The organism is Streptomyces sp. SCUT-3 (genome assembly GCF_014083985.1).
GTDB classification, from domain to species: Bacteria; Actinomycetota; Actinomycetes; order Streptomycetales; family Streptomycetaceae; genus Streptomyces_H; species Streptomyces_H thermolineatus.
Genome location: NZ_CP046907.1, coordinates 5,032,501 through 5,263,186 on the forward strand (window position 1 = coordinate 5,032,501; position 230,686 = coordinate 5,263,186).

Genomic DNA, 230,686 nt, shown 5'->3' on the forward strand with positions numbered 1-230,686 from the left:
GAGCGCGGCAGTGAGACTGTGGGGGATAAGCTCCATGGTCGAGAGGGAAACAGCCCAGAGCATCGACTAAGGCCCCTAAGCGTACGCTAAGTGGGAAAGGATGTGGAGTCGCAGAGACAACCAGGAGGTTGGCTTAGAAGCAGCCACCCTTGAAAGAGTGCGTAATAGCTCACTGGTCAAGTGATTCCGCGCCGACAATGTAGCGGGGCTCAAGCGTACCGCCGAAGTCGTGTCATTGCAGTACGTACCCCCAACGGGGACTGTGATGGGTAGGGGAGCGTCGTGTGCCGGGTGAAGCAGCGCCGGAAGGCAGTTGTGGACGGTTCACGAGTGAGAATGCAGGCATGAGTAGCGATACAAGAGTGGGAAACTCTTGCGCCGATTGACTAAGGGTTCCTGGGTCAAGTTGATCTGCCCAGGGTAAGTCGGGACCTAAGGCGAGGCCGACAGGCGTAGTCGATGGACAACGGGTTGATATTCCCGTACCCGCTTCGAAGCGCCCACGCTGAACCCTCTGATGCTAAGGCCGTGAAGCCGCCGGTGGTCTTCGGACCGCTGGTTGGTGGAGCCGCCGGCCCGAGGGGGTAGTAGGTGAGCGATGGGGTGACGCAGGAAGGTAGTCCAGCCCGGGCGGTGGTTGTCCCGGGGTAAGGGTGTAGCCCGGAGGATAGGCAAATCCGTCCTCCATGCAGGGTGAGACCTGATGCCGAGCCGATTGTGGTGAAGTGGATGATCCTATGCTGTCGAGAAAAGCCTCTAGCGAGCAGCGAAGCGGCCCGTACCCTAAACCGACTCAGGTGGTCAGGTAGAGAATACCGAGGCGTTCGGGTGAACCGTGGTTAAGGAACTCGGCAAAATGCCCCCGTAACTTCGGGAGAAGGGGGGCCACGGCCGGTGACGGGCTTTGCGCCCTGAGCTGGTGGTGGCCGCAGAGACCAGCGAGAAGCGACTGTTTACTAAAAACACAGGTCCGTGCGAAGCCGTAAGGCGATGTATACGGACTGACGCCTGCCCGGTGCTGGAACGTTAAGGGGACCGGTTAGCTCGTCTTCGGACGGGCGAAGCTGAGAACTTAAGCGCCAGTAAACGGCGGTGGTAACTATAACCATCCTAAGGTAGCGAAATTCCTTGTCGGGTAAGTTCCGACCTGCACGAATGGCGTAACGACTTCTCGACTGTCTCAACCACGGGCCCGGTGAAATTGCACTACGAGTAAAGATGCTCGTTTCGCGCAGCAGGACGGAAAGACCCCGGGACCTTCACTACAGCTTGATATTGGTGTTCGGTTCGGCTTGTGTAGGATAGGTGGGAGCCGGTGAAGCATGCACGCCAGTGCGTGTGGAGGCGTCGTTGAAATACCACTCTGGTCGTGCTGGATGTCTAACCTGGGTCCGTGATCCGGATCAGGGACAGTGTCTGGTGGGTAGTTTAACTGGGGCGGTTGCCTCCTAAAGGGTAACGGAGGCGCCCAAAGGTTCCCTCAGCCTGGTTGGCAATCAGGTGTTGAGTGTAAGTGCACAAGGGAGCTTGACTGTGAGACCGACGGGTCGAGCAGGTACGAAAGTAGGGACTAGTGATCCGGCGGTGGCTTGTGGAAGCGCCGTCGCTCAACGGATAAAAGGTACCCCGGGGATAACAGGCTGATCTTCCCCAAGAGTCCATATCGACGGGATGGTTTGGCACCTCGATGTCGGCTCGTCGCATCCTGGGGCTGGAGTCGGTCCCAAGGGTTGGGCTGTTCGCCCATTAAAGCGGTACGCGAGCTGGGTTTAGAACGTCGTGAGACAGTTCGGTCCCTATCCGCTGTGCGCGTAGGAGTCTTGAGAAGGGCTGTCCCTAGTACGAGAGGACCGGGACGGACGAACCTCTGGTGTGCCAGTTGTCCTGCCAAGGGCATGGCTGGTTGGCTACGTTCGGGAGGGATAACCGCTGAAAGCATCTAAGCGGGAAGCCTGCTTCGAGATGAGGGCTCCCACCCCGTGAGGGGGTAAGGCTCCCAGTAGACGACTGGGTTGATAGGCCAGATGTGGAAGCCGGGCAACCGGTGGAGCTGACTGGTACTAATAGGCCGAGGACTTGTCCTCAGATGCTCGCGTTCACTATGTGGCTCCCGGGTTGCGAACAGTCGCACCGGTGAAGAACCACTTCTAAATTTAAGAGTGTGCTTGTTCACTTGGAACACCCGATGGTGTTTCGGTGGTTATAGCGTTAGGGAAACGCCCGGTCACATTCCGAACCCGGAAGCTAAGCCTTTCAGCGCCGATGGTACTGCAGGGGGGACCCTGTGGGAGAGTAGGACACCGCCGAACAATTTTTGAGAGGGCCCTCGGTCCCGGCACACAGTGCTGGGACCGAGGGCCTTTTTGTTTTGCCCCCGGAGCAAGGCACTCTGGTTAACAGGCAAGACAGCACTGAGTACTGCAGCAGGAACAACCGACAGGAGTCATGTCGATGTCCAACTCGTCCGAGGGCCGCTTCGAGCGGCGCTCCAGTGGCGGCTCGTACGGTTCGCGTGCCGGCGGGAGCAACGACCGACGTGACTTCCGTTCGGGAGGTCCGCGTCGGGAAGATGACCGTGGTGGGTTCCGCCGGGATGACCGTCCGAGCGGGCCACGCAGGGATGACGACCGTGGCGGGTTCCGTCGGGACGACCGTCCGAGCGGTCCGCGTCGGGACGACGACCGCGGTGGGTTCCGTCGCGATGACCGTCCGCGTCGGGACGACGAGCGTGGCGGGTTCCGCCGCGATGACCGTCCGAGCGGTCCGCGTCGGGACGACGAGCGTGGCGGGTTCCGTCGCGATGACCGTCCGAGTGGGCCGCGCAGGGACGACCGCGGTGGGTTCCGCCGCGATGACCGTCCGAGCGGTCCGCGTCGGGACGACGAGCGTGGCGGTTTCCGTCGCGATGACCGTCCGAGTGGTCCGCGCAGGGACGACCGCGGTGGGTTCCGCCGGGACGACCGTCCGAGCGGGCCGCGTCGGGACGACGAGCGTGGCGGGTTCCGTCGCGATGACCGTCCGAGTGGTCCGCGCAGGGACGACCGCGGTGGGTTCCGCCGGGACGACCGTCCGAGCGGGCCGCGTCGGGACGACGAGCGTGGCGGTTTCCGTCGCGATGACCGTCCGAGTGGTCCGCGCAGGGACGACCGCGGTGGGTTCCGCCGGGACGACCGTCCGAGCGGGCCGCGTCGGGACGACGAGCGTGGCGGTTTCCGTCGCGATGACCGTCCGAGTGGTCCGCGCAGGGACGACCGCGGTGGGTTCCGCCGGGACGACCGTCCGAGCGGGCCGCGTCGGGACGACGAGCGTGGTGGATTCCGTCGCGATGACCGTCCGAGTGATCCGCGTCGGGACGACGAGCGTGGCGGTTTCCGTCGCGATGACCGTCCGAGTGGTCCGCGCAGGGACGACCGCGGTGGGTTCCGCCGGGACGACCGTCCGAGTGATCCGCGTCGGGACGACGAGCGTGGCGGTTTCCGTCGCGATGACCGTCCGAGCGGGCCGCGTCGGGACGACGACCGTGGTGGATTCCGTCGGGACGACCGTCCGCGTCGGGACGACGAGCGTGGTGGGTTCCGTCGGGACGACCGTCCGCGTCGGGACGACGAGCGTGGTGGGTTCCGTCGGGACGACCGTCCGCGTCGGGACGACGAGCGTGGTGGGTTCCGCAGGGACGACCGTCCGAGCGGGCCGCGCAGGGATGACGAGCGTGGTGGGTTCCGTCGGGACGACCGTCCGCGCAGGGATGACGAGCGTGGTGGGTTCCGCGGGGACGACCGTCCGCGTCGGGATGACGAGCGTGGTGGGTTCCGCGGGGACGACCGTCCGCGTCGGGACGACGAGCGTGGTGGGTTCCGCAGGGACGACCGTCCGAGCGGGCCGCGCAGGGATGACGAGCGTGGTGGGTTCCGTCGGGACGACCGTCCGCGCAGGGATGACGAGCGCGGCGGGTTCCGCGGGGACGATCGTCCGCGTCGGGACGACGGTGTGCGAGGGCCGCGCAGGGACCCGCGTGAGAGTGGGCTGGAGCCGGTGCGCCGGCTCCCGATCCCGGAGGAGGTCACCGGTTACGAGCTGGACGCCGACGTGCGCCAGGAGCTGAAGAGCCTGCCGAAGACCTTGGCGGACGACGTGGCCCGCAACCTGGTGATGGTGGCCCAGCTCCTCGACGAGGAGCCGGAGAAGGCTTACGACTACGCCAAGATCGCGCTGAGGCTCGCTTCGCGTATTCCGTCCGTCCGGGAGGCCGTCGGTTTCGCTTCCTACGCCACGGAGCGGTACACCGAGGCGCTGGCGGAGTTCCGTGCCGCGCGTCGGATGACGGGTTCGGCCGAGCTGTGGCCGGTGATGGCCGACTGCGAGCGCGGCCTGGGACGTCCGGAGAAGACGCTGGCCATGGCCGGCGCTCCCGAGGTGCAGAAGCTGGACCGTGCCGGTCAGGTGGAGATGCGGCTGGTCGCGGCCGGTGCCCGCCGGGACATGGGGCAGGTGGACGCTGCAGTGGTGACCCTGCAGGGTCCGGAGCTGGCCTCGACCGCCGTTCACCCGTGGACCGCTCGGCTGCGCTACGCGTACGCCGACGCGCTGCTCGCGGTGGGGCGCGAGGACGAGGCCCGCGACTGGTTCGCGAAGGCCCTCGAGGCGGACACCACCGGCACGACGAACGCCTCCGACCGGCTCGCAGAGCTGGACGGTGTGGAGTTCATCGACGCGCTCGACCCGGAGGCGGAGACGGAGGAGGACGGGTCCGTGGACGGGGCCGAGGCCGCGGTGAGCGGGGCCGAGACTTCGGACTCGGACTCGGACTCGGGCTCGGAGGCCGGCGCCGGTCGTGAGGCGGAGGCCGGGGCCGACGACGCTGCCGCCGACGACGCCGGCACGGATGCGGTTCCTGCGGCTGCTGCGCAGGAGGACGACGCCGCGAAGTAGCGGGCGGGGTCGGAACGCCGGAGGGCCGGGCGCGGTTTTCGCGCCCGGCCCTCCGGCGTTTCCGTCGGCGGTGCGGTGTCAGTCCAGTTCGAGGCTTCGGATGACCAGGCCCGTCGCGGGCTTGGGGCCGAAGGACGTGGACTTGCGCGGCATCGTCGTGCCCTGGCGGGCGAGTTCGAGGACCACCTGCTCGGAGACAGGGTGGAGGAGGACTGCCGTTCCGCCGGCTTCCTCGGCCTTCGCCACGGCGGCCGCCGCGTCGTGGAGGTAGCCGACGTGGTCGGGCGAGTCCGGTACCTGCCACACGCGGTCGAGCAGCACGTTGTGCAGGACGGTGGCGTCCAGCCGGTGCCAGGCCGGGGGCTTGTCGGCGTGTGCGGCTCCTCCGGGGAGGGCGGTCGCGGCGGGGGAACCGGGGTCGCTCCCGTTGCCGGTGAGGAGCCGGAACCCCCCGTCGCCGGCGAGGAGGAAGGCGTTGCCCGTCGCCGCGGCCGCCCCGAGGGAGTCCAGCGCGGCGGGCAGCGGGCCGTCGACCTCGCGGACGCGGAATCCCGGGGAGGCGGCCAGGGCGGCGAGGGCCCGCTCGGGAGGGAGCCGGTACAGGACCCGGTGGATGGCGCGGACCCGGAGCGGGTAGCGCTCGGTGTCCACCAAGAGGACGAGCCCGCGGTCCCAGGGGCCGGGGCCGCCGTGCTCCTCCTGCAGCCGCAGGTAGGTGGCCCAGCGGTGGTGCCCGTCGGCGATGAGGGCGTGGAGCCGTGCCAGGTCCTCGCGCACGGCGGTGATCACGGCGGGATCGGTCAGGGCCCACAGGCGGTGCCGGATGCCGTCCTCGGTGGTGGTGCACAGCAGCGGCTCCTGCAGCACCGTCCGCTCGACGGTCTCCGCGGCCGCCTGCCCGCCCCGGTAGGCCAGGAGGAGCGGCTCGAGGTTGGCGGCCGTGGCGCGCATGAGGCCGGCGCGGTCGGCGACGGGGCCGGGCATGACGTCCTCGTGGGGGAGGACGATGCCCTCCTCCTTCGGGGTGAGCCGGAGGGCGCCGATGAGGCCGCGCTGCAGCATGCCCTCGGCGCGCTGCTCGTAGACGTACAGGGCGGGCTCGGGGTCGGCGGCCAGGACGCCCTCGCTCTGCCACCGGCGCAGGCGGGCGGCTGCCTGCTCGTGGCGGGCGGCCGGGTCTTCGCCCTGGGGCAGGATCAGGCGCACGACGTTGTGGGGGTCGGAGGTCTCGAGGTGGAGCTGTTCGTCGGGACGGACGACCACGTCGTAGGGAGGGGAGGTCACGGACGCGAGCCCGGAGACCCTCTCCGGCACGTAGCGCAGCCCCCGGAAGGGGGCCAGGGACAGTCCCTCGGGACGGGAGGGCGCGGGTGACTCTGTGCCGGGAGCGCTGCTCATCCTCCGAATGCTACGGGGCAGTGCGTGTGGGAGATGATCGGGGTGCGAGGACCCGACGAACAGGGAGTGGCAACCGATGACCCACAGGACCCGGCCCGCCGCCGCGGAGCGACCGCTGTGCGAGGCGTACGACACCGCCCTGTACGACCTGGACGGTGTCGTCTACGCGGGGCGGACGGCGATCCCGTACGCGGTGGAGTCGGTCTCGGAGGCGTCGGCGAGGGGGATGCGGGCCGCGTACGTGACCAACAACGCCTCGCGCACGCCGCAGGCGGTCGCCGAGCACCTGAACCGGCTGGGGCTGGACGCGGCGCCCGAGGACGTGATCAATTCCGCGCAGGCGGTGGCCCGGCTGGTGGCGGACGACGGGCGGGTGCCGGCCGGGTCCCGGGTGCTGGTGGTGGGCGGCGCCGGGCTGGTGCAGGCGCTGCGGGAGCGGGGCTTCGAGGTCGTGCGGTCGGCGGAGGACGGGCCGGCCGCGGTGGTGCAGGGCTACGACCCGACGGTGGGCTGGGAGCACCTGGCGGAGGCGACGTACGCGGTCGCCTCGGGCGTGCCGTGGTTCGCCTCGAACACCGACCTGACGATACCCACGGCCCGCGGCACCGCTCCGGGCAACGGGGCGCTCGTGGAAGTGGTGCGTATCGCGACGGGGGCGGACCCGCTGGTGGCGGGGAAGCCGCGTCCGCCGATGCACCGGGAGACGATCCTGCGCACCGGGGCCGAGCGGCCCTTGGTGGTGGGGGACCGGCTGGACACCGACATCGAGGGGGCGCACGTCGGGGGTGTCGACTCGCTGCTGGTCATGACCGGTGTGACGACGGCCGCGCAGCTGCTCGCGGCGCCGCCGGAGCACCGTCCGACCTACGTGGCGACGGACCTGCGCGGGATCCTGGAGCCCCAGCCCGCTGTGGAGGCGTCCGGGACCGGATTCCGCTGCGGCGGGTGGACGGCGGCCCCGGCGGGCGGCGGGGGCAACGGTGTCGGCCGGGTGCTGCTGGAGGGGGAGGGGGACCCGGCCGACGGGCTGCGGGCGCTGTGCGCGGTGGCGTGGTCGGCGGCCGGGGACGGCAGGGCGTCGTTGGACGCGGAGGAGGCTTTGGCGCGACTGGACCGGTGAAGGACCGGTCGTTGCCTTCGGCGGGGCGGCGTGCGGGCGGCTGCGGGGCCGGAGACGGAGCCGGACAGGGGCCTGTGGAGCCGCAGGGGACCGGCCGCAGGAGGTTCGGGCCGCGGGGGACCGGTCAGAGCAGGGAACGGAGCCGCAGCAGGTCTCTGAAGCCCGCCTCGACCTTGACGCGGCCGCTCGCCCACGCCTTCGCGAAGTGCAGTTCGCCGTCGACCAGCGCCAGCAGGTCGTCGCCCGCCAGGGCCAGATGGATCTGGGCCTTCTCCGTCAGCCTTTCGGAGGAGGCCGTCACGTTGCGGAGCCGCCCGTCGGCCAGATGGCCGGTGAAGACCACCGGTAGATCGGTGATCCGGCAGCTCAGCGACCGGTGCAGCGCGGCGGCCGCGGCTGCCTCGCCCCCGGCCTCCGCGAGGCTGTCCGCCAGGCGCTCCAGGGCGGCGCGGCACTCCTCGATGGTCGCCATGGTGGTGCTTCTCCAGTCCGGGACGCGGCGGGTACGTGGTGAACGATCCGGTGCGACCGACCGTACAGGAGAGGGGCGACGGGCACGGAGCGTCGTCCGTGCATCGTTGGGCGGTCGCCGAACGGGTAGCGTCTGGACCATCGGCGTCGATGGCGAGGCGAGGAGTGAGGGCATTGCGTGATGCACTGCGCACCTGTCTGCAGATTGCGGGCGGCCTGACCGAGGTGACCCGGCAGCGGGCGGCGTCCGCGGCCCGGGAACTGCTGGACCAGGCGGGGATCGACCTCGACGAGGTTCAGCGCAAGGTCGCCGACCGGATCCCGCCGGAGGTCCAGACGCTCGCGGACGAACTGGTCACGGCCGGGCGGACCAACCGCGACCTGCTGGTCGGGCTGATCCGCGAGGAAGTCGACAAGGCGATGCAGAGGGCCGGGCGCATCGGGGACGAACTGGTCCGTGTCGGTGTGCTGGTGGAGATGCTGGAGCGCCGTATCCGCAACCTGGAGGGCGGCGGGGAGCCCGGCCCGGCGGCGCCGGAGGCACCCGCCGGGGCAGGAGCCGGCGGCGGGACGGAGACCGTCCGGGCGGTCAAGGGGATCTCGCGCACCACCGGGGCCCGTGAGGCGGCCGCCCTCCGGCTTCCGGCCGAGGAGGCGACGAAGGGCACGCCGACATCGCCCCGTGAGGCGGCCGCCCACGACCCAGAGGCGAACGGGCGGACGCCCGCCGCAGCGGCCGTCGGTACGGCGAAGAAGACCCCTGCGGCGAAGACTCCGGCGGCGAAGGCTCCTGCGGCGAAGAAGACCCCCGCGAAGAAGGCTCCGGCGAAGAAGGTTTCGGCCAAGAAAGCCGGAGGCGGTGGGGGTGCGGTGAAACGGGCTGCCGCGGCCCGCGCCGCGACGGCCTCGGCCTCCGCGTCGACCACCGTCAGGAAGGCGGCGTCCCGGAACTCGCGTGCGGCAGGAGCGGAGGAGCCGGCCCCCGTCCAGGGGACCGATGCGGCGGAGACCGCCGGGCCGGCGGTGAAGAAGGCGGCGGGGAAGAGGACCGCCGCGAAGAAGACTGCTGCCGAGAAGGCCCCGGCGAAGAAGGCCCCGGCGAAGAAGGCCGCTGCCAAGAAGGTCGCGACGAAGAAGGCCGCTGCGAAGAAGGCCGTGGTCGTGAAGGGGACGGCGGAGGACAAGGCCGCGATCAAGAAGACGACCGCCCGCAGGACGGCCGCCCGGAGGACGTCGGCGGACCGGCCGGCCGAGGGGCCGGAGTCCGCGGGCGGAGGGGCCGGACGGGCGGACGCGGCGGAACGACCCGGGTCGGGTACCGATGCATGAGGATGCGGAGGTCACGGGGCCCCCAGGGGCCCCAGGGGCCCCAGGGGCCCCGGGGGCCCCTGGGGCCCCGAGGGTCACCGGGGGTGGGGACGAACGGGTCGGCGCGTCCCTCCCGTCCGCCAAGGGGGCCGCTTCGGCGGGCCCGCTCGGGGTCGGGACGGAGCGCACCGGGGAGGCCGACGTCGACCGGGTCGTCGCCCGGTTGGCCGAGGTGGACCACCTGCCTACGGAGGAGCACCCTGCCGTGTACGAGGATGTACACCGGGGACTGAGCGACGTGCTCGCCGCTCTGGACTCCCGGCCGGGACCACCCGCCCCCGCACCGGAACCGGTGCACGACGACAGGAGCTGAACCGCACGTGGCAGTGGCACGACGTCGCCTCGACGCCGAGTTGGTGCGTCGTGGTCTCGCGCGCTCACGGGAGCACGCGAGCCAGTTGATCGACGCAGGGCGGGTGACCGTGGGCGGCACCACCGCGGCCAAGGCCGCCACACAGGTGGAGACCAGTGCCGCCCTGGTCGTGGCGGAGGACGACAACGATCCCGACTACGTCTCGCGCGGCGGCCACAAGCTGGCCGGGGCTCTGGCGGCCTTCGTCCCCCGGGGGCTGGTCGTCGAGGGCCGGCGCTGTCTGGACGCGGGGGCGTCCACCGGCGGCTTCACCGACGTGCTGCTGCGCAACGGCGCGGCGCACGTGGTCGCCGTCGACGTCGGCTACGGCCAGCTCGCCTGGTCGTTGCAGAGCGACGACAGGGTCACCGTCAAGGACCGCACCAACGTGCGGGAGCTGACCCTGGAGCAGATCGGCGGCGAGCCGGTCGACCTGGTCGTCGGCGACCTGTCGTTCATCCCGCTGGGGCTGGTCCTGCCAGCCCTGGTGCGCTGCGCGGCGGACGGCGCGGACCTGGTGCTGATGGTCAAGCCGCAGTTCGAGGTGGGCAGGGAGAGGCTCGGCAGCGGGGGTGTGGTGCGCAGTGCGCAGTTGCGGGCCGAGGCGGTGCGCCACGTGGCCGAGCAGGCCGCGGGGCTCGGGCTGGGCGTGCTGGGTGTGACGGCCAGTCCGCTGCCGGGGCCGTCCGGCAACGTCGAGTACTTCCTGTGGTTGCGTGCCGGTGCACCCGCGCTGGACCCGTCGGATGTGGACCGTGCTGTTGCGGAGGGGCCCCGTTGAACGACGTCACCGTCACCGATCGCACCGTCTTCCTGCTGGCGCACACCGGCCGGCCCGCCGCCGTGCGCAGCGCCGAACTCGTCGTGCAGGGGCTCCTCGGTGCGGGGATAGGGGTGCGGGCGCTGGCCGAGGAGGCCGCCGACCTGCCCCTGCCGCCCGCGGTCGGCCTGGTCGGGGCCGCGGGGCCGGAGGCGGTCGAGGGCTGCGAGCTGCTGATAGTGCTGGGCGGCGACGGCACGCTGCTGCGCGGGGCCGAGATCTCCCGCGCCTCCGGGGTGCCGATGCTGGGGGTCAACCTGGGCAGGGTCGGCTTCCTGGCCGAGGCGGAGCGGGACGACCTGGACAAGGTCGTCGACCGGGTGGTCACCCGCTCCTACGAGGTCGAGGAGCGGATGACCCTGGACGTGCTGGTCCGCACGGACGGGCAGGTGGTGCACACCGACTGGGCGCTCAACGAGGCGTCGGTGGAGAAGGCGTCCCGCGAGCGCATGATCGAGGTCGTCACCGAGGTCGACGGCCGCCCGGTGTCGGGGTTCGGCTGCGACGGGGTGGTGTGCGCGACCCCGACCGGGTCGACGGCGTACGCGTTCTCGGCGGGCGGGCCGGTGGTGTGGCCGGAGGTCGAGGCGCTGCTGATGGTGCCGATCAGCGCGCACGCGCTCTTCGCCAAGCCGCTGGTGACGTCGCCCGCCTCGGTGCTGGCGGTCGAGGTGCAGCCCCGGACGTCGCACGGGGTGCTGTGGTGCGACGGGCGCCGCACCTACGAGCTGCCGGCCGGATCGCGCGTGGAGGTGCGGCGCGGGGCGGTCCCGGTGCGCCTGGCGAGGCTGCACCACGCCTCCTTCACCGACCGCCTGGTGGCGAAGTTCGCCCTGCCGGTGGCGGGCTGGCGCGGCGCCCCGCACTAGCCCGCCCCTCCCGGCGCCCGGGCCGGGCGGGACGGACCGGTCCCGGCGGGGCCCGGGCGCCGGGAGGGGCCGGGCGCAGGCGGCTGCGCACTGCGGTTCCGGCACCGGTTCCGGTACCGGTTCGGCGCCGGTTGTTCACCCGCGCCGGGGGTGGCCCTTGGCGTCCGCGGCCCGGAACCTCGTAAGGTCGTGTCCGTGCTGGAGGAGATGCGGATACGGTCGTTGGGTGTCATCGACGACGCCGTGGTCGAGCTGTCGCCCGGGTTCACCGCCGTCACCGGCGAGACCGGGGCGGGCAAGACCATGGTCGTCACGAGCCTCGGGCTGCTGCTCGGGGGGAGGGCCGATGCCGCGCTGGTGCGCACCGGGGCCAGGGCGGCGGTGGTCGAGGGCCGGATCACGGTCGGCGCGGACTCGGCCGCGGCCCGCCGCGCCGAGGAGGCGGGGGCCGAGCTGGACGACGGCGCGCTGCTGATCAGCCGGACGATCTCCGCCGAGGGGCGCTCGCGGGCCCACCTGGGCGGCCGCTCGGTGCCGGTGGGGCTGCTCGGGGAGCTCGCCGACGACCTGGTGGCCGTGCACGGCCAGACCGACCAGCAGGGACTGCTGCGCCCGGCGCGCCAGCGCCAGGCGCTGGACCGCTACGCGGGCGAGGCGGTCGCCGGGCCGCTGAAGCGCTACACCGCCGTCTACCGGCGGCTGCGCGAGGTCGCCTCCGCGCTGGAGGAGCTGACGACGCTGGCCCGCGACCGGGCCCAGGAGGCGGACCTGCTGCGGTTCGGCCTGGAGGAGGTCGCCGCCGCCGAGCCGCGTCCGGGCGAGGACGCGGAGCTGGCCGCCGAGGCCGAGCGGCTCGGACACGCCGAGGCCCTGGCCTCCGCGGCGACCACCGCGCACGCCGCCCTGCTGGGCAACCCGGAGGACCTTGAGGGCGTCGACGCCAACGCCCTGGTTGCCGGTGCCCGCCGGGCGCTGGACGCGGTGCGCGGGCACGACGCGTCGCTGGCCGCGCTGGCCGACCGGCTCGGCGAGGTCGGCTACCTGCTCGCCGACGTCGCCGGGGAGCTGGCCGGCTACGCGGACGACCTGGACGCGGACCCGCTGCGCCTGGCCGCCATCGAGGAGCGCCGCTCGGTCCTGGCCCACCTGACCCGCAAGTACGGGCAGAGCATCGACGACGTCCTGGCCTGGGCCGAGACCGGGGCGCAGCGGCTGGCCGAGCTGGAGGGCGACGACGAGCGGATCGGGGAGCTGGCCGCCGAGCGGGACGCGCTGCGCGCGGAGCTGACCGGGCTGGCGCAGGAGCTGGGCGACGCGCGGGCCGCGGCGGCGGAGCGGTTCGCAGCCGCGGTCACCGCGGAGCTCGCCGAGCTGGCCATGCCGCACGCCCGGGTGAGCGTCGCGATCCGGCGGCACGACGACCCCGACGGGCTGGAGGTCGACGGCCGCACCGTCGCCTTCGGGCCGGCCGGTGTGGACGAGGTCGAGCTGCAGCTGGCCCCGCACCCGGGTGCCCCGCCCCGTCCCGTCGCCAAGGGCGCCTCCGGCGGTGAGCTCTCGCGCGTGATGCTGGCCGTCGAGGTGGTCTTCGCCGGCTCCGCCCCGGTGCCGACCTACCTGTTCGACGAGGTGGACGCCGGCGTCGGGGGCAAGGCGGCGGTGGAGGTCGGGCGGCGCCTGGCCCGGCTGGCCCGCTCGGCGCAGGTCGTGGTCGTCACCCATCTGCCGCAGGTGGCCGCGTTCGCCGACCGGCACCTGGTGGTGGAGAAGACCAGCGACGGGTCCGTCACCCGCAGCGGCGTCAAGACGCTGGGGGACGAGGAGCGGGTGCGCGAACTGTCCCGCATGCTGGCCGGCCTGGAGGACTCGGAGCTGGGCCGCGCCCACGCCGAGGAACTGCTGGAGGCGGCCCGCTCGTTGTGAACCGGCACAGGCACCCGGCGCGGCCCGGCCGCGCCGGGTGCCGCCCGGCCCGGCGCCCGGCGCCCGGGGGAGCCTCCCCACCGGCCCCGCGGACGGGTCCTGCCCTGCGGGGCGGGTCCGTCCGCGTTCCGTCCCACCGACGGGTCCGGAGACGGATCCACGACCGAAGGAGTCCGGCCGCCGTGAACGGCACACCGGTCCCCCCGAGCGGGCGGCCCCACGGCCCCGCCCGCGGTTTCCCGAACCGCGGGCTGCACTCCGTCCACGTGATCGGCGGGGGAGTCGGCGCGGGCGCCCACGTCCTGGTGCTGGCCAGGGGGCTGGCGGCGCGCGGGGTCGGGGTGACGGTCTGCGGGCCCTCCGGGGCGGATTCCGGGTTCGGCTTCACCGCCGCGGGCGCGCGGTTCGCTCCGGTGGAGATCGGCCGCCGGGCCTCGGCGCGCGGTGACGCCGCGGCCGTCGCCGCGCTGCGGGCGGTGTGCGCCGGCGCGGACGTGGTGCACGCGCACGGCGTGCGGGCCGGGCTGCTGGCCTCCGTCGCGGTCGGCGCGGCCCCGCTGGCGCCGCGCCGACGCGTCCCGCTGGTCGTCACCTGGCACGCCGCCGCCCGGGCCGAGGGGCCCCGTGCGCGGCTGGTGGAGCTGCTGGAGCGGCGCGTGGTGCGCGCGGCGGACCTGGTGCTGGGCGCCTCCAGCGCGGTCGTGGACCGGGCGCGGGCGCTCGGCGCCCGGGACGCCCGGCTGGCGTCGGTGGTGCTGACCGGGCTGTCCGGGCTGTCCAGGTCGTGCGGGCCTTCCGGGTCGTGCGGGGCCGCGGAGCCGCCGGAGGGGGTGGAGGAGACGGAGCGCCGCCGGCGGAAGGTGCGCGAGGAGCTCGGTGCGGGTGACGGCCCGCTGCTGCTGTCGGTGGGCCGCCTGGGTGCGCACAGGGGATTCGACGGGCTGCTCGACGCGTGCCGGGCCTGGCAGGACCTGCGGCCGCAGCCGCTGCTGGTGATCGCGGGGGAGGGCGGCCGGCGGGCGGCCCTGCAGGGCCGCGTCGAGCGGGAGCGGCTGCCGGTGCGGCTGCTCGGCCTGCGCGACGACTTCACGCACCTGCTGGCGGCCGCCGACCTGATGGTGCTGCCGGGGCGGTGGGAGGCGCGCACCCTGGTCGTGCGCGAGGCGGTCCGAGCCGGGGTGCCGGTGGTGGCCGCGGGCGCGGGCGGGCTGCCCGAGGTGCTGCGGGAGGCGGTCGCCGTCGTGCCGCAGGGAAACCCGGCGGCGCTCGGCCGGGCGGTGGCCGCGCTGCTGGAGGACCCGGCCCGCCGGGCCGGGATCGCCCGGTCGGCGCAGGCGCTGGCGGACGCCTGGCCCACCGAGGACGACGCCGTCGCGCAGGTCCTGAGCAGCTACGACGAGCTGCTCCAGCGCTCCGCCGTCCGCCGCTGACGGTTCCCCGGGCCGGGGCCGGGGCCCGGAGGCGGTCCGGCCCGGGGCCGGCCGGTCAGACCCAGCCGCGCTTGGCGGCCTGCCAGACGAGCTGGAGGCGGGTCTCCACGCCGGCCAGCGCGATCAGGTCGCGCAGCCGCCGCTGCACCGTGCGGACGCTGGAGCCCAGCTGGGTGGCGACGGCCTGGTCGGTCAGCCCCGAGACGACCAGGGACAGCAGGAAGCGGTCCTCGGCCGACGGCCTGCCCCCGTCCGCCGCCGGGTCCGGGCCGTCCAGGGACAGGGGGACCGCGGTCGCCCAGATGCGTTCGAAGAGGGCGAGGAGCGCGTCCAGCAGTGCGCCGGCGCGCACCACCACGGCGACCGGCTCCCCGGTGGCCCGGCCGTCCTCGCTCAGCAGCGGCAGCAGCGCGTGCTCGCGGTCGGCCACGATCATCTTCAGCGGCAGCGGGGTGGGCGAGACGCGGGCCTCCTCGCCGGCGGCGAGGAACTCCCGCAGCATCAGGCCGGGGCCGTCCGCCTCCACCACGTCCCGGTCGTAGAGGACGCGGAAGCGCACCCCGGCCTTGAGCGAGGCGAACTCCGCGGCGTTCTCCTCGGCGGGCACGGCCACGGTGGGCTGCTTGACGAAGCCGGCCACTTCCTGCCGGGCGCCGCGCTGGAGCCAGTCGACCCGCTGGGCGACGGCGTCCGCGCCGCGCAGGACCTCCAGCAGGTCGCCGGAGCCGCGCAGCGCGCTCGCCGCCCGGTACGCCTCGGCCAGCCGGGCGACCGCGGCCCGGTCGTCCAGCAGCCGCTCCTGGCGGCGGCGCAGCAGGGGGGCGAAGGCCACGTCGGGTGCGACCGCGTGGTAGCGGCAGGGGGCGTCGCCGGTGCGCACCGCCATGCCCAGAGCGGTCAGTTCTTCCAGGGCCCGGCCGGTCCGGCCGGGGCCGGGGACGCCCGGGTGCGCGGCGAGCTCGTGCGCCGCGGCGCTGGGGACGGACACCAGCGCCGCGTAGACGGCGGCGGCCTCCTCGCTCAGCCCGCAGTCCGCCGGCAGCCCGGGCTCGCCGGCGGGTGCGTCCCCGAGGCCGCGGGCGGCAGGGCCGGGGAGGGGGTGTGCGGACGGCCCGGACGGCGAATGCCGTCCGGGCGGGGTGTCGGAGCTGGGCATGCCCTCGACCCTAACCGGCCGCACGGTGCCGCCGTCCCGGCCGGGGCCGCGCTATCCCCCGTAGGCGCCGCAGGCGGTCAGCCGCAGCGCGGTGTCGATCAGGGGCACGTGGCTGAAGGCCTGCGGGAAGTTGCCCACCTGCCGTCGGCCGACCGGGTCCCACTCCTCCGCGAGCAGGCCCAGGTCGTTGCGCAGGCTCAGCAGCTTCTCGAACAGCCGGCGGGCCTCGTCGACCCGGCCGATCATCGCCAGGTCGTCGGCGAGCCAGAAGGAGCAGGCGAGGAAGGCGCCCTCGTCGCCGGGCAGGCCGTCCAGGCCGGTGTGCTCGCCGTCGGTGGGGTAGCGCAGCACGAAGCCGCCCTCGACGGTCAGCTCGCGCTGGATGGCCTCGATGGTGCCGATGACCCGCTTGTCGTCCGGCGGGAGGAAGCCGACCTGCGGGATGAGCAGCAGGGAGGCGTCCAGCTCCTTCGAGCCGTAGGACTGGGTGAAGGTGTTGCGCTCGGGGTCGTAGCCCTTCTCGCACACGTCGGCGTGGATCTCGTCGCGCATCTCGCGCCACTTCTCCAGCGGCCCGTCGACGTCGCCGGACTCGATGAGCTTGACGGTGCGGTCGACCGCGACCCAGGCCATGACCTTGGAGTGCACGAAGTGGCGGCGCGGGCCGCGCACCTCCCAGATGCCCTCGTCCGGCTCGCGCCAGTGGTCCTCGAGGTAGCGGATGAGCCGCACCTGCAGGTCGCTGGCGTAGTCGTTGCGGGTCAGGCCGGTCATGTGGCCGAGGTGGAGGGCCTCGACGACCTCGCCGTAGACGTCGAGCTGGAGCTGGTTGGCGGCGCCGTTGCCCACCCGCACCGGCTTGGAGCCCTCGTACCCGGGCAGCCAGGCCAGTTCGGTCTCGCCCAGTTCCCGCTCGCCGGCGATGCCGTACATGATCTGCAGGTTCTCCGGGTCGCCGGCGACCGCGCGCAGCAGCCACTCGCGCCAGGAGCGCGCCTCGTCGCGGTAGCCGGTGCGCAGCAGGGACGACAGGGTGATGGCGGCGTCCCGCAGCCAGGTGAAGCGGTAGTCCCAGTTGCGGACCCCGCCGATGTCCTCGGGCAGGGAGGTGGTGGGCGCGGCGACGATGCCGCCGGTGGGGCCGTAGGTGAGGGCCTTGAGGGTGATCAGGGAGCGGATCACCGCGTCGCGGTAGGGGCCCTGGTAGGTGCACTCGTCGACCCAGGTGCGCCAGAACGTCTCGGTGGCCTCGAGGGAGGACTCGGGCTCGGGCAGCGCGGGCTGGTCGTGGTGGGAGGGCTGCCAGCTGATGGTGAAGGCCACCCGCTCCCCGGGGGAGACGGAGAAGTCGGCATAGGTGGTCAGGTGCTCGCCGTAGGTCTCGGCGTCGGTGTCGAACCACACCGAGTCGGGGCCGGCGACGGCCGCGGTGCGCTCCTGCTTGGCGTCCGGGTGGGCGACGCGGTGCACCCACGGCACGACCCAGCCGTAGGAGAAGCGCATGCGCAGCGCCGAGCGCATCGGCACGGTGCCGCTGACGCCCTCCACGATGCGGATGAGCTGGGGGGCGCCGTCCCGGGGCGGCATGAAGTCGATCACCCGGACCGTTCCGTCGGGGGTGTCGTACTCGGACTCCAGGACCAGGCTGTCACCGCGGTAGCGGCGCCGCGTGGCCGACGGCGGCTGCCCGCCGTCGGCGAACGCGGGCCCCAGCCGCCAGAAGCCGTGTTCCTCGGTGCCGAGGAGCCCGGCGAAGACGGCGGGCGAGTCGAAGCGGGGCAGGCACAGCCAATCCACCGTGCCGTCGCGGCAGACCAGGGCAGCGGTCTGCATGTCGCCGATGAGTGCGTAGTCCTCGATGCGCCCGGCCACGTGCATCTCCAGTCGAACAGGTCGGGGGTGTCACCCTTGGGAGGGCGTTGCGATCTTTCTTCAGATGATCGTCGAGCCTGTGGCTTCCGGTGCCCCATTCCCCCCGGGGTCCCGCCGCTTCTCGTACGCGGTCGGGGCGGTCCCAAGGCAGCGGGAGCGGGCTGGGTTGGTGCCGTGCCGGCCGGCTCGCAGCGATGCGTCCGAGCAGAATACGACGCCCGGGGGCCCTCCGTACCAATCATGCCGGTGGCAGTTGCCTGCCGTTCGTGCGGAAACGGGCCGCCCGGGTACCAGCCTGTACATATCCTCTCAGGTCCGGGGGTCGACGGGCACGTCATGGCCGCGGCGCTGATACCCTGGTAGCCCGTGGACCGGTGGGAGAACCACTGAACCGCAGCGACGCCGCCCCGAAGAAGCAGGGGCCGTACGCCCCTCACCTCGCGACCACGGGAGCCCCCTCTTGGCACTGCCGCTTGCTGGTAGGAACCAGACGACCAAGCACCTCTTCGTCACCGGGGGTGTCGCCTCCTCGCTCGGCAAGGGCCTCACCGCCTCCAGCCTGGGTGCGCTGCTCAAGGCACGGGGACTGCGGGTCACGATGCAGAAGCTCGACCCCTACCTCAACGTCGACCCCGGCACGATGAACCCCTTCCAGCATGGCGAGGTGTTCGTCACCGACGACGGCGCCGAGACCGACCTGGACATCGGCCACTACGAGCGCTTCCTCGACGTGAACCTGGACGGCTCGGCCAACGTCACCACCGGCCAGGTCTACTCCTCGGTGATCGCCAAGGAGCGCCGCGGCGAGTACCTGGGCGACACCGTCCAGGTCATCCCGCACATCACCAACGAGATCAAGTCCCGGATCCGCCGCATGGCCACCGAGGACGTCGACGTCGTCATCACCGAGGTCGGCGGCACCGTCGGCGACATCGAGTCGCTGCCGTTCCTGGAGGCGGTCCGCCAGGTCCGCCACGAGGTCGGCCGGGACAACGTCTTCTTCGTGCACGTCTCGCTGCTGCCCTACATCGGCCCCTCGGGCGAGCTGAAGACCAAGCCGACCCAGCACTCGGTGGCGGCCCTGCGCAGCATCGGCATCCAGCCGGACGCCATCGTGCTGCGCGCCGACCGCGACGTCCCGCAGTCCATCAAGCGCAAGATCTCGCTGATGTGCGACGTCGACGAGGACGCGGTCATCGCCTGCAAGGACGCCCCCTCGATCTACGACATCCCCAAGGTCGTGCACGCCGAGGGCCTGGACGCCTACGTGGTGCGCCGCCTCGACCTGCCCTTCCGGGACGTGGACTGGACCCAGTGGGACGACCTGCTGCGCCGCGTCCACCAGCCCGAGCACAAGGTGAAGGTGGCGCTGGTCGGCAAGTACATCGACCTGCCCGACGCCTACCTGTCGGTGACCGAGGCGCTGCGCGCCGGCGGCTTCGCCAACAACGCCAAGGTGCAGATCAAGTGGATCACCTCGGACGAGTGCCGCACTCCGGCCGGCGCCGCCCAGCACCTCGGCGACGTCGACGCGATCTGCATCCCCGGCGGCTTCGGCGAGCGCGGCGTGGACGGCAAGGTCGCGGCGATCACCTACGCCCGGGAGAACGGGATCCCGCTGCTGGGCCTGTGCCTGGGCCTGCAGTGCATCGTCATCGAGGCGGCCCGCTCGCTGGCCGGCGTCAAGGACGCGAACTCCACCGAGTTCGACCCGGCCACCGCCCACCCGGTGATCTCCACCATGGCCGAGCAGCTCGACATCGTCGCCGGCGAGGGCGACCTGGGCGGCACCATGCGGCTGGGGCTGTACCCGGCCAAGCTCGCCGAGGGCTCGATCGTGCGCGAGGTCTACGGCGGCGAGCCGTACGTCGAGGAGCGCCACCGCCACCGCTACGAGGTGAACAACTCCTACCGGGCGGAGCTGGAGAAGAAGGCCGGGCTGCGGTTCTCCGGCACCTCCCCGGACGGCAGGCTCGTCGAGTACGTGGAGTACCCGCGCGAGGTGCACCCCTACCTCGTGGGCACCCAGGCGCACCCCGAGCTGAAGTCCCGCCCGACCCGCCCGCACCCGCTGTTCGCCGGGCTGGTGGCGGCCGCCGTGCTGCGCCAGCAGGGCGGCCGGCAGGACACCGGGGACTGACCCCCGCCGCGCAGGGCCGGGACGCCCCCGTCCGGGGGCGTCCCGGCCCTGCGCGCCCACGCCCGTCCCGCGGCCCGGCCGCGGCCCCGCACTGTCTTCACCTGGAGGATCCGACCGACATGGGCGAGTACACCGGACCCCTGCGCGACATCGCCGAGGAATGGCCGGTCACCGGCACCACGACGCAGTTCGCCGGCAGGAAGACGGGGGTGCGCACCGACGAGGTGACCATGCCCGACGGCAGCGTCGTCAGCCGCGACTACCAGACCCATCCCGGGTCGGTCGCCGTGGTGGCGCTCGACGAGCAGGGGCGGGTCGTCGTCCTGCGGCAGTACCGGCACCCGGTGCGGCACAAGCTGTGGGAGGTCCCGGCCGGGCTGCTGGACGTCGTCGGGGAGCACCCGCTGGGCGCCGCGCAGCGCGAGCTGTACGAGGAGGCCCACGTCGAGGCGGGGGACTGGCGCGTGCTGGCCGACGTCTACACCAGCCCCGGCGGCACCGACGAGGCGCTGCGCATCTTCCTCGCGCGGGAGCTGTCGGACGTGGAGGGCGAGCGCTTCGAGGTCTCCGAGGAGGAGGCCGACATGGAGCTCGCCCGCGTGCCGCTGGAGGAGCTGGTGCGCGGCGTGCTCGCCGGCGACCTGCACAACACCTGCCTGGCGGTCGGCGTGCTGGCCCTGCAGGCGGTCCTCAACGGGGACGGGGTGGAGGCGCTCCGTCCGGCCGACGCACCCTGGCCGGCGCGCCCCTTCACGCCCTGAGGCGTGACCCTTCACGCCCTGGGGCGGTGCCCCTCACGCCCTGGGGCGGTGGCCCCTTCACGCCCTCCGCGCACCGGTGCGGGGGGTGCTCCCGTTCCCGGGCGCGTCCCGCCGGGCCGCGGAACCGCGCCGGACGGGGCCCGTTCCGTGGCCCGGGCGGGTAGCGCCCGTGGTGAGTCCCGCGAACGGTGAGCCGGCGTCAACTACGCTCGTCCCCGTTCCCGCCGGCAACAGCGGCGGGCCCGTGTGCGTGGTGGTCGGGAGTGTGGCTCGTGGCGGAGCAGGCGCTGGAGAGGGACGGGCTGTCGGCGGCCGGGGCCGGCACCGGGGCGGGGGCCGCGGCACCCGCCGTCCCGCGCGACCTCCCCCCGTCGGACCCGTGCTTCCTGGGCCGGGCCGTGGAGACCAGGGAGCTCCTCGCCGAGATCGACCGCCCCGGGCTGGGGGCGTCCCGCGGCCGTCCGCAGGAGGGCTGCCGCGTCCTCCTCGTGGCCGGCCGGGCGGGTTCGGGGCGCACGGCCCTGGCGGTGCACCTCGCCCGCCTGGTCGCCGACCGCTACCCGGACGGGCAGCTCTTCGCCCGGCTGACCCGGCCCGGCGGCGCCCCCGTGTCCGCGGCCCAGGCCGCCCGGTCCTTCCTGGAGCGGCTGGGCCGGCCCGACGACGCCCGCGGGCGGGAGCCGGCCGCGGCGCTGCGGCGGGCGCTCGCGGGACGGCGGGTGCTGATCGTCCTCGACGACGTGGACGGCGCCGCGCAGATCCGGCCGCTGCTGCCGGACGCCCCCGGCAGCCTGGTGGTCGCCACCTCCGCGGGGCCGCTCACCGGGATCCCCGACGTGCGCCCCTGCGCCCTGGGCGGGCTCGACACCGCCTCCGCCGTCGAGCTGCTCACCCGGACCGCGGGCTCCACCCGCGTCACGTGCGACCCCTGCGCGGCCGAGAGCCTGGTCGCCGAGTGCGCGGGGCACCCCGCCGCGCTGCGCCTGGCGGGGGCGTGGCTGGCGGCCCGGCCGCGGATGTCGGTGACCGACGCGCTGCAGCGCCTGCGGGACGTCCCCGACACGCCCTTCCCCCCGCCGCCGCCGGGGAGGGCGCTGCCGCCGGAGCAGGAGGGGTGCCCCGGGGAGGAGGCGGCCGGCCCGGACGGGGGAGGGGCCCCGCCGGTGCCCGCGGCGGCCCCGGTGCCGCCGTCGCCGCTGCTGAGGGCGTTCCGGCTGGTGTACGAGTCGTTCGCCCCCGGCGCGGCGCGGATGCTGCGCCTGCTGGTCCTCGCGCCGGAGGGCGTGGTCGACGAGCACGTCGCCTCCGCGCTGGGAGGGTGTTCGGTCGCCGCTGCGCGGTCGACCCTGGACGAACTGGTCCGGGCCGGCGTCCTGGTGGCCGAGGGGGACGCGCTGCGCGTCCCCGCCTGCCTGGTCCCGGCCCTGCGGGCCCTGACCGAGGCACTCGACCGGCCGGCCGAGGTGGAGCTGGCCCGGGCCCGGATGCTGGAGCGCACCGTGCGGCTCCTGCACGCCTGCCGGCTGGCGCTGACGCCCCCGGACGCCGCGGTGCGCGCCCGGATCGAGGCGCTGCCGCGTGCCATGAGGTTCCGTTCGCGCGCCGCGGCGGCGGACTGGCTGGACGGCCGGCTGCCGTCCCTGCTGGCGGCGGCGGACGCCGCGGCCGCCGACGGCGGGTTCGACACGCTCGCCCAGCGCCTGGTGGCGGGGCTGGTGCGGGCGCTCACCCACACCGACGGCGACCGGTCGCCCGAGCTGTACCGGCTGCACGGCCTGGTGCTGGAGGTGGCCACCCGCCGCGGCCTGCACCGTGAACGCGCCGCCGCGCTGATCAACCTGGCCGACCTGGACGTCAGGGCGGGCCGGCCGGAGGAGGCCCTGGGCCGTTACCGCGAGGCCGTCACCGCCGCCCGGGCGGACGGCGACGGGGCCGCCGCGGCCCGCGCGCTCGAGGCCATCGGCAGCACCTACCGGCTGCTGGACGACCCGGACCGGGCCGCCGACTGGTACGGCCGCGCCCTCGCCCTGCGCCAGTTCCGGGGAGAGCAGGCCGACCAGGCCAGGCTCCACGGCCACCTGGGGGCGATGGGGGCGCGGAGCGGCCGGTGGGCGGAGAGCCTGCGGGAGTGGAGGGCCTGTGCCGCGCTCCACCGCAGGCTGGGGAACCTCTCCTCCCACGCCCGGGCGCTGGGGGAGGCGGCCGGGGTGCTGGAGAGCGCGGGGGAGGCCGAGGAGGGGCTGCGGGTCTGCCGCGAGGCGCTGCAGCGCGCCCGCACGGCGGGCGACACGCGGTTGGAGGCCGCGCTCCAGCTGCGGATGGGCGACACCCTGGAGAGGCTGGGGGATGCGGCCGGGGCGCGGCTGCACAGGGCCGAGGCGGCTCGCCTGCTGGAGGACGGGAACCGGTAACAGAGCCGACCCGGAGGAGTACAGCCTGCGAAACATCCAGTTCCCTCCGCGAAATTATTCAGTTTGTAAGGCTGGACAGCGGGATCCCCTTCATTAGACTTGGCCACATCGCGACTGTTGCGACTTGTTCCGGCATGTCCGGACTCTCCCGAATCCCCTCATTCAAGGACCGTGATCCACGTGAAGGTCGGCATCCCCCGCGAGGTCAAGAACAACGAGTTCCGCGTGGCCATCACGCCCGCCGGCGTGCACGAGCTCGCCCGGGGCGGCCACCAGGTGTTCGTGGAGCACGACGCGGGCGTCGGCTCCTCGATCACCGACGACGAGTACGTCGCGGCGGGGGCCCGCATACTCGGCACGGCCGACGAGGTCTGGGCCGAGGCCGACCTGCTGCTGAAGGTCAAGGAGCCGATCGCGGAGGAGTACCACCGCCTGCGCAAGGACCAGACGCTCTTCACCTACCTGCACCTGGCCGCCTCCCGCGAGTGCACCGACGCCCTGCTGGCCTCCGGCACCACGGCGATCGCCTACGAGACGGTCGAGACGGCCAACCGCCGCCTGCCCCTGCTCGCCCCGATGTCCGAGGTCGCGGGCCGGCTGGCCCCGCAGGTCGGCGCCTACAGCCTGATGCGCTTCGCCGGCGGCCGCGGCGTGCTGCCCGGCGGCGTCCCCGGCGTGGCCGCGGGCCGCGCCGTGGTGATCGGCGCCGGCGTCTCCGGCTGGAACGCGGCGACCGTGGCGCTGGGCATGGGCTTCCACGTCACCCTGCTCGACCGCGACCTCGACAAGCTCCGCGAGGCCGACCGGTTCTTCGGCAACCGCGTGCAGACCGTCGCCTCCAACGCCTTCGAGCTGGAGCGGGCCGTCCTGGCGGCGGACCTGGTCATCGGCGCGGTGCTGATCCCCGGCGCCCGCGCGCCCAAGCTGGTCACCAACGAGATGGTCTCGCGCATGAAGCCCGGCTCGGTGCTCGTCGACATCGCCATCGACCAGGGCGGCTGCTTCGAGGACTCGCGCCCGACCACCCACGCCGAGCCCACCTACCGGGTGCACGACTCGGTCTTCTACTGCGTGGCCAACATGCCCGGCGCGGTGCCCCACACCTCCACCCACGCCCTGACCAACGCCACGCTGCCCTACATCGTGGAGCTGGCCAACCGCGGCTGGCGCGAGGCCGTCCGGCGCGACGCCGCCCTGGCCAAGGGGCTCAACACCCACGAGGGCCGGGTCACCTACGGTCCGGTCGGCGAGGCGCACGGCCTCGACGTTGTCGACATCGCGACAGTTCTCGCCTGAGCGACGGCCGCGCGGCGCCGACGAGCCGCGGACGAGACGCCGACGAGCCGGCGGGGCCCCGACGGGCCCCGCCGGCTTCCGTCGTGCCGGAGGGGTTGACGCGGGGTCAACTTGCCTCGAACATGACTTTTTCGCCGTTCTCCGCGTCCGGGAAATCTCTCGGACGACCGCCCCGAACCCTTGACAGCGGGGCCTTTCGTCACCGACACATCGTGCCGTCTCCGCCGGATTGTGTTGCTGCGGAAGGCCGACACGCCATAGAGTCGCGAACCGTCGGCATGCTGTCAGGCTGACCTGTCTAGAAGATTCCTGGTCACCAAGGAGGTAAGACGACTTGTGAATGAGTCGACATTTGCTCCCGGGGGTGGTCAGCCAGGAACGCCGGTGCCGGCGCGGGAGAGCGCCGGGCTCGAGGCCGTCGGCTCCGTCGCGGTGCGGACGTTCGCCGCCCACCAGAGCATCGACACGGCGAGGACCCGCGCGGTCCGCCACGCGGCGACCGGGGCCGACACCGACCGGTTCGCCGACTACGACGACGACCTGACCGACGGTCAGCTCTACGATCCGGACGCCGAGTACGAGCCGGACCCCGAGTACGCGGCCACCCTCGCGCCCGACGCCGCCCGGCAGCGCCGCGAGCGGGTCGGCCCCACCGGCCGCCCCCTGCCCTACTTCCCGATCCCCGGCCCCGTGTCCGAGCACGGCCCCGCCACGATCATCGCCATGTGCAACCAGAAGGGCGGGGTCGGCAAGACGACCTCGACCATCAACCTCGGCGCCGCACTGGCCGAGTACGGCCGCCGGGTCCTCCTGGTCGACTTCGACCCGCAGGGAGCCCTGTCCGTGGGCCTGGGGGTCAACCCCATGGAACTCGACATCACCGTCTACAACCTGCTCATGGAGCGCGGCCTGGCCGCCGACGAGGTGTTGCTGAAGACGGCCGTCCCCGGCATGGACCTGCTGCCCAGCAACATCGACCTGTCCGCCGCAGAGGTGCAGCTGGTCAGCGAGGTCGCCCGCGAGTCCACCCTGCAGCGCGCCCTCAAGCCGCTGATGCAGGACTACGACTACGTCATCATCGACTGCCAGCCCTCGCTCGGCCTGCTCACCGTCAACGCGCTGACCGCGGCGCACCGGGTGATCGTGCCGCTGGAGTGCGAGTTCTTCGCGCTGCGCGGAGTCGCGCTGCTCACCGAGACGATCGAGAAGGTCCGCGAGCGGCTCAACCCCGAGCTGGACCTCGACGGCATCCTGGCCACCATGTACGACTCCCGCACCGTGCACAGCCGGGAGGTGCTGGCGCGCGTCGTCGAGGCCTTCGGCGAGCACGTCTTCCACACCGTCATCGGCCGCACCGTGCGCTTCCCGGAGACCACGGTGGCCGGCGAGCCCATCACCACCTACGCCTCCAACTCCGTCGGTGCCGCCGCATACCGCCAGCTCGCCAGGGAGGTGCTCGCCCGGTGCCACGCCGAGTGAGCCTCCCCGGGGCCGACGAACTCTTCCGCACCACCGGGGGCACGGCGCTCCAGCCGCCCTCCCGCGGCGCGGACGGCGGCGGAGGGACACCGCAGTCGTCCGGCGGCCGGGAACGGCCCGAGGAACGGCCGCGCCCGCCCTTCCCCGCAGAAGGCAGGGACGCCTTCGGCGCGGCACCGGGCGCCCAGGCCGGCCCGGCGCCCGCGGCCGCCGCGGGCACGGGACCGGACCGCCACGACCGCCCGGCCGCGGGCGCCCCGGAGCACTCGGGCCGGGGCTCCGGGACCGGCGCGGAGCAGGACGGCCGCGACCGCCGCCGCACCGTCCCCGAGCAGCTGCAGCAGACGCAGGCGAACCACGTGCCGCGCACCACGGTGGCCCCGCGCCGCCCCGGCCAGCCGCAGGCCGCCGCCCCGCAGACCGCCGCCCCGCAGGGGGCCGGGCCGCAGGGGGCCGGGACGGTTCCCGCGGCGTCCGGCCAGCCCCCACGGCGCGCACGGCAGCCGCGCCCGACGCCGCGCCGCCCCAGCGGCCGCGAACGGCACGACGAGAAGATCACCGTGTACGTCTCGGCCGAGGAGCTGATGGACCTCGAGCACGCGCGGCTGGTGCTGCGCGGGGAACACGGCCTGGCGGTCGACCGCGGGCGGATCGTCCGCGAGGCGGTCGCCGTGGTGCTCGCCGACCTCGAGGCGCGGGGCGACGCGAGCATCCTGGTGCGGCGGCTGCGCGGTCGCTGACCCGCCCGCGGGTAGTCTCGGTCCCGGGTGCGGCCACCGTCCGGCCGGCGCCCGGTCAGCCCCAGGCAGGAAGCCCGATGCCGCCCACCGACGACGTGGCCCCCGCCGCCCCCTCCCCGGGGGCGGCGGGCGGGCCGTCACGTCCCGCACGGCGCCCCCTGGGCAGCGGCCCCGGGGCGGGGACCACCGGCGCACCCTCCGGCGGAACCCCCGGTGAGTCCCCGGGCGCGTCCCCCGGGGGGACGGACGGGGAGGCCGGCCGCGACGGGCGGGGGGAGCACGGCTTCCGGGTGCGCCTGGAGAACTTCGAGGGCCCCTTCGACCTGCTGCTCCACCTGATCGCCCGGCACAAGATGGACGTCACCGAGGTCGCCCTGTCCCGGGTCACCGACGACTTCATGGCGCACATCCGGGCCACGGGCCCGGACTGGGACCTCGACCGGACCACGGAGTTCCTCGTCGTCGCGGCCACCCTGCTCGACCTCAAGGCCGCACGGCTGCTCCCCGTCGCCGAGGTCGAGAACGAGGAGGACCTGGCCCTGCTGGAGGCGCGGGACCTGCTCTTCGCCCGGCTCCTGCAGTACCGCGCCTACAAGCGCGTCGCGCGGATCCTCGCCGACCGCTGGGAACAGGAGGAACTGCGCCGTCCGCGCACCGTCGGCCTGGAACCGCACCACGCCGCCCTCCTGCCCGAGGTCGTGCTCGGCATCGGCCCCGAGGGGTTCGCCGAGCTCGCGGCCCGGGTCCTGCGGCCCAGGCCCCGGCCGCAGGTGTACGTCGACCACATCCACGCCCCGCTGGTCAGCGTGCGCGAGCAGGCGGAGGTCGTGGCCGGCCGCCTGCGGGAGCTGGGCGAGGCGACGTTCGCGGCGCTCACCGAGGACGCCCGCGGCGACACCCTCACGGTCGTGGCCCGCTTCCTGGCCGTGCTGGAGCTGTACCGGGAGAGGGCGGTGGCGCTGGACCAGCCGGAGGCGCTGGGGGAGTTGCTGGTGCGCTGGACCGGGGACGGGACCGGCCGCCCGGCGGTGACCGACGAGTTCGACCGGGAAGAGCGGCCGGACGCGAGCACGACGGAGACGAGGACGTGAGAGAACCGGGCCCGGACCTGCCGGACACCACCGCGCAGGAGGAAGCACCGGCGCCGCCCCCGGCCGGCCTGCTCTCCACGGCCGGACTCGACCTCAAACCCGCACTGGAGGCGGTGCTGACGGTCGCCGACGAGCCGGCCGCGGAGGAGCGGCTGGCGCAGGTGCTGCAGCGCCCCCGCCGCGAGGTCGTCCTGGCCCTGCACGAACTGGCCGAGGAGTACACGGCCGCGGGCCGCGGGTTCGACCTGCGCAAGGTGGCCGGGGGGTGGCGCTTCTACACCCGCGCCGCCTACTCGCCCGCCGTGGAGCGGTTCGTCCTGGACGGGCGGCAGGCCCGCCTGACACAGGCCGCACTGGAGACCCTCGCGGTGGTCGCCTACCGCCAGCCGGTCAGCCGCTCGCGGGTCTCCGCGGTGCGCGGGGTCAACTGCGACGGCGTCATGCGCACCCTCCTGCACAGGGGTCTGGTCCGGGAGGCTGGGACGGAGGCCGCCACAGGTGCGATCCTGTACGGGACGACGGACTACTTCCTGGAGCGGATGGGCCTGCGGGGCCTCGACGAGCTTCCCGAACTGGCGCCCTTCCTACCGGAGGCGGACGCCGTGGAGGCGGAGTCCGGGGAGGGGGTTCCGTCGTTCGACCCGGACGAAGAAGACACCACCCACTCGACTACGGAACCTTGATGCGAAGCAGCGGCAGGAACAGCGGCAACCGGAACTACCGGGGCGCCGGCAATCAGCGCGACGACCAGAGCAGGCGCGCGGGCCGACCCCGCCCCGAGGAGCGCCGCTACGACGTCGGTGGCTCCTCGGGCACCGGATCGGGGGAGGGCAGGCAGGGCGAGGGCCGCAAGGGCGGCCGCCCCGGCACCGGGGGAGCGGGCGCGGGCGGACGCGGCACCGGCGGCGGACGCCCCGGCGGCACCGGCGGACGTCCCGGCGGCACCGGCGGACGTCCCGGCGGCGGAGGCGGGCGCCCCGGCGGCGGAGGCGCGGGCGGCGGGCGCGCGGGCGGCGGGGGCGGTCCGCAGCGCGGCCGCCGGCCGGCCCCGGCCCGCTCCCGCGAGTACGAGGCCCAGGTGGAGGAGCGCAACCGCGCGCGGCACGACAAGCCGCAGGTCAAGCTCCCCAAGACCTTCGGCGAGGTGGAGGGCGAGCGCCTGCAGAAGGTGCTGGCGCGGGCCGGCATGGGCAGCCGGCGGGCGTGCGAGGAGCTGATCGACGCCGGCCGGGTGGAGGTCAACGGGCAGATCGTCCTGGAGCAGGGCCTGCGGGTCGACCCGGAGAAGGACGAGATCAAGGTCGACGGCCTGACCGTCGCCACCCAGAGCTACCTGTTCTTCGCGCTCAACAAGCCGGCCGGGGTCGTCTCCACCATGGAGGACCCGGACGGACGTCAGTGCCTGGGCGACTACGTGACCAACCGCGAGACGCGGCTGTTCCACGTCGGCCGCCTCGACACCGAGACCGAGGGCATCATCCTGCTCACCAACCACGGAGAGCTGGCCCACCGCCTCACCCACCCCAAGTACGGCGTGACCAAGACCTACCTGGCCGCCATCGTCGGCCCCCTCCCCAAGGACCTGGGCAAGCGGCTCAAGGACGGCATCCCGCTGGAGGACGGCTACGCGCGCGCCGACAACTTCAGGGTCGTCCAGAACACCGGGAAGAACTACCTGGTCGAGGTGAGCCTGCACGAGGGGCGCAAGCACATCGTGCGGCGCATGCTCGCCGAGGCGGGCTTCCCCGTGGAGAAGCTGGTGCGCACCCACTTCGGGCCCATCGCGCTGGGCGACCAGAAGTCCGGCTGGCTGCGCCGCCTGACCAACACCGAGGTCGGCATGCTGATGCGCGAGGTCGGCCTGTAGGACCCGGCCCGCGGCAGACCCGGCCTTCGGCAGCCGCGCGGGGAGCGGGGAGGGGGAGGGACGGCTCCCGTCCCTCCCCCTCCCCGCGCCGCGGTCAGGCCTGCCGGATGGAGTCGCCCCGCACGACGATCCTCTCCTCGGCCAGCGGGCGGGTGGCCGGCCCGCCGGCCGGGGCGCCGTCCTCGATGGCGAACCGGCTGCCGTGGCAGCCGCATTCGATGTGGCCGTCGGCCACCTGGGAGACCAGGCAGCCCTGGTGGGTGCAGATCGCCGAGAACGCCCTGAAGCGGTCCTGCTCCGGCTGGGTGATCACGATCTTTCTCCCGGGGAGCACCGTGCCGCCGCCCAGCGGGACGTCGGAGGTCCTGGCGATCTCCTCGCCGTCCGCCCCGCCCTGCGCCGCCTCGGCCGGTCCGCCGCCGTACCCGCTGCACCCCGCGGCCAGCGCCGCGGCCCCCACCGCTGCAGCCGCCACCACCGTCCGTCGTCCCGGTGCGTTCTCCATGTGACCTCCAAGCCGGCCCGTTCCGTGCGTCGACGCACTGCTTCCGCTCCGCGGGCGTGCGGCCGGGGGCCGGTGCGCCGCGGGGCAGGAGCATCCTCGCCCCCGGCGCGCCCCGTATGAAGACCCCGGCAGGAAGCCGCGACGGCCGGTTCCGGAAGGACCGGCCCGGCCGGGGCCGCTCAGCTCCACAGGGACAGTGCCACCGCGTGCCCGTCGGCCTCCCGCTCCACCTCCAGCATCCCGGCGACCGCCGTGCGGTTGATCCGCCCGTACACGTGCGGGAAGAGGGTCCCCTCGGGCACGCCCGGGGGCGGGCCGCCCGTGGGCGGCTCCCAGCGGACCCGGGCGTCCAGGGCGTCCTCGTCGATGAGCAGCACCATCAGCGGGCCGACGGCGTCGCGGTAGAAGGCGTCGGCGACGGCCAGTGCGCTCTCCTCGTCGGGGGAGCAGTGCACGAACCCCTCCTCGGCGAGGGAGCGCGGGGCGTAGGGACGGTCCGGCCCGACCAGCCAGTCGTCGAGCGGTACCACATGGAAGATCATGGACAACGTTCTACCGAATCGGACGCCCGCCGTCTCGCCCGCCGGTCGCCTGCGGCGCCGCCGGGGCGGTGCTGGCTAGGCTTGGACACGGGCGCCGACCGCGCCGCGCACGGACGTCGCGCGACGGCCGCACGCCGCACCCGGGCGGCGGACCACCACCGGAAACGCCAGAGAGGCAGGCACAGCACATGCGCACCGCCGTCGTCATCGGCACCGGACTGATCGGGACCTCCGCGGCCCTGGCCCTCGCCGGGCGCGGGGTTACCGTCTACCTCCGGGACCACGACCCCTCCGCGGCGCACACCGCCGCCGCGCTGGGCGCCGGCACCGACCAGGCCCCGCCCGAGCAGGTCGACCTGGCCGTGGTCGCCGTGCCGCCCGCCCACATCGCCGCCACGGTGGCCGACGCGCAGCGCGCCGGGACGGCCCGCAGCTACCTCGACGTGGGCAGCGTCAAGGGGGGACCGCGGCGCGACCTGCAGGACCTCGGCTGCGACCTGTCCACCTACATCGGCACCCACCCGATGGCCGGCCGCGAGCGCTCCGGCCCGCTGGCCGCCACGGCCGACCTGTTCGAGGGCCGCCCGTGGGTCCTGACCCCGACCCCGGAGACGGGCACCGACACCCTCAACCTCGCCCTGGAACTGGTCTCCCTGTGCCGGGCGGTGCCGGTGGTCATGGACGCCGACGCCCACGACCGGGCCGTCGCCCTGGTCTCGCACACCCCGCAGCTGCTCGCCAGCCTGGCGGCCGCCAGGCTGCGGGAGGCTGAGGAGAGCGCGGTGCGGCTGTGCGGCCAGGGCATCCGGGACGTGACCCGGATCGCGGCCTCCGAGCCGGGCATGTGGGTCGACATCCTCTCCGCCAACCCCGGGCCGGTCGCGGACGTGCTGTCCGCGGTGGCCGCCGACCTCGACGAGACGGTGGCCGCGCTGCGCGCCCTGCAGTCCGCCGACGAGGACAAGCGCACCGGCGGCGCGGCCGGCATCGAGGCCGTGCTGAGCCGGGGCAGGGCCGGGCAGGCCCGCATCCCGGGCAAGCACGGCGCCGCTCCGGCCGCCTACGAGACCGTCGCCGTGCTCATCGGGGACCACCCCGGGGAGCTGGGCCGGCTCTTCGCCGACGCGGGCCGGGCGGGTGTCAACGTCGAGGACGTCGCGATCGAGCACGCCACGGGCCAGCAGGCCGGCCTGGTGCAGCTGTCGGTCGCCCCGGCCTCGGTGCCCGTGCTCAGCGCGGCGCTGCGCGAACGCGGCTGGTCGATCCGGCAGTAGACGGTGCTCGGCGGCGGCCCCCCGGGGCCGCCGGGCGGGCCCGGGGGCCGGGGCGGCCGGCGTTTCGGGGGGCGGGCCGGTTACCAGTAATCTAGGGGCGAGGCGGCGTGTCGCCTCCATCCGCCGTGCCCTGAAGACGAGGAAGGCCATTCACTGTGGAAACTGTTGTCGTCGCGATCGACGGCCCCTCCGGCACGGGCAAGTCCAGCACGTCCAGGGCGGTGGCGGCCAAGCTCGGCCTGCGCTACCTGGACACCGGCGCCCAGTACCGGGCGATCACCTGGTGGATGCTGGACAACGGCATCGACGTCGACGACGCGGAGGCCGTGGCCGACGCGGCGCGCAAGCCCGGGATCGTCTCGGGCACCGACCCGTCCGCGCCGACCATCACCGTGGACGGCACGGACGTCTCCGGCCCGATCCGCACCCGGCAGGTGACCTCCGCGGTCAGCGCGGTCAGCGCGGTGCCCGAGGTGCGCGCCCGCATGGTCGAGCTGCAGCGCGCGGCGGCTGCCGAGGGCGGCATCGTCGTGGAGGGCCGCGACATCGGCACCACCGTCCTGCCGGACGCCACCGTGAAGATCTTCCTCACCGCCTCCCCCGAGGCCCGTGCCGCGCGGCGCAGCGGGGAGCTCAGGGGCAAGGAGGCGGTGAGCCTGGAGGCCACCCGCGAGGCCCTGGTCAAGCGGGACGCCGCCGACTCCGGCCGCAAGACCTCGCCTATGGCCAAGGCCGACGACGCCGTGGAGGTCGACACCACGGAGCTGACCCTGGAGCAGGTCGTGGAGTGCGTCATAACCCTGGTCGAGGAGAAGGCCGGGCAGAAGCAGGCGGTGCGGTGACCGCGGTCTCCACCTCGGCCTCCGCCCCGGCGCCGGCCGGCGTGCCGGGCGCACGCGGCGCGGCGGTCGGCCGGGGGATCGGCATCGGCCTGATGAACGGCCTGTGGCGTCCCCGCGTGCTGGGCGCCTGGAAGGTCCCGGCCTCCGGACCGGTCATACTGGCGGTCAACCACTCCCACGTCGTCGACGGGCCGATGATCATCGGCACCTCCCCGCGGCCGGTGCACTTCCTGGTCAAGAAGGAGGCCTTCACCGGCCCGCTGGACCCGTTCCTGCGCGGCATCGGCCAGATCGCGGTGGACCGGGGGAGCACCGACCGCGCCGCGGTCACCGGCGCGCTCGGCGTGCTGGAGCGCGGCGGCGTGCTGGGGATCTTCCCCGAGGGGACCAGGGGGCAGGGCGACTTCGCCAGCCTGCGCGCGGGGCTGGCCTACTTCGCGCTCCGCAGCGGCGCGCCGGTCGTGCCGGTCGCGGTGCTGGGCACCACGGGGGAGGGGCGGCTGGTCCGCGGCCTGCCCCCGCTGAGGACCCGCGTCGACGTGGTCTTCGGGGACCCCTTCGAGGCCGGGGACGGCAGCGGACGCCGCACCCGCACGGCGCTGGACGCCGCGACCGTGCGCATCCAGGAGCGGCTGACCGCCCACCTGGACCACTCCAGGCGCGTCACCGGACGCACCTGACGACCGGGCCCCACGGCCCACCGAACGCATGGACGAGGAAGACTTCATGAGCAACGAGATCGAGTTCGGCGACGGCGCCGGGGAGTTCGGTGACGCCGCCGAGTACGCGGAGTTCATGGAGCTCGCGGAGCAGGAGGGCTTCGCCCCCGAGGAGATCGAGGGCGAACTGTCGGCGGCGGGCCACGGCCCGCTGCCGGTGCTCGCCGTGGTCGGCCGTCCCAACGTGGGCAAGTCGACCCTGGTCAACCGCATCCTGGGCCGCCGCGAGGCCGTCGTCGAGGACCGTCCCGGCGTCACCCGGGACCGGGTGACCTACGAGGCCGACTGGAACGGCCGCCGCTTCAAGCTCGTCGACACCGGCGGCTGGGAGCAGGACGTGCTCGGCATCGACGCGGCGGTCGCCGCCCAGGCCGAGTTCGCCATCGACGCCGCCGACGCGGTCGTCCTCGTGGTCGACGCCACCGTCGGCGCCACCGACACCGACGAGGCCGTCGTCAAGCTGCTGCGCCGCTCCGGCAAGCCCGTGGTGCTGTGCGCCAACAAGGTCGACGGGCCGTCCGGCGAGGCGGACGCCGCCGCCCTGTGGAACCTGGGCCTGGGCGAGCCCCACCCGGTCTCCGCCCTGCACGGCCGCGGCACCGGCGACCTGCTGGACGCGGTCCTCGACGCGCTGCCCGAGGCGCCGGCCCAGACCTTCGGGCAGGGCACCGGCGGGCCGCGCCGGATCGCGCTGATCGGCCGCCCCAACGTGGGCAAGTCGAGCCTGCTGAACAAGGTCGCGGGCGAGGACCGGGTGGTCGTCGACCCGCTGGCCGGCACCACCCGGGACCCGGTCGACGAGCTGATCGAACTCGGCGGCAAGACCTGGAAGTTCGTGGACACCGCGGGCATCCGCCGTCGCGTCCACCTCCAGGAGGGGGCCGACTACTACGCCTCCCTGCGCACCGCCGCGGCCGTGGAGAAGGCCGAGGTCGCCGTCGTGCTGATCGACGCGAGCGAGAGCATCAGCGTGCAGGACACCCGGATCATCAGCATGGCCGTCGACGCCGGCCGGGCCGTGGTGATCGCCTACAACAAGTGGGACCAGCTCGACGAGGAGCGCCGCTTCTACCTCGAGCGCGAGATCGAGCAGGACCTGGTGCAGGTCCAGTGGGCCCCGCGGGTCAATGTCTCGGCGATGACCGGGCGGCACGTGGAGAAGCTGGTGCCGGCCATCGAGACGGCGCTGGCCGGCTGGGAGACCCGGGTGCCCACCGGGCGGCTGAACTCCTTCCTCGGCGAGCTGGTCGCGGCCCACCCGCACCCGATCAGGGGCGGCAAGCAGCCCCGCATCCTCTTCGGCACGCAGGCCGGTACGCGTCCCCCGCGGTTCGTGCTCTTCGCCTCGGGCTTCCTCGAGGCGGGCTACCGCCGCTTCATCGAGCGGCGGCTGCGCGAGGAGTTCGGCTTCGAGGGCACGCCGATCCAGGTGTCGGTGCGGGTGCGCGAGAAGCGCCGCCGCAAGTAGCGCGCCGGTCCCCCGCCCGGGGGCCGCGGGCGCCCGGGGCCGCTACAGGCCGCGGGGGCGGTCCTCGGGGGGCGCCTGGTTCGGCAGCGGCCGCCCGCCGGGCGGCAGCGCGGGCAGTCCGCCGCGGTGCCGCCCCGCGGGCGGCGGGGCCGGCCGCTCGGCCGGGTCGCCCCGGAAGCCGTCGAACCGCAGCTCCTCCTCGCCGCTGCGGTCGCCGGGGAGCGTCCTGAACAGCCGCTGGTACTCGGAGTACAGCGCGTCGTAGATGGGCGTGCCCGACGCGCCGGGCGGCTCGCGGGACGGCCGCATGGCCGGGATCCGGCGCGGATACGGGGAGCGGGAGGGCAGGTCGAAGGAGTGCACGCCCGGTCCAACGAGCGCTTCCGGCCGCGGGATGCGGGTCGGCGGGGGATTGACCGGGACATTCGGCCCGATCGCGGCATCCGCGCCGTGCGGCGCGGGCGGCCCCGGGCACGGCGGAGCGCCCGGAGCGACCGCAGGGCGGCTGCTCCGGGCGCGTTCGCCCCGGCCGGGCGGAGGAGGGGCCGGCCGGGCGGGCGCCGGGCGGTCAGGTACCCGCCAGCGGCACCACGGCACCGAGCAGCAGGCCGTGCGCGGCGGCCCGGTCGAGCGCCTCGCGCATCAGGTCCTCGCGGGGCTGGCTGCCCACCGCGCCGACCGGGGCGGCGTACAGGTGCACCCGGTTGTGGCGGTTGACCGCGGCACGCCAGTCGGCGGTGACCTGCAGGGGCTGGTGCGCCTGCCACCAGGCGACCGGCGCGGAGCCGTTCGGGCCGGGGCGCAGGATGGCGTGCAGCTGTCCCATCGCCATGAGCACCGACCACGACGACAGCCGCGCGGGCGGCCGGTTGACATCGGTGACCTGCCCGAAGCCCTCCTCCAGGAGGAGTTGCAGGAACTCGTCGCCGCGGGTGCCGTCGCCGCCGGGCCGGCTGACCGGGGTGGTCGGCTCCACCACCAGGGCCGGTTCGGGGACGTCGGCGCACAGCACCAGTCCGCAGGTGACCGACAGCACGGCCTGGTTCCGGGCGGGGCCCGGGGCCCCGGCGGGGGCGGCGTACCGGGGCTCCTGCGCGGGGACGCCGGCCGGTGCCGCGCCGGGCCCGGGCGCGCCGGGCCCGGCGGCGTTCTGCACCGCCCCCCGCAGCTGCTCCTCCGAGACCGGCACCACCTGCGAGGGGACGCACGTGGCGTGCGCGAAGGCGAGGACTGCGGTCTCCTGCCCGACGAACAGCACGGTGCTGGTGGGCATCAGGCCGGTGTCGCCGGGGGTGCGGCACGACGTGCAGTCGTATCCGCCGGGCGCGCCGACGCCGTTCAGGAGGCGGTCGGCCTCCTCGTCACCGATCTCGGCGCGTACCTCGTCGCTGACGTCGAGCATGAGGGGCACGGGAGGGTCTCCTTGGTTCACTGCGTCCGCCGGGCGGTCCCGGTTCGCCCGTTCAAACGGGGTACCCGGGCCCCGGGTCACGCCTCCCGCGCCGACCCGCCGGGGAACGGTCCGGAAGAAGCCGAAACCCGCAGTGCCGTGTTCCCGTACGGCCGGAGATCGTTCTTTTCCGTTCAGGAAGCGACTTCCCGGGCAGGTGGAACGGAGCCCGGTCGACCTGCGGTCTGCCCGGCAATACGGTGAAATGTCCGCTGTCGCCGAGTGGCGGAGCCGTTCGACGGCACGCACGGTGGACAGTGGCCCCGGACAGGTGTGACCCCCGGCGTCGTCGAAAGGTTGCCCGAAGTTCGCTTCCGATTTCCCAACACCTCTGGAACAAGCCTGTGACAACAGGCCAACCCGGCCCAACCCGGACCGTTCGCCGCCGGTCCCACCCGGTGCAAGGCGGACCCGAGGGCCCGCGTCAGGTACCGGATCCCAAGGAAAAACGGGGCAGGATGCATATCTCATTCCTGATTCACAACGGCTACGGGATCGGCGGGACGATCCGTACGACGTTCACGCTCGCCCGGACGCTCGCGGAGCACCACGACGTCGAGATCGTGTCGGTCTTCCGGCACCGGGACACCCCGGTGTTCGACCTCGGCCCCGGGGTGCGCCTGCGGCACCTGGTCGACATGCGCAAGGGCACACCCGGGTACGAGGGCGACGACCCCGCCCACCGGCGGCCGTCCAGGGTCTTCCCGGTCGACGACAACCGCTACCCGCAGTACAGCGCCCTGACCGACGAGCGGATCGGGCGCTTCCTGAAGTCCCTGGACTCGGACGTGGTCGTCGGCACCCGGCCCGGACTCAACGTGCACATCGCCCTGCAGTGCCCGAGCCGGGTCGTGCGGGTGGCGCAGGAGCACCTGACCCTGGACGTCCACCCGCCGATGCTGAACCTGCGGCTGCGCAGCCTCTACCCGAGGATGGACGCGCTCACCACCGTCACCGAGGCCGACGCCGAGGCGTACCGGCGCAGGATGCGCCTGCCCGGCGTGCGGATCGAGGCCGTGCCCAACGGCGTCCCCGAGCCGGGGATCGCACCGGGCGACGGCACCGGCAGGTACGTCGTCGCCGCCGGCCGCCTGGCGCCGGTCAAGCGCTACGACATGCTGGTCACGGCCTTCGGGAAGGTCGTGCGCGAGCGCCCCGACTGGAAGCTGCGGATCTACGGCGGGGGCGAGCAGAAGGAGAGGCTGCGCTCCCTCATCGACCGGTCCGGGCTGTACAACCACGTCTACCTGATGGGGCCGGCCGCCCCGCTGGAGGCGGAGTGGGTCAAGGGCTCGATCGCCGCGGTCACCTCCAGCCTGGAGTCGTTCGGCATGACGATCGTGGAGGCCATGCGCTGCGGCCTGCCCGTGGTCAGCACGGCCTGCCCGCACGGACCGCGGGAGATCATCCGGGACGGGGTCGACGGCCGCCTCGTCCCGCCCGGCGACGCCGACGCCATGGCGTCGGCGCTGCTGGAACTGATCAACGACGACGTCCTGCGCCGCCGCATGGGCCGGGCCGCGCTGAGCAGCTCGGCCCGGTTCGACCCGGGCGAGATCGCGGCGCGCTACGAGGACCTGTTCGACGACCTGGTGCGCGGCCACCGCGGGGCCGGCGGCGTCCTGCGCTCCCTGGGCCGGGAGACCCGGGGACGGCTGCTCAGCGGCGCCTACACGGTCACCGACACCGCACGTCGCGTGAAGAGGAGCATCGCCTGATGGCCACCGAGCAGAGCACCGGACGCCCGGCACCGGCCGCCCCCGCCGACGGCCGGGGGGACCGGGCCGCACGCGGCCCGCGGGCCGACTGCACCGTCGACCGCTCCGGCGACCTGGCCGTCCGCGTCGTCCTGCCGGGCGCCGCCGCCGGCGCGCGGTTACTGCTGCGCAGGCGCGGCGACGAGCAGGAGGTGCGCGTCCCGCTGGAGCCGGCCGCCCCCGGGGACGGCGACGTGCTGCGCGCGGTCCTGCCGGCCGCCGTCCGGCTGGCCGAGGGCCGCTGGGACGCCTACGCGCTGCCCGCCCCCGGCGCCGGACGGCTGCGGCTGGCCCCCGGCCTGAACGACCTGCGCGCCCTGGTCGACCAGGAGCGGGACCCGGGGGTGAGCCCGGTCGCGGTGCGCATCCCCTACGCGACCAAGCACGCGAACCTGTCGGTCCGCGCCTGGCTGCGCCCGGCCCACGCCGAGGTGGAGGAGCTGCTGGTCACCGGCGCGGGGACCGCCGTGCAGGCCCGGCTGCTGGGCGCGCGGCTGTCCGACGACGCCGTCGTGGAGGCCCGCTGCCGGCAGGACCCCCGGCAGGTCCGCCAGGCCCCGGCCCGCAGGGCGGGGGCGGGGGAGGAGGACCGCTTCACCTTCACGGTCCCCCACCGGGAACTGGCCGCGGCCCGGTCCGGCACGCACGACACCTGGGACCTGTGGCTGCTCCCCGCCCCCGGAGCCGGGGCGGTGCGCGTCGGTCGCCTCCTGGACGACGTGCCGGACCGGAAGAAAATCTTCACCTATCCGGCGGACTCCCTGGACACCCCGCGCGGGCGGGTCCGCGTCCAGCCGTACTACACGGCCGACAACGACCTGTCCGTCACGGTGTCGGACCTTCCGGCACCTTAAGTGACGGAGAAGCCGGAGAACCCGGCGACGCCCCGGGCGCCCGAGCCGCCGCCGACCGCGCTCATGAAGATCCCCACGTCCTGGACGGGCGCCGCGGCGGGAAGGGTGACGGCGGCGACGGTCTCCCACACCCTGCCGTCGGCGCTGCACTCGCCGGTGCAGCGCCGCCCGTCGCGGGTCAGCCGCAGGTGGACGGGGGCGGCGTAGCCCGCCAGCAGCCGCCGGGAGTCCAGCCGGCCGTCCCCGTCCGAGTCCCAGGACAGCACGACGCCGTTCGCCGGGGTGAGGGCGAGGCTCAAAAAGCCCGGCGAGCCCGGGGCGGCCAGGTCGTCGCGGACGACGAGGCCGGCCCGGGCCCACGCCCCGGTGGGGTCCTGGTGCAGCACCCGGACCGTCGCCCGGGCCCGCCCGGGCAGCCCGCCGGGGTGGACGACCGCGCCGAACTCCTCGGTGGCGCCCCACATGTCGCGGCCGCCGCCCTCCACGGCGAACCGGTCACCCACCTGGGCGAAGACCGCCCCGTTGGAGCTGACCGTCCGGTGGGGGGCGCCCACCCCGCCCGCGGTCATCACCCGCACGGCCGCGGTCACCGAGCCGGGCGCGCCGCCCACCGTGCAGCGGGCGACGGGCACCAGCAGGGGGGCCGGCGACGCGGCCGGGCCGGCGGCCGTCAGCCGCCACGACGCCCGGCCGGGGCCGGCGGGCAGCGGTTCGGCGGTGACGCCCCGGGGCGGGGCCAGGGAGAACGAGACGTCCCGGGCGGGGGTGAACCCGTTGAGGTCCTCGAACCGGGCGGTGAGCACGACCGGGCGGTCCGGCCCCAGGACGCGCCCGTCCACGGACGCCGTCAGGGAGGTCTGGCAGGTGTCGCGGGCCAGTTCCTCCCGGACGCGGACGGCGGCCCGCCAGGTGTCCCCGGCCGGCTCCGCCGGCAGGTCGTGGCGGCGGCGGGCCCAGGCGTCCTCCAGTGCGAACCAGTCGACCGGCGCCGGGCCGCGGTCCTCGGCGAGCGCGGCGGACAACTCCTCGAACAGGGTGCGCCAGCGCAGCGCGTACAGGCCGCCGACCAGGCCGGACCACTCGCGGTTGGCGTAGTCGTGCAGCCGCCCCTCGTCGGCGGCCCGGCGCGGCCCCCAGACGGTCAGCAGGGACACCGCGTCGTACTCCAGCCGGTCCGCCTCGGCCCGGTCCGCGCCCCAGCGGCGCGCGTCGGCGGCCCACCGGCCCAGCAGATGGCGCCCGTCCGTGGCCACCAGCGCCTCCAGCAGCTCCATGTGCCGCATCCACACCCGCGCCAGCCGGTCGAAGCGCTCCCGGTCGCCGGCCGCGTGCGCCGCCCGCAGGGCCGGCAGCAGGACGCGGCTGCGGTTGGACAGCGCCTGGCGGGCGACGTCCAGCAGGTCGCAGCGGTAGGCGCTGCTCCGGCGCAGCTTCGGGGCGACCGCGAGCAGCCCGGTCAGGGCGCGGTCGAACTCGCGCACGTCGTACCGCGGCGCCCGGGGCGACCAGGCGGCGGCCGAGGCGGCGGTCAGGGCCGGGCGGGCGCCGTACAGCCCCTCGTGGGCCTCGCTCCAGCCGTCCTCGCGGGTGGTCCCGTAGGCGGTCCGGCGCAGCACGTCCCAGGCCGCGGCCGCGTGCGGGTCCGGCGCGCCGTAGCGCTGCACGGACCAGCCGGAGAACCACGACGCGAGGTCCGGCGCGGCCTCGGACCAGGGCAGGTCGGTGAACAGGGCGAGGGCCGCCGGGTTGTTGTGGGAGGCCTCGGGCATCAGGGCGATGCCCCGCAGGGCGCTGCCCTCCTTGGCCAGCCAGGCGTGGTAGAGCCGGGCCCAGTCCGGGGTGTTGGCGCCGAGGGTGGTGTGGCCGCCGAAGTTCCAGATGCTGCCGAAGGCGTACGGGGTGCCCGCCCAGTCCGTCTCCCGGTCCACCACCGCCGGGCGGCGGTCGGACAGCCCGTCGAGCACGAGCATCCGGTCGCGGTCGACCGCGTCGAGCAGTTCCCGGGCGGGGTTGGACTGCCAGCCCAGGACCGCCCACACCGCGTCGGGGCGGGCCGTGAGCAGGGCCTCCTGCACGGCGCGGGCCGCCTCCCCGACGGGGACGCCGCCGGGCCTGCCGCCCTCGTGCAGCAGGTCCGTCCGGTACAGCGCCGCCTCGCCCAGCAGCTCGCCCTGGACGCGGTAGAAGGCGGCGGCCACGCGGGCGAAGAGCCCGGTGCGCGGGTCCAGCCAGTCGGGGCGGTCGAAGCCCAGCCACCGTCCCTGGGGGATCACGACCGCGCCCGGGTTGCGGTCGGCGAAGCCGTCCGGCACGGCGCCGGACCAGCCCGGCAGGACGGGGGACATGCCCAGCTCGCGCAGCCGGTCCACCACGCGGCGGGCCAGCGCGGCGCGGGCGTCCAGCAGCTGCTGCGAGACCGGGCCCCCGAAGCCGGACAGGTTCTGCAGCAGCCACCACGGCTGGTGCGCCGGCCCGGGGACCCATTCCCGCAGCTCCTGCGCGGTGTGGCCGAACTCCTCGAAGACGCGCCGGTGGACGGTGTCCGAGCCCAGGCACACGAGTACCTCGTTGACGCCGTGCAGGGCCAGCACGTCGATGGTGCGCTCCCACCACGCCCAGTCGGCGTACGGGGCCGTGTAGCCCTCGCCGGTGTCGTTGAGGGCGAAGCGGTGCGGGACGTTCGCGGTGCGCGCGTACGGCGCCGCGGGGGCCGGGAGGCGGGCGGGCAGGTCCGTCTGCTCGCCCGCCCAGGAGACGTGGGCGTGCGCGGTGTGCCGCAGGTAGTGGTGGAAGCCGGCGAGCTGGACGGCCGGGGTGGTCCCCTCGACGGTGATCAGGCCGGTACGGCCGCCGACGCGGAAGGCGTCGGCGCCGTCGCCGCCCGGCAGGGCCCGGAACTCCACCTGCCGGTGGTGGCGCGGCAACAGCCGGGCCAGCGCGTCGGCGGCCGGGCCGCCCGTCCGCGGGGCCGACGGACGCACGGCGGGCGGTGCCCCGCCGGCGGCCCCGGGGACCGCGGCGATGCCCAGGGCGGAGAGGAACGAACGGCGGGCCATGCGCATGGCTGCTCCCGGCTGCTCGGCGACGGCCTCCGAGCGTAGAACGGCGGGGCGGCCCTTCGGCAGAGGACACCGCGGGCCGTCCGGGCGACCGGCGGCGGGCCCGGCGCGGCGACGCGCTCCGCACACCCTGAACACCTTCGGTGAACGGGTGTTGACGGTCAGTGACTCGTACAGCGATGCGAACTGCCGGGCATGTGCGGTGGGTGCCCGGGTAAGCGCTGAGACGTCGAGGAGACAACTCCCGACAGACCCCGACCCTTGGTACGGAAGGGATATGGCTACCAGCGAGCGGAACAGCAGCGAGGACGGCGACGGGCGCGTGCCCGCCCCGGTCGCGATGCGCAACGCGGCACAGCAGCTCGCCGAACTCCTCGGTTCGGCCCCCGAATCGGTCTCCGCCCTCAAGCCCACCGACGACGGCTGGGTGGCGGACGTGGAGATCGTCGAGGTCGAGCGGATCCCGGACACCATGAGCGTCATGGCCAGCTACCGGGTCACCCTCGACGCCCGGGGGATGCTCCTGGGCTACGAGCGGCTGCGCCGCTACGCCCGCGGCCAGATCGACCGGGACGACCGTCGGCGGTAGCCGGCCCTCCCGGAAACCAGTGAAGGGAGAACCACACCGTGACTGTCATGCCGCAGACCGGCGCCGCCTCCGGCGGGTCCGGATCGGGCAACCTCTACGACATCCTCGAACTCATCCTGGACCGGGGGCTCGTCATCGACGCCTTCGTGCGGGTGTCCCTGGTGGGCATCGAGATCCTCAAGATCGACGTACGCGTGGTCGTGGCCAGCGTCGACACCTACCTGCGCTTCGCCGAAGCATGCAACCGCCTCGACCTGGAGTCCGGGCGCAAGGCCCCCACCCAGCTGACCGACATCGTCGGCGACACGGTGGAGAAGGGCGCCAAGGGCAAGTCCAAAGGCGCCCTGACCGGCGCGGTCGAGGCGTTCACCGACTCCCTCCAGGGCGGGGGCGAGCGCGAGGAGGAGCCCGAGCGCCGCGAGCGCTCGACCAGCAGCAGCCGCCGCACGGCGCGGAAGCGGGAGGAGTAGGCAGTGTCCGTCTACGTGTACGCCATCACAGCCGCCGACCACCCGCTGCGGCTGGACGACCTCAAGGGCGTGGGTGAGGCGGAGGCCCCCCTCCGGGCGGTGAAGGAAGGACGGGTCGCCGCCGTGGTGAGCGACGCCCCGGCCGAACTGAGGGCCAAGAGAAGAGACCTGGCCGCCCACCAGGCGGTCCTGGAGCGGCTGATGAGCGACGGCGCCGTCCTGCCGATGCGCTTCGGCCTGGTCGGGCCCGACGACGACCAGGTCGCCGAGGTCCTCCGGGAGCGCTCGGAGGAGTACACCGAGCGCCTGGCCGAACTCGACGGCTGCGTCGAGTACAACCTGAAGGTCTCCCAGGACGAGGACGACCTGCTGCGCGAGGTGGTCCTCGGCTCGGAGGAGGTCCGCCGCCTCAACGACCTCACCCGCTCCGGCGAGGGCACCCAGGACGACCGCATCGCCCTCGGCGAGCTGGTCGCGCGGGAGGTCGAGGAGCGCGGGCAGGCCCGCGCCGGCGAGATCGCCGCGGCGCTGGAACCCTTCGCGGTCCGCCGGGAACCCGGCCAGCCGACGAAGGAGCACTTCTTCAACACCTCCTTCCTCGTCGAGCGCGGCCGCGCCAAGGAGTTCACCGACGCGGAAGAGGCGCTGGCGGAGAAGTACGGCCAGGGGTACGGGTTCCGGCTGCACGGCCCGCTGCCCCCCTACAGCTTCGTCTGAGCCGCACGGCAGGAGGACCGCCATGGGCCTGATCACGCAGATCCTGACCCTCCCCTTCGCCCCCGTGAAGGGAGTCGGCTGGGTGCTGGACCAGGTGGTCCTCACCGCGGAACGCCAGTACTACGACCCGGCCCCCGTCCGGAAGGAACTGGCGGAGCTGGAACAGGCGCTTCTCGACGGAGAGATCGACGAGGAGGAGTTCGACCGTCGCGAGGACGAACTGCTGGACCGCCTCGAGGAGCTCGAGGCGTACCAGCAGTCCCTGCAGGCGCGCTCGTGAACGACACGGAAAGACAGGGCGAGATGATGGACAACGCGAAGATAGGCGCAGCCCTGGTGGGTGGCTACCTGCTCGGGCGGACGAAGAAGGCCAAGCTCGCCGCCGGACTGGGGATGTTCCTGGCCGGCAAGAAGCTCAGCCTGGACCCCGCGCAGTTGGGCAGGATGCTGTCCGGTTCGCAGGCCCTGGGCGGACTCAGCGACCAGGCCCGCAAGGAGCTGCTGGAAGCCACCAAGTCCGCCGCGGCGACGGCACTGACCAAGAGGGCCAGCAGCCTCGCCGACACCCTCCACGAGCGCACCGTCGGACTCGGGAAGGGCGGGGGCGGCCGCAAGGAGGAGTCGGCCGAGGAGGAGCCCGAGGAGCCCGAGGCCCGTGAGGAGCCGGAGGGCGAGGAGGAGCCGGAGGGCGAGGAGTCCCGGGCCGAGGAGGAAGGGGAGGCCGAGGAGCCCGAGGAGGAGAAGGAGGAGAAGGAGGCGCGGGAGAAGCCCCGGCGCCGTACCGCCTCCGCCTCCCGCAAGACGGCGGGCGCCGCCAAGACGGGGGGCGCCGCCAAGACGGCGGGCACCAGGACGGCGGGCACCGCGAAGAAGGCTGCCGCCTCTCCCCGCAAGACCGCGGCCGCGTCCCGGAAGAAGGCCGGCTCGGCCGCCTCCGGAAGGGGGAAGCGCAGTGAGTGACACCAACGGCTTCATGGGCCGGATCGCCGACAACCCGGCCGCCGACCGGCTCAAGCAGGAACTGCAGGACTACCTCCGGGCCAGGGCCCAGCAGGCTGTCACCGATCTGGGCCACAAACTCGGCGAGGGGGTCTCCAGACTCGCCGAACCCGGCCAGAACTCCGGACAGGGACTGCTGGGGAGCCTGGCCAAGGGCGGGCAGGCGCTGGCGGAGGGCAAGTCCCCCGCGAGGGCGGCGATGTCCGTCGGCGCCTCGCACGTGAAGGAGAGCGTCAAGGAGAAGGTCAAGGGCCTCTTCGGCAAGGGCAAGGGCAAGGGCGGCGGCGGCAAGTCCAAGAGCGTCACGATCATCGAGAACATCGACGTCGGCGTGCCCGTGCGCGTGGCCTACGACCAGTGGACGCAGTTCCAGGAGTTCAGCACCTGGGCCAAGGGCGTCGTCAGCGTCGACCGGACCGACGACGTCTCCAGCAACTGGGCGGTGAAGGTCGCCAAGTCGACCCGCACCTGGAAGGCCACCGTCACCGAGCAGGTGCCGGACGAGCGGATCAAGTGGACCACCGACGGGCCCAAGGGCACGGTCAAGGGCGTGGTGACGTTCCACCCGCTCGGGGAGAACCTCACCCGCGTGCTGCTGGTCCTGGAGTACTTCCCGCAGGGCCTGTTCGAGAAGACCGGCAACATCTGGCGCGCCCAGGGCCGCCGGACCCGTCTCGACCTCAAGCTCTACCGCAAGTTCATCATGATGCGCGGCGAGGCCACCGACGGCTGGCGCGGTGAGATCCGCGAGGGCGAGGTCGTGCGCGACGACCAGGAGGTCCGCGAGGCCGAGGAGGCCGAGGAGGCCGAGGAGGCCGAGGCCGGGGAAGAGGGCGAGGAGCCCGAGGAGGGCGAGGAGGAGCGCGGGGAGGAGGAAGAGCCCGAGGACGAGTACGAGGAGGGCGAGGAAGAGCCCGAGGAGGGCGACGAGGAGCCCGAGGACGAGTACGAGGACGAGGAGGAGGAGCCCGAAGAGGAGGAGGGCGAGGAGGACCGGTACGAGGACGACGAGGAGGAGCCCGAGTACGACGAGGAGCCCGAGGACGAGTACGAGGACGAGGAAGAGCCCGAGGAGGACGAGGACCGTCCCCGCAGCAGGCCGGCCGCCCGCCGCTGACACCCCGGACCCGGAACGATCCCGGAAGACCGAACGACCCCGGAAGCGAGGCCGAACAGCGTGACCGAACCGATCGCCTCCCGCATGGGCCCCACGCCCAACCGGGCGGTGTCCGCCTACGGGCAGCAGGGGTCGTCGGCGAACCTCGCCGACATCCTCGAGAGGGTGCTGGACAAGGGCGTCGTCATCGCCGGCGACATCCAGATCAACCTGCTCGACATCGAACTGCTGACCATCAAGCTGCGCCTGCTGGTCGCCTCCGTCGACAAGGCCAAGGAGATGGGCATCGACTGGTGGGAGCACGACCCCTCGCTGTCCTCCCGGGCCAGGGAGGACGGGTACAGCATGGAGCGGGGCAGGGCGCACCGTTCGCTCGAGGAGGAGAACGAGCGTCTGCGGGCCGAGGTGGAGAGGCTGCGTTCGGCGGAGGGCCGGGCGGTCGGGGGCGGCCCCGTCGAGGGCCGTGTCGTCGAGGAGCGCGCCGAGGGCGCCCCCGCCGTCGAGAGCCGTGCCGACGCGGACCGCACGGGCGAGGAACGGAGGTGACCCCGGTGGGGAACGAGGAGGAGACGGCCGTCTACGTCTACGCCGTCACCCGCGAGGTGCCGGAGGCCGAGGCGGCCGTCGCCGCCCTCCCGGGGGTGCTGGGCACACCGGTCCGCACCGTCTCCGAGGGCGGGCTGACGGCCCTGGCGGGGCGGGTGCCCGCGCACCTCTTCGGGGAGGAGGCGCTGAAGCGGCAACTGGAGGACCTGGAGCAGCTGGAGTCCATGGCCCGCGCGCACAACGCCGTCGTCGAGGCGGTCACCGCGCGGACCCTCGCCCTGCCGCTGCGCCTGGCGACCGTCTACCTCGACGAGGAGCGGGTGCGGGAGATGCTGCGGGAGCGGGCGGAGGAGTTCCGGGAGCTGCTGGGCCGGCTCGAGGGGCACCTGGAGCTGGGGGTCAAGGTCTACGCCGACCCGCAGCACCGCCCGGCGGCCTCCGAGCAGTCCGGGGCGGGGGAGCGGGCCCCGGCGGCGCGGGCCGCCGTGAGCCCCGGCCGCGCCTACCTCCAGCAGCGCAGGATGCAGCGCCGTTCCCGGGAGGACGCCTACCGCAGTGCGGAGCAGGCCGCGGCGGCGGTCGCGGCGGAGGCCGAACTGATCGCCGTGGACCGGGTCCGCCACCGCCTCCAGCAGGGGGAGCTCGCCGCCGGTCCGGGCCAGAACATCGCCAACGACGCGTACCTGGTGCCGGTCGCGCAGGCGGAGGAGTTCCGCCGCAGGGTGCTGGCCGCCGGGGAGGCACCCGGGGTCCGCGTGGAGGTCACGGGGCCGTGGGCGCCGTACTCCTTCGCCACCCCGCCGCCCGACGCGGCACCGGCCCCCGCCGGGGAGGGTCCGGCCGGCGGCGCCGTGGCCGGGGCCCCGGGGTCGGGGGAGCGATGAGCAACGGGGTGGACCTGGCGGGCTTCGAGGAGGAGACCGCCGCGCCGGCCGGCCGCCAGGTGGCGCTGATCGACCTGCTGGACCGGCTGCTCACCGGGGGCGCGGTGCTCACCGGTGACCTGGTCCTGTCGGTCGCCGACGTGGACCTGGTGCGGATCAACCTGCGCGCCGTCATCCACTCGATCGGCCCGGACAGCCCGGCCCCGTGGTAGGGGCCGGTCCGGGGAGAAGGAGGAACGAGACCATGCCCGAGTCCGAGTGGCCGGACGGGCGTCCGGACGAGCGAGCGGACGGGCGTCCGGAAGGGGCCCGCCTGGAGGAGGTGGCCCGGGCCGCCGCCCGCGCCTTCGACCTGCTGCCCGCAGGGCCGCAGGACCGGCCCGGGAGGGAGAGCACCGCGGCCACCCGGCTCAGGACCGACCCCGACACGGTGGAGCGCGACCTGATCAAGCTGGTGCTGACCATCGTCGAGCTGCTGCGCCAGCTGATGGAGCGGACGGCCCTGCACCGGGTGGACCAGGGAGACCTGACCGAGGAGCAGGAGGAGCGGATCGGGATGACCCTGATGGTGCTCCAGGACCGGATGGCCGAACTGGTCGAGCGCTACGGCCTCACCATGGAGGACCTCAACCTCGACCTCGGGCCGCTGGGGAGCCTGCTGCCGCAGTCCTGACGGGCGGGCGCGACGGCCGGGTGCGGCGGCCGGGCGGGCGCGGACCCGTGCCCGCCCGGCCGTCACGGCTGTGCGTTTCCGCCATTGATTCGATCTTGTCCGGGACGGTCGGCGAGCGGGACCGTCAACCGGGGCGCATCCGTTCGGCCGCAGGCGGGGCATCGGGCGGGAACTGCGGATTCCCCGTCGGCCCGCCCGCGGCGAATACCTATTCCTGGCCGCTCGCGGCGGTTCGCGTGCGGGCAGGTAAATCCCCGGAATTCGAGGCCGGAAATCATTCGTTCAGGTGAGGGAGGATTCATAACCTCCTCACGCGATTCTGTGACAAAGATGTGACGATCAGACTGTGAGCGGGCTTCCGTGTCCCGGACCGAGACCCTACGGTGTGACTCATGGCGCACATACCGAACTCCGGCACCCCGAACGACGACCCGGACGGCTACGTCGGCCTGGCCGCCGACACCGCCGAGGAGCGTGCCCGCGGGAAGGGCTGGACCACGGTCCGGCGGCTCGCGCCCGGCGCGATCATCACCATGGAGTACCGGGAGGGGCGGCTCAACCTCACCGTCGAGGAGGACGGCACGGTCAGCCGCTGCTGGAAGGGCTGACCCGCCCGGGTACGGCGAAGGCCCTGGTGGAACACCTTGTGTGTTCCACCAGGGCCTTCGCCGTACCGGTGCCGGCGGGCGGGGGAGGGAGGAGTGTGCGTACCGTCCGCCCCCGCCGGGCTCAGCCCCCGGCTCCCGCGCTGCGCTCGCGGGCCTGGCCGAAGGCGGCGCCGCGGCCGGCGGGGCGCTCCGGGTACGGCCGACGGCTCCCGGGCTGGTGGTGGCCGGCCGGGGGGCGCTCGCCGCGGGCACCGTGCGGACGCACCGCGGGATGGTGCAGGCGCGGCTCGGCGTGGTGGCCGGCGGCGGCCGACGGGCCGCCGCTCCGGGAGCCCTCGGCCGTGCGGCGGCCGAACGGACCGCCGTCGACGGCCCCGCGCGCCGCGGAGACGCCCGCCAGGGCCCCGGCGGGCACCGGGGCGGGGGAGGGGGGACGGCCCACCGGCACCGCGACCTGCACGGCAGCGCCCCGCCGCCGCGCCACCAGGGCGCGGACGCGGACCTCGACCGAGGCCACGACCGGCTCGAACCACGGCAGCGCCAGCAGGACGAGCAGCCCCGCGGTCCAGCCGGCGAGCACGTCGCTCACCCAGTGGGTGCCCAGGTAGATGGTGGTCATCCCGACGCCGAGGGCGAAGACCGCGGCCACCACCGAGGTGACCCGCCGCGCCCGCGTGGTGGTGGCCAGGTAGGCCAGCACCCCCCAGGTCACCACTGCGTTGGCGGTGTGCCCGGAGGGGAATATCGCGCCTCCGGCGAACAGTTCGGCCGATCCCACGGAGGTCGCGTAGTGCGGTCCGAGGCGGCCCAGTCCGTACTTCACCGATCCGACGGAGAGGTTGAGCAGCAGCAGGGCGATGCCCAGGATCAGCAGCGGGCGCGCCGTCCGCTGCTTCCAGCAGCGCCACCCCAGCCAGGCCAGCACGATCACGGCCGTCGGGCCGCGCTGGCCCAGGACCACGAAGTAGTCCAGGAAGGCGTGGAACTCCGGCCACTGCTTGTAGGGGCGCAGCAGCATGACCTGCCAGTCCAGCCGCACCAGCCAGGAGGTGCTGAGGACGGCCGCTATCACCGCCGCGTAGGTCGCCAGGGTCGCGCCGAACAGGATCCTGCGTGTTCGGCTCAGCCCCGGGACGTCGCGACTGCTCGTATGGGAGCCCCGGGGGAGCCGTGACTCCCAGGGGACAACCTTTCCTTCGGTACGCACGCAATCGACGTTACAGCGTGTGACGGGCGCACTCGGCCGAACCCGACTCTTTGTGATGACGATGTGATGTGGAGACTCTGCGAAGTTGTCATTCTGCTCACATTTTCGGCCGCCTTTGCGCCGGTGCGGGGCGTTGTCGGGCCGCGCGTGCCGGCGAATTGGCCGGGGTAATTCCGGCGGCCGATTCAATTGCCGTTCCGCCGCAGGACCCCTCCGCTTAAGGTTCCACTGAGGGAAAGTCCGTTCGATTCTGGCGGGCGCGGTGCGCGCGTCCCCGGACCCGCCCCCGCCCGGGAGGCGTCCTCCCCGGCCGGCCGCGCCGGACCGCTCCCGCCGCCGGCCCGGCGGCCGGGACCGCGAGGTCTGCCACGCACTGCCCTGCGACTCTCGCGTACCCTGGCGACTCACTCGCCTTTTGCCGCCGGGCCCCCGGAACCGGATTCCGCCGTGCCCGGGCGCGAGCGCAGTACTGGGAGGTGTGCGGATGACGGGAACGGTCCCGGCCGGTACGACCGCGCGGGGAAGGGGTGGCGGGACGGCCAACAGATGGCTCGTGCTCGTAGTCCTGTGCGTGAGCCTGCTGCTGGTCGCGATCGACGCGACCGTCCTGCACGTGGCGGTCCCCGCCGTCTCCGAGGACCTGCGGCCCGGCGCCGCGGAACTGCTGTGGATCGTCGACGCCTACCCGCTGGCCGCCGCCGCCCTGCTCATACTGTTCGGCACCCTGGGCGACCGGGTCGGCAGACGCCGGGTCCTCCTGCTCGGCTACGGCCTGTTCGGGGTGGCCTCGGCCGTCGCGGCCTTCGCCCCCAGCCCCCTCGTCCTCATCGGCGCCCGGGTGCTCCTCGGCGTCGGCGGGGCGATGATCATGCCCGCGACGCTGTCGATCCTGCGCCAGGTCTTCCCCGACCGCAGGGAACGCGCCATGGCCATCGGCGTGTGGAGCGCGGTCGCCGCGGTCGGCGCCGCCGTCGGGCCGCTGCTGGGCGGTTTCCTGCTCGAGCACTTCTGGTGGGGCTCGGTCTTCCTGGTGAACATCCCGCTGATGGTGGTCAGCCTGCCGGTGGGCCGCCTGCTGCTGCCGGAGTCGACCGGGGACCGGGACGGCCCCTGGGACCTGCTGGGCGCCGCGACGGCCGCGGCCGGCGTGCTGGGCCTGGTCCTGGGCGTCAAGCACGCCGGGGCCGGCCCGGGACCGGCCCACCCGGCGGCGCTGGTGCCCCTCCTCGGCGGCTGCCTGATGCTCTACCTGTTCGTGCGCAGGCAGAAGCGGATCAAGCACCCGCTGGTCGACATGGCGATGTTCTCCAGGCCGGCGTTCGGCACCTCCGTGGGCTGCATCGTGGTGGCCATGCTGGCCCTGGTCGGCCTCGAGCTCGTCGCCGCCCAGTACCTGCAGCTCGTCCTCGGGCTGAGCCCCCTGGAGACCGGCCTGCGCCTGCTGCCGCTGACCTTCGCCGCGATGGCCGCCGGACTGGCCGGTTCGCGGATGCTGCACCGCCTGGGGCCCCGGATCATGGTCGCCCTGGGGTTCCTGCTCACGGCCTCCGCCGTCCTGGGCCTCACCGTGATGGGCCAGCACGACCGGCCCCTGGTCCTGGCCGCGGGCTTCCTCGTCCTGGGCTTCGGCCTGGAGACCACCCTCTTCGGGGCCTACGAGAGCATGCTCAACGAGGCCCCGGCCGAGCAGGCCGGCGGAGCCGCCGCCATCGGCGAGACCTCCTACCAGCTGGGCGCCGGGATCGGCATCGCGCTGCTGGGCAGCGTCATGAACGCCGCCTACGCCCCCGGGGTCCTGGAGGCGCGGGGCGTGCCGGGGCCGGCGAGGAACGACGCCGCCCACTCCATAGGCGAGGCGTACGAGGTCGCCGGGCAGCTCGGCGGAGCGGCCGGCGAGACGCTGCGCGCCGCGGCCCGGACCGCCTTCGTGCACGGACTGCACGTCACCCTCGTGGTCAGCGCGGTGCTGCTGTTCCTCGGCGCGCTCGCCGCACTGCGCCTGCCCCGCACCGCCGAACCCGCTCCCGGAACCGGCCCCGCGCCCGGCGGATCCGGCGGCTCCGGCGCGGCCACCGCGCCGGAGCCCGTGCCCGCAGCCGGGTCCGGCGGGAGCGCGGCCCCCGGGGAGCGGAAGCAGCAGCCCGGGCCGGGGACGGCCCCCCGGACCGGCGGACCGCAGACGGCACCGGGTGCGGACGGGAGTATCGGCGCCCAGCGCGGGCACGGACTGTCCCCCGCGCAGACCGTGCGCCGCTGACCGGCCCGTACGCCGCCCGCCGGCTCGGCCGGCCCGCTCCGGACCCTCGGCGGGTGCAGGGCCACAATGGCGCTGCGGGGTCTGGACGCCGTCCCGGGCCCGCACGTACCGTCGGGGCCGGACCGGGACGATCACCGGGTCGTCCGGGCCCGCTCCGAGCCGCAGAGAGCTGAAAGGCGCGTCCATGAGCGCGAGTGCACCGCCGCCGTTCGACCGTCACGACCCCCTCGGTCTCGACGACCTGCTGAGCGACGAGGACCGCGCGGTGCGCGACACCGTGCGCCGGTGGGCCGGGGAGCGGGTCCTCCCCTTCGTCGCGGAGTGGTACGAGAGCGGTGAGCTGCCCGGCATCCGCGAGCTGGCCCGCGAGCTGGGGTCGATCGGCGCCCTGGGCATGTCGCTGGAGGGCTACGGCTGCGCCGGGGCGAGCGCCGTCCAGTACGGCCTGGCGTGCCTGGAGCTGGAGGCCGCGGACTCCGGCATCCGCTCCCTGGTGTCCGTGCAGGGCTCGCTGGCCATGTACGCGATCCACCGCTTCGGCTCCGAGGAGCAGAAGCAGCAGTGGCTGCCGCGGATGGCCTCCGGCGAGGTCATCGGCTGCTTCGCGCTGACCGAGCCCGACCACGGCTCCGACCCCGCCGCCATGCGCACCACCGCCAAGCGCGACGGCTCGGACTGGGTCCTGACCGGCCGCAAGATGTGGATCACCAACGGCAGCGTGGCCGGGGTCGCCGTGGTCTGGGCGCGCACCGACGAGGGGGTCCGCGGCTTCGTCGTGCCCACCGACGCACCCGGCTTCTCCGCGCCGGAGATCAAGCACAAGTGGTCGCTGCGCGCCTCGGTCACCAGCGAGCTGGTCCTCGACGGGGTGCGGCTGCCCGCCGACGCGGTGCTGCCCGGGGCCACCGGGCTGCGCGGCCCGCTCAGCTGCCTGAGCCACGCCCGCTACGGCATCGTCTGGGGTTCGATGGGCGCCGCCCGCGCCTGCTTCGAGAGCGCGCTGGAGTACTCGAGGACCCGTGAGCAGTTCGGGAAGCCGATCGGCGGTTTCCAGCTCACCCAGGGCAAGCTCGCCGACATGGCCGTCGAACTGCACAAGGGGATCCTGCTGGCGCACCACCTCGGCCGGCGGATGGACGCGGGCCGGCTGCGCCCGGAGCAGATCAGCTTCGGCAAGCTCAACAACGTCCGGGAGGCCATCGAGATCTGCCGCACGGCGCGCACGATCCTGGGGGCCAACGGCATCTCGCTGGAGTACCCGGTCATGCGGCACGCCACCAACCTGGAGTCGGTGCTCACCTACGAGGGCACCGTGGAGATGCACCAGCTGGTGCTCGGCAAGGCGCTGACCGGCCTGGACGCCTTCCGGGGCTGAGGAGCGGGCCTTCCGGGCCTCGGCCCCCGGGCCGCCCGGGCCCTGCACGCCCCGCCCCCCTGCGCGCCCCGCCCGGCCCTGCGCGCCCCGCACGCCCGGTGCGGGGCGCGCGGAGCCGGGGCGCTCCCGGCCGGGAGCGCCTCTCCGGAGCCGGCGGGGGAGCGCGGTCAGCTCTGGTTGAAGAACTCCGCGCCGTGGCCGTTGTCGGTGGTGAGCACCTTGTAGTCGGCCGGGGTGAGCAGGAAGACCCGTGTGGCCACCCGCTCGATGGAGCCCCGCAGGCCGAAGGTGAGGCCGGCCGCGAAGTCCACCACCCGCTTGGCGTCGGCCGGGTCCATCGAGGTGAGGTTCATGATGACCGGGATGCCGTCGCGGAAGAACTCGCCGATGCCGCGCGCGTCCCGGAAGCCGTCCGGGGTCACCGTGGCGATGCGCCGCCCGTCGTCCGCGGCGCTGCGGGCGGGCACCTGGATCCGGGGATCGGTCACCCACGGGGCGACCTCCGGCTCGGGGCTCTCGGCGTAACCGTCACCGGCATCGTCGTAGTACCGGTCGTCCTCGCCGTCGTCGACAAGTCCCAGCCAGGCGCTCGCCCTGCGTACCGAACCCATGGACGCCTCCTTTCACACGCGGTCCCTACCGTCCGCCCCCCTATGGTCGTCCATGACGAGGACGATGCGCCAAGCGAAAATCCCGCCGGACGGTCTTTCGTGACGGTACTGGTGCAGAAGATGTGGTGACCCGTCAGAACTCCTGTTCGGCAGGGGAGGTGACGGGACGGGAAGTGCGGGTGGCCGCGGCGGCCGACGGCCTCCGCGCCAACTCGGTCCCGGGGGGTGGAAGTCGGCGGACGGGCGGTCGCCGGGTGGAGGTGTCCGCCGTCGGCCGCGGCCCGTCGCCGACGGGCGGAGTGCCGGTGGCCGGGGGCTCTTTGGGGCGGGCGGCCGGGTGAACGGCCGGCCCGCGACCGGACGGGAAAAGGTGACCGTCCGGGTGAAGGGCGGGGTTCCGATCGGCGGTGCCCGGCCCCGTCCGACCGGCGGCCGTCGCGCCGTCCGGCGGGTCGCCCCCCGGGTGCGGGGCGCGTTCGGGCGGTGTGCCGGCGCGGCGGGAACCGTGCGCGCGGCCCGTCCGGGGCCGCGGCCGGCCGTGCGCGGGACGGGGGCCGGCGGCCGGTGCCGGGCCGTGCAGGTGGAGGTCGCCCATGATCCGCGTCCTACCCCGCGCCCTCCGGCTCATGCCCTCCCGGGCGCCGGGGGAGCCGCGTCCGCCCCCCGGACGGACCCCGGCGGGTGGCCGCGGACGCGCGGTCGAAGGAACCTGACGGCGCGACACATGGCCGACCGTTCGGACGGGTTGGCGGCGTCCGCCCTCTTGTGCGAGAGGTCGGGGATCCTGATACTCCCCTCAGGACTTGTCAGGAACACGACGATCCTGGCTCTCGACGTCCGTCCCCACGGCACGACCCCCACAGCACGACCCCCACAGATACTCCAACAGGAGGAACGCAGTGAGGATCAGGCGAAGCACCCCCCACAGCGGCGTGGCCCGACGCACCCGGCTGATCGCCGTCGCGTCCGGTCTCCTCGCGGCCACGGCCATCACCCTGCCGTCCGCCAACGCCGCACCGACGGGGGCTTCCCCCGAGGCCGCCGCGGCCGTGGCCCAGCAGCTCGGCGCCGCCGCCACCGCGGGCACCTACGTCGACGACAGCGGCCGGGCCGTCGTCAACGTCACCGACTCCGAGGCCGCGGCCGAGGTCCGCGAGGCCGGCGCGGTCGCCCGCGTGGTCGAGCACAGCACCGCCGAGCTGAACAAGGCCGGCGACGCGGCGAAGGCCGCCGACATCGCCGGCACCTCCTGGGTCATCGACCCGCAGACCAACAAGATGGTGGTCACCGCCGACGAGAGCGTCAGCAAGGCCGAGATGGCCAAGCTGAAGAAGGCCGTCGCCGCCCACGGCGACGCCGTGAAGGTCCAGCGCACCGCCGGCACCTTCAACAAGCTCATCGGCGGCGGCGAGGCGATCTACGCCAGCAGCGGGCGCTGCTCGCTCGGCTTCAACACCGTCAAGAGCGGCGTCTACTACTTCGTCACCGCCGGCCACTGCACCGACGGCGCCGGCACCTGGTACTCCAACTCCGGGCGCACCACCGTCCTCGGCTCGACCGCCGGCACCAGCTTCCCGGTCAACGACTACGGTCTGGTGCGCTACACCAACACCTCGGTCACCAAGCACGGGTCGGTCTACCTGTACAACGGCAGCTACCGCGACATCACCGGCGCGGGCGACGCCTACGTCGGCCAGTCCGTGCAGCGCAGCGGCTCCACCACGGGCCTGCGCGGCGGCAGCGTCACCGGCCTGAACGCCACCGTCAACTACGGCAACGGCGACATCGTCTACGGCATGATCCAGACCAACGTGTGCGCCGAGCCCGGCGACAGCGGTGGTGCGATGTTCTCCGGCAGCACCGCCCTGGGCCTGACCTCCGGCGGCAGCGGCAACTGCTCCTCCGGCGGCACCACGTTCTTCCAGCCGGTCAAGGAGGCGCTCAGCGCCTACGGCGTCAGCATCTTCTGACGCACCCGAAAGTCCCGCACGGCCGCCCGGCCCCCGCACGGTGCACCCGCACCGGGCGGCGGCCGGGCGGCCCGTTCCCGTCCCGGCCGCGCCGGGTCCGGCAGCCGCCGCCGGCCCTGCGGCACCCCACGGAAACCCCGTCAGGAGGAACGCAGTGAGGACCGGACGAAGCACCGCCCCCCGCAGTGGCACCGCCCCCCGCAGCGCCGCCGCCTCCCGCAGCCGCGTGGCCCGGCGCACCCGGCCGATCGCCGTCGCGTCCGTTCTGCTCGCCCTCACGGCGTTCACCCTGCCGTCGGCCGGTGCCGAGCCGGCGGGGGCCTCCCCCGAGGTCGCCGCGGCCGTGGCCCGGCAGCTCGGCGCCGCGGACATCGCCGGCACCGCCTGGGTCGTCGACCCGCGGACCGGCAGGACGGTGGTCACCGCCGACGAGAGGGTCGGCAGGGCGGGGACGGCCGAGCTGGAGAAGATCGCCGCCGCCCACGGCGGCGCCGTGGAGGTCCGGCGCACCGAGGGCACCTTCGACAAGTTCATCGCCGGCGGCGACCCCGTTTACTCCGACACCGGCTCGCGCTGCACGCTCGGCTTCAACGTCCGCAGCAGCACCGCCCACTACTTCCTCGTCGCCGGCCACTGCGCCGACGGCGCGACCACCTGGTACGCCGACCCGGGGCGCACGGTCGTGCTCGGCACCACGGCCGGTTCCAGCTTTCCGGGCAACGACTACGGCCTGGTGCGCTACACCAACACCTCCGTCCCCAAGGAGGGGACGGTCAACCTCCACAACGGCAGCCACCGCGACATCACCGGCGCGGGCAACGCCTACGTGGGCCAGTACGTGCAGCGCAGCGGCTCCACCACCGGTCTGCGCGGCGGCACCGTCACCGGCCTGAACGCCACCGTCAACTACGGCGGGGGCGACATCGTGTACGGGCTGGTCCAGACCACCATGTGCGCGGAGCCCGGCGACAGCGGAGGCCCGGTGTTCTCCGGCGGCACCGCCCTGGGCCTGGTCTCCGGCGGCAGCGGCAACTGCTCCTCCGGCGGCACCACGTTCTTCCAGCCGGTCACCGAGGCACTCGCCGCCTACGGCGTCGGCGTCTACTGACGGCGCGCACCCGGCAGCCGCGCACCCGCGGGCGCGTTACCGTGGAAGGAGCAGGTCACCGCGTACGTGGGCAAGGGGGCCCGCCATGGTCGTGGAATTGCTGACCGCCGGCCTGTCGGCGGCCGCGCTGCTCGCCGCGAGCGGCGCCCGAGTGGTGCAGCAGTTCGAGCGCGGGGTCGTGTTCCGGTTCGGCCGGCTCCGCTCCCCTGTGCGCGGCCCCGGCTTCACGATGATCGTCCCCGTGGTCGACCGGATGCGGAAGGTGAACCTGCAGATCGTCACCATGCCCGTCCCCGCCCAGGAGGGCATCACCCGCGACAACGTCACCGTCCGGGTGGACGCCGTCGTCTACTTCAACGTGGCCGACGCCGCGGACGCGATCATCAAGGTCGAGGACTACCGCTTCGCCGTCTCCCAGGTCGCCCAGACCTCGCTGCGCTCGATCATCGGCAAGAGCGACCTGGACGACCTGCTGTCCAACCGGGAGAAGCTCAACGAGGGCCTGGCCCTGATGATCGACAGCCCGGCACTCGGCTGGGGCGTGCAGATCGACCGGGTCGAGATCAAGGACGTCTCCCTGCCGGAGACGATGAAGCGCTCTATGTCCCGCCAGGCGGAGGCCGAGCGCGAGCGGCGGGCCCGGGTCATCAACGCCGACGCCGAGCTCAGGGCGTCGAAGATGCTCGCCTCGGCCGCGCAGACCATGGCCGACACCCCTTCGGCCCTCCAACTGCGCCTGCTGCAGACCGTGGTGGAGGTGGCGGCGGAGAAGAACTCCACGCTCGTGCTGCCGTTCCCGGTCGAACTGCTGCGTTTCCTGGAGCACTCGACGCACCGGCAGCAGTCCGATCCGCAGCAGTCCGATCCGCAGCAGTCCGGCTCGCAGTCGTCCGAACTGCAGTCGTCCGAACAGGATTCGGACACGGGGGAGCCGGTCGTGCAGGAGCTCCCGGGGCAGGAGGAGCCCGGTCCGGAGGAGTCCGGGTTGCAGGCGATCGAACGGCGCCCGGCCGCGCCGAAGGAGGCGCCTTCCGACCTGCCGGAACGCCGGTCCGGGTTCCCCGAGCGGTAGACCTGACGGCCCGTCGCCCCGGCGGGTGAGCGTCCGACATTCCAGTTCATCACAGGGGACGGCCCTCGCGGACGTGTTCGAGTAGATCCCCGAACAGTGGTTGCGTCCTGCCGTCCGGTACCGGAATACTCCCGTCCGTTGCTTGGCATGGCCACGGCTTTTGCGGTGTGTCATGCCTTTGACAGCGCATCCTCCGGGTCCGCCCCCACATGTTCTGCGGGCCCAACCCCCCACTGGAGGTCATGAGTTGCAGCACCGACGAGTTACCAAGCGGCGTACCGTCATCGCCGGAGCCGGCGCGACCGCGGTTGCGGCCGCGGCGATCCTGCTTCCCAACGCCAACGCCGTACCCACCGGAACCGCCGCCCCCGGCCCGAAGGCGCTCACCCCCCGTGCCGCCGTCGAGCTGGCCTCCACCCTCGTGGAGGACCTCGGATCCGGGACGGCCGGGTCCTACTACGACGAGAGGACCGACCGGCTCACCGTCAACGTCGTCGACGCGGAAGCCGCCGAGGACGTCCGCCGGGCCGGCGCCGTGGCGAGGATCGTCGAGAACAGCACCGCCGAACTCAGGTCCGCCCGCGCAGAGATCGGCGAGACGGCCGAACAGGTTCCCGGCACCGCCTGGGCCGTGGACCCGCGCACCAACCGGGTCGTCGTCACCGCGGACACCACCGTCACGGACAAGGCCTGGGACAGGCTCGAGCAGGCCGTCGACGCCCTCGGCGGGAAGGCCGTCATCAAGAAGGCAGAGGGGGAGTTCAAGCCCTTCGTCTCCGGCGGCGACGCCATCCACAGCGGCGGCGGCCGCTGCTCCCTGGGCTTCAACGTCACCGTCGACGGCGCCCCGGCCTTCATCACCGCCGGACACTGCGGGGACGCCGGCTCCTCCTGGGAGGACGGCCAGGGCTCCGCGATCGGCACCATGGAGGACTCGCAGTTCCCGGAGAACGACTACGCCCTGGTGAAGTACGCCGACGCCTCGGCCGACGCGCCGAGCGAGGTCAACCTCTACGGCGGCACCCAGCGGATAACCGGTGCCGCCGAGGCCACCGTCGGCATGGCCGTGAAGCGCAGCGGCTCCACCACCCAGGTGCACGACGGCAAGGTCACCGGTCTGAACGCCACCGTCAACTACGGCAGCGGACAGATCGTCAACGGCCTGATCCAGACCGACGTGTGCGCCGAGCCCGGGGACAGCGGCGGCTCGCTCTTCGCGGGCGAATCGGCCGTGGGCCTGACCTCCGGCGGCAGCGGTGACTGCTCCTCCGGCGGCACCACGTTCTTCCAGCCGGTCACCGAGGCGCTCAGCGCCTACGGCGCGCAGATCGGCTGACGCCCCGGCACATCGGCCGACCGCACCACCCGCACCACCCGCCCCGACCGGGGCACCGCAGCCGTGCCCGTCACCGCCCCACCGGTGACGGGCACGGCCGCGTTACGGGGACGGCGGTGCGGGAGAGAAGAGGACGGCGCCCGGCCGGTACGCCCGACGACCCGTCACCGCCCGTCGCGGAAAGGCCGTCGCGGAAAGGCCGTTGCGGCCTCACGCGCCGGTGCGCCCGATGGCGTCGCGCACCGCGTCCTCGCTGCGGCCGACCACCGCGGTGCCGTCGTCGGCGGTGATGATGGGACGCTGGATCAGGGACGGGTGCCGGGAGAGCGCCTCGACCCAGCGCGGCCGGTCGGCAGGGGTGCGGGTCCATCCGGCGATGCCCAGTTCGGCGGCGGCCGGCTCGCCGGTGCGCGTGATGTCCCACGGCTCCAGGCCCAGCCGGTCCAGGACGGCGGTCAGCTCGGCCTCGGTGGGCGGGTCGTCCAGGTAGCGGCGCACCGTGTAGTCGGCCTCGGCGCCGTCCAGGATCTCCACGGCGGACCGGCACTTCGAGCAGGCGGGGTTGATCCAGATCTCCATGCCGCCACTGTATGGCCACGGCCCGCCCCGCCCCGCGGCCCCTGCGGCCCGCCCGCCCGTCCCCGGGTCGCGCGCCCCGCCGGGCCCCCGCCGTCCCGGTATGCGGACACCGGACGTGATCGTCGCCTCTTCCGGGTTTCGGCCGGCGACGCGGCGGGCGCAGCATGGAAGGGTGACCGGCATGACGCAGAACCACCGCGCCGCAGTGCTCGACCTGGTCGAATCCGCCGTCGACCCGGGTACCTGGAGCAGCTGGGACGAACCCCTGGGCGAACTGCCCGCCGACCCCGCCTACCGCGCCGACCTGGAACGGGCCCGGGAACGCACCGGCCTCGACGAGTCGGTGATCACCGGGGAGGGGCTGATCGGAGGACGGCGGGTCGCGCTCGTCGCCTGCGAGTTCGGCTTCCTGGCCGGCTCGATCGGGGTCGCGGCCGGGGAGCGGCTGGTGCGCGCGGTCGAGCGCGCCACGCGCGAACGGCTCCCGCTCCTGGCCACCCCCGCCTCCGGCGGCACGCGGATGCAGGAGGGGACCGTCGCCTTCCTGCAGATGGTCAAGGTGGCCGCGGCGATCACCGACCACAAGGCGGCCGGACTGCCCTACCTGGTCTACCTGCGCCACCCCACCACGGGCGGGGTCCTGGCCTCGTGGGGGTCGCTGGGCCACATGACGGCGGCCGAGCCGGGGGCGCTGATCGGCTTCCTCGGCCCCCGGGTCCACGAGGCCCTGTACGGGGAGAAGTTCCCCGAGGGCGTGCAGACGGCGGAGAACCTGCTGGCCAACGGCCTGGTCGACGCCGTCCTGCCGCCGGAGCAGTTGCACGGCGTCGCCTCGCGCGCCCTGTCCGTCCTGGCCCGCGGCACGAACGGCACGAACGGCACGAACGGCACGGGCGGTGCGGCGGGGGCTGAGGCTGCCGCCACGAAACAGCCCGCGGGGCCCGCGCCCGGCTTCGACGGCCCGGCCGCCGCGAGGCCCTCGCCCGTGCCCGCGGCCGTCGCGTCGGCGCCCCCGGCCGGGGAGTCGATCGAGCGCTCCCGGCGTGCCGACCGCCCCTCGCTGCGGGCCCTGCTCAAGCTGGCCGCCACCGAGGTGACCCCGCTCAACGGCACCGGCGCGGGCGAGCGCGACCCGGGACTGATGCTCGCCCTGGCGAGCTTCGGCGCGACCCCGTGCGTGGTGGTCGGCCACGACCGGGGCAGCAGCCGCGGTCCCCGTCCCGCGCCGGTGGGTCCCGCCGGGCTGCGCGAGGCCCGCCGCGGCATGCGGATGGCGGCCGAGCTCGGCCTGCCGCTGGTGTCGGTCATAGACACCGCCGGGGCGGCGCTGTCGAAGGAGGCGGAGGAGGGCGGCCTCGCGGCCGAGATCGCCCGCTGCCTGGCCGACCTGGTGACCCTGCCCGCGCCCACCCTGTGCCTGCTCCTCGGCCAGGGCGCGGGCGGCGGCGCCCTGGCGCTCCTGCCCGCGGACCGGGTGCTCGCCGCCCGCCACGCCTGGCTGTCCCCGCTGCCGCCCGAGGGCGCCTCGGCGATCCTGTACCGGACGACGGAGCGCGCCATGGAGGTGGCGGCCCGGCAGGGAGTGCGCTCCGCCGACCTGCTGGCCAACCGCATCGTCGACCGGATCGTGGAGGAGGACGGCGGCCCGGAGGCGTTCCTGCGGCGGCTGGGCGGCGCGCTCGGGGAGGAGCTGTCCGCGCTCGCCGCACGCGAGGACGCCGAACGGCTCGCCTCCCGCCGCACCCGCTACCGCGACCTCGGCCTGCGCCGCCCGTAGCCGTCCGGCGGCCGGTCCCGGCGAACGGCACCCGGCACGGCACCCGGCGGTCGGTCCCGGCACCCGGCCGCCGGGACCGGCGTCCGCGGCAGCGGTGCGGACGCCCTAGGCTGGTCGCCCGACGGCACCGGCGGGAGGAAGTGCACCGTGCAGGCAGATCAGCAGGAGACACCGGCCGCCCCGCCGTTCCCGGCCACCGGGCGGAGGGTGCTGGTCAGCGGCGCCTCGCGCGGCATCGGCCGCGCGGTGGCGCGGGCGTTCGCGGCCAACGGCGACCGGGTGGCCGTGCACTGGGCCAGCCGCCGCGAGGACGCCGAGGCCACCCTGGCCGGACTGCCCGGGACGGGGCACGTGCTGCTGGGCGCCGACCTGGCGGACCCCGACGGGGCGGCCCGGCTGGCGGAGGAGGCGACCGCCGCACTCGGGGGCATCGACGTCCTGGTCAACAACGCGGCCGTCAACACCGCGCACCCGCCGGCCGGCACCGCCTACGCCGACTGGACGGCGGCCTGGCGGCAGCACGTCTCCGTCAACCTCCTCGGCACGGCCAACCTCAGCCACCTCGCGGCGGACCGGATGATCGCGCAGGGCACGGGCGGGCGCATCGTCAACGTCGGTTCGCGCGGGGCCTTCCGCGGCGAGCCGGACCACCCCGCCTACGGGGCGACCAAGGCGGCGGTGCACGCACTCGGACAGTCCCTCGCCGTCGCGCTCGCCCCGTACGGCATCGCCGTGACCTCCGTCGCGCCGGGGTTCGTCGAGACCGACCGGGTCGCCCACCGGCTGGCGGGGGAGCAGGGCGCGGCGATCCGCGCCCAGAGCCCCTTCGGCCGCGTCGCCGCGCCCGAGGAGATCGCGTCCGCCGTGCTGTGGCTGGCCTCGCCGGAGGCGCTGTGGGCCTCCGGCACCGTCGTCGACCTCAACGGGGCCTCCCACCTGAGGACCTGAGAGTCTGAGGGCCCGGGGGCCCGGGGCGGTTTCGTGCGGTCCGTGGCAGGTGCCGCGGACAGAAGGGACAGGAAGCAGTGGCAGGAATCATCGACAAGGTCGCCTGGATCCGGGTCGAGGAGGGCAAGGTCCTCAGCACCCGGTCCCGGGGGAAGGACGCGTACTACTTCCCCGGCGGCAAGCGCGAGGCGGGCGAGAGCGACCTGCAGACCCTGGTCCGGGAGGCGGCGGAGGAGCTCACGGTGGAGGTGCTCCCGGAGACCGCCTCCCTCATGGGCGTCTACGAGGCGCAGGCGCACGGCCGCGCCGACGGCGTCCTCGTCCGCATGACCTGCATGACCGCCGACTACCGCGGCACGTTGACGCCCAGCAGCGAGATCGAGGAAGTGGTCTGGCTGACGTACGCGGACCGCGACCGGGTCTCCCCGGTCGACCGGTTGATCCTCGACGACCTCAGGGCGTCGGGCCGGCTGCTCTGACCGCGGGACGGCGAAGGACGCGGGCAAGGGCGCCGACGCCCTCGGGGGTGCCGGGCACGCCCCTCCCGGACGGCGGCCTGGCGCACAATGAGTGCGACAACGCCGTGCCCGTGGGGAGAACCGCCGTGAGCCTGAAGATCACCATCGATCCCGAGTCCGCCGTCGCGCCGTTCGAGCAGGTGCGGTCCCAGGTCTCGGAGCAGGCGCGGGACGGACGCCTGCCGGTGGGCCACCGGATGCCGACGGTGCGGGGGCTCGCGGCGGAACTCGGCCTGGCGGCGAACACGGTGGCCAAGGCGTACCGGGCGCTGGAGGGCGACGGGGTGATCGAGACCCGCGGCCGCAACGGCACGTTCGTCGCCGCGGCCGGTGACGCCGCCGACCGGGAGGCCGCGGCTGCGGCCGCCACCTACGCCGAGCGGGTGCGGCGGCTCGGGCTGGACCGGGCCGCCGCCCTCGCCGCGGTGGACGAGGCGGTCCGCGCGGCGTACGGGGACGCGGAACCGCAGCGCTGAGCCGCAGGCGCCGTGTCCGCGCGGTCCACGCGCCGTGCGGTCCGTGCGGCGCGGGATCAGTGCCGCAGGGCGCGGCGGATCCCGTAGGCGGCCGCGCCGGCGGCGAGGACGGCGGCCCCGGAGACCACGGAGGTCGCCGGGAGGGCCAGGGCCAGGGCGGCGCAGCCGGCCAGGCCGACGACCGGGACGATCCGCGGCGCGCGGCCCTCGTCGCGGCGCAGGGTCAGCGCGCTCGCGTTGGCCACCGCGTAGTACGCCAGCACGCCGAACGAGGAGAAGCCGATCGCGCCGCGCACGTCGGCGGTGGCCGCCAGGACCGCGACCACGACGCCGACCGCCGCCCCCGCGCGGTGCGGGACGTGGAAGCGCGGGTGCACCGCGCCCAGGGCGCGCGGCAGGTGGCCGTCGCGGGCCATCGCGGAGGCGGTGCGGGAGACGCCCAGGATCAGGGCGAGGAGCGAGCCGAGGGCGGCCACCGCCGCTCCGACGCGCACCACGGGCGCCAGCCGGCCGGCCCCCGCCGCCTCCACCGCGCGGGCCAGCGGGTCGGCGGCGGCGGCCACGCCGTCCGGGCCCAGGGCGGCCAGGAGCGCGACGGCCACGCAGGCGTAGACCGCCAGGGCGATTCCCAGGGCGATCGGGATCGCCCTGGGAATGGTCCGGGAGGGGTCGCGGACCTCCGAGCCGAGGGTGGCGATGCGGGCGTACCCTGCGAAGGCGAAGAACAGCAGGCCGGCGGCCTGGAGCAGGCCGCCGGCGGTGAGGTCCGCCGCGGAGCCGAGGAGGCCGGACGCTCCGGTCCCGCCGACGCGTTCGCCGGTCGCGCAGGCCACGACCACCGCGGCCAGGACGGCCAGTACCGTCGCGACGATCGCCCGGGTGAGCCACGCGGCCTTCTGGACGCCGACGTGGTTGACGGCGGTGAGCGCCACCACGGCGGCCACCGCCACTGCGTGCGCGTGCTCCGGCCAGGCGTAGGCGCCCACGGTCAGCGCCATCGCCGCGCAACTGGCGGTCTTGCCGACCACGAACGCCCAGCCGGCCAGGTAGCCCCACAGCTCTCCCAGCCGTTCGCGGCCGTACACGTACGTCCCGCCGGAGGCGGGGTACAGGGCGGCGAGGCGGGCCGAGGAGGTGGTGTTGCAGTAGGCGACGACGGCGGCGAGCGCGAGCGCGAGGAGAAGGCCGGTCCCGGACCCCGCGGCGGCGGCAGCGGGCGCGAAGGCCGCGAAGACCCCGGCTCCGATCATGGCGCCCAGGCCGACGACCACGGCGTCGAACGTGCCGAGGCGGCGTGCCGGGGGAACCGGCACCGCGCCGGACGGGCCGGCGCCGGACGGGTTGGTGCCGGGCACGGCGTCGGGAACGCCGCCCGGGGTGCCGCCGGCGCGGCCGGCGCCGCCCCCGCCCGCGGGAGAGGCCCCCGAGTCCGGCGGTGTCGCGTCTGTGCCAGTGCCCATGCCCATGTCCCGTGCGCTCCGAGTCGTCCGAGGTGATCGGTCCGATGCAGCGCCGACCCTACAACGGCCGCCCGGGGCGGAACGGGCCCCCGGACGCGGTCCTCCTCCCGCTCCCGCCCTCCCCGCCCCCGCCCTGTTCCCGCCCTGTTCCCGCCCACCGGCCCCGGTCCGCGCGGCCGGCCGGAACCGGCGGGCCGGAGCGGCCGGGGCGCGGGTCACAGGTACAGGCCGTCTGCGGCCTCGACGGGTGCGGTCGGCATGTCCGGGCCTCCCCGCCGCATCGCGAACAGTTCGGCGAGGGTGGCGCCCGAGGGGCCGACGGACGCCGCGGCCGGGTGGCCCCGGCCCAGCCAGCCCAGGGCCTCGGCGCGGGTGAGCGGCCCGACCTCGATCCGGGCCAGGCACCGGCCCGGCCGGACCACGGCGGGGTGGAGGCGTTCGAGGTCCTCGTTGGTGGTGATGCCGACCAGGACGTTGCGGCCCTGGCCGAGCAGGCCGTCGGTGAGGTTGAGCAGGCGGGACAGTGCCTGGCCGGCCGCGTGCTTGGCCTCGCCGCGGATCAGTTCGTCGCAGTCCTCCAGGAGCAGCAGCCGCCACTTCCCGCTGCCGCCGTCGCCGTCCTCCTCGCCGATGCTGATGTCCATCAGGTAGCCGGGGTCGTTGAACAGCCGTTCCGGGTCGAGCACGCAGTCCACCCGGCACCAGTCCTGCCAGGAGCGGGCGAGGGTGCGCAGGGCCGAGGTCTTGCCCGTGCCGGGCGGGCCGTGGAGCAGGAGGAGGCGGCCGGTGACGTCGTCGGGGGTGAGCTTCATCAGGCGGTCCACGGCCTCCGCGACGGGGGCCGAGTAGTTGGGGCGGACCTCCTCCCAGGGCGAGGCGCCGATCCGCCGCCGGGTGCGGTGGGGACCGCGCCGCGGGGACAGGTGCCAGAAGCCCATCTCCACGTCGTCGGGCTGGGGTTCGGGTTCCAGTTCGGCGCCCTCGACGGCCCGGGCCAGGACCTGCTCGGCCAGTTCGTCGTCGACGGCGACGACCGTCACCTGCGCGCCCCGCCTCCAGCGCTCGGCCTCGACGGTGAAGCCCTCGCCCTCGGCCAGCACGGTGCTGCGGTCGCTGTCCCGGAAGGAGTACAGGACGGTGGCGTCCTCGGGGAGCAGGCCGGCCTCCGGCCGCACCTGCTGCAGCGAGGCGGCGCGCGCGAACGGCTGCTCCCCGGAGGCGAACCGGCGCAGGAGCAGCGCGTCCAGGGCGGTGTGCAGGGTGCTGTCGTCGGAGAGGCCGAGGCGGAGGGGCAGGGGGGAGTGCGGCGGCGGTGAGTCGTTCGTGGCCTGCTCCCGGGGGAGGAAGGGGTGCGCGGAAGGCATGCGCCACATGATCCGGCACCGGTGGGGCCCGGGCACGTGGTTTTCCGGGACGCGCGGTTCTCCGGCCCGCACCGCCTGCCGTCGGGCCCGCTCCGGCCGCCTGCGCGCCCCGGCCGTGTGCGCGCCCCGCCCGTACGCGCGCCCCGCCCGTATGCGCGCGTACGCCGCGGGCCCGGGGAGGGTCCGCGGCGTACGCGTGTCACCGTCTGCGGTCACCGGCCGGAACGGCCGGGCCGGATCAGGGGACGAGCCTGAGCAGCTTGTTCGGGGAACCGCTGCCCGGGCTGGTGATGACGTTGGAGGTGGCGCCGTTGACCAGGGCGGTGCTCACCTGGGCCGGGGTGGCGGAGGTGTGGCCGGCCAGGTAGACGGCGGCGGCGCCGGCCACGTGCGGGGTGGCCATCGAGGTGCCGGAGATGGTGTTGGTGGCCGTGTCCGTGGTGTGCCAGGCGGAGGTGATGGACGAGCCGGGGGCGAAGATGTCCAGGATCGAGCCGTAGTTGGAGAAGCTGGAACGGGCGTCGGTGTTGGTCGTGGAGCCGACCGTGATCGCCTCGGCCACCCGGGCGGGGGAGGACGTGGAGGCGTTGGTGTTGGAGTTGCCCGCGGCCACCGCGTAGGTGACGCCGGAGGCGATGGAGTTCTTCACCGCGTTGTCCAGGGCGGTGCTGGCGCCGCCGCCGAGGCTCATGTTGGCCACGGCCGGCTTCTGGGCGTTGGCGGTCACCCAGTCGATGCCCTTGATGACGCCGGCGGTGGTGCCGGAGCCGTTGTTGTCCAACACGCGCACGCCGACGATCTTGGCCTTCTTGGCGACGCCGTAGGTGCTGCCGGCGATGGTGCCGGCGACGTGGGTGCCGTGGCCGTTGCCGTCCTGGGCGACGTTGTCGTTGTCGACCGCGTCGTAGCCGTTGAACGCACGGCCGCCGAACTGGCTGTGGGAGATGCGCACGCCGGTGTCGATGACGTACGCGGTCACGCCCTGGCCCGCGGAGTCGGGGTAGGTGTAGGAGCCGTTGAGCGGCAGGGCGGCCTGGTCGATGCGGTCCAGGCCCCAGGTGGCACCGGTCTGGGTGGCGTCGACCTGGACCTTGACGTCCTGGACGACGGACTCCACGGCCGGGTCCGCGGCCAGCTGCTTGGCCTCGGTCTCGGTGAGCTGGGCGGCGTAGCCGTTCAGCGCCGCCTTGTAGGTGTGCTTGATCGTTCCGCCGTGCTCCTTGACGACGTTTCGGCCGGCGGCGGAGGCGGCCTTCAGACCGGTGTCCTTCTTGAGCGTGACGATGTAGCTGCCCTTGACCGCGTCGGCGGATCCGGCGCCGATGATGCGGCCCTCGGCGGGAGCGGCCTGGGCGGGAACCGCGGCGGCGCCGAGGGTGACGGCCGCGACGACGGCGGTGGCTGCCGCTGCGAACCGGGTCTTGGTGTGACGCATCACTGCCATGAGGGGTTTTCCTCCGGTTTGGGACGTGGGGGTGTCCGTGGGGTGGACAACGCCGATGCGCGTAGACGTGGGGTGAAGCTCTCCGCTACCGACGGGTGAAAGGTTGGTGCATTGGCGTGTTCAAATCAAGAGTGCTGAGGCATTGTCATATCCGTGACACACCGCGGCAATCAGAAGCCGGACAAGTCCGAACTTTTTCTTGAACGGCCCAAGGGCGCTGCTTCCGGACAAGTGGCAGAGATCCTGCTACAGGAGGACCCATGAGACTGTTCCGCCGTACCGCCTCGGCGCTCGCCGCCGTTCTCCTCGCCTCGGCAGGCGTTCTGACGGGCGCTTCGCAGGCCGCCGCCGCCACCCCCGCCTACGTCGCCCTCGGCGACAGCTACTCCTCCGGCACCGGTGCCGGGGACTACGGCGACAGCGGCAGCTGCAAGCGCAGCGCCAACTCCTACCCGGCGCTGTGGGCCGCCGCCAACGCGCCCTCCTCCTTCTCCTTCACCGCCTGCTCGGGCGCGACGACCAGCACCGTCACCAGCGGGCAGCTGGCGCCGCTGAACTCCTCCACCGGCCTGGTCAGCGTCAGTGCCGGCGGCAACGACGTCGGCTTCGCCGACGTCATGACCACCTGCGTCCTGCAGAACGAGAGCGCCTGCCTGTCGGCCGTGGCCACCGCCCGCTCACAGATGGACAGCATGCTCCCGGGCCGGCTGAACACCATGTACTCGGCGATCCGCAGCAAGGCCCCCAACGCCAAGGTCGTCGTCCTGGGCTACCCGCGCCTGTACAAGCTCAACGGCACCTGCATCGCCGGCCTGCGCGAGAGCGAGCGCGCCGCGCTCAACGACGCCTCCGACCACCTCAACAGCGTGATCTCCGCCCGCGCCGCGGCCCACGGCTACACCTTCGGCGACGTGCGCGGCACCTTCACCGGCCACGAGATCTGCTCCGGCGACTCCTGGATCCACAGCGTCACCTTCCCCATCGTCAACTCCTACCACCCCAACAAGAAGGGCCAGGCCGGCGGCTACCTGCCCGTCCTCAGCGCCAAGGCCTGACCGCTCCCGCACCACTTCCTCCGGCGGGCCGCGACCCGGTCCCGCCGCCCGGCCCGGCCGACCGGTGACGACGTCCCACCCCGTGGACACCGGCCGGCCGGACCGCCGAAACCGGGGCAGGGCATCACCGAACATCAATTCCTGTTGCACATAACGTGCCGAACAGTCAGACTCGTGCGGCGCCGGACGTTGTGGAAGGCGTCCTTCCGGCGCTGCCCCTCCCGGTGCGCCGGACCGGCGGGGGAGCCGTGGCCGTCGGGGGAGGGCATCGTACGCGCGCACCGCGGGGGATCTGCGGCGGGCGGCCGGTGCCCAAGGCCACGGCGCCGCCCGTGGGAACAGGCCCGCCGGGACTCCCGGCGGGCCTGATGCGTCGGGGCCGCCGTGCCGGGACGTCACGACCGGGGACACCGCAGCCGGGAACGTCACGGCGAGGACGCGGCGATCGTGTACGCGGCCGGAGGCATGTGCGCCGGGCCCGTGCTCCCGGGCACCCCTGCTGTGATTCCCCTTGCGGGGCCGGAAATACGCTTCTGGCGAAAGGGAGTTGTAGGGTTACCCTGCCCGGGCCGGGTGCCCTCGTACGGGTGGGGAGTGTCATGGACCAGATAACGATGCGCAACAGGGCCCGAGTCCCTGCGATCAACTGCGGCGGAAGTGCGTCGAGCGCACGGCTCGACCGGCACCTGTCCGTGCTCGGGGGGCCGGCCGTCCCCTCCCGCGAGACGGAAGAGGCCGCCCGCCTGATGCGCGAGCTGACCACGCGTGACCCCGCCCGCGCGAACGCCGCACGCGGAAGCCACGTCTCGCTGTTCGCCCCGCTGCGGCGGCTGCGCCGCTCGCTCCTCGGCGGACACGGCCACTGACGGGCCGGAGCACGTCACCGCACCGGCCTCCTGAGCCCGCACCGGCCTCCTGAGCCCGCACCGGCCTCCTGAGCCCGTGCCCCGGCCGGCGCAGGGCACGTTCCCCCGCCGCCCGCCCGGGGAGGGGACCCGGGAAGGGGGTGCCCAGGGCGGGGACGCCCCGGGCGGAGGCGGCCCGACGGCTCACAGCAGGGCGAACTGGCCGCCCGGGCCCTCCTCCTGGTGGTCCAGGACGGAGGCGGGCCGGCGTGCACGGGGCAGTACGGGGAGGACGCCCGAGCGGTGCAGGTCGGCGACGGTGATCGCGGCGGATTCCGCGTGCAGCCGGGCGGCGAGGGCGCGCTGCGCCGGGCGCAGGCCGTCCAGGAGGGCCAGGACCGTGACCAGTTCGAGGAGTTCGGAGGTCCACGTCTGCGGCCAGGAGGCCGGCCGGACACGGGCCAGCTCGTCGGCGCCGGAGTCCTCGCCCCCGCCCGCGGGGAGGGGGGAGCGGGCGGCGAACCAGGTCTCCAGCACCCGTGTCCCGGCCGCGTGGAAGTCCCATGCGCCCTGCGGCACCGGGGCGATGCGGCCGTCCCCGAGGTGCAGCGCCTGCTCGCCGGGATCGTAGTGCACGGAGGCGGGGAAGCCCGCGGGCCCGGAGGGGACGGCGGCGCGGACGAACGGGCGCTGCCCCCCGGGCATCCGCGGCCGCCCGGAGGGCCGGTCGCGGGCCGGGTCGGCGCAGCGGTCGCCCCGGGTGTGCAGCCAGACCATCCGGCGGCCGGTCTCCACGCCCTCCCGCCACAGCCCGGGGGACGCGGTGAGCGGCACGCCGCAGCCGCCGGCCCCGTGCCGGGCGGTCGCGGTCGCCCAGGCGAGGAAGTCCTCGGCGGTGACGTCGGCGCCCAGGCGGTCCGAGAGGAGGCCGAGCAGTCCGGGGGCGAGGTTGGGCTCGGCCCCGCCCGGGCGGCGGTACAGGGGCCGGATGCGGCCGGGGCGGCCGGCCGGCGAGCGGCCGTCGGGCAGCAGGGCCGAGGGGACCAGCGGCGGCCCGGGCGCGTCGGGGACGCGCGGCTGCTCGACGGCGAAGAGCTGCCGGTCGTCGGCGACGCGCCACAGTTCCGGGCGGGCCCGGTCGATCAGGCGGTGGTCCGGGATCAGCCACTGGTGGTCGAAGGCGCCGCGCAGGATCCGCACCGGGGCGGGGCAGGGGCCGTCGGCGTCGGCCAGGGGCCCGGTTCCGGCGGTGTGGCCGGGGAGCTGTGCGACGGCGGTGCGCAGGGAGCGTGCCCGGCTGGGGCGGAAGAGTTCGGCGGCCCGCTCCGGGGTGTCCGCGTCGAGCAGGCGCGTCCAGCGGGCCCTCAGCGACTCGGGGTCGGGGGCCGTGACCCAGGCGCGCCCCGTCTGCAGCGGCGGCACCGACCACGGCATGAGGTCGGCCAGCAGAGGTGTCCCGGAGGCGTGCGGTCCGTCGCCGGACCGGCCCCCGGACCCGATCGCCCCCACCCGGTCCCCTTCCTCTTCCTCACGAAGCGGCGGTCGGCCCCTACTGTACTGGGGCCCCGCCCGGCGGGGCGGTGCGACAGGCACGGGCCCGCCGGGCCCGCGGGGGTTCCGCGCGGGCCCCGGAGGACCGCCTCCGGGCCCCCGCAGGGAGACCTACCGGTCGGTACGATGCGGGGCGCGGCCGACGTGCCGTCCGCCGCGCCGCCCGCCCGCCCGCCCCGGGGCCGACGTCGACCGGCTGCCGGGCGGAGGCCGGCCGGACCCGCTGCCCGGCGCCGCCGTCCTCGGCACCGTCCCCGTCCGGGCGGCCCGGGCGCGGGCGGCCGGAACGCCGTGACCCACGGCACATCCTCCCCGTTCTGGCGCGCCCCAACTAGCGCCGCTAGTTTGGACGTGCACCGTACCCGGACCACGAAGGACGACGACGTGACGAAGGCCCGCGACGCGCTCTACATCGACGGTGCTTGGCGGCCGTCCGGCAGCAGCGACGTGATCGAGGTGGTCGACCCGGCCGACGAGCAGGTGATCGGCACCGTGCCGGCCGGCACCGCGGACGACGTGGACGCCGCGGTGCGCGCCGCGCGCGCCGCCCTCCCCGGCTGGGCCGCGACCCCGCCGGCCGAGCGCGCCGCCCGGCTGGCCGCGCTGCGCGACGGCCTGGCCGCCCGCCGCGACGAGGTCGCGGACACGATCACCGCCGAGCTGGGCGCACCCCTCGGCGTGAGCCGGAAGGTCCACGCGGCCGTACCGGTCGCCGTGGCCGGCTCCTACGCCGACATGCTGGAGACCTTCTCCTTCGAGGAGAAGGTCGGCAACTCCACCGTGCTCCTGGAGCCGGTGGGCGTGGTGGGCGCCATCACCCCGTGGAACTACCCGCTGCACCAGATCGTGGCCAAGGCGGCCCCGGCCCTGGCGGCCGGCTGCACCGTGGTGCTCAAGCCGGCCGAGGACACCCCGCTCACCGCGCAGCTGTTCACCGAGGTGGTGCACGAGGCCGGCGTCCCGGCGGGCGTGTTCAACCTGGTCACCGGTCTGGGCCCGGTCGCCGGCCAGGCACTGGCCGAGCACGACGGGGTGGACCTGGTCTCCTTCACCGGCTCCACGGCGGTCGGCAGGCTCGTCGGCGCCACCGCGGGGAGGGCCGTCAAGCGCGTCGCCCTGGAACTGGGCGGCAAGTCGGCGAACGTGATCCTGCCCGACGCGGACCTGGCCCTGGCGGTCAAGGTCGGCGTGGGCAACGTCTTCACCAACTCCGGCCAGACCTGCAGCGCCTGGACCCGGGTGCTGGTCCGCGACGACCAGTACGACGAGGCGGTGGAGCTGGCGGTGAAGGCCGCCGCCAGGTACACCGTCGGCGACCCCCGCGACGAGGCGTCCCGCCTGGGCCCGGTGGTCAACGCGAAGCAGCGCGACCGGGTCCGCGGCTACATCGAGCAGGGCGTCGCCGAGGGCGCCAGGATCGTCGCGGGCGGCCCGGAGGCCCCCGAGGGCCTCGAGCGCGGCTACTACGTCCGCCCGACCGTCTTCGCCGACGTCACCGAGGACATGACGATCGCCCGGGAGGAGATCTTCGGCCCGGTGATCTCCTTCATCCGCTACCGGGACGAGGAGGACGCGCTGCGCATCGCCAACAACACCGTCTACGGCCTGGCCGGCGCGGTGTGGTCGGCGGACCCGGCGCGCGCGGAGGCGTTCGCCCGCCGGATGGAGACCGGCCAGGTCGACATCAACGGCGGCCGGTTCAACCCGCTGGCGCCCTTCGGCGGTTACAAGCAGTCCGGGGTGGGCCGGGAGCTGGGCTCCCACGGCCTCGCCGAGTACCTGCAGACCAAGTCCCTCCAGTTCTGAACCCGGTGGTTCGCCGACCGGGCGGTTCGCGAGCCGAGTGGTTCGCCGACCGGGCGGTTCGCGAGCCGAGTGGTTCGTGAGCCCGGTGCAGGCCCGCCCGCGGGCCTGCACCCCCCTTCCCGCCACGCCGAGAACCGAGGAGAACCGTGGTCCGCGCCGTCGTACTGCCCGCCGTCGGAGCACCGCCGGAGATCGTGGAGATCGACCTCCCCGAGCCCGGCCCGGGCCGGGTGAGGATCCGCCTGGCCGCCGCCGGGGTGTGCCACTCCGACCTGTCCCTGACCAACGGCGTGCTCTCCCATCCCGTGCCGCTGGTACTGGGCCACGAGGGCGCGGGCACGGTCACCGCCGTCGGCGAGGGCGTCACCGCCGTCGCCCCCGGCGACAGGGTCGTCATCAACTGGGCCCCCTCGTGCGGGGCGTGCCACTTCTGCGGGCTCGGCGAGCCCTGGCTGTGCGCCAACGCCATGGCCGGCTGCGCCGTGCCGTACGCCAGGCGCCGCGACGACGGCTCCGACCTCCACCCGGGGCTGGGCACGGGGGCCTTCGCGGAGGAGACCGTGGTCCCCGAGCGGGCCGTGCTGCCCCTGCCGGACGGCGTGCCGCCGGACGACGCGGCGCTCCTGGGCTGCGCGGTGCTGACCGGCTACGGCGCGGTGCACAACGCGGCCCGGGTGCGCGAGGGCGAGTCGGTCGCCGTCCTCGGCGTCGGCGGCGTCGGCCTGGCGGTGCTGCAGTCGGCGCGCATCGCCGGGGCGGGGCCGATCGTCGCGGTCGACGTCTCCCCGGAGAAGGAGGAGCTGGCCCGGGCCGCCGGGGCCACGGACTTCGTGCTCGCCGCGGACGAGCCCGCCCGCCGCATCCGGAAGATCACCGGAGGGATCGGCGCCGACCACGCCGTCGAGTGCGTGGGGCGGGCGGAGACGATCCGCGCGGCCTGGTCCTCCACCCGGCGCGGCGGCCGCACCACCGTCGTCGGCATCGGCGGCAAGGAGCAGAAGGTCTCGTTCTCGGCCATCGAGATCTTCCACTTCGCACGCACCCTCTCCGGCTGCGTCTACGGCAACAGCGACCCGGCCCGGGACCTGCCGGTCCTGGCCGAGCACGTGCTGGCCGGCCGGCTGGACCTGTCCGGCATGGTCACCGAGCGCATCGGGCTGGACGGCGTCCCGGCTGCCTTCGACAACATGCGCGCCGGCCGCGGCGGCCGCGCCCTGGTCGTCTTTCCCTGACGGCCCGCCGCCCGCCCGTCCGTTCGTCTGCCTGCCGCCCGCCGTCGCCCCGCCCCGGCCTTGTCCGGGCCTGTTCGGGCCTGCCCGGGCCCGCACCGGTCTCAGCCGGGCAGGTCGCGGGTGAGGGGGCGGGCGGTGGCGGGCGGTGCGGCGCCCACCGCCGTGTCGTACTGGAGGGCGAGCCCGTCCACCAGGGCCCGCAGGCCCGTCTCGAAGGCCCCCTCGTCGACCCTTTCCCGGTGGTCGGCGAGCAGGTGCGCCTGGCCCAGGTGCGGGTACGAGCCCTCGTAGACCCCGGGGTCGTCCAGGAAGCCGCGGGCGAACGAGCCCAGGGCGGACCCGGCGATGAAGTAGCGCATGAGCGCGCCGATGCGGGTGGCGTGGGCGGGCGGCCAGCCCGCTCCGGTCAGGCAGCCGAAGACGGCGTCGGCCATCGCCAGCGAGGCGGGCCGCCGCCCGGGTCCCCGGGGGACGACCGGGACGATGTTGGGGTGGGCGGCCAGTGCCGCCCGGTAGGAGCGGGCCCAGCGCACCAGGGCCTCCTGCCAGTCGCAGGTGCCGAACATCGACAGGTCGGCCTCGCCGACCACCCGGTCGGCCACGGCGTCGAGGATGTCGTCCTTGGACGCGAAGTGGTTGTAGAGGGACGGCCCGCTGACTCCCAGTTCGGCGGCGAGCCGGCGGGTGGACAGCGCGGACAGGCCCTCGGCGTCGACCACGGCCAGCGCGGCGTCGACGATGCGCTCGCGGCTGAGCAGGGGTTTGCTGGGGCGGGCCATGGGGTCGATTATGGCCCCGGAGGAGCCTGGGGACGGTGCCCGGGGTGTCCGGGGACGGGCCGGCGGAACCCTGTGGGCTAAGCGCTTGCTCAGTGGTGAGGTACGGTATTCGTCCTGGCCACGGGAGAGCGGAGCGTGCGATGGGTGCGGGTGCTGGTGCGGAAGCCGGAACGGGCGCGGGGGCGGACGGGCCGGAGGCGGACGCTCCCGGGGAGCAGGCCCCGGAGGGCGACGGCGGGGGCCTGCCGGACCCCGGCGACGCCTGGGCCGACGTGACCCCGGACGCGGCGCGGCGCCTGCTCGTCGCCGCGATCGAGGCCTTCGCCGAACGCGGCTACCACGCCACCACCACCCGCGACATCGCGAGCCGTGCCGGCATGAGTCCCGCGGCACTCTACATCCACTACCGCACCAAGGAAGAACTGCTCTTCCAGATCAGCAAGGTCGGCCATCAGCGGGCCCTCGCCCTGCTGGAGAGCGCGGCCGGGGCCGGCGCGGGCGACGCGTCCCCCGCCGAGCGGCTGGGCGCGCTGGTGCGGGCCTTCGTCCGCTGGCACGCCGAGCGCCACACCACCGCCAGGGTCGTGCAGTACGAGCTGCACGCGCTCAGCGAGGAGCACTACGCCGAGGTCGCCGGGCTGCGGAGGGCCACCGAGCAGGTCGTGCGGCAGGTCATCGAGGACGGGGTGGCGGCCGGGGACTTCGACGTCGCCGACGTGCCCGGCGCGGCGCTCGCGGTGCTGTCCCTGTGCATCGACGTGGCCCGCTGGTTCAACGTGGGGGGCCGCCGGACCCCGGAGGAGGTCGGAGACCTCTACGCGGACCTGGTGCTGCGCATGGTGCGCCCGGAGAGGGCCGGCTGACGCCCGCCCGGCGGGCCGGGCGCCCGTCCCGGCCCTCGGCCTCTCGGGACGGGCTCGGCGGCCCGTCCCGTTCGCGGGGGCTCAGGAAGCGGCCAGGAACGCCCGCACGGCGGCGGTGAACTCCGCGGGCAGGGCGTCGTGCACCAGGTGGCCGGCGATCATGGTGACCAGCCGGGCGTCCGGGATCTCCTCGGCCAGCCGGGCCAGCAGCTGCTGCGGGACGTGGCTGGCGGCACCGCCGGCGACGACCAGCGTCGGCGCGGTGATCTTCTTCAGCGCGTCCCGCCAGGACGGGTCCGGATTCCTGAGCTGGTCCTTGATCGCCGGCACCACCGGCCAGTCGAACGGCAGCTCCCCGGCGGGGCGCACCGCCGGGAGCGGCTCGCAGGGCCACGGCGGGGCGGGCTCCTCCAGGACCAGCCTGCCGACCCGGTCGGGCTGCTCCTGCGCGAGCAGGAGGGCGACGGTGCCGCCCATCGAGTGGCCGACCAGGTCGACCCGTTCCAGGCCCAGGGTGTCGAGGAACGCGAGCACGTCGTCGCGCATGAGCTCGAACGAGTACGTGCCCGGCCAGTCGCTGTTCCCGTGCCCGCGCAGCTCGAGCACGTGCACCCGGTGCTCCTCGGACAGGGGACCGGCCACGTCGTCCCAGCTCGCGGCGGTGCCGCCCAGCCCGTGCAGCAGGACGACGGGCGGCGCGTCCTGGGCGCCCAGCACCCGGTGGGCCAGCCTGATGCGGCCGGTGTCGGCCGTGAGGTGATCATCCATCCGCCGAACCTACCGGCTGCACGGGCCGGCCGAGGTGATCAGGCGTAGTAACGGACGACGGTTTCGGCCACGCACACCGGCTTGTCGCCGCCCTCGCGCTCGACGGTCACGTGCAGCACCATCTGCACGCCGCCGCCCGCCTCGGAGACCTCGCCCAGCCGGGCGGTGGCGCGCAGCCGGGACCCGACCGGCACGGGGGCGGGGAAGCGGACCTTGTTGACCCCGTAGTTGACGCCCATCCTCACGCCCTCGACGTTCATCAGCTGCGGCATGAAGGCGGGGATCAGGGACAGGGTGAGGTAGCCGTGGGCGATGGTGGAGCCGAACGGGCCGCTCTCGGCCTTCTCCGGGTCGACGTGGATCCACTGGTGGTCCCCGGTCGCGTCGGCGAACAGGTCGATCCGCTTCTGGTCGATCTCGAGCCAGTCCGAGGTGCCCAGCTGCTCGCCCACGCTGCTGCGGAGCTCCTCCAGCGAAGCGAAGGTCCTGACCTGTGCCATGTTCGTGCCTCCCGACAGAGATGACTAAGCGCTCGCTCAGCATGCTTTTCCCGGCCGGGGATGTCAACGCCGGGCGCGCCGCTTCCCGCACGCCCCCGCCGTCCCGCCGTCCGCCCGGTAACCGGGTGCGATCACGCTAGGCTGCCTGTGTGACGCAGACGCCGACCGTCCACCGCGAACTCACCGTGGGCCAGCTCGCCGCGCGCAGCGGCGCCGCCGTCTCCGCCCTGCACTTCTACGAGAAGCAGGGACTGATCCGCAGCCGCCGCACCGCGGGCAACCAGCGCCGCTACACCCGGGACGCGTTGCGCAGGGTCGCCTTCATCCGCGCCTCCCAGCGGGTGGGCATCCCGCTGTCCGTCATCAAGGAGGCGCTCGAGAGCCTCCCCGACGGCCGCACCCCGAACCGGGAGGACTGGGCCAGGCTGTCCGCCCGCTGGCGCGCCGAGCTCGACTTCCGCATCGACCAGCTGACCCGCCTGCGCGACGACCTCACCGACTGCATCGGCTGCGGCTGCCTGTCCCTGGACCGCTGCGTCCTGTCCAACCCCGCGGACCAGCTCTCCGCGGAGGGGCCCGGGCCCCGCCGCCACCTCGCCGCCCAGCGGCCCCCGCGGCGCTGACCCTCCCGGGCGGGGACGGGGCGGCCTCCGCCCGGCGCCGCCCCGCCGCAGCCACCCGTCCGCCGGCGCCCCGTCCGCCAGCGCCCCGTCCTCCCGTGCCCGTTCCCCTGCACCGCCGCCGCGTCCGGCTCCCGCCGCGTCCGGCCCTTCGTGTCGGAGGCGGCGCGCTGTCCGCAACTGCCCCCGCTTCCGGCCGAATTGACGGTCGGTCGTCTTCCGTCCGACTCGTACCGGCGGTAACCTCCGGCCGTCGCCTTCCGGAGGAGCTGGAATGCACCCTCGCTCACGCACGCGTCCCCCCACCCCCACCGCGCGCCGGGTCAGGAGCACGGCCGCCGCAGCCCTGCTGGGGCTCGGGCTGGCCATGACGGCCCCGCTTCCCCCCGCCGCCGCCGCCCCCGGGACGGAGGAACCCGTCCGGGCCGCCGCGGCCGCCGACCACTGCGGCAGCCAGTGCCACGACATCCTGCCGCCCGGCCAGAACGGCAACGCCACCCTCGCCGGGATCCTGGCCCACCGGACCCTGGGCACCTACCCCAAGCACAGCCGGGACCAGCTCGCACGCTACGACTCGCTGGTCCAGGGCCACACCTCCCTCACCGACGGGCAGTTGGGAGAGTTCTTCAACGATTCCTCCTTCGGCGTCCCGGCGGACCGGGTCGAGTCCGTGGAGAAGCCCCGCGAGGACGTGACGATCACCCGGGACGAGCGCACCGGAGTGCCGCACATCCAGGGCACCACCCGCGAGGGCACCGAGTTCGGAGCCGGCTGGGCCGCCGCGCAGGACCGGCTGTGGCTGATGGACCTGTTCCGCCACATCGGCCGGGGCGAGCTGACCCCCTTCGCCGGCGGCGCGGCGGGCAACCAGGGCCTGGAGCAGCAGTTCTGGCCCTCCGCCCCGTACACCGAGGCGGACCTGCGGGCGCAGGTCGACCGGATAGCCGCCGGCAACGGCGAGCGCGGCCGTCAGGCACTGGCGGACGTGACCGCCTACGTCGCGGGGATCAACGCCTACATCGCCAAGGCCAAGAAGGACCGGGTCTTCCCCGGCGAGTACGTGCTGACCGGACACGTGGACGCCGTCACCAACGCCGGCGAGATCGAGCCGTTCGAGCTCACCGACATCGTCGCGCTCGCCTCGGTGATCGGCGCCCTCTTCGGCTCCGGCGGCGGGGGCGAGGTGGAGGCGGCGCTCTCCCTGCTGGCCGCGCAGGAGAAGTACGGCACGGCCGAGGGCACGAAGGTGTGGGAGTCGTTCCGGATGCGCGACGACTCCGAGGCGGTCCTCACCCTGCACGAGGGCGAGACCTTCCCCTACGCGACCAGGCCGGAGGACCCCAGGGGGACCGCGCTGCCCGACGCGGGCTCGGTCACCGCCGAACCCCTGGTGCACGACCGCACCGGCGGCGCGGTGTCCGCGACCGGGGAGGGGGCCGCGAAGCCGTCCGGCAAGCCCGGGCGGGCCCCCGGGAAGGCCACGAAGAAGACGCCGGGGAAGGCGCCGGGCAAGGTCCCGGAGAAGCTCGAGCCGCTGCGGGGGATCTTCGACGACGGGGTGCTCCCCGCGGACCTGTTCTCCACCCGCAAGGGCATGTCCAACGCCCTGACGGTCTCCGGCGAGCACACCGCGAGCGGCAACCCGGTCGCCGTCTTCGGCCCCCAGACCGGCTACTTCGCGCCCCAGCTGCTGATGGTCCAGGAGATCCAGGGCCCCGGCATCAGCGCCCGGGGCGCGTCCTTCGCGGGCCTGAGCTTCTACGTCCAGCTCGGCCGCGGCCAGGACTACGCCTGGAGCGCCACCTCCGCCAACCAGGACGTCACCGACACCTACGCCGTCGAACTGTGCGACCCCGCCGGCGGCCCCCCCTCCCGCGACGCACTGCACTACCTCCACCGGGGCCGGTGCGTGGCGATGGAGACCCTGGAGAAGAAGAACTCCTGGTCCCCGACGCTCGCGGACTCCACCGCGGCCGGCTCCTACCGGATGGTGGTGCACCGGACCGCGTACGGGCCGGTCACGCACCGCGCCACCGTCGGCGGCAAGCCCGTCGCCTACACCTCGCTGCGCAGTTCCTACGGGCACGAGGCCGACTCCATCATCGGCTTCCAGATGTTCAACGACCCCTCGTACGTCAAGGACGCGGCGACGTTCCAGCAGGCGGCCGAGCGGATCAACTACACCTTCAACTGGTTCTACGCCGACTCCCGGCAGACCGCCTACTACAACTCCGGGAGCAACCCGGTCCGGGCCGCCGGGGTGGACCCCTCCCTGCCGGTGAAGGCCGAACCGGCCTACGAGTGGAGCGGGTTCGACCCGTCGGACAACAGCGCCGACCACACCCCCTCCGCCGAGCACCCGCAGTCGGTCGGCCAGGACTACTACGTCTCCTGGAACAACAAGCAGGCGAAGGGGTACGACTCGGCCCGCTTCGGCAACGGCTCCGTGCACCGCGGCGACCTGCTCGACGACCGGGTGAAGGCGCTCGTCGGGCGGGGCGGGGTCACCCGTGCCGCCCTCACCCGCGCCATGGCCGAGGCCGCGGTGGCCGACCTGCGGGGCGAGCAGGTGCTGCCCGAGCTGCTGCGGGTGCTCCGCAGCGCCCCGGTGACCGACCCCGAGGCCGCCGCCGCCGTGCAGAAGCTGGAGAGCTGGGCCGCGGCCGGCGCGCTGCGCAAGGAGACCTCGCGGGGCAGCGGCACCTACGCCCACGCCGACGCGGTCCGCACCATGGACGCCTGGTGGCCGCTGCTGGTGCGGGCCCAGTTCGAGCCCGGCCTGGGCGGGAAGCTGTACGGGGCGCTGAAGGCCAACCTGGCCGTCGACGAGGCGCCCGGCGCCGGCCACGGGCCCACCGGCGGCCACGCCGGGTCGGCCTTCCAGTACGGCTGGTGGTCCTACGTGGACAAGGACCTGCGCGCCGTCCTCGGGGAGAAGGTGGACAGCCCGCTGGGGAGGACCTTCTGCGGCGGCGGTGACCTGTCCGCCTGCCGGGACGTGCTGCTGACCACCCTGAAGGCCGCCGCGGCCACCCCGGCCGCCGAGGTCTACCCCGGCGACGAGCACTGCGCGGCCGGCGACCAGTGGTGCGCCGACAGCATCGTCCAGCGGGCGGTCGGCGGCATCACGCACGACCCGGTCCACTGGCAGAACCGCCCGACCTACCAGCAGGTGGTGGAGTTCCCCTCCCACCGCTGAGCGGACGCCCCCGCGAGGGGCCGTTTCCGGCCGCGGCGTGCCCCGCGGACCCCCACCGGGTCCGCGGGGCACGCCGTGTTCCGCCTCCCGCCCGGAGGAGCCGGCGGATCCCTTTCTCCGACGCATACCGACTGGTTAGTATGCCGGGCACGGGGCGGAGCCGCCCCGCGAGGCGGAGGGATGCCGGCGTGGAATCGAGTACGGACTTCAAGGACGCGGCCGTCGTGGTGACGGGGGCGGGCGCCGGCATCGGCGCGGCACTGGCCCGGCGGTTCGCGGCCCTGGGCGCGCGGGTCGTGGTCAACGACCTGGACGCCGACGCCGCGCACGCCGTCGCAGAGGAGATCGGCGGCACGGCGGTCCCCGGGGACGCCGCGGGGGAGCAGGGCGTCGCCGAGCTGATCGAGCGGTCGCGCGCCGCCCTCGGCGGGCGCGTCGACGTCTACTGCGCCAACGCCGGGATCGCCGCGAAGGGCGGGGCCGACGCGCCCGAGGACGCCTGGTCCGCCTCCTGGGACGTGAACGTGATGGCACACGTGCGGGCGGCCCGCGCGCTGCTGCCGGAGTGGCTGGAGCGCGGCGGCGGACGGTTCGTCTCCACGGTCTCCGCGGCCGGGCTGCTGACCATGGTGGGCACCGCCCCGTACTCGGTGACCAAGCACGCCGCCCACGCGTTCGCCGAGTGGCTCTCCCTGACCTACCGCCACCGCGGCGTCTCGGTGCACGCGATCTGCCCGCAGGGTGTGCGCACCAGGATGGTCGAGGAGTCCGGCGCCGCCGGCGACCTGGTGCTCAGGCCCACCGCGATCTCCCCCGAGGCGGTCGCGGACGCACTGCTGGACGCCGTCGCGGAGAACCGCTTCCTCGTCCTCCCGCACCCGGAGGTCGGCCAGATGTACGCGGGCCGCGCCGCCGACCCGGAGCGCTGGCTGCGCGGCATGAACAAGGTGCAGCGGGCCCTGGAGGCGGTCGAGCGGGAGGCCGGAGGGCCCGCGGGGCAGCAGACCCGCGCCTGACCGGGCAGCCCCCGCCCGCGCCTGACCGGGCAGCCCCCGCACTCCGCCGCGCACCCGTCACGGGACGGCGGGCGCGCGGCGCGCACACCACCCCCACCGACACACACGAAGAAGGACCGCACCCGTATGAGCTGGTACCGCAGCAAGCCCTGGCTGGGTCAGTACGACGACGCGCTGCGCGCCGAGCCCGCGCCGCCGCCCAGCGTGCTGCACGGCTTCCGCGCCTCGGCCGCCGAGACGCCGGAGCGCACCGCGCTGGCCTACTTCGACGCGCGGCTGTCCTACCGCGAGACCGATGAACTGTCCGACGGCCTCGCCGCCCACCTGGCCGCCCGCGGCTTCCGCCCAGGCGACCGGCTGGCGATCGTGCTGCAGAACGTCCCGCAGTTCGTCGTCGCCCTGCTGGGCGCCTGGAAGGCCGGCGGCGTGGTCGTCCCGGTCAACCCCATGTACCGGGAGCGGGAGCTGGCGCACGTCCTGCACGACGCCGAGGCCGCGGCCGTGCTCTGCCACGAGGGCGCCTGGCACGACTTCGTCCGGGAGACGGTCGTCGGCTCCCCGGTGCGCATCTGCCTGATCGCGAACGAGCACGACCTGCAGACCCGCAACGACCCGCGGGTGCTCCCCGCCGCCGGCGGACCCGCCGCGGAGGGCGCCGACGATGTCCTGGCCGCCGCCCGCGCGGCCCTGGCCCAGGGGCTGCCGGTGCCCGCCGCGGCCGGCCCCGGCCCGGGGGCCACGGCCCTGATCAGCTACACCTCCGGCACCAGCGGGACGCCCAAGGGCGCCACCAACACCCACGGCAACCTGGCCTTCAACGCCGAGGGCCAGCGCCGCCTGGCGGGCCTGCCCGGGGAGGGCACGGTCTTCGTGCTGGCACCGCTGTTCCACATCACCGGCATGGTCTGCCAGCTGGCCAGTGCGCTGTGCAACCGGCTCACCCTGGCCATGGCGCACCGCTTCGAGCCGGGCGTGGTGCTGGACGCGTTCGCCGAGCACCGCCCGGTGTTCACGGTCGGCCCCTCCACCGCCTACATGGCGCTGATGGCCCATCCGCTGATGGACCGCGAGCGCTTCTCCTCCTTCACCGCCCTGTACTCCGGCGGAGCGCCCCTGCCGCCGGCCGTGGTGGAGCGGTTCCGCGAGGCCTCCGGGCAGTACCTGCACAACGGCTACGGCCTGACCGAGACCTCCGCGCCGTGCGTGGTCGTGCCCCGCGGGCGCGAGGCTCCGGTGGAGCCGGCCTCGGGCACCCTGTCCATCGGGGTGCCGGTGCCCGGGGCCGTGGTCCGCATCCTCGACGAGAAGGGCGCCGAGCTGCCGCCGGGGGAGGCCGGCGAGATTGCGGTGAGCGGGCCGATGGTGGTGCCCGGCTACTGGCGCCGGCCCGAGGAGAGCGCGGCCGCCCTGCCCGGCGGCGAGCTGCTCACCGGCGACGTCGGCCTCATGGACGCCGACGGCTGGGTGTACGTGGTCGACCGCAAGAAGGACATGATCAACGCCTCGGGCTTCAAGGTGTGGCCCCGCGAGGTCGAGGACGTGCTGTACACCCACCCCGCGGTGCGGGAGGCGGCCGTGGTGGGCATTCCGGACGAGTACCGGGGCGAGACCGTCAAGGCGTTCGTGAGCCTGCGCCCGGGGAAGGGCGCCGAGCCCGGGGAACTGGTGGCGTACTGCAAGGAGCGGCTCGCGGCCTACAAGTACCCGCGGGCGGTGGAGATCGTGGAGGAGCTGCCGAAGACCACCAGCGGCAAGATCCTGCGCCGCGAACTGCGCTGACCGCCCGGCTCCCGGCCGTGCGGCCGTGCGGCCGTCCGGCCGGGAGCCGCCGCAGCTGCCACGGCGCGCCCCGGCCTCAGTCGACCGGCAGGCCCTCCGCCTGCTTGATCGTCCGCATGATCATCTGCGAGTTGAGCTCCCTGACCCCCGGAAGGGCGGTGAGGCGCTCGATCCACAGCCGCTCGTAGGCGGTGCCGTCCGCCACGGCGATCCGCAGCAGGCAGCCGGGGGCGCCGTAGAGCCGGTGGGCCTCGACCACGTCGGGGATCCGCTCCACCTCGGCCTCGAAGGCCTCGACGGCACGGCGGTCGCGGTGCACCTCCACCGAGGCGAGGATCTCGAAGCCGCGGCCGACCGCGTCCGGGCCCACCACGGCCCGGTAGCCGCGGATCACGCCCTCCTCCTCCAGCCTGCGCACCCGGCGCAAGCAGGGCGAGGGGGTGAGCCCGACCCGGGCGGCCAGCTCCTGGTTGGTCAGCCGGCCGTCGGCCTGGAGCTCGCGCAATATTCGTCTGTCAATCTCGTCAAGAGGGGTCATGGATGCCAATGTAACGCGCGTAGCGCGTGGATTTCGCAAGCATATTGTGCGGTTCTCTCGATATTCTCGACGTCTGTAAAGAATCTGTGGACGCAGTGGACACAAAGGGTCTGTGAGCACAAAGGGGAGGACAGCGTGCGCCGGGTCGTCGTCATCAGCACCGGGGGGACCATCGCCAGCCGCTGGCAGGGCGAGGGCTACGCGGCCCAGGCCGACGGGAGCGAGGTACTCGCCTCGGCGCCCGTGCCCGAAGGACTGGACGTCCGGGTCGTCGACCTCTTCACGGTCAACAGCTCCCGGATCACCACCGCCCACCAGCTGGAACTGCTGCGCACGGTCCGGGAGGTCCTGACCGACCCCGAGGTCGCCGGCGTCGTCGTCACCCACGGCACGGACACCCTCGAGGAGTCCGCCTACCTGCTGAGCCTGTTCCACGACGACCCGCGCCCGGTCGTCTTCACCGGCGCGCAGCAGCCCCTGGAGGTCGCCGACGGCGACGCCCCGGGCAACCTCTACGACGCGCTGCTGACCGCCTCCTGCGGGCGGGACACCGGGGTGGTGATCGTCTTCGCCGGCCTGGTCCACGAGGCCCGGGGGACCGTCAAGGTCCACACCCTCGCCCCGCAGGCCTTCGCCGACCCCTGCGGCAGCCCCCTCGGCCGCGTCGAGTTCGGCCGGGTCACCTGGCTGCGCAGGCCCGACCGCACGCCCGCCCTCGAACTCAGACTGCCCGGCCCCGGCGGCCGGCTGCCCCGCGTGGACATCGTCATGCACCACACGGGCGCCGACACCCTCCTCCTCGACGCCGTCCTGGCCGCGGGGGCCGAGGGCGTCGTGCTGGTGGGCACCGGTGCGGGCAACGCCACGCCCGACATCGCCGCCGCGGTGGCCCGTGCCGTGGACTCCGGGGTCCTGGTCGCCCTGAGCACGCGGGTCCAGACCGGTCCCGTCGCCGCGCTCTACACCGGCGGAGGGGCCGTCGACCTCGCCGCGGCCGGCGCCCTGCTCTCCGGATCCCTGCGGGCCGGCCAGACCCGCATCGCGGTGCTCGCCTCGCTGCTGTCGGCGGGCCCCGCCGCCACGGCCGCCGAACGCACCGACGTGCTGCGCCGGGTCCTGGACGGCGCGGCCGTCGAGCCCCCTCTCTCGGCCCCCGCGGGCTCCCGCCGCAGCGCCGCCTGACCTCTTCCCGGGCCGGATCCGGGCCCGGCCCGCGCCCGGCACTCCACCCCTGTGCCCCGCCCCGGCACTCCGCCCCGGAGGGCGGCTCCGGACCCGGACATTCCCCTTCCCGCATACCGCTCGGTATGCTGGCGGGCGCGTCCGGGGCGGTCGAGGTGCCGGGCGGGCCGGACCACCACCGGCGGGCACGGCCGGTGCGGCCGGTGCGGCGACACGCGGCCTCTCCGGCTCGCGCGACGGAGAGGAGCGGGTCATGGCGTTGGAGAACCCGGCGGACCGCGGCACGGCGGGCCGCGGCACGGCGGACCCGGAAGTCGCGCAGGTGCCCCGGCGGCTGCTGGAGGCCGCCACCCGGCTGTTCGCGCAGGAGGGCTTCGACCGCACCCCGGTGCGGCGGATCGTGGAGGAGGCGGGCGTCACCAAGGGCGCCCTCTACCACTACTTCGACTCCAAGGACGACCTGCTCCACGAGATATACGCCCGGGTGCTGCGGCTGCAGACCGAGAACCTGGAGCGGATCGCGGCGACCGGCGCCCCCGTCGAGCAGCGGCTGCGGGCCGCGGCCGCGGACGTCGTCGTCACCAGCATCGCCAACCTCGACGACTCCAAGATCTTCTTCCGGTCCATGCACCAGCTCGGCGAGGAGAAGCAGAAGGAGGTGCGGGCCGAGCGCCGCCGCTACCACGAGCGGTTCCGCGCCCTGATCGAGGAGGGGCAGCGCGGCGGCGTCCTGCGGGACGGCGTCCGGGCCGACCTCGTCGTCGACTTCTACTTCGGCTCGGTCCACCACCTGGGCACCTGGTACCGCGAGGGCGGCCCCCTCGCCGCGGAGACGGTCGCCGAGCACTTCGCCGACCTGCTGATGACCTCGCTGCGCCCCTGACCGGGCCCCTGGGAGGCAACTCACCCCGGCCGGGGCTTCTCAATCCGCACCGGGCGTGGCACCGTGTCCCTCCGTACTGTCCATACCGACCAGTCGGGATGACGAGAGGGGCGCCATGAGGGCCTGGCGAGTGCACGAGAACGGCGAGCCGCGCGAGGCGATGCGGCTGGACGAGGTGGAGCGGCCGGCCCCCGGACCGGGGCAGGTCCTGCTGAAGGTGCGCGCGGCCAACATCAACTTCCCCGACGCCCTGCTGTGCCGCGGCCACTACCAGGTGCGTCCCCCGCTGCCCTTCACGCCCGGCGTGGAGATGTGCGGCGAGGTCGTCGAGGCGGGGGAGGGCGTCACCGGCCTCGCCCCCGGGACCCGGGTGATGGCCCAGCCCGCCCTGCCCGGCGGCGCGTTCGCCGAGTACGCCGTCGCCGACGCAGCGGCCGTCGCGCCCGCCCCCGAGGCGCTCGACGACGCCGAGGCCGCCGCGCTGCACATCGGCTACCAGACCGGCTGGTTCGGCCTGCACCGCAGGGCGCGCCTGCAGCCCGGCGAGACCCTGCTGGTGCACGCCGCGGCCGGCGGCGTGGGCAGCGCGGCGATCCAGCTGGGCAAGGCGGCCGGCGCCACCGTGATCGGCGTGGTCGGCGGCCCCGAGAAGGCGAAGGCGGCCCGCGATCTCGGTGCGGACGTCGTGGTCGACCGCCGCAGCGAGGACTTCGTGTCCGTCGTCAAGGAGGTCACCGGCGGACGCGGCGCCGACGTGGTCTACGACCCGGTCGGCGGGGACGCCTACACCGGCTCCACCAAGTGCATCGCCTTCGAGGGCCGCATCGTGGTCGTCGGCTTCGCCGGGGGCACGATCCCCGCCCCGGGCCTGAACCACGCGCTGGTGAAGAACTACTCGATCCTGGGCCTGCACTGGGGGCTGTACAACGCCAAGGACCCGGCCGCGGTGCGCGCCTGCCACGAGGAGCTGACCCGGCTCGCCGCCGAGGGCGTCGTCAAGCCGCTGGTCAGCGAGCGCGTCCCCCTGGACGGCGCCGCCGACGCGGTCCAGCGCGTCGCCGACGGCACCACCACCGGCCGCGTGGTCGTCGTCAACCCCTGACCCCGGTGCGGGGAGCGCCCGCTCCCCGCACCCGCGCCGCACCGCGCCGCGCACGGCGCCCCCGCGGGAGCGGCTCCTGCACTGCCCCCTGTGGAAACGGACTGGAGCGGGGTGCGGGAGCGCGTCCTCGAGGCGTACGGCGCACGCACCGGACGGGGACGCTCCCGCGACGCACCCCGGCCCCCGCCGACCGAGAGCCAGGTGCGCGAGGCGGAGGAGCAGTTCGGCATCGCCTTCCCCTCCGACTACCGCGGCTTCCTCCTGCGGGTCGGGGCCGGGGGATTCCTGGTGCACGCCCTGCACCGGGGGCCGGACGGCTGGGCCTGGGAAGGGGATCCGAGCACGGACCGCACCCGCCTCGCCACCCCCTTCCCCGACCCCGCCTCCCACCGGGCCCTGACGGAGGAGCTCGACCTGCGCTGGAACGACACCGAAGTCGAACCGCGCCTGCTCGACGCACTGGCGCGACGCGGCTGCGTCGTCCTGAGGTAGCGGCTCGTCCCCCACCGGGAGCGGACGAGGACGGGCTCGTGATCGTGGTCCCCGTGCATGGGAGTGAGCCTGGCCGGGCCCGTTTCCGGCGGGCAGGGCACGGGGCGGCCGCTGCCCCTGCGGGTCCGGGCGCCTGACGGCCGGTGAGGTCGGGGCCGCCACCGCGCACAGGGCGCCGACGGCGACCCGGACCGTGTCGTAGGAGCCGAACGCGTCCCGTGCCACGCCCCCGGGGAGGCAGGCGTCCCGGCGCCCACCCGGCGAAGCATGGCCCGCCGGGCACGGGAACGGCGGTCGTCGCCGCGCCGGCCGCCGGCGGGGATGCCGGGCGGCCGGCGCGGCGGCGACCGCCGCCGGGGGCGCAGCGCCCCTACGCGTGCTTCACAGGTACTTCTTCAGCTCGCGCCGGGCCAGGGAGCGCTTGTGGACCTCGTCCGGCCCGTCGGCCAGCCGCAGGCTGCGGGCCGCCGCGTACAGTCCGCCCAGCGGGGTGTCCTGGCTGACGCCGCCCGCCCCGTGGAGCTGGATGGCGTCGTCGATGATGCCCACGACCGCCCTCGGGGTGGCGATCTTGATGGACTGGATCTCGGTGTGGGCGCCCTTGTTGCCGACGGTGTCCATCAGCCACGCGGTCTTGAGGACCAGCAGCCGCAGCTGCTCGACGGTCACCCGGGCCTCGGCGATCCAGTTCTGCACCACGCCCTGCTGGGCCAGCGGCTTGCCGAAGGCGGTGCGCTCCACCGCGCGGCGGCACATCAGCTCCACGGCCCGCTCGGCCATGCCGATCAGCCGCATGCAGTGGTGGATGCGGCCCGGCCCCAGGCGGGCCTGGGCGATGGCGAAGCCGCTGCCCTCCTCCTGGAGGAGGTTCGAGACGGGCACCCGCACGTCGGTGAAGACCACCTCGGCGTGGCCGCCGTGGTCTCCGTCGTCGTAGCCGAACACCTTCATGCCGCGCCGCACGTCCACGCCGGGGGTGTCGCGCGGCACCAGGATCATGCTCTGCTGCCGGTGCTTGTCGGCCTCGGGGTCGGTCTTGCCCATGACGATGAAGATCTTGCAGGCCGGGTTCATCGCCCCGGAGATGTACCACTTGCGGCCGTTGACCACGTACTCGTCGCCGTCGCGCTCGATGCGGGTGGCGATGTTGGAGGCGTCGGAGGAGGCGACCTCCGGCTCGGTCATGGCGAACGCCGAGCGGATCTCGCCGGCCAGCAGGGGCTCCAGCCACTGCTTGCGCTGCTCCTCGCTGCCGAACTCGGCCAGCACCTCCATGTTGCCGGTGTCCGGCGCCGCGCAGTTCAGCGCGGCCGGGGCGATGGACGGGCTGCGGCCGGTGATCTCGGCCAGCGGCGCGTACTGCAGGTTCGTCAGGCCGGCGCCGTGCTCGCCGGGCAGGAACAGGTTCCACAGGCCCTGCCTGCGGGCCTCGGCCTTGAGCTCCTCCACCACCGGCGGGGCGCCCCACGGGTTGATCCCCGCCTCGACCTGCTCGGCGAAGACGGCCTCCGCCGGGTAGACGTGCTCGTCCATGAACGCCAGCAGCCGCTCGCGCAGCTCCTCGGTCCGGGCGTCGTACGCGAACTCCATGGCTGTCAACCCTTCCTGACGGTGTCGAGGCCGCGCTCGACGAGGCCGGGGACCAGCGCGCCGATCCGGTCGAAGCCGGAGCCGACGGTCTGCCCCTTGGTGTAGCGGAGGTGGATGCCCTCCAGGATCACGGCGAGCTTGAAGCAGGCGAACGCCGTGTACCAGTTGATCCCCGAGACGTCGCGGCCGGAGCGTTCGGCGTAGCGCTCGATCAGCTCCTGCACGGCCGGGTGGCCGGGCGCGGCGCCGGTGTTGGCGACGGGGGAGTCGTCCCCGGCCGGGCGGTCGCTGTACATCACCAGCAGGCCCAGGTCGGTGAGCGGGTCGCCCAGGGTGGACATCTCCCAGTCCAGGATCGCCCTGATCCGGTCGCCGGAGTCCACCAGGACGTTGTCCAGGCGGTAGTCGCCGTGCACCACGGCCGGGGCCGGGGAGGCCGGCAGGCGGGCGCCCAGCTCGGCGTGCAGCTCGTCGATGCCGGCCAGCTCCCGGCTGCGCGACGCCTCCAGCTGCTTGCCCCAGCGGCGCAGCTGCCGCTCCAGGAAGCCCTCGGGGCGCCCGAAGTCCGCCAGGCCGACCTCGGCCGGGTCGACCGAGTGCAGGGCGGCGAGGGTGTCCACCAGCTCCAGGACCACCGCGCGGGTGCGCTGCGGGCCGAGGGCGGACAGCTCCTTCGCCGTACGGTACGGGGTGCCCTCGACGAACTGCATCACGTAGAACGGCGCGCCCAGCACCTCCTCGTCCTCGCACAGCAGGACCGGCTCGGGCACGGGCACGGAGGTCGGGTGCAGTGCGCTGATCACGCGGTGCTCCCGGGCCATGTCGTGCGCGGTGGCCAGCACGTGCCCCAGCGGGGGGCGGCGCACCACCCAGCGCCTCGTCCTGTCGGTGACGGCGTACGTCAGGTTGGACCTGCCGCCTTCGATCAGCTCGCCGGTCAGCTCTCCCGCCACCAGGCCCGGACGCTCACGGTCCAGGTAGGCGCGCAAGCGCTGCGGATCCAGCCCGGGCGGATTCTGCCCTGCACCCATCTACTGCTCCTCGTCACCGATGCTTCGGGTCGGAAGCCATCATGCCGACCAGTCGGTATGCAGTCCAGTGGAGGTGCTCAACGGCACACCGCCGGGCCGGGGCCCGGCGGTGTGCCGCCGCGGTCACTTGCTCAGGTCGACCGCCGGAGCGACGGGCCCCTCCGACGAACCCGGGGCGGCGTCCCCGAGGCGCTCCTGCGCCCACTGCGCGACAGCCCCGACGCGCACGGCGGCGCCGGCGGACCACGCGAAGGGGCCGGGCAGCTCCTGGACGGGGACCAGCCTCCCGCCGGGCCCGCACGGCAGGTGCAGCACCAGACGGGCGGTCGCGTTCGGGGCCGTGTTCAAGGAGGAGGCGCAGGCGGCGCACACCTGCACCGGCCTCTTCTCCCCCGAGGACGTCCCGGTCTTGCGGGAGCCCTGTGCGGAGCCGTGCAGCGGGTTGAGGCGGCAGGGCGTGTAACGCCGCTTCTTCTTCCCCTCGGATCCGTCGGCCCCGGCGGACCCCTTCGCCGTCAGCGCGGCCTTCCCCGCGTGGGCCAGGACGACCGCGCACACCAGCGCCACCGGGTCCGCCCCGCCGTTCCCGCCGCTCCCGCTTCCCCCGCGGGCCTCCAGCAGCGCGGTGGCGAGGCCGTGGTACCGCCGGGCGCGGGCCGCGGCCGGTTCCCCCTCCCCGGCACCCGCGGCCGCGTCCGCCCCCGGGCCGGCGGGACGCTCGGCCAGCAACCGTGCCAGGGCGGCCGTGCTCTTCCGGGCGGTGCGCCGCAGCAGCCCGGTGGTCGGCCGGTTGCGCGCGGACGGGAAGGGGCCGCGCGCCGGGGCGCCCCGCAGCCAGTCGGCCACGAACAGCACACCGGCGACGACGCCGAGGAACGACACGGCCAGGAGCGGGCCGACGACCGTCGCGCCGGGCGTGAGGTCCCCGGCGAACAGCGACTGGACGGCGTCCTCGTCCGCGGGGGCCAAGGGCGGGTCCGGGGCGTAGTACACCGAGGACTGCCCCCGCGGGGAGTCCTCGACGTACTGCAGCACCTCGTCCAGCACCCGGGCCAGGCCGTCGTCGCTCCCGGAGGAGCCGGGGCCGTCGAAGGAATCCGGCAGGTCGAAGGTGCCCAGCCCCGCGCGGTCGACCCCGAAGGGGACGATGTCGACCGTGCCGCTCCCGGTGTCGGCGACCACATAGACCGCGTCGCGGCCGATGCGCCCGTGCAGGGAGTGGACGAGCACCTCCCCGTCGCCGGCGGACTCGTCGGCGTCCTGCATCGGCACCGCCGCGACGAGCACCGGCACGTCCATGCCCGCGATCCGCTCCCGCAGCCGGGCGCGGTCGCCGGGGGCGAGGGCCTCCGCGGTCTCGGGGTCCACGTACAGGGGCGAGCGCGCCAGGCCCTCGACGACCCGCTCGACGCGGGCGCCCAGCTCGGCCCCGGTCGGCTGGGCGACGGGGCGCGGCGGCGGCGTGCCGAACACCGCCCAGCAGCCGGCCGTCACCGCCCCGGCCGTACTCGCGGCCGCGAGCAGCACCAGGCCGGTGCGCCGCCCGCTCCTGGGCCGCAGGGTCCCCCGGCGGCGGCGCACCAGCCGGACGGTCAGCAGCACGGACAGCGGGACGCCGGTCGCCAGCGCACCGGTGAACAGGCTCCGGTCGTTCATCTCGTCGTCGGAGGGGTACATCCAATCCGGTTCCCAGCCGCGGGACGCCTTCGCCTCGGCGGCCTCGGCGCGCTCCACGGCCCGGCCGGAGGCCAGAATCTCGACGAACCGCTGGAACAGCACCACCGGGCCCGCGTCGTGGGGGAGTTCGGTCTCGGCGGCACGCATGGCGGCCTCGGCCGCGAGCCCGTCCGGGCCGTCCGGCCCGCCCGCCCCGTGGACGCGGGCCTCGCCGCCGGACTCGGAGAGGCGGACGTAGAGGCCGTCCCGGCCGAGCCGGTCGTGCAGGTCGTCGAGGAAGCTCCCGCCCAGGGGGGCTCCGAGGCGGTCGGTGGCGGTGACGACCACGTAGGTGGGCATCCCGGTGCGCTCCGCGGCCCGGGCGAGCAGCGGGGCCGCCGAGCGCGGCACCTCGCGCGGGACCTGGTCGCTGATCCAGACGGGGTTCTCGCGCAGGCCCTCGGCGATGTACGAGACGCTGTCGGTCGCCTCCGCCCCCGGAACCTTGCCCGCCCCGGGGGCCGTGTCCGTCTTGGACGCAGTGCCCGGGGCGGGAGTTGCCCCCGGCAGGGTTGTCGCCGCTTCCGCAGCCGTGCCCGGCCCCGGTCCGGGTCCGGCCGTGCCGGGGGACGCCCCCGGGGAGTCGCCGACCGCGGTCGCGCCCGGCAGGAGGGCCAGAGCCAGTGCGGCGGCCAGTACCGCCGCCGAGCGTCGCACCCGTATGAGCATCCCCGTGCCCCGTCTCTCGTTCTCGTTCAGACATGTCTCCCTGCGGGAGCGCGGCCGACTCTACTGGCAAGGAGGACCGGGGAGTTCGGGGGCGGAAGGCGATTTCGCCCCAGGAAGCCCTCCGACGGCCTGAGTCCGCCGGAGTCCGCCGGAGTCCGCCGGAGCCGGCTCCCGGTCGGGGCGGCGGGCGTCACACCGCCGGACCGGGGCGGACCTTCTGCAGCCGCGTCACTTGTGCAGGTCGACCGCCGGAGCCCCGGGCTCCGCAGGGCTCGGCCCGGCGTCCCCGAGCCGCTCCTGCACCCACTGCGCGACGGCGTCGGGACGCACCGCGGAACCGGGCCACGTGAAGGGGCCGGGCACCTCCTGGTGCGGGACCAGTTCGCCTCGGGGGCCGAGCGGCAGGTGCAGCAGCAGGCGGGGGCCGTTCGCCGAAGCGGTCGCCGGGGAGGCGGCGCAGGCGGCGCACACCCGCGCCGAACGCCTGCTCCCCGAGGGCGTGGGGACCCTGAGGGACTGGAGGGCGGGGCCGTGCAGCGGGTTGAGGCGGCACGGCTCGTACTGCGGTCGGGCTCCCGCGGAGCTCCCCGGGGCCTTCGCCCCCGCCTTTCCCGCAGCCCCCACGGCGACCCGCGGGTCCTCCTCCAGCACCGCCCGTCCCGCACGGGCCAGGACGGCCGCGCACAGCAGCTCCAGCGGGCCGTCCCCGCCGTCCCCGCCGTCCCCGCCGTCCCCGCGGGACGGCTCCAGCAGTTCGGTTGCGAGGCGGTGGAAGTGCCGGGCGCGGACCGCGGCGGCGTCGCCCTCCTCGTCGCCCGCACCCCGGCCCACCGCGCGGCCGTCCAAGAGTTCGGACAGGAGCGCGGCCTCCCGCCGGGCGGTGCGCCGCAGCAGCCCGGTGGACGGCCGGTTGCGTGCGTACGGGAGGGGGCCGGGCGTCGCGGTGCGGTGCTGCAGGCGGTCGAAGGAGGCCAGTGCGCCGGCGACGAGGCCCATCCCCAGCAGCGCGGCGGCCGGGCCCGTGAACATCGCTCCGGCCCAGAAGTCACCGGCGAACAGCGACGGCAGGGCGTCCTCGTCGGCCGGTGCCGGGGGCAGTTCCGGCGGCAGGGGCGGGCCGGGCCGCCCCTGCGGGGTGGTCCCGATGTACCGGAGCACCTCGTCCAGCGTTCCGGCCAGGTCGGTGTCCTCCCCGTAGGAGCCGAGTCCGCGGGCGACGGCGGGCAGGTAGTAGGACTCCAGTCCCGCGCGGTCGACCCCGAAGGAGGCGATGTCGACCGTGCCGCTCGCGGTGTCGGCGACCACGTGGACCGCGTCGCGGCCGATGCGCCCGTGCAGGGAGTGGGCGAGCACCTCCCCGTCGCCGGCGGACTCGTCGGCGTCCTGCATCGGCACCGCCGCGACGAGCACCGGCACGTCCATGCCCGCGATCCGCTCCCGCAGCCGGGCGCGGTCGCCGGGGGCGAGGGCCTCCGCGGTCTCGGGGTCCACGTACAGCGGGGAGCGCTCCAGGCCCTCGACGACCCGCTCGACGCGCGCGGCCATCTCGGGGCCGGTCGGCTGGGCGACGGGGCGCGGCGGCACCGTGCCGAGCAGCAGCCAGCAGCCGGCCGCCACCGCCCCGCCCGCGCCCGCGGTCCCGAGCACCACCAGGACGGCGCGCCGCCTGCTCGCGGGCCGCTCGGTGCCCCGGCGGCGGCGCACCAGGGCCGTGGTCGTCAGGACGAGCAGGGGCAGGCCGGTCACCAGCGTGCCGGTGACGGCGCCCCGGTTCTCCATGTCCGTTACGGAGGGGTGGAGACGGTCCGGGGTGTCGTGCCCGGCGACCCTCGCGCCGGCGGTCCCCGCGCGCTCCTCCGCCCGGCCGGAGGCGAGGATCTCCGTGAACCGGTCGAACTCCAGCACCGGTCCCGCGTCGTAGGGCAGTTCGAGATCGGCGAGGAGCATGGCCCGTTCGGCGACGGCGTCGGTGAGGTCGGCGGTGCCGTGGACGCGGACCGCGCCGGTGGCGGCGTCCTTGTCGTAGTGGACGTACAGCCCGTCCCGGCCCGTCCGCTCGTGCAACTCGTCGAGGAGTTCCACGCCCGCCGGGCCCGGCGGGCCCTCCGCGGCGGTCACGACCACGTAGGTGGGCACCCCGGTGCGCTCCGCGGCACGCTCGAACAGCCGGGCCGCGGAACGGGGCACGTCCCGGGGGATCTGGTCGCTGATCCAGACGGGGTTCTCGCGCAGGCCCTCGGCGATGTACGAGGCGCTGTCGGCGGGCTCCGCCCCGGCGGCCGTGTCCGGAGACGCGCCGCTCCCGGTGCCGGCCGTGCCGGGGGGCCTTCCGGGGGAGTCGCCGGCCGCGGTGGCCCCCGGCAGGAGGGCGAGAGCCAGCGCGGCGGCCAGTGCTGCGGCCGGACGCCGTATTCGTGTGCGCACCCCTGTGCCCCGTTTCCCGTTCGACGCGCTCCTCCCCGGGACCCCCGGAGAGCGCGGCCGACTCTACTGGTGGGCGTGGCCGGAGCGGAACGCCGTACCGCAGGGCCGTCGGGCGGGGCCCGCGCGGGGTCAGCTGCCGGAGGGGGCGGGCAGGGCGGCCAGGGCCCGGTCCGTGACCTCCCCGGCATCGCCCTCGACGCCGACGACCGCCCCGCGCTCGTCCGCGCCGAGCGGTTCGAGGGCGTCGAACTGCGACCGCAGCAGGGAGGGGGGCATGAAGTGCCCCTCGCGGCGGGCCACGCGCCCGGCGATCAGGTCGAAGTCGCCGTCCAGGTGCAGGAAGAACAGGCCGGGGGCGTTCTCGCGGAGCCGGTCGCGGTAGCGGCGCGCGAGCGCCGAGCAGGAGACCACGCCTCCCCGGGAGCCGCGGTCGCGGGCCCAGGCGGCGATCGCGTCCAGCCAGGGGCGGCGGTCCTCGTCGTCGAGGGGGACGCCGGCCGACATCTTGGCGATGTTGGCCGGCGGGTGGAAGTCGTCGGCCTCCGCGTAGGGGACGCCGAGCCGGTCGGCGAGCAGGCCGCCGACGGTCGTCTTGCCCGAACCGGAGACCCCCATCACCACGACCACCGGAGGGTGCTGATCCGCCGCCACGCGCTGCCACCGCCTTCCCGCTCCACCGCTGCCGGACCGGTGAACGGTACCCGACGCGCCCCGGCGGGGGATCGGGGACGTCCGGGCCGGGGACGTCCGGTCCGGGGACGTCCGGGCCGGGAACGGCGTCGGGGTGCGGTTTGGAATAGCGTCGGGAGGTCAGGCGAGCCCGGGGCACCCCGGCGCCCGCACCCGAACGCACCCGACCGCACCACGTTGAGGAGACGCACCCGTGAAGGCTGTCGCATACCGCGCCTACGGCGGACCCGAGGTCCTGGAGTACACCGACCTGCCCGAGCCGAAGGTCGGCCCCGACAAGGTCCTGGTCCGGGTCCGCGCCGCCGCCGTCAACCCGGTGGACTGGAAGGTCCAGGCCGGCTACCTCGACGCGGTGATGGACGTGCAGTTCCCCGTCGTCCCCGGCTGGGACGTCTCCGGCACGGTGGTCCGCGCGGGAGCGGACGCGCACGAGTTCTCCGAGGGCGACGAGGTGATCGGCTACGTCCGCCAGGACTGGGTGTCCAACGGCACCTTCGCCGAGTACGTGGCGGCCCCCGTGCGCACGCTCGCGAAGAAGCCGGCGAACCTCTCCTTCGAGCAGGCCGCGGGCCTGCCGCTGACCGGCCTGACCGCCTACCAGAGCCTGGTGCACGCCCTGCGGCTCGGCAAGGGGGAGACGCTCGTCGTGCACGCCGCGGCCGGCGGTGTCGGCTCGATGGCCGTGCAGATCGCCCGGCACCTGGGCGCCCGGGTCATCGGCACCGCGAGCGAGCGCAACCACGACTACCTGCGCTCCCTGGGCGCCGAGCCCGTCACCTACGGGGAGGGGCTGGCCGACCGGATCCGGTCCCTGGCGCCCGACGGGGTGGACGCGATGTTCGACGCGGTCGGCGGCGGAGTGGTCGAGGAGACCGCCGGCGTCATGGCCGCCGGCGGCAGGACGGTGTCCATCGCCGACATGGGCGTCACCGAACTGGGCGGCCGCTACCTGTTCGTCCGCCCCGACCCGGCCGACCTCGCCGCGCTGAGCGACCTCGCCGAGCGGGGCGAGCTGACCGTCGAGGTCGCCGAGACCTTCCCGCTGGAGCGCGCGGCCGACGCGCAGCGGCTCAGCGCCGAGGGGCACACCCGCGGCAAGATCGTCGTCACGGTCGCCTGACGTCCGGGGCCCGTGCCGGAGGGCGGGCGTGCGCGGAAGGGCCCGGCGGTGCGGGACGGCCGCCGCCGGGCCGAGCCTCGGAACAGGGCCACGGAACAAGGCCCCGGAGCAGGGTCCCGGAGCAGGGCCTCAGAACAGGGCGGTGACGGCGCCCACCGCCGCCAGCGCCACCGTGCAGACGGTCACCGCCGCCGCCGTCCGCGGCGACATCGCCGCGGGCCGGGCCGGGGCGACTTCCCGCACCCTGCGCTGTGTCACGGCGAAGAACACCGCCCACACCAGGGTCACGGCGGCGATCACGGCCACCTCCTCCGGTACGGGCCGGCCCCCGGCCAGCGCCTGCCGGACGGCCAGGAGGGCCACCACGCCGCAGGACAGCACGGTGCGCCGCCAGGCCAGGTGGGTCCGCTCCGGCTGCCGCGCCGGGTCGCGCTCGTCGGGGCCGGCGCCGGAACTCACCGGGCGCTGCCCAGGGCGACCAGGACCAGCAGGGCCAGCGCGATCAGCACGACGGCCGAGGCGAGCAGGGCGGGGAACCGGCTGTACGCCATGTCCTCCTTGCGCCGCATGGCCAGTTCGCTGCGCGCCCAGTGGTTGATCGCCCGCACCGCGCACGCCACCCCGCCCAGCAGCAGGACCATCGCCAGCACGGTCCGCATGGGGGCCCAGCCCGTCTCGGGGAGGAACTGGTCGACGGCGAACCCTCCGCCGACCAGGGCGAAAGCGGTGCGGATCCAGGCCAGGAAGGTGCGTTCGTTGGCGAGGGAGAAGCGGTAGTCGGGCGTCTCGCCCTCCGCCTCCATCCGCTCCGGGGAGAACCACAGCCGCACCGTGGCCGTTGCGAGCTTGAACCTGTTCACCCCCCAGACGCTACCCCTCGGCCCCGGACGCCCCGAGCGGGCCCGCGCCGGTGCCGTCGCGCCACGCGCGCAGCCGGCGGAACGCCTCGAGCCCGTCCGGCACCCACGGCCACTGCGGCAGCCGCCGGTCGATCTCCTCCTCGGTCAGGAAGGCGTGCCAGTCGATCTCCTCGGCCTGCGGGTGCACCCGCACCGGGCAGCGGACCTCGTAGACCGCCGACCACCAGGTGTGCTCGGGGGAGTCGTACAGGAAGCGGAAGAGGGGGACGGGCGGCTCCGGGAGGGCCGCCCCCAGCTCCTCCTCGGCCTCCCGCAGGGCCGCGGTGTCGTAGGACTCGCCGGCGCCCACCACCCCGCCGACGAACATGTCGTAGTGGGAGGGGAAGAGCAGCTTGCCGGCGGTGCGCCGGTGCACGAACACCCGCCCCTCCCCGTCCCTGGCGCAGACGAAGACGCAGCGGTTCCGCAGGCGCCGGGCCGCGGCCTCCGCCCGCGGGGCCTGTCCGACCACCCGGTCGTGCTCGTCCACGATGTCCAGCAACTCGTCCGCGTCCCGCGGTGCCCGGGCTCCGTCGTCCATGGAGGCCATCCCACCACGCTGCCCGGGCGTTCCGCCACGGCGCCCCGCCCGCCCGCCGGGCGGTGCGGGACGCCGGGGCGGAGGGGTGTCAGGCGGCCGGCGCGGGGCCGCCGGCCGCGCGGGAGGCGTTGCGGGCGATCGCGTCGGCGATCGTCTCCTCCAGCTGTACCGGCAGGTCGTGGCCCATGCCGGGGAGCAGCAGCAGTTCCGCGCCGGGCACCGCGGCCGCGGTGGCCTCCCCGCCGCTGACGTGGATCAGCGGGTCCTCCTCGCCGTGGATCACCAGGGTCGGCACGGTCACCGAGCCCAGCGCCCCGGTGCGGTCGGGGGAGGCGATGATCGCCGCCAGTTGGCGGGCCGTCCCCGCGGGGCGGTACGAGCGGTCGAAGGCGTCGGCGGTCGTCCGGCGCAGGGCCTCCTCGTCGACCGGGTAGCGGGGGGAGCCGATGAGTTCCAGGGTCCGCACGTTCCAGTCGATCACGGCCTCCCGGTCGGGTGCGGGGGCGGAGAACAGCACGTGGGAGGCGACCTCCGGGTCGGCCCGGCCGACCGAGGGGGCGCCGGTGGTGGACATGATGGAGCACAGGCTGAGCACCCGTGAGGGGTGGTCCACCGCCAGCTGCTGGCAGATCATCCCGCCCATCGACGCCCCGACCACGTGCGCGGCGGGGACGCCGAGGGCGTCCAGCAGGCCGGCCGAGTCGGCCGCCATGTCCTCGAGCAGGTAGGGGACGGTGGAGCGGTCCCCGGGGCGGACGGCGGAGAAGTCCACGGGCGGGGCGTCGTCGAAGGCGGTCGACAGCCCGGCGTCGCGGTTGTCGTGGCGCACGACGAAGAAGCCGCGCCCGGCCAGGGCCGTGCAGAACGACTCCTGCCAGGCGGTCATCTGCATGCCCAGGCCCATTACCAGCAGCAGCGCGGGGTCCGCCGGGTCCCCGAAGGTGTCGTACTCGAGTTCCGTGCCGTTCGCCCTCGCCCGTGCCATCGTCCGACTCCCGTCGTGGAGGTTGCGCCGCGTACGTACCGACCAGGCGGTACGGTAGCGGGCCGGCGGCCCCGCGGACAGCCCCGTGCCGCCGCGGGCCGCGCCCCGGGTACGGCCCGCGGCGGGCTCGATATCCTGGAGCCGTGCCACGAACCAACCGGGCAACCCCCGACCTCGGCGGAGCCGTTCCGCGGCGACTGCTGGCCGCAGCCACCAAGCTGTTCGCCAAGCACGGCTACGACCGCACCTCGGTCCAGGACATCGTCGACGCGGCGGGTGTGACCAAGGGCGCGCTCTACCACTACTTCGGCTCCAAGGACGACCTCCTCCACGAGATCTACGGCCGCGTGCTGCGGCTGCAGACCGAGCGGCTGGAGAAGTTCGCCGTCGGGGAGGAGAGCGCCCCGGAACGGCTGCGCGCGGCCGCCGCCGACGTGGTCGTCACCACCATCGCCAACCTGGACGACACCAAGATCTTCTTCCAGGCGATGCACCAGCTGAGCCCCGACAAGCAGAGGGCGGTGCGGGCCGAGCGGCGCCGCTACCACGAGCGGTTCCGCGCCCTGATCGAGGAGGGGCAGCGGGCCGGCGCCTTCCGCGACGACATCTCGGCCGAGGTCGTCGTCGACTTCTACTTCGGTTCCGTGCACCACCTGGGCACCTGGTACCGCCGCGGCGGGCCCCTGACCGCACAGCAGCTCGGGGACGACTTCGCCGAACTCCTGCTGTCCTCCCTGCGGCCCGCGCAGGGCTGACGCCCGCACCCGGCCCGGTGGGCGGCGGACGGCAGGTATCAGGCGGCAGCCGACGGGCCGCGGCGCCGGGGGCCCGGCGCCGCGGCCCGCTTCGGGGATGCGTCCTGCGGGTCCCGCGCCGCCTAAACGGGCGGGAGCCCGACCAGCCCCGCCAGGCGGGCGCGGTGGCGGCCCGGCGTGCCGAGGGCGATCTGGTCGGCCTTGGCCCGCTTGAGGTACAGGTGGGCCGGGTGCTCCCAGGTCATGCCGATGCCGCCGTGGAGCTGCACGCACTCCTCGGCCGCGTGCACCGCGACGTCCGCGCAGTACGACTGGGCGACGGCCACCGCGACGTCCGCGTCCGGGGCGTTCGAGGCCAGGGCGTCGGCGGCCGACCGGGCCGCCGCCCGCGCGGAGACCACCTCCAGCCACAGGTCGGCCAGCCGGTGCTTGAGCGCCTGGAAGGAACCGACGGGCCGCCCGAACTGGGTGCGCCCGCGCACGTGCCGGACCGTCTCCTCCAGGCACCACTCGGCCAGCCCCAGCTGCTCCGAGGCGAGCATCCCGGCGCCGGTCAGCAGCGCCCGTTCCAGCGCCGCCCGCGCCCGGTCCGGCCCGGCCAGCAGCCGGCCCGCGGCGCCGTCGAGGTCCAGGTGACCGATGCGGCGGGTCAGGTCCAGGGCGGGCGGAACGGCGGTGGACACCCCGGCCCCCGCGGCGTCGACCGCGTACAGTCCCGGCCCGTCGGGGCCGATGGCCGGCACCAGCAGGACCTGCGCAGCCGGGGCGTCGGCGACCGCCGTCACCCGGCCCGTCAGCGCCCCGGCGTCGTCGGCGCGCACCGCGCAGGGGAACTCCGCCCCGGGCGCGGTGGAGAAGTCGACGGCCAGGGCGGCCGCGGTCGTCCCGGAGGCCACGCCGGCCAGCAGCTCCGCCGCCTCCTGCCGCCTCGGGTCGCAGCCGAGCAGCGCCGCGGCGGCCAGCACCGCGCTGCCGAGGAACGGCACCGGTGCCGCGCTGCGTCCCAGTTCCTCCATCACCACGGCGGTCTCGCGCCAGGAGGCGCCGTGGCCGCCGCGCTCCTCGGGCACGGCGAGCCCGGCCGCCCCGAGGTCGGCGGCCAGGGCGGACCACAGGGCGGGGTCGTGGGGCTCGTCGCCCTCGCAGCGTGCGAGGACCGCGGTGTGCGGGCAGCGGTCGGCGAGCAGGGCCCGCACGCTGGCGCGCAGGTCGTCCTCGACCTCGGAGTACAGCAGGTCCTGGTCGGTGGCCGCGGGCGCGGCGGTTCCGGCGGGCGCGGCGGTTCCGGCGGTGGTGGTCATCGGGGCAGGTCCTTCCAGGGCACGTCCTTGTCGGAGCGGGGCTCGGCGGGCAGGCCGAGGACGCGCTCGGCGATGATGTTGCGCAGGATTTCCGAGGTGCCGCCCTCGATGGAGTTGCCCTTGGCACGCAGGTAGCGGTACCCGGCCTCGCGGCCGGTGAAGTCCACGTGGTCGGGGCGGCGCATCGTCCAGTCGTCGTACTCCAGCCCCTCGGCGCCCAGGAGTTCGACCTCCAGGCCGGACAGGGCCTGGCTCAGGCGGGCGAAGCCGAGCTTCATGCCCGCGCCCTCGGAGCCGACCCCGCCCGCGGCCAGCTGCTGGCGCAGCCGCTCGGCGGCCAGGCGCTGCGCCTCGGCCTCGACCCACAGGCGCATCAGCCGCGCGTGCAGTTCCGGCGTGCGGCCCTCCGGCCTGCCGCGCCAGGCGTCGGCGACCACGCCGGCCATGCCGCCCTCGCGCGGGGCGGGCCCGCCGCCGATGGCGACGCGCTCGTTCATCAAGGTGGTCTGGGCGACGCGCCAGCCCTCGCCGACGGCGCCCAGCCGGTGGGAGTCGGGGATGCGCACCCCGGTGAGGAAGACCTCGTTGAACTCGGCCTCGCCGGTGATCTGCCGCAGCGGGCGGACCTCGACCCCGGGGTCGGTCATGTCGCACACGAAGTAGGTGATGCCCCGGTGCTTGGGCAGGTCCGGGTCGGTGCGGGCGATGAGGATGGCCCAGCGGGCCAGGTGGGCGCTGGAGGTCCACACCTTCTGGCCGTCGACGACCCAGGTGCCGCCCGCGCCGTCCCCGTCCGGGCCCTTCTCCGGGACGGCGCGGGTGGCCAGGGCGGCGAGGTCGGACCCGGCGCCGGGCTCGCTGAACAGCTGGCACCACACCTCCTCGCCGGTCCACAGGGGGCGCAGCAGGCGCTGCTTGAGCTCCTCGCTGCCGTGGGCGAGGATCGTCGGGGCGGCCATGCCCAGCCCGATGCCGTTGCGGCGCGGGTCGTTGTCCGGGGCGCCTGCGGCGGCGAACTCCGCGTCGACCAGCGGCTGGAGGGTGCGCGGGGCGCCCAGGCCGCCGAGGCCGACCGGGTAGTGCACCCAGGCCAGGCCGGCGTCGAACCGGGCCCGCAGGAACTCGAGCCGGTCGGTGCCGGCCGGATCGTGCCCGGCCAGGAACTCCGCCACCCGGCGGCGCAGTTCCCCGGCGTCCACGGCCGTGGGATTGCTGGTCACGCTTCACCCGCTTTCCGGTGCTGAAATCAACGTCCCACTCGACTGAGCGAGCGCTTACTCAGCTGGGTCGGTGCGCCCAGCATCTGCGGTCGCACAGGTGCTGTCAAGCCCTTCCGGCGGCGAGTCGTACCTACCGATGAGCAGGCACGAAACCGCTGGTGGAACGGCCGCGAACACATACTCGTCGGTATGTGGGCGGGGTCGCCGCCAGGGGTGGGGCCCTGCTCCGGGCCCGCGCCGGCCCTGGCCTGCTTCTGGTCCGTCTGCAGCCCCTTCCGCGAGGTGTCGGAGCTCGTCGTCGGCCCGTGCGGGGTCGGCATGAGGCGCGGTCACGAGGAGGCCGGGATCCCCTGGCGCCATCTGGAGGGGGTGCTGGTGTCGCTGGGGTCCGTCCCGCGCACGGTCACCCTCTTCTGCCGGTTCTGCCGGTTCTGCCGGTTCTGCCGGTTCGGCCGGGACGCGCCGGTCGACCCCGGCGGACTGCCGGCCCGGAAGGTGTCCTCCGATCCGCCCGTCGTCACCTTCACGATGCTGGCGGTCGACCGCGCGGAGCGGAACGCCTCGTGCTCGGAGATCCACCGCGCCCTGAGCCGCTTCGCACCGGAGGGCACGTACCGTCCGCACCCGAAGGTGCTCAGGCGCCGCGCGTTGCGGGAGACGTCCCGCTGACGCACTGCCGCCGAGGACCCCGTTTTGGACCTCGCGGGAGTGCGGGGCCGCGGCGCTCGCCGGGGCGGCGCGGCTCGGCTCGGAGGAAGGGCCGGGAAAGACCGCGGGGAAGGCCGGGAAGGGCCGGAAAACAGAAGAGCCCCAGATCGACTGGGGCTCCTGCTGGTGTCCGAGGGGGGACTTGAACCCCCACGCCCGATAAAGGGCACTAGCACCTCAAGCTAGCGCGTCTGCCATTCCGCCACCCGGACCGGGTTTGTGCCGCTCGGGGGCGTTGCTCCCTTGCGACGCGGTAAACGATAGCAAAGATTGGCGGGTGCTCGATCACGCGCCCGCGCCCCGCCCGCGGAGCGGCGCGGGCGGGCGGGCCCCTTGGGCGCGGCCCGGCGACGGGGGAGGATGGCGGGTGGACCACGCCGTCGTCCGGGCACCTGGGTCCGGCGGACGGCAGCGAGCGAGGAGGAGCAGCGTGAGCGATGCGAAGCCGCCCCGGAAGGTCTCCGGCGAGGACGAGGTCGTCGACCTGTGCCGCGACCTGATCCGGATCGACACCAGCAACTACGGGGATCATTCCGGTCCGGGGGAGCGTGCCGCCGCCGAGTACGTCGCGGAGAAGCTCGCCGAGGTCGGCCTCGAGCCGGAGATCCTGGAGTCGCACAAGGGGCGCGCCTCCACCGTCGCCCGGATCGAGGGGGAGGACCCGAGCCGGCCCGCGCTGCTGATCCACGGGCACCTCGACGCCGTCCCGGCCGACGCGGCCGACTGGACCCACCACCCGCTCTCCGGCGAGATCGCGGACGGGTGCGTGTGGGGCCGCGGCGCGGTCGACATGAAGGACATGGACGCGATGACGCTCGCCGTCGTCCGCGACCGGCTGCGCAGCGGCCGCAAACCGCCGCGCGACGTCGTGCTGGCGTTCCTGGCCGACGAGGAGGCCGGCGGTACCTACGGGGCGCGCTACCTGGTGGACCGGCACCCGCGGCTGTTCGAGGGAGTCACCGAGGCGATCGGCGAGGTGGGCGGCTTCTCGTTCACCGTCAACGAGCAGCTGCGGCTGTACCTGGTCGAGACGGCCGAGAAGGGCATGCACTGGATGCGCCTGACGGTCGACGGCACGGCCGGCCACGGCTCCATGACCAACGAGGACAACGCGATCACCGAGCTGTCCGAGGCGGTGGCGCGGCTGGGGCGGCACAAGTTCCCGGTGCGGGTGACCAAGACGGTCCGCTCCTTCCTCGACGAGCTCTCCGACGCGCTCGGCGTGGAGCTGGACCCCGAGGACATGGACGCCACCCTGGCCAGGCTGGGCGGCATCGCCAAGATCATCGGGGCGACGCTGCGCAACACCGCCAACCCGACGATGCTGGGCGCCGGCTACAAGGTGAACGTGATCCCCGGGCAGGCCACCGCGCACGTCGACGGTCGGTTCCTGCCCGGTTACGAAGAGGAGTTCCTGGCCGACCTCGACCGGGTGCTCGGCCCCAGGGTCCGGCGCGAGGACGTGCACGCGGACAAGGCGTACGAGACCGGTTTCGACGGGGCCCTGGTCGAGGCGATGCAGTCGGCGCTGAAGGCGGAGGACCCGATCGCCCGGGCGGTGCCGTACTGCCTGTCGGGCGGAACGGACGCCAAGTCCTTCGACGACCTGGGCATCCGCTGCTTCGGCTTCGCCCCCCTGCAGCTCCCCCCGGAGCTGGACTTCGCCGGCATGTTCCACGGGGTGGACGAGCGGGTGCCGGTGGACGGGCTCAAGTTCGGGGTGCGGGTGCTCGACCGCTTCCTCGACCACTGCTGAAAACCGCGGAAGTGATTCCCGGAATTCGCATGCATGGACCCTTTTCACTCGAAAGAGGGAATGCATGGGGCTGGTCGTATCCCTGTGCAGCACTCTTCGTTTCGTCATGTGCGGCCCGTGGTTAGGGTCGCATTGACTACGAGGAGGAAATAATGCTGAAGAAGGTCGTCGCGGTTGCCGCCGCCACCGGTGGTCTCGTGCTCGCGGGTGCGGGTGTTGCCATGGCCGACGGCGGGGCCAACGCCGAGGGCGCCGCCATCGGCAGCCCGGGCGTGCTGTCCGGAAACGTCGTGCAGGCGCCGGTCAACGCGCCGGTCAACGTGTGCGACACCACCGTCAACCTCATCGGGTTCCTGAACCTGGACTACGGCGACACCGCCTGCATCAACGCCTGACGCCGGTTTTCCCGAGCGCGTGAGGCGGGACCGGAGAACGGCCCCGGTGTGCAATTCCTGCACGCCGGGGCCGTTCTCCTTCTCGTTTCCCGAAAAACGTCTCGCTTTTCCTCGGCTTCCTCTTTTCCACGTGGGGCGGGCGCGGCGCGGGCCCCGCACCGGGACGCCGCCCGGCGCCGGGTCCGGCACCGGGCGTCTGCGGACGGCCGGCGGGCGGTCCTCCCGCCCGCCGGGACCTCACCAGGTGGCGCGCACCTGGCGGATGATCCTCCGCTTCAGCCGCACCCGGCGGCTTCCGTCGGGGTAGAGGCGCAGCCGGTCCAACTCCCAGTGACCGTACTCCGCGTGGTCCGTCAGCAGACGCCGCGTCGCGTTGCGGGAAACCCCCCGCGGCACATACAGATCTTGAAATTCGTACTCGACCATCGAATCCATTGTGCGGGCAACGCCCCGGTACGGATAGCGTCTGCACCATGTCTGATGCCGCGCAGCCCACCGTCGACGAGGTACGCGCCGCCGCCGAGGCGGTCAAGGCCGCCCTGGACCGCCACCTGGCGGCCGTGGAGAACCGCTCCGGGGCCAACGATCCGGCCGTGTACGCGGCTGCCGACGCCCTCGCCCGGGCCGTGGACGCCTACGACCAGGCGCTGGACGACGGCCACGGCGAACTGCTTCCCTTCGAGGTGCCCGTGGGGGAGACCCTGCCCGCCTACGCGGGGCCCGAGGAGCCGGAGGCGGTCAGCGTGCTGATCCGCCGCGACTACCTCGTCGCCGACCCCGACCGGCTCCTCGGCCGCGCCCGGCGCGTCGTCGAACCCACCGGAGGGCCGGTGGGGACGCTCAACGGCGCGCTCGGAGTGCTGTTCGGCGAGTACGAGCCCGACGAGATCGCCTCCCGCTGCGAGGAGTTCGGCCTGGAGGAGGGCGACTCCACGCTCTGGGTGACCGCCGCCGAGCCCCACGGGCCGGGGGAGTGGCTGCACGAGCCGTTCGAGGACGCGGACCCCGAGCTGATCATCTGCCGCTTCGACGTCAGTTCCGTCTACGACGACGAACTGGCGGTGCTCGACCCGGACCGGTGAGGCGGGCCCGCCGGCCGGGGCCGGGGCGGGGGCGCAGGAACGGGAACGGGGGCCGGTGCGGGACGTCCGCGGACGTCCCGCACCGGCCCCTCCGTCAGTACAGGTGCCCGGCCTGCTCGCGCAGGACCGTGCGCAGCCGGGTCGTCCGGGGCCGGGCCGGGACCTGCGCGACCGCGTGCTCCAGCGCCCGGTCCGCGCCGTGGACCACGGACAGGTGCCGCTCCCCGCGGCCGAAGGCCGTGTAGACCCACGCCCTGTCCAGCGCCCGGACCGCGTCCCCGGGCAGGACGACCACCACGGCGGGCCAGCGCATGCCGGCCGCCTGGTGCGCGGTGACCGCCCACCCGTGCCGCACCCGCCCCGCCTGCTCGCGGGGGACGACCACCTCGTGCCCGTCGCAGTCCAGGTGCAGGCCGTCCGCGTCGCCGGAGACCACCGTGCCCGGGAGAGTCCGCCCGGGAGCGGGCACGTACACCGCCAGGTCGCCCGGATCGAAGCCGCCGAACCGGCCGGGGCCGGGGTTCAGCCGGGCCTTGAGGGCGGCGTTGAGCACACGGGTGCCGGCGGCCCCGCCGTGGCCGGGCGTGACCACCCTGGTCCGCCCGGGCTCCACCCCGAACGCGCGGGGCACGGAGTCCGCCACCAGCTGCACCGTGCGGTGCACGGCCTCGCCCGCGTCCCGCACCGGGACGATCACGACCTCCCTGCCCGGCGCCTCGACCTGGTTCAGCTCCCCGATCCCGATGCCGGACACCAGCTCGCCGATCGGGCCGGGGTCGGGCGTGCGCGAGGCCACCTGCGGGCACACCCCGGACGCCAGCAGGTCGGCGAAGACCCGCCCGGCGCCGACCGACGCCAGCAGCGCGGGGTCGCCGCTGAACACCAGGTGCGCCCCGTCGGGGACGGACTCGACCAGGGTCGCGGCGGTCTCCACGTCCCACTGCGGGGCGTCCACGACCACCAGCACGTCCAGCGCCAGGTTGCCGTCCTCGTCCCGGCCGGGGCCCTCGTGCCCGGACAGCAGCCCGCCCGCCGTCACCGCGGCACCGGCGTCGGCGCCCGCGGCGGACAGCAGGGCGGCCAGCCTGCGGCGGCTGTCCCCGGTGGCGGCCGCGGCCCACGCCCGCAGGCCCGCCGCGCGCGCCGCCGCGACCACCGCGACGGGCTCGGCACGGGCCGCGTCACCGCCGGTGTGCAGCACCACGCCGCTGCCGCCCACCGCCCGCAGCAGCTCGGACGCGGACGGCGTGCCCGCGGCGGAGGCCGCTTCCTCCCACGGCCCCGGATCCGGCTCGTGGGTGTTCAGCAGCCGCAGCAGGCCGTCGGCCAGGCTCTCCTCGGCGAGGGCGTAGCGGTCCAGCCCCACCAGGAGGCGGGTGGGGGGCTCCTCCTCGTCCTCCTCCCCGCCGTCACCGCCGGACGCGGAGCGGGCCGGGCGCCCGGAGGCCGGGCCGGTGGCCTCCAGCAGCTCGCGGAAGGCCAGCACCCGCCCGTTCTCCAGCGCGGCGCGCAGCGCCTCGTCCGGCTCGGGGACGGACCGCCGGCGCAGGGCGTCCAGCAGGGCCGGGGCCTCCAGCGCGGTGTGCCCGGCGAGGGCGGCCTGCTCCAGCAGCCACACGACGAGGGCATGCGCCCTGCGCGGGTCGTCGGGGCGGCAGTCGGCGCCCAGCAGCGCCCGGGCGAAGGCGTCGGCCTGCTCGGGCCGGACCTCCGGCACGGAGAGCAGGTGCCAAGGGTCCTCCTCCAGGACCGTCGCCGCACGCTCGCCCAGCGCGTCCACGGCCGGCCCGCCGAGGGCCTCCGGCGCGCCGCCGCGGGCGAGGAGCGCGGCGGCCCCGCGGACCGCCTCGCGGCGGGCGGCCTCCTCGTCCTCCGTGCGGCGCACGGGCCGGGGGACGGCGTCCGGGGCCGCGGGCGCAGGCGCGGGACGGGCCGGCGGAGCCGGCTGCGGCCGGTGCGCCGCCGTGCCGGGGCCGGCGGCGGGGTCGGTGCCGGTGCCGGTATCGGGGCGGTGGCCCGGCTCCTCCTCCGGTTCCTGCGTCGGCTCCTCCTGCGGCTCCTGCGGCTCCTGCGCGGTCCCGGTCTCCTCGGTTTCCTCGGGCGGGGCGCCTGCGGTGTCCGCGGCGGCGTTCTCGGCCTCCTCGCCGTTCTCCGCGGGGCCGGCGTCCCCGTTCTCCGCGGCGGCCCGGCGGGCCGCCTCCGCGGCGGCGGCCGGGCCCAGTTCCGCGGTGATCGCGGAGGTGCCCATGTCCCGGACGAACGCCGGGCGCTCGCCCCGCTCGACGGCCCGCACCGCGGCCAGCAGCTGCGCCGGGTCGGAGGGCGGAGCGACCTGGGCGGGGCGCCGCCGGGCGGCCCGGGCGGGACCGCCGGGGGCGGTGTTCCCGGGGGCGGCGGCGTCGGGTGCGGCGGTGCCGGGGTCTGCGGCTGCGTGCGGCGCGGCTCCGGGGGCGGCGGGTGCGTCCCCGCCCGGGGCCGGGCCGCCGGCGTGCCCGCCGGGGCCGCCCGTCGCGGCGTCCCGGTCCGTGCGGTCCGTGCTCACAGCGTGCTCCAGTCGTGGTCGGGGTAGCGGTGCTCGGGCGCCGAGACGTCGTCGAGGGCCCGGCAGATCTCCACCGGAAGAGTAAGGTCCTCCACCGACAGCGCCTCGGCCAGCTGTTCCGCCGTGCGCGCGCCGACGATCGGCGCGGTGACGCCGGGCCGGTCCCGCACCCAGGCCAGGGCGACCTGCAGCGGCGTGACGGCCAGCCCGTCCGCGGCCGTGGCGACAGCGTCGACGACCCGGGCGGCCGCGTCGCCCAGGTAGGGCTCGACGAACCGGGCCAGGCGCTCCGAGGCGCCCCGCGAGTCCGCCGGGGTGCCCTTGCGGTACTTGCCGGTCAGCACCCCGCGCCCCAGCGGCGAGGAGGGCAGGAGCCCGACGCCCAGGTCGAGCGCCGCGGGCAGGACCTCCCGTTCGACGCCCCGCTGCAGCAGCGAGTACTCCATCTGCGTGCCCGCCAGCGGTGTCCGTCCCGGTCCGGCGAGCTGCCAGGCGGCGGCCTTGGCCAGCTGCCAGCCGCAGAAGCCGCAGACGCCGACGTAGCGGGCGCGCCCGGAGGAGACGGCGATGTCCAGGGCGTGGAGCGTCTCCTCCATGGGCGTGCCGGGATCGTAGGCGTGGACCTGCCACAGGTCGACGTGGTCGGTGCCCAGGCGGGCGAGCGAGGCGTCCAGGGCCGACAGCAGGTGGCCGCGGGAGGCGTCGTGGGGGCGTTCGGGGTCCGCCACGCTCCCGGCCTTGGTGGCCACCACCAGTTCGCCCCGGGGGACGAAGCCGTCGGTGAGCCGCCCGAGCAGGTACTCGGCGCGGCCGTCGCCGTAGACGTCGGCGGTGTCGACGAGGTCGCCGCCCGCGTCCAGGAACGCCTTCAGCTGCTCGGCGGCGTCCCGCTCGCTCGTGTCGCGCCCCCAGGTGAGCGTGCCGAGGCCGAGGCGGGAGACGCGCAGGCCGGTCCGTCCCAGGTGCCTTGTCTCCATGCCCGCCGAGACTACCGACGCCGGGCCCGCGGCCGGGTGAAGCGGGACGGCGCGGCAGGACGTGACCGGACAGACAGGCTGAGCGCCCGCTTTCCTGCGCTACAGTCCGGGGAAACGTAGGCGTTACCGATCAGTAAGGGGAGCGGCATGCGGCTCGGGATCAACCTCGGTTACTGGGGTGCCGGGATGGACGCGGACAACCTCGCCGTCGCCCGGGAGGCGGACCGCCTGGGCTACTCGGTCTGCTGGGCCGCCGAGGCGTACGGCTCGGACGCGGCCACCGTGCTCGCCTGGGTCGCGGCGCAGACGGAGCGCATCGACATCGGCTCGGCGATCTTCCAGATCCCCGCGCGCACCCCCGCGATGACCGCGATGACCGCCGCCACCCTCGACACGCTCTCCGGCGGCCGGTTCCGGCTCGGCCTGGGCGTCTCCGGCCCGCAGGTCTCCGAGGGCTGGTACGGGGTCAAGTTCGACAAGCCCCTGGCCCGCACCCGCGAGTACGTGGAGATCGTCCGCAAGGCGATGTCCCGTGAGCGGCTGGTCCACGAGGGCGAGCACTGGACGCTCCCGCTGCCCGGCGGCCCCGGCAAGCCGCTCAAGCTGACCGTCCACCCGGTGCGCGAGCGCGTCCCCGTCTACATCGCCGCGATCGGCCCGAAGAACCTCGAGCAGACGGGCGAGATCGCCGACGGCGCCCTGCTCCTGTTCTTCGCCCCCGAGCAGGCGGAGGAGACCACGCTCGCCCCGCTGCGCGCCGGCCGCGAGAAGGCGGGGAAGACCCTCGATGGCTTCGACGTGGTGCCGACCGTGCCGATGGCGATCGGCGACGACGTCTCCGGGCTCGCCGACATGTTCCGCCCCTACACCGCGCTGTACGTGGGCGGCATGGGCAGCCGCAAGCAGAACTTCTACAACCGGCTCGCCGCCCGCATGGGCTACGAGAAGGAGGCCGCCGAGATCCAGGACAAGTACCTGGCCGGGGACAAGGACGGCGCCGCGGCCGCCGTGCCGCGCGAACTGATCGACTCCACCTCCCTGCTGGGCCCGATGGAGCGGATCTCCGACCGCATGCAGGCCTACGCGCAGGCCGGCGTCACCACGCTGACGATCACCCCGGCCGGGTTCACCCTGGACGAGCGGATCGCCGCGCTGCGCACCGGCGTTGAGGCGCTGGAGCGGGCCGGCCTGGCCGAGTAGCCGGGCGGCGGGCGCGCCGCGCGGTCCGCGGCGCGCCCCGTACGGCCGGGCCCCGTACGGCCGGGCCCCGTACGGCCGGGGCCGGCGAACCGGGCCCGTGAACCGGGCCGGGTGCCGGACGGCCCGGCTACGGGGTCCGGCCGGGTCAGTTCGGGACGAGCCGGCCCATCAGCCGGCCGAACTCGATCAGCCGCCTCACCTGCCCGGGCCCGCCGTCCTCCAGCGACTTGCTGAACCGGAACGCCTCGGGCCGGAAGCGCGCCCCGGAGACCGGGCCGTCGGGCTCGGCCGAGACCGCGCTGATCTCCTGCGGGGTGGCGGTGGCCAGCACCAGGTAGACCCCGCGGTCCACGCGCCGGCCCTGTTCGTCGCGGCCGACCAGCGTGCGCATCCCCACGTGCCCGATGGCGCTGAGCGGCAGCACCTGCACGGAGGAGTCCAGGACGGTGCCGCCGGGCGCCCCGGACTCCGACACCTCCTCGCTGTGCCACAGCACCAGCCGCCGGCCGTCGCACACCGCGGCCTCCTGCCACACCGAGGCGCCGGCCTCGGAGAGGTCGACCACCCGCTCCAGCGTGAAACCGCGCACCCGGCGGCGGTCGACGACCCCGAAGACCGCCTCGACGGCCACGTCGGCGTGGAGGAAGTAGGCGCGGGCGGCGTCCTCGAGGCGCTCGTAGGGCGACCAGTCCGAGCCCGCCGGACCGAGCCGCCGCGCCGACGGCCTGCTCCTCGTGGCCTTGCTGAACATGTCCACCTGTCTCGCGTCCCCGTCCCGGCGTCCCCTCGTTCTGTCTTTGCACCTTACCCAGCGCCGTGCTGACGCGGTGTCGGAGGCGGGCGGCGGGAAGGGGGCCTGCGGGACGGAGGTGACGGCGGGGAAGTCCCGCGGCCGTGGTGGGGGCCCGGGGTGTCCTCCCCGCCACGGCCGTCGACACCGTCAACGCGCGGGCCCGCCGCGGGGTTACGGGGCGGGGGCCGCAGCGGGGGCGTGGGCGGGGGTGGAGGCGGGGGCGGGCGGGGTCACAGCCAGCCGCGCCGCTTGAGGAACCGGAAGAGGCCCAGGCACGCCGCGGCGATCACGGCCAGCACCGCCGGGTAGCCCCAGGGCGAGCGGAGTTCGGGCATGTGCTCGAAGTTCATCCCGTACAGGCCGGCGATCATCGTGGGGACCGCCGCCATGGCCGCCCAGGCCGAGATCTTGCGCATGTCGTCGTTCTGCCGTACCCCCAGCTGCGCCAGGTGCGCGCCCAGGATGTCGGACAGCAGCCGGTCCAGCCCCTCGACCTGCTCGTTCGCCCGGGTCAGGTGGTCGCCGACGTCCCGGAAGAACGGGTGCACGTCGGCCCCGACGAACGGCAGCCCGGGCCCGGACAGACGGGCCACCGGATCGGCCAGCGGCCCGGTGGCCCGGCGGAACTCCAGCACCTGGCGCTTGAACGAGTAGATCCGGCCCACCAGGTCCGCCCCGGTCCCCCCGCCGGGGGCGAAGACGTCGGCCTCCAGCTCCTCCAGGTCCACCTGCAGCTCCGCCGCCACCTCCAGGTAGTCGTCGACGACGGCGTCCCCGATCGCGTACATCACGGCGGTCGGCCCGTGCCGGAGCACCTCGGGCTCCTGCTCCAGGCGCCGGCGGACCTCCGTCAGCGGGCTGCCCCCGCCGTGCCGGACGGTCACCACGAAGGAGTCGCCGAGGAACACCATCAGCTCGCCGGTGGTCACCCTGGCCCGCCGGTCGTCGTACACCGCCGGTTTGAGCACCAGGAACAGCGAGTCGTCGTACACCTCCAGCTTCGGCCGCTGGTGCGCCCGCAGCGCGTCCTCCACGGCCAGCGGGTGCAGCCCGAACTCGCTGGTGATCAGGTCGAACTCCTCGGGGGTCGGCTCGTGCAGCCCCACCCACAGGAAGGCGCCGCCGTCGTCCCTGGCCTCGTCGAGGGCGTCCGAGAGGTCCCCGGGCCCCTCGGCCCGCCGGCCGTCCCGGTAGATGGCGCAGTCCACGATCACCCTGGCATTCTTCCGCCCCCCGCGGCGCTCACACATCCCGGCCCCGGCCGCCCGGGCCGGGAACGGCCTAAGGTGGTCCCCATGCCCACCGTGCTGCTCCTTCGACACGGCCGTTCCACGGCCAACACCTCGGGAGTCCTGGCCGGCTGCGCCCCCGGGGTCGCCCTCGACGACCGGGGCCGGGAGCAGGCCGCGGCCCTCCCCGCCCGGCTCGCCGGACTGCCGCTCGCAGCGGTGGTCACCAGCCCCCTGCAGCGCTGCCGCGAGACCGTCCGGCCCCTGCTCGACACCCGCCCCGGCCTGCCCCTGCACACGGAGGAGCGCCTGGGGGAGTGCCGCTACGGGGACTGGACCGGCCGCAAGCTGAGCGAGCTGGCGGACGAGCCCCTGTGGCGGACCGTGCAGCACCACCCCTCCGCGGCGGTCTTCCCCGGCCCCGACGGCGAGTCCGTGCGGGAGATGTCGGCCCGCGCGGTCGCCGCGGTGCGGGACTGGAACCTGAGCGTCGAGGAGGAGGCCGGGCCGGGCGCCCTGTACGCGGTGTGCACCCACGGCGACGTCATCAAGGCCCTGGTGGCCGACGCGCTGGGCATGCACCTGGACCTGTTCCAGCGGATCTCCGTCGACCCCTGCTCGGTCACCGCGATCCGCTACACCCCGCTGCGGCCGTTCCTGCTCAGGCTGGGCGACACCGGGGACCTGACCGGCCTGCTCCCGCCGCCGGCCGCCGCCGAGGACCCCACGGAGGCGGGCGACGCGGCAGTGGGCGGCGGTGCCGGCGCGCCGTGATCAGCTTCCGCAGTAGGGTGGCGGGGCCGGGGTGCCCGGGCCGGTCGACGGCGCGCGGCCGCCGGCGACCGGGAAGTTGAACGAACCGACGTATCGAGCAATCGGAGCAGGACGTGCCCCGTCAGGTCTTCTTCTACGACCCGCCGGACCGGTTCGTCGCCGGGACGGTGGGCCAGCCGGGCCAGCGCGCCTTCTACCTCCAGGCCAGCGGCGGCGGCCGCGTCACGAGCGTGGCCCTGGAGAAGGCACAGGTCGAAGCGCTCGCCGAGCGCGTGGACGAACTGCTCGACGAGGTCGTGCGGCGCTCCGGCGGCACGTCCGCGGTGCCCGCCGTGGCACCGGCCGAGCTGGCCGACACCGCCCCGCTGCAGATGCCCGTCGACGAGGAGTTCCGCGTCGGCACCATGGCCCTGGCCTGGGACGGCGACAGCGAGAAGCTGATCGTCGAGGCGCAGGAGCTGGTGGAGATCGACCTCGGCGAGGAGGGGACCGCCGAGGACCTCGAGGAGGCCGAGGAGAGGCTCCTCGAGGACGACGAGAACGGCCCGTCGATGCTGCGCGTCACCCTCACCGGCGCCCAGGCCCGCTCCTTCGCCAAGCGCGCCCTCGACCTCGTCGCGGCCGGCCGCCCGCCGTGCCCCCTGTGCAGCCTGCCGCTCGATCCGGAAGGACACGTATGCCCGCGCCAGAACGGGTACCGGCGGGGGGCCTGACCCCCGCCGGCACGGCCGCCGGGGCGGACCACGGCGCCGCCGCCCCGGGCGGGGAGCCCCGCGCCGCCGGTGGCACCGGCCCGGACCCGCACGAGCTGCTGCGCCGCGGAGAGCTGGAGGTGCGCGGCCGGCTGCACGCCTCCTCCAACTCCGCGCTGTACTGCGAGGCCCGGCTCGACGGCGCCGAGGCGGCCTGCGTCTACAAGCCGGTGGCGGGGGAGCGGCCCCTGTGGGACTTCCCCGACGGCACCCTGGCCCGCCGCGAGGTCGCCGCCCACCTGGTCTCCGAGGCCACCGGCTGGGACCTGATACCCCCCACCGTGCTGCGCGACGGCCCCTACGGCGAGGGCATGTGCCAGCTGTGGATCGAGACCGACCCGCAGGCCGCGCTGCTCGCCCTCGTCGATGCCGACGAACCCGGCCCCGGCTGGAAGGCCGTCGGCCTCGCCCAGGTCGACGCGGACCGCACCGCGCTGCTGGTGCACGCCGACGACCCGCGGCTGCGCCGCCTGGCGGTCCTCGACGCGGTGATCAACAACGCCGACCGCAAGGGCGGCCACCTGCTGCCCACCCCCGACGGCCGGCTGTACGCCATCGACCACGGCATCACCTTCGCAGTCGAGGACAAACTGCGCACCCTGCTGTGGGGATGGGCCGGCGAGCCCCTGCCCGGGGAGATCCGCGAGGTGCTGGAGAAGCTGCGCACCGAACTGGACGGGCCGCTGGGCGAACGGCTGGACGGGCTGCTCGCCCCGCAGGAGGTCGAGGCCACCCGGCGGCGCGTCGCGGAGCTGCTGCGCACCGGGCTGCACCCCGGCCCGCCCGACGACCGCCCCGCGGTGCCCTGGCCGCCGGTCTGACACCTCGCGCGGGCCCCGCACCGCTCCCGCCCCCGCCCGCGCCGGGCCCGTCCCCGCACGCGCACACGCCCGCGACCGGTACGGCGAGGACTGGACTTTCGGCAGTGTCGGCCGGACCCCTCCGGGCCCTACCGTCGCGTCCGTGGACGGAACGAGGAACGACATCACGACCGGGGGAGGCGGCCCCGCTGCCCGCCGGGCGCGAGGGCTGCTGCGGAGGGCGGGGCAGGGGCTGCGGACGAACCTGCCCCTCGCGGCCGCGGCGTCGGCCGCCTGGCTGAGCCCGGTGAACACCTGGTGGGCGCTGCCCACCGCGGGCGCCGCCTTCCTGGCCGGACGCGGCCCCGGAAGCGCCCGCACGGCGGTCCGCTTCCCGGCGGCGCTCCTGGCGGCGGGCGCGGCGGTGGTGGCCGTGGTGCCCGAGGGGCACCTCCTGGCCAGCAGGTTCGTGGCGGTGCTGGTGGTCGCCGGGATGCTGCCGTGGTTCGCCGGCCGGTTCTGGCGGCAGTACCGGGAGCTGGTCCGCGCCGGGTGGGAACGGGCCGAGCAGCTCGAGCGCGAGCAGCGTCTGATCGCCGGGCAGGCCCGGCTGCGGGAGCGGGCCCGCATCGCCCAGGACATGCACGACGCGCTCGGCCACGACCTCAGCCTCCTCGCCCTGTCCGCCGGGGCGCTCAAGCTCGCCCCCGGCCTGGCGGAGCACCACCGGGCCGCGGCCGGGGAGATCAGGGCCAGGGCGTCGGCCGCGGTGGACCGGCTGGGGGAGGTGGTCGGGGTCCTGCGCGAGGAGTCGTACGGAGCACCGGCGGCGCCGGCCGACTCCGGTGTCGAGCAGCTGGTCCGGGAGGCGTCCGCGTCCGGGCTCGACGTCGGGCTGCGCCTGGAGGGGGAGCCGGGGGAGCTCCACCCCGCGGTCGAGCGGGCCGTCCGCCGGGTGGTCCAGGAGGCGCTGACCAACGTGGCCAGGCACGCTCCCGGAGCGGCCGCGGACGTCTGCGTGTCGTTTTGGGGCGACGGCGTGCGGGTCGAGGTCGTCAACGGCCCCGCCCCCGCCCCCGCCGCGGCCGCGGAGCGGCTCCGGGGCGGCGGGTACGGTCTCGTCGGCCTCGACGAGCGCGTGAGACTGGCGGGCGGCTCCCTGGAGCACGGCCCCCGGGACGGCGGCTTCGCGGTCGTCGCCCGGCTCCCGCGCACGCCCCCGGCGCAGCCGCCGCACCCGGCGGGCGCACTGCCGCACGGGCCGGCCGGCCAGGTGCCCCGGGCCCGCCGCAGGGCCCGCCGCCGCCTCGGCCGCACCCTTGCCGCGGCGGCGGTGCTCCCCCTGGTGACCGGGGCGGTGCTGACCGCCGCGCTCATGGGGTGGCACCTGGTCACCGCGCCGCGGACGGTGCTGGACCCGGCCGACTACGCCCGCCTGGAGGTGGGGCAGGATCGTTCCGCGGCGGCGGCCCTGCTGCCGGAGCACCAGACGCCCTACCTGCCGGCCGGGGCGCGGGCGACGGAGCCCGGAGGAGAGGGGACCTCGTGCGAGTACTACGCGATGACGGCCGACCCGTTCGGCGACCGGTCCGGGGACGCGTACCGTCTGTGCTTCCGCAGGGGGACCCTGGTGTCCCTGGAGGTGCTGGTGCGGTGAGCGCCCTGTGATCCGGGTCCTGGTCGCCGACGACGAGGCGATGGTCAGGGCGGGAGTGCGGGCCGTGCTGTCCACCGCCGGCGACCTCGACGTCGTCGCCGAGGCCGCCGACGGACGCGAGGCGGTGGAGCAGGCCCTGCGCCACCGCCCCGACGTGGCCGTGCTCGACGTGCGGATGCCGCGGCTCGACGGAATCGAGGCCGGTGCGCAGATCCGCAGGAACCTGCCGGCCACCGGCGTCGTCGTGCTGACCACGTTCGGCGAGGACGAGTACATCCTGCGGGCCCTGGGCGGCGGCGCCGCCGGCTTCCTGGTCAAGTCCGGCGAACCCGAGGAGCTGATCGCCGGGGTCCGCGCGGTCGCCGACGGCGCCGCCTACCTGTCACCGAAGGTCGCCGCCCGGGTGGTCGCCCACCTCTCGGCGACCGGCGCGGCCGCCCTGGCCGGCCGCCGCGCCGCCGCCCGGGAACGGGTCGGGGCGCTCACCGCCCGCGAACGGGAGGTGCTGGCCCACCTCGGCGGCGGGCTGTCCAACGGGCGGATCGCCCGCAGGCTGCACCTGGCCGAGGGGACGGTCAAGGCCCACGTCAGCTCGATCCTGGCCCGGCTGGGGGTGGACAACCGGGCCGCGGCCGCCGTCGTGGCCCACGAGGCCGGCATCGTGCCGCCCGTGCAGGCCCCGCCCCGGTGACCGCAGCCGCAGGAGGGCGTCCGCCGCCCGCACGGCGGTCCGGGTGAACGCGAGCAGCACGGCCGCCGCCGCGGTGCCGCCCAGCACGAGGCCGGCCAGCACGTCGTGCGGGTAGTGGACCCCGACGAGCACCCGCAGCAGCGCCGCGGCACCCGCCACCGGCAGCGCCACCGCGGCGGTCCGCGGCCGCAGCAGGGCCGTCCCGACCGCGAGCGCGGCGGCAAGGGTCGCGTGGTTGCTCGGGAACGACCAGTCCCCCGGCACGGGGCACGGTGCGACGGTCCCGACGCCGTGCAGCGCGCGGCAGGGGCGTTCCTCGTCCACCACCAGCTTCAGCGCCTCGCTGACGGCGTAGGCGGCGACGGTGGCGACGCCCACCAGCACGCTTCCCGCCGTTGTGCGGGCGTCCCCGCGGCGGACCGCGGACCACCAGGTCCACGCCAGGAGCAGCCCGAGGAGGACCAGGGTGCCCTCGGAGGCCGCCTCCAGGAGCACGTGCAGCCAGGCGGGCGTGTCCGCCGCGGCGTCGGCCACCTGCCGGTAGGCGGCCGCCGAGGCGCCCCCGGTGACCTCGACCGGACCGGCGACGCCCAGCCCGCCGGGCGCGAGCAGGGCGAGTGCCCCGGCGCCCGCGGCCGTCAGGGCCAGGGCGCCGGGCAGCCGGCCGCGCCGGGGAACCGGGCCGGGCCGGGGAGCCGGGCCGCGCCGGGGAGTGGGGTGCGCATCTCTTTCCATGGCGCCGACCGTAGGGACGGCGCCGCCGCGGGACCCGGCCCGAAAGGAGGCGGGGGAGCACGACGAACGTCGGGGTTGACACCCGGCGGCAGCACGGCCGGGGCGGCGGGAGCCCCCGCCCGGGGCGGGCCCGCGGGGCCGTCCCGGGAACGCCGCCCGGCGCACGCGCCCGATGCACGCGGGGGACCTTCCGTGCAAGAGGGCTGATCCGGACGTCCTGGCAGGGGGCGTTCGTGCGCGGTGCGTTCGTACGGTTACTCTCGTACCCATGCATGCCTGGCCCGCTTCCGAGGTTCCCGCTCTTCCCGGCAAGGGCCGCGACCTCCGCATCCACGACACCTCCACCGGCGGTCCGCTGACGCTGACCCCCGGTGACGTGGCCCGGATCTACGTCTGCGGCATCACGCCCTACGACGCCACCCACATGGGGCACGCGGCCACCTACACCGCGTTCGACCTCGTGCAGCGCGTGTGGCTCGACACCGGTCGCCAGGTCCACTACGTGCAGAACGTCACCGACGTCGACGACCCGCTGCTGGAGCGGGCCGAGGCCACCGGCGAGGACTGGACGGCGCTCGCCGAGCGCGAGACCACCCTGTTCCGGGAGGACATGACGGCGCTGCGCATGCTCCCGCCGCAGCACTACGTCGGAGCGGTGGAGGCCATCCCCGGGATCGTCCCGCTGGTGGAGCGGCTGCGCGCGAGCGGCGCCGCCTACGAACTCGAGGGCGACACCTACTTCTCCGTGGACGCCGACCTGCACTTCGGCGAGGTCTCCCGCCTCGACGCCGCCACCATGCGCGTGCTGTCCGCCGAGCGCGGCGGCGACCCGGACCGCCCGGGCAAGAAGAACCCCCTGGACCCGATGCTGTGGATGGCCGCCCGCGAGGGCGAGCCCAGCTGGGACGGCGGCTCGCTCGGCCGCGGCCGGCCCGGCTGGCACATCGAGTGCGTCGCCATCGCCCTGGACCACCTCGGCATGGGCTTCGACGTGCAGGGCGGCGGCTCCGACCTCGTCTTCCCCCACCACGAGATGGGCGCCTCCCACGCCCAGGCGCTCACCGGAGAGCACCCCTTCGCGAAGGCGTACGTGCACGCGGGCATGGTCGCCCTGCACGGCGAGAAGATGTCCAAGTCCAAGGGCAACCTGGTCTTCGTCTCCAGGCTGCGCGCGGACGGCGTGGACCCCGGCGCGATACGCCTGGCGCTGCTCGCCCACCACTACCGCTCCGACTGGGAGTGGACGGACGACGTCCTGGACGAGGCCGTCGCCCGCCTGGGCCGCTGGCGCGCCGCGGTCTCCCGCCCCGACGGGCCGCCCGCCGAGGAGATGCTGGAGGAGGTGCGCGAGGCCCTCGCCGACGACCTCGACGCCCCCGCCGCGCTGGCCGCCGTGGACCGCTGGGCCGCCCGCCAGGAGGAGACCGGCGGGACCGACGCCGGCGCTCCCGGCCTGGTCTCCAGGACCGTCGACGCACTGCTGGGCGTCGCGCTCTGAGCCGTCCGCACCGGCACTGACGGAAACGACGACCGCGGGCCCCGGCCGCGACCCGGGAACGGGCGCGGCCGGGGCCCGCGGTCGTCGGGGCTTGCGGCCGTCGAGGACCGGGCCGGGGGAGCGGGGCTACTCGTCCTCGTCCGCCGGGTCGTCCCCGTCGGGCTTCCCGCCCTGCTCCTGGCCCTCGCCCCGGCCGGATGCCGCGGGCCGTCCGGACGAGGTGTCGCGCAGGTAGGGGCCGGCGGTGCCGGGATCCCGCGCCTCCAGGCCCGATTCGCTCGCGTGCCCGCCGTCCCGGCGCCGCAGGTAGCGCTCGAACTCCTTCGCGATGGCCTCGCCGGACGCCTCGGGCAGCTCGGCGGTGTCGCGGGCCTCCTCCAGCGTCTGCACGTAATCGGCGACCTCGCTGTCCTCGGCGGCCAGCTGGTCCACCCCCAGCTGCCAGGCGCGGGCGTCCTCGGGCAGGTCTCCCAGGGGGATGCGCAGGTCGAGCAGGTCCTCGAGGCGGTTGAGCAACGCCAGTGTCGCCTTGGGGTTCGGCGGCTGGGAGACGTAGTGCGGGACGGCCGCCCACAGGCTCACCGCGGGCACCCCGGCGTGCGTGCACGCCTCCTGCAGCACCCCCACGATCCCCGTGGGGCCCTCGTACCGGGACTCCTCCAGGTCCAGGGAGCCGGCCAGGTCGGGGTCGGAGGTCACTCCGGACACCGGTACCGGGCGGGTGTGCGGGGTGTCGCCGAGCAGCGCCCCCAGCACGACCACCATCTCCACGCCCAGCTCGTGGGCGTATCCGAGGATCTCGTTGCAGAAGGACCGCCAGCGCATGCTGGGCTCGATCCCGCGGACCAGGACCAGGTCGCGCTGTTTCGGCCCGCCGATGCGGGCCAGGGACAGCCGGGTGGTCGGCCAGGTGATCCTGCGGACCCCGGCGTCCATCCAGACGGTGGGCCGGTTGACCTGGAAGTCGTAGTACTCCTCGGCGTCGAGCGCCGCGAACACCTCGCCCTTCCATTCCCGGTCCAGGTGTGCGACCGCGGTGGAGGCGGCGTCCCCGGCATCGTTCCAGCCCTCGAACGCGACCACCATGACCGGGTCGATCAGCTCGGGCACGCCCTCGAGCTCGATCACCCAGGGCCTCCTTCCGGCCGGTCAGGAACCGCGGGGGCCCCGTACCGGTTGCAGTTTCTTCACGTGCGGAACCAGCCTACGGCTTCCGGGGGGCCGGGCCGCAGCCCGCCGGCCAGAAGATCCGGAAGCTTTGCCGGGAGCGGGCCGGGGCGGGCCGGGGCGGGCCGGGGCGGGCGGGAGCGGGCCGTGCGGCGCGCCGGGGCCGGGGCCGGGACGCCCCCGGCGTGCCGCACGGACTGCGCGCCGACCCGACGGAGCGTCGTCCTGACGGTGCGGCAGGACGGTCCGCCGTCAGGACGGGCCCCCGGGCGGGCGGCCGGCACGCGGCCCGGGCGTCACCGGCCGGAGCGCGGCCCGGGCGCCGTCCCGGCGACGGCCCGTCAGGGGCCGCCCTCCTCCTTCTGCCGCCGCACCGCCTCGGGGTCGCCCGAGGCGGTGCGGTCCCCGGCACGTCGACCCCGGCCGGCGGGTGCCGGGGGCCGCGTTCGACCTCCTCGCCCGGCTGCAGGCCGGGTACCGGCCCTTCGGCGGTCTCCGGCTGCCGGACGCCGGCGCCGGCCACGCCGCCGGCGTCCCCCAGGCCGGTGCCCGACCCTTCCTCCGGCTCCGCGTCCCCGGGGAGCCGTCCGCCGTTCCCGGGGTCCTGCTGCTGCTCGTGCCCGCCGTCGTTCCGCACGGGTGCTCACCACTTTCCTCGCCGGCCGACGCCCCGGAGGGGCGCCGCCCGGCGGTTACCCGCAGTGCCCGGGGCGAAACGCTCTGAATGGGGAGCCGGGGCGGGGGTAGCAGTGCCCATTGCCGAACCGGAGGCTCCTCTTCCGTTTTCCGGCGACCCGCGGCACCGACGCACCGGAGGACACCATGGCCGCCATCAACCCCGTCGACCTGCAGAAGGCGCTCAAGGGCGCCGACTGCCCCGCCGACCGCGACGCGCTGGTCTCCCTCGCCGGGGACAACGGGGCCGACAGCCAGCTCGTCGACCGGTTGGCCGAACTCGGCCAGGACAGTTTCGACGGTCCCGACCAGGTGCAGAAGGCCGTCTTCCACTCGAAGTGAACCGGGCGGCACACCGCGAGCGGCCACCCGAAGGAGGCCCTGTGGACACCACAGCCAGCAGCAACCGGAACACCCCCTGGAAGCAGGCCGTGGTCACCGGCGGGGCCGGCTTCGTCGGCTCGCACCTGTGCGCCGCGCTGCTCGACGCCGGCACGGCGGTCACCTGCGTGGACGACTTCTGCACCGGACGCCCGGGGAACGTGGCGCACCTGACGGAGCGCCCCGGGTTCACCCTCCTGCGCGCCGACGTCACCGAGCCGTTCGACGTCGGCGCGCGGGCCGACCCGGTCCTGCACTTCGCCTCGCCGGCCTCGCCCGCCGACTACCTGCGCCTGCCGCTGCACACCCTGGAGACCGGCAGCCTGGGGACGCGCAACGCGCTCGCCCTCGCCCGTTCCCACGGCGCCCGCTTCGTCCTCGCCTCGACCTCCGAGGTCTACGGCGACCCCCGGCAGCACCCGCAGAACGAGCGCTACTGGGGCAACGTCAACCCGGTCGGGCCGCGCAGCGTCTACGACGAGGCCAAGCGCTTCGGCGAGGCGCTGACCACCGCCGAGGCGGCCGGACACGGCACCGACACCGGCATCGTCAGGCTGTTCAACACCTACGGCCCGCGGATGCGCGGCCACGACGGCCGGGCCGTGCCGACCTTCGTCCGCCAGGCGCTGGCCGGCGAGCCGCTGACCGTCACCGGCGACGGCCGCCAGACCCGGTCCCTGTGCTACGTCGACGACACCGTGCGCGGAATCCTCGCCATAGCCGCCTCCGACCTGCGCGGACCGGTCAACATCGGCAACCCCGACGAGATCACCATGCTCGACCTGGCCCGCCTGGTCATCCGGATCACCGGCTCGGACTCCACCGTCCGGTTCGTCGAGCGGCCCACCGACGACCCGGCCGTGCGCCGCCCGGACATCACCCTCGCCCGGGGCAAGCTCGGCTGGGAACCGCGGACCGGGGCCGACGAGGGGCTGGCCCGCACCGTCGCCTGGTTCCGCGACCACGCGCCCGACTGACACCGGCGCCCCGGGCGGTCCGGCCCGAGCCCCCGCGCCCCCAGCCGAAAGGCCACCACCCATGCGCATCCTCGGAATCAACGCCCTCTTCCACGACCCCGCCGCCGCCCTCGTCGTCGACGGGCGCACCGTCGCCGCGGCCGAGGAGGAGCGGTTCTCCCGCCGCAAGCACGGCAAGCGGCCGGTGCCCTTCTCCGCCTGGGAGGTGCCGGAGAAGGCCGCGGCCTGGTGCCTGGAGCAGGCCGGGCTGCGCCCGCAGGACCTGGACGCCGTCGCCTACTCCTTCGACCCGTCCCTGGCCCGCCCCGCCGACGCGATGGGCCTGCACGACCCCTGGGACCACCTGCGCCTGGCCTACGCCCGCGAGGCGCCGAACTTCCTGGCCACCGCCCTGCCCGGGCTCGACCCGGCCATCGTGCGCTTCGTGCCCCACCACATGGCGCACGCGGCGTCCGGCGCCCTGGCCGCGCCCGGTGCCGGGAACTCCTCCGTGCTCGTCCTCGACGGCCGGGGCGAGGCCACCTCCCACCTGGCCGCCCGCCGCACCGGCGACCGCATCGAGCCCCTGTACGGCCAGGAACTGCCGCACTCCCTCGGCCTGGTCCACGAGGAGCTCACCGAGCACCTGGGCTTCCTGCGCTCCTCCGACGAGTACAAGGTGATGGCGCTCGCCTCCCACGGCCGCCCCCGGATGCTCGCCGAGCTGCGCCGCCACGTGCACCCCACCGGGGACGGCGGCTTCCGGGCCGCCGGGGTGCCGTGGGCGGAGCTGAGCCGCCCCCGCCGCCCGGACGAGGCGTGGACGCAGGAGCACGCCGACCTGGCCGCCAGCGCCCAGGCGTGCCTGGAGGAGACCCTGCTCGACCTCGCCCGCTGGCTGCACGGCCGCACCGGCGACCGGGTGCTCACCATGGCGGGGGGAGTGGCGCTCAACTGCGTGGCCAACTCCCGCATCGCCCGCGAGGGGCCCTTCGACCGGGTGTGGGTGCAGCCGGCCGCCGGCGACGCCGGCACCGCGCTCGGCGGCGCCCTGCTGCTGGCCGCCGCCGGCGGGGAGTCCCCGGAGCCGATGGCCGGGGCCGACCTGGGCCGCGGCTGGTCCGACGCCGAACTGGAGGCCTGGCTCAAGGCCGCCGCGGTGCCGTTCGACCGCCCGGTGGACATCGCCGAGACGGTCGCCGAGGCGCTGGCCCGCGACGAGATCGTCGCCTGGTTCCAGGGCCGCGCCGAGTACGGGCCGCGCGCCCTGGGCCACCGCTCCCTGCTCGCCCACCCGGGCCACTCCGGCAACCTCGAACGGCTCAACGACGTCAAGGGCCGCGAGCAGTTCCGCCCGGTGGCGCCGATGGTGCTCGCCGAGCGGGCCGCGGAGGTCTTCGACGGCCCCCTGCCCAGCCCCTACATGCTCTTCGTGCACGACGTGGCGCCGCAGTGGCGCGACCGCATCCCCGCCGTGGTCAACGTCGACGGCACCGCGCGCATCCAGACCGTCGACCCCGCGGCCGAGCCGCTGGTCGCCCGGATGCTCGGCCGCTTCGAACGGCTCACCGGACTGCCGGTGGTGGTCAACACCAGCCTGAACACGGCCGGGCGGCCCATGGTCGACGACCCCCGGGACGCGCTGGAGTGCTTCGGCTCGGCCCCCGTGGACATGCTGGCGATCGGGCCGTTCGCCGTCCGGCGCGCCGCGTTCTTCGCCGGCGGCCGGCCCGACGCGGTCACCGTGCGCGCCGGCCGCGCCCCTGCGCCCGGCACGCGCACCGCGACGGGCGGCCGCCGCCCGGCCGCGGGCCTGTCCGGCCTGGACGGCGGCATGGCCGGGCCCCCGGACGGGACGCCGGTCGTCCCGTACGTGGACGGCACCGCGGACGGCACCGTGAACGGCACCGCGGGGGAGGCCGGGCGATGAGCACCCCCGCAGGCACCCCCGCGAGCACGCCCCCGTCCGGCGGCCCGGACTACGCGGTCGTCGTGCCCACCCTCGGCCGTCCCAGCCTGGACGCCTGCCTGCGGGCCCTCGCCGACGCCGAGGGGCCCCCGCCCCGCCGCGTCGTCGTCGTCGACGACCGGCCGCTGCAGGACTGCACGCCGCCCGCGGTGCGGGTGCCGGAGGAACTGCGCGGCACCGTCGAGATCGTTCCCGGCTGCGCGGCCGGGCCGGCCGCCGCCCGCAACGCGGGCTGGCGCGCCGCCGACGAGGAGTGGATCGCCTTCCTCGACGACGACGTGGTCCCCGGCCCGACCTGGGCGGCCGACCTCGCCGCGGACCTGGCGGCCGCCGGGCCCCGCACCGCCGGCGTGCAGGGGCGCGTCAGCGTGCCGCTGCCCACCGACCGCAGGCCCACCGACTGGGAGCGCGTCACCGCCGGGCTGGCCGACGCACGGTGGATCACCGCCGACATGGCCTACCGGCGGGCCGCGCTGGAGGAGGTCGGCGGCTTCGACGAGCGGTTCCCGCGCGCCTTCCGCGAGGACGCCGACCTGGCGCTGCGACTGCTGGACGCCGGCTGGACGCTGACCACCGGCGGCCGGCGCACCGAGCACCCGGTCCGCCCGGTTGACCGGTGGGTCTCGGTGCGCACCCAGGCCGGGAACGCCGACGACGTGCTGATGAACCGCCTGCACGGGCGGGACTGGTGGGGGCGGGCCGGGGCCCCGCGCGGCCGCCTGCCGCGCCACCTGGCGGTCACCGCCGCCGGGCTCGCCGCCCCGGTCCTCGCCGCGACGGGCCGGCCGCGCGCGGCCGCGGCCTGCGCCGGCCTGTGGCTGGCCGGCACCGCCGAGTTCGCCCTGGCCCGCGTCCTCCCCGGCCCGCGGACCCGGGAGGAGGTCATGACCATGGCGGCGACCAGCGTCCTCGTCCCGCCCGCGGCCACCGCGCACTGGCTGCGCGGACTGCTGCGGCACCGCCGGGCACGGCCCTGGACGGCGGCCCGCCCCCGCCCCCGGCCCCGGCGGCCGGGCCCCGCCGGGAACGGGCGCACGCGGCCTGAACGCCCGGACGGGTGCCCGGCTCCCCGCGTCCCGTCCGGGCCCCCGCGCCTCGCCCGGACCGGCCGTCCCGTCCGTCCGGGCGGGTCGTGGCGGCCGGCCCGGGCGGGGCGGGGCCGTGCCCGTCCGCGGAGCGCCCCGACCCTCTCCGGCCCTCCTCGACCCTCCCCGGCCCTCCCCGGGCGGCCGGACCGCTCCCTTCGGCGACCTGCGGGAAACAAGTCATGACATACGGTGATGTTTGCTTCTTTGGTCTCTGGTTAGCCGACACGCTGTGCATACCTCACCAGCACCAAGGGCAACGACAGCCGCAGCCGACGGGCCGTGGCTGCTCGACCTCGGCGCCCCGGTCCGCAGGACCGCGCCCCCGAGGGGCTGCCGGAGCGCCTGCCGGAGGCCGTGCTGTTCGACCGCGACGGCACCCTCGTCGAGGACGTCCCCTACAACGGCGACCCCGCCCTCGTCACCCCCATGCCCCGGGCCCGGGCCGCGCTCGACGTGCTGCGGGGGCTCGGGATCGCGGTGGGCGTGGTGAGCAACCAGTCCGGCGTCGCCCGGGGCCTGCTCGACCGCGAGCGCGTCGAGGCCGTGGCGCGCCGCGTCGACGCCCTGCTGGGCCCGTTCGCGGTGTGGGCGGTGTGCCCGCACGGCCCGGACGACCTGTGCGCCTGCCGCAAGCCCGCCCCCGGACTCGTCCTGGCCGCCTGCCACCGCCTGGGCGTCGACCCGTGCCGCACGGCCGTGGTCGGCGACACCGGCGCCGACACCGGCGCGGCCCGCGCGGCCGGCGCCCGCGGCGTCCTGGTCCCCACCCCGGTGACCCTGCCGGAGGAGGTCGCCGGGGCGGAGGAGACCGCCCCCGACCTCCTCGCCGCCGTGCACCTGCTGGTCACCCCCGCCCCGGCAGGAGGAGACCGGTGACGGCCGCCGGCACCGCGCCGCGCACTCTGGTGGTGCGCCTCGACAGCGCCGGGGACGTCCTGCTGGCGGGCCCCGCCGTGCGGGCTGCCGCGGCCGGCTCCTCCTTCACCGCCGTGCTGTGCGGACCGCAGGGGGAGCGGGCGGCACGGCTGCTGCCCGGCGTGGACGAGGTGCTGGTGCACGACGCGCCGTGGGTCGGCCTGGAGCCGCCCCCGGTCAGCCGCGAGGAGACCGACGCCCTGGTCCGGGCCGTCGCCGCCCGCCGCTTCGACCGCGCCCTGGTCCTGGCCTCCTTCCACCAGAGCCCGCTGCCCGCCGCGCTGCTGCTCCGCCTCGCCGGCGTCGGCTGGATCGGCGCCGACAGCGAGCACTACCCCGGCGCGCTGCTCGACCTGCGCCACCGGCGCGCCCCCGGACGGCACGAGGCGCAGGCGGCCCTCGACCTCGCCCTGGCCGCCGGCTTCGCCCTCCCCCGGGCGACGACGGGTCCCTGCGGATCACCCCGCCCCCGGACACCGCCCGCCTGACCGGCGACGACCCGTACCTGGTCGTCCACCCCGGGGCCGCCGTCCCGGCCCGCGCCCGGAGCCCGGGGCGGGCCGCCCGCGCGGTGGCCGCCCTGGCCCGCGCCGGGCACCGGGTGGTGGTCACCGGCGGGCCGGGCGAGAAGGAGCTGACGGCCGCCGTCGCCGGACGCCACGCCCTCGACCTCGACCTCGGCGGGCGCACCGGCCTGCCGGCGCTGGCCGGCGTGCTGGCCCGTGCCCGTGCCGTCGTCGTCGGCAACACCGGCCCGGCGCACCTGGCCGCGGCCGTCGGCACACCGGTGGTCTGCCTGTTCGCCCCGTCGTGCCCGCCGGGCGCTGGGCGCCCCACCGGGTGCCGCACGTCCTGCTCGGCCGGCCCCACGCCGCCTGCGCCGGCACCCGCGCCCGCACCTGCCCGGTCCCCGGCCACCCCTGCCTGGACTCGGTGACCGACGACGAGGTGCTCGCCGCCGTCGACGCCCTGACCGGGCCCCGGCCCACCGCGGCCGGCGGGCCGGGGCCCGGTCAGGGCGCCGACGGCACGGCCCCGGGCGCCGGGCCCGGCGCGCCGGCCACCGACGAGAGCGAGGTGACCGTATGAACATCCTGCTGTGGCACGTGCACGGTTCCTGGACCACCGCGTTCGTCCAGGGACCGCACCGCTACCTGGTGCCCGTCACGCCCGACCGCGGCCCGGACGGGCTCGGCCGGGCCCGCACCTTCGCCTGGCCCGACTCCGTCCACGAACTGACGCCGGAGCAGCTGCGCGGGGAACCGGTCGACCTCGTCGTCCTCCAGCGCCCCCACGAGGCGGAGCTGGCCGAGTGCTGGCTCGGCGGCCGGCGGCCCGGACGCGGCGTACCCGCCGTCTACCTGGAGCACAACGCCCCGACGGCGACGTGCCGCACACCCGCCACCCGTGCGCGGACCGCGACGACCTCCTCCTCGTCCACGTCACCCACTTCAACCGGCTGTTCTGGGACAACGGCGGCACCCGCACCGCGGTGGTCGAGCACGGCATCGTCGACCCCGGGCACCGCTGTACCGGCCGCGTCGAGCGTGCGGCCGTGGTCGTCAACGAGCCCGTGCGGCCCGCCCGCACCACCGGCACCGACCTGCTGCCCGCCCTGGCCGGCGCCGTCCCCCTGGACGTGTTCGGCATGCGCACCGGGGACTGGCCGAACACCTCGGCCTGCCGCCGGAGCGCTGCCGCACCCAGGACCTGCCACAGGCCGCCCTGCACGACGCCATGGCCGAACGCCGCCTCTACCTGCACCCGGTGCGCTGGACCTCCCTGGGACTGTCCCTGCTGGAGGCCATGCACCTGGGGATGCCGGTCGTCGCGCTCGCCACCACCGAGGCGGTCGAGGCCGTGCCCGCAGGGGCCGGCGTGCTCTCCACCCGCCCCGAGGTCCTCGCCCGCGCCGCCCGCACCTACCTGAACGAACCGCAGGCGGCCGCCGAGGACGGGGCCCGGGCCCGCCGCGCCGCGCTCGAGCGGTACGGGCTCAAACGCTTCCTGAAGGACTGGGAGCGGCTGATCGAGGAGGTGACCCGCGGATGACCGGCACCGAACCGGGGACCCGGAACAGCGGCTTCGTCCGGGCGGGGGGCAAGGCCCGCGACATGGTCGCGCCCGTCCCGGGGGCGGCCGTCGTGCCGGGGGCGGCGGGCGTGCCGGGGGCGGGCGCCGCCCCGGGCGGCGGGAGCGGCCCGCTGCGCGTCGCGCTCGTCTCCGAGCACGCCAGCCCCCTGGCCGTCCTCGGCGGGGTGGACGTCGGCGGGCAGAACGTCCACGTGGCGCACCTCGCCGGGGCGCTCGCCGCGCGCGGCCACCGCGTCGTCGTCCACACCCGCCGCGACGCCCCCGACCTGCCGGACCGTGTCCCCCTGCGCCCCGGCGTCGAGGTCCGCCACGTGCCCGCCGGGCCGGCCCGGCACATCCCCAAGGACCGGCTGCTGCCCCACATGGCGCAGTTCGGCCGCTTCCTGGCGCGGGACTGGGAGAAGGACCGGCCCGACCTGGTCCACTCCCACTTCTGGATGTCCGGGCTGGCCGCGCTGCGCGCCACCGGGAAGCTCGGCCTGCCCCTGGTGCACACCTACCACGCGCTCGGCACGGTCAAGAAGCGCCACCAGGGCGAGGCCGACACCAGCCCGGCCGGCCGGCCGCATCGCGATCGAGACCGACATCGGCAACGGGTGCGACCGGATCATCGCCACCTGCCGCGACGAGGTCGCCGAACTGACCGCCATGGGCGTGCCCGCACGGCACTGCACGGTCGTGCCCTGCGGCGTGGCCGTCGACCGCTTCACCCCGCACGGCCCGGCCGCCCCGCGCGGGGAGTTCCCCCACCGGCTGCTGCAGATCGGCCGCCTGGTGCCGCGCAAGGGCGCCGCGGTCTCGATCGCGGCCCTCGCCCGCGTCCCCGACGCCGAACTCCTCGTCGTCGGCGGCCCGCCGCCCGACCGGCTCGACGACGACCCCGAGGTGCGCAGGCTGCGCGACGCCGCCCGCGCGGCCGGGGTCGCCGACCGCGTCCGGTTCACCGGCGGCGTCGGCGCCGACGAGGTCCCCGCCCTGCTGCGCAGCGCGGACGTGGTCCTGTGCCCCGCGGACTACGAGCCGTTCGGCATCGTCCCGCTGGAGGCCATGGGCTGCGGCACCCCGGTGGTCGCCAGCGCCGTCGGCGGACAGCTCGACACCGTCGCCGACCCGGGCACCGGGCGGCTGGTCCCGCCCGGTGACCCCGAGGCCCTGGCCGGGGCCGTCAACGCCCTGCTCGCCGACCCGGCGCAGCGGGCCGCCTGCGCGGCCGCCGGGCGCCGCAGGGTCCTGGACCGCTACGGCTGGGACCGGGTCGCGGCGGCCACCGAGGACGTCTACCGCGACGTCCTGGCCCGCCGCCCGGCCGCCGCCACCGTCACCGGGGCCGCGTGACCGGCCGCGCGGCCGGGCCGCACAGGCCCCTCGTGCGGCCCCGCCGCCCGGTCGTCCCGCCGCCCAGCAGCCCCGTCGCCCGCCGGAAAGGAGGCCCGGGCCGAGAGCGCCGTCCCCGCGGACGCGCAGGGCCCGACCAGCCATGACCGAACCCCACCGCGCCGCGCACGAACACTGCCGCTCGCTCCAGGACGCCCTGGACCGCCTCCGCGAGGACGGCCTGGACCGGCTCGCCGCATGGGGCGAGCACCTCGCCGCCCTGCTGCCCGCCGGGGGCCGCCTGCTGGCCGCGGGCAACGGCGGCAGCGCCGCCCAGGCCCAGCATCTGACGGCCGAACTCGTCGGGCGCTACCGCGACGAGCGCCCCGCCTACTCGGCCATCGCCCTGAACGCCGAGACCTCCAGCCTCACCGCCATCGGCAACGACTACGGCTACGAGGAGGTCTTCGCCCGGCAGGTCGCCGCCCACGGGCGCCCCGGCGACGTCCTCGTCCTGATGTCCACCTCCGGGCGCAGCCCGAACCTGCTGGCCGCCGCCGACACCGCCCGCGGCGCGGGACTGCCCGTGTGGGCCATGACCGGCCCGCGTCCCAACCCGCTGGCGGCCCGCGCCGACGAGGCGCTGTGCATCGACGCCCCGGCCACCGCCACCGTCCAGGAGGCGCACCTGGTGGCGCTGCACCTGCTGTGCGAGGCGTTCGACGCCGCCGTCGCCGGGCGGGACCCGGCGGCCGCCGACGAGGCCGCCCCCGTCCGCCGCGGCCGCCCCGTCGCCGTCCGCCCGGCCCCCGCCCCCGCGCCCGCGCGCAGGACCGCGTGACCGGCCGCCCCGCCGCCGCGGGCCCCGCCGCCCAAGGCCCCCGAACCGCCGCGTCCCCCGCCCCCGGAGGTGCCCGTGAAACCGCAGCAGCCACTCGTCGTCGTCGGCGACACCGGGCTCGCCCACCTGGCCACGGCGCTGGGCACGCCGTCCGTGGTGCTCTTCGGCCCGGTCTCCCCCCGCCTGTGGGGGCCGCCGGACCACCCGGCGCACCGGGTGCTGTGGCGGCCGGACGCCGCCGACCGCGACCGGCCCCGCCCGGGCGACGCCCACGGCGACCGCCCCGACGAACGGCTGCTGCGCATCACCGCCGAGGACGTCCTGGCCGCGTTCGACGCGCTCCCGCCCGCCGGGCGCGGCCCCGCCGCGGCCCCCGGCCGAGTCCCGGAGCCGCTGTCATGAGGGACGTCCCGCCCGGCCCGTCGCCCGCCTCCGGCCCGCCGCCCGCCCCGGGCACGTCGGACGTCCCCGGCACGTCGGATGCCGCGGATGCCGCGCGCACGGCCCCCGGCGACGGCCGCACCGGGGTCGTGGTGATCACCCGCGACCGCAGGGAGCGCCTGCTGCACACCCTGGAGCGGTTGACCGCCCTGCCGGAGCGGCCGCCGGTGGTCGTGGTGGACAACGCCTCCTCGGACGGCACCGCGCGGGCGGTGCGCGAGCGGTTCCCGCAGGCGCGGCTGCTGACCCCGGGCCGCAACCTGGGCGCGGTCGGCCGCAACCTCGCCGCCCGCGTGACCACCACCCCCTACCTGGCCTTCTGCGACGACGACTCGTGGTGGGAGCCGGGGGCCCTGGCCGGCGCCGCCGACCTGCTCGACGCGCACCGGCAGGTCGCAGCCGTCACCGCGCGCATCCTCGTCCACCCCGTTCCGCATGCGCCCCAGGACCCGCATGAGCCGCAGGACCCGCATGCGCCCCAGGACCCGCATGAGCCGCAGGACCCGTACGCGCCGCCGGGCGCGGTGGCGCAGGGCGACCCCTACGAGGACCCGGTCGTCCCCGAACTGCGGCACTCCCCGCTGCCCGCCCCCGACTGGCTGCCGGGACCGGCGCTCGGCTCGTTCCTGGCGGCGGCCACCGTGCTGCGCACCGACGCCTTCCGGGAGGCCGACGGCTTCTCCCCGCGGCTGTGGCTCGGCGGGGAGGAGGAACTGCTCGCCGCAGACCTCGCCGCGTCCGGCTGGTGGCTGGTGCACGCCGACAACCTGACGGTCCACCACCGCCCCGCCCCCCGCAGGGACTCCACGCTGCGGCGGCGCCACGGCATCCGCAACACCCTGTGGTTCGGCTGGCTGCGCCGCCCGGCGCCCGCCGCCGTGCGCCGCACCGTGCGGCTGGCCGCCTCGGTGCCGCGCGACACCGTCTCGGCCCGGGCCTTCGCCGAGGCGCTGGCCGGGCTGCCGTGGGTGCTGCGGGAACGGCGGCCGCTGCCCGCGGAGGTGGAGGAGCGGTTCCGGCTGCTGGAGGAGGCGCAGAACGCCTCGACCGCCCGGCGCTATGTCGGCTGACGCCGCCCGGCTGCCCCTGGACACGCGCCTGGACACCCGCGACCGGCCCCTGCCCGCCACCCCCCGGCCAGTTGCACGCGGTGCTCTCCCGGCTGGACGCGGTGGTCAACACCCGGCTGCACGGGACGGTGCTGGCCCTGCGGGCGTCAGTCCGCCGGTCCCTCCGGCTCCTCGAGGCCCCAGCCGGAGCGGTAGGCGGCCCAGTCCTCCGCGGTGGCCTCGAAGTCGACGTACAGGGCGACACCGAACCGGCGGCGCTCCGGGTCGTGCCGGTCCAGGCCGAGCCGGACGCCGCGCATCGCGGCGGCCACCGTCTCGGCGGACTCCCAGTGGGCGACGGTGTCGCTGCTGTGGAAGGCGGGCGCGCCCATCAGCAGGTCGGTGTCCTCCGGCGTGGCCTCCAGGGCCAGTTCGGTCTGCCGGGCGACGTACCCGCCGTACAGGGACTCCAGCGGCGTCCAGGTGTCGTACGACATCACCGCGATCTGGTCGACCCGGCGGGCGACCTCGCCGAAGTACTCCCGCGACCACCACTTGGTCTCGTCGCCGGTGAAGGCCCCGGCCACGGCGTGCATGCCGGGGAACGGGTCGATCTGGTGGGCGGCCACCGACAGGGGGGCGCCGCGCCGGGAGGTGGCGCGGTGCACGTCGTCCAGCAGGGCGAGGAAGTGCCGGTCCCCGGAGCGCATCGGCTCCAGGTCGAAGTGGACGCCGTCGAAGCCGGCGTCCAGCACCTGTTCCGCGCTGCGCGCGACGTTCCTCCGCGCGGTCCCGGACGGCAGCCGCAGGCCCGTGGAGCCGTTGTGGCTCAGCACCTGGCCCAGCCACGCCTGCACCCGCACCCCGGGCAGCTCGCGGTGCACGGCCTCCACCAGCCACGCCGCGCGCGGGTACAGCTTCCGGTCCAGGGTTCCGTCGAACTCCAGGGGGCCCGTGTGCACGTACAGGTCCTTGACGCCGGTGCCGCGCACCCGCTTTGCCAGTGCGGCCAGGTCCGTTCCGTCGCGGCGGCCGTCCACCCAGGCGTGGCCCAGCCACACGGCGTCCTGGCCGCGGGTGCGGGCCTGCGGCGACGGATCGCCCCGGTAGGCCAGCCGCAGCGCGGCGGCCCCCGCCGCGGGCGGCAGCACCAGCAGGGCCACCAGGATCAGGACCGTCCACCGCACCGCACGGCGGCCGGGCCGCCCCATCCCCCGAATACGCATTCGCACAGCCTGCCAGAAACCGCCGCCGCACGGGCGGCGGCCGGTGCGGAGGACGGCCGGGACCGCGGCCGGAGCGTGCCGGGCGGGGCCGGGCAGGGCCCGCCCGGCCCCGCCCGGCACGGCTGCCGGACGTGCCGTCAGGCGCGCTTCGCCAGCAGCGCCTCGACCCTGCTCCGGACCTCGGCGGTGTCCAGGCCGCGCACGGTCAGGGTGGTGCGCCGCCGCAGCACGTCCTCGGCGGTGGCGGCCCACTCGTGGTCGCGGGCGTAGACGACCTGTGCCCAGATCTCCGGGCCGTCGGGGTGGATCCTCTCGCCCAGTGCGGGGTCCTCGTTGACCAGGCGGGCGATGTCGAAGGACAGGGCGCCGTAGTGGGTGGCCAGGTGGCGGGCGGTCAGCGGGTCCATCCGGCTGCCCGGGTCGTGGTCCACCAGCAGGCGGTGCGCCACCGCGTTGGGGCTGGCTATCCCCGGCAGCGGCACCCGCCGCGGCAGGCGGTCCAGCGGCTCCATGTCCTCGGCCAGCGCCCGGCCGGGCAGCCCGGCCAGCTTGGCCATGACGGTGCGGCCGATGTGCCGGTAGGTGGTCCACTTGCCGCCGGCCACCGACAGCATCCCGCCGCGGCCCTCGGTGACGACCGTCTCGCGCTTGGCCGACGCCGTGTCACCGGGCCCGCCGGGCAGTACGCGCAGCCCGGCGAAGGCGTAGGTGATCAGGTCCCGGGACAGGTGCTCGTCCCGCACGGAGAACGCGGCCTCGTCCAGGATCTGGGCGATGTCGGCCTCGGTGGCCCGCACGTCCGCCGGGTCGCCGGTGTACTCCTCGTCGGTGGTGCCGAGCAGGAGCTGGTCCTCCCAGGGCAGGGCGAAGGTGATCCGGTACTTGTCGATCGGGGTGGCCATGGCGGCCTTCCACGGCGCCTTGCGCCGCAGCACCACGTGGGCGCCCTTGGACAGCCGGATGCTGGGGGCCGCGCCCGGGTCCTCCATGGCGCGCAGGTGGTCCACCCACGGGCCGGTGGCGTTGAGCACCAGGCGGGCGTCGACGCCGAACTCCGTGCCGTCGAGCCGGTCCTTCAGGTCCGCGCCGGTGACCCGTCCGCCGGTGGTGCGCAGGCCGGTGACCTCGGCGTGGTTGAGCACGACCGCGCCGGACTCCACCGCCGCGCGCACCGTCATCACGGCCACCCGGCTGTCGTTCATCTGGTGGTCGCCGTAGACGGCAACCGCCTTGAGGTTCTCGGTGCGCAGCGCCGGGTTGTCGGCCGCGGCCCTCGCCGGGCTGATCACCCGGCCGACGCCGTCGCCGAAGGCGGACAGCATCGAGTAGGCGAAGACGCCGGCGCCGAGCTTGGCCGCGCCGTGCGGGCCGCCCCGGTAGACCGGCAGGTAGAACGTGAGGGGGTTGACCAGGTGCGGGGCCACGTCCTTGGCCAGCACCCGGCGCTCGTGGTGGTTCTCGGCGACCAGCTTGACCGCGCCGGTCTGCAGGTAGCGCAGGCCGCCGTGGACGAGCTTGGAGGACGCCGACGAGGTGGCGCCGGCGAAGTCGCCGGCGTCGACCATCGCGACCCGCAGCCCCGACTGGGCGGCATGCCAGGCGACCGAGGTGCCCAGGATGCCGCCGCCGACGACCAGCAGGTCGAAGGTGCCGTGGCTCAGCAGATCCCGTGTCTCCGAGCGGCTCGGGTTGAGGCCGCCGGTCGGGTGCGCCCCGAGGGTCGGGGCGCTCTGCGGAGTTGACATGTTTACTGCTCCTCTTCGATCCAGCCCATGGTCCGCTCGACGGCCTTGAGCCAGTTCTTGTACTCGCGGTCGCGCACGGCCGCGTCCATACGGGGGGTCCATTCGGCCGCGCGGCGCCAGTTGGCGCGCAGCGCGTCGGTGTCCGGCCAGAAGCCGACGGCCAGGCCGGCGGCGTAGGCGGCGCCGAGGCAGGTGGTCTCGGCGACCATCGGGCGCACCACGGGCGCGTCGATGACGTCGGAGATGGTCTGCATCAGCAGGTTGTTGCTGGTCATGCCGCCGTCGACCTTCAGGGCGGTCAGCTCGACCTGGCTGTCCTTCTGCATCGCGTCGACGATCTCGCGGGTCTGCCAGGCGGTGGCCTCCAGCACGGCGCGGGCGATGTGCGCCCGGGTGACGTACCGGGTGAGGCCGGCGATGACGCCGCGGGCGTCGGAGCGCCAGTAGGGGGCGAACAGGCCGGAGAAGGCCGGCACGAAGTAGGCGCCGCCGTTGTCCTGGACCGAGCTGGCGAGGGTCTCGATCTCCGCGGCGCTCTTGATCAGGCCCATCTGGTCGCGCATCCACTGCACCAGGGAGCCGGTGACGGCGATGGAGCCCTCGAGGGCGTAGACCGGCTTGTCGTCGCCGATGCGGTAGCCGACGGTGGTGATCAGGCCGTGGTAGGAGTTGACGGCCCTCTCGCCGGTGTTCATCAGCAGGAAGGTGCCGGTGCCGTAGGTGGACTTGGCCTCCCCCTCCGAGAAGCAGGTCTGCCCGAACAGCGCGGCCTGCTGGTCGCCGAGGGCGGAGGCGACGGGGACGCCGGCCAGCTTGCCCCCGGCGGTGCCGTAGACCTCGGCGGAGGAGCGGATCTCGGGGAGGACCGCCGCCGGGATGTCCATCGAGTGCAGGATCCGCTCGTCCCACTGGAGGGTGTGCAGGTTCATCAGCAGGGTGCGGGAGGCGTTGGTCACGTCGGTGACGTGCACGCCGCCGTCGGGGCCGCCAGTGAGGTTCCAGATCACCCAGCTGTCCATGGTGCCGAAGAGGATCTCGCCCCGCTCGGCGCGCTCGCGCAGGCCCTCGACGTTGTCCAGCAGCCAGCGGATCTTCGGCCCGGCGAAGTAGCTGGCCAGGGGCAGGCCGGTCTCGCGGCGGAAGCGGTCCTGCCCGACGTTGCGGCCCAGTTCGCGGCAGAGGGCGTCGGTGCGGGTGTCCTGCCACACGATGGCGTTGTGCACCGGCCGGCCGGTGGCCTTCTCCCACAGCAGGGTGGTCTCGCGCTGGTTGGTGATGCCCAGGGCCTTGATGTCCTCGGCGGTGATCCCGGCCTTGTCCAGCGCGCCGGAGACGACCTCCTGGACGTTGTCCCAGATCTCGGCGGCGTCGTGCTCGACCCAGCCCGGCCTGGGGAAGATCTGCTCGTGCTCCTTCTGGTCCACGGAGACGATGCGGCCGTCGCGGTCGAAGACGATGCAGCGGCTGGAGGTGGTGCCCTGGTCGATGGCGGCGATGAACGGTCCGCTGCTGCGGGTGTCGGTGGTGGTCTCGCTCACGGGTCTCTCCCGGTGTCCGGTGTCCGGTGGTGGCTGGGGTGCTGGGGGTGCGGTGCCGCCGTCGGCGGGCTCCCCGCGGGGTGTGCTCAGGCGAACGCGAGGTGGTAGATGCCTCCCGCGAGGAGGCCGCCGACCAGCGGGCCGGCCACCGGTATCCAGGCGTACCCCCAGTCGGATCCGCCCTTGTTGGGCAGCGGCAGCAGGGCGTGCACGATGCGCGGGCCGAGGTCGCGGGCCGGGTTGATGGCGTACCCGGTGGGGCCGCCCAGGCTCAGGCCGATGCCGACGACGACGAGGGCGGTGATCAGCACCCCGGTGCCGGACAGGCCCAGGCCCTTGGTCATGCCCTGGGTGAGGACGGCCAGGACCAGCACGGTGGTGCCGATGACCTCGGTCAGCAGGTTCTGGACCGGGTTGCGCACCTCGGGGCCGGTGGAGAAGATCCCGAGCACCGGGCCGCCGGGGGTCCGCCCGTGGCGCACGGCGTCCGCGGTGGTGACCGGGCCCTCGGGGTCGGCGTGCGCCGCGACGGTCTCCGGGTCGGTCAGGTGGGCCTTGAACTGGCCGAGGTAGGCGACCCACACCAGGGCGGCGCCGAGCATCGCGCCGATCAGCTGGCCGGCGAAGTAGACCGGCACCTGCCCCCAGTCCCCGGACTGGACCGCCACGCCGACGGTGACGGCCGGGTTGAGGTGGGCCCCGGACACTCCCAGGGATATGTAGGCGGCGGTCAACACCGCGAATCCCCAGCCGAACGTGATGGCGAGCCAGCCGGCGCCCTGGGCCTTGGAGCGTTTGAGGGTGACGGCCGCGCAGACGCCGCCTCCGAGCAGGATGAGAACGGCGGTCCCGATGATCTCACCGATGAGGATGTTGCCGTTGGTCACCGCGACTCCTTTGTCCTTGCCGCTGGGACGTCGGCCGGGTCCCGTTCGGGCCGCCGTCCAGGATAGCGGACAGTGTCGTAGAGCGTTCGACAATGCCGAACGGTGGACGGCAGTTTTCTCCCCGGCGCCGACCCCGTCAAGGCTTCGGGCCGGACGATCTGCGCTGTTCCTGTCAGAAGCGGGTGGCACCCAGGTCGCGGGAGACGGCCCGGGCGGCGTCGCGCACGGCGGCCACCAGCCCCGGCCGGATCTCGCCGTCGAGACATACCCGCTCCACCGCCCCCGTCACACCGACCGCGCCCACCGGCATCCGCCGGCGGTCGTGCACCGGTGCGGCCACCGAGGCCACGCCCTCCCAGGTCTCCTCCAGGTCCGACCCCCAGCCGCGGGCCCGGGTCAGCTGCAGGACCTTCTCGAACTCCCCGGCGTCGGTGACGGTGCGGTCGGTGAAGGCGGTGCGCTCCGCCTCCAGCGCCTCGCTGTGCGCCACCGGGTCGTAGGCGGCCAGCACCTTGCCCAGCGCGCTGCTGTGCAGCGGGTGCATGGCCCCCACCTCCAGGACCTGCCGGCTGTCGTCCGGCCGGAAGACGTGGTGCACGATCAGCACGCCGTGCTGGTGCAGCACGCCCAGGTACACGCTCTCCCCGCTGGAGCGGGCCAGGTCGTCCGTCCACACCAGCGCCCGGGCGCGCAGCTCGTGCACGTCCAGGTAGCTGTTGCCCAGCCGCAGCAGCTCGGCCCCCAGCTGGTAGCGGCCCGAGGCGGGGTCCTGCTCGACGAAGCCCTCCTGCTGCAGGGTGCGCAGGATGCCGTGCGCCGTCCCCTTGGCCAGTCCCAGGGTGGAGGCCACGTCCGACAGCCCCAGCCGCCGCTCGCCCCCGGCGAGCAGCCGCAGGATCGCTGCCGCGCGCTCCAGCGACTGGATGGGTCCGGGCATCGTGCACCTCCGCGGCCGACGGTCGGCAATGCTGAACGCCATGGGGCGATGCCGACCGGATGGTTGTGCCACGAGTGTGCCAAGAAGCGGGGCCGCCGTGCACCTCGCCCCGCCCCGGTCCGGCCGTGTCCCGCACCCGGTGCCCGCCCCCGCACCGCCCCCGCGCCGCGCCCGGCACCGTCCCAATGCGTGGAACCCCCTCGGGCTCCTCCGGCCCTGCCTATAGCCTGGCCGGGTGCGCGCCCGGTGCCACGAGGTGCGCAAAGCCGACAGCCGTCGCACTCAGGGAGTACTTCCATGGCCTCGCCTTCCCCCCAGCCCGCCGCCGCAGCGAACCCCGGCCGACCGCAGGACACCGCCCGCCGGGAGCGGGCCGACGCACTCCGGGAGGCCCTGGCCTCCCGCGTGGTGGTGGCCGACGGGGCGATGGGCACGATGCTGCAGGCGGCCGACCCCTCGCTGGAGGACTTCCAGCAGCTGGAGGGCTGCAACGAGGTGCTGAACGCGACCCGGCCGGACATCGTGCGGTCGGTGCACGAGGCGTACTTCGCGGTCGGCGTGGACTGCGTGGAGACCAACACCTTCGGGGCGAACCTGGCCGCGCTGGGGGAGTACGGGATCGCGGACCGGATCTTCGAACTGTCCGAGGCGGGCGCGCGGATCGCGCGGGAGGTCGCGGACGAGCACACCGCCGCCGACGGGCGGCAGCGGTGGGTGCTGGGCTCCATCGGCCCCGGCACCAAGCTGCCCACCCTGGGACACACCACCTACGCCGCGCTGCGCGACGCCTACCGGAGCAACGCCGAGGGGCTGATCGCCGGCGGCGCGGACGCACTGCTGATCGAGACGACGCAGGACCTGCTGCAGACCAAGGCGTCGGTGGTCGGGGCGAAGGCCGCGCTGGCGGACGCCGGGGCGGACCTGCCGGTCATCGTCTCCGTCACCGTGGAGACCACCGGCACGATGCTGCTCGGCTCGGAGATCGGCGCCGCGCTCACCGCGCTGGAGCCGCTGGGCATCGACATGATCGGGCTGAACTGCGCGACCGGCCCGGCGGAGATGAGCGAGCACCTGCGGCACCTGTCCCGCCACGCGCGGACGGCGCTGTCGTGCATGCCCAACGCCGGGCTGCCGGTCCTGGGCAAGGACGGGGCGCACTACCCGCTGTCCCCGGCGGAGCTGGCGGACGCGCACGAGACGTTCGTGCGCGAGTTCGGGCTGAACCTGGTGGGCGGCTGCTGCGGCACCACCCCCGAGCACCTGCGGCAGGTGGTGGAGCGGGTCCGCGGCCTGGTGCCCGCCGAGCGCCGCCCGCGCCCCGAGCCGGGCGCGGCGTCGCTGTACCAGGCGGTGCCGTTCCGGCAGGACGCCTCCTACCTGGCGATCGGGGAGCGCACCAACGCCAACGGGTCGAAGAAGTTCCGCGAGGCCATGCTGGAGGGCCGCTGGGACGACTGCGTGGAGATCGCGAGGGAGCAGATCCGCGAGGGCGCGCACCTGCTGGACGTGTGCGTGGACTACGTCGGCCGCGACGGCGTGGCGGACATGGCCGAGCTGGCGGGGCGGCTGGCGACGGCCTCCACGCTGCCGGTGGTGCTGGACTCCACCGAGCCGGAGGTGATCCGGGCCGGCCTGGAGAAGCTGGGCGGCCGCGCGGTCATCAACTCCGTCAACTACGAGGACGGCGACGGCCCCGACTCGCGCTTCGCGCGGATCACCCGCCTGGCCGTCGAGCACGGCGCGGCGCTGATCGCGCTGACCATCGACGAGGACGGCCAGGCCCGCACCCCCGAGCACAAGGTCGCGGTCGCCGAGCGGCTGATCGCCGACCTCACCGGCAACTGGGGCATCGCCGAGTCCGACATCATCGTCGACTGCCTGACCTTCACCATCGCCACCGGCCAGGAGGAGTCCCGCAAGGACGGCCTGGCCACGATCGAGGCGATCCGCGAGCTCAAGCGCCGCCACCCGGACGTCCAGACCACGCTCGGGCTGTCCAACATCTCCTTCGGGCTGAACCCGGCCGCCCGGATCGTGCTCAACTCCGTCTTCCTCGACGAGTGCGTCAAGGCCGGCCTGGACTCGGCCATCGTCCACGCCGCGAAGATCCTGCCCATCGCACGCCTGGAGCCCGAGCACGTGGAGGTCGCCCTGGACCTGATCCACGACCGCCGGTCCGAGGGCTACGACCCGCTGCAGCGGTTCCTGGAGCTGTTCGAGGGCGCCACCGCCAAGTCCCTCAGGGCCGGCAAGGCCGAGGAGCTGGCCGCCCTCCCGCTGGAGGAGCGGCTGAAGCGGCGGATCATCGACGGCGAGCGCAACGGCCTGGAGGCCGACCTGGACGCCGCACTGGCCGAGCGCCCGGCGCTGGAGATCGTCAACGAGGTCCTGCTGGAGGGCATGAAGGTCGTCGGCGAGCTGTTCGGCTCCGGGCAGATGCAGCTGCCGTTCGTGCTGCAGTCCGCCGAGGTGATGAAGACCGCGGTCGCCCACCTCGAGCCCCACATGGAGAAGACCGACGAGGACGGCAAGGGCACCATCGTGCTGGCCACCGTGCGCGGCGACGTGCACGACATCGGCAAGAACCTGGTCGACATCATCCTGTCCAACAACGGCTACACCGTGGTCAATCTGGGCATCAAGCAGCCCGTCTCCGCGATCCTGGACGCCGCCGCCGAGCACCGGGCCGACGTGATCGGCATGTCCGGCCTGCTGGTGAAGTCCACCGTGATCATGAAGGAGAACCTCGAGGAGCTCAACGCCCGGGGCCTGGCCGCGGACTACCCGGTCATCCTCGGCGGCGCCGCCCTCACCCGCGCCTACGTCGAGCAGGACCTCCACGAGATCTACGCCGGCGAGGTCCGCTACGCCCGCGACGCCTTCGAGGGCCTGCGCCTGATGGACGCCCTCGTCGCCGTCAAGCGCGGCGTGCCCGGGGCGAAGCTGCCCGAGCTCAAGCAGCGCCGGGTCCCTGCCCGGGAGGGCGTGACGGCCGAGCCGGAGCCCCAGGAGGGCGTGCGCTCCGACGTCGCCACCGACAACCCCGTCCCCGCCCCGCCGTTCTGGGGCACCCGGGTGGTCAAGGGCATCCCGCTCAGGGACTACGCCTCCTGGCTGGACGAGGACGCCCTGTTCAAGGGGCAGTGGGGCCTCAAGGCATCCCGCACCGGCGACGGCCCCGCCTACGAGGAGCTGGTCGCCACCGAGGGCCGCCCCCGGCTGCGCGGCTGGCTGGACCGCCTGCACACCGACGGGCTGCTGGAGGCCGCCGTGGTCCACGGCTACTTCCCCTGCGTGTCCAGGGGCAACGACCTGATCCTCCTGGACGAGGACGGCTCCGAGCGCACCCGCTTCACCTTCCCCCGGCAGCGCCGCGGCCGCCGCCTGTGCCTGGCGGACTTCTTCCGCCCCGAGGAGTCCGGCGAGACCGACGTCGTCGGCCTGCAGGTCGTCACCGTCGGCTCCCGCATCGGCGAGGAGACCGCCCGCCTGTTCGCCGCCGACGCCTACCGCGACTACCTGGAGCTGCACGGCCTGTCCGTCCAGCTCGCCGAGGCCCTCGCCGAGTACTGGCACGCCCGGGTGCGCGCCGAGCTCGGCTTCGCGGGCGAGGACCCCGACGCGGTGGAGGACATGTTCGCCCTGAAGTACCGCGGCGCCCGGTTCTCCCTCGGCTACGGGGCCTGCCCGGACCTGGAGGACCGCGCCAAGATCGCCGCCCTGCTGCGGCCGGAGCGCATCGGCGTCACCCTCTCGGAGGAGTTCCAGCTCCACCCCGAGCAGTCCACCGACGCCATCGTCGTCCACCACCCCGAGGCCAAGTACTTCAACGCCCGCTGACGCCCGCTGACGCCCGCGCCGGCACTTCCGCCGGTATCACTGCGCGCTGCGCCGGTCGCCCGCCGTACACTTGTCGGCCCGGCTCGGGCCGGCCGCCCCGCCCCACAGGGCGGGGCGGCCGGCCCCCGCGCCCTCCGGGGCGCACCCCGCGCAGCCGATCGCCGAAGGAGCGGACGCATGACGAGCACCATCCCCGCCGTCGAGGAGTCCCTGCCGGACGGAGGCAGCCGCCTGCAGGCCGTGCTCCTCGACATGGACGGCACCCTGGTGGACACCGAGGACTTCTGGTGGGAGGCCGAGCGGTCGGTCTTCGCCGACCTCGGGCACGACCTCGGCGAGGAGCACCGGGAGATCGTCGTGGGCGGCCCGATGAGCCGCACCGCCGCCTACCTGCTGTCCGTCACGGGGGCCCGGGTGGGGGTGCCGCAGCTGTCGGAGATGATCGACTCCCGCTTCGCGGAGCTCATCTCCCGCGGCGTGCCGACCATGCCCGGGGCCGGGCGGCTGCTGTCGGAGCTGTCCGCCCACGGCGTCCCCACGGCCCTGGTCTCCGCCTCGCACCGGCGGATCATCGACATCGTGCTGCGCTCCCTGGGCCCGGAGCACTTCCGCTTCAGCGTCGCCGGGGACGAGGTGACCCGCACCAAGCCGCACCCGGAGCCCTACCTGACCGCCGCCTCCCGCCTGGGGGTGCACCCGTCCCGGTGCGTCGTGGTGGAGGACACCCCCACCGGCGTGGCGGCGGCGGAGGCCGCGGGCTGCCGGGTCCTCGCGGTGCCCTCCGTCGCCCCCGTCTCCTCCGCGCCGGACCGGACGGTGGTCGGCTCCCTGGAGGGCGTCGACATCCCCTTCCTGCGCTCTCTGGTGCCCGCCGGGCACTGAGCGTCGCCGCGCCCGCCCCTGCGGAAAGTGATGTTTGTCACCCGTCCGGGGGGTCGACAGCGACCCCCCGTTCCCGCTCCGGGAGGCCCCGGCGGGCCGGCACCGGAGGCGGTGTGTCCGCATTGGTCAAGTGCGGTCACAAAAGCCCCCCGAGTGCCGCCCGCCGCCGCCCGCCCCTTCGTTACCGGTGCGTGACATCGATCGGTTTCTCCGCATTCCGGTGAGACCGGTCCGCCGGGCTAGGGTCCTCCCACGTCCGTGCCGAACAGCCGGACCGGCCCAGGAACGAGGGGAAAGAGACCACATGTCGGGCAACGGGCGCACCGGGGCGGCCGTCGGGACCGAGGAGGCCGCCGTTGCCTGCGAAGCCTGACGCGACCGCGGAGGAGGGCGGGGACCACCCCCTCCTGACGGCCGAGGACCTCAGCGTGCTCCCGGGCCTGCGGCGCAGGGCCCTGGCCCGCATCGGCACGCGCCCCGAACGCTCCGGCGAGGCCGTCCGCGCGGCGAGCCTGACACTGGCCGCCGGCGAGGCGCTGGCCCTGGTCGGGGAACCGGGCTCGGGCAACCTCGTCCTCGCCCGCGCCCTCGTCGGCCGGAGACGGGCGGCCGGCGGCACCGTCCGCCACCGCGGAAGCGACCTGGCCGCCCTAACCGGCCGCCGGCGGCGCCCCCTGCGCCGCGCCCTGCAGACGCTCTCCCTGGGCCCCGAGCCCTCCCTGGACCCGGCGCAGACGGTCCGCGCCGCCGTCGGCGGGCCGCTGTCCGAGCACCGGACGGCCCCGGACGAGGAGCACGACGACGCCCGGACCGCCCTGGCCCTGGAACGGGCCGGCCTCCCCGCCGACTGCCTGGACCGCCCCCTGTCCGACCTGTCCGAGCAGGACCGGCGCCGCGCCGAACTGGCCCGGGCGATCGTCGTGGAACCGGAGCTGCTCGTCGTCGAGGAGCAGCCCGGCCCGCACGCCGCCGGAGCCCGCGACGAGGTCCTGGCACGGCTGCGGGGGCTGCGGGAGTCCACCGGGCTCGCCTGCGTCCTCGTCACCGGCGACCTGGCCGGCGCCGGGCGCTCGTGCGACACCGTCGCCGTCATGCACCTCGGGCGCGTCGTCGAGTACGGGCCCGCGGAGCGGGTCTGCGCCGAACCGCTCCACCCCTGCACCCGGGCCCTGCTCGCCGGGGGCGGCGACGGGCCTCCCCGGCCCACCGCGGCCGCGCCGGACCGCGGGGAACCCGCGCCCGGCTGCGCCTTCCGGCCCCGCTGCCCGGCGCCCCTGGGGCACTGCGGCTGGGAGCCCCGCGACCTGGCGGCCCTGCTGCAGCGCCGCCGGGCGCAGCTGGACCCCGCACGGCGCAGGGCCGAGCGGGCCCTGATCGCCGGTGCCGACGCCGTCGGCCCGCCGGGCGCAGGGCGCCTCGTCCTGACCCCGGGCCGCCGCAGCAGCGCCGAGGAGCTCCTGGCCCACCTGCGCGGGCTGCGCGAGGAGGACTCGGCCGCCGACCCGCGCGAGCCGCTCTGGGGCGGGGTGGTGACGATGAGCCCGGACGGCGACCGGGTCGTGGTGGAGTTCGTGGAGGCCGTCACCCCGGTCCTGGCCCCCGCGGGGGAGCCCGGCAGGCGGGTCGCCTGCCACCTCGCGGCCGGGGCCGCGGACTAGGCCGCCCGGGGGACGCGTCCCGGTGCTGTCCGGAGCGGGAACGCGGACGGTACTTTGTGGGCCGCACCGTGTGGCCCGCGACGACACCACCGGTATTGAATGGGCCCCGAACTCTTCCTCCCCTCCCGCTACCGGGAGAGTCGGCAGGGATGTCGGGGGCCGAACCGACCACACGTTGAGAGAGCTGTGAGGAACTGCGCGTGAGGAAACACGTCCGGCGGTTGACACTTCCGGTGTGCACCGCCCTGGCCGGTGTCATGCTCGCGGGGTGCGGTGGCGACTCCACCGGCGCCTCCGCGGAAAAGGCCGCCGTGGTGATGGGCACCACCGACCGGATCGCCTACACCGATCCCGCCGCGGGTTACGACCCGGGCTCGTGGGTGCTGTTCAACAACGTCTACCAGACCCTGCTCGCCTTCCCCCGCGGAGGCGTCGAGCCGGTGCCCGAGGCCGCCGAGGACTGCCGCTTCGACCAGGGCGGCAACAAGGTCTACACGTGCACCCTGAAGTCCGGGCTGACCTTCAGCAACGGCGACCCGCTCACCGCGAAGGACGTGAAGTTCTCCTTCGACCGCATGATGCGGATCAACCACGACAACGGCCCCGCGGTCCTGTTCACCTCCCTCGACGAGGTCCTGGCGCCCAGCGACAAGCGCGTCGTCTTCCGCCTCAAGCACGCCGACGCGTCCTTCCCGCAGAAGCTCGCCTCCGGGGCCGGGGCCATCGTCAACAGGTCGGTGTACCCGGCGGACAAGCTCCTCGCCAACGGCAAGGTCGTCGGCTCCGGCGTCTACCGCCTGGACTCCTACAAGGAGGACAAGGAGGCGGTCCTGACGCCCAACCCCTCCTACAAGGGCACCGCCGAGACCCAGAACTCCGGCATGACGATGCGGATCTACCCCGGCGACCAGACGTCGCTGAGGAAGGCCCTCTATGCCGGCGACGTGGACTTCGCCTACCGCGGCCTGAGCGCCAAGGACATCGCCGACCTGCAGACCACCGAGGGCAGGAAGGAGGGCATCAAGGTCGTCCAGGGCAACGGCGCCGAGCTCCAGCACCTGGTCTTCAACATGAAGGACCCCGTGGTCGGCAAGAAGGGCGTCCGCGAGGCGATCGCCCACCTGATCGACCGCAAGGCGTTCATCCGCGACGTCTACCGGCGCACCGTCGACCCCCTGTACTCGATAGTCCCGGCCGGCATCACCGGCCACAACACCGCCTTCTACGACCGCTACGGCGCCCAGCCCTCCAAGGCGCAGGCGGCCGAGGCGCTCTCCGACGCGGGCATCAGCACCCCGGTGCGGCTGACCCTGCACACCACCCCGGTGCGCTACGACCCCAACACCGACGAGCAGGTCGAGGCCATCGCCCAGCAGCTCGAGGCGAGCGGCCTGTTCGAGGTCACGGTCAAGAGCGTGGAGTGGCCCCAGTACCGGGAGGAGTTCCACGACGGCCGGTACAGCGCGTACATCGTCGGCTGGGTCCCCGACTACCCCGACCCGGAGAACTTCACCGCCCCCTTCTTCGGGAAGGACAACGTGCTCGCCAACTCCTACACCAGCGAGCGCATCACCGGGCAGCTGATCCCGCGGACCTACGCCGAGACCGACCGCTCCGCCGCGGTCCACGACTACCAGGAACTGCAGAACCAGGTCGCCGAGGACATCCCCATGATCCCGCTGTGGCAGAGCAACCTGTACGCCGTCGCCAAGCAGGAGGTCTCCGGCCTGGAGTGGACGCTGGACCCCTCCACCGTCTTCCGCTTCTGGGAGATCAGCAAGAACGACTGACCCCCGCCCCGCGCCGCCCCGCACGGGGCGGCGCGGCCGCGCCCCGGGACCGCTCAGGCCCCTGGGCGCACCAGTCCCGACTCGTAGGCGTACACCGCGGCCTGCACCCGGTCCCGCAGGCCCAGCTTGGTCAGCACGTGCCCCACGTGGGTCTTGACCGTGGTCTCGCTCACGAACAGCTCCGCGGCGATCTCCGCGTTCGACAGGCCCTTCGCCACCAGCCTGAGCACCTCCACCTCGCGCTCGGTCAGCGACCGCACCGACTGCGGGAGCTCGTCGGTCCCCGTGGGCAGGATGCCCGCGTACTTGTCCAGCAGCCGCCGCGTCACGCTGGGCGCCAGCATCGCGTCGCCCGCCGCCACCACGCGGATCGCCTGCACCAGCTCCTGCGCCGGGGCGTCCTTGAGCAGGAAGCCGCTCGCCCCGGCCCGCAGCGCCTCCACCACGTACTCGTCCAGGTCGAAGGTGGTCAGCACCAGCACCTTGGCCGGGCCGTCCCGCTCCGGCCCGGTGATCTGCCGGGTGGCCTCCACCCCGTCCATCCGCGGCATCCGGATGTCCATCAGGACCACGTCCGGCTGCAGGGCGCGCACCTGGTCGACGGCCTGCCGGCCGTCGCCGGCCTCCCCGACCACCACGAGGTCCCCCTCCGCCTCGAGGATCATCCGGAAACCGGTGCGCAGCAGCGGCTGGTCGTCGACCAGCAGGACCCGGACAGTCACAGGGGAGTCTCCTTACACGTCGGGAAGCCGGCCTCAGGCCGTGGTCTGCGGGTATTCTCGCGCAACCACCGGCAGCGGGTAGTCGGGCGGAGTGCCGCCGAACTCCGGGCACACCGCCCGGTGGTCGCACCAGTCGCACAGCCGGCTCGGCCTCGGACGCCAGTCGCCGCTCTCCGTCGCCCGCCGGATCGCGTCCCACAGGGCCAGCAGCTTGCGCTCGACCGCCAGCAGCTCCTCCCCGTCCGGGTCGTAGGTGATCACCGTGCCGCTGCCCAGGTAGACCAGCTGCAGCCGCCGCGGCACCACCCCGCGCAGCCGCCACAGCACCAGCGCGTAGAACTTCATCTGGAACAACGCCTGCCCCTGGTACTGCTCCGCCGGGGCCTTGCCGGTCTTGTAGTCCACCACCCGCAGGTCGCCGCCGGGCGCGACGTCCAGCCGGTCCACGAAACCGCGCAGCACCAGGCCGGAGTCCAGCCGCGTCTCCACGTACAGCTCCCGCTCGGCGGGCTCCAGCCGGGTCGGGTCCTCCAGCGTGAACCAGCGGTCCACCAGCCGCTCGGCCTCCTCCAGCCACCCGCCCAGCCGCGCCCCGTCGGGGTCGTCGGCGAACAGCTCCGCCAGCTCCGGGCGCTTGCCGAGCAGCCGCTCCCACTCGGGCCGCAGCAGCGCCCTGGCGCGGTCCGCGGTGCGCTCGGCGGCGGGCACGTCGAAGAGCCGCTCGAGGACCGAGTGGACCACCGTGCCCCGGGTCGCCGCCGCGGACGGCTTCTCGGGTAGCTTGTCGATCACCCGGAAGCGGTACAGCAGGGGACAGGTCATGAAATCGCCCGCCCTGGAGGGGGAGAGCGAGGCAGGAGGCCGCGCGGGCGCGGGGCCGGCCGGAGCCGGGCCGGTGGAAGAAGGTCCCATGGCGGACGACCCTACGACGCCGCACGGACAGCACTGCGCCGCACCCGGCCGCAGCGCCCGGCGGGACGCCCCGCCGCACCGGCGGTGTCGGCGCCGCGCACCGGGGCACATACCATCGACGGCATCCACCCGAAGAGGGGAACGAGTGAACGAGAACGGGCAGCCGGCCGACGGTAAGAAGCCCCCGCGCGAGGCCGGCGGAGGCATCGTCATGGGGCGGCCCTTCGGCGTGCCGGTCCACGTCGCCCCCAGCTGGTTCGCCGTGGCCGCGCTGATCACCTGGATCTTCGGCGGCCGGCTCGAACAGGTCCTGCCGGAACTCGGGGCCTCCCGGTACCTGGTCTCCTTCTTCTTCGCCGTCGCCTTCTACGCCTCGGTCCTGGTGCACGAGCTCGCCCACACCGTGGCGGCACTGCGCTTCGGCCTGCCGGTGCGCCGCATCCAGCTGCAGTTCTTCGGCGGGGTCTCGGAGATCGAGAAGGAGTCCGGGACTCCGGGCCGCGAGTTCGTCCTCGCCTTCGTCGGGCCGCTGCTCTCCCTTGTCCTGGCGGGCCTCTTCCAGCTGGGCGCCCAGGCGGTGCGCCCGGGCACCGTCCCCGGCGTGCTGCTCGCCGGCCTGATGATCAGCAACCTGATCGTCGCCGTGTTCAACCTGCTGCCCGGGCTGCCGCTGGACGGCGGCCGGATGCTGCGCGCCGTGGTGTGGAAGCTCAGCGGCAACCCGATGACCGGCACCGCGGCCGCCGCCTGGGCCGGCCGCCTGCTGGCCCTGGCCGTCCTGTTCGGCCTGCCCCTGCTGAGCTACTCGGGCGACCCCGACGCCGGCCCCGGCCGGATCACCGACATCGTGCTGGCGGTCGTCCTGGCGGCCGTCATCTGGTCCGGGGCGGGGAACGCCCTGCGGACGGCCCGGCTGCGCGAGCGCCTGCCGGCCCTGCAGGCCCGCGCCCTGACCCGGCGGGCCGTGCCGGTCTCCGCCGACACCCCCCTGTCCGAGGCGCTGCGGCGGGCCGACGAGGCCGGGGCCCGCGCCCTGGTCGTCGTCGACGGGCACGGCGAGCCCACCGCGCTGGTGCGCGAGTCGGCGATCGCCGGGACCCCGCCGCACCGCCGCCCCTGGGTGTCGGCCGGGGGCCTGGCCCAGGACCTCACCGCCGGCATGCGGATCTGCGCCGAGCTGGGCGGGGAGGAGCTGCTGGAGGCGCTGCGGGCCACCCCGGCCACCGAGTACCTGGTGGTCGAACCCACCGGGGAGATCTACGGGGTGCTGTCCGCGGCCGACGTCGAGCGGGCCTTCGTCGACGCCATGACCGGATCCCCCTGACCGTCCGCGCCCGGGGCCCGGCGGACGGCGATTACGGCCCCGGCCCCGGGCTCAAGTAGTCTTGCCCGCATGTCCGAACCGACCGGTGCCGCCCGCCGTCGCGGGCCCTTCCAGGTCGGGGACCAGGTCCAGCTCACCGACCCCAAGGGACGCCACCACACCTTCACGCTCGAGGCCGGGAAGAACTTCCACACCCACAAGGGTTCCTTCCCCCACGACGAGCTGATCGGTGCCCCCGAGGGAACCGTCGTGCGTACCACGGGGAACACCGCGTACCTCGCGCTGCGTCCCCTGCTCCCCGACTACGTCCTGTCCATGCCGCGCGGCGCTGCCGTGGTCTACCCCAAGGACGCCGGGCAGATCCTGTCCATGGCCGACATCTTCCCCGGCGCCCGCGTCGTCGAGGCGGGGGTCGGGTCCGGCGCCCTCAGCACCTACCTGCTGCGCGCCGTCGGCGACCTGGGCATGGTCCACTCCTACGAGCGCCGGGCCGACTTCGCCGAGATCGCCACCCAGAACGTGCGCCGCTACTTCGGCGGCGACCACCCCGCCTGGCGGCTGACCGTCGGCGACCTCCAGGACAACCTCGACGACACCGACGTCGACCGGGTGATCCTCGACATGCTCGCCCCCTGGGAGTGCCTGGAGGCGGTCTCCAAGGCGCTGGTCCCCGGCGGCATGCTCTGCTGCTACGTGGCCACCACCACGCAGATGGCCCGCACCGTCGAGGCCATCCGCGAGCACGGCACCTTCAACGAGCCGACGGCGTGGGAGACCATGGTCCGCACCTGGCACGTCGAGGGCCTGGCGGTGCGCCCGGACCACCGCATGATCGGCCACACCGGCTTCCTGCTGACCGCCCGGCGCCTGGCCGACGGCGTCGAGCCCCCGCTGCGCCGCCGCCGCCCCTCCAAGGGCTCCTACGGCGAGGACTACACCCCTCCGGGGGGCGCCGGCAGGAAGTCCGCCGCGGACTCCCCGGCGGCCGTCCCCGAGGGCGCTGCCCAGGGCGGCGAACCCACCTCCTGAGTCCGGCGCGCACACCTGCCGCGCACCCGGGCCGACACCTCCGCGCCGGCGCCGCTCCCCGTACGGGGACCGGCGCCGGCGCTTTTCAACACCCCCCGGGGACCCGCCGGTTCCACCGGAGTGTGAGGTGTGGCACCATGCTGGCCACCCCCTCCGAAACACCTCCCGAGGAGACTGGCGCGTGCAGCAGCCGTCGGCCGGCGTACTTCCGCACACCCGGACCCGCGCGGTCCACTGGATCTCCACCGCCGCGGCGCTGGGCGCCGTCGTGGGAGGGGGGATGCTGGTCCAGCCGGCCGGCGCGTCCCCGTCCGGGCCGGACACCGCGATCGGGGCCCAAAGCGGCGGGGAGACCGCCGCGACGGCCGCCCCCGACCCGGAGGAGGCGGAGTACCCCTTCGACTGCGCCGGGGTGCCGGTGCTCGTCGTCGACCACGCCCCCGCCGACCTCGACGGGGACGGGCGCCCGGAGACGGTGGCGCTCGTGCGCTGCGACGCCCCCGGCGGCAACCCGCCGAACGGCGTCTACCTGCTGTCCGCCGGCACCGGGGCGCACGCGGCCCCGCAGGTGGCCGAGGCCTTCGTGGAGCCGGAGGAGGGGCTGGTCGTCGACGGCCTCGAGGTCACCGACCGCGAGGTCTCGGCGACCCTGCGCGGCTACTCCGACGACAGCGTGCCGCGCTGCTGCCCGGACCAGGAGCGCCGGGTCTCCTGGCGGTGGAAGGACGGCAGCTTCCTCAAGTACGCGGCCCCGCCGCCCGGGGCGGTGTGACGCGGCCGCGGTGACGGGTCGGCCGGTCCGTCACCGCCCGCGGCGGGCCTAGCCGGCGTCCGGCCCGTAGACCTCGACCCGGTCCGCGACGCGCCGCACGTGGATGCACTCGCCGGGGCACTCCTTCGCCGAGTCCACCACGTCGTTCAGCAGCTTCAGCGGGACCGGGGCGGTTGCCCCCGGGGCCTGCCGCAGCTCGTCGTCCTCGCCCTTGACGTAGGCGAGGCCGTCGATGTCCAGCTCGAAGACCTCCGGCGCGTACTGCGCGCAGATGCCGTCCCCGGTGCACAGGTCCTGGTCGATCCAGACCTCCAGGGACTCGCCTTCCTCGTTCGACATCTCGCCTGCCGTTCTGCCTGTTCCGGGGCCGCCCGCCGCCTGCGGGCGGGCGCTGACCCGTCCGACGATACAAGCCGGCCGCATTCCCGCCCCCCGGGGTGGGTATCCCCCTGTCGGAGGGACGCGCGCAAGGGTGAAGATCGGCCACTCGCCGATCGTCTTTGTGATCTAGGGTTTCAGATCCCACCGGCGCAGGTAGGGTCTGGAAGCGTCCAGCTCCCCTTGGAGGAGGTGAGGACCGTGGCGGCCCACGACGACGACATCAACCGTGGCGGCCGACCCGCTCGTGGATCGGATGATCCCATGGGCCAGGTCGCCTTTCTTGAACAGGAAATCGCCGTCCTGCGGCGCAAGCTCGCCGACTCTCCGCGGCACACGAGGATCCTGGAAGAGCGGATCGTCGAGCTGCAGACCAGCCTGGCGGGCGTGAGCGCGCAGAACGACCGTCTGGCGAGCACACTCCGCGAGGCCCGCGACCAGATCGTGGCCCTCAAGGAGGAGGTCGACAGGCTCGCGCAGCCCCCGGCCGGATTCGGCGTCTTCCTGCAGGCCAACGACGACGAGACGGTGGACATCTTCACCGGCGGCAGGAAGCTGCGGGTGAACGTCAGCCCCAACGTGGACACGGAGGGCCTCCGGCGCGGCCAGGAGGTGATGCTCAACGAGGCGCTCAACGTGGTCGAGGCCATGGAGTTCGAGCGCCTGGGCGACATCGTCACCCTCAAGGAGATCCTCGAGGACGGCGAGCGCGCCCTCGTCATAGGGCACACCGACGAGGAGCGGGTGGTGCGGCTGGCCGAGCCGCTGGCCGGGGAGACCCTGCGGGCCGGCGACGCCCTGCTGCTGGAGCCCCGCTCCGGCTACGTCTACGAGAAGGTGCCCAAGAGCGAGGTCGAGGAGCTCGTCCTCGAAGAGGTCCCCGACATCGACTACGAGCGCATCGGCGGCCTCGGCAACCAGATCGAGCTCATCCGCGACGCGGTCGAGCTCCCCTACCTGCACCCGGACCTGTTCAAGGAGCACGAGCTGCGCCCGCCCAAGGGCGTGCTGCTCTACGGGCCCCCCGGGTGCGGCAAGACGCTCATCGCCAAGGCGGTGGCCAACTCCCTGGCCAAGAAGGTCGCCGAGGTCACCGGGCAGCCCGCGGGCAAGAGCTACTTCCTGAACATCAAGGGCCCGGAGCTGCTCAACAAGTACGTCGGCGAGACCGAGCGGCACATCCGCCTGGTCTTCCAGCGGGCCCGGGAGAAGGCGAGCGAGGGCACGCCCGTCATCGTCTTCTTCGACGAGATGGAGTCCCTGTTCCGCACCCGCGGCTCCGGCGTCAGCTCGGACGTGGAGAACACCATCGTCCCGCAGCTGCTGGCGGAGATCGACGGTGTCGAGGGCCTCGAGAACGTCATCGTCATCGGTGCCTCCAACCGCGAGGACATGATCGACCCGGCGATCCTGCGGCCGGGCCGGCTGGACGTGAAGATCAAGATCGAGCGTCCGGACGCCGAGGCGGCCAAGGACATCTTCAGCAAGTACCTCACCGCGAGCCTGCCGCTGCACGCGGACGACGTCGCCGAACACGGAGGCTCTCGGGAGGCCGCCGTCCAGGGCATGATCCAGTCCGTCGTCGAGCGGATGTACAGCGAGTCCGAGGAGAACCGCTTCCTGGAGGTCACCTACGCCAACGGTGACAAGGAGGTCCTGTACTTCAAGGACTTCAACTCCGGGGCGATGATCCAGAACATCGTGGACCGGGCGAAGAAGATGGCCATCAAGGCCTTCCTCGACCACCGGCAGAAGGGCCTGCGCGTCGCCCACCTGCTCGCCGCCTGCGTCGACGAGTTCAAGGAGAACGAGGACCTGCCCAACACCACCAACCCGGACGACTGGGCCCGCATCTCCGGCAAGAAGGGCGAGCGGATCGTCTTCATCCGCACGCTCGTCACCGGGAAGCAGGGCGCGGACACCGGCCGTTCGATCGACACGGTGGCCAACACCGGTCAGTACCTGTAGCGACACCCTCCGGCTGCGGGCGCCCCGCGCGGGCGCCCGCAGCCGGACCGTTTGCCCGCGACGATCCCCCGCCCGTCGCGGATGCGTTCTAGGCTCTGCGGTGTGCACCGGGAGCCGCCGCGGCGGGACGCCGACGGGCGCCCCGAGCAGTGGGACCGATGCGCCCGCCCCGACCGGGGCGGGCGCCGGGCAAGGAGGGCCGCATGACCGTACGGCGAGTAATGGGCATCGAGACGGAGTACGGGATCTCCGTCCCGGGGCAACCCAACGCCAATGCCATGCTCACCTCGTCCCAGATCGTCAACGCCTACGCGGCGGCGATGCACCGGGCCCGGCGGGCCCGCTGGGACTTCGAGGAGGAGAACCCGCTGCGTGACGCGCGGGGGTTCGACCTCGCCCGGGAGGCGGCGGACACCAGCCAGCTCACCGACGAGGACATCGGCCTGGCCAACGTCATCCTGACCAACGGCGCGCGGCTGTACGTCGACCACGCCCACCCCGAGTACTCCTCCCCCGAGGTGACCAACCCGCTGGACGCCGTCCTGTGGGACAAGGCGGGGGAGCGGATCATGGCCGAGGCCGCGGAGCGGGCCGGCATGCTGCCCGGGGCCCGGCCGATCCACCTGTACAAGAACAACACCGACAACAAGGGCGCGTCCTACGGCTGCCACGAGAACTACCTGATGAAGCGGGAGACCCCCTTCTCGGACATCGTGCGCCACCTGACGCCGTTCTTCGTCTCCCGCCAGGTGTTCGCCGGGGCCGGCCGGGTCGGCATCGGCCAGGACGGCCGGGAGCACGGCTTCCAGATCAGCCAGCGGGCCGACTACTTCGAGGTCGAGGTCGGCCTGGAGACCACCTTGAAGCGGCCCATCATCAACACCCGCGACGAGCCGCACTCGGACGCCGAGAAGTACCGCAGGCTGCACGTCATCATCGGGGACGCCAACCTCTCCGAGATCAGCACCTACCTCAAACTGGGCACCACCTCCCTGGTCCTGGCGATGATCGAGGACGGCTTCATCGCCGTCGACCTGGCCGTCGACCAGCCGGTGCGCACCCTGCACGAGGTCTCCCACGACCCCGGTCTGAAGCAGCTGGTCACCCTGCGCAACGGACGCACCCTGACCGCCGTGCAGCTGCAGATGGAGTACTTCGAGCTGGCGCGCAAGTACGTCGACGAGCGCTGGGGCACCGACGCCGACGACCAGACGAGGGACGTCCTGGCCCGCTGGGAGGACGTCCTGGGGCGGCTGGAGACCGACCCGATGAGCCTGGCCGGCGAGCTGGACTGGGTGGCCAAGCGCGAACTGCTGGAGGGATACCGCCGCCGCGACGGCCTCGGCTGGGACGCGGCCCGGCTGCACCTGGTCGACCTGCAGTACGCGGACGTGCGCCAGGACAAGGGCCTGTACAACCGCCTGGCACTGCGGGGCCGGACGAAGCGCCTGCTGGACGAGCGGGACGTGGAGCGGGCCAAGACGGCCCCCCCGGAGGACACCCGGGCGTACTTCCGCGGCCGCTGCCTGGACCAGTACGCCGACGACGTGGCCGCGGCGTCCTGGGACTCGGTCATCTTCGACCTGCCGGGACGGGACTCGCTCCAGAGGGTCCCCACCCTGGAACCGCTGCGCGGCACCAGCGCCCACGTCAAGGACCTGCTGGACCGCTGCCGCTCCGCGGAGGAGCTGGTCCGGGTGCTCGCGGGGGACTAGACGACGGGGCGCGGGCGGCGGAGGCGGTCCCCGCCGCTGCGGATGAACGGGGGCGTACGGGGAATCATCCCCGTGCCCGACGGGAACGATCACGAACAGTGAACCAACGGGGACGAAACGTCAGGCCCCGCCTGTAGGGTCTGATCCTGGAATCGCAACCGAGCGGGGTGAGGCAGATGGCGACCAAGGACACCGGCGGCCAGCAGCGTGCGACGCGTTCCACCGAGGAGGTCGAGGAGACCGCCCAGGACACCCAGGCGTCCGAGGACCTCAAGGAACGACAGGAGAAGCTCTCCGAGGACGTGGACTCCGTCCTGGACGAGATCGACGACGTCCTCGAGGAGAACGCGGAGGACTTCGTGCGGTCGTTCGTGCAGAAGGGCGGGGAGTAACCCGACCCCGTCCGTCCTGCCCCCCGGCCCGCCGGGGGGCAGGACGGATGACTTTTCCGGGCCGGGGGTAAGGTCCGTGCAGAGCTTCAAGATCGGCCCGCCGCCTCGGGGGGCGAGGCCGCCATACCCGGAAGGAAACGCGTGGAAGCCAACACCCGTGGCACGGGGCGTCTGCCTGCTGCCTTCCTGACGCCCGGCTCCTCCTCGTTCCTGGATTTCCTGTCCGAGCACTCCCCGGAGCTGCTGCCCGGCGGCCGGAGCCTGCCCCCGGTGCAGGGCGCGGTCGAGGCGCCGCACGGGACCACCATCGTCGCCCTGGCCTTCCCCGGCGGGGTGGTGCTGGCCGGCGACCGGCGGGCCACCATGGGCAACGTCATCGCCCAGCGCGACATCGAGAAGGTCTTCCCGGCCGACGAGTACTCCGCCGTGGGCATCGCCGGCACCGCGGGCCTGGCGGTGGAGATGGTCAAGCTCTTCCAGCTGGAGCTGGAGCACTACGAGAAGATCGAGGGCGCGGTGCTCTCCCTGGAGGGCAAGGCCAACCGCCTGTCCACCATGATCCGGGGCAACCTCGGCATGGCCCTGCAGGGACTGGCGGTCGTCCCCCTGTTCGCCGGCTGGGACACCGACCGGGAGAAGGGCCGGATCTTCTCCTACGACGTCACCGGCGGCCGCTCCGAGGAGCACGGCTTCGCCGCCACCGGCTCCGGCTCGGTCTTCGCCCGCGGCTCCCTCAAGAAGCTCTACCGCGACGGCATGACCGAGCAGCAGGCCGCCACCGCAGTCGTCCAGGCGCTCTACGACGCGGCCGACGACGACTCCGCGACCGGCGGCCCGGACCTGGCCCGGCGCATCTACCCGATCGTCACCGTCATCACCGACGAGGGCTTCCGCAGGCTCACGGAGGCCGAGGTCTCCGAGATCGCCCGCGCCGTGCACGAGGGGCGCATGGAGCAGCCCAACGGGCCGCAGGCCCCGCTGCTGTAGCCCGCCCGACGCACGACGCAACGCACTCGTCACAGACATGAAAGGGGCGGTTGACCGGTGTCGACGCCGTTCTACGTCTCACCCCAGCAGGCCATGGCCGACCGCGCCGAGTACGCCCGCAAGGGCATCGCGCGGGGCCGCAGCGTCGTCGTGCTGCAGTACGCCGACGGCATCGTCTTCGTCGCCGAGAACCCCTCCCGGGCGCTGCACAAGGTCAGCGAGATCTACGACCGGGTGGCCTTCGCGGCGGTCGGCAAGTACAACGAGTTCGAGAACCTGCGCATCGGCGGCATCCGCTACGCCGACCTGCGCGGCTACACCTACCACCGCGGGGACGTCACCGCCCGGGGCCTGGCCAACGTCTACGCCCAGACGCTGGGCACCATCTTCTCCAGCGTGGGCGAGAAGCCCTACGAGGTGGAGCTGATCGTCGCCGAGGTGGGGCCCGCCCCGCAGGACGACCAGATCTACCGGCTGCCTCACGACGGCTCCATCGTCGACGAGCACGGCTCGGTCGCGGTCGGCGGCAACTCCGACCAGATCAGCCGCTACCTCGACCAGCGCCACCGGGACGGCATGTCCCTGGGCGAGGCGCTCCGGCTGGCCGTGGACTCGCTGTCGAGGGACGCCAGCGGGGAGGAGCGCGCCCTCACCGCGGAGCAGCTGGAGGTGGCGGTCCTGGACCGCACCCGGCCGCAGCAGCGCAAGTTCAAGCGGATCCTGGGATCGCAGCTGAACCGCCTGCTGGACCGCAGCGCCCCCGGCGGCGAGGCCGCGGCCGAGGAGCCGGAGGAGCCCGGGAAGGGCGGCGGGCCCGCCGCCCCGGAGGAGGACGGCCCCTCCTCCTCTTCCTCCTCCGAGTAGCCCGGGACCGGCCCGCGTCTCTCCGGCCCGCCGCCTCCCCGCCCGTCCGGCCCGCCCGGGCGCGGGCGGGGAGGCGGCGGGCCGGGGCGTGCGCGCCGCGTCACAGGGCGACGCGTCACGCGGCGCCGGGAGCCGGTCCGGTGGAGCCGCGCGTGCGCAGCACCACCGGCAGCTCCCGCGGGCCGGGGACGCGTCCCTCGAGCACCGCCAGCAGGGCGGCCATCCCGGCCGCGCCGGCCTCCTCGGCAGGCAGGCTCACGGTGGTCAGCTCGGGTTCCAGCGCCGAGGCCAGGGTCAGGTCGTCGAAACCCGTCACCGAGACGTCCTCGGGCACCCGCAGCCCCGCCCGGCGCGCCGCCTTGAGGGCGCCAGCGGCCAGGACGTCGTCGTCGCAGACCAGCGCGGTGGGCCGGTCCTCCACTGCTGCCAGGGCCCGCTGCGCCGCGCACCGGCCCGCCTCCACGTTCAGCGCCGCGTACTCGGTGCGCGCCCGCGCGCCGGGCTCGTCGGCCAGCGCCTCGGCCAGTGCGCGGGCGCGCACGTGGAAGGTCCACGAGTCCACCGCCGCGGCGACGTGCACGATCCGGCGGTGGCCGAGGGAGAGCAGGTGCCGGACGGTGCGGCGCATGCCGTCCGCGATGTCGAGGTTGACGGTGGCGGCGGCCCCGGGCGAGGACGGGTCGCTGTCCAGCATCACCAGCGGCAGCGCCTCGGCGCCGGCCGCCGTGCCGCGGATCGCGGCGAGCGCGTCGGCGGCCATGGAGGAGGCGATCACGCCGTCCAGGGCGGCCCGTGCGGAGGCGAACGGGTCCCGGGCGGGCCCCACCCCCTCCGGCGACGGGTAGACCACCACGCCGAAGCCGTGCTCGGCGGCGACCCGGGCGGCCCCGCTGTGCACCCGCGCGAAGTACTCGTTCGTCAGCGCGGGGACGACCAGCAGGGCGGTGCGGGTGCGGCCGGTGCGCAGGCTGCGGGCCGCGAGGTTGGGGCGGTACCCCAGCGACCGCGCGGCCTCGCGCACGCAGTCCGCGGTGCGCTGCGAGACCCGCCCGCTCCACTTGCCGCCCATCACCAGCGAGACCGTGGCCTGGGAGACCCCCGCCGCCCGCGCCACGTCCCGCGAGGTGGGCGGCCCGGAGCGCCCGGCCCGGGGCCCGGAGCCGCCCGCGGCACCCGCCGGGCCCGCGTCCGCCGATCCACCCGGGGCCCCCGCGACCCCCGGCGCCTCGGGGGTCCCCGGCACCTCGAGGGTCCCCGGCGCCCCGGGGGCCTCGGGGGGCCCTCCCGCGCCCTGCTGAACCGCCACCAGACACCCTCCTCGACCCGCCACCGACGCCCCGTCCGGGGCTGCCACAGTAGCCACCGCGCGCGTCTCCGGCCCGCCGGCCCGGGTGCGCCCCCGCCCGGTGGACCGGAAACGCGGCGGCGTGCTACTCATAGGGGCGAAGTTATACGTAAAACTTCGGATGCCGAGAACACCACGACCGTCGGAGGACCGGGCTCAGTGAGAAGTGCCGGATACCTGGAACTGCTGCGCACCCGGCACGCCGCCCGGCTGCTGGCCGGCACCCTCGTGGGCCGGCTGCCGCACGGCATGGCCGCGCTGGCGATCGCGCTGGCCGCCCGCGCCGACGGCGCCGGCTACACCCTGGCCGGCGCCCTGACCGCCCTGTTCGGCCTCGCCGTCGCCGTCGGCCAGCCGCTGCTGGGCCGGTGGGTGGACCGCCGCGGCCAGCCGCGCGTCATGCTGCCCGCGGCGGTGCTGTCCGCCGCCGGGTTCGCGGTGTACGCGGCCGTCGGCACCGACCCGCTCCCGGTGGCGGTGGCCGCCGTGCTGCTGGCCGGAGTGGCGGCCCCGCCCCTGGAGGCGGGGCTGAGGGCCCTGTGGCCCGACGTCCTGCGCCGCCCGGACCGGGTGCACGCCGCCTACGCGCTCGACGCCTCCGCCCAGGAGGTCATGTTCGCCGTCGGCCCGCTGCTGGTCACCGCCGCGACCGCCCTGGTGTCGCCGGCCGGCGCGGTCCTGGCCACCGGCCTGTTCGGCCTCCTCGGCACCCTCGCGGTGGTCACCTCGCCCCCCTCGCGGGCCTGGCGCGCCGAGGCGCGCGAGACGCACTGGCTGGGCCCGCTGCGCTCGCCCGGCCTGCTGGCCCTGCTGGGATCGCTGTTCTTCGTCGGCACGGCGCTCGGCTCGATCTCGGTGGCGGTCATCGCCTACGACGACGCCCGCGGCAGCCGCGGGGACTCCGGCTACCTGCTCTCGGCCCTGGCGGTCGGCGCGCTGGCCGGCGGCCTCGCCTACGGGGCCCGGGAGTGGCCCGGTGTCCCCGAGCGGCGGCTGCGGCTGCTGGTGGCCGCCCTGGCCGTCTGCTACCTGCCGCTGGCCCTGGCCCCGGGCCTGCTCGCCATGGCCGCCCTGACGGCCCTGGCCGGCCTCTTCCTGGCCCCGGTCCTGGCCTGCGCCTTCGTCGTGGTCGACCGGCACGCCCCGCCCGGCACGGTCACCGAGGCGTTCTCCTGGCTGGTCACCGCCTTCGGGGTGGGTGCGGCGCTGGGCTCGGGAGCGGCCGGCCCGGCCGCCGAGTACGGCGGCGTGGAGGCGTCCTTCTCGGTCGCCGGGGCCGGCGGCGCCGCGGCGCTCGTGGTCCTGCTGGCGACCTCCCGCGCACTGGCCCCGCCGCGGGCCGTCGTCGCAGGTCCGACAGGAGGTCAGGAACTCACCCGGAAGGGGGATCCGGTGACGGAAGCCGGAAAATGATCGGAACGGGCCCTGTCGACTCGGTTTCGACAGCACGTATCAGGCGTAATGTTCAGTCATGGATCGCCGCATTTTCGGGCTGGAGAACGAGTACGGCGTCACGTGCACGTTCCGGGGGCAGCGGCGCCTGTCCCCGGACGAAGTGGCGCGGTACCTCTTCCGCCGTGTCGTGTCCTGGGGCCGCAGCAGCAACGTCTTCCTGCGCAACGGCGCCCGCCTCTACCTCGACGTGGGGTCGCACCCGGAGTACGCCACTCCGGAGTGCGACAGCGTGACCGAACTGGTCACCCACGACAAGGCCGGCGAGCGCATCCTCGAAGGCCTTCTCGTCGACGCCGAACGCCGCCTCCACGAGGAGGGCATCGCCGGTGACGTCTACCTGTTCAAGAACAACACCGACTCGGCCGGAAACTCCTACGGCTGCCACGAGAACTACCTGGTCGCCCGGCACGGGGAGTTCTCCCGGCTGGCGGACATCCTCATCCCGTTCCTGGTCACCCGCCAGCTGATCTGCGGCGCCGGCAAGGTGCTGCAGACCCCGCGCGGCGCGGTCTACTGCGTGAGCCAGCGGGCCGAGCACATCTGGGAGGGCGTCAGCTCCGCGACGACCCGCTCGCGTCCGATCATCAACACCCGCGACGAACCGCACGCCGATGCCGAGCGCTACCGCCGCCTGCACGTCATCGTCGGCGACTCCAACATGTCGGAGACCACCAACCTGCTCAAGGTCGGCGCCACCGACCTGGTGCTGCGCATGATCGAGGCGGGCACGGTCATGCGCGACCTCACCCTGGAGAACCCGATCCGGGCCATCCGCGAGGTCAGCCACGACATCACCGGCCGCCGCAAGGTGCGCCTGGCCAGCGGGCGCGAGGCGTCCGCCCTCGACATACAGGAGGAGTACTACTCCAAAGCGGTCGACTTCGCCGAGCGGCGGGACATCCGCACCGGGGTCGTCGACCAGGTCCTCGAGCTGTGGGGCCGGACCCTGGAGGCCGTGCGCACCGGGGAGCTCGACCGGGTCGGGACCGAGATCGACTGGGTGATGAAGTACCGGCTCATCGAGCAGTACCGCTCCCGGGACAACCTCACCATGTCGCACCCCCGGGTCGCCCAGATAGACCTCGCCTACCACGACATCCACCGCAGGCGCGGCCTGTACTACCTGCTGGAGAGGAAGGGCCGGGCCAAGCGGGTCTGCAACGACCTGAAGATCTTCGAGGCGAAGTCGGTGCCCCCGCAGACCACCCGCGCCCGCCTGCGCGGCGACTTCATCCGCCGCGCCCAGGAACAGCGGCGGGACTTCACGGTCGACTGGGTGCACCTGAAGCTGAACGACCAGGCGCAGCGCACCGTGCTGTGCAAGGACCCGTTCCGGTCGGTGGACGACCGGGTGGAGAAGCTCATCGCGGGCATGTGACCCGCGGAGTGCGCGGGCGGCGACCGCGGCCGCTTTTCGCAAGGGCGTGCGACGACCCTTCCGGAAAGCGGCCGCGCGGTGGCTAGAGTGGGCCGGGTCGCTGTGACCACACTTCGAGACTTGGGATGTCCGTGCGCCGAATCGCTGCTCTGCTGACCGTCCCCCTGCTGCTCGTCCCCGTCGCCGCGTGCAGCGACGACTCCGGGGGGAAGCAGGGCGCCGTGCCCGCCGTCACCGGCGACGCCGGCAAGAAACCGAAGATCGCCGCGGGTGAGGGCGAGGCGCCGAAGGACCTGAAGGTGAAGGTCCTGGAGAAGGGCGACGGGAAGAAGGTCGCGAAGGGCGAGATCCTGCGCGCCGACTACCTGGGCCAGACCTGGGACGGCAACGTCTTCGACAACAGCTACGACCGGGGGGCTCCCGCCTCCTTCCCGATCGGGGTGGGGAGCGTCGTCAAGGGCTGGGACGAGGGCCTGGTCGGGCAGAACGTCGGAAGCCGCGTCGAACTGGTCATCCCGCCGGCCAAGGGCTACGGCTCCCGGGAGCAGTCGGGCATCCCGGCCGACTCCACCCTGGTCTTCGTCGTGGACATCAAGGACAGCATCTCCACGAAGCTGGACGGGAAGGTCGTGGAGCCCGAGGACGGGGACCTGCCGAAGGTCTCCACCGAGGACAACGGCAAGCCCGCCTCCGTCGAGATCCCCAAGGGCGCGAAGGAGCCGAAGGAGATCGTCTCCGAGACGGTGATCGAGGGCGACGGCAAGCCCGTGGGCGCCAAGAGCAGCGTGCTGGTCAACTACGCCGCGGTGCTGTGGAAGGACGGCAGCCAGGTCGGCAGCACCGAGCAGAGCGGCCCGCAGGAGTACCCGGTCGAGCAGCTGAAGCCGTGGGGCGGGGAGCTGGTGGGCAAGAAGGCCGGCAGCCGGGTCCTCGTCGTCGTCCCCAAGGACAAGCTGAGCAAGGAGCAGCAGCAGGTCGGCTCGACGGTCGTCTTCGTCGTCGACGTCCTCGCCGTTTTCTGAGCCGGCTTCTGCGAGACTGTCCCGGTTGCACGCGAAGCACTGAGGAGCAATTCCGTGAAGATCGAGAAGCCCGAGATCGACTTCCCGGGCGGAGAGCCGCCGGCGGACCTGGAGATCAAGGACATCTGGGAGGGCGAAGGCCCGGTCGCCGAGGCCGGGCACAACGTCGCCGTCCACTACGTCGGCGTGGCCTTCAGCACCGGCGAGGAGTTCGACGCGAGCTGGAACCGCGGCGCACCGCTGCGCTTCAAGCTCGGCGCCGGCCAGGTCATCGCCGGCTGGGACCGGGGCGTGCAGGGCATGAAGGTCGGCGGCCGCCGCCAGCTGACCATCCCGGCGCACCTGGCCTACGGCGACCGCGGCGCCGGCAACGTCATCCAGCCCGGCGAGACGCTGATCTTCGTCGTGGACCTGATCTCCGTCTGAGCCCGCCCGGCCCGCGAAGGGCCCCTGCCCCGGGAGTCCGTCTCCCGGGGCAGGGGCCCTTCGGCTTTCACCTCACCGTCCGTTACCGGTAACGTCGGCCCCGACAGCTCCACAGAAGGGTGCACGATGGCCATTGCCAAGGCCGAGAGGCTGATGAACCTGGCGCTGTGCCTGATGAACACCCGGCGCCCCCTGAGCAAGCGCGAGCTGCGCACCTCCGTCGAGGCCTACCACGAGGTCACCGGGGAGGACGCCTTCAACCGCATGTTCGAGCGGGACAAGGACGACCTGCGCGAGCTCGGACTGATCATCGAGACGGTCGAGAGCGCCGACGGCGAGACCGGCTACGTGGCCCGCCGCGACCGCAACCGCCTGCCCGAGGTCTCGCTCGACGCCGAGGAGGCCGCCGCCCTGGCGCTGGCCGCCCGCGTCTGGCAGCAGGCCAGGCTCGCCGGGGCCGCCAGCGGCGCCCTGCAGAAGCTCCGGGCGGCCGGCGTGCCGTTCGACGAGGGCGACCGGGCCGGCCACAGCGCGCTGGAACCGCGCATCCCCGCCCACGAACCGGCCTTCGAGGACCTGATGCTGGCGGCCCGCAACCGCCGCCCCGTCGTCTTCGACTACCGCAAGGCCAACGCCGCCCGCGCCGAGCAGCGCCAGGTGGAGCCGTGGGCCCTGGAGTGCTGGCACGGCCACTGGTACCTCGCCGGCTGGGACCGCGCCCGCGGCGCGGCCCGGGTCTTCCGGCTCTCCCGCATCACCGGGAAGGTCCGCAGCCGGGCGGGGTCCTTCACCGCGCCCGTCCCCGACCACGTCGACGTCCGCGCCACCGTGGCGGGCTGGGCCGGGGAGAGCGCCACCACCACCGCCCGCATCAGGCTGCGCCGCGACGCCGGCTACCCGCTGCGGGCCCGCGCCCTCGCCGCGACCCGCGCGGACGGCGAGTGGGACGAGCTGGAGATCCCGTACGGCCACGGCCTGGACGCCTGGCTGGCCGAGTTCGGCCCCGACGTCGTCGTCCTGGCCCCGGACGAGCTGCGGGCCGACGTGCTGGAACGGCTGCGCGCCGTGGCCAAGGGCTGAGAGAGGACCGATCCGGACATGGCCAACGCCATCGACCAGACCCGCCGCATGCTGTCCCTGGTCACCTACCTGCGCGAGCGCCCCGGCGCCCGGGTGAGCGAGGTGGCCCGGGCCTTCGGCATCACCGAGGCCGAGCTCATCGGCGACCTCAACGTCCTGCCCATGTGCGGCACCAGCTTCCGCGGCGGGGACCTCCTCGACATCGACACCGACGGCGAGCGGATCTGGTGGCACAACGTCGACGACGTCGCCCAGCCGCTGCGCCTGGCGGCCGACGAGGCCACCGCCCTGCTGGTGGCCGCCCGCGCGGTCAGCGCCCTGCCGGGGCTGCGGGAGGGCGACCGGGAGGCACTGCTGCGCGCCACCTCCAAGCTGGAGACCGCGGCCGGCGAGAGCGCCGACGCCAGCAGCCGGCTGTCGGTGACCTTCGAGTCCGAGGGCAGCGTCTTCGCCGACGTCGACCGGGCCGTCACCGAGCGCCGCAGGCTGTGGATCCGTTACTACTCCCCGGGCCGGGACGCCCTCACCGAGCGCGAGGTCGACCCGATCCGGCTGTTCACCGTGGGCCACACCTACTTCGAGGCGTGGTGCCGGCTCTCCGAGGACCGGCGCACCTTCCGGCTCGACCGGGTCGCCGCGATCAGGATCCTCGACGAGCCCTCCGACCCGCCGCCCGTCGAGCTGCGCGACCTGTCCGAGAGCCTGGTCCAGCCCGCCGCCGACGACCCCGAGGTGGTCGTCGAGGTCGGCCCCGGCGGCCGCTGGGTCGCCGAGTACTACCCGCACGACCGGGCGGAGGAACTGCCCGACGGCGGCCTGCGGATCACCCTGCGCACCCCCGAGCCGGGCACCCTCAAGCGGCTCGCCCTGCGCCTGGGCAGCGACGGCCGGATAGTCGCCCCGCAGTCCCTGGCCGCAGCCGCCCGCGACGCGGCCCGGGCCGCGCTGGCCCAGTACGGCGACCGGGTCTGAGGAGGACGACGGTGACCGCGCCCATACCCGACGTGCTGTTCCGGGCCGCCTGCCCGGACTGCCGCAGCCGCTTCGAGCTGGCCTCGGAGGCGCTCAGGCTGGCCATAGGGGCCTCCCGCCGCACCACGTTCTACTCCTTCACCTGCCCCGACTGCGGCGCCTCGGTGCGCAAGCCGGCGGGGGAGAGGATCGTCGAACTGCTCACCACCGGTGGCGTGCGGACCATGCGGCTGGCCCGCCCCGCCACGGACTGACCCGCGACGGGAACCGCCGGCCCGGGACCTGCCGGTCCGGGGCGCGGCGGTCCGGGGCGCGGCGGTCCGGGGCGGGGCCGCGCCGCGGAGGCACTACGCTCGCACCATGCCCTGGCTGTTCCTCTTCGTGGCCCTGTCCACCGCGGCGATCCTCCTCCTCGGAACGCTGGCCGTACGCGTCTTCCTCGAGGCCCGGCGCCTCGGCCTGCAGGTCGACGAGAGCGCCCGGCGCTTCGCGGCCGCCGCCGAGGCACTGGAGAGGGCCGCCGTGCCGGTGGCCGAACACGCCGGACGCGCGGGACGCTGACCGCCGTATCCGGTTCGGCGCCGCAGCCCCGGCCCCCCGGAGGGGAACGGTACTCTGGTGGGCGCGGCACAGCGCGGTCGCAACCAAGAAGGCGACCGGGGCTTGCCGTCCGTTCACCGGGGAGAGCTACGATCGCAGAGCACCCCGCCGTTCCGACGAGAAGGTAGCTGCTTATGTTCGGTCAACTCGGCGCCCCCGAGATCATCCTCATCCTGATCGTCGTCCTGCTGCTGTTCGGTGCCAAGCGGCTCCCCGACATGGCGCGCGGGCTCGGCAAGTCGATGCGCATCCTCAAGAGCGAGGCCAAGGCGATGAAGAACGACGGCTCCGCGCCGTCGGAGTCCGCGCCGACCGCCCCGCAGGAGACCACCGCGCCGCGCACCATCAAGGCCGCCCCCGGCGACGTCACCAGCGCCCGCCCGGTCGACGAGCAGGCCAGGACCCCGCAGCAGAACTGACGCCTCCGTCATGAGCGGCGCTCGGGCCGCACCGTCCCCGAGCAGTACCGAAGAAGAAGACGCCATGCCCAGCCGGCGACGGCGGCTGCCGCACGAGATGAGGACGTGGGTTGCTCAAGTCCGCCAGAAAACCGCAGACCAAGGACGCCGAGGGGCGTATGCCCCTGACCGAGCACCTGCGTGAGCTGCGGAGCCGGCTGTTCAAGTCGGTCGTCGGCATCGTCGTCGTGACCGTCGCCACGGCCTTCTTCTACAACGAGATCATCGAGACGATGACCTCCCCGGTGCTGAAGTCCGTCGGCTGCGACACCTCCTTCCTGGAACTGGCGAAGGAAGCCGACGGCCACTGCGCCAGGATCACGATGAACGGCCTGATCACCCCGTTCACCCTGGCCCTGAAGGTCTCGCTCGTCGGCGGCCTGGTCTTCTCCAGCCCGATCTGGCTGTACCAGCTGTGGGGCTTCCTCGCCCCGGGCCTGCACAAGCACGAGAAGAAGTACGCCCTGTCCTTCGTGGCGGCGGGATTCCCGCTCTTCCTCGCCGGCGGGTACCTCTCCTACAACGTCCTCCCGCAGGCCGCGAAGGTCCTGATCGAGTTCACCCCGGTCGGCGTCAACAACTTCCTCCCGCTGGACGACCTGCTGGACCTCGTCCTGCGCATGGTGGTCGTCTTCGGGCTCTCCTTCGAGCTCCCCCTGCTGCTGGTCCTGCTGAACTTCGGCGGGGTCATCTCCGGCAGCCGGATGCTCGGCTGGTGGCGCGGCATGATCATGGGCATCACGCTCTTCTCCGCGATCGCCACCCCCAGCACCGACCCCGTCAGCATGCTCGGCCTGGCGGCTCCGATCTGGGTGCTGTACTTCGTCGCGGCGGGGATCAGCATCCTCAACGACCGCCGCCGCAGGCGCAACGACCCCGACGCCGGTCTCGACGACGACGAGGCCTCCGACCTGGACCTGACCCCCGGGGCCATCGGGGAGATGGAGCCCGTCTCCGCCTCGCCCGCCCTCCCGTCCGCCGACGACGGCCCCGACGGGGACTCCCTCCCGGCCCGCCGCGACGGCTTCGACGACGCCACCTGAAAGACCCGGCCCGGGCACCGCGGTCCGGGCCGGGAAAAAGATCACGCCGACTGTCACAGGCGGCCGGTAGGCTCGTCAGTACGATGACCGACCAGATGTCACCCTCCGAGCGCTACGCCGCCGCCCGACGCCGAGCCGCGGACCAGGCCACCGCGCTCGGCTCGTTCCGCGAGATGTACGACTTCGACCTGGACCCGTTCCAGATCGAGGCCTGCCAGTCCCTCGAAGCCGGCAAGGGCGTGCTGGTCGCGGCCCCCACCGGCTCGGGCAAGACCATCGTCGGCGAGTTCGCCGTCCACCTGGCCCTGCGCGAGGGCCGCAAGTGCTTCTACACCACGCCCATCAAGGCCCTGTCCAACCAGAAGTACTCCGACCTGCTCAAGCGCTACGGCGCGGGGAAGGTCGGCCTGCTCACCGGCGACAACAGCATCAACCCCGAGGCGCCCGTGGTCGTGATGACCACCGAGGTGCTGCGCAACATGCTCTACGCCGGCTCCTCGACCCTGGGCGGCCTGGGCTACGTGGTGATGGACGAGGTCCACTACCTCTCCGACCGGTTCCGGGGCGCGGTCTGGGAGGAGGTCATCATCCACCTCCCGGAGTCCGTCACCCTGGTCTCCCTGTCGGCCACCGTGTCCAACGCCGAGGAGTTCGGCGACTGGCTGGACACCGTGCGCGGCGACACCGAGGTGATCGTCTCCGAGCACCGGCCGGTGCCGCTGTGGCAGCACGTGCTGGCCGGGCGCCGGATGTACGACCTGTTCGCCGACGAGCAGCAGCGCGAGGTCAACCCCGACCTCACCCGCCTCGCTCGGATGGAGAACAGCCGGGTCGGCCGCCCCCAGGACCGCTACCGCCGCGGCCGCAACGGGCGCGACGGCGGCCGCGACCGTGACAGGGAGGACGGCGGCCGCACCCGCAGCCGGGTGTGGACGCCCAGCCGGGTCGAGGTCATCGAGCGGCTCGACGCCGAGGGCCTGCTGCCCGCGATCACCTTCATCTTCTCCCGCGCCGGCTGCGAGGGAGCCGTCCAGCAGTGCCTGTACGCCGGGCTGCGGCTCAACGACGACGACGAGCGGGCCCTGGTCCGGCAGATCGTCGAGGAGCGCACCGCGTCCATCCCCGACGAGGACCTGCACGTCCTGGGGTACTTCGAGTGGCTGGACGCGCTGGAGCGGGGCATCGCCGCGCACCACGCGGGCATGCTGCCGACCTTCAAGGAGGTCGTGGAGGAGCTGTTCGTCCGCGGCCTGGTCAAGGCGGTCTTCGCCACCGAGACCCTCGCCCTGGGCATCAACATGCCGGCCCGCTCCGTGGTCCTGGAGAAGCTCGTCAAGTGGAACGGCGAGACCCACGCCGACATCACCCCCGGCGAGTACACCCAGCTCACCGGGCGCGCGGGCCGCCGCGGCATCGACGTCGAGGGCCACGCGGTGGTGCTGTGGCAGCGGCAGCTCGACCCCGGGCAGCTGGCCGGCCTGGCCGGGACCCGCACGTACCCGCTGCGCTCCTCCTTCAAGCCCTCGTACAACATGGCGGTCAACCTGGTCTCCCAGTTCGGGCGGCACCGCTCGCGCGAGCTGCTGGAGACCTCCTTCGCGCAGTTCCAGGCGGACAAGTCGGTCGTCGGCATCTCCCGTCAGGTGCAGCGCAACGAGGAGGGGCTGACCGGCTACCGCAAGTCCATGACCTGCCACCTGGGCGACTTCGACGAGTACGCCCTGCTGCGGCGGCAGTTGAAGGACCGGGAGACCGAACTGGCACGGCAGGGCAGCTCCCAGCGGCGGGCCGCCTCGGCCGCCGCCCTGGAGAAGCTCAAGCCGGGCGACGTCATCCACGTCCCGTCGGGCAAGTTCGCGGGCCTCGCCCTGGTGCTGGACCCGGGCCTGCCCGCCGGGCGCAGCAACGGCAACCGCTACGACCACCACGACGGGCCGCGGCCCCTGGTGCTCACCGCGGAGCGCCAGGTCAAGCGGCTCGCGCAGATCGACTTCCCCGTCCCCGTCGAGCCGGTGGAGCGGATGCGCATCCCCCGCTCGTTCAATCCGCGCAGCCCGCAGTCCCGCCGCGACCTGGCCTCCGCGCTGCGGACCAAGGCCGGCCACCACGTGCCGGAGCGCCGTCGCAAGCAGCGCTCGGACGCGGCCGACGACGGCGAGATCCTGCGTCTGCGCGCCGCCATCCGCGCCCACCCCTGCCACGGCTGCGACGAGCGCGAGGACCACGCCCGCTGGGCCGAGCGCTACTACCGCCTGCGCCGCGACACCAAGCAGCTCGAGCGGCGCATCGAGGGCCGGACGAACACCATCGCCCGCACCTTCGACCGGGTGACGGCCGTGCTCACCGAACTCGGCTACCTCAAGGGCGACCAGGTCACCGAGGACGGCCGCCGGCTGGCCCGCCTCTACGGCGAACTGGACCTGCTGGCCAGCGAGTGCCTGCGCGAGGGCGTCTGGGAGGAGCTCAAGCCGGCCGAGCTGGCCGCCTGCGCCTCTGCCCTGGTCTTCGAGGCGCGCGCCGGGGACGACGCGCTGCCGCCGAGGCTGCCGACCGGGGAGGCCAAGCACGCGCTGGGCGAGATGATCCGCATCTGGGGGCGGCTGGACGCGCTGGAGGAGGCGCACCGCATCCACCAGACCGAGGGCGTGGGGCAGCGGGAGCCCGACCTGGGCTTCGCCTGGCCCGCATACCGCTGGGCGTCCGGCCACGGCCTGGACGCGGTGCTCAGGGAGGCCGAGATGCCGGCTGGCGACTTCGTCCGCTGGACGAAGCAGCTGATCGACGTGCTCGGCCAGATCGCCGAGGCGGCCCCGGACGGCAGCCGGGTGCGCGGCAACGCGCGCAAGGCCGTCGACACCCTGCGCCGCGGAGTCGTCTCCTACTCCTCGGTGGGCTGATCCCACCCGTTCGACCAACACGGCCGCGGGCCGCCGTCCGCCCCGGGAAGGGGCCGGGCGGCGGCCCGCGGCCGTGCCGGGGGAACACGGCAGGCGGCGGACGGAGGAGCCGGGAACGGGCCGTCAGGGGGCGGCGGCCCTCGCGGCCTCCTCCTCGGCCTCGGCCCGCCGGTTCCACTCCGCCTTGGAGGACTGCCAGCCGTCCTCGTCCGCGCCGCGGCGCCAGTAGCCGGAGACCGACATCCGCTCCCGCTCCAGGCCGCGCTCGACGCTCAGGAAGCGGCGCAGCTCCTTCACGAAGCCGGCCTCGCCGTGCACGAACGCCTGCGGCCGCCCGGGGAGGAACTCCAGGGCGCGCACCGCCTCCACCAGGGCGTCGCCGACCGGACGGGGCCCGCGGTGGATCCAGACCACCTCGGCGCCCGGCGGCGCGGCGATCCGCTGCTCCTCCTGCGGCCCGGCGACCTCCACGAACGCCCGTGCCACGGCGCCGGGCCCCATCGCCTCCAGCGCGGCGGCGATCGCGGGCAGGGCGCTCTCGTCCCCTGCGAGCAGGTGCCAGTCGGCCTGCGGGTCGGGGGCGTAGCCACCGCCGGGGCCGAGGAAGAACACCTCCTCGCCGGGGAGGGCGCGGGCCGCCCACGGCGCGGCCAGGCCCTCGTCGCCGTGGTGCACGAAGTCCACGGTCAGCTCCAGCGCCCGCGGGTCCCAGGCGCGCACCGTGTAGGTGCGGGTGCGCGGCCACTGGTCGCGCGGCATCGCGGCGCGCACCTCGGCCATGTCCAGCGGCTCCGGGTAGCGCACGCCGGGCACGGGGAACAGCAGCTTGACGTAGTGGTCGGTGTACCGGCACGCGTCGAACCCGGCCAGGCTCCCGCCGCCGAGGACCATGCGGACCGTGCGGGGGGTGACGCGTTCGGTGCGCAGCACCGTCGCGCGGTTGAGCTCGGCCTTCTTGCGTACCGGACGTTCCGCCACGGGCTCTCTCCAGACCTGGTGGGCAGCTCGAAAACTTAGGCAAGCCTAACCGAACGTCCGGAGGGGTGGCGGCCGGTCGCCGGGAACGGCCGCCACCGGGTCAGCAGACGCCGTCGCCCGGCTTGGGGTTGGCCAGGCCGAACAGCGGGCGCAGCCGCAGGCCGGCCCAGGTGCCGAGCAGGGCCACCGCCCCCCAGATCCAGCCGTGCAGGCTGCCGGAGGCGATCCCGGCCAGGTAGGCGCCGATGTTGCAGCCGCCGGCCATCCGCGCGCCGATCCCCATCAGGACGCCGCCGACCACCGCGGCCGCCGCCGTGCGCCCGGGGACGGAGCGGCGCAGGGCCCAGGTGCCGCCGAGGGAGGCGGCCACCGCGGCGCCGACCATGATGCCGATGTTCGTCAGGCTGGTCTTGTCGGCGAGCACCGGACCGGCCAACTGGGCGGCGCTGTCCGGCCGCTGCCAGTACGACCAGCTCTCCGGGTGGCCGCCCAGGGCGCCCACCAGCTCCGAGCCCCACAGCGCGAAGGCGCTCGTGACGCCCCAGGCGCCGCCGGAGACCAGCAGGACGCCCGCGCCGAGCACCGCCAGGGCGACGGCCCCCGCGGCCAGGGGCCAGGAACCGCGCAGGACCCGGGCGGCTCCCCGGACGGAGGGCACCGGACCGGTCGGCGGGGGGTTGCGGCGGGCCTGGACGACGCGGCTGACCACCACGACCAGCCCCAGGGCGAGGAGGGTGACCGCCCACGAGCCCGCCCAGCCGATCCGGTCGGCCAGGACGACCGGCTCCAGGGCGGGCAGGCCGCTCCACAGGTCGAACTGCCAGGCCGCCAGGGTCGACCCGGCGACGAAACCGCCCAGCGTCAGGACGACCGCGCCGTGCCCGGAGCCGACGTTGAACAGCGTTCCGGAGGCGCAGGCCCCGCCCAGCTGCATGCCGACCGCGAACACGAAGGCGCCGACGACCAGGCCGACGCCCAGCGGGCCCGCCGAGGGGGCCGGGGCCGAGCCGAACAGACCGGTGCCGGTGCCTATGACCAGGGCGAAGAGGGTGGCGGTGGTGCCGAGCAGCAGCGCGTGGGCCCGCAGGCCGGTGCCGTTGCCGACGGCCACCAGCTGCCGCCAGGCGGAGGTGAAGCCGAACCGGGAGTGGAAGAGGGCCACGCCCAGGCCCAGGCCGAGCAGCAGCAGGACGGCCGGCTTCGTGCCGTGCGCGGACCACACGTACGCGGTGAGGCCCGCGGCGAGCAGGCCCGACACGGCCAGCGGACCGCGCCGCACGGGCGGGGCGGGAGGCGCCGCCGGGCGGGGCGCGGACGTGGGGGAGGGGGACAGCAGGGCGGCGGGCGCGCGCGGCGGCGCCCCCGCAGGGGGTGCGGTGGTCACGGAAGAACTCCGGCAGGTGTCGGGGCGGGAACGGCTGGACGCCGGGGGAAGAGGGCAGGGCGCCGGGGACGGCACCGGGTGCTCGTGTCGCGGACCGGCGACGCGTCGGGGCGACGGGCCGGTGACGGGTCAGCGGCGACAGAGGCCGTCGTCGACGCACCAGGCGGAGTTCGCCATCAGGGCCAGGCACAGCAGGCGGGCGGGTGCGGACATGCGGACGACAGTAAACGGAAATGCGTGGGCGATGCACCTTTGGTCCGCGATGCGGACGGCGTGGTGAGACGGCGCGTGCCGCCGGGCCGCCGCACCGCCCTCCGCGGCGGCCCGGCGAGGCGGCGCGGCGGCGGGGCGGCGGGGTTCTCGGACGGCGCGGCGGCGGGGCGGTGCGGTGGCGCGGCGGCCTTGAGATGCGGCGGTGCGACGGCGCGGCGGTCCCGGGATACGGCGGTCCGGCGGTCCCGGGGCGCGGCGGGGCGGGGTCAGGGACGGTCGCGCAGAGCGGTGAGCAGGCGCTCCAGGGAGCCGCCCAGGCCCCAGCGCCCGGCCAGCGCCTCCAGTGCCTCCGGATCGCGGGGCTCGCGGGGCAGCGTCGCGTCGAGAGCGGGTACGGGGACGTCCAGGGCGACCCGTACGACCTTCGGGGCGGCCGCCAGGTACTCCCGCGCGGCCTCGAACTTCGCCCGTTGGGCCTTCGTCATCCCCGAGGCCGGGTCCTCGGCGGCTGCCAGGATGCCGGTCAGGTCGCCGTGGGCGGCCAGCAGCTTGGCCGCGGTCTTCTCGCCCACGCCCGCGACTCCGGGCAGCCCGTCGCTGGGGTCGCCGCGAAGCAGCGCCAGGTCCGCGTAGCCGGGGCCGTCCACGCCGTACTTCTCCCGCAGGAGCGCCTCGTCGGTGCGCTGCAGGCTGCCCATGCCCTTGAGCGGGTACAGGACCGTGACCCCGCGTGCGTCGTCGACGAGCTGGAACAGGTCGCGGTCGCCGGTGACGATGTCGACCGGGCCCGGCGCCCGGGCCGCCAGGGTGCCGATGACGTCGTCGGCCTCGTAGCCGGGGACGCCTGCGCGGGCGATGCCGACCGCGTCCAGGACCGCCTCGATCACCGGCACCTGGGGGGTCAGGGTGTCGGGCACCTCCTCCTCGCCCGTCGAGCCCTCCTCGCCCGTCGAGCCCTCCGCGACCCGGTGCTGCTTGTAGGAGGGGATCAGATCCACCCTCCACTGCGGGCGCCAGTCGGCGTCCAGGCAGGCGACCAGCTCGTCCGGTCGGTGCTCGGTGACGAGCCGGGCGACGAAGTCCAGCAGCCCGCGCACCGCGTTGACCGGAGTCCCGTCCGGAGCCTTCACGGACTCGGGCACGCCGTAGTAGGCGCGGAAGTACAGGCTTGCGGTGTCGAGGAGCATCAGACGTCGGGTCACAGCAGGCATGATGCCGCATCCCCGCGTGCTTCCGGGTCCGCGCCGGACGGGCCGTCACGGCCGTGCCCCCGCGCGTCGTCCGACGTGCCGGGTGTGTTCGCGCCTCTGCACGGCGGGAAACGCGGCCCTCTTGTCATGTTCGCCACATCGCGGCCATGATGAGGGCCGTCACGTTGCGCACACGCCCGTTCACTCACGGGCGATGTTCCGCGCCGGGCGGCGCAACTCCCACGAAATCCTTCCCCGCAGGCGGGCAGGCCCCGCCGCATCAGACCGAGGAGATCCGTGGCACCCTTTCGAAGATCCCCACGCCGGATCGCTCCGGCTTCCCTGGCGGCCCTGACAGCCCTGGTGCTGCTGCCCTGGGGCGCCGGAGCCGCGGCGGCCGCCGAGCCTTCGGCGCAGGAGCTGCTGAGCGCCAAGGCCGAGCGGAAACTGCTCGAGCAGCTGGACGAGAAGGACAGGACGACCTTCTGGGTCGTCATGAAGAAGGAAGCAGACCTCTCCGCCGCCGAGAGCGCCGAGAGCAAGACGGCCAAGGCCGAGGCCGTGCTCAGGGCCAAGAAGAAGGTCGCGCAGGACACCCAGTCAGGCGTCCTCGGGGCGGCCGGGGCGGCCGGGGCGGACGCCGTCCCGTACTGGATCGACAACTCCGTCAAGGTCGTCGGCGACATCGGACTCGCCACGAAGATCGCTGCATTGCCCGAGGTCGAGGCGATCGAGGCCGACCAGGCGGTCAAGCTCGACCGGCCCGCCGACGGCAGCAGCGAGCCGACCGTCGACGGCGTCGAGTGGGGCGTCGACCGGATCAACGCCCCGCAGGTGTGGAGCACGTACGGCGTCCGCGGAGAGGGCGTGGTCGTCGCCAACATCGACAGCGGTGTCCAGTACGACCACCCGGCGCTCGTCAAGCAGTACCGGGGCCGCAACGCCGACGGCTCCTTCTCCCACGACTACAACTGGTTCGACCCGGCCGGCGTCTGCACGGGCGACAACCCGTGCGACAACAACGGCCACGGCACCCACACCATGGGCACCATGGTCGGCGACGACGGCAACGGCAACCGGATCGGTGTCGCGCCCGGCGCCACCTGGATCGCCGCCAAGGGCTGCGAGAGCAGCAGCTGCTCCCGCGCGTCCCTCCTCGCCTCCGGGCAGTGGACGGTCGCGCCGACCGACGCGAACGGCGCCAACCCCCGGCCCGACCTGGCCCCCGACATCGTGAACAACTCGTGGGGGTCGAGCGTCCAGGACCCCTGGTACCAGGACGTGGTGACGTCCTGGCGGGCGGCGGGCATCTTCCCCTCCTTCTCCAACGGCAACAGCGGCCCCGGCTGCAACACGGCGGGCTCCCCGGGCTCCTACGTCAGCAGCTATGCGAGCGGCGCGTTCGACAGCGGCAACGCCATAGCGAGCTTCTCCTCGCGCGGAACGGGCGAGAACGGCACCGTCAAGCCGAACCTGGCCGCCCCCGGCGTCAACGTCCGCTCCGCCTACACGGGCGGCGGGTACAGCTCGCTGAGCGGCACGTCGATGGCCTCCCCGCACACCGCCGGCGCCGTCGCCCTGGTCTGGTCCGCGTCGGCCTCCCTGCACGGCGACGTGCCGGCCACCGAGGCGCTCCTCGACGACACGGCGATCGACGTGTCCGCCCTGACCTGCGGCGGTACCGCGGACGACAACAACGTCTTCGGCGAGGGCCGGCTCGACGCCCACGCCGCGGTGAGCGGCGCCCCGCGCGGCGCGACCGGTTCCCTGACCGGCACCGTCACCGTCGCCGGCGACGCCGTCCCGGGCGCCCAGGTCGTCGCCGACGGGCCGATCGACCGCACCGTCGTCACCGACGCCGAGGGCGGCTACAGGTTCCCCGCCCTGTCGGTGGGCGACTACGACCTGACGGTCAAGAAGTTCGGCCACGCCGACGCGACCGGCACGGCCACCGTCGAGGACGGCCGGAACACGGTTCGGGACTTCTCCCTCGTCGCCGCCCCGTCCGCCAAGGTGTCCGGCACCGTCACCTCCTCGGCGGGCCCCGCTGGCGGCGCCGAGCTGTCCTTCGCCGGCACGCCGGTGACCGCCACCGCGGACGCCCGGGGGCGCTACGAGGCGACCCTGCCGCACGGCTCGTACACGCTGAACGCCACGCACGAATCGCGCTGTGTCACACCGGGGAGCGCGGAGGTGTCGGTGTCCGGCGACACGGTCGCCGACGTGCGCCTGCCCGCCCGCCTCGACACCTTCGGCACGGCGTGCGCCACCGGAACCGGGTCCTGGGTGGCGGGCACCGACAGGCTGAACCTGAGCGGTGACTCCGGCAACGTCAAGGTCGACCTGCCGTTCCCGGTCCCGTTCTACGGCAAGACCTACCGGTCGGCCTGGGTCAGCACCAACGGATACCTGAACTTCCTCACGGCCAACTCCAGCAACTCCAACAGCGCGCTGCCCGGTACGGCGGCCCCGAACGCGGCCCTCTACCCGTTCTGGGACGACCTGCTGGTCCGTGCCGACGCCGGCGGCGTCTACACCGCGGTCAGGGGCGAGTACCCGGACCGGACGCTCGTCGTCGAGTGGCGGGACGTCGTGAGCTGGTACGACCAGGGCGCCCCGTTCTCCTTCTCCGCCGAGATCGGCGAGGACGGCTCCGTCACCTACCGGTACAAGGACATCGCCGACACCTCCGGCGGCTACTCCACCGGCAGGAGCGCCACCGTCGGCGTCGAGAACGCCACCGGTACGGACGCCCTCCAGTACTCCTTCAACTCCGAGGCGATCTCCGACGGCCTCGGCGTCGCCTTCCGCACGACGAAGTCCGGCGTCGTGCTCGGCACGGTCACGGACGGCAACGACGACGGACCGGTGCCCGGCGTCGAGGTGGCCGCGGGCCCGGCGAGCACCATGACGGACTCCGACGGCAGGTACGCGCTGCAACTGGACGCCGGCACGCACACGCTGGCGTTCTCGGCCACGGGGTACGCCGGCGAGGAGAAGGCCGTCGTCGTGGAGGCGGGCCGCGCCGCCGACGCGAGCGCCTCCCTGGCCACCGGCCGGGTCGCGCTCGACCAGGAGCAGGTCACGGCCGTCGCCCCCGCCGACCAGACGCGGGAACGGTCGGCGACCCTGACCAACACCGGCTCCGCGACCCTGTACACCATCACCGAAGCCGTCGACGGCACGGCGCGGGACGTGCCGTGGCTCACGGTCTCGCCCGTCCGGGGCGACCTGGCGAAGGGCGCCTCGCAGACGGTGAGGCTCGGCTTCGACACCACGGGCCGCAAGCCCGGCGACGTGCTCTCGGCGGACCTGCTGGTGCGTTCCGACAGCGGGCGCAGCCCGGAGCTCAAGGTCCCGGTGAAGCTGGTCGTCCCCGGCTACCAGCAGTCGCTCGACAGCGGCACCGGCTCCTCGTCGACGGACGCCCGCGGCGACAGCTGGCAGCCGGACCGGGCGTACGAAGCCGGGTCCTTCGGGTACCTCGGCACCACGAAGACGACGTCCACCAAGCAGGAGATCGGCGGGACCCAGGACCCCCGGCGGTTCACGACGGCCCGCGAGGGCATGCACGAGTACCGCTTCGACAACGTTCCGAACGGCGTCTACACCGTGGAGCTGGACTTCGCGGAGCTGTCGTCGACGAAGCCGACCGCGCGGGTCTTCGACGTGATCGCGGAGGGCAAGGAGGTCGAGTCGAGCCTGGACGTCGCACTGGAGGCCGGTACGTACACGGCTCTGCAGCGCACCTTTACGGTGACGGTCACCGACGGGGTGCTGAACGTCCGCTTCGTCGCGAACTCGGGCAAGACACTGGTGAACGCCGTCCGCGTCACCGAACGCCCCGACCTCTCGTGAGCCGTACCCGGCACTGACCGGCGGACGGCAGCGCCGGGCCCCCGGCGAGGACCGTCGTGCCGACGGACCGGACCGGCCCCAAGGCCTCCGGCCGAGGCCCCTTCCCCGAACGAGTGAGCCCCCGGCACACAGGGCCGGGGGCTCACGCCCGACCGACGCCGTTCCGGCCCCGGACCCCGCACACGCCGTGCGGCGGTCCGACCAGCCGGACGGGGCCGTGCGGCGAGCCGCTAGTTTCCCCCCATGGCACATCGAGTCCGACGCGTCGTCTCCCTCGTCCCCTCGCTCACCGAGGCGGTGGCCGCCACCGCCCCCGGGCTGCTGGTGGGCGTCACCGACTGGTGCAGCCACCCCGCCGGCCTGGACGCCGTGCGCGTCGGCGGCACCAAGAACCCCGACGTGGCGCGCATCACCGCCCTGGCCCCGGACCTGGTGCTGGCCAACGAGGAGGAGAACCGGGCCCCGGACCTGGACGCGCTGCGCGCGGCCGGGGTCCCGGTCCTGCTCACGGTGGTGCGCGACCTGCCCTCCGCCTTCGCCGAACTGCACCGGGCGCTCACCGACGGCTGCGGCCTGCCCCGTCCCCGCTGGCTCGACGAGGCCGAGGCCGCCTGGCGGGACCTGCCCGTGCCCGCCCACCGCAGGAGCGCGGTGGTGCCGGTGTGGCGCAGGCCGTGGATGGTGCTGGGACGGGACACCTTCGCCGGCGACCTGCTGGCCCGGCTCGGCGTCGACAACCTGTACGCCGGCCACGCCGAGCGCTACCCGAAGGTCCCCCTGGCCGAACTCACCGCGGCCGGACCGGACCTGGTGGTCCTGCCCGACGAGCCCTACCGGTTCACCGCCGACGACGGCCCCGAGGCGTTCCCCGGCGTCCCCGCGGCCCTGGTGAGCGGGCGTCACCTCACCTGGTACGGGCCCTCGCTGGCCGAGGCGCCGAAGGTCCTGCGCTCCGCCCTGGACGCGGCGGCGCCCTCCGCCGCGTGACGCGGCGCCGCCGCGGGCCGCATCGGCGCCACGGGGCGCGTCGGCCGCGGTCGACGGCGCCCGCCCGGTTCCTCCGGCCGGGGACGGCCTTAGAGTGTGCCGCGTGAGCATGACGACACCCCCGGGCTGGTACCCGGAGCCGTCCCAGGCGGGCCAGGCCGTCACCGTGGAACGCTGGTGGGACGGGACCACGTGGACCCAGTACACCCGGCCGGCGCAGAGGCAGCAGCCCGTCCCCGCCCAGGACCACTACCCGCCGGGCCCGGCGGGCCCGACGCACGCACCGGCGGGCGGCCGCCGCAGGGGAGCGGTGGCCGTGGCGGTCGTCGCGGCGGTGGCGGTCGTTGCCTCGGCGGTCGTCGGGGGGTTCTTCCTCCTCTCCGGCGGGGACGGGGAGCCGCAGGCCGGCCCCTCCGCCCCGCCGAGCGCCTCCGCCCCGGAAGACGGCGGCACCGCGGCGGGGTTCGCCACGGACACCGTCAACGGCATAGCCCTGCCGGTCCCCGAGGACTGGCAGGAGCGAGACTCGGAGGCGGGCACCGCGTACATGGTCAGCGGCAGCTACAAGTGCGCCTCTTCCGAGTCGGGGACCTGCGTCAGCGCCGGCGTCTACACGCTGCCGGCCCCGCCGAAGGGCTCGGACGCCAGGGCCGCGGCCGAGGCGGACATCGCGGCCAACGCCCGGGACTCCTACGGCGACCTGGAGTCCCACCGGCAGGTCGAGGCGCGCGCGGTCGAGGTGGCGGGGGAGGACGGCTACCTGGTCCGCTGGAAGGTGGAGCCGGCCGACGGCCCGGACGGGTACGTCCAGAGCCTGGTCTTCCCCTCCCCGGACACCGGGAAGCTGATCGGGGTGCGGTTCGGCTTCGACGACACCGCGGAGGCCCCGGACCTGTCGGTGATGGACGAGATCGTCCGCGGCATACGGACGGCGGACACCGCGGCGGACACCGACCAGGGCGCCGTCTGATGACGAACGGCCCCCGGCCCGGAGGCCGCGCGCCCCGGGCCCGGAGGCCGCGCATCCCGGCCCCGGACGCCGCGCGCCCCGGGGCCGATCCGTTCGTTTATCACTCACACGAGTGGTAGGGGACGGGCTTTTCCCGACCTCCGGCGCGGCTCCGGCTAGCGTCGGCGCCCAGTTGCCCGCCACGGGACGGCAGTTGCCCGTGACGGGACCATGCGGCGGGACGCAGCGGAGGCGGTGACGGCGATGCCGGGAAGGTGCCGGGACGACGCCCGGGCGCTGACGGAGGCACGGGACCGGGTGCTGGCGGGCGAACCGCCGAGGGCGCCGGTGCGCGACACCGTCCTGGCCTCCTGGCTGCGGTGCCGCGAGGGCGGCCTGCGGCCGGAGGGCTGCGAGCCGCCCCACCACCCGGACCTCGACCCGGACGGCGGACTGGCCCGTGCGGCGGCCCCCGTCCTCGACCGGCTCGCCGACCTGGTCGCCGGTGTGCCGGTCAGCATCGTCCTGGCGGACGAGGGGGCGCGGATCCTGGAGCGCCGCGCGGGCGGGCCCGGCCTCGACCGCCACCTGGACGAGGTGCGGCTCGTCCCCGGTGCCGGCTTCGACGAGGGGGCGGCCGGCACCAACGGCATCGGCACCGCCCTCGCCACCGGACGGCCCGCGCTGGTGCGCGCCGGCGAGCACTACGCAGACCGCCTCCGGTCCTTCGTGTGCACCGGCGCCCCCGTCCGCGACCCGCTCACCGGGCGCATCGCGGGCGTCGTCGACCTCACCCGGCACGAGCCGGACACCGCGGAGACCGCGGACTCCATGGCCGAACTGGTGCGGCGGGCCTCGGCGGCGGTCGAACAGGAAATGCTGGAGCGGTGCACCGACCGGGAGCGCTCCCTGCTGCACGCGTGGACTTTGGCCGCGGGCCGCCCCGGCGGCACGAGCGCGTTCATCGGACCGGACGACCTCGACGACCCCGGGGAGCTTCCGCTGCCCGAGGACTGGACGGCGGCCCGCCGCGACCGGCACGCCCGGCAGATCCTCCTGGAGACCTCGGCCGGGCTCATCGCCCGCGGGGAGCGGGCCGCCGTGGAGGTGCGGCTCCCCGGGGCCGGTCCCACGGTCCTGATCTCCCACCCGGTGGAGTACCGCGACGGGACGCGCGGGACCGTCGTGGAGGCCAGACCGGCCGCCGACCACCGCCACCGGGTACTGCGGGCCGTGCCCGCCGCTCCTGCGCCGGGCCGTGCACCCGTGCGCCCGGGTGGGGCACGACCGGTACGGGAAAAGGGGCCGGTGGAACGGGGGACGTCGGAAAGGGACTCGGTGGACACAGACCCGTACGGTGGGACGTCGCGGCCGGTGATGGTCGGCGAGCGCGGCGTGGGCAGGTTCGCGGTCGCGGCCCGGCAGCGGCTGGCCCTGTTGTGGGAGGCGGGCGGCCGGATCGGCGCCGCCCTCGACCCGGCGCTCAACGCCGCCGAGCTGGCGGACCTGGTGGTGCCGCGCTTCGCCGACGGCGTCACCGTCGACCTCCGCGAGAGCTTACTGCGCGGCGGCGCGCCGCCCGGCGCGGCCGACAGGGCCGACACCGCGCTGCGCCGCGCCGCGGCCCGCAGGCGCTCGGGGAGGGACGCCTCCCGTCCCGCGCCGGGCGAGGGCAAGCCGGTCGAGCACGGCCCCGCCACCCCGCAGGCCCGCAGCATCGAGCAGCGCGGGCCGGTCCTCGCCCCCGGCCCGCGCGCACCCGGCGCACCCGGCGCACACCGCACCCGGGGCACGCTTCTGTGCGTCCCACTGCTCTCCCGGAACGCCGTCCTCGGCGTGGTCACCTTCCACCGGGACGCGGGCCGCGAGCCCTTCGAGGAGGACGACCTGCGTCTGGCCGAGGCACTGGCGGCCAGGACGGCCCTCTGCGCCGACAACGCCCACCGCCGTCTGCACGAGCGCGACGCGGCCCTGGCCCTGCAGCGCAGCCTGCTGCCCCGCACCCTCCCGCAGCAGGGCGCCCTGGACGTCGCCCACCGCTACGCGGCCGCCCCGGAGGGCACGGGCCGCGGCTGGTACGACGTCATCCCGCTTTCCGGCGCCCGGGTGGCGCTGGTCGTCGGCGACGTGGTGGGCGGCGGACTGCACGCGGCCGCGACGGTCGCCCGTCTGCGCACGGCCGTGCAGAACTTCGCCGCCCTGGACCTGCCGGCCGACGAACTCCTGGGACGCCTGGACGACCTGGTGGTCCGGCTCGACGCCGAGGCCGGCCACGGCCGGACGCCCCCGCAGGACCGCCGGGAGACCGGGGCGGCAGGGGAGACCGGGGTTCTCGGGACGGCCGGGGTTGTCGGGGAGGCCGGGGAGACCGGAGCGGCCAGGGTGGCGGGGGCCACCTGCCTGTACGCGGTCCACGACGCGGTCGCCCGCCGTTGCACGATGGCCCGCGCAGGCGGCCTGCGGCCCGCGCTCGTCCACCCCGACGGAACCGTCGAGTTCCCCTCGCTCCCGCCGGGGGAACCGCTCGGCCACGGCGGCAGGGAGCCGTTCGAGTCGGTGGAACTGGAGGTCCCCGACGGCGCACGGCTGGTGCTGTTCACCGACGGCCTCTGCGGCGGGCGCTCCGCCGGGGACCGGGCCGGGGACCGCGGCGCGGAGCGGGGCGCGGAGCGGCTCCGCGAGGTCCTGGCCGTCGCGGGCCGCTCCCCGGAGGAGACGTGCGACGCCGTGGTCCGCGCCCTGCTGCCGGCCGTGCCGCAGGAGGACGCGGTCCTGCTGGTCGCCGCCCCACGGCCCCTCGACGGACGCCGGGTCGCCCGCTGGGACGTCCCCGCCGACCCGGCCCGGGTCGCCGCCGCCCGGGCCGCGGTCACCCGGCGCCTGACCGAGTGGGGCCTGGGCGAGGTGGTGTTCGCCACCGAACTGATCGTCAGCGAACTGCTCACCAACGCCATCCGCTACGGCGGCGGCCCCATCCAGTTGCGCCTCATCCGCGACCGCGCCCTGACCTGCGAGGTCTTCGACGGCAGCAGCACCTCACCGCGGCTGCGCCGGGCCAAGAGCACCGACGAGGGCGGGCGCGGGCTGTTCCTGGTGGCCCAGCTCGCCGACCGCTGGGGCACCCGGCACACGGCCGACGGCAAGGTGATCTGGACGGAGCAGTCCCTGGACGGGGACGCCCCCGGCCTGTGACGGCGTCGGCGCCGCCCGCGGACAGAGGAACGTTTTTCCGGTGCTTCCGGTGCTTCCGGTGCTTCCGCTGCCGCGGGCCGGCTCCACCCGGTCCGCGCTGGTGAACGTCACTTCGGCGGTCTTCGCCACGGGCACGCCCTGCGCGGACAGCAGCACCGTCCGGGCGCGCCGCCAGGCCACCACCGGCCCCGTGCCCCTGCGGACGATCCGCAGCGGGCCCCGCCCCTCGTCGTCGTCGATCTCACGGGCTCGTACTCGCTCTGTCACCGGGGCGGCCCGCCCGGGCCGCACCACCGCGTGGTGGCTGCCGCACTACCGGCGTGTCGCGTGCATCTCCTGGAACAACTCGAACTCGCCGTCGGGGGCGGCGCTGAAACCCTGCCAGAGGAAAGAGGTCGGCGTGACGTCGGTGAACGTCCACCGCGAGCGCCTGCCCTCGGGGTCGGTTCCCTCCTGGATCATCCCACCGGCACCGTCGGACCGACCGACCTGGGAGAAGTACGAGGGAAGCTTCGGCGAGATCCACGTAATCCGCCACAGCCCGGTCGTGACGTCGTACATGCGGACAGTGGTGCCGGGGTACCGATCGTGGAACTCCGGACAGAAGAGCACATCCTGCACCACCCGCCCGCCCAGGGCCCAGCCGAAACGCCACTCGCCCGCTGCGCTGCGCCACTGACCGTCACCGAACCGGTACCGGTTGCTGATGTCCCACGTTCCGACCAGCCGGCCGTAGAGCATCATCGCCTCGGCGTGGTCCGGGTCCGGGCCGTCCGCCGAGAGCAGCTCCAGCATCGAGTCACGGGACGGCACAGTCATCAGGGCCTCAAATCTCCTGCGGAGGAACGCGGTCGACCGGCCCGAGGATAGCCCTCCCCCTGACGGGGCGAACGTTGCCTGCCGCGGCGCTAGAGGAACGTCTTCCCCTCGCCCCGGTACGTCGGCACCGACGCCACCACCCGGTCCCCCTCCACCAGGTGGAGCGTCTCGAAGCGCTCGCACAGCTCGCCCGCCTTCGCGTGCCGGAACCACACCCGGTCGCCCACGCGCAGGTCGGCGGCGGCCGCCCCCAGCAGGGGCGTCTGCACCTCGCCGGCGCCCTCGCGCGGGTCGTAGGACAGCCCCCGGGGGAGCCAGGGCACGGGCAGCCGGTCCCGCCCGGCCGGCCCCGACGCCGGATAGCCGCCGCCCAGCACCGTCACCGCCCCCGCCCCGGGCCGCCGCACCACCGGCTGCGCGAACAGGGCCGCCGGCCGTCCCCGGAACGAGGTGTAGCCGTCGAACAGGCGCGGCACGTACAGGCCCGAACCCGCCGCGACCTCGGTCACCGCGTCCTCCGCGACCGTGTGCTGCACGCTGCCGGTGCCCCCGCCGTTGACGAACTCCAGGTCCGCCACCTCCCGCACCGCCCGCACCACCTCCGCCCGGCGCACCGCCAGCTCGCGCCGCGCCAGGGCCTGCATCCTCCGCACCGCGCGCGAGTACAGCGGCCGCCCCGGCACCGCGTCGCCCACCCCGGCCACGTGCCCCTCGTACGCCATCAGCCCCACCAGCCGGAAACCCGGCCGGCGCACGACCTCGCGGGCCAGGCCGCGCAACTGCTCCGGGGTGCGCAGCGGGGAGCGGCGCGAACCGATGCGCACCCGGCCGCCGAGCAGGTGCAGGGAGGTGTCCATCTCCAGGCAGACCCGCACCTGTTCGTTACCGCTGCGGGCGGCGTCGACCAGGTCCAGCTGCGAGGGGTCGTCGACCATGACGGTGACCGCGGCCGCCGCCTCCGGATCGGCCGTCAGCTCCCCGAAGCCGGCGCGGTCGGCCGACGGGTACGCCAGCAGCACGTCGCCGAACCCCGACCGGGCCAGCCACAGCGACTCGGCGAGGGTGAAGCCCATGACGCCCGCGAACCCCTCGATGCCCAGGACGCGTTCCAGCAGGGCCCGGCAGCGCACCGACTTGCTCGCCACCCGTACCGGTTTGCCCTGCGCCCGGCGCACCAGGTCCCGGGCGTTGGCCTCGAACGCGTCCAGGTCCACCACGGCCAGCGGCGCTTCCAGGTGCGCGGTGGCCCGGTCGTAACGGGCCCGGACGGCAAAGGGATCAGACATGGCGGCAGCTTGCCAGAGGCCCGCGCCCCGGGGTAGGGCGGGGAGCCGCGCGGGACGTCCCGCACCCCGCCGACAACCAATAGAGTGACGCGCACACACCGCACGGCACAGCACACGACAAGGGGGCGTCGGTGGGTACCGGAGTCGACAGCGGGGGAGCCGGCGCGCCTCCGCCTCCGCAGCATCCCGGCCCCATGCCGCCCGAGGCCTCCCGGGCCGGGGAAGGGGCCGTCCCGCCGCCCGGACGCATTCCGCCCCGGCCGACCGTCCGCCCCGCGGCGGGGCTGCCCGGCACACCGGGCGCACCCCCCGCGCCCGCCTCCCGCGTCGACGCGCCGGCGGCCCCGGCCGGCGTTCCGGGGGCCCGCGCCGGCGCACCGGGGCCTCTCACCGCCGATCCCGGGCGGGCCGCCCCCACCGGCCCGCCGCCACCGCCGCCCCCCGGCGGCCCGCCCGCCGCAACGGCGTTCGCGGCCGCCGCGCCGCCGGCTGCCGGGCCGCCTGTTGCAACGGCGTTCGCGGCCGCCGGGCAGCCGGTCGGCGTGCCGCCTGCCGTAGCGCCGCCCGCCGCCGGGGCAGCGGCCGGGCGGCCGGGGGCCGGGCGCGTGGCCGCAGCCGTGTGCCTCGTCCTCGGCCTGGGCCTGCTCGGGGGCTCGGTCCTCGGCAGCCGGCTCGCCGGGGCCCCGGTCACCACCGTGTCCGCGACCGGGCCCCGCACCTACGAACTCGCCCGCACCCTCTGGGCAGAGACCCCCGTGGACGAGATCTTCCCCCGCACCCTCAACGGCCCCGACGCCGGACCGGGCGGGGCGGACCGCCGCTGGACGCGCATCGGAGTGGACCCGCGGACGCGCTGCTCCGACGCCGCCTTCGACCCCCTGCTCGCCCGCGCCCTCGCCCCGGTCGGCTGCGTCCGGCTCCTGCGAGCCACCTACACCGACGCGACCGCCACCAGCGTCACCACCGTCGGCGTGCTCGTCGTCGAGGGCGACCGGGCGGCCGTGCGCGCCCTGCGCAAGCGCTGGACCGACGAACGGCTGGGCGAGCGGGCCGACATGCTCCCCCGTCCGTATGCACCGGCAGAGACGCCGGCCGCCGGGTTCGGCGACCGGCAGCGGGCGAGCTGGACGGTGAGGGTGCACACCGGCCTGCCGTTCGTCACCTACGCGGTCAGCGGTTTCGCCGACGGCAGGTCCGTCGAGCGGCCGCAGCCCGCGGCCGAGGCGGTGGTGCCCGGGGACACGGCCGCCCCCGCTCAGGCGGGCATGGGGCACGAGGCCGGAGGCCTCGCCGAACTGGTCGACAACCGTCTGCGCGAGGCCGCGGACGCACAGGCCCGCCGCGCCGCGGGGGAGGAGCAGCGTTGACCCGCCGCCGTTCGCCGTCATCGCCGTCACTGCCGTCGCCGTCGCCGCTGCGCCTGCGCGGCGCGGGTGCGGTGGCCGCCGCCGTCGCGCTGGCGCTCACGGCGCCCGCCGTCCCGGCGCACGCCGACGTCGTCCGCGACCACGAATGGGCGCTGGACACCCTGAACGCCCGCCGGGCGTGGGGGACTGCCGAGGGGCGGGGGATCACCGTCGCGGTCCTCGACACCGGGGTCGACCCCACCCACCCCGACCTGGCCGGCAGCGTCCTGACGGGCAGGGACCTGGTCGGGTTCGGTGCCGGGCGGGGCGACTCGACGTGGGCCCGGCACGGCACCGCGATGGCCGGGATCATCGCCGGGCACGGCCACGGCCGCGGACGCGGGGAGGGCGTGCTCGGCGTCGCACCGAAGGCCCGGATCCTGCCGGTGCGCGTCATACTCGAGGAGCGCGACCCGCAGCGGAAGAAGGCCCGCAGGACCCGGGGCGGCGCCCTGGCCGAGGGCATCCGCTGGGCCGTGGACCACGGGGCCGACGTCATCAACCTCTCGCTGGGCGACGACAGCAGGTCAGCCCGCCCGGACAAGGCCGAGGACGAGGCCGTCCAGTACGCGCTCCGCAAGGGCGTGGCGGTCGTGGCCTCCGCGGGCAACGGGGGCAAGGACGGGGACCGGATCTCCTACCCGGCCGCCTACCCGGGGGTGATCGCCGTCACCGCGGTCGACCGGGACGGGCGGCGCGCGCCGTTCTCGACCCGGCGCTGGTACGCCTCCGTCGCCGCCCCCGGCGTCGACGTGGTGATCGCCGATCCCGACCGCCGCTACTACGAGGGCTGGGGCACCAGCGCGGCCGCGGCCTTCGTCTCCGGCGTCGTCGCCCTGATCCGCTCGGCCCACCCGGACCTGAGCCCGGCCCAGGTCAAGGAGGTGCTGGAGCGGACGGCCCGGAACCGGCCGGCGGGCGGCCGCAGCGACGCGCTCGGCACCGGGGTGGTGGACGCGGCCGCCGCGCTCGAGGCGGCGGGGGAGCTGGAGCCGTCCCCGGCGGTGCCGTCCGCGGTCCCGCACGGGCGCCGCTACTTCGGCAGCGGGCCGGCCGCGGACCGGGCGGCGCAGACGGAGGAGGGCGGCGGTACCGGCGGGCCGGCCGCGGCGGGAGCCGCCACCGGTGCCGTGCTGCTCGCCGCGGGCGGTGTCCTGCTGCTGCGCGACCGCCGCGCGGCCGCCTCCCGCGCCGCCGCGCGCGACCCCCGGGCCCCCGCCCCGGGACCCCGGTGACCGTGCCGTCCGCAGCCGCTGCCCTCCGCCGTCCTCCGGCGGCCACCGGACGGCGGCGGCCCTTCCCGCAGGGCCCCGGGGACGGGCGGAGGCGGCCCGGGGCCCGGTGGGAGGGCGCCCGGCCGGTGCCCTATACCCTCGGAACGTGGAGCTCAAGAACATCCCGGACCCCGGTTTCCCCGACGACGACGGGTCCGCGGACCCGAGGCTCGCCGCCGCCCTGGCGGCCTACGCGAAGGACCGGTCGGCCGAGCGCGAGGTGCTTGCCGCGCTGCCCGGCGCCAGGCTCCTGATCCCTGTGGTCGCCGTCCTGGGAGAGGTGGAGATCGGCGAGGACGGCCTGCGCCGCGAGAAGACCAGCGACATGGCCGTGCCCACGCTCGAGGCGCCCGGCGGCCGCCGCGCCCTGCCCGCCTTCACCTCCACCGACAGCCTGGCCCGCTGGCAGGCCGACGCCCGGCCGGTGGCGGTCCCGTTCCACCAGGCGCTGCAGGCCCTCGCCCACGAGAAGGCCGACACCCTGCTGATCGACATGGCCGGCCCGGTCACCTACCAGCTCACCGGGTCCGCCCTGCGGGCGGCGGCCGAGGGGCGCGGGCAGACCGAGGCGGCGGCGGACCCGGCCGTGGCGGAGGCGGTCCGCGCGGCGTGCGCCGCCGAGCCCGCGGTGCTGAGGGCCCACCTGATGCCGAGCACCCGGTCGGACCTGACGCTCGGGCTGGTCCTCGCCGAGGACGCGGACGTCCGGCAGGTGGGCGGCCGGCTGGCCGCCGCCCTGTCGGGGGACGAGACGCTGCGCGGCCGGCTGGTGCGCGGCCTGGAGCTCGCCGTCCTGCCGCCCGACGCCCGGGTCCCGGGCGAGCCCGTCCACACCCGCCGCTCAGTCTGACCCGACGGCCCGCGCCCGCCGGCCCGTCCGGGCCCGTCGATCGGGCGGGCGCGGGCGGGCCGCTTCGGTGCCGCTTTTGTGCCCGCGGGCGGACCCGTCAGCCGATGACCGGGCCGGTGTACTTCTCGCCGGGGCCCTGCCCCGGCTCGTCGGGGACGACCGACGCCTCGCGGAAGGCCAGCTGCAGCGACTTCAGGCCGTCGCGCAGCGGGGCCGCGTGGTAGGAGCCGATCTCGGTGGCTCCGGCGGTGACCAGGCCGGCCAGCGCGGTGATGAGCTTGCGGGCCTCGTCGAGGTCCTTGTGGGTGTCGCCCTCCTCGGCGAGGCCGAGGTTGACCGCGGCCGCGCTCATCAGGTGCACGGCGACGGTGGTGATCACCTCGACCGCGGGGACGTCCGCGATGTCACGGGCCATCGCGTCGAAGTCCGGCGCGTCCGTCGCCGCGGCGGCCGCGGCCTCGTCGGTGGCGGCGGAAGCGGGGTCCTGCGGGGGAGTGGCGTCGCTCATGGCTCTCTTCTTGGTGTCTCGGTGGGGGCGGGACTGCCCCGCCCCAGCCTAGGGCGCCCGCGGGGCTCCCTCCCCGCGGCCCGGCGGGGGCGGGCGCCGCGCGCACGACCTGCGCGTACGCACGGTGCGGCACGCGGCCGCGCCCGTACGCCGTGTTCTGCGCGTGCCGCCCGTTGCGGTATGCTTGGTGATTGACCGGCCGGCCACTCACGTGCCCGGCCCGCAAGTGGAGGCTCCGATCTCCCACCTGACCGACCGCACAGGTCGGCGGGTTCCGGTCGACGGCCCCCGTCGCAAGGCGGAGCGGCTGTTCTTGCGCCCCGTGGGAACAACACGGTGGTGCTCCCGGTTGTGAGGAGCCCCGCCTGTGTCCCGTACGGGGCGTTTTCGCGTCCGGGGTACGGCGGTCACCAGACAGAGACGTTACGCGGCTGTCCGCCAGGCGGCCGTGGGTGCAACCGAGGAGGCCCCATCAGCGCCGAGCCCCGCATCAACGACCGGATTCGAGTTCCCGAGGTGCGACTTGTCGGCCCCAGCGGCGAGCAGGTGGGCATCGTTCCCCTTGCGAAGGCCCTGGAGCTCGCCCAGGAGTACGACCTCGACCTGGTCGAGGTCGCGGCGAACGCCAGGCCGCCGGTCTGCAAGCTCATGGACTACGGCAAGTTCAAGTACGAGTCGGCCATGAAGGCCCGTGAGGCGCGCAAGAACCAGGCGCACACGGTCATCAAGGAGATGAAGCTCCGGCCGAAGATCGACCCGCACGACTACGACACCAAGAAGGGTCACGTCGTCCGGTTCCTCAAGCAGGGCGACAAGGTCAAGATCACGATCATGTTCCGTGGTCGTGAGCAGTCCCGCCCCGAGCTTGGCTACCGGCTGCTGCAGCGCCTGGCGGAGGACGTGCAGGACCTGGGCTTCGTCGAGTCCAACCCCAAGCAGGACGGCCGGAACATGATCATGGTTCTCGGCCCCCACAAGAAGAAGACCGAGGCCATGGCCGAGGCCCGTGAGGCGGCTGCCGCCCGCAAGGCGGAGCGCCAGGGTCTGACCGACCGGGGCGAGGCGCCTGCCGAGCAGGGCGAAGCGCCTGCCGAGCAGCAGGCCGATTCCGAGTCCCAGGCTCCGGCCCAGTAGTGTCCGGGGGCCCGTCCCCCGAACGCGCATCCCTACCAGAGAGATGGCGCTCCCGCCCGTCGCACGCGAGACGGACGGGAGCGGCACCGACGAGGAGAGTACGGCGACATGCCGAAGAACAAGACGCACAGCGGTGCCAGCAAGCGATTCCGCCTGACCGGCTCCGGCAAGGTGGTGCGCCAGCGCGCCGGCCGCCGTCACCTGCTCGAGCACAAGTCCTCGACGCTGACCCGCCGCCTGGCCGGAACCGTCGAGATGGCCCCGGCCGACGCCAAGAAGATCAAGAAGCTTCTCGGCAAGTGACCGTCCGCCCCCGGTGAACCGGGGGCAGGACCACGGACCGGGACACAGTCGACACCGGGCCGCGTGAACACCCCCGCGGTCCTTTCCAAGGAGTACACAAGTGGCACGCGTCAAGCGGGCAGTCAACGCCCACAAGAAGCGCCGGGCGATCCTCGAGCAGGCCAGCGGTTACCGCGGCCAGCGCTCCCGCCTGTACCGCAAGGCGAAGGAGCAGGTCACCCACTCCCTCGTCTACAACTACAACGACCGGAAGAAGCGCAAGGGCGACTTCCGCCAGCTGTGGATCCAGCGGATCAACGCCGCCGCGCGTGCGAACGGCATGACCTACAACCGCCTGATCCAGGGCCTGAAGGCCGCCAACATCGAGATCGACCGCAAGATCCTCGCGGACCTCGCGGTCAACGACGCCGGTGCCTTCGCCGCGCTGGTCGAGGTGGCCCAGAAGGCGCTGCCGAGCGACGTGAACGCCCCGAAGGCCGCTGCCTGAGTCAGGCGTCCCCGCCGGCCGGCCGCCGTGCCGGCACCCTTTCCCGGACCCGCAGGTGCACCCGTCGCCTGCGGGTCCGGCGCGCTGCCACCCGGCGCCCGGCCCGTCACCCGGCGCCCGGCCCCACCCCACACCCCGGCCCCACACAGCGGCCCCCCTGCGGAAGCGAGCGAGCGACACCCATGGCGAGCCCCGAGCTGACCTCCCTGCGATCGGCCCGCGTCACCGCCGCCCGGAGGCTGGCCAGGCGCGGTTTCCGGGGCAAGGAGCGGCGTTTCCTCGCCGAGGGCCCGCAGGCGGTGCGCGAGGCCGTCGCGCACGGCGGCACCGGCGCCGGCCGCACCCTGGTCGAGCTGTTCACCACCGTCGAGGCCGCCGAGCGGCACGCGGACCTGCTGGCCGAGGCGCGCGCCGCCGGGGTTCCCGTGCACACGGCCACCGAGGAGATCGTCGCGGACATCTCCGACACCGTCACGCCCCAGGGCCTGGTCGGCGTCTGCCGCTTCGTCGACTCCCCCTTCGAGGAGGTCCTGCGCGCCCGGCCCCGCCTGGTCGCCGTCCTCGCCAACGTCCGCGACCCCGGGAACGCCGGGACGGTGCTGCGCTGCGCCGACGCGGCGGGGGCCGACGCCGTCGTCCTCACCGACGCCTCGGTCGACCTGTACAACCCCAAGGCGGTGCGGGCGTCCGTCGGGAGCCTGTTCCACCTGCCCGTCGCCGTGGGCGTCCCCGTGGCCGACGCCGTCGCCGGGCTGCGCGGGGCCGGGGTGCGGGTGCTGGCCGCCGACGGCGCGGGCGAGCGGGACCTGGACGCCGAGGAGGACGAGGGCACCCTCGGGCTTCCCACCGCCTGGGTGTTCGGCAACGAGGCGTGGGGGCTGCCGGAGGAGACCCGCGCCCTGTGCGACGAGGTCGTGCGCGTGCCCATCCACGGCCGGGCGGAGAGCCTGAACCTGGCGACGGCCGCCGCGGTGTGCCTGTACGCGTCCGCCCGTGCGCAGCGCGCACCCGGAGGGTGCCGCAGCGTCACCTCCGGATAGTAGGGTTGCCTGCCCGAAGGTCCGAAGGGGGAACTGGGGAATGGGCTCTCCGCGCGACGCGGACACCTGCACGGACGGCGCCGCCGGCCGCCCTTCGGGGACGGGCGCGGCAGGACTGGTCCCCGACGACCTGCCGGACGGCCTCGTCGTCGCCGACGAGCGCGGCCTCGTCGTCTGCTTCAACGCCGCCGCCGCGCGCATCACCGCCCGCAGGCCCGGGGACGCCCTGGGCCGACCGCTCGCCGAGGCGCTGCCGCTGGAGGACCTCGACGGCCGCCGCTGGTGGGCCTGCACCGACCCCTACGGGGGGCTGCGCACCCGCACCGGCCAGCCCGAGCGCAACCTGCTGCTGCCCGGCGGGCGCGAGGTGCTGGTCTCCGCCCGCTACGTGCGCGCCCACCGCCTGGGGCCGGTCGACAGGGTCGTGGTGTCCCTGCGCGGCACCGAGGCCCGGCGCCGCACCGAGCGCAGCCACGCCGAGCTGATCGCCACCGTCGCCCACGAGCTGCGCTCCCCGCTCACCTCCGTCAAGGGCTTCACCGCCACCCTGCTCGCCAAGTGGGAGCGGTTCACCGACGACCAGAAGCGGCTGATGCTGGAGACCGTCGACGCCGACGCCGACCGGGTCACCCGGCTCATCGCCGAACTGCTGGACATCTCCCGCATCGACGCGGGCCGCCTGGAGGTGCGCCGCCAGCCGGTCGACATGCCCGCGGCGGTGCGGCGGCACGTCGGGGCGCACGTGGCCGCGGGGCTGGCGGCCGACCGGTTCGAGGTCGCCGTGGCACCCGGGCTGCCGGCCCTGTGGGCGGATCCCGACAAGGTCGACCAGATCCTGGGCAACCTGCTGGAAAACGCGGTGCGCCACGGCGAGGGAACCGTCACCATCGAGGTGGAACCGGCCTGCGGAGCGGAAGGGACGGCGGTCACCGTGAGCGACGAGGGCCCCGGCATCCCCGAGGACTCGATGCCGCGCGTCTTCACCCGCTTCTGGCGGGGCAGCAAGCGCGGCGGGACGGGCCTGGGCCTGTACATCGTCAAGGGCATCGTCGAGGCCCACGGGGGCACCATCGACATCGGCCGCGCCCCCGGGGGCGGCGCGCGGTTCCGGTTCACCCTGCCCGCGGCGGTGCCGGCCCACATGGCCTGACCGTCACCGCGGGCTTTCGGGGAGAGAACGACCAGTAGACTCGTCACTTGGCGTCGGCCGGCGTCGGCGCGGGCCGAGCACAGCCAATCGGAAGCACGGGAAGAGATGTCGGCACCCAACAAGTCGTACGACCCTGTCGAGGTCGAGGCACTGAAACCGGAAGAAGTCGCCCGGATGCGCGACGAGGCGCTCGCCGCCGTCGCGGCGGCCGCCGACCTCGAGGCGCTGCGCGAGGTGAAGACCGCGCACACCGGGGACCGCTCCCCGCTGGCCCTGGCCAACCGCGAGATCGGCGCACTGCCCCCGCACGCCAAGGCGGACGCGGGCAAGCGCGTGGGCCAGGCCCGCGGCGCGGTCAACCAGGCGCTCAAGGCCCGCCAGGAGGAGCTGGAGGCGGAGCGGGACGCCCGCGTGCTGGTCGAGGAGGCGGTGGACGTCACCCTGCCCTACGACCGCACCCCGGCCGGCGCCCGGCACCCGCTGACCACCCTGGCCGAGCGGATCGCCGACGTCTTCGTGGCCATGGGCTACGAGGTCGCCGAGGGGCCCGAGGTCGAGGCCGAGTGGTTCAACTTCGACGCACTGAACTTCCTGCCGGACCACCCGGCCCGCACCATGCAGGACACCTTCTTCGTGGCCGGCCCCGGCGGCGAGGCGGAGTCCGGCGTCGTGCTGCGCACCCACACCTCCCCGGTGCAGGCCCGCTCGATGATCGACCGCGAGCCCCCGGTGTACATCGTCTGCCCCGGCCGGGTCTTCCGCACCGACGAGCTGGACGCCACCCACACCCCCGTCTTCCACCAGATCGAGCTCCTCGCCATCGACGAGGGCCTGACCATGGCGGACCTGAAGGGCACCCTGGACCACATGGTGCAGGCGCTCTTCGGCGAGGGCCTGCGCACCCGCCTGCGCCCGTCGTACTTCCCGTTCACCGAGCCGTCGGCCGAGATGGACATGGAGTGCTTCGTCTGCCACGGCGAGTCCGTGGGCGACCCCGACCGCCCCTGCCGCACCTGCTCCTCCGAGGGCTGGATCGAGCTCGGCGGCTGCGGCATGGTCAACCCGCGGGTGCTGACCGCCTGCGGCATCGACCCGGAGAAGTACAGCGGGTTCGCCTTCGGCTTCGGCATCGAGCGGATGCTGATGTTCCGCCACAACGTCGAGGACATGCGAGACATGGTGGAGGGCGACGTGCGCTTCGCCCTCCCGTTCGGGATGGAGATCTGATGCGGGTCCCGCTTTCCTGGCTGCGGGAGTACGTCGACCTGCCCGCCGGTGAGACCGGCCGTGAGGTGCAGGCGAAGCTCGTGGCCGCAGGCCTGGAGGTCGAGACGGTCGAGCAGGTCGGCGCCGGCCTCAAGGGCCCCCTGGTCGTCGGGCAGGTGCTCACGATCGAGGAGCTGACCGGCTTCAAGAAGCCCATCCGCTTCTGCACCGTCGACGTCGGCGGCGCCAACGGCACCGGCGAGCCGCAGGAGATCGTCTGCGGCGCCCGGAACTTCGCGGTCGGCGACAAGGTCGTCGTCGTGCTGCCCGGCGGCGTGCTGCCCGGCGGCTTCGAGATCTCCGCCCGCAAGACCTACGGCCGCAACAGCCACGGCATGATCTGCTCCGCCCGCGAACTGGGCATGGGCGACGACCACGACGGCATCATCGTGCTCCCCCCGGAGTACGAGCCGGGCACCGACGCGATCGAGCTGCTCGAGCTGGTCGACGAGGTCCTCGACATCGCGGTCACCCCCGACCGCGGCTACTGCCTGTCGATGCGCGGCATCGCCCGGGAGGCCGCGACCGTCTACGGCCTCCCGCTGCGCGACCCGGCGCTGCTGGACGTGCCCCGCCCCAACGCCCACGGCTACCCGGTGCAGGTCTCGGACCCGGTCGGCTGCTCCCGCTTCACCGCCCGCACGGTGACCGGCATCGACCCCGAGGCGGCCTCCCCGATCTGGCTCCAGCGGCGCCTGCAGAAGGCCGGCATGCGCCCGGTCTCGCTCGCCGTCGACGTCACCAACTACGTGATGCTCGAGATCGGCCAGCCGCTGCACGCCTACGACCGCTCCCGCGTCAGCGGCACCATCGGCGTCCGCCGGGCGGCCGCGGGGGAGAGGCTCACCACCCTCGACGGCGTCGAGCGCGTCCTCGACCCCGAGGACCTGGTGATCACCGACGGGACCGGCCCGATCGGCCTGGCCGGCGTCATGGGCGGCGCGAACACCGAGATCGCCGACCAGGGGGAAGAGGGCGGCGGCACCCGCGAGGTCGTGATCGAGGCCGCGCACTTCGACGCCGTCTCGATCGCCCGCACCGCCCGCCGGCACAAGCTGTCCTCCGAGGCGTCCCGGCGCTTCGAGCGCGGCGTCGACCCCGAGGCCGCCTCCGCCGCGGCCCAGCGCACCGTCGACCTGCTGGTGCTGCTGGCCGGCGGGTCCGCCGAGGCCGGCGTCACCGAGGTGGCCGCCGAGTCCGCGCCGCGCACCGTCACCATGGCCGCCGACCACCCCGACAGGGTGGCGGGCACCGTGTACGGGCGGGAGAAGGTCGTGCGCCGCCTCCAGGAGGTCGGCTGCGACGTGCGCGGCACCGACGAGCTGGTCGTCACCGTGCCGAGCTGGCGCCCCGACCTGACCGACCCCAACGACCTCGCCGAGGAGGTCGTCCGGCTCGAGGGCTACGAGAAGCTGCCCTCCACCATGCCGAAGCTGCCCTCGGGGCGCGGTCTCACCGAGCCCCAGCGGCTGCTGCGCCGCGTCGGCCGCGCCCTGGCCGGCGCCGGCTACGTGGAGGCGCTGAACTACCCGTTCCTCGGGCAGCAGGCCTTCGACGCCCTGGGCCTGGAGGCGGACGACGCCCGCCGCCGCACGGTGCGCCTGGCCAACCCGCTCTCCGACGAGGAGCCGGAGCTGCGCACCACGCTGCTCCCCGGCCTGCTGGCCACCCTGCGCCGCAACGACGGCCGGGGCAGCCACGACCTGGCCCTGTTCGAGACCGGCCTGGTCTTCCGGCCGAGCGGCGACGAGCAGGCCCCGCCGAGGCTGCGGGTCGACCGCCGTCCGACCGCCGAGGAGCTCGCCTCCCTCGACGCCGCGCTGCCCGCCCAGCCCCGGCACGTCGCCGTCGTGCTGGCCGGCGCCCGCGAGCCCTCCGGCTGGTGGGGCCCGGCGCGCCCGGCGGGCTGGGCCGACGCGGTCGAGGCCGCACGCACCGTGGCCCGCGAGGCCGGGGTGGAGCTGATCGTGCGCCAGGACCGGCACGCGCCCTGGCACCCCGGCCGCTGCGCCGCCCTGTTCGTCCGCTCCGGCGGCGAGGAGCTGCTCGTCGGCCACGCCGGCGAGCTGCACCCGCGGGTCGTCAAGGCACTGCACCTGCCCGAGCGGACCGCCGCGGCCGAGCTGGACCTGGACCGGGTCCGCGGCGCGTCCGAGGGGCCGGTGCAGGCCCGCCGGGTGTCCGCCTTCCCGGTGGCCACCCAGGACGTCGCGCTCGTCGTCGACGCCTCCGTGCCCGCCGCCGACGTCGAGGCGGCGCTGCGCGAGGGCGCGGGCGACCTGCTGGAGGCGGTGCGCCTGTTCGACGTCTTCACCGGCGAGCAGGTGGGCGAGGGCAAGAAGTCCCTGGCCTACGCGCTGCGCTTCCGCGCCCCCGACCGGACGCTGACGGTGGAGGAGGCCTCGGCCTCCCGCGACGCCGCCGTCGCGGTCGCCGCCGAGCGCACCGGAGCGGTGCTGCGGGGCGCCTGAGCCCGTGGACGCCGGCGCCGGGCGAACATTCGCCCGGCGCCGGCGTCCATCCGTCTGGTTTTCACCCATGGGGGTGAAGGATGCTTCTATCATGCCGATCTCCGGTCCTGTTACGACCACAATCGACCGGGACACAGCTCGAGAGAGAGCCGACGGCATGACCATCGACCGGCCCGGGACCACCACCATCCGGACCGCTGTGCGCCTGGCGCACTTCGGCCTCGACGTCCTTCCCCTGGTCTGGGTCCTCGGGGTCTGCGCCGCGGAACTGGCGCTCCCCAGGGGCGCCCACCTCGCACAGCTCCTCGCCGCCGCTCCCGCGGTCGCCTGCGTGAGCACCGCCCGCCGCAGGTGCGTGCTGCGGGCGACGGTCTGCGCCGTCGCCGGACTCGGCCTGCTGATCCTCCTCGGCACGGTCACACCGGGTGCCCCGGTGGGCATCCTGCTGTCGATCCTGGCCGTCTCGGTGATCAGCTACTTCAGCCGCAACCGCAGCGACCGCCTCCAGAACGAGCTGGACCGCACCCGGGAGATCGCCGAGGCCGCCCAGCAGGCCCTGCTGCGCCCGCTGCCCGCCGCGGTCGGCACGGTCGGCGTGGCCGGCGAGTACCTGTCGGCCACCCACGGGGCCAAGGTCGGCGGAGACCTCTACGAGGTCCTCGGCACGCCGTACGGGCTGCGGGCCGTGCTCGGCGACGTCCGCGGCCACGGCCTGCCCGCCCTCGGCACGGTGGCGGCACTGCTCGGCAGCTTCCGGGAGGCCGCCCACGACGAGCCCGGCCTGGACGGGGTGCTGCGCCGCATGGAGCGCGCCTTCCACCGCCACCTGCAGACAGCCGGCTCCGGAGACCCCGACGGCCTGGGCGACGAGGAGTTCGTCACGCTGCTCCTCGTGGAGCTCCAGGAGGACGGCGCCGTACGCACGGTCAACTGCGGGCATCCGTGGCCGCTGCGGACCGCGCCCGGCCCGGACGGCACCGTGCAGGTGCGGGAACTCGAGCCCCCACGGCTCTCGATGCCGCTGGGCATGGCCGAACCCGTAACGGAGCAGGTGCCGGTCGACCAGGACCGTCTCGCCCCCGGCGAGGCGCTGCTGATGTTCACCGACGGCGCGGAGGACGCCAGAAGCCCGGAAGGGGAACCCTTCCCCCTCGCCGCCTCCGTCGCCTCGATCGTGCGGGCCCGGCAGCCGGAGCCGCAGGAACTGGTCGCCCGCATCCGCGACGGGCTGATGAAGCACGCGGGCGGCCGTCTGCCGGACGACGTCGCCCTGCTGGTCCTGCGGCGCTCCGGGACCGCGCTGCCGCCCGCCCCGCCGGAGGCGCCGTCCCTGCTCGCCGAGCGGCCGTAGGCCGGGCGGCGCCGGATCCGCTCGCGGGCAGGGCCAAGGTCACCCGGCGACTGATGTGGCCCGTCGCCGACGGCGTTCCGGAACGCATTGCTTCCCGGCCGCGATGTCTGTTGCGACGGCTGGGCGGATGTCGTTGTCAACCCGGTCACTGGCGTACAGGATCTCGTAGTTCTCGAACGGCGTCACCTTGGCGACCCGCCGGAAGGACTCCGGCTCCAGCTTTGGCGCACCCCGGTCATCAGAGGTACCGATCAGGTCCACGTTGCCGGTGAACAGCTCGCACGGGATCCCGCCGGCCCGCATGGTTTGGTTCCCAAGCAATGCTCAGCCATAGGCCGTCTAAACGGAGTTGGGCGAGTGTCGGCCGCACGTCGGCGTACAGGTCGTCAGCCACTGAGCAGACACCCCGTACGGGGCAAGGGGATACCATGACCTTCTGAGTAGACCCCGGATGGATTCCCAGCCGTCTGCGGTCCGAAACGGGAAGGCTCTTTCCGGCCCAGGCGGCTGCCAGGGGAGCGCGGTCACTGACCAACCGCGTTCAGAGCCAGGGGGGATACACACATGAAGTACGACCTTGCGCCGCCCAAAGCAGTGGGCATGGTGGCGTCGCTGAGTTCGCTCGGCTACTCGCTGCCCGATGCCGTCGCGGACCTGGTGGACAACAGCGTCTCCGCAGGTGCCAGCACCATCGATGTGGAGTTCACCTGGGAGGGCCCTGAATCATGGGCTGCCATCATCGACGACGGTCGAGGCATGTCCGAGGACGGGCTGGTCACTGCCATGACGGTGGCTGCACGCTGGTCGGCGAAGGACCGAACCAAGAGGGACCTGGGTCGCTACGGCGTGGGTCTCAAGTCCGCCTCGTTCTCCCAGTGCCGACTGCTGACGGTTTGCACCGCCGAGAAGGAGGGCCCCTGGACGACGCGTACCTGGGACTTGGATGTGGTCGAGGAGACCGGCGAGTGGCGACTGCTGCGTGAGCCACCTGCCGAGGCCGGCGCCGTGCTGGAACGGCTCACGCGCAACCGGAGGCACGGCACCGTCGTGCTCTGGCAGCGACTGAACGGATACCTTCAGGTGTCTGCCGGTGACAAAAAGACCCAGCAGGGCTTCTACGACGAGATCCCGAAGGTGAGCAACCACCTCGGGCTCGTCTTCGCACGCTTCCTCACCGGATCCGCGGCCCTGACGCTCCGGGTGGCCGGGGAATCCGTGCAGCCGTGGGACCCGTTTCTGTCGTCCCACCCATCGGTCCGGCGCCTGCCGGACGAGAAGCTCCCGCTCGACGGTCACTGGGTGAAGGTCAGGCCCTACGTTCTGCCCGGCCTGCAGCGACTCACCCAAGATGAGGCTGAAGGCTCCGGTGGCCCCAAGGGATGGCTCCGGCAGCAGGGCTTCTACGTGTATCGGCGGGACCGGCTCATCCTGGCAGGCAGCTGGCTCGGAATCCGTGGTCTGCGGCGCGAGGAGAAATACAACCTCGCTCGTATCGCGATCGACATCCCTGCGGAAACGGACAGCCAGTGGCAGGTCGACGTGCGGAAGGCGGCGGTCGTGCCGCCCGTCCCGCTGCGCCGGCATCTGGCACGCATCGCTCGGTCGGCGCGTACCGAGGCCGCCGCAACCGTGAAGCACAAAGGCCGCATCTCTGCGAGGCAGCGGTCCGGCGACCTGCAGTTCGCGTGGAAGGTCAGCCGCGACAACAACACGGTGAACTGTCGGATCAACCGCAACCATCCGCTGGTCCAAGCTGTCCTCCAAAGCGGTGGAAACGAACCGGCCGATGTCCGTGCTCTGCTGCGCCTGCTTGAGGAAACTGTTCCGGTGTCGGCGTTGCGGGTTCTGCACGAACCCGACACCGCAGACGACCCGGAGCCCTTCGGCGGCACGGTGAAGGCGACTCCGGAAGCCGTCGAGGTGGCCCAGCGGATGCTCGACATCTTCCTTTCCCAGGGACGGTCCCGGAGCGACGCTTTGCAGGTCATCCGAACCACCCAGCCCTTCGATCAACTCGAAGGTTTTTGGACCGCCTGACGCCTTGCCGGCGGCGGGGCGTAGCTTCCCCGCCTGCTGACCGGAAATCTGCCTACATGGAGGCATCTGTGGATTCGGTCGTTCGCGACGACATGGCCTACGCGCTGAAGGTTGCGGTCCAGCTGCTCCCGGAAGACCGGCAGGCCACCTCCGAGGAGGTGACCAAGGCGGTCACCGGCGGAGTGATGGTCGCGAACCTCAACGGCGTTATGGTCGACGCCGCGGAACTCCGCAAACTCGTCGAGGCGCGGACGAACGTCTTTCAGGAGAGCTCGGCCGCCCTGAGCGACGACACCGATCACGTCCCGTGGTTGCCGGACGCCAAGAACGACCGTCCTTGGCCTTTCTGGCTCCGCTACCAGCGGTATTTGAGCTGGGTCCGCAACATGCCACTGTCGGTAGTACGGAGCATCGACCGCACCACGGACGACGTTCTCGGAGCCTTGGAGGACCCCCGGCGCTCCGGAAAGTGGCGGCGTACTGGGCTGGTGATTGGACAGGTTCAGTCGGGCAAGACCGGACAGTTCATCGGCCTCGCGGCGAAGGCAGCCGACGCCGGCTACCGGCTCATCGTCGTCTTCGCCGGTATTCACAACGACCTTCGGTCGCAGACCCAGTTGCGGATGGACGAGGGCCTGCTCGGCTTCGACACCCAGTACCAGCTGAGGTCCGACCAGGAAGGCGCCAACCGTTACATCGGCGTGGGTGCTCTTTCCGGCGAGGAACGGTTGGCAGTGGCCTCCCTGACCAACAGCGCGGAGCAGGGCGATTTCGACCAGAAGACCGCCTCCAAGGCGAACCTTCCGATCGGCCACTTCCCCATCGTGCTCGTGGTCAAGAAGCACCCGAGGATCATCGACCACCTGCGCCGTTGGGTGACCGAGAACCACGGTGTGGAAGGCCTGAAGACCGGGCGGAAGATCGTCCGGGAGATTCCGCTCTTCGTCATCGATGACGAGGCGGACAACGCGTCCATCAACACCTCCGAGATCGACGACGACCCGACGAAGATCAACGCCTGTATGCGTGAGCTGTTGAGCAGCTTCGACCGCGCGGCGTACGTCGGCTACACGGCCACGCCGTACGCGAACATCTACATAGACCCCGACGCGAAGAACGATGCTGTCGGCGAGGACCTCTTCCCCGAGAGCTTCATCCGGACGCTGCCCTCACCCTCCAATTACCTCGGTCCGGAGAGACTGTTCGGGCTGACGGCCTACCGGGAGGAAGAGGACGACATCGAACCGCTGCCGCTAGTGCGGTACGCGCAGGACACTGCCTCGTGGATCCCTGCCAAGCACAAGTCCGACTACAGGCCGACGGGCAATCTGCCGGACAGCCTGGTCGACGCCATCCACTCCTTCGTCCTTGCCTGCGCCACGCGCCGGGCTCGTGGACAGGAGTACGAGCACAACTCGATGCTGGTCCACGTCACCCGGTTCACCAACGTGCAGCACCATGTGACCGAGCAGGTCGACGACTACGTGCGGATGATGCGGCACAGTCTGCAGGACCGCTACGGCACTTCCTCGGAGCAGGTCAGGAAGGAACTCCGGGAGTTCTGGGAAAAGGACTTCGAGACGACGACCTCCCACTTCCCCAAGGACGAGGCCCCCAGAGTCGCCTGGGAACAGGTGGATGCCGAGATCCTGCCGGCCCTCCACAAGATCCAGGTCAAGGCCATCAACGGTGTCGCCAAGGATGCGCTCGACTACTACACGACCCGGAAGACCGGCCTGTACGTCATCGCCGTTGGCGGCCAGAAGCTGTCCCGCGGCCTGACGCTCGAAGGGCTGTCGATCAGCTACTACCTGCGGTTCGCCAAGACCTACGACACCCTGCTGCAGATGGGCCGCTGGTTCGGCTATCGGCCGGGCTACGAGGACTTGTGCCGCCTTTACACGACCGCGGAGCTGGAGTCTGCCTATCAGGAGATCACCGAAGCCACCGACGAACTGCGGCGCGAGGTCGAGGAGATGTCCGTCCTCGGCCTCACCCCCCGGCAGTTTGGCCTGAAGGTACGCACGTCGTCCCTCGGCCTCACCATCACAGCGGCCAACAAAATGCGTCAGGGCACCCGGGTCCGCCTCAGCTACTCTGGAGAACTTGCTGAGACCACCACGTTCCCCCTGCTCGGCGGCGTTCCGGAGAAGAACTTCCGGACGCTGCAGAGTTTCGCCGAGAAGTTGCTTCAGTACTCGGAACCACAACCGGATCCGGCGAGCGGAAGCCTTGTCTGGTCCGGCATTCCGGCGGAGACGGTGGCGGCAGGGTTTTTCGACGCCTACAAGGCGGACCCCAATGTGCACCGTATCCGTCCCGACGCCCTCGCCGGCTATATCCGCCACCATGCCAAGTTCGGGGAGCTGGACCGGTGGACGGTGCGTGTGGTGTCCCGGCGCGAAACCTCCTCGTCGGTCGATGTCGCTGGTCACCGGATCGGGCCCGTTGTTCGCGCGGCCTCGAAGACCGTCCAGCAGTCCGTTGAGCGGCACGTTGTCAAGCGTGTGCTGAGCCCCAGGGACGAGGGTCTTGATCTGGACGAGGAGCAGTGGAAGACGGCTCTCGAACGCACCAAGAGGCTGGCCAGGAAGAAGAACGAGACGAAGCGCAACGGTGAGCTCCGGGATCCTGCGCTGCCCTCCAGTCTGCAGATCCGCATGCAGCGCCGTCTTGACCAGCCCCTCCTTCTGCTGTACGTCATCGAGCCTCCTGATAGCGCCAAGCTGCAGGTGCCGCTCGTCGGCTTCGCCGCGAGCTTTCCGAAGTCGAACATCGACAGTGCCAAGGAGTACGTGGTCAATCCCACATGGTTCAGTCAGACCGACTCCGATGACGCTGAGGAGGACGAGTGATCGACGAAGACCTCTGGCGGAAGCTGGAGATCCCTCAGCAGAGCCGGGGTCGCTCCACCCGCCGCCTGTACCCGGAGTCGCTCCACGACATCCACATCGGGGTGACACACCCCGGACGGCAGCGCATGCTGTTGGTCCGGGCCGGTGCCCGCGCGGCGGACCGGGTACGCCCTCTGCTTACCGAACTGCATGAGACGCGGGGGCTGAGTCTCTCCTGCAGTTCGCTCACCGACCGCGAGTTCGAACTGCAGATCTCGCTCACGGCCGGGGACCTCCGGGAGGTGTTCACGCCGCTCGCCGAGGACATCGCCCGCACCGCCAAGGACGCGACTCCGGAAACTGTCCTTGAGCAGGCGGTTCGCCGGTACACCCGCTGGCAGGAGCTGATGCGCAGCGTCGGTACCACAGGTCTGGGCAAGGAAGCGCGGCTGGGGCTCTACGGTGAGCTGCACTACCTACGCCACCACCTCATGAAGGTAATGCCTGCCGATGAGGCGGTGGACTCGTGGACCGGGGCCGAGGGCAGCAACCAGGACTTCCAGCTTCCGTCCGCCGTCGCCGTCGAGGTGAAGGCGACGGCGAAGAAGAACCCTTCCACGGTTCGGGTCACCAGCGAGCGCCAGTTGGACGGCCGCGGTGTCCGACGACTGGTCCTTGCCCGGCTGATTCTGGACGAACGCCGGGGCGGGCTGGGCACGAGCCTCAACTCCGTGGTGGCCGGCATCCGGGCTTCGCTGAACATTGCCGCGGTCGCGGCCAGGTTCGAGACCCGGCTGGCCTGGGCCGGCTACCTCCCCCATCAGCGGGACCTCTACGACGAACCGCGCTACACCGTGCGGCGTACCGACCTGTGGAATGTCGGGGACGGCTTCCCCCGCATCGTGGAGACGGACCTCCCCGAAGGAGTCGGCAACTGTTCCTACGAAATCAGTGTCAGCGCACTTGAAGAACACCGAACGACGACCGACGAGGTCATCCGAGCGATCAGAGGTACCGATGGCTGAGGCGTCCCTTGCCGACTACGCCCGCACACTCACCAACGAGATACAGACGCGTGCGGAGGCCGACGACGGCTCCATCCCCAAGACGTTCACCCGATACGTGCTCGAAATCCTGGAAGAGGGCGGGTTCGTCTCCAACACCACCGTTGCCTATCACGACGGACCGGGGGTGATGATCTTCGGTTACGGATACAGCGACGACGGCACGGTCCTCGACCTGTACACCACTGACTTCAGCCTGACGCCCACGGTCGACAAACTCACCAAGACGATCATGGATCGTCAGTACAGGCGGCTGCTCGCCTTCCTCCGCAAAGCCGATTCGATCCAGGACCACTTCGACCCGACGACAGAGATTCACCAGCTCTGCGAGGGGGTCGGGAAGGCACTCGTCGGTGCCACACGGATCCGGCTCTTCCTCCTCAGCAACTACGAGTCCAGTGCGCGCAGCATGCCGGGACCCCAGGAGTTCGACGGGCTGCCGGTGGAACACCACCTGTGGGACCTCGGACGGCTGTACCGCCACGAGACTTCCGGCACGGGCGGCGAACCGATCGTCGTCGAGTTCGACCCGCCGCTGCCCTGCCTCTCCGTGCAGAGCGATGGGTCGGACCTGTCAGTAGCTCTTGCCGTCGTCCCTGGTCGGCGGCTTGCCGAATTGTACGAGGAACACCGGACCCGGCTGCTCGAGCTCAACGTTCGGGCTTTCCTGCAAGCACGGGGCAAGGTCAACGGCGGCATCCGCAAGACACTGCGCGAGGAGCCCGGCCTCTTTCTCGCCTATAACAACGGCATCACCGCGACGGCACTGGAAGCGGAGTTCGAGGAGGATGCCAACGGCAACCGGACCGGCATCCGCCGGTTGATCGGCCTACAGATTGTCAACGGCGGGCAGACCACGGCCACCCTTCACCACGTCCTGACCCGGGACAAGAACGATCTTTCCGGTGTCAGTGTCCAGATGAAACTGACCCTGGTCCCCGCCGGCCAGCTCATGGAGATGGTGCCGCGCATCTCCGAGTACTCGAACACGCAGAACAAGGTGACGCTGGTCGACTTCTCCTCCAACGACAAGTTCCATGTCGACTTCGAGCGCATCAGCCGCACCTTGTGGGCGCCGTCCGTGGACGGCAGTGGGCCGGACACCCGCTGGTGGTACGAGCGCGCCCGTGGCTCCTACGCTGTGGAAGAGGCGAAGTACGAGACCCCGGCTGCCAAGAAGAAATTCAAGCTGGCCAACCCGACCGCGAAGCGGTTCACCAAGTCGGACCTCGCCAAGTACGTGAACCTGTGGAACAGCCTGCCGTACTGGGTGGCCAGGGGCGCGCAGAAGAACTTCGCGGAGTTCCAGATGCGGGTCAAGGAAACCCCGCCGATCGTCGACGCGGAGTACTGCCGCCGGGTCATCGCCATGGGCATCCTCTTCAAGGAGGTCGACAAGGTCGCCAAGGCCCACGGCGCGGGTAGTCAAAAGGCCGTCGTGACTGCCTACACCATGGCACGTCTGTGCGAAGCGACGGAACGGCGCATCGACCTGGACCGTATCTGGCGTGAGCAGACAGTGAGTGCGGCCGTCGTCCAAGCCGTCGACGACCTCTGCTCTCAGGTGAAGGACACCGTCATCCAGGAAGGAAGGCTCGCCACAGAGTGGGGCAAGAATCCACAGTGCTGGGAGGACGTCCGGGCCATCGACTGGCAGGTCCCGGACGAACTCGCTGCTGAACTCCTCGACCGACCCGTTGGCTTCGCGGTCGATACACAGGAAGAGGACGAGGAGCACTTGGCCCGGTTGCAGGAGATCCCGCCCGCCGAATGGCACGCCTTGGCCGACTGGGCGCGCGAAACGCGCCGAATGGAGCTGAAGGAACAGCAGGCGGCAACTGCTGCGGCCAACAAGCTGGAGACCGGTGCGGAGATCGCTCCCTACCAAGTCCGGCAGGCGCTGGCGGTGTACGAGAAGGCTGTCGAGCTGGGCTTCGGCCCGGAGGACCGGTAGCAAGCATGACATGAGCCTGATCCGGGCGGACCTCTGCCCGGATCAGGCTGCTATCGGTCGCCCTCCTTATTCCGCCACCAGCTCGTTGTCGTAGGTGGCGGAATACAGGTCCTCGCCCGAGGGCTTGCCCACGCAGTTCTTCCGCAGCGGACACAGTGAGCAGTGGGGATCCTTCGTCCGGCAGTATTCATTGCCGACCACCCGAAGCGCGGCCATCCGCAGGGAAGCGTTGGTTCCCGCGCCCACCAGGCGGATGAGGTTGATGCGCCCGTCGGTCAGTCTGTTGGTGCGATCGGCCTCGCTGCCGTTCACGCGGGCGCCCACGCGGAGGACGCCCTGGGTGACGAGCAGCAAATCCTGCTCGCCGAGCAGCAGGGTGTAGAGGGCCTCTTCGGCCGGCTTGAAGCCGAGGCGCTCCGGGATCTCGTTCTTTCGCTCTTCCCCCCACATGCTCCGCTCGTCCACCAGTGGCTGCAGACGACTCAGCCTTTCCTTGGCAGCCTGCGTCGGCGCCTGCTTGAGGAGCTGCTCGAACATCCTGCTCGAGATGCTCTTCTTGCCCCTGACCAGCTCCATCAGGTCCCCGAGTTCATGAGGCTTGACTCGGCTTGCCGAGAGCAGAGCCACGACCGCGGCCTGGGGGGAGTGCATCTCCGGGCCGGGGTACTGGTACCAGCCGGCTTCGCGCCGTGAGCTCTCCGCCCAGTCACTCAGTTCGTCACGGACCTGCCGCCAGTGCGGATTGACCCCTCCCGCCTGCTCGGGGGCAGGGGCAACCGCCTTGGCCGCAGCCTTTCCCAGGAGCGGCGGAACGGCATTACCGATCTGCCTGAAGGCATCACTGCGCGTCCCGGCGAAGCGGAACCGGTCGGGGAAGGTCTGGATACGCGCAGCCTCACGGACGGTGAGAGTGCGGTTGTCCTCGGGATGGATGTACCAGTAGCCGTCCTTGGCGATGTGCGCGGTGATGGACCGGCTTCGTTCGTCCCAGGCCAGCCGCTTGTACTTGTCCGTGAAATTGTCGGCGCGATACCGCTGCAGTTCTTTGGGGATCTGCGAATACAGAGTCTTCGAGGTCATACCTGAGAAGATTTCCAAGTCGTCCTCGCGGACCCGCCGGGTCATGTGGTCGTGGATGACCCCTTCGGGAGCCTCCTGCCTCATGAGTTCCAGAAAACTGTTCGGTTCCGCGGGCTGCTGGTAGGGCAGCTCTCGGTCGCCGATGCGCTCACGTGCCACGACCTGGAAACGCGGCAGATCTGAGATGGCCTGCCGCAGAGTGACACTCTCCTCGTTCTTCGCGTCCCACTCGAAGTGCTCGACATCGTTCCGGGCAAGCAGTATCAGCCGCTTCCGATGCTGGGGAACGCCATGGTGCCAGGCGTCGACCAGGCGTACCTGGGTCGCGTAGCCGAGGTCCTCCAGTTTCTCCTCGATGATCCGGATCACCGCAAAATCGTCGCCCAGCCCCATGTCGGGCACGTTCTCCATGAGGACAGCGCGAGGGCGGACCTGGGTTACCACATCGAGATAAGCCAGCCAGAGCTGTTTGCGGTGATCCTGCGGGTCCCGTCCGTGATTGCGGACCAGGTCACGAATCTTGCTGCGCCCGGCCCGGCTGAAGGGCTGGCAGGGAGGACCTCCGGCCACCAGGTCCACCCGGGCGACGGACAGCACATCGACCAGATGGTTCCTGACATGTGGATCCCCGAGGTCCATGTGCAGGCTCAGGCCGGGAAAGTTGCTGGCGTGGGTTTCCAGTGCCCTCTCGTCGAAGTCGACGCCGGCAGCCATGGTCCAGCCGGCCTCCTGGATCCCCAGGCTCAGACCGCCCGCACCGGTGAAGAGATCGACGGCCAGTCGCTCGCCCTGATGACGTTCCACCCACGCGGCGAAGCCGTTCTCGTCGCAATGGTCGGGGTGAGGATCAAGCTTGAGGTAATCCGACCGCTCCAAGGGAACTCCATACGTCCCCTTTGTCACTGCACTGCCCTCCACGCCCCATTAGGCCGACGATCACCAAGGCGGCACGATCGGTCACTCAAGGTGACCGTCCCCACAGGGAAAAACAGTGCTGTGGTGCAGGCAACTTGTCGGCCCGAACAAGCAGAATCCGCGAGCGGGCTGGAGGCTCCAACCGGAGCCTCGTCTGTCCTCTCGCGGAACTGCGGCCAATGATCTCTGAGGTCGACGAGTCTACGCGATTTGCAGGGGTGATCCTCAAGCCTTCGGTTCCCGCAGCGACGCTCGGAGGGCCTTGAGGTCTCGGGTTGGCTTCGGCCGGCGCGGCCCGGAGAGCACTACGGCGGCCGCCGTCCCCCGGAGTGACCTGCGTGATGACCCGAGTCGTCGCGTGGTCCCGCAGCGGCGCCCAGGATCGACTCGCGGCTACGGTGCCGAAGAAGAGCGGTGCTGTTGCCCATCGCCTGTACGCGACGGTGATGGCAACGGCCACGCCGGAGGCCACGGCGGCGTGCATGCTGACTTCCCGTCAGGCCATGGCGGTCATGGTCAGCCGCAATCCCGCGATCATCGCGGCGACCAGGGCGACGATTTTCCGCGGTGTGCCCAGCGCCAGGAGTCGTGCCGTACCAGCGTCTCCGCGCCGAACTCACCCAGTGAGGGACTCTGTCGGGGATCTTGAGGTTCCGCGGACAGGGGTGCCGGCGGTTCGGGATGCTTCGGCTGGTCCTGTACAGCCCCGTCTTCCCGAGGTGGCCAGTGTCCGTTCGTCCCCTGTCCGGCGTGGTGGTGCCCGAGCTCACGGCTCGGACGGCCCGAGCCGGCAATCCTCGTGGGACCACGGCCATGTGGGTGCGTGACCACCTCGACGGGCTCTGGGACGATGAGGACTTCGTCTCCTGGTATTCGCGCGATGGCCGTCCCGGCCTCTCCCCGGCCCAGCCGGCCACCGTGTGCGTGCCGCGGTCTCCTGCTCAACCTCTCCGACCGGCAGGCGGCCGAGGCGGTGCGGTGCCGGATCGACTTCAAGTACGCCCTCGCGATGGACCTGGACGACCCCGGCTTCCACCACAGCGTGCTCACGGACTTCCGTGACCGTCTCGGCCGGGACGGCCGCGCCGACCAGCTCCTGTCCCTGGCCCTGGACCGGATACGTGACGCAGGAATGATCGAAGAACGCGGAAGGCAGCGGACCGACTCCACCCAGATTCTGGCCGCGGCCCGGGAACTCACCCGCCTGGAACTGGTCCTCGAAGCTGTCCGCGCCGCGCTGGAGGAAGCCTCCCGGGACACCCCCGACGTCCTGGACGACCTGGTGGACGCCGACTGGGCCACCCGTTACGGCAGGCCGGTCCGCCTGCCCGCCCAGCCCAGCCACCCCGTCACCCGGCTCAAGCAGGCCGGAGCGGACGCCCCCCAACTCCTCCAGAGCCTGCCGCCCCACCGGCGTGGTCCTCGAGCCGGGGCCCTGCGGCAGATCATGGTGCAGAACTTCCTCGTCGACGCCCGCGGTGCCCTGCGTCCCCGCACCGAGAAGGACGGCCGGCCCAAAGGAGTAGTCCGGATCATCTCGCCCTACGACCCGGACGCCCGCCAGGCCGTCCGGGGCAACACCCGCTGGAACGGCTACCTGGTCCACGTCACCGAGACCTGCGACACCGACGCCCGCGTCAACCTGATCACGGACATCGCCACCACCAGCCTCACCCGGGACACCCAGGCCCTGCCCGGCATCCACACCCGACTCCGTGACCGCCGACTGCTGCCCGCCCAACACCTGGTCGACGGCGGCTACATCTCCACCGCCCTGCTGAACGACGCCGCACGCCATCACCGGATCCAGCTCGTCGGACCGGTCAAGGCCGGCGGAGCACGGCAGAAGAAGGAACAGACCGGTTTCACCCGCGACGACTTCACCATCGACTTCGACCGGCACCAGGTCACCTGCCCCAACGGCCGGACCAGCACCACCTGGGTCGAGGCCCCCGCCATGGCGCCCTGCACAGCCGCCCGGTTCGCCTCAAGTCAGTGCGACCCCTGCCCGGACCGGCCTGCCTGCACCCGGGGAAAGTCCGCCCGCACCGTGAACTTCCTCCCCCGCCGCCTGCACGAACTACAGGCCCGCAACCTCACCGACCCAGCAAGACCCCCACTGGAAACGGCTCTACGCCACCCGGTCCGGCGTCGAAGGCACCATCTGCGAACTCGTCAACGCCCACCAAGCCCACCGAAGCCGCTACCACGGCCACCGCAAGACCCACGTCCAACACGTCCTGACCGGCATCGCCATCAACATCGAACGCCTCGCCTCACGAACGCACCCCCACCACCCCAGAGGTCTCACAGCGTTCCAGCACTACCTCGACGCACGCGACCTGACCTGGGAATGCTGGTGGCGGCAAGGCAAATGAACCAGGCCCTCAAGATCCCCGACAGAGTCCCTCACTGTCCTGCAACGAGATTCATCGCCTCTTCACCACGGTCGCCGTTCAGCCTCTCCACGACATCGCCCACCGACTCGGCTGGTCCGACTGGCGACGCCGCCATCAGGAACGATCACGCACCAGTCATTACCGGCGACAAGCCGCAACTCAGAAATGAAGATCATGACGTTGGGGCGGCCGGGTTGCCGGCCTGGCCCCTCAGGATGCGTTCGAACCAGTCTGCAGTCAGTTCCGCGCATCGACCGGGTGAACCGGCCACGTGGACTGTCCCCACCACAGACCCCTGAAGGGGAATGTACATCTGGTCGTGGAGTTCGGTGCCGAGCACGCCCTGCCCGTCGAAGAACGCACCGAAGACATGGGAAATGACATTGGTTCCCGGCGTCACCGCATAGAGCAGGGCCAGCAGATGCGCGAATCCTGTTTCCTCGGGGCGGAGGATGAGGGTGTCGTCAGGGTCGCACGGCCAGGTGACGGCTCGCTCGCGTAGTACGGACACGAACCTGCGCCATGCGCCGTCCAGCGTCTCGAATGCGTCCTCGTCAGCTTCCCCGACTGAGAACCAGGGCACGTACACGCGGCCGTCCATGGCCTGCACCGTAGCTGACAGGTGACTGATCAAGCCGACGCCACCCAAACCACGATGGAGATCACGATCTACAGCTGGAGTGCTAACCCCTCACCGGCGCGGACGGGAAACGCCGTGGGCTCCGGGCCGGAGTTCCGGCCCGGGGCCCACGGTCGGCCCGTCAGGCGTACGTGTAGAAGCCAGCGCCGGTCTTGCGGCCGAGGCGGCCTGCCTCCACCATGCGCTGCAGCAGCGGGGGAGCGGCGTACAGCGGCTCCTTGTACTCGTGGTACATCGAGTCGGCGATGGCGGCGATGGTGTCCAGGCCGATCAGGTCGGACAGCTTGAGCGGGCCCATCGGGTGGGCGCAGCCCATCTCCATGCCGTTGTCGATGTCCTCGCGGCTGGCGACGCCCGACTCCATCATCCGGATCGCGGACAGCAGGTACGGGACCAGCAGGGCGTTGACGACGAAGCCGGAGCGGTCCTGCGCCTGGATCGCGTGCTTGCCCAGGGGGCCGGTGACCAGCGCCTCGGCGCGGGCCAGGGTCTCCTCGGAGGTGGTCAGCGAGGGGACCAGCTCGACGAGGCGCTGCACCGGCGCCGGGTTGAAGAAGTGGATGCCGAGCACCTGCTGGGGCCGGGAGGTGGAAACGGCCAGCTTCACCAGCGGGATCGAGGAGGTGTTGGAGGCCAGGATGGCGTCCGGGCGCGTGACCACCTGGTCGAGGACCTGGAAGATCTCCGTCTTGACCTGCTCGTTCTCCACGACGGCCTCGATCACGAGGTCGCGGTCGGCGAACTCGCCCAGGTCGGTGGTGAAGGACAGCCGCTCCAGGGCCGCGTCCCGCTCCTCGGGGGTGATCTTGCCGCGTTCGGCGGCCTTGTCCAGGGAGCCGAGCAGCCGGGTGCGGCCTATCTCCAGGGCGTCACCGGTGGTCTCGGCCACCCGCACGTCGAGTCCCGAGCGGGCGAAGACCTCCGCGATCCCCGAGCCCATGAGGCCGCAGCCCACTACACCGACGCAACGGATGTCGCTCAACGCCATGCCTTTCGCTGGTACGAATCGACGGCGGACGGCCGTATGGTTCCGGGTCCGCGCACGCCCCGACGTTACCCCGATGCGGGGCTTCGGCGGCACCTCGGTGCGTTTCGGACTTACTCCCCTTCCCGCTGCCCCTCCCGTGCGCGTTCGGGGGGCGCGCGGGCCGCGGGCGGCGTGCGCTCTTGTCGGTGCCGTGCGCGGCCGCCACCATGAGCGGTTCCGGAAACCGCAAAGACGTCCGCCGGACCGCCGGCAGGAGGGGGACCCGCATGCGCGCCGGAGTTCCGCACGACCCCACCGATCCCCGCCCTGTGGCCCACCCCCGCCCGACGACCGACCCCCGCCCGACGACCGACCCCCGCCCGACGACCGACCCCGGCCCGCCGGCCGCCTCCCGCCCGACGCGGCGGCTCTTCGGGGCGGCTGTCGTCGGGGCCCTGGCCGCCGCCGGCCCCTTGGGCGGGGCCGCCGCGGCGCAGGGGCGGGCGTCCGCCGCCGCGGGGGCCGCGCCGGGCACGGGCGCCGTGGCCGCCGGCGCGGTCCCGGCCCCGTCCGCGCCCGCCGGGGGTGCGTCCCACCGGGCGGCCCCGCAGATGCGCGGCATGTGGATCGCCACGGTGACCAACCGGGACTGGCCCTCGGCCAGGGGGCTCGGGGCGCGGCAGCAGCAGGAGGAGCTGACCGCGCTGCTGGACACCGCGGTGCGGCGCAGGCTGAACACGGTTGTCCTGCAGGTGCGGCCGACCGCGGACGCGCTGTGGCCCTCCCCGTTCGAGCCGTGGAGCGAGTACCTGACCGGCACCCAGGGCCGCGACCCGGGCTGGGACCCGCTGGGGTTCGCGGTGGAGCAGGCGCACGCGCGGGGCCTGGAGCTGCACGCCTGGTTCAACCCCTACCGGATCGCCCTGCACACCGACCCGGCCCGGCTGACGGCGGACCACCCGGCCCGCCGCAACCCGGACTGGGTGGTCCCCTACGGCGGGAAGTTGTACTACAACCCGGGCAATCCGCGGGTGCGCGCCTTCGTGCAGGACGCCATGGCGGACGCGGTCGCGCGCTACGAGGTCGACGGCGTCCACTGGGACGACTACTTCTACCCGTACCCGGTGGCCGGCCAGGTCTTCGACGACGACGCCGAGTACGAGCGGTACGGAGGGGACTTCGCGGACCGGGCCTCCTGGCGCCGCCACAACACCGACCTGCTGGTGCGGGAGATGGCCGAGCGGGTGCGCGCGGTCAGGCCGCGGGCCCGGTTCGGCGTCAGCCCCTTCGGGGTGTGGCGCAACAGGGCGACCGACCCGGAGGGCTCGGACACCCGGGCCGGGGTGCAGACCTACGACGACCTGTACGCCGACACCCGCCGGTGGGTGCGGGAGGAGTGGATCGACTACATCGTCCCGCAGGTCTACTGGAACATCGGGTTCGCCGCGGCCGACTACGCGAAGCTGGTGCCGTGGTGGGCCCGGCAGGTCGAGGGCACCGGGGTGCGGCTGTACGTCGGCGAGGCCGTCTACAAGGTCGGCGACCCGAAGCAGCCGGCGGCCTGGCAGGACCCGGACGAGCTCTCCCGCCACCTCGACCTGTGCCGCGAGTACCCGCAGGTCCGCGGCAACGTCTGGTTCTCGGCGAAGGAGATGGTGGCGGACCCGCTGGGGGCGGTGAGCCGGGTGGTGGCCGACCACTACGGCCGGCGCGTGCGGCCTCCCCGCTGACCGCTGCGCGGCCGGCCCCGGTCGGCAGGGCCCCGGTGGGGCGCCCCGCGGAGGCGCCGGGCAGGTCGGGGCGCCGGGCGGAGGCGCCCGGCAGGCAGGGGCGGACTGGGCGGACGGGGTGGTGCCCCGGCGGGACGGGCCCGCCGGGGCATCCGCGCGTTGTGCCTCACATGCCTTGAAGGTTTCCGGGGCCCTGCCGCGGGTGGTGCTGCACCACCGAGTCGGGGCCGGGGGAGAGGAGTGCCTCGTGGCCGTCCTCGAAGCGGACCCGGAACGGCGGGTCGCCGTGCTCGCCGAGCACTTCGACGACCTCGCAGGTGCGGTCGTGCTGTCCGACCGTCCTGCCGTGCATCACCAGGGTGTCACCGACGGATGCGTGCATGGTGTGCCTCCTGCCGGGAGGGGACTCGAAGCGGTCGCGCGGCCATTGTAGGCACGGGGTCATTTGTCCGGCCTGTCATGAGAGCGGATGGCCTGTCGGCGGGTTCGCCCGCAACCGGCCGACAGGGTGTGTCCCGTCGGCGGGGTGCCGGTCGGCCGCCCGGTGGAGTTCGAGGAGGTGCGGGCTGTCGAGGCGTGCGTCGTCGACGCGGTCGCGCACGTCGGTGAGGAGCCAGTCCAGCAGTTCCGCGGTGGCGTGGTACTCGTCGTAGAAGCCCATGCGCAGGTCGGTGATCTCGAACTCGTACATCACGTCGTCGACGAGATCCGCGAGGTGTGCGTCGGCGGCCGGGGCGCGGGTGGCGGTCCACGCGTCCAGCCAGGGACGCAGGCTGTCGGTGGCGACGGTGACGAAGCCGAGGGTTCTCCTGACGGGGACGGGGCTCGGGCAGGTGTGCAGGGTGGCCCGCCACCAGGCGGACCAGACGTCGCGGAGCGCGTCGGCCAGGGGCGCGTCCCAGGTGGTCCAGCCCGCCTGGACCAGACGGGAGGCGATGAGGTCCTCGTCGACGTGGAGCCGGCCGGTGACGACGGGGCGGACGATGCGCGGGGCGAGGCGGCGGTAGAGGCGCGGGAAGTCGTCCCAGTGGCCTGGCGTCCTCGCGGCGACGGAGGACACCAGGCCGTCGGGGACCAGGTGCACCGGCCCGGAGAGTGCGGTGAGGTCCTGCCGGTCGTAGCAGTGCGTGCACCCCGTGACGGGGGAGGGCTCTTCGGAGGCGAAGGCGCGGTCCATGGCGTCGAGTGCTGCCAGGAGCTGCTGCCGGGGGCTGGGCATGGGCGGCCTGCCGGGGGGCTCCGTCCGGGTGACCGGCGAAGGTCGCACGCTACCAGGCGGCGCCCCTGGCCGGCCGGGTGTTCCGGTGGCCGCCGTCCCGCGTGCCGGGCCGGGGCGGACCGGCACGCTCGCGGGACGGGTGAGGGAGTGGTCTCACCGGGTGACGGGTCCGACCCGAAACGTATTGCATAGAACTGCACTCCACCGTATAGTCATGCTGTCGACGAGGAGGAGCGATGGCACTACGCGCAGCCGTGGCAGGAGCGAGCGGGTACGCGGGAGGCGAGGTACTGCGCCTGCTGCTGGGTCACCCGCAGGTGGAGATCGGGGCACTCACCGGCGGCTCCAACGCGGGCCGACGCCTCGGCGAACTGCAGCCGCACCTGCTCCCGCTCGCCGACCGCCTCCTGGAGTCGACCTCCGTCGAGGTGCTCTCCGGCCACGACGTCGTCTTCCTGGCCCTGCCGCACGGGCAGTCCGCGGCCGTCGCCGAGCAGCTCGGCGACGAGGTCCTCGTGGTCGACTGCGGCGCCGACTTCCGGCTGGAGGACGCGGCCGCCTGGGAGAGGTTCTACGGCTCCGCGCACGCCGGCACCTGGCCCTACGGCCTGCCGGAGCTGCCCGGCGCCCGGGACGCGCTCAAGGGGACGAAGCGCATCGCCGTCCCCGGCTGCTACCCCACGGCCGTCTCCCTCGCCCTCTTCCCCGCCTACGCGGCGGGGATCGTCGAACCCGAGGCGGTCGTGGTCGCCGCCTCCGGCACCTCGGGCGCGGGCAAGGCGGCCAAGCCGCACCTGCTCGGCTCGGAGGTCATGGGGTCGATGAGCCCCTACGGCGTGGGCGGCGTCCACCGCCACACCCCCGAGATCGCGCAGAACCTCTCGGCCGCGGCGGGCGAGCCGGTCACCGTCTCCTTCACCCCGACCCTGGCGCCCATGCCGCGCGGGATCCTCGCCACCTGCAGCGCGAAGGCCAGGCCCGGCACCACCGCGGAGCAGGTGCGCACCGCCTACGAGCGGGCGCTGGAGGCGGAGCCCTTCGTCCACCTCCTCCCGGAGGGGCAGTGGCCGGCCACCGCCGCGGTGTACGGCTCCAACTGCGCGCTGCTGCAGGTCGCGCTCGACGAGGCCGCCGGGCGCGTCGTCGCGATCAGCGCGATCGACAACCTCGCCAAGGGCACCGCCGGCGGCGCGGTGCAGAGCATGAACATCGCCCTCGGACTCCCCGAGGAGCTGGGACTTTCCACGATCGGAGTCGCACCGTGAGCGTCACCGCCGCCAAGGGGTTCACCGCCTCCGGCGTCGCCGCCGGCATCAAGGAGTCCGGCGGGGCGGACCTCGCCCTCGTCGTCAACGAGGGGCCCCGGCTCGCCGCCGCGGGAGTCTTCACCTCCAACCGCGTCAAGGCCGCGCCCGTGCTGTGGTCCCAGCAGGTCCTCAAGGGCGGGCAGGTCTCCGCGGTCGTCCTCAACTCCGGCGGCGCCAACGCCTGCACCGGGCCGCAGGGCTTCCAGGACACCCACGCCACCGCGGAGAAGGTCGCCGAGTCCCTCAACGCGGCGGGCCGCGACGCCACCGGCGGCCACAGCGCCGGCGAGGTCGCGGTGTGCTCCACCGGCCTGATCGGCCTGCGCCTGCCGATGGACAGGCTGCTGCCCGGCGTCGACAAGGCCGTCGCGCAGCTGTCCGAGCACGGCGGCGAGAAGGCCGCCATGGCCATCATGACCACCGACACCGTCCACAAGACCGCCGTCGCCGGCGGCGAGGGCTGGACGGTCGGCGGCATGGCCAAGGGCGCCGGCATGCTCGCCCCCGGCCTGGCCACCATGCTCGTGGTCCTCACCACCGACGCCGACCTGGACTCCGCCGACCTGGACAAGGCGCTGCGCGCGGCCACCCGCACCACCTTCGACCGGGTCGACTCCGACGGCTGCATGTCCACCAACGACACCGTGCTGCTGCTCGCCTCCGGGGCCTCCGGCGTCACGCCCGGCCACGAGGAGTTCGCCGAGGCCGTGCGCGCGGTCTGCGCCGACCTGGCCCGGCAGCTGATCGGCGACGCCGAGGGCGCGTCCAAGGACATCCGCATCGAGGTGGTCAACGCTGCCACCGAGGACGAGGCGGTCGAGGTCGGCCGCACCATCGCCCGCAACAACCTCCTCAAGTGCGCCGTGCACGGCGAGGACCCCAACTGGGGCCGGGTGCTCTCCGCCATCGGCACCACCTCCGCCGCCTTCGACCCCGACGAGATCGACGTCGCGATCAACGGCGTGTGGGTGTGCCGGAACGGCTCGGTCGGCGAGGACCGCGACCTGGTCGACATGCGCTACCGCGAGGTGCGCATCACCGCCGACCTCGCGGCCGGCGACGCGTCCGCCGAGATCTGGACCAACGACCTGACCGCCGACTACGTCCACGAGAACAGCGCATACTCCTCATGAGCGACAAACCGGCGCAGGCCACTGCGCGCAACCACACCGCCCTGCCCAAGGCCCGCACCCTCATCGAGGCCCTGCCCTGGCTCGAGCGCTTCCACGGCAGGTGCGTCGTCATCAAGTTCGGCGGCAACGCCATGGTCGACGACGAACTCAAGCGCGCTTTCGCCCAGGACGTCGTCTTCCTGCGCTACGCCGGCCTCAAGCCGGTCGTGGTGCACGGCGGGGGGCCGCAGATCAGCGCCCACCTGGAGAAGCTCGGCCTGGAGTCCAGCTTCACCGCGGGCCTGCGGGTGACCACCCCCGAGACCATGGACGTGGTCCGCATGGTGCTCTCCGGCCAGGTCCAGCGCGAACTGGTCGGGCTGCTCAACGAGCACGGGCCGTTCGCCGTCGGCATGACCGGCGAGGACGCCCACACCATGACCGCGGTCAAGCGCTACGCCGAGGTCGACGGCGAGCAGGTGGACATCGGCCTGGTCGGCGACATCGTCGAGGTCGACACCGGGGCCGTCCAGGCGCTGCTCGACGACGGCCGCATCCCGGTCGTCTCCAGCATCGCCCGCGGCGCCGACGGCCACGTCTACAACGTCAACGCCGACACCGCCGCCGCCACCCTGGCCGCAGCCCTGCAGGCCGAGAAGCTCGTCGTCCTCACCGACGTCGAGGGCCTGTACGCCGACTGGCCGAACAGCGACGAGGTGATCAGCCAGCTGACCGTCGGCGAGCTGGAGAAGCTGCTGCCGGAGCTGGCCACCGGGATGGTGCCCAAGATGGAGGGCTGCCTCAACGCGGTCAAGGCGGGGGTGGGCAAGGCGCACGTCCTCGACGGGCGGGTGCCCCACGCGCTGCTGCTGGAAGTGTTCACCGACGAGGGCATCGGGACCCAGGTCGTCCCGGACCCGGACGGGGGAGTCGACGCATGACCCACGACGCGCAGGCCGCGCCCACGACGGCCGCCTCCGCCTCCGCCAACGACGCCGTGCTCGGCCGCTGGCGGGGCGCGCTGATGGACAACTACGGCACCCCCCGCCTGCCCCTGGTGCGCGGCGAGGGCGTCCACTACTGGGACGCCGACGGCAATCGGTACACCGACTTCATCGGCGGCATCGCGGTCAACGCCCTGGGCACCGCCCACCCGGCGGTCGTCGCGGCCGTGACCGGGCAGATCGGCCGCATCGGGCACGTGTCCAACCTCTTCGTCGCCGAGCCGCCGGTGGCGCTGGCGGAGCGGCTGCTCCAGCTGTTCGGCCGCGACGGGCGGGTCTACTTCTCCAACTCCGGCGCCGAGGCGGTCGAGGCCGCGTTCAAGATCGGCCGGCGCACCGGCCGCGTCCACATGGTCGCCACCGAGGGCGGCTTCCACGGCCGTACCATGGGCGCGCTGGCCCTGACCGGGCAGCCCGCCAAGCAGGACCCGTTCCGGCCCCTGCCCGGCGACGTCACCCACGTGCCCTTCGGCGACACCGAGGCGCTGCGCGCGGCCGTCACCACCGACACCGCCGCGGTCTTCCTGGAACCGATCCAGGGCGAGAACGGCGTGGTCCCGGCGCCCGAGGGCTACCTGGAGGCGGCCCGGGAGATCACCCGGGCCACCGGCACCCTGCTGGTGCTGGACGAGATCCAGACCGGCGTCGGCCGCACCGGCCACTGGTTCGCCCACCAGGCGCTCGGCATCGAACCCGACGTCGTCACCCTCGCCAAGGGGCTCGGCGGCGGACTGCCCGTCGGCGCCACCGTCGCCTTCGGCGAGGCGGCCGGGCTGCTCACCCCCGGCCAGCACGGATCCACCTTCGGCGGCAACCCGGTGGTGTGCGCCGCGGCACTGGCCGTCCTCGACACCATCGCCGCCGACGGACTGCTGGAGCACGTCAAGCGCACCGGGGAGCGGCTGCGGCAGGGCATCGAGGCCCTCGGCCACCCGCTGGTCGACCACGTCCGCGGAGCCGGGCTGCTGCTGGGCGTCGTGCTCACCCGGCCCCTGGCCCCCCGGGTGCAGCAGGCGGCCCAGGACGCGGGCTTCCTGGTGAACGCCGCGGTCCCCGGCACGGTGCGCCTCGCCCCGCCCCTGATCCTCGGGGACGAGGAGGTCGACGCGTTCCTCGCGGCCCTGCCCGCGGTCCTGGACGCGGCGGCCGGGGACGGCGAGGAGGCCGACCGACGATGACCGCGGCACAGGGCAACGGCACCGGCGGCCCCGACGGGAACGGCGCGGTCAACGGGAGCGGCACGGGCAACGGCGGCAACGGCGGCAACGGCGGGCCGAACGTCCCGCAGACGCGCACTGCCCGGCACCGCCGGATCGTGGACATCCTGGGGCGGCAGCCGATCCGCTCGCAGAGCCAGCTCGCCAGGCTCCTGGCCGAGGACGGGCTGAGCGTCACCCAGGCGACGCTCTCGCGGGACCTCGACGAGCTGGGCGCGGTGAAGATCCGCAGCACCGACGGCGAGCTGATCTACGCGGTGCCCTCCGAGGGCGGCTTCCGCACCCCGCAGGCACCGCTGGGCGAGTCGGTCAAGGAGGAGCGGATGGCCCGCCTCGCGGGCGAGCTGCTGATCTCCGCGGAGGCCTCGGCCAACCTGGTCGTCCTGCGCACCCCGCCCGGTGCCGCCCAGTTCCTCGCCTCGGCGATCGACCAGGCGGAGACCCACGACATCCTGGGCACCATCGCCGGGGACGACACCGTGCTGCTGATCAGCCGGGACCCGGCAGGCGGCCAGGCACTGGCCGACCACCTCCTCGGCCTGGCCGAGAAGTCCCGCTGAGGGGGGCGGGGGCCGTCTGGCGCGGCCCCCGCCCCGCCCCGCCGCACCACGCTTTGCGCCCTCCCTTGCGCCATCCTTTGCACCACCCCCTTTGCACCACTCACCCGCACCACCCGAACCGCCCGCACATCTCGTTCCAGGAGCACCGGTGACCGACGGCACGCAGACCCCCCAGACCGGCAGCGGCGACCCCGGCGGCGACGTCCGCCTGTGGGGCGGCCGGTTCGCCGACGGACCCGCCGAGGCGCTGGCCAAACTGTCCGCCTCGGTGCACTTCGACTGGCGGCTCGCCCCCTACGACATCGCCGGGTCCCGCGCCCACGCCCGCGTCCTGCACAAGGCCGGCCTGCTGACCGCCGACGAGCTGTCCCGGATGCTCGACGGACTCGACCGGCTGGAGGCCGACGTCGCGGACGGCTCCTTCACCGGCACCGTCGCCGACGAGGACGTGCACACCGCCCTCGAGCGCGGCCTGCTGGAGCGCCTCGGCCCGGACCTGGGCGGCAAGCTGCGCGCCGGCCGCTCCCGCAACGACCAGGTCGCCACCCTGTTCCGGATGTACCTGCGCGACCACGCCCGCACCATCGGCGGGCTGCTCGCCGAGCTCCAGCAGGCGCTGGTCGGGCTCGCCGAGGCCAACGCGGACGTGGCCATGCCCGGCCGCACCCACCTCCAGCACGCCCAGCCGGTGCTCTTCGCCCACCACGTCCTCGCGCACGTCCAGGCACTGGGGCGCGACGCGGAGCGGCTGCGCCAGTGGGACGAGCGCACCGCCGTCTCCCCGTACGGCTCCGGCGCGCTGGCCGGGTCCTCCCTCGGCCTGGACCCGCAGGCCGTCGCCGCCGACCTCGGCTTCGAGCGCGGCTCGGTGGCCAACTCCATCGACGGCACCGCCTCGCGGGACTTCGTCGCCGAGTTCGCGTTCGTCACCGCGATGATCGGCATCGACCTCTCCCGGATCGCCGAGGAGATCATCATCTGGAACACGAAGGAGTTCTCCTTCGTCACCCTCCACGACGCCTTCTCCACCGGGTCGTCGATCATGCCGCAGAAGAAGAACCCGGACATCGCCGAGCTGGCCCGCGGCAAGTCCGGCCGGCTCATCGGCAACCTCACCGGCCTGCTCGCCACCCTCAAGGCCCTCCCGCTCGCCTACAACCGCGACCTGCAGGAGGACAAGGAGCCGGTCTTCGACTCCTGCGACACCCTCGAGGTGCTGCTGCCCGCCTTCACCGGCATGGTCGCCACGCTCACCGTCAACCGCGAGCGGATGGAGGAACTGGCCCCGGCCGGCTTCTCCCTGGCCACCGACATCGCCGAGTGGCTGGTCAAGCAGGGCGTGCCGTTCCGGGTGGCGCACGAGGTCGCCGGCGAGTGCGTCAAGGTCTGCGAGGCGCAGGGCATCGAGCTCGACGAGCTGACGGACGAGCAGTTCGCCGCCATCTCCGAGCACCTGACCCCCGAGGTGCGCGGGGTGCTCAACGTCCGCGGCGCGCTGGCCTCCCGCGACGGCCGCGGCGGCACCGCCCCGGTGCGGGTCGCCGAGCAGCTCGCCGAGGTCCGCGCCGACCTCGCCGTCCAGTTCGCCTGGGCCACTGCCGGGCGCTGACCGCCGAGGCCCGCGCGACGGCGAGGGGCCGGGGTCCGTGATCGGACCCCGGCCCCTCGCCGTCGTCGTGCCCGGCTCAGGCCGCCTTCGCCTTGGCCTTCGTGGCGTAGATGTCCACGTACTCCTGGCCGCCGAGCCGCATCACCTCGGTCATGACCTCGTCGGTCACCGCCCGCAGGACGTAGCGGTCGCGGTCCATGCCCTCGTAGCGGGAGAAGTCCAGGGGCTCCCCGAAGCGCACGGTGAAGCGGTGCAGCCGGGGGATCCCGGCCCCGCCCGGCTGGATCCGGTCGGTGCCGATCATCGCGCACGGCACGACCGGGGCCCCGGTCATCAGCGCCAGCCGGGCCACGCCGGTGCGGCCCCGGTACAGGCGCCCGTCGGGGGAGCGGGTGCCCTCGGGGTAGATGCCGAAGACCCTGCCCTCCTCCAGGATCCGGCGCCCGGTCTGCAGGGCGGCGACACCGCCGCGGCCTCCGTCGCGGTCGACCGGGATCATGCCCACCGAGGTGAAGAACAGCGCCATCAGCCTGCCCTTGACCCCCTTGCCCGTGACGTACTCGTCCTTGCCGATGAAGTACACCTGCCGCTTGACGGCCAGGGACAGGAACATCGAGTCGATGAAGGTCAGGTGGTTGCCGGCGAGGATCACCGGACCGGTGGCGGGGATCCGCTCCGCCCCCTCGATGCGCGGCCGGAACAGCACGTGCATCAAAGGTACGAGAATCGCCTTCAGCAGCCTCCGGAACACGGCCCCTCCATCGCTTCGTCTGTACACCCGTGCAGGTGGGACGATACTCACTTCTCCCGCCGTCCCGCGTGCCGGGCCCGCCGGGCGCGGGCGCGCGTCGGCTCCCGTTCGCCGTCCGTTCCGCACGCGCTCTCCCGCGCGCCACACCAACGGCCCTACGATCTGCGGGTCTTCGGCAGCCGCCGGGCAACGGGTCCGGCGCGACGGCACCGACGAGGAGCGCGGATGACGCAGGGGAAGCAGCACGGGCGGGACGGCGGCACCGGACCGGGCCGCAGGACGCTGCTGGCGGGGGCCGCGCTCGGCGCGGCGGGCCTGGTCGCGGCCGGCGCCGGTACGGCCGCGGCCGTACCGGCGGCAGGGGCCGCCGCCGGTACGGAGCGGGGCGCGGGACGCGGCGGCAGCCGGCTGCCGGTGCCCGCCGTGGTCGCCCACCGGGGGGCCAGCGGCTACCGGCCCGAACACACCCTGGGCGCCTACCGGCTCGGCCTCGACATGGGCGCCGACATCATCGAGCAGGACCTCGTCCCCACCAAGGACGGGCACCTGGTGTGCCGTCACGAGAACGACATCACCGGCACCACGGACGTCGCCGACCACCCCGAGTTCGCCTCCCGCAGGACCACCAGGACCGTCGACGGCACCGAGCTGACCGGCTGGTTCACCGAGGACTTCACCCTCGCCGAGCTCAAGACCCTGCGGGCCGTCGAGCGCATCCCCGACGTCCGGCAGCGCAACACCCTCTACAACGGCCGCTGGGAGGTCCCCACCTTCGAGGAGGTCCTCCAGTGGGCCGAGGCGGAGGGCCGCAGGCGGGGGAAGGCGGTGTGGCTGCACGTCGAGACCAAGCACCCCACCTACTTCCGCAAGCTCGGCCTCGGCCTGGAGGAGCCGCTGGCGAAGCTGCTGCGCCGCTACGGCCGGCACCGCGCGAACTCCCCGGTCTTCCTGCAGTCCTTCGAGCCCGGCAGCATGCAGCGGATGAACGAGCTGGTCGACACCCCGACCGTCGTCCTGCTCTCCGGCGCGAACACCCGCCCGTGGGACTTCGTCGAGGCGGGCGACCCGCGCACCGTCGCCGACCTGATCACCCCCGAGGGCCTGGAGTGGATCGCGGGATTCGCCGACGGCATCGGCCCCACGGCCTCCCTCGTCGTGCCCACCACCGGGGGCAGGATCGGCGCGCCGACCGCCCTCGTGCGCGACGCCCACGCCGCCGGCCTGGTGGTCCACCCCTACACCCATCGCAACGAGAACGCCTTCCTGCCGGCCTCCCTGCGCAGGGGCACCGACCCGTCGGCCTACGGCGACGCGTTCGCGCTGCTGGAGGCCTACTTCGAGGCCGGCGTCGACGGGCTCTTCTCCGACAACCCCGACACCGCGGTCCTGGCCCGCGACGCCTTCCTGGGCCGGTGACCGGCCCGCGGCGGCGGTGACGGCCCCGGGGCGCCGCCTTCCGGCCCCGGGGCCGCCCGCCCGGGGCGGCTCGTCCGCCCGGGGCCGGACCGGTCCTGCCCGGGGTCGCCCGGCCGCCCGGCACGGTCCGGCGCCGCCCCGCCGCTCCCGGCGACGGTCCCCTTCGGGGGAAAACCGGGCGCGGGGGGCAACCGCCGGCTCCCCCGGCGGGTTGGGGCGGTCGTGAACCGCCGTCGCCGCCCGCGCCCGTCCCCGCTCCCGCCGGCCACCGGGACGGACGGGCCCGCCCCCTCCGTGGAGGACCAGGCGCTGGACGCCGTCCTCCACGGCCACCTGCGCGCGGTGGTGCCCCTCCTGCCGGGCCGCTGCCCCCTGCTGATCACCGCCCTGCTGGACCGGCCCGGGCTCACCTACCGCGAGATCGCGGAGGAGTTGGGAATCTCACAGGGCAGCATCGGGCCTGTTCGCTCCCGATGTCTGGAATGCGCCCGGCGGCTGCTCGCCGCGCGGGGTTGGACCACCGGCGCGCCGGGGTAGTCCGGGGGGTGAACGACCGGTGGCGGACGCCGTCGGCCCGGTCGGGGCCGGCCGGTGCCGGCCGCGGGCGGGGGCCGCCACCGCGTGGCCCGAACGTCCGTGCGACCATCGGCGTGACCGGAAGCGGCCCGTCCGCCTCCGGTCCAGGGCATGTGCCCCGGGCGCACCACCCTCATCCGCCGCGCCCGGGCCGACCAGGAGGAGGCCTGCGCGCATGGGCATGAGTGTGAGCATCTCCGCGGCGACCGCGGACGACGCCGAGAGGATCTTCCAGCTCCAGTACCTGTGCCACCAGAGCGAGGCCGAGCTCTACGGCGACTACGGCCTGCCGCCGCTCGTCCAGACCCTGGGCGAACTGCGCGGCGAGCTGGCGGCCGGGCAGGTCCTCGTGGCCCGCCTGGGCGAGGAGGTCGTCGGCTCGGTGCGGGCCGCGGTGGACGACGCGGGCACGGCACGCATCCACGGCCTGGTCGTGCACCCGCGGATGCAGCGCCACGGCCTCGGCGGCCGGCTGGTGACCGCGATCGAGGAGCGGCTGGCCGCCGTCGGCGCCCGGCGCTACCGGCTGGCGGCCGGGCACCGCAGCGAGCACACCCTGCGGCTGTGCCGCGGCCTCGGCTACGAGACGGTGGGCACCGAGGAGGCCGGCGGACGCCTGCGCCTGGTGACGCTGGAGAAGGCCGTGCGGGCGGAACCGCTCGCGGCCGCGGGCGCGTAGCGGGGCCGCCCCGGGCAGGGCAGCGCGGCGTGCTCCGGCAGGGCGGAGCGACGTGCCCGCCCGGGCCTTCCGGACTGCGGGGCCCCGCGGCCGTCCGGGCCGCGGAACCGCGACGGCCGCCCGGGTCCCGGAACCGCGACGGCCGCCCCCGCCGGGAGGCGGGAGCGGCCGTCGGGGAAGCCCGCGGGGGTCATCCGGCGGGGCGTGCCGCGCCGTCCGTTCCGTCCCGGGGGGCCCGGCGCAGCCACAGCAGTCCGGCCACCGGAAGGACGAGCGGGATGAACAGGTACCCCATGCCGTAGTCGGACCACACGGTCGAGTCGGGGAACGCCTCCGGGTCCACGAGCGTCAGCGTGCCCACGATCAGCACGCCGGCCAGCTCCAGGGCGCAGCCCGCGGTGGCGATCCGCCGGGAGGTCCTCCCGCCGCGCACCAGCGCGACCAGGATCACGGCGTAGACGACGGCCGCGACCGCGGAGAGGGTGTACGCCAGCGGGGCCTCGTCGAACCGGGTGGCCAGCTGGTAGATCGAGCGGGAGCCCGCGCCGACGGTGAAGACCGCGTACAGGGCGACCAGCAGGCGGCCCGGCCCGGTGCCCAGACCCTCGCGCTGCTCCGGCTCCCCCTGCTGCTCCTGCCGTCGGGGCCCGTCCCGGTCGGGCCGTGCGTCAGGCACCTGCGCCTCCCCAGATGTCGTACAGCCGTACCTCCAGCACGGCCAGGACCACGGCGCCCGCGGCGACCGTCGCCGAGCCCCAGCGGGTCCGCTCGGCCAGCGACATGAAGCCGGTCGCCGGGACGGCGGCCGCCGCACCCAGCAGGTAGGCGACGAAGATCACGGTGCCGTCCTGCGGCCGCTCGCCGCCGGCCAGCTCGACCACGGCGACGACCAGTTGGGCCAGGACGAGCAGGGTGACGACGGCCATGCCGACGAAGTTGGCGTCCTTGGTGGGCCGGTCGCGCAGCGCGTCCGCGCCGCACCAGGCGGCCAGCAGCAGTGCCGCGACGGAGATCGCGAGGGTCAACGCGTCGATCACGACGGCCTCCGCGAGGTCCGCGGCGGGAAGGGGAGCACGGGCATGCGGCGACTCTATTACGGCGCCCCGGCCCGCTCTCGCGCGCCCCGGCGCGGCCCCGGACGGGGCTGCGGGAGGGGCCCCGGCAGAGCCGCGGGAGGGGCCGCGGGAGGGCGGTTCCGAGCATGATCGTCCGCATGGCGGACGGATCGCACCGCAGTTTGGGCGGGCGAACGCCTGTCTGTTTTACTGGGCCCATGACCACGACGCACCACGCCCACGCAGCCGCAGCGAAGCCGCTCGGTGCGCTCCGGACGTGCCGCATGTGCCGCGTGTGTCGAATGTGCGACTGCTGAGGGCCCCTGCCCGTACCTCGCGCCCCGAAGCGAGACCCCTCCACCGGTCCACGGCGGACGTGCCGTCCCCCGTCGCGCGCCTCCCGCGCCGGACCCGCGCACCACGGACATCCCCATGACCAGCATGCCCGCAGCCCCGTTCCTGTGCCGCTGCCGCCTCGCGCACGACCCGCAGCCGCCCGGCAGCCACCGCTGACCGAAAGCGGCACCCCGCCCCGCCCCGGGCACCGCCGTGCCGTGTTCCGACCGAGAACCCCGTGCCGCGGCCGAACACGGCCGCGCACTCGACAGTGACGGACATCCGAAGTGATCACCACGACCGGCCTGAAGAAGGTCTACCGCTCGCGCGGACGCGAGGTCGTCGCCCTCGACGGCGTCGACCTGCACGTGCGCGAGGGGGAGGTGTACGGCGTCGTCGGCCGCAGCGGCGCCGGCAAGAGCACCCTCATCCGGTGCGTCAACCTCCTCGAGCGCCCCACCTCCGGCACCGTGACGGTGGCCGGCCAGGACCTCACCGCCCTGGCCGGCGGCTCCCGGCGGGCCGGCGCGGAACTGCGCGCCGCCCGCAGCCGGATCGGCATGGTCTTCCAGCACTTCAACCTGCTCTCCAGCCGCACCGTCCAGGACAATGTCGAGCTGCCGCTGGAGATCCTCGGCCTCTCCGGCGCCGCACGCAGCCGCAAGGCGCTGGACCTGCTGGACCTGGTCGGGCTCGCCGACCGCGCCCGGGCGTACCCCGCCCAGCTGTCCGGCGGCCAGAAGCAGCGCGTCGGCATCGCCCGCGCCCTGGCCGGGGACCCCAAGGTCCTGCTGTCCGACGAGGCGACCTCCGCCCTCGACCCCGAGACCACCCGGTCGGTCCTGCAACTGCTGCGCGACCTCAACCGCCAACTCGGGCTGACCGTGCTGCTCATCACGCACGAGATGGAGGTCGTCAAGCAGATCTGCGACTCCGCCGCGCTGATGAAGGGCGGCCGGATCGTGGAGTCGGGAACCGTCCCCGAACTGCTGGCCGCGCCCGGCGGGGAACTGGCCCGCGAACTGTTCCCGGTCGGCGGCGTGCCGAGCGGACCGGGCGGCACCGTGATCGACGTGACCTTCCACGACGACAGCACCGGGCAGCCGGTGATCTCGCAGCTCGCCCGCACCTACAACATCGACGTCTCGATCCTGGGCGCCGCGGTGGAGACCGTCGGCGGCCGCCGCGTCGGCCGGATGCGCGTCGAACTGCCCGGCACCTTCGAGGAGAACGTCGTGCCCGTCGGATTCCTGCGCGAGCAAGGACTGCAGGTGGAGGTGGCGCCGGCCGGCGCCGCGCAGGCCGCAACCCCCGAGGAGAACTCCAAGTGACCTGGGCCGAGATGCAGCCGCTGCTCACACAGGCGGTGTGGGACACCCTCTACATGGTCGGCCTCGCCACGCTGGTCTCGGTGGCCGGCGGGCTGCCGCTGGGCATCCTGCTGGTCCTGACCGACCGCGGCGGGCTGCTGCGCAACGCGTTCGTCAACAAGGTCGTCGGCGCCGTCGTCAACGTGGGCCGGTCGCTGCCGTTCCTGATCCTGATGGTCGCCCTGATCCCCTTCACCCGGCTGGTGGTGGGCACCACCATCGGCGCCGAGGCCGCCGTCGTGCCGCTCGCCGTCGGAGCCGTCCCCTTCTTCGCCCGGCTGGTGGAGACCGCCGTGCGCGAGGTCGACCACGGCCTGGTCGAGGCCGTCCAGGCGATGGGCGGCAGCACCTGGACCGTCGTCCGCAAGGCACTGCTGCCCGAGTCCCTGCCCTCGGTCGTCTCCGGGCTGACCACCACCGTCGTCACCCTGGTCGGCTACTCCGCGATGGCCGGCGCGATCGGTGCCGGGGGACTGGGCGACCTGGCGATCCGCTACGGCTACCAGCGCTTCGAGACCGGCCTGATGCTCGTCACCGTCGCCGTCCTGATCGTGCTGGTCACCCTGATCCAGCTCGCCGGGGACCTGGCCGCCCGCAGCCTGTCCCACCGCGGCCGCTCCGAGTCCGCCGCCCCGCGGCTGCGCCTGCTGCGCGCCCCGGCGCGCGCCGAGGCCGAGCCCGCGAAAGCCTCCTGAACCTCCCGGCCCGACCGGGTCCCGGGACCCTTCCACCCATGGAGAAAGGCACTTTTCGTGCGTAACACCATCAAGACCGCTGCCGTCGCCGCCGTCACGGGGGCCCTCGCCCTCGGACTGACCG

General features: G+C 74.2%; 187 protein-coding genes, 1 tRNA gene, 2 rRNA genes and 14 pseudogenes (2 of these 204 running past the window's edge). 141 read left to right on the forward strand and 63 right to left on the reverse strand.

Features of this window, described 5'->3' with window-relative positions; genetic code table 11:
• The 4 genes and pseudogenes from GQS52_RS22175 to GQS52_RS22190 form a co-directional block, all read left to right on the forward strand.
• Nucleotides 1–2,084 (forward strand): 23S ribosomal RNA (locus tag GQS52_RS22175); it begins 1,033 nt to the left of the window's first position.
• A gap of 108 nt (nt 2,085–2,192) precedes the next feature.
• A 5S ribosomal RNA gene (gene rrf, locus GQS52_RS22180) occupies nt 2,193–2,309 on the forward strand.
• 745 nt (nt 2,310–3,054) lie between these two features.
• Nucleotides 3,055–3,984, forward strand: a pseudogene (locus tag GQS52_RS28260) (hypothetical protein); the annotation flags it as partial.
• A gap of 102 nt (nt 3,985–4,086) precedes the next feature.
• Nucleotides 4,087–4,929, forward strand: coding sequence for a hypothetical protein (locus GQS52_RS22190; protein WP_259371176.1), 843 nt, complete (start codon nt 4,087–4,089; stop codon nt 4,927–4,929).
• A 78-nt stretch (nt 4,930–5,007) separates the two neighbouring features.
• Here the strand turns inward: GQS52_RS22190 and GQS52_RS22195 are convergent, their stop codons facing one another.
• On the reverse strand, nt 5,008–6,327 hold the full coding sequence (locus GQS52_RS22195; RefSeq protein ID WP_182315101.1) for a DUF1015 domain-containing protein: 1,320 nt from the start codon (nt 6,325–6,327) through the stop codon (nt 5,008–5,010).
• 76 nt (nt 6,328–6,403) lie between these two features.
• On the opposite strand from GQS52_RS22195, the gene GQS52_RS22200 reads away from it, so the two are divergent.
• Entirely contained in the window at nt 6,404–7,447 is a 1,044-nt protein-coding gene (locus GQS52_RS22200) for an HAD-IIA family hydrolase (protein ID WP_182315102.1), read from the forward strand.
• 124 nt (nt 7,448–7,571) lie between these two features.
• Here the strand turns inward: GQS52_RS22200 and GQS52_RS22205 are convergent, their stop codons facing one another.
• On the reverse strand, nt 7,572–7,919 hold the full coding sequence (locus GQS52_RS22205; protein WP_182315103.1) for an SCP2 sterol-binding domain-containing protein: 348 nt from the start codon (nt 7,917–7,919) through the stop codon (nt 7,572–7,574).
• A 173-nt stretch (nt 7,920–8,092) separates the two neighbouring features.
• Between GQS52_RS22205 and GQS52_RS22210 the strand changes: the two genes are divergently transcribed.
• The 5 genes from GQS52_RS22210 (at nt 8,093) to GQS52_RS22235 (ending at nt 14,680) form a co-directional block, all read left to right on the forward strand.
• Nucleotides 8,093–9,247 (forward strand): histone, encoded by a 1,155-nt coding sequence (locus tag GQS52_RS22210; protein WP_182315104.1) that lies wholly within the window; start codon nt 8,093–8,095, stop codon nt 9,245–9,247.
• Nucleotides 9,248–9,612: 365 nt separating this feature from the next.
• A complete protein-coding gene (locus GQS52_RS22220; RefSeq protein ID WP_182316638.1) occupies nt 9,613–10,419 on the forward strand; it encodes a TlyA family RNA methyltransferase in 807 nt (268 codons plus the stop codon).
• Nucleotides 10,416–11,327 (forward strand): NAD kinase, encoded by a 912-nt coding sequence (locus tag GQS52_RS22225; RefSeq protein WP_182315106.1) that lies wholly within the window; start codon nt 10,416–10,418, stop codon nt 11,325–11,327. The genes GQS52_RS22220 and GQS52_RS22225 overlap by 4 nt, the downstream gene beginning before the upstream one ends.
• Before the next feature lie 207 nt (nt 11,328–11,534).
• Entirely contained in the window at nt 11,535–13,250 is a 1,716-nt protein-coding gene (gene recN, locus GQS52_RS22230; RefSeq protein ID WP_182316639.1) for a DNA repair protein RecN, read from the forward strand.
• 182 nt (nt 13,251–13,432) lie between these two features.
• Nucleotides 13,433–14,680 (forward strand): glycosyltransferase family 4 protein, encoded by a 1,248-nt coding sequence (locus tag GQS52_RS22235; RefSeq protein WP_346268256.1) that lies wholly within the window; start codon nt 13,433–13,435, stop codon nt 14,678–14,680.
• Between the two features lie 55 nt (nt 14,681–14,735).
• On the opposite strand, the gene GQS52_RS22240 is transcribed toward GQS52_RS22235, so the two are convergent.
• Together GQS52_RS22240 and GQS52_RS22245 are read right to left on the reverse strand one after the other, a co-directional pair.
• The gene (locus GQS52_RS22240; RefSeq protein ID WP_182315107.1) at nt 14,736–15,836 is read right to left on the reverse strand and encodes a helix-turn-helix domain-containing protein; all 1,101 of its coding nucleotides are present in this window, start codon (nt 15,834–15,836) and stop codon (nt 14,736–14,738) included.
• A gap of 51 nt (nt 15,837–15,887) precedes the next feature.
• Complete coding sequence (locus tag GQS52_RS22245; protein ID WP_182315108.1) at nt 15,888–17,708, reverse strand: glycoside hydrolase family 15 protein; 1,821 nt, start codon at nt 17,706–17,708, stop codon at nt 15,888–15,890.
• A gap of 460 nt (nt 17,709–18,168) precedes the next feature.
• On the opposite strand from GQS52_RS22245, the gene GQS52_RS22250 reads away from it, so the two are divergent.
• The 9 genes and pseudogenes from GQS52_RS22250 (at nt 18,169) to GQS52_RS22290 (ending at nt 29,493) form a co-directional block, all read left to right on the forward strand.
• The gene (locus GQS52_RS22250; RefSeq protein WP_259370911.1) at nt 18,169–19,848 is read left to right on the forward strand and encodes a CTP synthase; all 1,680 of its coding nucleotides are present in this window, start codon (nt 18,169–18,171) and stop codon (nt 19,846–19,848) included.
• 119 nt (nt 19,849–19,967) lie between these two features.
• The gene (locus GQS52_RS22255; RefSeq protein ID WP_182315109.1) at nt 19,968–20,609 is read left to right on the forward strand and encodes an NUDIX hydrolase; all 642 of its coding nucleotides are present in this window, start codon (nt 19,968–19,970) and stop codon (nt 20,607–20,609) included.
• A 272-nt stretch (nt 20,610–20,881) separates the two neighbouring features.
• Nucleotides 20,882–23,020, forward strand: coding sequence for a tetratricopeptide repeat protein (locus GQS52_RS22260; RefSeq protein ID WP_259370912.1), 2,139 nt, complete (start codon nt 20,882–20,884; stop codon nt 23,018–23,020).
• Nucleotides 23,021–23,200: 180 nt separating this feature from the next.
• On the forward strand, nt 23,201–24,316 hold the full coding sequence (ald, locus tag GQS52_RS22265) for an alanine dehydrogenase (protein ID WP_182316643.1): 1,116 nt from the start codon (nt 23,201–23,203) through the stop codon (nt 24,314–24,316).
• Between the two features lie 384 nt (nt 24,317–24,700).
• On the forward strand, nt 24,701–25,795 hold the full coding sequence (locus GQS52_RS22270; RefSeq protein ID WP_182315110.1) for a ParA family protein: 1,095 nt from the start codon (nt 24,701–24,703) through the stop codon (nt 25,793–25,795).
• Complete coding sequence (locus GQS52_RS22275; protein WP_259370913.1) at nt 25,780–26,535, forward strand: hypothetical protein; 756 nt, start codon at nt 25,780–25,782, stop codon at nt 26,533–26,535. Before GQS52_RS22270 ends, GQS52_RS22275 begins: the two co-directional genes overlap by 16 nt.
• 284 nt (nt 26,536–26,819) lie before the next feature.
• Nucleotides 26,820–27,626, forward strand: a pseudogene (locus GQS52_RS22280) (segregation/condensation protein A); the annotation flags it as partial.
• 68 nt (nt 27,627–27,694) lie between these two features.
• Entirely contained in the window at nt 27,695–28,309 is a 615-nt protein-coding gene (scpB, locus tag GQS52_RS22285) for an SMC-Scp complex subunit ScpB (RefSeq protein ID WP_259371177.1), read from the forward strand.
• Nucleotides 28,309–29,493 carry a pseudouridine synthase gene (locus tag GQS52_RS22290; protein ID WP_182315112.1) on the forward strand — a complete coding sequence of 395 codons (1,185 nt, stop codon included), beginning with the start codon at nt 28,309–28,311 and terminating at the stop codon, nt 29,491–29,493. Before scpB ends, GQS52_RS22290 begins: the two co-directional genes overlap by 1 nt.
• Nucleotides 29,494–29,587: 94 nt before the next feature.
• Here GQS52_RS22290 and GQS52_RS22295 read toward each other — a convergent pair whose 3' ends face one another.
• On the reverse strand, nt 29,588–29,998 hold the full coding sequence (locus GQS52_RS22295) for a Rieske (2Fe-2S) protein (protein ID WP_182315113.1): 411 nt from the start codon (nt 29,996–29,998) through the stop codon (nt 29,588–29,590).
• Between the two features lie 179 nt (nt 29,999–30,177).
• Nucleotides 30,178–30,540: a DUF952 domain-containing protein gene (locus GQS52_RS22300; RefSeq protein WP_182315114.1), complete on the reverse strand. Its 363-nt coding sequence runs from the start codon at nt 30,538–30,540 to the stop codon at nt 30,178–30,180.
• Nucleotides 30,541–30,728: 188 nt separating this feature from the next.
• Between GQS52_RS22300 and GQS52_RS22305 the strand changes: the two genes are divergently transcribed.
• From GQS52_RS22305 to der, 4 genes are all read left to right on the forward strand, one after another.
• Nucleotides 30,729–31,814 (forward strand): prephenate dehydrogenase, encoded by a 1,086-nt coding sequence (locus GQS52_RS22305; RefSeq protein WP_182315115.1) that lies wholly within the window; start codon nt 30,729–30,731, stop codon nt 31,812–31,814.
• Nucleotides 31,815–31,969: 155 nt separating this feature from the next.
• Nucleotides 31,970–32,656, forward strand: a complete 687-nt coding sequence (cmk, locus tag GQS52_RS22310) for a (d)CMP kinase (protein WP_182315116.1) — start codon at nt 31,970–31,972, stop codon at nt 32,654–32,656.
• 92 nt (nt 32,657–32,748) lie between these two features.
• The gene (locus GQS52_RS22315) at nt 32,749–33,336 is read left to right on the forward strand and encodes a lysophospholipid acyltransferase family protein (RefSeq protein WP_182316646.1); all 588 of its coding nucleotides are present in this window, start codon (nt 32,749–32,751) and stop codon (nt 33,334–33,336) included.
• A 46-nt stretch (nt 33,337–33,382) separates the two neighbouring features.
• Nucleotides 33,383–34,843, forward strand: a complete 1,461-nt coding sequence (der, locus tag GQS52_RS22320; RefSeq protein WP_182315117.1) for a ribosome biogenesis GTPase Der — start codon at nt 33,383–33,385, stop codon at nt 34,841–34,843.
• Between the two features lie 42 nt (nt 34,844–34,885).
• Here der and GQS52_RS22325 read toward each other — a convergent pair whose 3' ends face one another.
• A complete protein-coding gene (locus tag GQS52_RS22325; RefSeq protein ID WP_182315118.1) occupies nt 34,886–35,206 on the reverse strand; it encodes a hypothetical protein in 321 nt (106 codons plus the stop codon).
• A 205-nt stretch (nt 35,207–35,411) separates the two neighbouring features.
• Nucleotides 35,412–36,245: a hypothetical protein gene (locus GQS52_RS22330; RefSeq protein WP_182316647.1), complete on the reverse strand. Its 834-nt coding sequence runs from the start codon at nt 36,243–36,245 to the stop codon at nt 35,412–35,414.
• A gap of 506 nt (nt 36,246–36,751) precedes the next feature.
• Here GQS52_RS22330 and GQS52_RS22335 point away from each other — a divergent pair.
• A complete protein-coding gene (locus GQS52_RS22335) occupies nt 36,752–38,011 on the forward strand; it encodes a glycosyltransferase family 4 protein (RefSeq protein ID WP_182315119.1) in 1,260 nt (419 codons plus the stop codon).
• Nucleotides 38,011–38,904 carry a hypothetical protein gene (locus tag GQS52_RS22340; protein ID WP_182315120.1) on the forward strand — a complete coding sequence of 298 codons (894 nt, stop codon included), beginning with the start codon at nt 38,011–38,013 and terminating at the stop codon, nt 38,902–38,904. The genes GQS52_RS22335 and GQS52_RS22340 overlap by 1 nt, the downstream gene beginning before the upstream one ends.
• Here the strand turns inward: GQS52_RS22340 and GQS52_RS22345 are convergent.
• Entirely contained in the window at nt 38,901–41,960 is a 3,060-nt protein-coding gene (locus tag GQS52_RS22345; protein WP_259370914.1) for an alpha-N-acetylglucosaminidase, read from the reverse strand. The genes GQS52_RS22340 and GQS52_RS22345 overlap by 4 nt on opposite strands.
• Nucleotides 41,961–42,240: 280 nt before the next feature.
• On the opposite strand from GQS52_RS22345, the gene GQS52_RS22350 reads away from it, so the two are divergent.
• The 11 genes from GQS52_RS22350 (at nt 42,241) to GQS52_RS22400 (ending at nt 48,566) form a co-directional block, all read left to right on the forward strand.
• Nucleotides 42,241–42,552, forward strand: coding sequence for a gas vesicle protein (locus GQS52_RS22350; protein WP_182315122.1), 312 nt, complete (start codon nt 42,241–42,243; stop codon nt 42,550–42,552).
• 38 nt (nt 42,553–42,590) lie between these two features.
• Nucleotides 42,591–43,022 carry a gas vesicle structural protein GvpA gene (locus GQS52_RS22355; RefSeq protein ID WP_182315123.1) on the forward strand — a complete coding sequence of 144 codons (432 nt, stop codon included), beginning with the start codon at nt 42,591–42,593 and terminating at the stop codon, nt 43,020–43,022.
• A gap of 3 nt (nt 43,023–43,025) precedes the next feature.
• Nucleotides 43,026–43,739: a GvpL/GvpF family gas vesicle protein gene (locus tag GQS52_RS22360; protein WP_182315124.1), complete on the forward strand. Its 714-nt coding sequence runs from the start codon at nt 43,026–43,028 to the stop codon at nt 43,737–43,739.
• A 22-nt stretch (nt 43,740–43,761) separates the two neighbouring features.
• On the forward strand, nt 43,762–44,019 hold the full coding sequence (locus tag GQS52_RS22365) for a gas vesicle protein GvpG (RefSeq protein WP_182315125.1): 258 nt from the start codon (nt 43,762–43,764) through the stop codon (nt 44,017–44,019).
• Nucleotides 44,016–44,699 (forward strand): hypothetical protein, encoded by a 684-nt coding sequence (locus tag GQS52_RS22370; protein WP_259370915.1) that lies wholly within the window; start codon nt 44,016–44,018, stop codon nt 44,697–44,699. The genes GQS52_RS22365 and GQS52_RS22370 overlap by 4 nt, the downstream gene beginning before the upstream one ends.
• The gene (locus GQS52_RS22375) at nt 44,692–45,855 is read left to right on the forward strand and encodes an SRPBCC family protein (protein ID WP_259370916.1); all 1,164 of its coding nucleotides are present in this window, start codon (nt 44,692–44,694) and stop codon (nt 45,853–45,855) included. The genes GQS52_RS22370 and GQS52_RS22375 overlap by 8 nt, the downstream gene beginning before the upstream one ends.
• Nucleotides 45,856–45,939: 84 nt before the next feature.
• Nucleotides 45,940–46,401, forward strand: a complete 462-nt coding sequence (locus GQS52_RS22380; RefSeq protein ID WP_182316650.1) for a gas vesicle protein — start codon at nt 45,940–45,942, stop codon at nt 46,399–46,401.
• Entirely contained in the window at nt 46,398–47,285 is an 888-nt protein-coding gene (locus tag GQS52_RS22385) for a GvpL/GvpF family gas vesicle protein (protein WP_259370917.1), read from the forward strand. Before GQS52_RS22380 ends, GQS52_RS22385 begins: the two co-directional genes overlap by 4 nt.
• Nucleotides 47,282–47,497, forward strand: a complete 216-nt coding sequence (locus GQS52_RS22390) for a gas vesicle protein (protein WP_182315126.1) — start codon at nt 47,282–47,284, stop codon at nt 47,495–47,497. The genes GQS52_RS22385 and GQS52_RS22390 overlap by 4 nt, the downstream gene beginning before the upstream one ends.
• Nucleotides 47,498–47,529: 32 nt before the next feature.
• The gene (locus GQS52_RS22395) at nt 47,530–47,958 is read left to right on the forward strand and encodes a gas vesicle protein K (protein WP_182315127.1); all 429 of its coding nucleotides are present in this window, start codon (nt 47,530–47,532) and stop codon (nt 47,956–47,958) included.
• Between the two features lie 392 nt (nt 47,959–48,350).
• Nucleotides 48,351–48,566, forward strand: a complete 216-nt coding sequence (locus GQS52_RS22400; protein ID WP_182315128.1) for an I78 family peptidase inhibitor — start codon at nt 48,351–48,353, stop codon at nt 48,564–48,566.
• Nucleotides 48,567–48,687: 121 nt separating this feature from the next.
• Here the strand turns inward: GQS52_RS22400 and GQS52_RS22405 are convergent, their stop codons facing one another.
• Nucleotides 48,688–49,773, reverse strand: coding sequence for a phosphatase PAP2 family protein (locus tag GQS52_RS22405; protein ID WP_259370918.1), 1,086 nt, complete (start codon nt 49,771–49,773; stop codon nt 48,688–48,690).
• Nucleotides 49,774–50,257: 484 nt separating this feature from the next.
• On the opposite strand from GQS52_RS22405, the gene GQS52_RS22410 reads away from it, so the two are divergent.
• On the forward strand, nt 50,258–52,030 hold the full coding sequence (locus GQS52_RS22410) for an MFS transporter (RefSeq protein ID WP_182315129.1): 1,773 nt from the start codon (nt 50,258–50,260) through the stop codon (nt 52,028–52,030).
• 184 nt (nt 52,031–52,214) lie between these two features.
• Nucleotides 52,215–53,405 carry an acyl-CoA dehydrogenase family protein gene (locus tag GQS52_RS22415; RefSeq protein WP_182315130.1) on the forward strand — a complete coding sequence of 397 codons (1,191 nt, stop codon included), beginning with the start codon at nt 52,215–52,217 and terminating at the stop codon, nt 53,403–53,405.
• 167 nt (nt 53,406–53,572) lie between these two features.
• On the opposite strand, the gene sepF is transcribed toward GQS52_RS22415, so the two are convergent.
• Nucleotides 53,573–54,016: a cell division protein SepF gene (gene sepF / locus GQS52_RS22420; protein WP_182315131.1), complete on the reverse strand. Its 444-nt coding sequence runs from the start codon at nt 54,014–54,016 to the stop codon at nt 53,573–53,575.
• Between the two features lie 899 nt (nt 54,017–54,915).
• Between sepF and GQS52_RS22425 the strand changes: the two genes are divergently transcribed.
• The 4 genes from GQS52_RS22425 to GQS52_RS22440 all read left to right on the forward strand — a co-directional run bounded on the left by GQS52_RS22425 (nt 54,916) and on the right by GQS52_RS22440 (nt 59,502).
• The gene (locus GQS52_RS22425) at nt 54,916–55,986 is read left to right on the forward strand and encodes a S1 family peptidase (protein ID WP_182315132.1); all 1,071 of its coding nucleotides are present in this window, start codon (nt 54,916–54,918) and stop codon (nt 55,984–55,986) included.
• Between the two features lie 226 nt (nt 55,987–56,212).
• Nucleotides 56,213–57,094, forward strand: a complete 882-nt coding sequence (locus GQS52_RS22430) for a S1 family peptidase (RefSeq protein WP_259371178.1) — start codon at nt 56,213–56,215, stop codon at nt 57,092–57,094.
• 85 nt (nt 57,095–57,179) lie between these two features.
• Nucleotides 57,180–58,166, forward strand: coding sequence for a slipin family protein (locus GQS52_RS22435; protein WP_182315134.1), 987 nt, complete (start codon nt 57,180–57,182; stop codon nt 58,164–58,166).
• A gap of 247 nt (nt 58,167–58,413) precedes the next feature.
• Entirely contained in the window at nt 58,414–59,502 is a 1,089-nt protein-coding gene (locus GQS52_RS22440; protein WP_182315135.1) for a S1 family peptidase, read from the forward strand.
• Nucleotides 59,503–59,712: 210 nt separating this feature from the next.
• On the opposite strand, the gene GQS52_RS22445 is transcribed toward GQS52_RS22440, so the two are convergent.
• Complete coding sequence (locus tag GQS52_RS22445) at nt 59,713–60,081, reverse strand: ArsC/Spx/MgsR family protein (RefSeq protein ID WP_182315136.1); 369 nt, start codon at nt 60,079–60,081, stop codon at nt 59,713–59,715.
• A gap of 181 nt (nt 60,082–60,262) precedes the next feature.
• On the opposite strand from GQS52_RS22445, the gene GQS52_RS22450 reads away from it, so the two are divergent.
• From GQS52_RS22450 to GQS52_RS22465, 4 genes are all read left to right on the forward strand, one after another.
• Nucleotides 60,263–61,858, forward strand: coding sequence for a carboxyl transferase domain-containing protein (locus GQS52_RS22450; protein WP_182315137.1), 1,596 nt, complete (start codon nt 60,263–60,265; stop codon nt 61,856–61,858).
• A 147-nt stretch (nt 61,859–62,005) separates the two neighbouring features.
• On the forward strand, nt 62,006–62,806 hold the full coding sequence (locus tag GQS52_RS22455; RefSeq protein ID WP_220472786.1) for an SDR family oxidoreductase: 801 nt from the start codon (nt 62,006–62,008) through the stop codon (nt 62,804–62,806).
• A gap of 77 nt (nt 62,807–62,883) precedes the next feature.
• Nucleotides 62,884–63,285, forward strand: coding sequence for an NUDIX domain-containing protein (locus GQS52_RS22460; RefSeq protein ID WP_182315138.1), 402 nt, complete (start codon nt 62,884–62,886; stop codon nt 63,283–63,285).
• Between the two features lie 125 nt (nt 63,286–63,410).
• On the forward strand, nt 63,411–63,800 hold the full coding sequence (locus tag GQS52_RS22465; protein WP_182315139.1) for a GntR family transcriptional regulator: 390 nt from the start codon (nt 63,411–63,413) through the stop codon (nt 63,798–63,800).
• 56 nt (nt 63,801–63,856) lie between these two features.
• Here the strand turns inward: GQS52_RS22465 and GQS52_RS22470 are convergent, their stop codons facing one another.
• The 3 genes from GQS52_RS22470 to GQS52_RS22480 form a co-directional block, all read right to left on the reverse strand.
• Entirely contained in the window at nt 63,857–65,260 is a 1,404-nt protein-coding gene (locus GQS52_RS22470) for an APC family permease (RefSeq protein ID WP_182315140.1), read from the reverse strand.
• A gap of 215 nt (nt 65,261–65,475) precedes the next feature.
• On the reverse strand, nt 65,476–66,624 hold the full coding sequence (locus tag GQS52_RS22475) for a DUF5925 domain-containing protein (protein ID WP_182315141.1): 1,149 nt from the start codon (nt 66,622–66,624) through the stop codon (nt 65,476–65,478).
• A 238-nt stretch (nt 66,625–66,862) separates the two neighbouring features.
• On the reverse strand, nt 66,863–68,068 hold the full coding sequence (locus GQS52_RS22480; RefSeq protein WP_182315142.1) for a S8 family peptidase: 1,206 nt from the start codon (nt 68,066–68,068) through the stop codon (nt 66,863–66,865).
• 260 nt (nt 68,069–68,328) lie between these two features.
• Here GQS52_RS22480 and GQS52_RS22485 point away from each other — a divergent pair, with 260 nt between their 5' ends.
• Both GQS52_RS22485 and GQS52_RS22490 read left to right on the forward strand, forming a co-directional pair.
• On the forward strand, nt 68,329–69,123 hold the full coding sequence (locus tag GQS52_RS22485) for an SGNH/GDSL hydrolase family protein (RefSeq protein WP_182315143.1): 795 nt from the start codon (nt 68,329–68,331) through the stop codon (nt 69,121–69,123).
• Nucleotides 69,124–69,722: 599 nt separating this feature from the next.
• Entirely contained in the window at nt 69,723–69,989 is a 267-nt protein-coding gene (locus tag GQS52_RS22490; RefSeq protein ID WP_182315144.1) for a hypothetical protein, read from the forward strand.
• Between the two features lie 183 nt (nt 69,990–70,172).
• On the opposite strand, the gene GQS52_RS22495 is transcribed toward GQS52_RS22490, so the two are convergent.
• Nucleotides 70,173–71,402 carry a type ISP restriction/modification enzyme gene (locus tag GQS52_RS22495; RefSeq protein WP_182316654.1) on the reverse strand — a complete coding sequence of 410 codons (1,230 nt, stop codon included), beginning with the start codon at nt 71,400–71,402 and terminating at the stop codon, nt 70,173–70,175.
• A 501-nt stretch (nt 71,403–71,903) separates the two neighbouring features.
• On the opposite strand from GQS52_RS22495, the gene GQS52_RS22500 reads away from it, so the two are divergent.
• The gene (locus tag GQS52_RS22500; protein ID WP_182316655.1) at nt 71,904–73,325 is read left to right on the forward strand and encodes an aldehyde dehydrogenase family protein; all 1,422 of its coding nucleotides are present in this window, start codon (nt 71,904–71,906) and stop codon (nt 73,323–73,325) included.
• Between the two features lie 146 nt (nt 73,326–73,471).
• A complete protein-coding gene (locus tag GQS52_RS22505) occupies nt 73,472–74,557 on the forward strand; it encodes a Zn-dependent alcohol dehydrogenase (RefSeq protein WP_182315145.1) in 1,086 nt (361 codons plus the stop codon).
• Between the two features lie 101 nt (nt 74,558–74,658).
• Here the strand turns inward: GQS52_RS22505 and GQS52_RS22510 are convergent, their stop codons facing one another.
• The gene (locus GQS52_RS22510; RefSeq protein WP_182315146.1) at nt 74,659–75,336 is read right to left on the reverse strand and encodes a TetR/AcrR family transcriptional regulator; all 678 of its coding nucleotides are present in this window, start codon (nt 75,334–75,336) and stop codon (nt 74,659–74,661) included.
• Nucleotides 75,337–75,476: 140 nt separating this feature from the next.
• Here GQS52_RS22510 and GQS52_RS22515 point away from each other — a divergent pair, with 140 nt between their 5' ends.
• The gene (locus GQS52_RS22515; RefSeq protein ID WP_182315147.1) at nt 75,477–76,199 is read left to right on the forward strand and encodes a TetR/AcrR family transcriptional regulator; all 723 of its coding nucleotides are present in this window, start codon (nt 75,477–75,479) and stop codon (nt 76,197–76,199) included.
• Between the two features lie 81 nt (nt 76,200–76,280).
• On the opposite strand, the gene GQS52_RS22520 is transcribed toward GQS52_RS22515, so the two are convergent.
• Nucleotides 76,281–76,967 (reverse strand): alpha/beta fold hydrolase, encoded by a 687-nt coding sequence (locus GQS52_RS22520; RefSeq protein ID WP_182315148.1) that lies wholly within the window; start codon nt 76,965–76,967, stop codon nt 76,281–76,283.
• Nucleotides 76,968–77,005: 38 nt separating this feature from the next.
• Nucleotides 77,006–77,467: a MaoC family dehydratase gene (locus GQS52_RS22525; RefSeq protein WP_182315149.1), complete on the reverse strand. Its 462-nt coding sequence runs from the start codon at nt 77,465–77,467 to the stop codon at nt 77,006–77,008.
• Nucleotides 77,468–77,616: 149 nt separating this feature from the next.
• On the opposite strand from GQS52_RS22525, the gene soxR reads away from it, so the two are divergent.
• The 4 genes from soxR (at nt 77,617) to GQS52_RS22545 (ending at nt 84,081) form a co-directional block, all read left to right on the forward strand.
• On the forward strand, nt 77,617–78,090 hold the full coding sequence (gene soxR, locus GQS52_RS22530; RefSeq protein ID WP_182315150.1) for a redox-sensitive transcriptional activator SoxR: 474 nt from the start codon (nt 77,617–77,619) through the stop codon (nt 78,088–78,090).
• Nucleotides 78,091–78,454: 364 nt separating this feature from the next.
• Nucleotides 78,455–81,286: a penicillin acylase family protein gene (locus GQS52_RS22535; protein WP_259371179.1), complete on the forward strand. Its 2,832-nt coding sequence runs from the start codon at nt 78,455–78,457 to the stop codon at nt 81,284–81,286.
• Nucleotides 81,287–81,510: 224 nt separating this feature from the next.
• On the forward strand, nt 81,511–82,302 hold the full coding sequence (locus GQS52_RS22540) for an SDR family oxidoreductase (RefSeq protein WP_259371180.1): 792 nt from the start codon (nt 81,511–81,513) through the stop codon (nt 82,300–82,302).
• Between the two features lie 126 nt (nt 82,303–82,428).
• Complete coding sequence (locus GQS52_RS22545; protein ID WP_182315153.1) at nt 82,429–84,081, forward strand: AMP-binding protein; 1,653 nt, start codon at nt 82,429–82,431, stop codon at nt 84,079–84,081.
• A 76-nt stretch (nt 84,082–84,157) separates the two neighbouring features.
• Here GQS52_RS22545 and GQS52_RS22550 read toward each other — a convergent pair whose 3' ends face one another.
• Complete coding sequence (locus GQS52_RS22550) at nt 84,158–84,619, reverse strand: Lrp/AsnC family transcriptional regulator (protein WP_182315154.1); 462 nt, start codon at nt 84,617–84,619, stop codon at nt 84,158–84,160.
• 135 nt (nt 84,620–84,754) lie between these two features.
• On the opposite strand from GQS52_RS22550, the gene GQS52_RS22555 reads away from it, so the two are divergent.
• The 4 genes from GQS52_RS22555 (at nt 84,755) to GQS52_RS22570 (ending at nt 88,278) form a co-directional block, all read left to right on the forward strand.
• A complete protein-coding gene (locus GQS52_RS22555; RefSeq protein WP_182315155.1) occupies nt 84,755–85,801 on the forward strand; it encodes an asparaginase in 1,047 nt (348 codons plus the stop codon).
• A 253-nt stretch (nt 85,802–86,054) separates the two neighbouring features.
• Nucleotides 86,055–86,684, forward strand: coding sequence for a TetR/AcrR family transcriptional regulator (locus GQS52_RS22560; protein ID WP_182315156.1), 630 nt, complete (start codon nt 86,055–86,057; stop codon nt 86,682–86,684).
• Between the two features lie 115 nt (nt 86,685–86,799).
• Entirely contained in the window at nt 86,800–87,786 is a 987-nt protein-coding gene (locus tag GQS52_RS22565) for an NADPH:quinone oxidoreductase family protein (protein WP_182315157.1), read from the forward strand.
• Between the two features lie 90 nt (nt 87,787–87,876).
• A complete protein-coding gene (locus tag GQS52_RS22570; RefSeq protein ID WP_182315158.1) occupies nt 87,877–88,278 on the forward strand; it encodes an SMI1/KNR4 family protein in 402 nt (133 codons plus the stop codon).
• A 381-nt stretch (nt 88,279–88,659) separates the two neighbouring features.
• Here GQS52_RS22570 and GQS52_RS22575 read toward each other — a convergent pair whose 3' ends face one another.
• From GQS52_RS22575 to GQS52_RS22595, 5 genes are all read right to left on the reverse strand, one after another.
• The gene (locus tag GQS52_RS22575; RefSeq protein WP_182315159.1) at nt 88,660–89,868 is read right to left on the reverse strand and encodes an acyl-CoA dehydrogenase family protein; all 1,209 of its coding nucleotides are present in this window, start codon (nt 89,866–89,868) and stop codon (nt 88,660–88,662) included.
• 5 nt (nt 89,869–89,873) lie between these two features.
• Nucleotides 89,874–90,899, reverse strand: a complete 1,026-nt coding sequence (locus GQS52_RS22580) for a phosphotransferase family protein (RefSeq protein WP_182315160.1) — start codon at nt 90,897–90,899, stop codon at nt 89,874–89,876.
• Nucleotides 90,900–91,022: 123 nt separating this feature from the next.
• A complete protein-coding gene (locus GQS52_RS22585; protein WP_182315161.1) occupies nt 91,023–93,272 on the reverse strand; it encodes a hypothetical protein in 2,250 nt (749 codons plus the stop codon).
• Between the two features lie 240 nt (nt 93,273–93,512).
• Nucleotides 93,513–95,708, reverse strand: a complete 2,196-nt coding sequence (locus GQS52_RS22590) for a hypothetical protein (RefSeq protein ID WP_182315162.1) — start codon at nt 95,706–95,708, stop codon at nt 93,513–93,515.
• Between the two features lie 129 nt (nt 95,709–95,837).
• A complete protein-coding gene (locus GQS52_RS22595; protein WP_182316656.1) occupies nt 95,838–96,323 on the reverse strand; it encodes a gluconokinase in 486 nt (161 codons plus the stop codon).
• A 268-nt stretch (nt 96,324–96,591) separates the two neighbouring features.
• Here GQS52_RS22595 and GQS52_RS22600 point away from each other — a divergent pair, with 268 nt between their 5' ends.
• Nucleotides 96,592–97,518 carry an NADP-dependent oxidoreductase gene (locus GQS52_RS22600; RefSeq protein ID WP_182315163.1) on the forward strand — a complete coding sequence of 309 codons (927 nt, stop codon included), beginning with the start codon at nt 96,592–96,594 and terminating at the stop codon, nt 97,516–97,518.
• 129 nt (nt 97,519–97,647) lie between these two features.
• On the opposite strand, the gene GQS52_RS22605 is transcribed toward GQS52_RS22600, so the two are convergent.
• The 4 genes from GQS52_RS22605 to GQS52_RS22620 all read right to left on the reverse strand — a co-directional run bounded on the left by GQS52_RS22605 (nt 97,648) and on the right by GQS52_RS22620 (nt 99,943).
• The gene (locus GQS52_RS22605; RefSeq protein WP_182315164.1) at nt 97,648–97,977 is read right to left on the reverse strand and encodes a DUF202 domain-containing protein; all 330 of its coding nucleotides are present in this window, start codon (nt 97,975–97,977) and stop codon (nt 97,648–97,650) included.
• On the reverse strand, nt 97,974–98,321 hold the full coding sequence (locus tag GQS52_RS22610) for a DUF202 domain-containing protein (protein WP_182316657.1): 348 nt from the start codon (nt 98,319–98,321) through the stop codon (nt 97,974–97,976). The genes GQS52_RS22605 and GQS52_RS22610 overlap by 4 nt, the downstream gene beginning before the upstream one ends.
• A 67-nt stretch (nt 98,322–98,388) precedes the next feature.
• Nucleotides 98,389–98,958, reverse strand: a complete 570-nt coding sequence (locus tag GQS52_RS22615) for an NUDIX domain-containing protein (RefSeq protein ID WP_259370919.1) — start codon at nt 98,956–98,958, stop codon at nt 98,389–98,391.
• A gap of 88 nt (nt 98,959–99,046) precedes the next feature.
• The gene (locus GQS52_RS22620) at nt 99,047–99,943 is read right to left on the reverse strand and encodes an alpha/beta hydrolase (protein WP_182315166.1); all 897 of its coding nucleotides are present in this window, start codon (nt 99,941–99,943) and stop codon (nt 99,047–99,049) included.
• 143 nt (nt 99,944–100,086) lie between these two features.
• On the opposite strand from GQS52_RS22620, the gene GQS52_RS22625 reads away from it, so the two are divergent.
• Complete coding sequence (locus GQS52_RS22625) at nt 100,087–100,698, forward strand: TetR/AcrR family transcriptional regulator (protein WP_182315167.1); 612 nt, start codon at nt 100,087–100,089, stop codon at nt 100,696–100,698.
• Between the two features lie 122 nt (nt 100,699–100,820).
• Here GQS52_RS22625 and GQS52_RS22630 read toward each other — a convergent pair whose 3' ends face one another.
• Nucleotides 100,821–101,999: an acyl-CoA dehydrogenase family protein gene (locus tag GQS52_RS22630; protein ID WP_182315168.1), complete on the reverse strand. Its 1,179-nt coding sequence runs from the start codon at nt 101,997–101,999 to the stop codon at nt 100,821–100,823.
• Nucleotides 101,996–103,219 carry an acyl-CoA dehydrogenase family protein gene (locus GQS52_RS22635; protein WP_182315169.1) on the reverse strand — a complete coding sequence of 408 codons (1,224 nt, stop codon included), beginning with the start codon at nt 103,217–103,219 and terminating at the stop codon, nt 101,996–101,998. The genes GQS52_RS22630 and GQS52_RS22635 overlap by 4 nt, the downstream gene beginning before the upstream one ends.
• Before the next feature lie 318 nt (nt 103,220–103,537).
• Between GQS52_RS22635 and GQS52_RS22640 the strand changes: the two genes are divergently transcribed.
• Complete coding sequence (locus GQS52_RS22640) at nt 103,538–103,888, forward strand: hypothetical protein (protein ID WP_182315170.1); 351 nt, start codon at nt 103,538–103,540, stop codon at nt 103,886–103,888.
• Nucleotides 103,889–104,051: 163 nt separating this feature from the next.
• Here the strand turns inward: GQS52_RS22640 and GQS52_RS22645 are convergent.
• Nucleotides 104,052–104,139 (reverse strand) — tRNA-Leu (locus GQS52_RS22645).
• Nucleotides 104,140–104,357: 218 nt separating this feature from the next.
• Between GQS52_RS22645 and GQS52_RS22650 the strand changes: the two genes are divergently transcribed.
• A complete protein-coding gene (locus tag GQS52_RS22650; protein ID WP_182315171.1) occupies nt 104,358–105,683 on the forward strand; it encodes a M20/M25/M40 family metallo-hydrolase in 1,326 nt (441 codons plus the stop codon).
• Nucleotides 105,684–105,835: 152 nt separating this feature from the next.
• A complete protein-coding gene (locus GQS52_RS22655; protein WP_182315172.1) occupies nt 105,836–106,078 on the forward strand; it encodes a chaplin in 243 nt (80 codons plus the stop codon).
• A gap of 237 nt (nt 106,079–106,315) precedes the next feature.
• Here GQS52_RS22655 and GQS52_RS22660 read toward each other — a convergent pair whose 3' ends face one another.
• Nucleotides 106,316–106,504: a DUF5703 family protein gene (locus GQS52_RS22660; RefSeq protein ID WP_182315173.1), complete on the reverse strand. Its 189-nt coding sequence runs from the start codon at nt 106,502–106,504 to the stop codon at nt 106,316–106,318.
• A 47-nt stretch (nt 106,505–106,551) separates the two neighbouring features.
• Between GQS52_RS22660 and GQS52_RS22665 the strand changes: the two genes are divergently transcribed.
• Nucleotides 106,552–107,160 carry a hypothetical protein gene (locus tag GQS52_RS22665; protein ID WP_182315174.1) on the forward strand — a complete coding sequence of 203 codons (609 nt, stop codon included), beginning with the start codon at nt 106,552–106,554 and terminating at the stop codon, nt 107,158–107,160.
• A gap of 94 nt (nt 107,161–107,254) precedes the next feature.
• Here GQS52_RS22665 and GQS52_RS22670 read toward each other — a convergent pair whose 3' ends face one another.
• Both GQS52_RS22670 and GQS52_RS22675 read right to left on the reverse strand, forming a co-directional pair.
• Nucleotides 107,255–109,702, reverse strand: coding sequence for a helix-hairpin-helix domain-containing protein (locus GQS52_RS22670; protein WP_259370920.1), 2,448 nt, complete (start codon nt 109,700–109,702; stop codon nt 107,255–107,257).
• A complete protein-coding gene (locus tag GQS52_RS22675; RefSeq protein ID WP_182315175.1) occupies nt 109,699–110,679 on the reverse strand; it encodes an aldo/keto reductase in 981 nt (326 codons plus the stop codon). Before GQS52_RS22675 ends, GQS52_RS22670 begins: the two co-directional genes overlap by 4 nt.
• A 147-nt stretch (nt 110,680–110,826) precedes the next feature.
• Between GQS52_RS22675 and GQS52_RS22680 the strand changes: the two genes are divergently transcribed.
• Nucleotides 110,827–111,879, forward strand: a complete 1,053-nt coding sequence (locus GQS52_RS22680; RefSeq protein WP_182315176.1) for an LLM class F420-dependent oxidoreductase — start codon at nt 110,827–110,829, stop codon at nt 111,877–111,879.
• A gap of 145 nt (nt 111,880–112,024) precedes the next feature.
• On the opposite strand, the gene GQS52_RS22685 is transcribed toward GQS52_RS22680, so the two are convergent.
• Together GQS52_RS22685 and GQS52_RS22690 are read right to left on the reverse strand one after the other, a co-directional pair.
• Nucleotides 112,025–112,630, reverse strand: coding sequence for a hypothetical protein (locus tag GQS52_RS22685; protein ID WP_182315177.1), 606 nt, complete (start codon nt 112,628–112,630; stop codon nt 112,025–112,027).
• A 272-nt stretch (nt 112,631–112,902) separates the two neighbouring features.
• Nucleotides 112,903–113,922, reverse strand: a complete 1,020-nt coding sequence (locus GQS52_RS22690) for a magnesium and cobalt transport protein CorA (RefSeq protein ID WP_182315178.1) — start codon at nt 113,920–113,922, stop codon at nt 112,903–112,905.
• 45 nt (nt 113,923–113,967) lie between these two features.
• On the opposite strand from GQS52_RS22690, the gene GQS52_RS22695 reads away from it, so the two are divergent.
• The 5 genes from GQS52_RS22695 (at nt 113,968) to GQS52_RS22715 (ending at nt 118,575) form a co-directional block, all read left to right on the forward strand.
• The gene (locus tag GQS52_RS22695; protein WP_182315179.1) at nt 113,968–114,675 is read left to right on the forward strand and encodes a histidine phosphatase family protein; all 708 of its coding nucleotides are present in this window, start codon (nt 113,968–113,970) and stop codon (nt 114,673–114,675) included.
• A gap of 113 nt (nt 114,676–114,788) precedes the next feature.
• Nucleotides 114,789–115,388 (forward strand): DUF3090 domain-containing protein, encoded by a 600-nt coding sequence (locus tag GQS52_RS22700; protein WP_182315180.1) that lies wholly within the window; start codon nt 114,789–114,791, stop codon nt 115,386–115,388.
• The gene (locus GQS52_RS22705; RefSeq protein WP_182315181.1) at nt 115,352–116,248 is read left to right on the forward strand and encodes an SCO1664 family protein; all 897 of its coding nucleotides are present in this window, start codon (nt 115,352–115,354) and stop codon (nt 116,246–116,248) included. Before GQS52_RS22700 ends, GQS52_RS22705 begins: the two co-directional genes overlap by 37 nt.
• A 142-nt stretch (nt 116,249–116,390) precedes the next feature.
• Nucleotides 116,391–117,884, forward strand: a complete 1,494-nt coding sequence (locus GQS52_RS22710) for a histidine kinase (protein WP_259370921.1) — start codon at nt 116,391–116,393, stop codon at nt 117,882–117,884.
• A 7-nt stretch (nt 117,885–117,891) separates the two neighbouring features.
• Nucleotides 117,892–118,575 carry a response regulator transcription factor gene (locus GQS52_RS22715; protein WP_182315182.1) on the forward strand — a complete coding sequence of 228 codons (684 nt, stop codon included), beginning with the start codon at nt 117,892–117,894 and terminating at the stop codon, nt 118,573–118,575.
• 57 nt (nt 118,576–118,632) lie between these two features.
• Here the strand turns inward: GQS52_RS22715 and GQS52_RS22720 are convergent.
• Nucleotides 118,633–119,640: pseudogene (locus GQS52_RS22720) on the reverse strand (phosphatase PAP2 family protein); the annotation flags it as partial.
• Here GQS52_RS22720 and mshC point away from each other — a divergent pair.
• Entirely contained in the window at nt 119,579–120,808 is a 1,230-nt protein-coding gene (gene mshC, locus GQS52_RS22725; RefSeq protein WP_182315183.1) for a cysteine--1-D-myo-inosityl 2-amino-2-deoxy-alpha-D-glucopyranoside ligase, read from the forward strand. The pseudogene GQS52_RS22720 and the gene mshC overlap by 62 nt on opposite strands.
• A 126-nt stretch (nt 120,809–120,934) precedes the next feature.
• Here mshC and GQS52_RS22730 read toward each other — a convergent pair whose 3' ends face one another.
• The gene (locus GQS52_RS22730) at nt 120,935–121,936 is read right to left on the reverse strand and encodes a PAC2 family protein (protein ID WP_182315184.1); all 1,002 of its coding nucleotides are present in this window, start codon (nt 121,934–121,936) and stop codon (nt 120,935–120,937) included.
• Nucleotides 121,937–122,797: 861 nt separating this feature from the next.
• Between GQS52_RS22730 and GQS52_RS22735 the strand changes: the two genes are divergently transcribed.
• The 11 genes and pseudogenes from GQS52_RS22735 to GQS52_RS22785 all read left to right on the forward strand — a co-directional run bounded on the left by GQS52_RS22735 (nt 122,798) and on the right by GQS52_RS22785 (nt 133,719).
• The gene (locus GQS52_RS22735; RefSeq protein ID WP_182315185.1) at nt 122,798–122,992 is read left to right on the forward strand and encodes a DUF2795 domain-containing protein; all 195 of its coding nucleotides are present in this window, start codon (nt 122,798–122,800) and stop codon (nt 122,990–122,992) included.
• Nucleotides 122,993–123,033: 41 nt separating this feature from the next.
• The gene (locus GQS52_RS22740; RefSeq protein WP_182315186.1) at nt 123,034–124,008 is read left to right on the forward strand and encodes an NAD-dependent epimerase/dehydratase family protein; all 975 of its coding nucleotides are present in this window, start codon (nt 123,034–123,036) and stop codon (nt 124,006–124,008) included.
• 61 nt (nt 124,009–124,069) lie between these two features.
• Nucleotides 124,070–125,917: a carbamoyltransferase C-terminal domain-containing protein gene (locus GQS52_RS22745; RefSeq protein ID WP_259370922.1), complete on the forward strand. Its 1,848-nt coding sequence runs from the start codon at nt 124,070–124,072 to the stop codon at nt 125,915–125,917.
• Nucleotides 125,914–126,930, forward strand: a pseudogene (locus GQS52_RS22750) (glycosyltransferase); the annotation flags it as partial. The gene GQS52_RS22745 and the pseudogene GQS52_RS22750, both read left to right, overlap by 4 nt.
• 393 nt (nt 126,931–127,323) lie before the next feature.
• Nucleotides 127,324–127,920 (forward strand): HAD-IIIA family hydrolase, encoded by a 597-nt coding sequence (locus tag GQS52_RS22755; RefSeq protein ID WP_182315188.1) that lies wholly within the window; start codon nt 127,324–127,326, stop codon nt 127,918–127,920.
• Nucleotides 127,917–129,048, forward strand: a pseudogene (locus GQS52_RS22760) (glycosyltransferase family 9 protein). The gene GQS52_RS22755 and the pseudogene GQS52_RS22760 overlap by 4 nt, the downstream one beginning before the upstream one ends.
• A pseudogene (locus GQS52_RS22765) lies at nt 129,045–130,011 on the forward strand (glycosyltransferase). The pseudogenes GQS52_RS22760 and GQS52_RS22765 overlap by 4 nt, the downstream one beginning before the upstream one ends.
• Nucleotides 130,012–130,163: 152 nt before the next feature.
• Nucleotides 130,164–131,388: pseudogene (locus tag GQS52_RS22770) on the forward strand (glycosyltransferase).
• Nucleotides 131,389–131,530: 142 nt separating this feature from the next.
• Nucleotides 131,531–132,208 (forward strand): SIS domain-containing protein, encoded by a 678-nt coding sequence (locus GQS52_RS22775; RefSeq protein WP_182315189.1) that lies wholly within the window; start codon nt 131,531–131,533, stop codon nt 132,206–132,208.
• A 96-nt stretch (nt 132,209–132,304) separates the two neighbouring features.
• A pseudogene (locus GQS52_RS22780) lies at nt 132,305–132,610 on the forward strand (glycosyltransferase family 9 protein); the annotation flags it as partial.
• Nucleotides 132,607–133,719, forward strand: a complete 1,113-nt coding sequence (locus GQS52_RS22785; protein WP_182315191.1) for a glycosyltransferase — start codon at nt 132,607–132,609, stop codon at nt 133,717–133,719. The pseudogene GQS52_RS22780 and the gene GQS52_RS22785, both read left to right, overlap by 4 nt.
• A 146-nt stretch (nt 133,720–133,865) precedes the next feature.
• Here GQS52_RS22785 and GQS52_RS22790 read toward each other — a convergent pair whose 3' ends face one another.
• The 5 genes from GQS52_RS22790 to GQS52_RS22810 form a co-directional block, all read right to left on the reverse strand.
• The gene (locus tag GQS52_RS22790) at nt 133,866–134,924 is read right to left on the reverse strand and encodes a hypothetical protein (RefSeq protein WP_259370923.1); all 1,059 of its coding nucleotides are present in this window, start codon (nt 134,922–134,924) and stop codon (nt 133,866–133,868) included.
• Nucleotides 134,925–135,061: 137 nt separating this feature from the next.
• Nucleotides 135,062–136,669 (reverse strand): glycerol-3-phosphate dehydrogenase/oxidase, encoded by a 1,608-nt coding sequence (locus GQS52_RS22795; protein ID WP_182315192.1) that lies wholly within the window; start codon nt 136,667–136,669, stop codon nt 135,062–135,064.
• Between the two features lie 2 nt (nt 136,670–136,671).
• Complete coding sequence (glpK, locus tag GQS52_RS22800) at nt 136,672–138,207, reverse strand: glycerol kinase GlpK (protein WP_182315193.1); 1,536 nt, start codon at nt 138,205–138,207, stop codon at nt 136,672–136,674.
• Between the two features lie 86 nt (nt 138,208–138,293).
• Nucleotides 138,294–139,094, reverse strand: coding sequence for an MIP/aquaporin family protein (locus tag GQS52_RS22805; RefSeq protein ID WP_182315194.1), 801 nt, complete (start codon nt 139,092–139,094; stop codon nt 138,294–138,296).
• A gap of 172 nt (nt 139,095–139,266) precedes the next feature.
• Nucleotides 139,267–140,031 carry an IclR family transcriptional regulator gene (locus GQS52_RS22810; protein WP_182315195.1) on the reverse strand — a complete coding sequence of 255 codons (765 nt, stop codon included), beginning with the start codon at nt 140,029–140,031 and terminating at the stop codon, nt 139,267–139,269.
• A gap of 297 nt (nt 140,032–140,328) precedes the next feature.
• On the opposite strand from GQS52_RS22810, the gene metH reads away from it, so the two are divergent.
• The 4 genes from metH (at nt 140,329) to GQS52_RS22830 (ending at nt 148,201) form a co-directional block, all read left to right on the forward strand.
• Nucleotides 140,329–143,871: a methionine synthase gene (gene metH, locus GQS52_RS22815; protein WP_182315196.1), complete on the forward strand. Its 3,543-nt coding sequence runs from the start codon at nt 140,329–140,331 to the stop codon at nt 143,869–143,871.
• 177 nt (nt 143,872–144,048) lie between these two features.
• On the forward strand, nt 144,049–144,753 hold the full coding sequence (locus GQS52_RS22820; protein WP_182315197.1) for an HAD family phosphatase: 705 nt from the start codon (nt 144,049–144,051) through the stop codon (nt 144,751–144,753).
• A 356-nt stretch (nt 144,754–145,109) separates the two neighbouring features.
• Nucleotides 145,110–146,411 carry an ATP-binding cassette domain-containing protein gene (locus GQS52_RS22825; protein ID WP_182315198.1) on the forward strand — a complete coding sequence of 434 codons (1,302 nt, stop codon included), beginning with the start codon at nt 145,110–145,112 and terminating at the stop codon, nt 146,409–146,411.
• Between the two features lie 257 nt (nt 146,412–146,668).
• On the forward strand, nt 146,669–148,201 hold the full coding sequence (locus GQS52_RS22830; RefSeq protein ID WP_182316661.1) for an ABC transporter substrate-binding protein: 1,533 nt from the start codon (nt 146,669–146,671) through the stop codon (nt 148,199–148,201).
• A gap of 53 nt (nt 148,202–148,254) precedes the next feature.
• On the opposite strand, the gene GQS52_RS22835 is transcribed toward GQS52_RS22830, so the two are convergent.
• Together GQS52_RS22835 and GQS52_RS22840 are read right to left on the reverse strand one after the other, a co-directional pair.
• The gene (locus tag GQS52_RS22835; RefSeq protein ID WP_182315199.1) at nt 148,255–148,923 is read right to left on the reverse strand and encodes a response regulator transcription factor; all 669 of its coding nucleotides are present in this window, start codon (nt 148,921–148,923) and stop codon (nt 148,255–148,257) included.
• 33 nt (nt 148,924–148,956) lie between these two features.
• The gene (locus GQS52_RS22840) at nt 148,957–149,835 is read right to left on the reverse strand and encodes a PD-(D/E)XK nuclease family protein (protein ID WP_182315200.1); all 879 of its coding nucleotides are present in this window, start codon (nt 149,833–149,835) and stop codon (nt 148,957–148,959) included.
• Here GQS52_RS22840 and GQS52_RS22845 point away from each other — a divergent pair.
• The 3 genes from GQS52_RS22845 (at nt 149,834) to GQS52_RS22855 (ending at nt 152,960) form a co-directional block, all read left to right on the forward strand.
• Nucleotides 149,834–151,159, forward strand: coding sequence for a site-2 protease family protein (locus GQS52_RS22845; RefSeq protein WP_259370924.1), 1,326 nt, complete (start codon nt 149,834–149,836; stop codon nt 151,157–151,159). The two genes, GQS52_RS22840 and GQS52_RS22845, sit on opposite strands and share 2 nt — an antisense overlap.
• 69 nt (nt 151,160–151,228) lie before the next feature.
• On the forward strand, nt 151,229–152,188 hold the full coding sequence (locus tag GQS52_RS22850) for a tRNA (adenine-N1)-methyltransferase (RefSeq protein ID WP_182315201.1): 960 nt from the start codon (nt 151,229–151,231) through the stop codon (nt 152,186–152,188).
• 181 nt (nt 152,189–152,369) lie between these two features.
• On the forward strand, nt 152,370–152,960 hold the full coding sequence (locus GQS52_RS22855) for a hypothetical protein (protein ID WP_182315202.1): 591 nt from the start codon (nt 152,370–152,372) through the stop codon (nt 152,958–152,960).
• A 48-nt stretch (nt 152,961–153,008) separates the two neighbouring features.
• Here GQS52_RS22855 and GQS52_RS22860 read toward each other — a convergent pair whose 3' ends face one another.
• Nucleotides 153,009–153,299: a ferredoxin gene (locus tag GQS52_RS22860; RefSeq protein WP_182315203.1), complete on the reverse strand. Its 291-nt coding sequence runs from the start codon at nt 153,297–153,299 to the stop codon at nt 153,009–153,011.
• Between the two features lie 240 nt (nt 153,300–153,539).
• Here GQS52_RS22860 and arc point away from each other — a divergent pair, with 240 nt between their 5' ends.
• The 5 genes from arc to prcA all read left to right on the forward strand — a co-directional run bounded on the left by arc (nt 153,540) and on the right by prcA (nt 159,264).
• On the forward strand, nt 153,540–155,306 hold the full coding sequence (arc, locus tag GQS52_RS22865) for a proteasome ATPase (protein ID WP_182315204.1): 1,767 nt from the start codon (nt 153,540–153,542) through the stop codon (nt 155,304–155,306).
• A gap of 203 nt (nt 155,307–155,509) precedes the next feature.
• On the forward strand, nt 155,510–157,021 hold the full coding sequence (dop, locus tag GQS52_RS22870; protein WP_182315205.1) for a depupylase/deamidase Dop: 1,512 nt from the start codon (nt 155,510–155,512) through the stop codon (nt 157,019–157,021).
• 176 nt (nt 157,022–157,197) lie between these two features.
• Nucleotides 157,198–157,413, forward strand: coding sequence for a ubiquitin-like protein Pup (locus GQS52_RS22875; RefSeq protein ID WP_182315206.1), 216 nt, complete (start codon nt 157,198–157,200; stop codon nt 157,411–157,413).
• A gap of 141 nt (nt 157,414–157,554) precedes the next feature.
• Nucleotides 157,555–158,400 carry a proteasome subunit beta gene (prcB, locus tag GQS52_RS22880; protein ID WP_182315207.1) on the forward strand — a complete coding sequence of 282 codons (846 nt, stop codon included), beginning with the start codon at nt 157,555–157,557 and terminating at the stop codon, nt 158,398–158,400.
• A 57-nt stretch (nt 158,401–158,457) separates the two neighbouring features.
• Nucleotides 158,458–159,264 (forward strand): proteasome subunit alpha, encoded by an 807-nt coding sequence (prcA, locus tag GQS52_RS22885; RefSeq protein ID WP_259370925.1) that lies wholly within the window; start codon nt 158,458–158,460, stop codon nt 159,262–159,264.
• A gap of 115 nt (nt 159,265–159,379) precedes the next feature.
• On the opposite strand, the gene GQS52_RS22890 is transcribed toward prcA, so the two are convergent.
• Nucleotides 159,380–160,378 carry a LacI family DNA-binding transcriptional regulator gene (locus GQS52_RS22890; protein WP_259371182.1) on the reverse strand — a complete coding sequence of 333 codons (999 nt, stop codon included), beginning with the start codon at nt 160,376–160,378 and terminating at the stop codon, nt 159,380–159,382.
• A gap of 390 nt (nt 160,379–160,768) precedes the next feature.
• Here GQS52_RS22890 and GQS52_RS22895 point away from each other — a divergent pair, with 390 nt between their 5' ends.
• The 11 genes from GQS52_RS22895 to GQS52_RS22945 all read left to right on the forward strand — a co-directional run bounded on the left by GQS52_RS22895 (nt 160,769) and on the right by GQS52_RS22945 (nt 171,940).
• The gene (locus tag GQS52_RS22895; protein WP_259370926.1) at nt 160,769–162,022 is read left to right on the forward strand and encodes an MFS transporter; all 1,254 of its coding nucleotides are present in this window, start codon (nt 160,769–160,771) and stop codon (nt 162,020–162,022) included.
• A gap of 58 nt (nt 162,023–162,080) precedes the next feature.
• Nucleotides 162,081–163,442 carry a Pup--protein ligase gene (pafA, locus tag GQS52_RS22900; protein ID WP_182315209.1) on the forward strand — a complete coding sequence of 454 codons (1,362 nt, stop codon included), beginning with the start codon at nt 162,081–162,083 and terminating at the stop codon, nt 163,440–163,442.
• Between the two features lie 125 nt (nt 163,443–163,567).
• The gene (locus GQS52_RS22905) at nt 163,568–164,464 is read left to right on the forward strand and encodes an FKBP-type peptidyl-prolyl cis-trans isomerase (RefSeq protein WP_346268257.1); all 897 of its coding nucleotides are present in this window, start codon (nt 163,568–163,570) and stop codon (nt 164,462–164,464) included.
• A 54-nt stretch (nt 164,465–164,518) separates the two neighbouring features.
• Nucleotides 164,519–164,890, forward strand: coding sequence for an FKBP-type peptidyl-prolyl cis-trans isomerase (locus GQS52_RS22910; protein WP_182315211.1), 372 nt, complete (start codon nt 164,519–164,521; stop codon nt 164,888–164,890).
• A gap of 126 nt (nt 164,891–165,016) precedes the next feature.
• Nucleotides 165,017–165,970, forward strand: coding sequence for a WYL domain-containing protein (locus GQS52_RS22915; protein ID WP_182315212.1), 954 nt, complete (start codon nt 165,017–165,019; stop codon nt 165,968–165,970).
• Nucleotides 165,971–165,988: 18 nt separating this feature from the next.
• Nucleotides 165,989–166,942: a WYL domain-containing protein gene (locus tag GQS52_RS22920; protein ID WP_182315213.1), complete on the forward strand. Its 954-nt coding sequence runs from the start codon at nt 165,989–165,991 to the stop codon at nt 166,940–166,942.
• On the forward strand, nt 166,939–167,196 hold the full coding sequence (locus tag GQS52_RS22925; RefSeq protein WP_182316663.1) for a hypothetical protein: 258 nt from the start codon (nt 166,939–166,941) through the stop codon (nt 167,194–167,196). Before GQS52_RS22920 ends, GQS52_RS22925 begins: the two co-directional genes overlap by 4 nt.
• A 106-nt stretch (nt 167,197–167,302) precedes the next feature.
• The gene (locus GQS52_RS22930) at nt 167,303–167,503 is read left to right on the forward strand and encodes a hypothetical protein (RefSeq protein ID WP_182315214.1); all 201 of its coding nucleotides are present in this window, start codon (nt 167,303–167,305) and stop codon (nt 167,501–167,503) included.
• 173 nt (nt 167,504–167,676) lie between these two features.
• Nucleotides 167,677–167,961 carry a Sec-independent protein translocase subunit TatA gene (gene tatA, locus GQS52_RS22935; protein ID WP_182315215.1) on the forward strand — a complete coding sequence of 95 codons (285 nt, stop codon included), beginning with the start codon at nt 167,677–167,679 and terminating at the stop codon, nt 167,959–167,961.
• Between the two features lie 110 nt (nt 167,962–168,071).
• Nucleotides 168,072–169,043: a twin-arginine translocase subunit TatC gene (gene tatC / locus GQS52_RS22940; RefSeq protein WP_182315216.1), complete on the forward strand. Its 972-nt coding sequence runs from the start codon at nt 168,072–168,074 to the stop codon at nt 169,041–169,043.
• 83 nt (nt 169,044–169,126) lie between these two features.
• Complete coding sequence (locus tag GQS52_RS22945; protein ID WP_182315217.1) at nt 169,127–171,940, forward strand: DEAD/DEAH box helicase; 2,814 nt, start codon at nt 169,127–169,129, stop codon at nt 171,938–171,940.
• A gap of 123 nt (nt 171,941–172,063) precedes the next feature.
• Here the strand turns inward: GQS52_RS22945 and GQS52_RS22950 are convergent, their stop codons facing one another.
• The 3 genes from GQS52_RS22950 to GQS52_RS22960 form a co-directional block, all read right to left on the reverse strand.
• Complete coding sequence (locus GQS52_RS22950) at nt 172,064–172,918, reverse strand: siderophore-interacting protein (protein WP_182315218.1); 855 nt, start codon at nt 172,916–172,918, stop codon at nt 172,064–172,066.
• 100 nt (nt 172,919–173,018) lie between these two features.
• Nucleotides 173,019–174,302, reverse strand: coding sequence for a YeeE/YedE family protein (locus GQS52_RS22955; protein ID WP_182315219.1), 1,284 nt, complete (start codon nt 174,300–174,302; stop codon nt 173,019–173,021).
• A 479-nt stretch (nt 174,303–174,781) separates the two neighbouring features.
• Nucleotides 174,782–175,702, reverse strand: a complete 921-nt coding sequence (locus GQS52_RS22960; protein ID WP_182316664.1) for a 5'-3' exonuclease — start codon at nt 175,700–175,702, stop codon at nt 174,782–174,784.
• A gap of 300 nt (nt 175,703–176,002) precedes the next feature.
• Between GQS52_RS22960 and GQS52_RS22965 the strand changes: the two genes are divergently transcribed.
• From GQS52_RS22965 to GQS52_RS22980, 4 genes are all read left to right on the forward strand, one after another.
• Entirely contained in the window at nt 176,003–179,563 is a 3,561-nt protein-coding gene (locus GQS52_RS22965; RefSeq protein WP_182315220.1) for a S8 family serine peptidase, read from the forward strand.
• A gap of 243 nt (nt 179,564–179,806) precedes the next feature.
• Nucleotides 179,807–180,550, forward strand: coding sequence for a helical backbone metal receptor (locus GQS52_RS22970; RefSeq protein WP_182315221.1), 744 nt, complete (start codon nt 179,807–179,809; stop codon nt 180,548–180,550).
• 109 nt (nt 180,551–180,659) lie between these two features.
• The gene (locus GQS52_RS22975) at nt 180,660–181,520 is read left to right on the forward strand and encodes a DUF2510 domain-containing protein (RefSeq protein WP_182316665.1); all 861 of its coding nucleotides are present in this window, start codon (nt 180,660–180,662) and stop codon (nt 181,518–181,520) included.
• Between the two features lie 243 nt (nt 181,521–181,763).
• Nucleotides 181,764–184,691 (forward strand): SpoIIE family protein phosphatase, encoded by a 2,928-nt coding sequence (locus GQS52_RS22980; RefSeq protein WP_182315222.1) that lies wholly within the window; start codon nt 181,764–181,766, stop codon nt 184,689–184,691.
• A gap of 84 nt (nt 184,692–184,775) precedes the next feature.
• Here the strand turns inward: GQS52_RS22980 and GQS52_RS28460 are convergent.
• The 3 genes and pseudogenes from GQS52_RS28460 to GQS52_RS22990 all read right to left on the reverse strand — a co-directional run.
• Nucleotides 184,776–184,958: pseudogene (locus GQS52_RS28460) on the reverse strand (IS630 family transposase); the annotation flags it as partial.
• Between the two features lie 45 nt (nt 184,959–185,003).
• Nucleotides 185,004–185,510: a hypothetical protein gene (locus GQS52_RS22985; RefSeq protein WP_182315223.1), complete on the reverse strand. Its 507-nt coding sequence runs from the start codon at nt 185,508–185,510 to the stop codon at nt 185,004–185,006.
• An 89-nt stretch (nt 185,511–185,599) separates the two neighbouring features.
• Nucleotides 185,600–186,796: an amino acid deaminase/aldolase gene (locus GQS52_RS22990; protein WP_182315224.1), complete on the reverse strand. Its 1,197-nt coding sequence runs from the start codon at nt 186,794–186,796 to the stop codon at nt 185,600–185,602.
• 605 nt (nt 186,797–187,401) lie between these two features.
• On the opposite strand from GQS52_RS22990, the gene GQS52_RS22995 reads away from it, so the two are divergent.
• The 3 genes from GQS52_RS22995 (at nt 187,402) to GQS52_RS23005 (ending at nt 190,326) form a co-directional block, all read left to right on the forward strand.
• Complete coding sequence (locus GQS52_RS22995; RefSeq protein WP_182315225.1) at nt 187,402–188,163, forward strand: hypothetical protein; 762 nt, start codon at nt 187,402–187,404, stop codon at nt 188,161–188,163.
• A 47-nt stretch (nt 188,164–188,210) separates the two neighbouring features.
• Nucleotides 188,211–189,437 (forward strand): type VII secretion-associated serine protease mycosin, encoded by a 1,227-nt coding sequence (gene mycP, locus GQS52_RS23000; protein ID WP_182316666.1) that lies wholly within the window; start codon nt 188,211–188,213, stop codon nt 189,435–189,437.
• A 145-nt stretch (nt 189,438–189,582) separates the two neighbouring features.
• Entirely contained in the window at nt 189,583–190,326 is a 744-nt protein-coding gene (locus tag GQS52_RS23005; RefSeq protein WP_182315226.1) for an SseB family protein, read from the forward strand.
• A gap of 97 nt (nt 190,327–190,423) precedes the next feature.
• On the opposite strand, the gene GQS52_RS23010 is transcribed toward GQS52_RS23005, so the two are convergent.
• Complete coding sequence (locus GQS52_RS23010; RefSeq protein WP_182315227.1) at nt 190,424–190,834, reverse strand: DUF1844 domain-containing protein; 411 nt, start codon at nt 190,832–190,834, stop codon at nt 190,424–190,426.
• Between the two features lie 516 nt (nt 190,835–191,350).
• Between GQS52_RS23010 and infC the strand changes: the two genes are divergently transcribed.
• From infC to GQS52_RS23050, 8 genes are all read left to right on the forward strand, one after another.
• A complete protein-coding gene (gene infC / locus GQS52_RS23015) occupies nt 191,351–191,968 on the forward strand; it encodes a translation initiation factor IF-3 (RefSeq protein WP_259370927.1) in 618 nt (205 codons plus the stop codon).
• A 108-nt stretch (nt 191,969–192,076) separates the two neighbouring features.
• Nucleotides 192,077–192,271 carry a 50S ribosomal protein L35 gene (rpmI, locus tag GQS52_RS23020; protein WP_182315228.1) on the forward strand — a complete coding sequence of 65 codons (195 nt, stop codon included), beginning with the start codon at nt 192,077–192,079 and terminating at the stop codon, nt 192,269–192,271.
• Between the two features lie 100 nt (nt 192,272–192,371).
• A complete protein-coding gene (rplT, locus tag GQS52_RS23025) occupies nt 192,372–192,758 on the forward strand; it encodes a 50S ribosomal protein L20 (protein WP_182315230.1) in 387 nt (128 codons plus the stop codon).
• 182 nt (nt 192,759–192,940) lie between these two features.
• Entirely contained in the window at nt 192,941–193,798 is an 858-nt protein-coding gene (locus GQS52_RS23030; protein WP_182315231.1) for an RNA methyltransferase, read from the forward strand.
• A gap of 40 nt (nt 193,799–193,838) precedes the next feature.
• Complete coding sequence (locus GQS52_RS23035; RefSeq protein ID WP_182315232.1) at nt 193,839–194,948, forward strand: HAMP domain-containing sensor histidine kinase; 1,110 nt, start codon at nt 193,839–193,841, stop codon at nt 194,946–194,948.
• A gap of 105 nt (nt 194,949–195,053) precedes the next feature.
• Nucleotides 195,054–196,175, forward strand: a complete 1,122-nt coding sequence (gene pheS / locus GQS52_RS23040; RefSeq protein WP_182315233.1) for a phenylalanine--tRNA ligase subunit alpha — start codon at nt 195,054–195,056, stop codon at nt 196,173–196,175.
• Nucleotides 196,175–198,685, forward strand: a complete 2,511-nt coding sequence (gene pheT, locus GQS52_RS23045) for a phenylalanine--tRNA ligase subunit beta (RefSeq protein WP_182315234.1) — start codon at nt 196,175–196,177, stop codon at nt 198,683–198,685. The genes pheS and pheT overlap by 1 nt, the downstream gene beginning before the upstream one ends.
• Before the next feature lie 157 nt (nt 198,686–198,842).
• Nucleotides 198,843–200,036, forward strand: a complete 1,194-nt coding sequence (locus GQS52_RS23050) for a PP2C family protein-serine/threonine phosphatase (protein WP_182315236.1) — start codon at nt 198,843–198,845, stop codon at nt 200,034–200,036.
• A 114-nt stretch (nt 200,037–200,150) separates the two neighbouring features.
• On the opposite strand, the pseudogene GQS52_RS23055 reads toward GQS52_RS23050, so the two are convergent.
• Nucleotides 200,151–200,421, reverse strand: a pseudogene (locus tag GQS52_RS23055) (haloacid dehalogenase); the annotation flags it as partial.
• Between the two features lie 179 nt (nt 200,422–200,600).
• On the opposite strand from GQS52_RS23055, the gene GQS52_RS23060 reads away from it, so the two are divergent.
• Genes GQS52_RS23060 through GQS52_RS23075 form a run of 4 tightly spaced genes read left to right on the forward strand, consistent with a single transcriptional unit; the run spans nt 200,601 to nt 207,925 of the window.
• Entirely contained in the window at nt 200,601–202,073 is a 1,473-nt protein-coding gene (locus tag GQS52_RS23060) for an ATP-binding protein (protein WP_182315237.1), read from the forward strand.
• Nucleotides 202,074–202,129: 56 nt separating this feature from the next.
• Nucleotides 202,130–204,928 carry a Z1 domain-containing protein gene (locus GQS52_RS23065; RefSeq protein ID WP_259370928.1) on the forward strand — a complete coding sequence of 933 codons (2,799 nt, stop codon included), beginning with the start codon at nt 202,130–202,132 and terminating at the stop codon, nt 204,926–204,928.
• Complete coding sequence (locus GQS52_RS23070; RefSeq protein ID WP_182315239.1) at nt 204,925–205,932, forward strand: PD-(D/E)XK motif protein; 1,008 nt, start codon at nt 204,925–204,927, stop codon at nt 205,930–205,932. The genes GQS52_RS23065 and GQS52_RS23070 overlap by 4 nt, the downstream gene beginning before the upstream one ends.
• Nucleotides 205,925–207,925 (forward strand): AIPR family protein, encoded by a 2,001-nt coding sequence (locus tag GQS52_RS23075; protein WP_182315241.1) that lies wholly within the window; start codon nt 205,925–205,927, stop codon nt 207,923–207,925. Before GQS52_RS23070 ends, GQS52_RS23075 begins: the two co-directional genes overlap by 8 nt.
• Nucleotides 207,926–207,991: 66 nt before the next feature.
• On the opposite strand, the gene GQS52_RS23080 is transcribed toward GQS52_RS23075, so the two are convergent.
• Nucleotides 207,992–209,881: a DNA cytosine methyltransferase gene (locus tag GQS52_RS23080; protein WP_259370929.1), complete on the reverse strand. Its 1,890-nt coding sequence runs from the start codon at nt 209,879–209,881 to the stop codon at nt 207,992–207,994.
• 919 nt (nt 209,882–210,800) lie between these two features.
• On the opposite strand from GQS52_RS23080, the pseudogene GQS52_RS23085 reads away from it, so the two are divergent.
• From GQS52_RS23085 to GQS52_RS27990, 3 pseudogenes are all read left to right on the forward strand, one after another.
• Nucleotides 210,801–211,934 (forward strand): annotated as a pseudogene (locus tag GQS52_RS23085) (transposase); the annotation flags it as partial.
• Nucleotides 211,935–212,055: 121 nt separating this feature from the next.
• Nucleotides 212,056–212,298, forward strand: a pseudogene (locus GQS52_RS27985) (transposase); the annotation flags it as partial.
• A 34-nt stretch (nt 212,299–212,332) separates the two neighbouring features.
• Nucleotides 212,333–212,488: pseudogene (locus GQS52_RS27990) on the forward strand (IS701 family transposase); the annotation flags it as partial.
• Between the two features lie 592 nt (nt 212,489–213,080).
• Here GQS52_RS27990 and GQS52_RS23095 read toward each other — a convergent pair.
• Nucleotides 213,081–213,941, reverse strand: coding sequence for a 3-hydroxybutyryl-CoA dehydrogenase (locus GQS52_RS23095; RefSeq protein ID WP_182315246.1), 861 nt, complete (start codon nt 213,939–213,941; stop codon nt 213,081–213,083).
• Between the two features lie 272 nt (nt 213,942–214,213).
• Here GQS52_RS23095 and GQS52_RS23100 point away from each other — a divergent pair, with 272 nt between their 5' ends.
• The gene (locus tag GQS52_RS23100) at nt 214,214–215,656 is read left to right on the forward strand and encodes a family 10 glycosylhydrolase (RefSeq protein ID WP_182315247.1); all 1,443 of its coding nucleotides are present in this window, start codon (nt 214,214–214,216) and stop codon (nt 215,654–215,656) included.
• A gap of 166 nt (nt 215,657–215,822) precedes the next feature.
• On the opposite strand, the gene GQS52_RS23105 is transcribed toward GQS52_RS23100, so the two are convergent.
• Both GQS52_RS23105 and GQS52_RS23110 read right to left on the reverse strand, forming a co-directional pair.
• Complete coding sequence (locus tag GQS52_RS23105; RefSeq protein WP_182315249.1) at nt 215,823–216,038, reverse strand: DUF1918 domain-containing protein; 216 nt, start codon at nt 216,036–216,038, stop codon at nt 215,823–215,825.
• Between the two features lie 75 nt (nt 216,039–216,113).
• Nucleotides 216,114–216,875: a hypothetical protein gene (locus GQS52_RS23110; RefSeq protein ID WP_259370930.1), complete on the reverse strand. Its 762-nt coding sequence runs from the start codon at nt 216,873–216,875 to the stop codon at nt 216,114–216,116.
• A gap of 236 nt (nt 216,876–217,111) precedes the next feature.
• On the opposite strand from GQS52_RS23110, the gene argC reads away from it, so the two are divergent.
• The 6 genes from argC to argH all read left to right on the forward strand — a co-directional run bounded on the left by argC (nt 217,112) and on the right by argH (nt 223,684).
• Complete coding sequence (gene argC, locus GQS52_RS23115) at nt 217,112–218,140, forward strand: N-acetyl-gamma-glutamyl-phosphate reductase (RefSeq protein WP_182315250.1); 1,029 nt, start codon at nt 217,112–217,114, stop codon at nt 218,138–218,140.
• Nucleotides 218,137–219,315, forward strand: coding sequence for a bifunctional glutamate N-acetyltransferase/amino-acid acetyltransferase ArgJ (gene argJ / locus GQS52_RS23120; protein ID WP_182315252.1), 1,179 nt, complete (start codon nt 218,137–218,139; stop codon nt 219,313–219,315). The genes argC and argJ overlap by 4 nt, the downstream gene beginning before the upstream one ends.
• Nucleotides 219,312–220,235 (forward strand): acetylglutamate kinase, encoded by a 924-nt coding sequence (gene argB, locus GQS52_RS23125; protein ID WP_182315253.1) that lies wholly within the window; start codon nt 219,312–219,314, stop codon nt 220,233–220,235. Before argJ ends, argB begins: the two co-directional genes overlap by 4 nt.
• On the forward strand, nt 220,232–221,476 hold the full coding sequence (locus GQS52_RS23130; protein WP_182315254.1) for an acetylornithine transaminase: 1,245 nt from the start codon (nt 220,232–220,234) through the stop codon (nt 221,474–221,476). Before argB ends, GQS52_RS23130 begins: the two co-directional genes overlap by 4 nt.
• The gene (locus GQS52_RS23135; protein WP_259370931.1) at nt 221,473–222,075 is read left to right on the forward strand and encodes an arginine repressor; all 603 of its coding nucleotides are present in this window, start codon (nt 221,473–221,475) and stop codon (nt 222,073–222,075) included. Before GQS52_RS23130 ends, GQS52_RS23135 begins: the two co-directional genes overlap by 4 nt.
• A 148-nt stretch (nt 222,076–222,223) precedes the next feature.
• A complete protein-coding gene (gene argH / locus GQS52_RS23140) occupies nt 222,224–223,684 on the forward strand; it encodes an argininosuccinate lyase (protein WP_182315256.1) in 1,461 nt (486 codons plus the stop codon).
• A 76-nt stretch (nt 223,685–223,760) separates the two neighbouring features.
• Here the strand turns inward: argH and GQS52_RS23145 are convergent, their stop codons facing one another.
• Nucleotides 223,761–224,396 carry a lysophospholipid acyltransferase family protein gene (locus tag GQS52_RS23145; protein WP_182315258.1) on the reverse strand — a complete coding sequence of 212 codons (636 nt, stop codon included), beginning with the start codon at nt 224,394–224,396 and terminating at the stop codon, nt 223,761–223,763.
• Between the two features lie 264 nt (nt 224,397–224,660).
• Here GQS52_RS23145 and GQS52_RS23150 point away from each other — a divergent pair, with 264 nt between their 5' ends.
• From GQS52_RS23150 to GQS52_RS23160, 3 genes and pseudogenes are all read left to right on the forward strand, one after another.
• Nucleotides 224,661–225,851: a glycerophosphodiester phosphodiesterase gene (locus GQS52_RS23150; RefSeq protein ID WP_182315260.1), complete on the forward strand. Its 1,191-nt coding sequence runs from the start codon at nt 224,661–224,663 to the stop codon at nt 225,849–225,851.
• 333 nt (nt 225,852–226,184) lie between these two features.
• Nucleotides 226,185–226,388 (forward strand): annotated as a pseudogene (locus tag GQS52_RS23155) (winged helix-turn-helix transcriptional regulator); the annotation flags it as partial.
• Between the two features lie 214 nt (nt 226,389–226,602).
• The gene (locus GQS52_RS23160; RefSeq protein WP_182315262.1) at nt 226,603–227,106 is read left to right on the forward strand and encodes a GNAT family N-acetyltransferase; all 504 of its coding nucleotides are present in this window, start codon (nt 226,603–226,605) and stop codon (nt 227,104–227,106) included.
• 190 nt (nt 227,107–227,296) lie between these two features.
• Here GQS52_RS23160 and GQS52_RS23165 read toward each other — a convergent pair whose 3' ends face one another.
• Nucleotides 227,297–227,707 (reverse strand): hypothetical protein, encoded by a 411-nt coding sequence (locus tag GQS52_RS23165; RefSeq protein ID WP_259371184.1) that lies wholly within the window; start codon nt 227,705–227,707, stop codon nt 227,297–227,299.
• Between the two features lie 67 nt (nt 227,708–227,774).
• Nucleotides 227,775–228,143, reverse strand: a complete 369-nt coding sequence (locus GQS52_RS23170) for a hypothetical protein (RefSeq protein WP_182315264.1) — start codon at nt 228,141–228,143, stop codon at nt 227,775–227,777.
• Between the two features lie 641 nt (nt 228,144–228,784).
• Between GQS52_RS23170 and GQS52_RS23175 the strand changes: the two genes are divergently transcribed.
• The 3 genes in view from GQS52_RS23175 to GQS52_RS23185 are tightly spaced (at most 57 nt apart) and all read left to right on the forward strand, a layout consistent with a single transcriptional unit that may run on beyond the window.
• Nucleotides 228,785–229,828, forward strand: coding sequence for an ATP-binding cassette domain-containing protein (locus tag GQS52_RS23175; protein ID WP_182315265.1), 1,044 nt, complete (start codon nt 228,785–228,787; stop codon nt 229,826–229,828).
• Nucleotides 229,825–230,562 (forward strand): methionine ABC transporter permease, encoded by a 738-nt coding sequence (locus GQS52_RS23180; protein ID WP_182315266.1) that lies wholly within the window; start codon nt 229,825–229,827, stop codon nt 230,560–230,562. Before GQS52_RS23175 ends, GQS52_RS23180 begins: the two co-directional genes overlap by 4 nt.
• A 57-nt stretch (nt 230,563–230,619) precedes the next feature.
• On the forward strand, nt 230,620–230,686 hold the 5' end (the start) of the coding sequence (locus GQS52_RS23185; protein ID WP_182315267.1) for a MetQ/NlpA family ABC transporter substrate-binding protein. Its footprint extends 767 nt past the window's final position; the window shows 67 of its 834 coding nt (coding positions 1–67); it begins with the start codon at nt 230,620–230,622; its stop codon lies off the right edge, out of view.

Bases quoted from the DNA above. Each gene is read 5' to 3' on its own strand.
- GQS52_RS22195 (WP_182315101.1), bottom strand. From the start codon at position 6,327: ATGAGCAGCGCTCCCGGCACAGAGTCACCCGCGCCCTCCCGTCCCGAG.
- GQS52_RS22200 (WP_182315102.1), top strand. From the start codon at position 6,404: ATGACCCACAGGACCCGGCCCGCCGCCGCGGAGCGACCGCTGTGCGAG.
- GQS52_RS22205 (WP_182315103.1), bottom strand. From the start codon at position 7,919: ATGGCGACCATCGAGGAGTGCCGCGCCGCCCTGGAGCGCCTGGCGGAC.
- recN (WP_182316639.1), top strand. From the start codon at position 11,535: ATGCGGATACGGTCGTTGGGTGTCATCGACGACGCCGTGGTCGAGCTG.
- GQS52_RS22240 (WP_182315107.1), bottom strand. From the start codon at position 15,836: ATGCCCAGCTCCGACACCCCGCCCGGACGGCATTCGCCGTCCGGGCCG.
- GQS52_RS22255 (WP_182315109.1), top strand. From the start codon at position 19,968: ATGGGCGAGTACACCGGACCCCTGCGCGACATCGCCGAGGAATGGCCG.
- GQS52_RS22290 (WP_182315112.1), top strand. From the start codon at position 28,309: ATGCGAAGCAGCGGCAGGAACAGCGGCAACCGGAACTACCGGGGCGCC.
- GQS52_RS22295 (WP_182315113.1), bottom strand. From the start codon at position 29,998: ATGGAGAACGCACCGGGACGACGGACGGTGGTGGCGGCTGCAGCGGTG.
- GQS52_RS22300 (WP_182315114.1), bottom strand. From the start codon at position 30,540: ATGATCTTCCATGTGGTACCGCTCGACGACTGGCTGGTCGGGCCGGAC.
- GQS52_RS22305 (WP_182315115.1), top strand. From the start codon at position 30,729: ATGCGCACCGCCGTCGTCATCGGCACCGGACTGATCGGGACCTCCGCG.
- GQS52_RS22315 (WP_182316646.1), top strand. From the start codon at position 32,749: ATGAACGGCCTGTGGCGTCCCCGCGTGCTGGGCGCCTGGAAGGTCCCG.
- der (WP_182315117.1), top strand. From the start codon at position 33,383: ATGAGCAACGAGATCGAGTTCGGCGACGGCGCCGGGGAGTTCGGTGAC.
- GQS52_RS22330 (WP_182316647.1), bottom strand. From the start codon at position 36,245: ATGCTCGACGTCAGCGACGAGGTACGCGCCGAGATCGGTGACGAGGAG.
- GQS52_RS22335 (WP_182315119.1), top strand. From the start codon at position 36,752: ATGCATATCTCATTCCTGATTCACAACGGCTACGGGATCGGCGGGACG.
- GQS52_RS22340 (WP_182315120.1), top strand. From the start codon at position 38,011: ATGGCCACCGAGCAGAGCACCGGACGCCCGGCACCGGCCGCCCCCGCC.
- GQS52_RS22345 (WP_259370914.1), bottom strand. From the start codon at position 41,960: ATGGCCCGCCGTTCGTTCCTCTCCGCCCTGGGCATCGCCGCGGTCCCC.
- GQS52_RS22350 (WP_182315122.1), top strand. From the start codon at position 42,241: ATGGCTACCAGCGAGCGGAACAGCAGCGAGGACGGCGACGGGCGCGTG.
- GQS52_RS22365 (WP_182315125.1), top strand. From the start codon at position 43,762: ATGGGCCTGATCACGCAGATCCTGACCCTCCCCTTCGCCCCCGTGAAG.
- GQS52_RS22380 (WP_182316650.1), top strand. From the start codon at position 45,940: ATGGGCCCCACGCCCAACCGGGCGGTGTCCGCCTACGGGCAGCAGGGG.
- GQS52_RS22390 (WP_182315126.1), top strand. From the start codon at position 47,282: ATGAGCAACGGGGTGGACCTGGCGGGCTTCGAGGAGGAGACCGCCGCG.
- GQS52_RS22395 (WP_182315127.1), top strand. From the start codon at position 47,530: ATGCCCGAGTCCGAGTGGCCGGACGGGCGTCCGGACGAGCGAGCGGAC.
- GQS52_RS22400 (WP_182315128.1), top strand. From the start codon at position 48,351: ATGGCGCACATACCGAACTCCGGCACCCCGAACGACGACCCGGACGGC.
- GQS52_RS22410 (WP_182315129.1), top strand. From the start codon at position 50,258: ATGACGGGAACGGTCCCGGCCGGTACGACCGCGCGGGGAAGGGGTGGC.
- GQS52_RS22415 (WP_182315130.1), top strand. From the start codon at position 52,215: ATGAGCGCGAGTGCACCGCCGCCGTTCGACCGTCACGACCCCCTCGGT.
- sepF (WP_182315131.1), bottom strand. From the start codon at position 54,016: ATGGGTTCGGTACGCAGGGCGAGCGCCTGGCTGGGACTTGTCGACGAC.
- GQS52_RS22435 (WP_182315134.1), top strand. From the start codon at position 57,180: ATGGTCGTGGAATTGCTGACCGCCGGCCTGTCGGCGGCCGCGCTGCTC.
- GQS52_RS22445 (WP_182315136.1), bottom strand. From the start codon at position 60,081: ATGGAGATCTGGATCAACCCCGCCTGCTCGAAGTGCCGGTCCGCCGTG.
- GQS52_RS22450 (WP_182315137.1), top strand. From the start codon at position 60,263: ATGACGCAGAACCACCGCGCCGCAGTGCTCGACCTGGTCGAATCCGCC.
- GQS52_RS22470 (WP_182315140.1), bottom strand. From the start codon at position 65,260: ATGGGCACTGGCACAGACGCGACACCGCCGGACTCGGGGGCCTCTCCC.
- GQS52_RS22475 (WP_182315141.1), bottom strand. From the start codon at position 66,624: ATGCCTTCCGCGCACCCCTTCCTCCCCCGGGAGCAGGCCACGAACGAC.
- GQS52_RS22480 (WP_182315142.1), bottom strand. From the start codon at position 68,068: ATGGCAGTGATGCGTCACACCAAGACCCGGTTCGCAGCGGCAGCCACC.
- GQS52_RS22485 (WP_182315143.1), top strand. From the start codon at position 68,329: ATGAGACTGTTCCGCCGTACCGCCTCGGCGCTCGCCGCCGTTCTCCTC.
- GQS52_RS22490 (WP_182315144.1), top strand. From the start codon at position 69,723: ATGGACCAGATAACGATGCGCAACAGGGCCCGAGTCCCTGCGATCAAC.
- GQS52_RS22495 (WP_182316654.1), bottom strand. From the start codon at position 71,402: ATGCCGTGGTCGGTGCCGCCGCTGCAGACGGGGCGCGCCTGGGTCACG.
- GQS52_RS22510 (WP_182315146.1), bottom strand. From the start codon at position 75,336: ATGGCCCGCCCCAGCAAACCCCTGCTCAGCCGCGAGCGCATCGTCGAC.
- GQS52_RS22515 (WP_182315147.1), top strand. From the start codon at position 75,477: ATGGGTGCGGGTGCTGGTGCGGAAGCCGGAACGGGCGCGGGGGCGGAC.
- GQS52_RS22520 (WP_182315148.1), bottom strand. From the start codon at position 76,967: ATGGATGATCACCTCACGGCCGACACCGGCCGCATCAGGCTGGCCCAC.
- GQS52_RS22525 (WP_182315149.1), bottom strand. From the start codon at position 77,467: ATGGCACAGGTCAGGACCTTCGCTTCGCTGGAGGAGCTCCGCAGCAGC.
- GQS52_RS22535 (WP_259371179.1), top strand. From the start codon at position 78,455: ATGACGGCCCCGCTTCCCCCCGCCGCCGCCGCCCCCGGGACGGAGGAA.
- GQS52_RS22545 (WP_182315153.1), top strand. From the start codon at position 82,429: ATGAGCTGGTACCGCAGCAAGCCCTGGCTGGGTCAGTACGACGACGCG.
- GQS52_RS22550 (WP_182315154.1), bottom strand. From the start codon at position 84,619: ATGACCCCTCTTGACGAGATTGACAGACGAATATTGCGCGAGCTCCAG.
- GQS52_RS22560 (WP_182315156.1), top strand. From the start codon at position 86,055: ATGGCGTTGGAGAACCCGGCGGACCGCGGCACGGCGGGCCGCGGCACG.
- GQS52_RS22565 (WP_182315157.1), top strand. From the start codon at position 86,800: ATGAGGGCCTGGCGAGTGCACGAGAACGGCGAGCCGCGCGAGGCGATG.
- GQS52_RS22575 (WP_182315159.1), bottom strand. From the start codon at position 89,868: ATGGAGTTCGCGTACGACGCCCGGACCGAGGAGCTGCGCGAGCGGCTG.
- GQS52_RS22580 (WP_182315160.1), bottom strand. From the start codon at position 90,899: ATGGGTGCAGGGCAGAATCCGCCCGGGCTGGATCCGCAGCGCTTGCGC.
- GQS52_RS22595 (WP_182316656.1), bottom strand. From the start codon at position 96,323: ATGGGGGTCTCCGGTTCGGGCAAGACGACCGTCGGCGGCCTGCTCGCC.
- GQS52_RS22610 (WP_182316657.1), bottom strand. From the start codon at position 98,321: ATGGAGGCGGAGGGCGAGACGCCCGACTACCGCTTCTCCCTCGCCAAC.
- GQS52_RS22615 (WP_259370919.1), bottom strand. From the start codon at position 98,958: ATGGACGACGGAGCCCGGGCACCGCGGGACGCGGACGAGTTGCTGGAC.
- GQS52_RS22620 (WP_182315166.1), bottom strand. From the start codon at position 99,943: ATGGCACGGGCGAGGGCGAACGGCACGGAACTCGAGTACGACACCTTC.
- GQS52_RS22630 (WP_182315168.1), bottom strand. From the start codon at position 101,999: ATGACCACCACCGCCGGAACCGCCGCGCCCGCCGGAACCGCCGCGCCC.
- GQS52_RS22640 (WP_182315170.1), top strand. From the start codon at position 103,538: ATGAGGCGCGGTCACGAGGAGGCCGGGATCCCCTGGCGCCATCTGGAG.
- GQS52_RS22655 (WP_182315172.1), top strand. From the start codon at position 105,836: ATGCTGAAGAAGGTCGTCGCGGTTGCCGCCGCCACCGGTGGTCTCGTG.
- GQS52_RS22660 (WP_182315173.1), bottom strand. From the start codon at position 106,504: ATGGTCGAGTACGAATTTCAAGATCTGTATGTGCCGCGGGGGGTTTCC.
- GQS52_RS22665 (WP_182315174.1), top strand. From the start codon at position 106,552: ATGTCTGATGCCGCGCAGCCCACCGTCGACGAGGTACGCGCCGCCGCC.
- GQS52_RS22675 (WP_182315175.1), bottom strand. From the start codon at position 110,679: ATGGAGACAAGGCACCTGGGACGGACCGGCCTGCGCGTCTCCCGCCTC.
- GQS52_RS22680 (WP_182315176.1), top strand. From the start codon at position 110,827: ATGCGGCTCGGGATCAACCTCGGTTACTGGGGTGCCGGGATGGACGCG.
- GQS52_RS22685 (WP_182315177.1), bottom strand. From the start codon at position 112,630: ATGTTCAGCAAGGCCACGAGGAGCAGGCCGTCGGCGCGGCGGCTCGGT.
- GQS52_RS22690 (WP_182315178.1), bottom strand. From the start codon at position 113,922: ATGTGTGAGCGCCGCGGGGGGCGGAAGAATGCCAGGGTGATCGTGGAC.
- GQS52_RS22695 (WP_182315179.1), top strand. From the start codon at position 113,968: ATGCCCACCGTGCTGCTCCTTCGACACGGCCGTTCCACGGCCAACACC.
- GQS52_RS22705 (WP_182315181.1), top strand. From the start codon at position 115,352: ATGCCCGCGCCAGAACGGGTACCGGCGGGGGGCCTGACCCCCGCCGGC.
- mshC (WP_182315183.1), top strand. From the start codon at position 119,579: ATGCATGCCTGGCCCGCTTCCGAGGTTCCCGCTCTTCCCGGCAAGGGC.
- GQS52_RS22735 (WP_182315185.1), top strand. From the start codon at position 122,798: ATGGCCGCCATCAACCCCGTCGACCTGCAGAAGGCGCTCAAGGGCGCC.
- GQS52_RS22745 (WP_259370922.1), top strand. From the start codon at position 124,070: ATGCGCATCCTCGGAATCAACGCCCTCTTCCACGACCCCGCCGCCGCC.
- GQS52_RS22775 (WP_182315189.1), top strand. From the start codon at position 131,531: ATGACCGAACCCCACCGCGCCGCGCACGAACACTGCCGCTCGCTCCAG.
- GQS52_RS22785 (WP_182315191.1), top strand. From the start codon at position 132,607: ATGAGGGACGTCCCGCCCGGCCCGTCGCCCGCCTCCGGCCCGCCGCCC.
- GQS52_RS22790 (WP_259370923.1), bottom strand. From the start codon at position 134,924: ATGCGTATTCGGGGGATGGGGCGGCCCGGCCGCCGTGCGGTGCGGTGG.
- GQS52_RS22795 (WP_182315192.1), bottom strand. From the start codon at position 136,669: ATGTCAACTCCGCAGAGCGCCCCGACCCTCGGGGCGCACCCGACCGGC.
- GQS52_RS22810 (WP_182315195.1), bottom strand. From the start codon at position 140,031: ATGCCCGGACCCATCCAGTCGCTGGAGCGCGCGGCAGCGATCCTGCGG.
- metH (WP_182315196.1), top strand. From the start codon at position 140,329: ATGGCCTCGCCTTCCCCCCAGCCCGCCGCCGCAGCGAACCCCGGCCGA.
- GQS52_RS22820 (WP_182315197.1), top strand. From the start codon at position 144,049: ATGACGAGCACCATCCCCGCCGTCGAGGAGTCCCTGCCGGACGGAGGC.
- GQS52_RS22830 (WP_182316661.1), top strand. From the start codon at position 146,669: ATGCTCGCGGGGTGCGGTGGCGACTCCACCGGCGCCTCCGCGGAAAAG.
- GQS52_RS22845 (WP_259370924.1), top strand. From the start codon at position 149,834: ATGGCGGACGACCCTACGACGCCGCACGGACAGCACTGCGCCGCACCC.
- GQS52_RS22840 (WP_182315200.1), bottom strand. From the start codon at position 149,835: ATGGGACCTTCTTCCACCGGCCCGGCTCCGGCCGGCCCCGCGCCCGCG.
- GQS52_RS22850 (WP_182315201.1), top strand. From the start codon at position 151,229: ATGTCCGAACCGACCGGTGCCGCCCGCCGTCGCGGGCCCTTCCAGGTC.
- GQS52_RS22860 (WP_182315203.1), bottom strand. From the start codon at position 153,299: ATGTCGAACGAGGAAGGCGAGTCCCTGGAGGTCTGGATCGACCAGGAC.
- dop (WP_182315205.1), top strand. From the start codon at position 155,510: ATGACCGTACGGCGAGTAATGGGCATCGAGACGGAGTACGGGATCTCC.
- GQS52_RS22875 (WP_182315206.1), top strand. From the start codon at position 157,198: ATGGCGACCAAGGACACCGGCGGCCAGCAGCGTGCGACGCGTTCCACC.
- pafA (WP_182315209.1), top strand. From the start codon at position 162,081: ATGGATCGCCGCATTTTCGGGCTGGAGAACGAGTACGGCGTCACGTGC.
- GQS52_RS22905 (WP_346268257.1), top strand. From the start codon at position 163,568: ATGTCCGTGCGCCGAATCGCTGCTCTGCTGACCGTCCCCCTGCTGCTC.
- GQS52_RS22915 (WP_182315212.1), top strand. From the start codon at position 165,017: ATGGCCATTGCCAAGGCCGAGAGGCTGATGAACCTGGCGCTGTGCCTG.
- GQS52_RS22920 (WP_182315213.1), top strand. From the start codon at position 165,989: ATGGCCAACGCCATCGACCAGACCCGCCGCATGCTGTCCCTGGTCACC.
- GQS52_RS22930 (WP_182315214.1), top strand. From the start codon at position 167,303: ATGCCCTGGCTGTTCCTCTTCGTGGCCCTGTCCACCGCGGCGATCCTC.
- tatA (WP_182315215.1), top strand. From the start codon at position 167,677: ATGTTCGGTCAACTCGGCGCCCCCGAGATCATCCTCATCCTGATCGTC.
- GQS52_RS22945 (WP_182315217.1), top strand. From the start codon at position 169,127: ATGACCGACCAGATGTCACCCTCCGAGCGCTACGCCGCCGCCCGACGC.
- GQS52_RS22960 (WP_182316664.1), bottom strand. From the start codon at position 175,702: ATGCTCCTCGACACCGCAAGCCTGTACTTCCGCGCCTACTACGGCGTG.
- GQS52_RS22970 (WP_182315221.1), top strand. From the start codon at position 179,807: ATGGCACATCGAGTCCGACGCGTCGTCTCCCTCGTCCCCTCGCTCACC.
- GQS52_RS22975 (WP_182316665.1), top strand. From the start codon at position 180,660: ATGACGACACCCCCGGGCTGGTACCCGGAGCCGTCCCAGGCGGGCCAG.
- GQS52_RS22980 (WP_182315222.1), top strand. From the start codon at position 181,764: ATGCCGGGAAGGTGCCGGGACGACGCCCGGGCGCTGACGGAGGCACGG.
- GQS52_RS22985 (WP_182315223.1), bottom strand. From the start codon at position 185,510: ATGACTGTGCCGTCCCGTGACTCGATGCTGGAGCTGCTCTCGGCGGAC.
- GQS52_RS22990 (WP_182315224.1), bottom strand. From the start codon at position 186,796: ATGTCTGATCCCTTTGCCGTCCGGGCCCGTTACGACCGGGCCACCGCG.
- GQS52_RS23010 (WP_182315227.1), bottom strand. From the start codon at position 190,834: ATGAGCGACGCCACTCCCCCGCAGGACCCCGCTTCCGCCGCCACCGAC.
- rpmI (WP_182315228.1), top strand. From the start codon at position 192,077: ATGCCGAAGAACAAGACGCACAGCGGTGCCAGCAAGCGATTCCGCCTG.
- GQS52_RS23030 (WP_182315231.1), top strand. From the start codon at position 192,941: ATGGCGAGCCCCGAGCTGACCTCCCTGCGATCGGCCCGCGTCACCGCC.
- GQS52_RS23035 (WP_182315232.1), top strand. From the start codon at position 193,839: ATGGGCTCTCCGCGCGACGCGGACACCTGCACGGACGGCGCCGCCGGC.
- pheS (WP_182315233.1), top strand. From the start codon at position 195,054: ATGTCGGCACCCAACAAGTCGTACGACCCTGTCGAGGTCGAGGCACTG.
- pheT (WP_182315234.1), top strand. From the start codon at position 196,175: ATGCGGGTCCCGCTTTCCTGGCTGCGGGAGTACGTCGACCTGCCCGCC.
- GQS52_RS23050 (WP_182315236.1), top strand. From the start codon at position 198,843: ATGACCATCGACCGGCCCGGGACCACCACCATCCGGACCGCTGTGCGC.
- GQS52_RS23060 (WP_182315237.1), top strand. From the start codon at position 200,601: ATGAAGTACGACCTTGCGCCGCCCAAAGCAGTGGGCATGGTGGCGTCG.
- GQS52_RS23065 (WP_259370928.1), top strand. From the start codon at position 202,130: ATGGAGGCATCTGTGGATTCGGTCGTTCGCGACGACATGGCCTACGCG.
- GQS52_RS23075 (WP_182315241.1), top strand. From the start codon at position 205,925: ATGGCTGAGGCGTCCCTTGCCGACTACGCCCGCACACTCACCAACGAG.
- GQS52_RS23100 (WP_182315247.1), top strand. From the start codon at position 214,214: ATGCGCGCCGGAGTTCCGCACGACCCCACCGATCCCCGCCCTGTGGCC.
- GQS52_RS23105 (WP_182315249.1), bottom strand. From the start codon at position 216,038: ATGCACGCATCCGTCGGTGACACCCTGGTGATGCACGGCAGGACGGTC.
- GQS52_RS23110 (WP_259370930.1), bottom strand. From the start codon at position 216,875: ATGCCCAGCCCCCGGCAGCAGCTCCTGGCAGCACTCGACGCCATGGAC.
- argC (WP_182315250.1), top strand. From the start codon at position 217,112: ATGGCACTACGCGCAGCCGTGGCAGGAGCGAGCGGGTACGCGGGAGGC.
- argB (WP_182315253.1), top strand. From the start codon at position 219,312: ATGAGCGACAAACCGGCGCAGGCCACTGCGCGCAACCACACCGCCCTG.
- GQS52_RS23130 (WP_182315254.1), top strand. From the start codon at position 220,232: ATGACCCACGACGCGCAGGCCGCGCCCACGACGGCCGCCTCCGCCTCC.
- GQS52_RS23135 (WP_259370931.1), top strand. From the start codon at position 221,473: ATGACCGCGGCACAGGGCAACGGCACCGGCGGCCCCGACGGGAACGGC.
- GQS52_RS23145 (WP_182315258.1), bottom strand. From the start codon at position 224,396: ATGCACGTGCTGTTCCGGCCGCGCATCGAGGGGGCGGAGCGGATCCCC.
- GQS52_RS23150 (WP_182315260.1), top strand. From the start codon at position 224,661: ATGACGCAGGGGAAGCAGCACGGGCGGGACGGCGGCACCGGACCGGGC.
- GQS52_RS23160 (WP_182315262.1), top strand. From the start codon at position 226,603: ATGGGCATGAGTGTGAGCATCTCCGCGGCGACCGCGGACGACGCCGAG.